The organism is Cupriavidus sp. MP-37 (assembly GCF_020618415.1).
Lineage (GTDB): Bacteria > Pseudomonadota > Gammaproteobacteria > Burkholderiales > Burkholderiaceae > Cupriavidus.
In genome coordinates, this window is record NZ_CP085344.1 from 3,259,231 (window position 1) to 3,484,148 (window position 224,918).

209 protein-coding genes, 2 tRNA genes, 1 other RNA gene and 1 pseudogene (2 of these 213 only partly in view) are annotated in these 224,918 nt (G+C 68.2%); 102 read left to right on the forward strand and 111 right to left on the reverse strand.

Going from position 1 to position 224,918, the window contains the following annotated elements; genetic code table 11:
- Both LIN44_RS14975 and LIN44_RS14980 read left to right on the forward strand, forming a co-directional pair.
- Positions 1-72, forward strand: the end of a protein-coding gene (locus tag LIN44_RS14975) for a helix-turn-helix transcriptional regulator (protein WP_227312752.1). 1,032 nt of this gene lie to the left of the window's left edge; the window shows 72 of its 1,104 coding nt (coding positions 1,033-1,104); the start codon falls outside the window, past its left edge; the stop codon is at positions 70-72.
- A 106-nt stretch (positions 73-178) separates the two neighbouring features.
- A complete protein-coding gene (locus tag LIN44_RS14980) occupies positions 179-1,318 on the forward strand; it encodes a helix-turn-helix transcriptional regulator (protein WP_227312753.1) in 1,140 nt (379 codons plus the stop codon).
- 30 nt (positions 1,319-1,348) lie between these two features.
- On the opposite strand, the gene LIN44_RS14985 is transcribed toward LIN44_RS14980, so the two are convergent.
- Both LIN44_RS14985 and LIN44_RS14990 read right to left on the reverse strand, forming a co-directional pair.
- Complete coding sequence (locus tag LIN44_RS14985; RefSeq protein WP_227312754.1) at positions 1,349-2,377, reverse strand: tripartite tricarboxylate transporter substrate binding protein; 1,029 nt, start codon at positions 2,375-2,377, stop codon at positions 1,349-1,351.
- Positions 2,378-2,530: 153 nt separating this feature from the next.
- Positions 2,531-5,479, reverse strand: coding sequence for a DEAD/DEAH box helicase (locus LIN44_RS14990; protein ID WP_227314409.1), 2,949 nt, complete (start codon positions 5,477-5,479; stop codon positions 2,531-2,533).
- 305 nt (positions 5,480-5,784) lie between these two features.
- Between LIN44_RS14990 and LIN44_RS14995 the strand changes: the two genes are divergently transcribed.
- The 6 genes from LIN44_RS14995 (at position 5,785) to LIN44_RS15020 (ending at position 10,332) form a co-directional block, all read left to right on the forward strand.
- On the forward strand, positions 5,785-6,705 hold the full coding sequence (locus LIN44_RS14995) for a branched-chain amino acid transaminase (RefSeq protein ID WP_062796961.1): 921 nt from the start codon (positions 5,785-5,787) through the stop codon (positions 6,703-6,705).
- A gap of 94 nt (positions 6,706-6,799) precedes the next feature.
- A complete protein-coding gene (locus tag LIN44_RS15000; protein WP_010812205.1) occupies positions 6,800-6,994 on the forward strand; it encodes a zinc-finger domain-containing protein in 195 nt (64 codons plus the stop codon).
- A 118-nt stretch (positions 6,995-7,112) separates the two neighbouring features.
- Positions 7,113-8,135, forward strand: coding sequence for a lipopolysaccharide heptosyltransferase II (gene waaF, locus LIN44_RS15005; protein ID WP_227312755.1), 1,023 nt, complete (start codon positions 7,113-7,115; stop codon positions 8,133-8,135).
- Positions 8,136-8,166: 31 nt separating this feature from the next.
- Positions 8,167-8,607, forward strand: a complete 441-nt coding sequence (locus tag LIN44_RS15010; protein WP_012351840.1) for a nuclear transport factor 2 family protein — start codon at positions 8,167-8,169, stop codon at positions 8,605-8,607.
- A gap of 40 nt (positions 8,608-8,647) precedes the next feature.
- Positions 8,648-9,727, forward strand: a complete 1,080-nt coding sequence (locus LIN44_RS15015; protein WP_227312756.1) for a YheT family hydrolase — start codon at positions 8,648-8,650, stop codon at positions 9,725-9,727.
- Positions 9,728-9,756: 29 nt separating this feature from the next.
- Complete coding sequence (locus LIN44_RS15020; protein ID WP_227314410.1) at positions 9,757-10,332, forward strand: DUF2946 family protein; 576 nt, start codon at positions 9,757-9,759, stop codon at positions 10,330-10,332.
- Between the two features lie 21 nt (positions 10,333-10,353).
- Here LIN44_RS15020 and LIN44_RS15025 read toward each other — a convergent pair whose 3' ends face one another.
- Entirely contained in the window at positions 10,354-12,159 is a 1,806-nt protein-coding gene (locus LIN44_RS15025; RefSeq protein ID WP_227312757.1) for a M48 family metalloprotease, read from the reverse strand.
- A gap of 109 nt (positions 12,160-12,268) precedes the next feature.
- Between LIN44_RS15025 and moaC the strand changes: the two genes are divergently transcribed.
- The 3 genes from moaC (at position 12,269) to LIN44_RS15040 (ending at position 13,951) form a co-directional block, all read left to right on the forward strand.
- The gene (moaC, locus tag LIN44_RS15030) at positions 12,269-12,748 is read left to right on the forward strand and encodes a cyclic pyranopterin monophosphate synthase MoaC (RefSeq protein ID WP_227314411.1); all 480 of its coding nucleotides are present in this window, start codon (positions 12,269-12,271) and stop codon (positions 12,746-12,748) included.
- Between the two features lie 235 nt (positions 12,749-12,983).
- The gene (locus tag LIN44_RS15035) at positions 12,984-13,427 is read left to right on the forward strand and encodes a hypothetical protein (RefSeq protein ID WP_227312758.1); all 444 of its coding nucleotides are present in this window, start codon (positions 12,984-12,986) and stop codon (positions 13,425-13,427) included.
- Between the two features lie 14 nt (positions 13,428-13,441).
- On the forward strand, positions 13,442-13,951 hold the full coding sequence (locus LIN44_RS15040) for a hypothetical protein (protein WP_227312759.1): 510 nt from the start codon (positions 13,442-13,444) through the stop codon (positions 13,949-13,951).
- Position 13,952: 1 nt separating this feature from the next.
- Here the strand turns inward: LIN44_RS15040 and LIN44_RS15045 are convergent, their stop codons facing one another.
- The 8 genes from LIN44_RS15045 to recA form a co-directional block, all read right to left on the reverse strand.
- Positions 13,953-15,746, reverse strand: a complete 1,794-nt coding sequence (locus LIN44_RS15045; protein WP_227312760.1) for a Wzy polymerase domain-containing protein — start codon at positions 15,744-15,746, stop codon at positions 13,953-13,955.
- A gap of 93 nt (positions 15,747-15,839) precedes the next feature.
- Complete coding sequence (locus LIN44_RS15050; protein ID WP_227312761.1) at positions 15,840-16,343, reverse strand: prepilin-type N-terminal cleavage/methylation domain-containing protein; 504 nt, start codon at positions 16,341-16,343, stop codon at positions 15,840-15,842.
- A 315-nt stretch (positions 16,344-16,658) separates the two neighbouring features.
- Positions 16,659-17,354, reverse strand: coding sequence for a TerC family protein (locus LIN44_RS15055; protein ID WP_227312762.1), 696 nt, complete (start codon positions 17,352-17,354; stop codon positions 16,659-16,661).
- 236 nt (positions 17,355-17,590) lie between these two features.
- Positions 17,591-18,472 carry a succinate--CoA ligase subunit alpha gene (sucD, locus tag LIN44_RS15060; RefSeq protein ID WP_209768154.1) on the reverse strand — a complete coding sequence of 294 codons (882 nt, stop codon included), beginning with the start codon at positions 18,470-18,472 and terminating at the stop codon, positions 17,591-17,593.
- Positions 18,473-18,560: 88 nt separating this feature from the next.
- Complete coding sequence (gene sucC / locus LIN44_RS15065; protein ID WP_227312763.1) at positions 18,561-19,727, reverse strand: ADP-forming succinate--CoA ligase subunit beta; 1,167 nt, start codon at positions 19,725-19,727, stop codon at positions 18,561-18,563.
- A gap of 89 nt (positions 19,728-19,816) precedes the next feature.
- On the reverse strand, positions 19,817-20,524 hold the full coding sequence (locus tag LIN44_RS15070) for a DUF2889 domain-containing protein (RefSeq protein WP_227312764.1): 708 nt from the start codon (positions 20,522-20,524) through the stop codon (positions 19,817-19,819).
- A gap of 151 nt (positions 20,525-20,675) precedes the next feature.
- The gene (recX, locus tag LIN44_RS15075; RefSeq protein ID WP_227312765.1) at positions 20,676-21,152 is read right to left on the reverse strand and encodes a recombination regulator RecX; all 477 of its coding nucleotides are present in this window, start codon (positions 21,150-21,152) and stop codon (positions 20,676-20,678) included.
- 92 nt (positions 21,153-21,244) lie between these two features.
- Positions 21,245-22,309, reverse strand: coding sequence for a recombinase RecA (gene recA, locus LIN44_RS15080; protein WP_227312766.1), 1,065 nt, complete (start codon positions 22,307-22,309; stop codon positions 21,245-21,247).
- Between the two features lie 235 nt (positions 22,310-22,544).
- Here recA and LIN44_RS15085 point away from each other — a divergent pair, with 235 nt between their 5' ends.
- From LIN44_RS15085 to LIN44_RS15105, 5 genes are all read left to right on the forward strand, one after another.
- Positions 22,545-23,234, forward strand: coding sequence for a response regulator transcription factor (locus LIN44_RS15085; protein ID WP_012351826.1), 690 nt, complete (start codon positions 22,545-22,547; stop codon positions 23,232-23,234).
- Positions 23,235-23,282: 48 nt separating this feature from the next.
- Entirely contained in the window at positions 23,283-24,830 is a 1,548-nt protein-coding gene (locus LIN44_RS15090) for a sensor histidine kinase (RefSeq protein WP_227312767.1), read from the forward strand.
- Positions 24,827-25,159 (forward strand): DUF4212 domain-containing protein, encoded by a 333-nt coding sequence (locus LIN44_RS15095; RefSeq protein WP_227312768.1) that lies wholly within the window; start codon positions 24,827-24,829, stop codon positions 25,157-25,159. The genes LIN44_RS15090 and LIN44_RS15095 overlap by 4 nt, the downstream gene beginning before the upstream one ends.
- 247 nt (positions 25,160-25,406) lie before the next feature.
- Positions 25,407-27,104 carry an MFS transporter gene (locus LIN44_RS15100; RefSeq protein ID WP_227312769.1) on the forward strand — a complete coding sequence of 566 codons (1,698 nt, stop codon included), beginning with the start codon at positions 25,407-25,409 and terminating at the stop codon, positions 27,102-27,104.
- Positions 27,105-27,237: 133 nt separating this feature from the next.
- Positions 27,238-27,314: transfer RNA gene (locus LIN44_RS15105), tRNA-Met, on the forward strand.
- Between the two features lie 118 nt (positions 27,315-27,432).
- Here the strand turns inward: LIN44_RS15105 and LIN44_RS15110 are convergent.
- The 4 genes from LIN44_RS15110 to LIN44_RS15125 all read right to left on the reverse strand — a co-directional run bounded on the left by LIN44_RS15110 (position 27,433) and on the right by LIN44_RS15125 (position 31,651).
- Positions 27,433-28,020, reverse strand: coding sequence for a DUF882 domain-containing protein (locus LIN44_RS15110; protein ID WP_227312770.1), 588 nt, complete (start codon positions 28,018-28,020; stop codon positions 27,433-27,435).
- 32 nt (positions 28,021-28,052) lie between these two features.
- A complete protein-coding gene (locus LIN44_RS15115) occupies positions 28,053-29,642 on the reverse strand; it encodes a murein L,D-transpeptidase (protein WP_227312771.1) in 1,590 nt (529 codons plus the stop codon).
- Between the two features lie 93 nt (positions 29,643-29,735).
- Positions 29,736-30,362: a response regulator transcription factor gene (locus LIN44_RS15120; RefSeq protein WP_227312772.1), complete on the reverse strand. Its 627-nt coding sequence runs from the start codon at positions 30,360-30,362 to the stop codon at positions 29,736-29,738.
- Between the two features lie 221 nt (positions 30,363-30,583).
- Positions 30,584-31,651, reverse strand: a complete 1,068-nt coding sequence (locus tag LIN44_RS15125) for a CaiB/BaiF CoA-transferase family protein (RefSeq protein ID WP_227312773.1) — start codon at positions 31,649-31,651, stop codon at positions 30,584-30,586.
- Positions 31,652-32,018: 367 nt separating this feature from the next.
- Between LIN44_RS15125 and LIN44_RS15130 the strand changes: the two genes are divergently transcribed.
- On the forward strand, positions 32,019-32,459 hold the full coding sequence (locus tag LIN44_RS15130) for a universal stress protein (protein WP_227312774.1): 441 nt from the start codon (positions 32,019-32,021) through the stop codon (positions 32,457-32,459).
- Between the two features lie 60 nt (positions 32,460-32,519).
- Here LIN44_RS15130 and LIN44_RS15135 read toward each other — a convergent pair whose 3' ends face one another.
- Positions 32,520-33,566, reverse strand: coding sequence for a serine/threonine protein kinase (locus tag LIN44_RS15135; RefSeq protein ID WP_227312775.1), 1,047 nt, complete (start codon positions 33,564-33,566; stop codon positions 32,520-32,522).
- A 19-nt stretch (positions 33,567-33,585) separates the two neighbouring features.
- Positions 33,586-35,157, reverse strand: a complete 1,572-nt coding sequence (locus LIN44_RS15140; protein ID WP_227312776.1) for a DEAD/DEAH box helicase — start codon at positions 35,155-35,157, stop codon at positions 33,586-33,588.
- A 297-nt stretch (positions 35,158-35,454) separates the two neighbouring features.
- Here LIN44_RS15140 and LIN44_RS15145 point away from each other — a divergent pair, with 297 nt between their 5' ends.
- The 15 genes from LIN44_RS15145 (at position 35,455) to LIN44_RS15215 (ending at position 51,566) form a co-directional block, all read left to right on the forward strand.
- Positions 35,455-37,140: a ClcB-like voltage-gated chloride channel protein gene (locus LIN44_RS15145; RefSeq protein WP_227312777.1), complete on the forward strand. Its 1,686-nt coding sequence runs from the start codon at positions 35,455-35,457 to the stop codon at positions 37,138-37,140.
- Positions 37,141-37,270: 130 nt separating this feature from the next.
- Positions 37,271-37,666 (forward strand): hypothetical protein, encoded by a 396-nt coding sequence (locus tag LIN44_RS15150; protein WP_227312778.1) that lies wholly within the window; start codon positions 37,271-37,273, stop codon positions 37,664-37,666.
- 90 nt (positions 37,667-37,756) lie between these two features.
- Positions 37,757-39,109: a tRNA (N6-isopentenyl adenosine(37)-C2)-methylthiotransferase MiaB gene (gene miaB / locus LIN44_RS15155; protein ID WP_227312779.1), complete on the forward strand. Its 1,353-nt coding sequence runs from the start codon at positions 37,757-37,759 to the stop codon at positions 39,107-39,109.
- A gap of 30 nt (positions 39,110-39,139) precedes the next feature.
- Entirely contained in the window at positions 39,140-40,141 is a 1,002-nt protein-coding gene (locus LIN44_RS15160; RefSeq protein ID WP_227312780.1) for a PhoH family protein, read from the forward strand.
- Complete coding sequence (ybeY, locus tag LIN44_RS15165) at positions 40,142-40,897, forward strand: rRNA maturation RNase YbeY (RefSeq protein WP_227312781.1); 756 nt, start codon at positions 40,142-40,144, stop codon at positions 40,895-40,897.
- Between the two features lie 132 nt (positions 40,898-41,029).
- Positions 41,030-41,917 (forward strand): HlyC/CorC family transporter, encoded by an 888-nt coding sequence (locus LIN44_RS15170; RefSeq protein ID WP_227312782.1) that lies wholly within the window; start codon positions 41,030-41,032, stop codon positions 41,915-41,917.
- Positions 41,914-43,521 carry an apolipoprotein N-acyltransferase gene (gene lnt / locus LIN44_RS15175; RefSeq protein ID WP_227312783.1) on the forward strand — a complete coding sequence of 536 codons (1,608 nt, stop codon included), beginning with the start codon at positions 41,914-41,916 and terminating at the stop codon, positions 43,519-43,521. The genes LIN44_RS15170 and lnt overlap by 4 nt, the downstream gene beginning before the upstream one ends.
- A gap of 567 nt (positions 43,522-44,088) precedes the next feature.
- Complete coding sequence (gene glyQ, locus LIN44_RS15180; RefSeq protein WP_227312784.1) at positions 44,089-45,039, forward strand: glycine--tRNA ligase subunit alpha; 951 nt, start codon at positions 44,089-44,091, stop codon at positions 45,037-45,039.
- Entirely contained in the window at positions 45,036-45,665 is a 630-nt protein-coding gene (locus tag LIN44_RS15185) for a hypothetical protein (RefSeq protein WP_227312785.1), read from the forward strand. Before glyQ ends, LIN44_RS15185 begins: the two co-directional genes overlap by 4 nt.
- Positions 45,666-45,704: 39 nt before the next feature.
- Positions 45,705-47,828, forward strand: coding sequence for a glycine--tRNA ligase subunit beta (gene glyS / locus LIN44_RS15190; protein WP_227312786.1), 2,124 nt, complete (start codon positions 45,705-45,707; stop codon positions 47,826-47,828).
- Between the two features lie 38 nt (positions 47,829-47,866).
- Complete coding sequence (gmhB, locus tag LIN44_RS15195; protein ID WP_227312787.1) at positions 47,867-48,475, forward strand: D-glycero-beta-D-manno-heptose 1,7-bisphosphate 7-phosphatase; 609 nt, start codon at positions 47,867-47,869, stop codon at positions 48,473-48,475.
- Positions 48,476-48,524: 49 nt separating this feature from the next.
- Positions 48,525-49,289, forward strand: a complete 765-nt coding sequence (locus tag LIN44_RS15200) for a 1-acyl-sn-glycerol-3-phosphate acyltransferase (protein ID WP_227312788.1) — start codon at positions 48,525-48,527, stop codon at positions 49,287-49,289.
- On the forward strand, positions 49,286-50,158 hold the full coding sequence (locus tag LIN44_RS15205; RefSeq protein WP_227312789.1) for a M48 family metallopeptidase: 873 nt from the start codon (positions 49,286-49,288) through the stop codon (positions 50,156-50,158). The genes LIN44_RS15200 and LIN44_RS15205 overlap by 4 nt, the downstream gene beginning before the upstream one ends.
- A gap of 83 nt (positions 50,159-50,241) precedes the next feature.
- The gene (gloA, locus tag LIN44_RS15210; protein ID WP_227312790.1) at positions 50,242-50,649 is read left to right on the forward strand and encodes a lactoylglutathione lyase; all 408 of its coding nucleotides are present in this window, start codon (positions 50,242-50,244) and stop codon (positions 50,647-50,649) included.
- A 65-nt stretch (positions 50,650-50,714) separates the two neighbouring features.
- Entirely contained in the window at positions 50,715-51,566 is an 852-nt protein-coding gene (locus tag LIN44_RS15215; protein ID WP_227314412.1) for a DMT family transporter, read from the forward strand.
- 173 nt (positions 51,567-51,739) lie between these two features.
- Here LIN44_RS15215 and trpS read toward each other — a convergent pair whose 3' ends face one another.
- The 5 genes from trpS to LIN44_RS15240 all read right to left on the reverse strand — a co-directional run bounded on the left by trpS (position 51,740) and on the right by LIN44_RS15240 (position 58,760).
- On the reverse strand, positions 51,740-52,777 hold the full coding sequence (gene trpS / locus LIN44_RS15220) for a tryptophan--tRNA ligase (protein ID WP_062796878.1): 1,038 nt from the start codon (positions 52,775-52,777) through the stop codon (positions 51,740-51,742).
- A 70-nt stretch (positions 52,778-52,847) separates the two neighbouring features.
- Positions 52,848-53,681, reverse strand: coding sequence for a 16S rRNA (adenine(1518)-N(6)/adenine(1519)-N(6))-dimethyltransferase RsmA (gene rsmA / locus LIN44_RS15225; RefSeq protein ID WP_227312791.1), 834 nt, complete (start codon positions 53,679-53,681; stop codon positions 52,848-52,850).
- Between the two features lie 17 nt (positions 53,682-53,698).
- Complete coding sequence (gene pdxA / locus LIN44_RS15230) at positions 53,699-54,790, reverse strand: 4-hydroxythreonine-4-phosphate dehydrogenase PdxA (protein WP_227312792.1); 1,092 nt, start codon at positions 54,788-54,790, stop codon at positions 53,699-53,701.
- A 46-nt stretch (positions 54,791-54,836) separates the two neighbouring features.
- Entirely contained in the window at positions 54,837-56,309 is a 1,473-nt protein-coding gene (locus LIN44_RS15235) for a peptidylprolyl isomerase (protein ID WP_227312793.1), read from the reverse strand.
- 9 nt (positions 56,310-56,318) lie between these two features.
- Entirely contained in the window at positions 56,319-58,760 is a 2,442-nt protein-coding gene (locus tag LIN44_RS15240; RefSeq protein WP_227312794.1) for an LPS-assembly protein LptD, read from the reverse strand.
- 249 nt (positions 58,761-59,009) lie between these two features.
- Here LIN44_RS15240 and LIN44_RS15245 point away from each other — a divergent pair, with 249 nt between their 5' ends.
- The 17 genes from LIN44_RS15245 to LIN44_RS15325 all read left to right on the forward strand — a co-directional run bounded on the left by LIN44_RS15245 (position 59,010) and on the right by LIN44_RS15325 (position 74,425).
- The gene (locus tag LIN44_RS15245) at positions 59,010-60,044 is read left to right on the forward strand and encodes an aminoglycoside phosphotransferase family protein (protein ID WP_227312795.1); all 1,035 of its coding nucleotides are present in this window, start codon (positions 59,010-59,012) and stop codon (positions 60,042-60,044) included.
- A gap of 4 nt (positions 60,045-60,048) precedes the next feature.
- Positions 60,049-60,855, forward strand: coding sequence for an AzlC family ABC transporter permease (locus LIN44_RS15250; protein ID WP_227312796.1), 807 nt, complete (start codon positions 60,049-60,051; stop codon positions 60,853-60,855).
- Positions 60,852-61,178: an AzlD domain-containing protein gene (locus LIN44_RS15255; protein ID WP_227312797.1), complete on the forward strand. Its 327-nt coding sequence runs from the start codon at positions 60,852-60,854 to the stop codon at positions 61,176-61,178. Before LIN44_RS15250 ends, LIN44_RS15255 begins: the two co-directional genes overlap by 4 nt.
- Positions 61,175-61,900: an N-acetylmuramate alpha-1-phosphate uridylyltransferase MurU gene (gene murU, locus LIN44_RS15260; RefSeq protein WP_227312798.1), complete on the forward strand. Its 726-nt coding sequence runs from the start codon at positions 61,175-61,177 to the stop codon at positions 61,898-61,900. The genes LIN44_RS15255 and murU overlap by 4 nt, the downstream gene beginning before the upstream one ends.
- A gap of 81 nt (positions 61,901-61,981) precedes the next feature.
- Positions 61,982-63,376: an aminopeptidase P N-terminal domain-containing protein gene (locus tag LIN44_RS15265; protein ID WP_227312799.1), complete on the forward strand. Its 1,395-nt coding sequence runs from the start codon at positions 61,982-61,984 to the stop codon at positions 63,374-63,376.
- On the forward strand, positions 63,373-63,852 hold the full coding sequence (locus tag LIN44_RS15270) for a hypothetical protein (RefSeq protein ID WP_227312800.1): 480 nt from the start codon (positions 63,373-63,375) through the stop codon (positions 63,850-63,852). Before LIN44_RS15265 ends, LIN44_RS15270 begins: the two co-directional genes overlap by 4 nt.
- Complete coding sequence (locus LIN44_RS15275; RefSeq protein WP_227312801.1) at positions 63,833-65,071, forward strand: UbiH/UbiF/VisC/COQ6 family ubiquinone biosynthesis hydroxylase; 1,239 nt, start codon at positions 63,833-63,835, stop codon at positions 65,069-65,071. The genes LIN44_RS15270 and LIN44_RS15275 overlap by 20 nt, the downstream gene beginning before the upstream one ends.
- A 321-nt stretch (positions 65,072-65,392) precedes the next feature.
- Positions 65,393-66,454, forward strand: coding sequence for a tRNA dihydrouridine synthase DusB (gene dusB, locus LIN44_RS15280; protein ID WP_227312802.1), 1,062 nt, complete (start codon positions 65,393-65,395; stop codon positions 66,452-66,454).
- Positions 66,451-66,684, forward strand: coding sequence for a Fis family transcriptional regulator (locus LIN44_RS15285; RefSeq protein ID WP_010813887.1), 234 nt, complete (start codon positions 66,451-66,453; stop codon positions 66,682-66,684). Before dusB ends, LIN44_RS15285 begins: the two co-directional genes overlap by 4 nt.
- A 22-nt stretch (positions 66,685-66,706) precedes the next feature.
- Complete coding sequence (purH, locus tag LIN44_RS15290) at positions 66,707-68,281, forward strand: bifunctional phosphoribosylaminoimidazolecarboxamide formyltransferase/IMP cyclohydrolase (RefSeq protein ID WP_227312803.1); 1,575 nt, start codon at positions 66,707-66,709, stop codon at positions 68,279-68,281.
- Positions 68,282-68,456: 175 nt separating this feature from the next.
- Positions 68,457-69,002, forward strand: coding sequence for a crossover junction endodeoxyribonuclease RuvC (gene ruvC / locus LIN44_RS15295; protein WP_018008809.1), 546 nt, complete (start codon positions 68,457-68,459; stop codon positions 69,000-69,002).
- 86 nt (positions 69,003-69,088) lie between these two features.
- Positions 69,089-70,333 (forward strand): glycerophosphodiester phosphodiesterase, encoded by a 1,245-nt coding sequence (locus LIN44_RS15300; protein ID WP_227312804.1) that lies wholly within the window; start codon positions 69,089-69,091, stop codon positions 70,331-70,333.
- A gap of 66 nt (positions 70,334-70,399) precedes the next feature.
- Positions 70,400-70,981, forward strand: a complete 582-nt coding sequence (gene ruvA, locus LIN44_RS15305; RefSeq protein ID WP_018008807.1) for a Holliday junction branch migration protein RuvA — start codon at positions 70,400-70,402, stop codon at positions 70,979-70,981.
- Positions 70,982-71,039: 58 nt separating this feature from the next.
- Complete coding sequence (gene ruvB, locus LIN44_RS15310; protein ID WP_227312805.1) at positions 71,040-72,104, forward strand: Holliday junction branch migration DNA helicase RuvB; 1,065 nt, start codon at positions 71,040-71,042, stop codon at positions 72,102-72,104.
- A gap of 198 nt (positions 72,105-72,302) precedes the next feature.
- The gene (locus LIN44_RS15315; RefSeq protein ID WP_227312806.1) at positions 72,303-72,896 is read left to right on the forward strand and encodes a hypothetical protein; all 594 of its coding nucleotides are present in this window, start codon (positions 72,303-72,305) and stop codon (positions 72,894-72,896) included.
- A 43-nt stretch (positions 72,897-72,939) separates the two neighbouring features.
- Positions 72,940-73,524, forward strand: a complete 585-nt coding sequence (locus LIN44_RS15320) for a YSC84-related protein (protein ID WP_227312807.1) — start codon at positions 72,940-72,942, stop codon at positions 73,522-73,524.
- 175 nt (positions 73,525-73,699) lie between these two features.
- Positions 73,700-74,425, forward strand: coding sequence for a queuosine precursor transporter (locus LIN44_RS15325; protein WP_227312808.1), 726 nt, complete (start codon positions 73,700-73,702; stop codon positions 74,423-74,425).
- 8 nt (positions 74,426-74,433) lie between these two features.
- Here LIN44_RS15325 and LIN44_RS15330 read toward each other — a convergent pair whose 3' ends face one another.
- The 4 genes from LIN44_RS15330 to tyrS all read right to left on the reverse strand — a co-directional run bounded on the left by LIN44_RS15330 (position 74,434) and on the right by tyrS (position 77,614).
- On the reverse strand, positions 74,434-75,108 hold the full coding sequence (locus tag LIN44_RS15330) for a histidine phosphatase family protein (RefSeq protein ID WP_227312809.1): 675 nt from the start codon (positions 75,106-75,108) through the stop codon (positions 74,434-74,436).
- 83 nt (positions 75,109-75,191) lie between these two features.
- Entirely contained in the window at positions 75,192-75,851 is a 660-nt protein-coding gene (locus LIN44_RS15335; protein WP_227312810.1) for a YbhB/YbcL family Raf kinase inhibitor-like protein, read from the reverse strand.
- 52 nt (positions 75,852-75,903) lie between these two features.
- Positions 75,904-76,365, reverse strand: coding sequence for a D-aminoacyl-tRNA deacylase (dtd, locus tag LIN44_RS15340; RefSeq protein WP_227312811.1), 462 nt, complete (start codon positions 76,363-76,365; stop codon positions 75,904-75,906).
- Between the two features lie 7 nt (positions 76,366-76,372).
- Positions 76,373-77,614 carry a tyrosine--tRNA ligase gene (gene tyrS, locus LIN44_RS15345; protein WP_227312812.1) on the reverse strand — a complete coding sequence of 414 codons (1,242 nt, stop codon included), beginning with the start codon at positions 77,612-77,614 and terminating at the stop codon, positions 76,373-76,375.
- A 262-nt stretch (positions 77,615-77,876) separates the two neighbouring features.
- Here tyrS and LIN44_RS15350 point away from each other — a divergent pair, with 262 nt between their 5' ends.
- Positions 77,877-79,268: a M23 family metallopeptidase gene (locus LIN44_RS15350; protein ID WP_227312813.1), complete on the forward strand. Its 1,392-nt coding sequence runs from the start codon at positions 77,877-77,879 to the stop codon at positions 79,266-79,268.
- Between the two features lie 49 nt (positions 79,269-79,317).
- Positions 79,318-80,406 (forward strand): anhydro-N-acetylmuramic acid kinase, encoded by a 1,089-nt coding sequence (locus LIN44_RS15355; protein WP_255638346.1) that lies wholly within the window; start codon positions 79,318-79,320, stop codon positions 80,404-80,406.
- On the opposite strand, the gene LIN44_RS15360 is transcribed toward LIN44_RS15355, so the two are convergent.
- The gene (locus LIN44_RS15360) at positions 80,394-81,308 is read right to left on the reverse strand and encodes a LysR family transcriptional regulator (RefSeq protein ID WP_227312815.1); all 915 of its coding nucleotides are present in this window, start codon (positions 81,306-81,308) and stop codon (positions 80,394-80,396) included. The two genes, LIN44_RS15355 and LIN44_RS15360, sit on opposite strands and share 13 nt — an antisense overlap.
- Before the next feature lie 89 nt (positions 81,309-81,397).
- Here LIN44_RS15360 and LIN44_RS15365 point away from each other — a divergent pair, with 89 nt between their 5' ends.
- Entirely contained in the window at positions 81,398-82,195 is a 798-nt protein-coding gene (locus LIN44_RS15365; RefSeq protein WP_227312816.1) for a phytanoyl-CoA dioxygenase family protein, read from the forward strand.
- Positions 82,196-82,255: 60 nt separating this feature from the next.
- Here the strand turns inward: LIN44_RS15365 and erpA are convergent, their stop codons facing one another.
- The 4 genes from erpA to rplM all read right to left on the reverse strand — a co-directional run bounded on the left by erpA (position 82,256) and on the right by rplM (position 84,305).
- A complete protein-coding gene (gene erpA, locus LIN44_RS15370; RefSeq protein WP_010813904.1) occupies positions 82,256-82,624 on the reverse strand; it encodes an iron-sulfur cluster insertion protein ErpA in 369 nt (122 codons plus the stop codon).
- Between the two features lie 100 nt (positions 82,625-82,724).
- Entirely contained in the window at positions 82,725-83,213 is a 489-nt protein-coding gene (locus tag LIN44_RS15375; protein WP_227312817.1) for a polymer-forming cytoskeletal protein, read from the reverse strand.
- Positions 83,214-83,471: 258 nt separating this feature from the next.
- Positions 83,472-83,864, reverse strand: coding sequence for a 30S ribosomal protein S9 (gene rpsI, locus LIN44_RS15380; RefSeq protein WP_018312775.1), 393 nt, complete (start codon positions 83,862-83,864; stop codon positions 83,472-83,474).
- Positions 83,865-83,876: 12 nt separating this feature from the next.
- Positions 83,877-84,305: a 50S ribosomal protein L13 gene (gene rplM, locus LIN44_RS15385; RefSeq protein WP_010813907.1), complete on the reverse strand. Its 429-nt coding sequence runs from the start codon at positions 84,303-84,305 to the stop codon at positions 83,877-83,879.
- A 740-nt stretch (positions 84,306-85,045) separates the two neighbouring features.
- On the opposite strand from rplM, the gene LIN44_RS15390 reads away from it, so the two are divergent.
- Entirely contained in the window at positions 85,046-85,468 is a 423-nt protein-coding gene (locus LIN44_RS15390; RefSeq protein WP_018008793.1) for an OsmC family protein, read from the forward strand.
- Positions 85,469-85,524: 56 nt separating this feature from the next.
- On the opposite strand, the gene rnpB is transcribed toward LIN44_RS15390, so the two are convergent.
- The 5 genes from rnpB to LIN44_RS15415 form a co-directional block, all read right to left on the reverse strand.
- An RNA gene (gene rnpB, locus LIN44_RS15395) (RNase P RNA component class A) lies at positions 85,525-85,865 on the reverse strand.
- 43 nt (positions 85,866-85,908) lie between these two features.
- Complete coding sequence (locus LIN44_RS15400) at positions 85,909-86,745, reverse strand: DUF3025 domain-containing protein (RefSeq protein ID WP_227312818.1); 837 nt, start codon at positions 86,743-86,745, stop codon at positions 85,909-85,911.
- A gap of 4 nt (positions 86,746-86,749) precedes the next feature.
- A complete protein-coding gene (gene pyrC, locus LIN44_RS15405; RefSeq protein ID WP_227312819.1) occupies positions 86,750-87,784 on the reverse strand; it encodes a dihydroorotase in 1,035 nt (344 codons plus the stop codon).
- Between the two features lie 45 nt (positions 87,785-87,829).
- The gene (locus tag LIN44_RS15410; RefSeq protein WP_227312820.1) at positions 87,830-89,137 is read right to left on the reverse strand and encodes a glycerate kinase; all 1,308 of its coding nucleotides are present in this window, start codon (positions 89,135-89,137) and stop codon (positions 87,830-87,832) included.
- On the reverse strand, positions 89,134-90,207 hold the full coding sequence (locus tag LIN44_RS15415; protein WP_227312821.1) for a tartrate dehydrogenase: 1,074 nt from the start codon (positions 90,205-90,207) through the stop codon (positions 89,134-89,136). Before LIN44_RS15415 ends, LIN44_RS15410 begins: the two co-directional genes overlap by 4 nt.
- Before the next feature lie 156 nt (positions 90,208-90,363).
- Here LIN44_RS15415 and LIN44_RS15420 point away from each other — a divergent pair, with 156 nt between their 5' ends.
- Positions 90,364-91,194: a class II glutamine amidotransferase gene (locus LIN44_RS15420; protein WP_111518363.1), complete on the forward strand. Its 831-nt coding sequence runs from the start codon at positions 90,364-90,366 to the stop codon at positions 91,192-91,194.
- 63 nt (positions 91,195-91,257) lie between these two features.
- Here LIN44_RS15420 and LIN44_RS15425 read toward each other — a convergent pair whose 3' ends face one another.
- From LIN44_RS15425 to LIN44_RS15505, 17 genes are all read right to left on the reverse strand, one after another.
- A complete protein-coding gene (locus LIN44_RS15425) occupies positions 91,258-91,992 on the reverse strand; it encodes an amino acid ABC transporter ATP-binding protein (RefSeq protein ID WP_227312822.1) in 735 nt (244 codons plus the stop codon).
- Positions 91,989-92,672, reverse strand: a complete 684-nt coding sequence (gene gltK, locus LIN44_RS15430; RefSeq protein ID WP_227312823.1) for a glutamate/aspartate ABC transporter permease GltK — start codon at positions 92,670-92,672, stop codon at positions 91,989-91,991. The genes LIN44_RS15425 and gltK overlap by 4 nt, the downstream gene beginning before the upstream one ends.
- Before the next feature lie 9 nt (positions 92,673-92,681).
- Positions 92,682-93,410 carry an amino acid ABC transporter permease gene (locus LIN44_RS15435; protein WP_227312824.1) on the reverse strand — a complete coding sequence of 243 codons (729 nt, stop codon included), beginning with the start codon at positions 93,408-93,410 and terminating at the stop codon, positions 92,682-92,684.
- A gap of 63 nt (positions 93,411-93,473) precedes the next feature.
- Positions 93,474-94,373, reverse strand: a complete 900-nt coding sequence (locus tag LIN44_RS15440; protein ID WP_227312825.1) for a glutamate/aspartate ABC transporter substrate-binding protein — start codon at positions 94,371-94,373, stop codon at positions 93,474-93,476.
- Between the two features lie 266 nt (positions 94,374-94,639).
- Positions 94,640-95,947: a Glu/Leu/Phe/Val dehydrogenase gene (locus LIN44_RS15445; RefSeq protein WP_227312826.1), complete on the reverse strand. Its 1,308-nt coding sequence runs from the start codon at positions 95,945-95,947 to the stop codon at positions 94,640-94,642.
- 259 nt (positions 95,948-96,206) lie between these two features.
- Positions 96,207-97,154 (reverse strand): LysR family transcriptional regulator, encoded by a 948-nt coding sequence (locus LIN44_RS15450; RefSeq protein WP_227312827.1) that lies wholly within the window; start codon positions 97,152-97,154, stop codon positions 96,207-96,209.
- A 33-nt stretch (positions 97,155-97,187) separates the two neighbouring features.
- A complete protein-coding gene (locus LIN44_RS15455) occupies positions 97,188-97,643 on the reverse strand; it encodes a nuclear transport factor 2 family protein (RefSeq protein WP_227312828.1) in 456 nt (151 codons plus the stop codon).
- Positions 97,644-97,723: 80 nt separating this feature from the next.
- A complete protein-coding gene (locus LIN44_RS15460; protein WP_227312829.1) occupies positions 97,724-98,980 on the reverse strand; it encodes a DUF1329 domain-containing protein in 1,257 nt (418 codons plus the stop codon).
- A 24-nt stretch (positions 98,981-99,004) separates the two neighbouring features.
- Positions 99,005-100,609, reverse strand: coding sequence for a DUF1302 family protein (locus tag LIN44_RS15465; RefSeq protein ID WP_227312830.1), 1,605 nt, complete (start codon positions 100,607-100,609; stop codon positions 99,005-99,007).
- A 50-nt stretch (positions 100,610-100,659) separates the two neighbouring features.
- Positions 100,660-103,053, reverse strand: a complete 2,394-nt coding sequence (locus tag LIN44_RS15470) for an RND family transporter (RefSeq protein ID WP_227312831.1) — start codon at positions 103,051-103,053, stop codon at positions 100,660-100,662.
- Positions 103,054-103,115: 62 nt separating this feature from the next.
- Positions 103,116-104,081 carry a YCF48-related protein gene (locus tag LIN44_RS15475; protein WP_227312832.1) on the reverse strand — a complete coding sequence of 322 codons (966 nt, stop codon included), beginning with the start codon at positions 104,079-104,081 and terminating at the stop codon, positions 103,116-103,118.
- Positions 104,082-104,196: 115 nt separating this feature from the next.
- The gene (locus tag LIN44_RS15480) at positions 104,197-104,532 is read right to left on the reverse strand and encodes a YciI family protein (protein ID WP_227312833.1); all 336 of its coding nucleotides are present in this window, start codon (positions 104,530-104,532) and stop codon (positions 104,197-104,199) included.
- A 46-nt stretch (positions 104,533-104,578) separates the two neighbouring features.
- Positions 104,579-105,637 carry a maleylacetate reductase gene (locus tag LIN44_RS15485; protein ID WP_227312834.1) on the reverse strand — a complete coding sequence of 353 codons (1,059 nt, stop codon included), beginning with the start codon at positions 105,635-105,637 and terminating at the stop codon, positions 104,579-104,581.
- A gap of 19 nt (positions 105,638-105,656) precedes the next feature.
- Entirely contained in the window at positions 105,657-106,316 is a 660-nt protein-coding gene (locus tag LIN44_RS15490; protein ID WP_227312835.1) for an alpha/beta hydrolase, read from the reverse strand.
- A gap of 63 nt (positions 106,317-106,379) precedes the next feature.
- Positions 106,380-107,339, reverse strand: coding sequence for a VOC family protein (locus LIN44_RS15495; protein ID WP_227312836.1), 960 nt, complete (start codon positions 107,337-107,339; stop codon positions 106,380-106,382).
- A 48-nt stretch (positions 107,340-107,387) separates the two neighbouring features.
- Complete coding sequence (locus LIN44_RS15500) at positions 107,388-108,176, reverse strand: citryl-CoA lyase (protein ID WP_227312837.1); 789 nt, start codon at positions 108,174-108,176, stop codon at positions 107,388-107,390.
- Positions 108,173-109,672 (reverse strand): class I adenylate-forming enzyme family protein, encoded by a 1,500-nt coding sequence (locus LIN44_RS15505; protein WP_227312838.1) that lies wholly within the window; start codon positions 109,670-109,672, stop codon positions 108,173-108,175. The genes LIN44_RS15500 and LIN44_RS15505 overlap by 4 nt, the downstream gene beginning before the upstream one ends.
- A 216-nt stretch (positions 109,673-109,888) precedes the next feature.
- On the opposite strand from LIN44_RS15505, the gene LIN44_RS15510 reads away from it, so the two are divergent.
- Positions 109,889-110,659, forward strand: a complete 771-nt coding sequence (locus tag LIN44_RS15510; RefSeq protein ID WP_227312839.1) for a GntR family transcriptional regulator — start codon at positions 109,889-109,891, stop codon at positions 110,657-110,659.
- A 48-nt stretch (positions 110,660-110,707) separates the two neighbouring features.
- Here the strand turns inward: LIN44_RS15510 and LIN44_RS15515 are convergent, their stop codons facing one another.
- The gene (locus LIN44_RS15515) at positions 110,708-112,606 is read right to left on the reverse strand and encodes an ABC transporter ATP-binding protein/permease (protein WP_227312840.1); all 1,899 of its coding nucleotides are present in this window, start codon (positions 112,604-112,606) and stop codon (positions 110,708-110,710) included.
- Between the two features lie 112 nt (positions 112,607-112,718).
- On the opposite strand from LIN44_RS15515, the gene LIN44_RS15520 reads away from it, so the two are divergent.
- Together LIN44_RS15520 and LIN44_RS15525 are read left to right on the forward strand one after the other, a co-directional pair.
- Positions 112,719-113,123 carry an acyl-CoA thioesterase gene (locus LIN44_RS15520; protein WP_062796782.1) on the forward strand — a complete coding sequence of 135 codons (405 nt, stop codon included), beginning with the start codon at positions 112,719-112,721 and terminating at the stop codon, positions 113,121-113,123.
- Between the two features lie 190 nt (positions 113,124-113,313).
- On the forward strand, positions 113,314-114,336 hold the full coding sequence (locus LIN44_RS15525; protein WP_227312327.1) for an IS110 family transposase: 1,023 nt from the start codon (positions 113,314-113,316) through the stop codon (positions 114,334-114,336).
- A gap of 481 nt (positions 114,337-114,817) precedes the next feature.
- On the opposite strand, the gene LIN44_RS15530 is transcribed toward LIN44_RS15525, so the two are convergent.
- From LIN44_RS15530 to clsB, 7 genes and pseudogenes are all read right to left on the reverse strand, one after another.
- Complete coding sequence (locus LIN44_RS15530; RefSeq protein ID WP_227312841.1) at positions 114,818-115,594, reverse strand: enoyl-CoA hydratase; 777 nt, start codon at positions 115,592-115,594, stop codon at positions 114,818-114,820.
- 20 nt (positions 115,595-115,614) lie between these two features.
- A pseudogene (locus LIN44_RS15535) lies at positions 115,615-116,070 on the reverse strand (DegV family protein); the annotation flags it as partial.
- Between the two features lie 116 nt (positions 116,071-116,186).
- Entirely contained in the window at positions 116,187-117,386 is a 1,200-nt protein-coding gene (locus LIN44_RS15540) for an acetyl-CoA C-acyltransferase (RefSeq protein ID WP_227314413.1), read from the reverse strand.
- Between the two features lie 21 nt (positions 117,387-117,407).
- On the reverse strand, positions 117,408-119,831 hold the full coding sequence (locus LIN44_RS15545) for a 3-hydroxyacyl-CoA dehydrogenase/enoyl-CoA hydratase family protein (RefSeq protein ID WP_227312843.1): 2,424 nt from the start codon (positions 119,829-119,831) through the stop codon (positions 117,408-117,410).
- 213 nt (positions 119,832-120,044) lie between these two features.
- Positions 120,045-121,832, reverse strand: a complete 1,788-nt coding sequence (locus LIN44_RS15550) for an acyl-CoA dehydrogenase C-terminal domain-containing protein (RefSeq protein ID WP_227312844.1) — start codon at positions 121,830-121,832, stop codon at positions 120,045-120,047.
- A 75-nt stretch (positions 121,833-121,907) separates the two neighbouring features.
- Positions 121,908-122,498, reverse strand: a complete 591-nt coding sequence (locus LIN44_RS15555; RefSeq protein ID WP_025583452.1) for a TetR/AcrR family transcriptional regulator — start codon at positions 122,496-122,498, stop codon at positions 121,908-121,910.
- Positions 122,499-122,846: 348 nt separating this feature from the next.
- The gene (clsB, locus tag LIN44_RS15560) at positions 122,847-124,193 is read right to left on the reverse strand and encodes a cardiolipin synthase ClsB (protein WP_227312845.1); all 1,347 of its coding nucleotides are present in this window, start codon (positions 124,191-124,193) and stop codon (positions 122,847-122,849) included.
- Positions 124,194-124,283: 90 nt separating this feature from the next.
- On the opposite strand from clsB, the gene mobB reads away from it, so the two are divergent.
- Positions 124,284-124,814 (forward strand): molybdopterin-guanine dinucleotide biosynthesis protein B, encoded by a 531-nt coding sequence (gene mobB / locus LIN44_RS15565; protein ID WP_227314414.1) that lies wholly within the window; start codon positions 124,284-124,286, stop codon positions 124,812-124,814.
- Between the two features lie 20 nt (positions 124,815-124,834).
- Here the strand turns inward: mobB and LIN44_RS15570 are convergent, their stop codons facing one another.
- From LIN44_RS15570 to LIN44_RS15650, 17 genes are all read right to left on the reverse strand, one after another.
- Entirely contained in the window at positions 124,835-125,617 is a 783-nt protein-coding gene (locus LIN44_RS15570; protein WP_062796766.1) for an endonuclease/exonuclease/phosphatase family protein, read from the reverse strand.
- The gene (nudB, locus tag LIN44_RS15575; RefSeq protein ID WP_227312846.1) at positions 125,614-126,123 is read right to left on the reverse strand and encodes a dihydroneopterin triphosphate diphosphatase; all 510 of its coding nucleotides are present in this window, start codon (positions 126,121-126,123) and stop codon (positions 125,614-125,616) included. Before nudB ends, LIN44_RS15570 begins: the two co-directional genes overlap by 4 nt.
- Positions 126,124-126,237: 114 nt before the next feature.
- Positions 126,238-127,149: a hypothetical protein gene (locus LIN44_RS15580; protein WP_227314415.1), complete on the reverse strand. Its 912-nt coding sequence runs from the start codon at positions 127,147-127,149 to the stop codon at positions 126,238-126,240.
- A 220-nt stretch (positions 127,150-127,369) separates the two neighbouring features.
- The gene (gene aspS, locus LIN44_RS15585) at positions 127,370-129,178 is read right to left on the reverse strand and encodes an aspartate--tRNA ligase (protein ID WP_227312847.1); all 1,809 of its coding nucleotides are present in this window, start codon (positions 129,176-129,178) and stop codon (positions 127,370-127,372) included.
- A 65-nt stretch (positions 129,179-129,243) separates the two neighbouring features.
- Positions 129,244-129,966, reverse strand: coding sequence for a DUF502 domain-containing protein (locus LIN44_RS15590; protein ID WP_227312848.1), 723 nt, complete (start codon positions 129,964-129,966; stop codon positions 129,244-129,246).
- Between the two features lie 13 nt (positions 129,967-129,979).
- Positions 129,980-130,315: an FmdB family zinc ribbon protein gene (locus tag LIN44_RS15595; RefSeq protein ID WP_227312849.1), complete on the reverse strand. Its 336-nt coding sequence runs from the start codon at positions 130,313-130,315 to the stop codon at positions 129,980-129,982.
- A 167-nt stretch (positions 130,316-130,482) separates the two neighbouring features.
- Positions 130,483-131,919, reverse strand: a complete 1,437-nt coding sequence (locus LIN44_RS15600) for a sodium:solute symporter family protein (RefSeq protein WP_227312850.1) — start codon at positions 131,917-131,919, stop codon at positions 130,483-130,485.
- A gap of 311 nt (positions 131,920-132,230) precedes the next feature.
- Positions 132,231-132,851, reverse strand: coding sequence for a methyltransferase domain-containing protein (locus LIN44_RS15605; RefSeq protein ID WP_227312851.1), 621 nt, complete (start codon positions 132,849-132,851; stop codon positions 132,231-132,233).
- 36 nt (positions 132,852-132,887) lie between these two features.
- Complete coding sequence (ubiB, locus tag LIN44_RS15610; RefSeq protein WP_227312852.1) at positions 132,888-134,465, reverse strand: ubiquinone biosynthesis regulatory protein kinase UbiB; 1,578 nt, start codon at positions 134,463-134,465, stop codon at positions 132,888-132,890.
- Between the two features lie 66 nt (positions 134,466-134,531).
- Positions 134,532-135,230: an SCP2 domain-containing protein gene (locus LIN44_RS15615; protein WP_227312853.1), complete on the reverse strand. Its 699-nt coding sequence runs from the start codon at positions 135,228-135,230 to the stop codon at positions 134,532-134,534.
- Between the two features lie 127 nt (positions 135,231-135,357).
- Entirely contained in the window at positions 135,358-136,335 is a 978-nt protein-coding gene (locus tag LIN44_RS15620; RefSeq protein WP_227312854.1) for a Tim44 domain-containing protein, read from the reverse strand.
- A gap of 73 nt (positions 136,336-136,408) precedes the next feature.
- On the reverse strand, positions 136,409-137,140 hold the full coding sequence (gene ubiE, locus LIN44_RS15625; RefSeq protein ID WP_115705845.1) for a bifunctional demethylmenaquinone methyltransferase/2-methoxy-6-polyprenyl-1,4-benzoquinol methylase UbiE: 732 nt from the start codon (positions 137,138-137,140) through the stop codon (positions 136,409-136,411).
- A gap of 31 nt (positions 137,141-137,171) precedes the next feature.
- Positions 137,172-137,588, reverse strand: coding sequence for a gamma-butyrobetaine hydroxylase-like domain-containing protein (locus tag LIN44_RS15630; RefSeq protein ID WP_227312855.1), 417 nt, complete (start codon positions 137,586-137,588; stop codon positions 137,172-137,174).
- A gap of 79 nt (positions 137,589-137,667) precedes the next feature.
- The gene (locus LIN44_RS15635; RefSeq protein ID WP_227312856.1) at positions 137,668-139,533 is read right to left on the reverse strand and encodes an ABC transporter ATP-binding protein/permease; all 1,866 of its coding nucleotides are present in this window, start codon (positions 139,531-139,533) and stop codon (positions 137,668-137,670) included.
- Positions 139,534-139,663: 130 nt separating this feature from the next.
- Positions 139,664-140,101: an HIT family protein gene (locus LIN44_RS15640; RefSeq protein ID WP_227312857.1), complete on the reverse strand. Its 438-nt coding sequence runs from the start codon at positions 140,099-140,101 to the stop codon at positions 139,664-139,666.
- 209 nt (positions 140,102-140,310) lie between these two features.
- Positions 140,311-144,285 carry an FAD/FMN-binding oxidoreductase gene (locus LIN44_RS15645; protein ID WP_227312858.1) on the reverse strand — a complete coding sequence of 1,325 codons (3,975 nt, stop codon included), beginning with the start codon at positions 144,283-144,285 and terminating at the stop codon, positions 140,311-140,313.
- 182 nt (positions 144,286-144,467) lie between these two features.
- Positions 144,468-145,046, reverse strand: coding sequence for a YqaA family protein (locus LIN44_RS15650; protein WP_227312859.1), 579 nt, complete (start codon positions 145,044-145,046; stop codon positions 144,468-144,470).
- A 320-nt stretch (positions 145,047-145,366) separates the two neighbouring features.
- On the opposite strand from LIN44_RS15650, the gene LIN44_RS15655 reads away from it, so the two are divergent.
- From LIN44_RS15655 to LIN44_RS15690, 8 genes are all read left to right on the forward strand, one after another.
- Positions 145,367-145,864: a (2Fe-2S)-binding protein gene (locus tag LIN44_RS15655; RefSeq protein ID WP_227312860.1), complete on the forward strand. Its 498-nt coding sequence runs from the start codon at positions 145,367-145,369 to the stop codon at positions 145,862-145,864.
- A gap of 13 nt (positions 145,865-145,877) precedes the next feature.
- Positions 145,878-148,259, forward strand: coding sequence for a xanthine dehydrogenase family protein molybdopterin-binding subunit (locus tag LIN44_RS15660; RefSeq protein ID WP_227312861.1), 2,382 nt, complete (start codon positions 145,878-145,880; stop codon positions 148,257-148,259).
- 27 nt (positions 148,260-148,286) lie between these two features.
- The gene (locus LIN44_RS15665) at positions 148,287-149,087 is read left to right on the forward strand and encodes a xanthine dehydrogenase family protein subunit M (protein WP_227312862.1); all 801 of its coding nucleotides are present in this window, start codon (positions 148,287-148,289) and stop codon (positions 149,085-149,087) included.
- Between the two features lie 196 nt (positions 149,088-149,283).
- A complete protein-coding gene (locus LIN44_RS15670; RefSeq protein ID WP_227312863.1) occupies positions 149,284-150,180 on the forward strand; it encodes a MoxR family ATPase in 897 nt (298 codons plus the stop codon).
- Between the two features lie 9 nt (positions 150,181-150,189).
- Positions 150,190-151,467, forward strand: coding sequence for a VWA domain-containing protein (locus LIN44_RS15675; RefSeq protein ID WP_227314416.1), 1,278 nt, complete (start codon positions 150,190-150,192; stop codon positions 151,465-151,467).
- Entirely contained in the window at positions 151,458-152,024 is a 567-nt protein-coding gene (locus tag LIN44_RS15680) for a CoxG family protein (RefSeq protein ID WP_227312864.1), read from the forward strand. The genes LIN44_RS15675 and LIN44_RS15680 overlap by 10 nt, the downstream gene beginning before the upstream one ends.
- Entirely contained in the window at positions 151,997-153,034 is a 1,038-nt protein-coding gene (locus LIN44_RS15685) for an XdhC family protein (RefSeq protein ID WP_115705821.1), read from the forward strand. The genes LIN44_RS15680 and LIN44_RS15685 overlap by 28 nt, the downstream gene beginning before the upstream one ends.
- 19 nt (positions 153,035-153,053) lie before the next feature.
- Positions 153,054-153,659, forward strand: coding sequence for an NTP transferase domain-containing protein (locus tag LIN44_RS15690; protein WP_227312865.1), 606 nt, complete (start codon positions 153,054-153,056; stop codon positions 153,657-153,659).
- A 121-nt stretch (positions 153,660-153,780) separates the two neighbouring features.
- On the opposite strand, the gene LIN44_RS15695 is transcribed toward LIN44_RS15690, so the two are convergent.
- The 4 genes from LIN44_RS15695 to otsB form a co-directional block, all read right to left on the reverse strand.
- Positions 153,781-154,134 (reverse strand): 4a-hydroxytetrahydrobiopterin dehydratase, encoded by a 354-nt coding sequence (locus tag LIN44_RS15695; RefSeq protein ID WP_227312866.1) that lies wholly within the window; start codon positions 154,132-154,134, stop codon positions 153,781-153,783.
- Between the two features lie 31 nt (positions 154,135-154,165).
- Complete coding sequence (otsA, locus tag LIN44_RS15700; protein WP_227312867.1) at positions 154,166-155,557, reverse strand: alpha,alpha-trehalose-phosphate synthase (UDP-forming); 1,392 nt, start codon at positions 155,555-155,557, stop codon at positions 154,166-154,168.
- A 76-nt stretch (positions 155,558-155,633) separates the two neighbouring features.
- Positions 155,634-157,499, reverse strand: coding sequence for a glycoside hydrolase family 15 protein (locus LIN44_RS15705; protein WP_227312868.1), 1,866 nt, complete (start codon positions 157,497-157,499; stop codon positions 155,634-155,636).
- Between the two features lie 10 nt (positions 157,500-157,509).
- The gene (gene otsB / locus LIN44_RS15710) at positions 157,510-158,316 is read right to left on the reverse strand and encodes a trehalose-phosphatase (protein WP_227312869.1); all 807 of its coding nucleotides are present in this window, start codon (positions 158,314-158,316) and stop codon (positions 157,510-157,512) included.
- A gap of 303 nt (positions 158,317-158,619) precedes the next feature.
- On the opposite strand from otsB, the gene ilvA reads away from it, so the two are divergent.
- The 7 genes from ilvA (at position 158,620) to LIN44_RS15745 (ending at position 166,575) form a co-directional block, all read left to right on the forward strand.
- Positions 158,620-160,158, forward strand: a complete 1,539-nt coding sequence (ilvA, locus tag LIN44_RS15715; protein ID WP_227312870.1) for a threonine ammonia-lyase, biosynthetic — start codon at positions 158,620-158,622, stop codon at positions 160,156-160,158.
- A gap of 16 nt (positions 160,159-160,174) precedes the next feature.
- The gene (gene queF, locus LIN44_RS15720; RefSeq protein WP_227312871.1) at positions 160,175-161,008 is read left to right on the forward strand and encodes an NADPH-dependent 7-cyano-7-deazaguanine reductase QueF; all 834 of its coding nucleotides are present in this window, start codon (positions 160,175-160,177) and stop codon (positions 161,006-161,008) included.
- Between the two features lie 222 nt (positions 161,009-161,230).
- Positions 161,231-161,965 (forward strand): TetR/AcrR family transcriptional regulator, encoded by a 735-nt coding sequence (locus LIN44_RS15725; RefSeq protein WP_227312872.1) that lies wholly within the window; start codon positions 161,231-161,233, stop codon positions 161,963-161,965.
- Positions 161,962-162,963 (forward strand): HlyD family secretion protein, encoded by a 1,002-nt coding sequence (locus tag LIN44_RS15730; RefSeq protein WP_227312873.1) that lies wholly within the window; start codon positions 161,962-161,964, stop codon positions 162,961-162,963. The genes LIN44_RS15725 and LIN44_RS15730 overlap by 4 nt, the downstream gene beginning before the upstream one ends.
- Positions 162,960-163,919, forward strand: a complete 960-nt coding sequence (locus LIN44_RS15735) for an ABC transporter ATP-binding protein (protein WP_227312874.1) — start codon at positions 162,960-162,962, stop codon at positions 163,917-163,919. Before LIN44_RS15730 ends, LIN44_RS15735 begins: the two co-directional genes overlap by 4 nt.
- Positions 163,916-165,061, forward strand: coding sequence for an ABC transporter permease (locus tag LIN44_RS15740; protein ID WP_227312875.1), 1,146 nt, complete (start codon positions 163,916-163,918; stop codon positions 165,059-165,061). Before LIN44_RS15735 ends, LIN44_RS15740 begins: the two co-directional genes overlap by 4 nt.
- 11 nt (positions 165,062-165,072) lie before the next feature.
- Positions 165,073-166,575, forward strand: a complete 1,503-nt coding sequence (locus tag LIN44_RS15745; protein WP_227312876.1) for an efflux transporter outer membrane subunit — start codon at positions 165,073-165,075, stop codon at positions 166,573-166,575.
- Between the two features lie 18 nt (positions 166,576-166,593).
- On the opposite strand, the gene LIN44_RS15750 is transcribed toward LIN44_RS15745, so the two are convergent.
- The 6 genes from LIN44_RS15750 to LIN44_RS15775 are packed head-to-tail and all read right to left on the reverse strand — an operon-like array spanning position 166,594 to position 173,085.
- A complete protein-coding gene (locus LIN44_RS15750) occupies positions 166,594-169,863 on the reverse strand; it encodes a pilus assembly protein (protein ID WP_227312877.1) in 3,270 nt (1,089 codons plus the stop codon).
- 40 nt (positions 169,864-169,903) lie between these two features.
- A complete protein-coding gene (locus LIN44_RS15755; RefSeq protein WP_227312878.1) occupies positions 169,904-170,461 on the reverse strand; it encodes a pilus assembly PilX N-terminal domain-containing protein in 558 nt (185 codons plus the stop codon).
- A gap of 32 nt (positions 170,462-170,493) precedes the next feature.
- On the reverse strand, positions 170,494-171,558 hold the full coding sequence (locus tag LIN44_RS15760; protein ID WP_370641579.1) for a PilW family protein: 1,065 nt from the start codon (positions 171,556-171,558) through the stop codon (positions 170,494-170,496).
- Positions 171,555-172,175 carry a type IV pilus modification protein PilV gene (pilV, locus tag LIN44_RS15765; protein ID WP_227312880.1) on the reverse strand — a complete coding sequence of 207 codons (621 nt, stop codon included), beginning with the start codon at positions 172,173-172,175 and terminating at the stop codon, positions 171,555-171,557. Before pilV ends, LIN44_RS15760 begins: the two co-directional genes overlap by 4 nt.
- A complete protein-coding gene (locus tag LIN44_RS15770) occupies positions 172,172-172,666 on the reverse strand; it encodes a GspH/FimT family pseudopilin (protein WP_227312881.1) in 495 nt (164 codons plus the stop codon). The genes pilV and LIN44_RS15770 overlap by 4 nt, the downstream gene beginning before the upstream one ends.
- A gap of 2 nt (positions 172,667-172,668) precedes the next feature.
- Complete coding sequence (locus tag LIN44_RS15775) at positions 172,669-173,085, reverse strand: type IV pilin protein (protein ID WP_227312882.1); 417 nt, start codon at positions 173,083-173,085, stop codon at positions 172,669-172,671.
- 401 nt (positions 173,086-173,486) lie between these two features.
- Between LIN44_RS15775 and LIN44_RS15780 the strand changes: the two genes are divergently transcribed.
- The gene (locus LIN44_RS15780; RefSeq protein ID WP_227312883.1) at positions 173,487-174,422 is read left to right on the forward strand and encodes a MurR/RpiR family transcriptional regulator; all 936 of its coding nucleotides are present in this window, start codon (positions 173,487-173,489) and stop codon (positions 174,420-174,422) included.
- A gap of 36 nt (positions 174,423-174,458) precedes the next feature.
- Here the strand turns inward: LIN44_RS15780 and LIN44_RS15785 are convergent, their stop codons facing one another.
- From LIN44_RS15785 to LIN44_RS15800, 4 genes are all read right to left on the reverse strand, one after another.
- Positions 174,459-174,806, reverse strand: a complete 348-nt coding sequence (locus tag LIN44_RS15785) for a hypothetical protein (RefSeq protein WP_227312884.1) — start codon at positions 174,804-174,806, stop codon at positions 174,459-174,461.
- A gap of 48 nt (positions 174,807-174,854) precedes the next feature.
- The gene (locus tag LIN44_RS15790) at positions 174,855-176,321 is read right to left on the reverse strand and encodes an HdeD family acid-resistance protein (RefSeq protein ID WP_227312885.1); all 1,467 of its coding nucleotides are present in this window, start codon (positions 176,319-176,321) and stop codon (positions 174,855-174,857) included.
- Between the two features lie 98 nt (positions 176,322-176,419).
- Positions 176,420-176,920, reverse strand: a complete 501-nt coding sequence (locus LIN44_RS15795; protein WP_227312886.1) for an ion channel — start codon at positions 176,918-176,920, stop codon at positions 176,420-176,422.
- A gap of 219 nt (positions 176,921-177,139) precedes the next feature.
- Positions 177,140-178,159, reverse strand: a complete 1,020-nt coding sequence (locus LIN44_RS15800; RefSeq protein ID WP_227312887.1) for a collagen-like protein — start codon at positions 178,157-178,159, stop codon at positions 177,140-177,142.
- Between the two features lie 445 nt (positions 178,160-178,604).
- On the opposite strand from LIN44_RS15800, the gene LIN44_RS15805 reads away from it, so the two are divergent.
- Positions 178,605-178,853 carry a hypothetical protein gene (locus LIN44_RS15805; RefSeq protein ID WP_227312888.1) on the forward strand — a complete coding sequence of 83 codons (249 nt, stop codon included), beginning with the start codon at positions 178,605-178,607 and terminating at the stop codon, positions 178,851-178,853.
- A gap of 85 nt (positions 178,854-178,938) precedes the next feature.
- Here LIN44_RS15805 and LIN44_RS15810 read toward each other — a convergent pair whose 3' ends face one another.
- Entirely contained in the window at positions 178,939-179,277 is a 339-nt protein-coding gene (locus LIN44_RS15810) for an RcnB family protein (RefSeq protein WP_227312889.1), read from the reverse strand.
- A gap of 390 nt (positions 179,278-179,667) precedes the next feature.
- Between LIN44_RS15810 and LIN44_RS15815 the strand changes: the two genes are divergently transcribed.
- The gene (locus LIN44_RS15815; RefSeq protein ID WP_227312890.1) at positions 179,668-180,840 is read left to right on the forward strand and encodes a diguanylate cyclase; all 1,173 of its coding nucleotides are present in this window, start codon (positions 179,668-179,670) and stop codon (positions 180,838-180,840) included.
- A gap of 103 nt (positions 180,841-180,943) precedes the next feature.
- Here the strand turns inward: LIN44_RS15815 and LIN44_RS15820 are convergent, their stop codons facing one another.
- Complete coding sequence (locus tag LIN44_RS15820; RefSeq protein ID WP_227312891.1) at positions 180,944-181,483, reverse strand: single-stranded DNA-binding protein; 540 nt, start codon at positions 181,481-181,483, stop codon at positions 180,944-180,946.
- Between the two features lie 221 nt (positions 181,484-181,704).
- Positions 181,705-182,955, reverse strand: a complete 1,251-nt coding sequence (locus LIN44_RS15825) for an MFS transporter (RefSeq protein ID WP_227312892.1) — start codon at positions 182,953-182,955, stop codon at positions 181,705-181,707.
- Positions 182,956-183,178: 223 nt separating this feature from the next.
- Between LIN44_RS15825 and uvrA the strand changes: the two genes are divergently transcribed.
- Positions 183,179-186,040, forward strand: coding sequence for an excinuclease ABC subunit UvrA (uvrA, locus tag LIN44_RS15830; RefSeq protein ID WP_227312893.1), 2,862 nt, complete (start codon positions 183,179-183,181; stop codon positions 186,038-186,040).
- Between the two features lie 176 nt (positions 186,041-186,216).
- Entirely contained in the window at positions 186,217-186,612 is a 396-nt protein-coding gene (locus LIN44_RS15835) for a hypothetical protein (protein ID WP_227312894.1), read from the forward strand.
- Between the two features lie 20 nt (positions 186,613-186,632).
- Here LIN44_RS15835 and LIN44_RS15840 read toward each other — a convergent pair whose 3' ends face one another.
- Positions 186,633-187,226: a histidine phosphatase family protein gene (locus tag LIN44_RS15840; protein WP_227312895.1), complete on the reverse strand. Its 594-nt coding sequence runs from the start codon at positions 187,224-187,226 to the stop codon at positions 186,633-186,635.
- A 114-nt stretch (positions 187,227-187,340) separates the two neighbouring features.
- Here LIN44_RS15840 and LIN44_RS15845 point away from each other — a divergent pair, with 114 nt between their 5' ends.
- On the forward strand, positions 187,341-187,826 hold the full coding sequence (locus LIN44_RS15845; protein ID WP_012351676.1) for an adenosine-specific kinase: 486 nt from the start codon (positions 187,341-187,343) through the stop codon (positions 187,824-187,826).
- 260 nt (positions 187,827-188,086) lie between these two features.
- Here the strand turns inward: LIN44_RS15845 and LIN44_RS15850 are convergent, their stop codons facing one another.
- From LIN44_RS15850 to LIN44_RS15860, 3 genes are all read right to left on the reverse strand, one after another.
- Positions 188,087-189,766, reverse strand: a complete 1,680-nt coding sequence (locus LIN44_RS15850; RefSeq protein WP_227312896.1) for a Na/Pi cotransporter family protein — start codon at positions 189,764-189,766, stop codon at positions 188,087-188,089.
- A gap of 147 nt (positions 189,767-189,913) precedes the next feature.
- Positions 189,914-190,525 carry a LysE family translocator gene (locus tag LIN44_RS15855; RefSeq protein ID WP_227312897.1) on the reverse strand — a complete coding sequence of 204 codons (612 nt, stop codon included), beginning with the start codon at positions 190,523-190,525 and terminating at the stop codon, positions 189,914-189,916.
- A 40-nt stretch (positions 190,526-190,565) separates the two neighbouring features.
- The gene (locus LIN44_RS15860; protein ID WP_092307548.1) at positions 190,566-191,138 is read right to left on the reverse strand and encodes an adenine phosphoribosyltransferase; all 573 of its coding nucleotides are present in this window, start codon (positions 191,136-191,138) and stop codon (positions 190,566-190,568) included.
- A gap of 192 nt (positions 191,139-191,330) precedes the next feature.
- Between LIN44_RS15860 and LIN44_RS15865 the strand changes: the two genes are divergently transcribed.
- Both LIN44_RS15865 and LIN44_RS15870 read left to right on the forward strand, forming a co-directional pair.
- Positions 191,331-191,909: a DJ-1/PfpI family protein gene (locus LIN44_RS15865; RefSeq protein ID WP_227312898.1), complete on the forward strand. Its 579-nt coding sequence runs from the start codon at positions 191,331-191,333 to the stop codon at positions 191,907-191,909.
- A 99-nt stretch (positions 191,910-192,008) separates the two neighbouring features.
- A complete protein-coding gene (locus tag LIN44_RS15870) occupies positions 192,009-192,383 on the forward strand; it encodes a ribbon-helix-helix domain-containing protein (RefSeq protein ID WP_062802030.1) in 375 nt (124 codons plus the stop codon).
- A gap of 27 nt (positions 192,384-192,410) precedes the next feature.
- Here the strand turns inward: LIN44_RS15870 and LIN44_RS15875 are convergent, their stop codons facing one another.
- Both LIN44_RS15875 and LIN44_RS15880 read right to left on the reverse strand, forming a co-directional pair.
- Positions 192,411-194,390: a monovalent cation:proton antiporter-2 (CPA2) family protein gene (locus LIN44_RS15875; protein WP_227312899.1), complete on the reverse strand. Its 1,980-nt coding sequence runs from the start codon at positions 194,388-194,390 to the stop codon at positions 192,411-192,413.
- Positions 194,390-194,647: a hypothetical protein gene (locus LIN44_RS15880; RefSeq protein ID WP_227314428.1), complete on the reverse strand. Its 258-nt coding sequence runs from the start codon at positions 194,645-194,647 to the stop codon at positions 194,390-194,392. The genes LIN44_RS15875 and LIN44_RS15880 overlap by 1 nt, the downstream gene beginning before the upstream one ends.
- Between LIN44_RS15880 and LIN44_RS15885 the strand changes: the two genes are divergently transcribed.
- From LIN44_RS15885 to LIN44_RS15935, 11 genes are all read left to right on the forward strand, one after another.
- Entirely contained in the window at positions 194,534-195,517 is a 984-nt protein-coding gene (locus LIN44_RS15885) for an SIS domain-containing protein (RefSeq protein ID WP_115706200.1), read from the forward strand. The two genes, LIN44_RS15880 and LIN44_RS15885, sit on opposite strands and share 114 nt — an antisense overlap.
- A 46-nt stretch (positions 195,518-195,563) precedes the next feature.
- Positions 195,564-196,193, forward strand: a complete 630-nt coding sequence (gene lptC, locus LIN44_RS15890) for an LPS export ABC transporter periplasmic protein LptC (RefSeq protein ID WP_227312900.1) — start codon at positions 195,564-195,566, stop codon at positions 196,191-196,193.
- A gap of 118 nt (positions 196,194-196,311) precedes the next feature.
- The gene (lptA, locus tag LIN44_RS15895) at positions 196,312-196,959 is read left to right on the forward strand and encodes a lipopolysaccharide transport periplasmic protein LptA (protein ID WP_227312901.1); all 648 of its coding nucleotides are present in this window, start codon (positions 196,312-196,314) and stop codon (positions 196,957-196,959) included.
- Between the two features lie 8 nt (positions 196,960-196,967).
- On the forward strand, positions 196,968-197,768 hold the full coding sequence (gene lptB, locus LIN44_RS15900) for an LPS export ABC transporter ATP-binding protein (RefSeq protein ID WP_227312902.1): 801 nt from the start codon (positions 196,968-196,970) through the stop codon (positions 197,766-197,768).
- 124 nt (positions 197,769-197,892) lie between these two features.
- A complete protein-coding gene (locus LIN44_RS15905) occupies positions 197,893-199,371 on the forward strand; it encodes an RNA polymerase factor sigma-54 (protein WP_227312903.1) in 1,479 nt (492 codons plus the stop codon).
- A 48-nt stretch (positions 199,372-199,419) separates the two neighbouring features.
- Positions 199,420-199,770: a ribosome hibernation-promoting factor, HPF/YfiA family gene (gene hpf, locus LIN44_RS15910; protein ID WP_010814386.1), complete on the forward strand. Its 351-nt coding sequence runs from the start codon at positions 199,420-199,422 to the stop codon at positions 199,768-199,770.
- A 365-nt stretch (positions 199,771-200,135) separates the two neighbouring features.
- Positions 200,136-200,591 (forward strand): PTS sugar transporter subunit IIA, encoded by a 456-nt coding sequence (locus tag LIN44_RS15915; protein WP_018008706.1) that lies wholly within the window; start codon positions 200,136-200,138, stop codon positions 200,589-200,591.
- Between the two features lie 82 nt (positions 200,592-200,673).
- On the forward strand, positions 200,674-201,645 hold the full coding sequence (gene hprK / locus LIN44_RS15920; RefSeq protein WP_012351664.1) for an HPr(Ser) kinase/phosphatase: 972 nt from the start codon (positions 200,674-200,676) through the stop codon (positions 201,643-201,645).
- Positions 201,646-201,815: 170 nt separating this feature from the next.
- Positions 201,816-202,208 carry a PsiF family protein gene (locus LIN44_RS15925; protein ID WP_227312904.1) on the forward strand — a complete coding sequence of 131 codons (393 nt, stop codon included), beginning with the start codon at positions 201,816-201,818 and terminating at the stop codon, positions 202,206-202,208.
- A gap of 108 nt (positions 202,209-202,316) precedes the next feature.
- Entirely contained in the window at positions 202,317-203,192 is an 876-nt protein-coding gene (rapZ, locus tag LIN44_RS15930) for an RNase adapter RapZ (RefSeq protein WP_227312905.1), read from the forward strand.
- 92 nt (positions 203,193-203,284) lie between these two features.
- Positions 203,285-203,944, forward strand: a complete 660-nt coding sequence (locus LIN44_RS15935; protein ID WP_227312906.1) for an LON peptidase substrate-binding domain-containing protein — start codon at positions 203,285-203,287, stop codon at positions 203,942-203,944.
- Positions 203,945-203,976: 32 nt separating this feature from the next.
- On the opposite strand, the gene mutY is transcribed toward LIN44_RS15935, so the two are convergent.
- The 3 genes from mutY to mutM form a co-directional block, all read right to left on the reverse strand.
- Positions 203,977-205,152, reverse strand: a complete 1,176-nt coding sequence (gene mutY, locus LIN44_RS15940; protein ID WP_227312907.1) for an A/G-specific adenine glycosylase — start codon at positions 205,150-205,152, stop codon at positions 203,977-203,979.
- Positions 205,153-205,401: 249 nt separating this feature from the next.
- Positions 205,402-207,354 (reverse strand): dynamin family protein, encoded by a 1,953-nt coding sequence (locus LIN44_RS15945; protein ID WP_227312908.1) that lies wholly within the window; start codon positions 207,352-207,354, stop codon positions 205,402-205,404.
- A gap of 259 nt (positions 207,355-207,613) precedes the next feature.
- Positions 207,614-208,504 (reverse strand): bifunctional DNA-formamidopyrimidine glycosylase/DNA-(apurinic or apyrimidinic site) lyase, encoded by an 891-nt coding sequence (mutM, locus tag LIN44_RS15950; protein WP_227312909.1) that lies wholly within the window; start codon positions 208,502-208,504, stop codon positions 207,614-207,616.
- Positions 208,505-208,657: 153 nt separating this feature from the next.
- Between mutM and LIN44_RS15955 the strand changes: the two genes are divergently transcribed.
- From LIN44_RS15955 to LIN44_RS15990, 8 genes are all read left to right on the forward strand, one after another.
- Positions 208,658-210,601, forward strand: a complete 1,944-nt coding sequence (locus LIN44_RS15955; protein ID WP_227312910.1) for a tetratricopeptide repeat protein — start codon at positions 208,658-208,660, stop codon at positions 210,599-210,601.
- Positions 210,602-210,686: 85 nt separating this feature from the next.
- Positions 210,687-211,304 carry a lipoprotein insertase outer membrane protein LolB gene (gene lolB, locus LIN44_RS15960; RefSeq protein WP_370641583.1) on the forward strand — a complete coding sequence of 206 codons (618 nt, stop codon included), beginning with the start codon at positions 210,687-210,689 and terminating at the stop codon, positions 211,302-211,304.
- Between the two features lie 29 nt (positions 211,305-211,333).
- Positions 211,334-212,212 carry a 4-(cytidine 5'-diphospho)-2-C-methyl-D-erythritol kinase gene (gene ispE, locus LIN44_RS15965; protein ID WP_227314417.1) on the forward strand — a complete coding sequence of 293 codons (879 nt, stop codon included), beginning with the start codon at positions 211,334-211,336 and terminating at the stop codon, positions 212,210-212,212.
- Between the two features lie 74 nt (positions 212,213-212,286).
- Positions 212,287-212,363 (forward strand) — tRNA-Gln (locus LIN44_RS15970).
- Positions 212,364-212,459: 96 nt separating this feature from the next.
- The gene (locus tag LIN44_RS15975; RefSeq protein WP_062796633.1) at positions 212,460-213,413 is read left to right on the forward strand and encodes a ribose-phosphate pyrophosphokinase; all 954 of its coding nucleotides are present in this window, start codon (positions 212,460-212,462) and stop codon (positions 213,411-213,413) included.
- A gap of 133 nt (positions 213,414-213,546) precedes the next feature.
- A complete protein-coding gene (locus tag LIN44_RS15980) occupies positions 213,547-214,164 on the forward strand; it encodes a 50S ribosomal protein L25/general stress protein Ctc (RefSeq protein WP_012351653.1) in 618 nt (205 codons plus the stop codon).
- A gap of 148 nt (positions 214,165-214,312) precedes the next feature.
- On the forward strand, positions 214,313-214,909 hold the full coding sequence (pth, locus tag LIN44_RS15985) for an aminoacyl-tRNA hydrolase (RefSeq protein ID WP_227312912.1): 597 nt from the start codon (positions 214,313-214,315) through the stop codon (positions 214,907-214,909).
- Positions 214,910-215,117: 208 nt separating this feature from the next.
- Positions 215,118-216,977: a PhoX family phosphatase gene (locus LIN44_RS15990; RefSeq protein ID WP_227312913.1), complete on the forward strand. Its 1,860-nt coding sequence runs from the start codon at positions 215,118-215,120 to the stop codon at positions 216,975-216,977.
- A 129-nt stretch (positions 216,978-217,106) separates the two neighbouring features.
- On the opposite strand, the gene LIN44_RS15995 is transcribed toward LIN44_RS15990, so the two are convergent.
- The 5 genes from LIN44_RS15995 to LIN44_RS16015 form a co-directional block, all read right to left on the reverse strand.
- Complete coding sequence (locus tag LIN44_RS15995; RefSeq protein ID WP_227312914.1) at positions 217,107-217,367, reverse strand: YfhL family 4Fe-4S dicluster ferredoxin; 261 nt, start codon at positions 217,365-217,367, stop codon at positions 217,107-217,109.
- 67 nt (positions 217,368-217,434) lie between these two features.
- Complete coding sequence (gene coaD, locus LIN44_RS16000) at positions 217,435-217,920, reverse strand: pantetheine-phosphate adenylyltransferase (protein ID WP_012351649.1); 486 nt, start codon at positions 217,918-217,920, stop codon at positions 217,435-217,437.
- A gap of 233 nt (positions 217,921-218,153) precedes the next feature.
- Complete coding sequence (gene rsmD / locus LIN44_RS16005; RefSeq protein ID WP_227312915.1) at positions 218,154-218,801, reverse strand: 16S rRNA (guanine(966)-N(2))-methyltransferase RsmD; 648 nt, start codon at positions 218,799-218,801, stop codon at positions 218,154-218,156.
- A 61-nt stretch (positions 218,802-218,862) separates the two neighbouring features.
- Positions 218,863-220,245 (reverse strand): pitrilysin family protein, encoded by a 1,383-nt coding sequence (locus LIN44_RS16010; protein ID WP_227312916.1) that lies wholly within the window; start codon positions 220,243-220,245, stop codon positions 218,863-218,865.
- A 10-nt stretch (positions 220,246-220,255) separates the two neighbouring features.
- Complete coding sequence (locus tag LIN44_RS16015) at positions 220,256-221,803, reverse strand: pitrilysin family protein (protein ID WP_227312917.1); 1,548 nt, start codon at positions 221,801-221,803, stop codon at positions 220,256-220,258.
- Between the two features lie 240 nt (positions 221,804-222,043).
- Here LIN44_RS16015 and ftsY point away from each other — a divergent pair, with 240 nt between their 5' ends.
- Positions 222,044-223,201 carry a signal recognition particle-docking protein FtsY gene (gene ftsY, locus LIN44_RS16020; RefSeq protein WP_227312918.1) on the forward strand — a complete coding sequence of 386 codons (1,158 nt, stop codon included), beginning with the start codon at positions 222,044-222,046 and terminating at the stop codon, positions 223,199-223,201.
- A gap of 84 nt (positions 223,202-223,285) precedes the next feature.
- Here ftsY and maiA read toward each other — a convergent pair whose 3' ends face one another.
- A complete protein-coding gene (gene maiA, locus LIN44_RS16025; protein ID WP_227312919.1) occupies positions 223,286-223,933 on the reverse strand; it encodes a maleylacetoacetate isomerase in 648 nt (215 codons plus the stop codon).
- A 4-nt stretch (positions 223,934-223,937) separates the two neighbouring features.
- A complete protein-coding gene (locus LIN44_RS16030) occupies positions 223,938-224,639 on the reverse strand; it encodes a fumarylacetoacetate hydrolase family protein (protein ID WP_227312920.1) in 702 nt (233 codons plus the stop codon).
- Positions 224,640-224,846: 207 nt separating this feature from the next.
- Between LIN44_RS16030 and LIN44_RS16035 the strand changes: the two genes are divergently transcribed.
- Positions 224,847-224,918 carry the start of an ANTAR domain-containing response regulator gene (locus LIN44_RS16035; RefSeq protein ID WP_227312921.1) on the forward strand. It continues 570 nt past the right edge of the window, so 72 of the gene's 642 nt are visible here — the first part of the coding sequence; it begins with the start codon at positions 224,847-224,849; its stop codon lies beyond the right edge, outside the window.

Below are 224,918 nucleotides of genomic sequence, written 5' to 3' on the forward strand. Positions count from 1 at the left end.
ACCGGCTGCAACAGCCAGGCCCAGCTCACGCATCTGCTCTCGCGCCTGGGCGCGGCGCTGGACCAGGGCTGAACCCGCAAGCCTGCAATCCTGCAACGGGCCAGGGCCGCTGCGGCGGCACGCGCGCTGCTACGCGGGTAAAGTGCTAAAAATAAAAGAAGTAAAAAGAAGGAAAGCCATGAGCGACACACAGATGCACGACACCATTCGCGCGCTGTATGAGGGGATATTCGACGCCGATGCCTGGCAGCGCAGTCTGGGCGCGCTGTGCCAGGCCAGCGGCAGCAGCCACGCCCACCTGCTCGTGCTCGACACCGTGCACGAGCGCGTGCTGGTGCACCAGGAGGTCAACCCGATGCCCGAGGCCGTGGCCGCCTACCGCGAACACTTCGCCGCGATCGACCCGGCGCTGCCGTTCGCGCGGCGCATGGCGGTGGGCAGCTGGTATATCGATTCGCGCGAACTGGGGCCGCAGGTCATGCGGCAGTCGCCCTTCTACGGCGAGTTCCTGCGGCCGATCGAACAGTCGTCGGTGATGGCCTGCCTGATCGAGCGCCAGCCGCACTACGACGTGTTCCTGTCGCTGCAGCGCCCGCACGGCCACGACCATTACTCTCCGGAAGACGCGCGCGCGCTCGACTGGGCCATCCCGCACGTGCGCCAGGCGATGGCGCTGCGCGAGCGCACCCACCAGGTGTCGGCGCTGGCGCATGCGTCGTCGCAGCTGATGGAGCGGCTGCCGTTCGGCGTGATCGTGTTCCGCGACGACGGCAAGCCGCTGCTGGCCAACAGCATCGGCGAAGCCTGGGTGCGCCGGCTGCTGCCGGCGGTATCGATCGAAACCAGCGCCGCGGCGCCGCTGGCCGCCGCGCGCGACGATGGCGGCTGGACCCTGTCGCGCCAGTTCGCGGACGCGCTGCGGGCGGTGAGCAGCCCGGCCAGCGTGCAGCCGGCGCAGGCGCTGCGCGCGGTCGACAGCGCAGGCCGGCAGGCGCAGGTGATCCTGCTGCCGCTGCCGCCGGCGCATCACCTGGCGCTGGACTGGCAGCGCCCCAGCGTGCTGGTGGCGATCCACGAGCCGGGCGCCGCGCCGATGACGCTGCCGACCGTATTGCGAGACCTCTACGGCCTGACGCCGGCGGAGATCCGGCTGGCGCTGCAATTGTCTTCGGGCATCGGCCTGCCCGAGGCCTGCGAGCTGATCGGCATCCGGCGCGAGACCGGGCGCACGCAGCTCAAGGCGATCTTCACCAAGACCGGCACCGGCACGCAGGCGCAGCTGGCGCACCTGCTGACGCGGCTGGGGGTGCGGGCCTAGCGGCGCAGGCCGCCGCCGCGGCAATGCGGATCAGTCGATCGACGCGCCCACGGTCTTGACCACGCCCGCCCACTTCTGGCGGTCGGCCTTCACCGTGGCCTTGAACTGCTCCACGGTCTCGACCCGCGGCGTGTTGCCGGCATCGATCAGCTTCTGGCGGATCGCCGGCGTTTCCAGCGCCACCTTGACCGCGTCGTTGACCTTGCGCGCGATCTTCGGATCCAGCCCCTTGGGCCCGAACAGGCCGAACCAGATGGTGCTGTTGAAGCCGGGCAGGCCGCTTTCGGCAATGGTCGGCACGTCGGCAATCACCTGCACGCGCTGTTTGGTGGTCACCCCCAGCAGCCGCACCTTGCCGGCGCGGAACTGCGGCAGCACGCTCTGCACCTGGTTGAAGATGCAGCAGACCTCGCCCTTCACCACCGCCTGCAGCGCGTCGGGGCCGCCCTTGTAGGGCACGTGCACCATGTCGAGACCGGCGCGCGCATTGAACTCGGCGAACGCCAGGTGCGTGCCGGTGCCGTTGCCGGTGGAGGCAAAGTTGTACTTGCCGGGATTGGCCTTGACCTTCTCGATGAATTCCTTGACCGACTTGACGTCGAGCACGGCCGGGTTGACGGTCAGCACGTTGGAGACCTCGACCAGCGGCGCGATCGGGGTGAAATCGGCGTCGGCATCGAACGGCAGGGTCTTGTACAGCGCCGGGTTGATGCCGTGCGTGGCGGCGGTGCCGAGCAGCAGCGTGTAGCCGTCCGGCCTGGCATGCGCCACCACCTCGGAGGCAACGTTGCCGCCGGCGCCCGGGCGGTAGTCATAGACGATGGTGGTCTTCAGCGACTTCTGCAGCGATTCCTGCAGCGTGCGGCCGACGATGTCGACGCCGGAGCCGGCGGTGAAGCCCATCAGGATCGTCACCGGCTGCGTCGGCCATTCGCCCTGCGCGTGGGCGGGCAGGCTGACCATGCCCGCGGCGGCGGCGCACAGCGCGGCCAGGCGGGCGGCCAGGCGGGCTGCGGAATGGAAGGACAAGCGCGGAAGCAGGCGGGACGAATCAGTCATGGGGGGCACCGTCGGTGAATGTCAGCGAAAAAGCGGCCCGACGAGGCGGGCCAGCGCAACAAGATAGCAAGGTTCCTGCCAAACCCAAACGACTGAGTTTGCCTGAAGGTATGCCGTGCGGGCATATGGCAACAACTAGGCGCGGTCTGCGCTTCAGCGCCGCAGCAGTCCCACCAGTTCATCGACATCCGGCAGCGGCGCGCCGGTGCCGGCGTTGTGGTCGTCGTCGGCCTCCAGCAGGCCGTCGGCGAGCGCGCGCTTGTCGCGGTGCAGCTCGACGATGCGCTCCTCGATGGTGCCCGCGTTGATCAGCCGGTACACCGTGACCGGGCGCTGCTGGCCGATGCGGTGCGCGCGGCCCATGGCCTGGTCTTCGGCGGCGGGGTTCCACCACGGGTCGGCGATGATCACGTAGTCGGCCGCGGTCAGGTTCAGGCCGAAGCCGCCGGCCTTCAGGCTGATCAGGAAGACATCGCCCGCGCCCGCCTGGAACGCGGCCACGCGGCGCGTGCGCTCGGCCGCGGGGGTGGCGCCGTCCAGGTATTGCAGCGCCAGCCCGGCGCGCTCGAGCCCCTGGCGCAGCAGCTGCAGGAAATCGACGAACTGGCTGAACACCAGGGTCTTGTGGCCGCTGGCGGCCAGTCCGCTGGCCAGCTCGACGAAGGCGCGCAGCTTGGCACCTTCGCTCAATTGGCCAGCCAGTTCGGGCGTGACCAGGCGCGGGTCGCACGCCGCGCGGCGCAGCCGCATCAGCTGCGCCAGCACATGCAGGCGCGCCTGCGCCTGGTGCCGGGACTGCGCCAGCGCCCGCGCACGGGCGCCGGCGGGCGCGTCCCGGGTCGCCTTGCGCGCGGCCTCGATACGCGCCAGCGCGGCCTCGGCCTCGGTCTGGGCCTGGCGGCGCAGCGCCTCGTAGTGCGCGGCCTCGACCGGCTCGGGCTCGACCCGGATCACCAGCTCGGTCCGCGGCGGCAGTTCGTCGAGCACCTGCGCCTTGGTCCGGCGCAGCACGAACGGCGCGATCATGCGGCGCAGCCGCAGGCGCGCCTCGCGGCTGCCGGCGCGTTCGATCGGGTTGGCAAAATGCTCGTTGAAGCGCGCCAGCGAGCCCAGCAGGCCCGGATTGCAGAACCGCATCACCGACCACAGCTCGGCCAGCCGGTTTTCCACCGGGGTGCCGGTCAGCGCCATGCGGAAGCCCGACGGCAACGCGAACATCGCCTGCGCGCGCCGCGTGACCGCGTTCTTGAAGGCCTGGGCCTCGTCGGCCACCACGGTGTGCCATTCGCGCGCGCAGAACTCCTGGCTGGCCTGCTGCAGCAGCGTGTACGAGACGATCACCAGGTCATGCGGGCCGGCCCGCGCCAGCAGCGCGTCGCGGTCGCCCTCGGCATAGACGTGGACATTGAGCGTGGGCGCGAAACGGCGCGCCTCGGCGGCCCAGTTGCCGCACACCGAGGTCGGCGCAATCACCAGCGCCGCGCCGCCGCCGGCGCGCGCGACCAGCACCGCCAGCGCCTGCAGGGTCTTGCCCAGGCCCATGTCGTCGGCCAGGCACGCGCCCAGCCCGGCGGCGGCCAGCGTCATGGCCCAGCGGTAGCCGGCTTCCTGGTAGGGGCGCAGCTCGGCCGCCAGCGTGGCCGGCAGCGCGATCCCGGTCTCGCGCGCGGCGCGCAGCCGGGCGATGCGCGTGCGGAAATGCGCGTCGGGATCGACGCCCGCGCCGGCGAGCACGTCGTCCAGCCACGGCGTGGCCATCTGCGGCACGCGGATGCCGTCGGGCACTCGCTCGCCCACGCCCGCGAGGTCGCGCAGCCGGCCGCGCAGCACCTGTGTCAGCGCCACGTAGACGCCCTGCCCCATCGGCACGAAGCGCCCGGCATGGCTGCCGGTCCAGTCGATCAGCTGGCCCAGTTCCAGCACCAGCCCCTCGGCCACGCGCAGCTCGCCGGCGAGCTTGTACCACGCGCCGCGGCTCTCGATCTGCACGCCCAGCTGCGGCAGGTCGGCGGGCAGCACGCGCAGCGCCTTGCCGCGCGGCCATTCGACCGCCTGCACCGCGGACAGCGCCGGCAGCGCCTCGACCACCGCAAGCGCCTCCTCGGGATGGTCCAGCGTCCAGGTGTATTCGCCGCCCGGCGGCGACAGCGCGACCAGCTGCGGCAGCGCGGCGAAGACCTCGGCCACGCTGGCCAGTTCGGCATCGAGGTCGCGCTGCGTCGACAAGGTCTCGCCGCGCACCGTGGCCATCAGTTTCTCGCGCCCGGCGCCGGGCGCCAGCCGCGGGCCGAGCGGGCCCAGCGGCGTCACCACCAGCCGCAGCGAGATGCCGCGCCCCACCGGCGCCACTTCGGCACGCAGGCGCGCCTCGGCCTCGACCGCGCGCGTGCCGGCCGCGGCATCGGCCTGGATCTGGAACTGGCCGGCCAGCGCGCGCAGGGTCTGGTCGAGCCGGGCGTGTCCGTCTTCGGGAATCGCCAGGCCGTTGCCGATCAGCCGCGCCGCCTCGAACTGCGCCGGGGTGTAGCGGATCAGCCGCAGCCGGTGCGGCCCGTCGCGCAGCAGCGTGAACTGGCGCAGCGCCTCGGCCTCCTGGCGCGCGGCGGCGGGCAGCAGCGCCTCCAGCGCCGGCGCCTCGCGCACCGGCGGGAACAGCCGCAGCACGTAGCGGCCGGCGCTGCGCACCGCCTCCAGCGCGGGCGTGTCCTCGACCACGTCGATCGTCTGGGTGGGCGCGTGGGCCAGCACCACGCCCGGGTGCCCGGCCAGCGCCATCAGCGCCATGGCGCGGTCGAGCACGTAGCGGCGGTTGTGCGAGGCATCGCGGCGGATGGCGCGCGCCACGCGCGCATCCCATGGCTCGAGCCGGTCGTCCTCGGCGATGCGCGCCAGCGGCACCGGCCGCGGCTTGCCCCAGCCCTTCGGGCCGCGCACCTGCTCCAGCGGCTCGATGGTGCCGGGGGCGCCATCGGCGTCCAGCGTCAGCGCCCACAGCAGGCGCCGCGCGGGCTGCGCCGCGCCAGCCGCGCCTTGGGCATCCGCGTCGGCGAGCGCGCGCAGCGCATCCAGCGCCTGCTGCCAGCCGGCCTCCGGGGCGGGCATGGCGCCGTCGTGGCCGGGCAGCGGATCAGGCACGGCGCCCGGGCCGTTTTGTGTGGTCAGAGGCACGGCAGGATTTGGATAGACGACGCCCCAACCTCCACCGTCATTCCCGCGCAGGCGGGAATCCAGCGTCTTTGAAAGTCACTGGGTTCCCGCCTGCGCGGGAACGACGGGGAGATTATTCGAGAGGCGACTGCACAAAAAGCGCATTCTAGACCGCCGCGGCGCCCGCGCCGCGTTGTGACCCATGTCCCCCGCGCTTACAATATCGTTTTTGCTAATTTCACGGCGCAGGGAGAACAGACATGTCGATGGCGGATCGCGACGGCAAGATTTGGATGGACGGCAAGCTGATCGAATGGCGCGACGCCAAGATCCACGTGCTGACGCATACGCTGCACTACGGCATGGGCGTGTTCGAGGGCGTGCGCGCCTACAAGACCCCCGAAGGCACCGCCATCTTCCGCCTGAAGGAGCACACCCGCCGCCTGTTCAACTCGGCCAAGATCTTCCAGATGGCGATGCCGTTCGACGAGGCCACGCTGGAAGCCGCCACGCGCGAAGTGGTGCGCGCCAACAACCTGGAATCGTGCTACATCCGCCCGATCGTGTGGATCGGCTCGGAAAAGCTGGGCGTCTCGGCCAAGGGCAACACCATCCACGTCGCCATCGCCGCGTGGCCGTGGGGCGCCTACCTGGGCGAGGAAGGCATGGAGCGCGGCATCCGCGTCAAGACCTCGTCGTTCACCCGCCACCACGTCAACGTGTCGCTGGTGCGCGCCAAGGCCAGCGGCTACTACATCAACTCGATCCTGGCCAACCAGGAAGCCACCGGCCTGGGCTACGACGAAGCGCTGCTGCTCGACACCGACGGCTACGTCAGCGAAGGCTCGGGCGAGAACGTCTTTATCGTGCGCAACGGCGTGATCTACACCCCGGACCTGGCCTCGTGCCTGGACGGCATCACCCGCGACGCCACCCTGACCATCGCGCGCGACCTGGGCATCGAGGTGCGCGAGAAGCGCATCACCCGCGACGAGATGTACTGCGCCGACGAAGCCTTCTTCACCGGCACCGCCGCCGAGGTCACGCCGATCCGCGAGCTGGACGACCGCATCATCGGCGAAGGCCGCCGCGGCCCGGTGACCAAGCAGATCCAGGACGCCTTCTTTGCCGCCGTCGGCGGCACTGACGAAAAGTACAAGAAGTGGCTGACGCTGGTCTGAGCACCGGCCGGCAGTCCACGCGCCCGGCGCCCGCCCTTGCGGGCACGGCCGCGCCTTGTTTTGACGAACAATAAGCTTTATTCCCTGCAACACCATGACGCAAACCGCGACCATCATCGAAATCGGCGCCGAAGACATTCCGCTGCACTGCCCGACCGCCAACACCCCGGCCTGGAACTACCATCCGCGCGTGTTTCTCGACGTGGCCGACACCGGCGAAGCCAAGTGCCCCTACTGCGGCACCGTCTACAAGCTCAAGCCGGGCACCGTGCTGAAGGGCCACCACTGACCCGAGCCGCCTGCCATCGCACCATCCTGACGCTCCGGGCCGCCCACAGGCGCCCCGGAGCGTTGGCGTTGCCGGCGCCCGCGCCGCTGCGCCCGTGCCGGCTCCTTGCGCCCCTTCCATGAAGAAAGCCCTCGTCATCGCCCCCAACTGGATCGGCGACGCCCTGATGGCGCAGCCGCTGTTCGCGCTGCTCAAGGCACGCCATCCGCGCCTGGTCATCGACGCCCTCGCGCCCAAGTGGGTCGCGCCGGTGCTCGCGCGCATGCCGGAAATCGGCCGCGTGTTCCCGTCGGACCTTGCGCACGGCAAGCTGCAGCTGTCGGCGCGGCTGATGTTCGCGCAGCAGCTGAAGAACGAAGGCTATGACCTCGCCTACGTGCTGCCGAACTCGCTCAAGTCGGCGCTGATCCCGTGGCTGGCCGGCATTCCGCTGCGCATCGGCTATCGCGGCGAAGCGCGCTTCGGCATGCTCAACGTGCGCCACGCCAATCCGCCGCGCGACCACCGCCCGCCGATGGTCGAGCACTACGCCCGGCTGGCGCTCAAGCCCGGCGCGCGGCTGCCCGAGAACCTGACCGAGCCGCGCCTGCGCGTGGACCCGGCGCGCGTCGCGGCCACCGCCGAGCGCTTCGGGCTGGCCCCGCACACGCGCGTGATCGCGTTCTGCCCGGGCGCCGAGTTCGGCCCGGCCAAGCGCTGGCCCGCCGCCCATTTCGCCAGGCTGGCGCAGATGCTGCGGCGCTCCTACCCGTACGCGCAGATGATCGCGCTGGGCTCGGCCAAGGACGCCGAGATCGCCGCTGAAATCACCAGCGAGGCCCCGTTCGTGCGCAACCTGTGCGGCCAGACCTCGCTCGACGACGCGGTCGACCTGCTGGCGCTGTCCGAAGCCGCGGTCTGCAACGACTCGGGCCTGATGCACGTGACTGCCGCGCTGGGCCGGCCCCAGGTGGCGGTGTATGGCTCGAGCGATCCGCGCCACACGCCGCCGCTGTCACAGGCAGCGAGTATCATGTGGCTGCAGCTGGAGTGCAGTCCGTGCTTCAAGCGCGAGTGCCCGCTGGGGCACCTGCGCTGCCTGAAAGAGATCGAACCGGAAATGGTGTTCGTCGAGCTGCGCAAGCTGCTGCACCGGCCCTGACCCTCCTGCCATTGCCACGTCCATTGCCACCATGCCTCGCTTTGCCCGCCTGTTCGATTCCGCCGAAGACATCGTCGACGCTTTCCGCGAAGCGCTGAAGCTGCGCGACGCCGAGGGCGCGCTGCGCCTGTGGCTGGACGAAGACTCGATCACCTGCGTGCTGCCCGACGGGCAACGCCTGATCGGCCACGAACAGCTGCGCCAGGCATTCTCGCAACTGCTGGAAGAACAGCCGGTGCTGGTCGACGCCATCGAAACCAGCAGCCATGCGTCGATGGCCGTGTCGATCTTCGACGTGACCGAGGCGCTGCGCTTCGGCAGCGACCGCGTCGAGGCCGACCTGTACGTGCACACCACCTACGTGCTGATGCAGAACCACGAAGGCTGGCGCCTGGCCCACATCCACTGCAGCCCCGCCAACGCGGTGCAGGTGGCCGCCGTGGCCGCCACGCCGGGCCAGGCACTGCACTGAACCCGCGGCCGCGCAGCGGCTGCCGCAACACCAAGCCGGCATGACGCAGCTTCCGCACCACCGACTGCCCTACGCCGTCCAGGCAGATCCAGCCAGCGCGCATGGCTATGGCGAGGGCACGCCGATGCCCTGGTGGTTGCGTGGCGGCCATGCGCAGACCATCATCCCGGCGCGCTTCACGCGCCGCCCGCCGCGTGTCGGTTTTCGCCGCGAACGCTGGACCACGCCGGACCAGGACTTTATCGACCTCGACTGGACCACGCACGCAGTGCAGGCCGATACGCCGCTGGTGGTGATGTTCCACGGCCTCGAGGGCGACTCCGGCAGCCATTACGCGCAGGCGCTGATGCATGCGCTGTCGCTGCGCGGCTGGCAGGGCGTGATCCCGCATTTCCGCGGCTGCTCGGGCGAACTCAACCTCGCGCCGCGCTTCTACCACTCGGGCGATTCGGCCGAGATCCGCTGGGTGCTGCAGCGCATGCGCCAGCACCACTGCGCCGGCGGGCGCAAGCTGCTGGTGGTGGGGATCTCGCTGGGCGGCAATGCGTTGCTGCGCATGCTGGGCGAAGACGGCAGCGGTGCCGGTTACGTGCACGCGGCCGCGGCGATTTCCGCGCCGCTGGACCTGGCCGCGGGCGGCGCGGCGCTGTCGGCCGGCTTCAACCTGGTCTACACGCGCATGTTCCTGCAGACGCTCAAGCGCAAGTCGCTGGCCAAGCTGGAACAGTTCCCGGGCCTGTTCGACCGCGACACCATGCTGGCCAGCCGCGACCTGTACGCCTTCGACAACGTCGTCACCGCGCCGCTGCACGGCTTTGCCGATACCGACGACTACTGGCGCCGCGCCGCCAGCAAACCCGTGCTGGGCGACATCGCGGTGCCCACGCTGGTGCTCAACGCGCGCAACGATCCGTTCCTGCCGGGCCGGCACCTGCCCGGACCCGCCGACGTCAGTCCGCAAGTCTGGCTGGAACAGCCCGAGCACGGCGGCCATGTCGGCTTCATGACGCCGCCCGCGGGCTGGCGCCGGCACCTGCCGCTGCAGGTCGACGGACGCTTCAGCGGCCATATCGAATGGCTGCCGGCACGGATCCTGCAATTTTTCGACGGCATGATGTAAGGCGGGCACCGGTCCGCCGGGAGGCAATGATGGACGACATCGTCAGGCAGGCCATGGCACGCTGGCCCAACGTGCCCAATGCCTATGGCTGGCTCACGCTGGACCGCCGCGGGCAGTGGCGCCTGCGCAATGAATACGCGCAGCAGCACGGGCTCTCGGGCGACCCCATCCGCCATGAAGCGCTGATCGGCTTTATCGAGCGCAACTACCAGCGCGACGAGCGCGGCTGCTGGTACTTCCAGAACGGGCCGCAGCGGGTGTTCGTGTCGCTGGGGTATGCGCCGTGGATCGCGCGGCTGCATGCCGGCGCGTTGCGCACCACCACCCAGCAGGCCTTCACGCTGCAGGCCTGCTACGCCGATGAGCATGGCAACGTGGTGCTGGCAGGTACCGTGGACGGCGTCGATGGCGTGCAGGCAGCGCTGCTGCACGACCACGACCTGGAGCAGTTCAGCGGCGCCAGCACCTGGCATGGCGACGCCTGCGGCGCCGACCTGGGTGTGTTCCACCACGATGGCCGCGACCTGGCGATCGAGCCGATTGCCGAGAGCGAGGTGCCGAAGCACTTCGGCTTCGTGCGCCAGCCGGCGGCGCCGGCCGGCTGAGCCGTCCGACTGAGCGCCCGGTCAGTTCGGCATGCCCTTGTTGTCCTGCTTGTCCTCGCGGTACTGGCGCTCCAGCTGGTGCAGCCGCGCATCGACCTCGGAGAGCGTGTAGAAATCGCCGTCGCCGGCCTTGCGTGCGATCTGCAGCTGTTCGATGGCAGCTTGGTAGGCGCCGTCCATCGCATATTTCTCCGCCAGCGCCTGGTGTTGCTGCAGCCGCTTGCCCTGGCCGGCGTAGGCGCGCGCCAGCATCTCCCACCATTCGCTGCGGCCGGTCTCCTGGCGCGTGCGCTCGCGCAGGAAGCGCACGGCTTCGTCATGGCGGCCGGAACCGATCAGGGTCTCGGCGTACACCACCGCCACCGCGTGCGACAGCGGGAAAGCCTTCATCGAAGCGCTGGCCTGCAATAGCGCCTCGGGCACGCGGCCCTGCGCGCGCGCCAGTTCCACCGCCATCACATCGAGCATCGGGCTGCCGGAGCTGGCGCCGGGGATATTGCCGTACAGGCGTCGGGCTTCGGCCAGTTCCTGCTCGGCCGCCGGATAGCGGCGCAGGCGCTGCTCGACGAACGCCAGCGCGTAGTGCAGCGCCGGCGCGCGCAGCGCCGACGCCCCGGCCAGTTGCGTGCGCAGCGCCGCGCGCAGGTTCTGCAGGTCGCTCGGCGACGCTTCCTGGATCACGCGCGCGCGCATGCGCGCGAACTCGTACTCGGGCGTGTTGGGCACCTTGCGCTGGCTGGCGTGGCTGACGCGGTCCTGCATGTCGGCGATGCGCTCGGAAGTCAGCGGGTGGGTGCGCACATAGGACGGCACCGAATTCTCGGCGGTGCCCGCGGCGCGCTGCAGCCGCATGAAGAAATCGGGCATCCCCTGCGGATCGAAGCCTGCGGCAGTCAGGATCTGGAAGCCGACCCGGTCGGCCTCACGCTCCGCGCCGCGCGAGAACGACAGCTGGTTGGCAATGGCGGCGCCCTGCCCGCCCATCGCCAGCGCCGCCGCCGCATCCGGGCTGCGCGTCGCGGCCAGCCCGGCCAGCACCATCGATGCCAGCGCAATCCACATCGACTGGTCCTGCTGGGTGATGCCGCGCGCGATATGCCGCTGCATCACGTGGCCGATTTCATGGCCCAGCACCGAGGCCAGCTCGGACTCGGTATCGGACTGCACCAGCAGCCCGGTGTGCACGCCGATATAGCCGCCCGGCAGCGCAAAGGCGTTGATGCTGCGGTCGCGCACCGCGAACAGGTCGAAGCCGGTGGCGAACGTGCCCGCGCCGGTCGAGCCGGAAATGTTCTGGCGCCGCGCCGCCTGCACCAGCCGGTAGCCAAGCGCGTTCAGATAGTCGGACAGCAGCGGATCGGGCACGTACAGCGGATCGCGCCGGATATCGCGCATGATGCGGTCGCCCAGGCGTTTTTCCATGTCGGGCGACAGTGACGCCGTGGACGGGTCGCCGAGGTCCGGCAGCTGCACGCCGCCCGCTTCGACCACCGCGTTGTTGGTGCGCAGGCCGAACTCGGATTTCTGGCCGGCCTTCACGCTGCGGTTCAGGTTGTCGTAGACCTGGTCCGCGGCTTCGCCCGACGTGGCCGGCGTGGCTGGCGCCGGCGCGCGCGGCACAGCCACCGGCGCCGCTGGCGCGGCCGCGGTGCGCGGCGTACCCTGGGGCCACGCCGGTGCGGCGAACGTCAGCGCCAGCAACGCCGCCAGCGGCCGCCGCCAGGGAGCCCAGGCGCCATGATGTGACGCGGAACCGGCAGGCACGGCATCCGCCCCGGCGCCACGGCCACGTGCGGCAGACCTGCGAAGCGATGGGTGTTTTGGCATGTTGCTATGATAGCGGCCTCCCGGGGCCGTTCCCATCGGACGCGTCGGTCGGACGCCTCCCGGCGGCATTGGCGGTCCCATGCATGCAGTTCGCCCCAAGCTCTCGATCATGACCCAGCTCACCCATTTCGACACCGCCGGACAAGCCCACATGGTCGACGTCGGCGACAAGGCCAGCACCCATCGCGTCGCGGTGGCCACCGGCACCATCACCATGCAGCCTGCCACCTTCGCCCTGGTGCGCGACGGCAGCGCCAAGAAAGGGGACGTGATCGGCATCGCCCGCGTGGCGGCGATCATGGCCACCAAGCGCACCGCCGACCTGATCCCGCTGTGCCATCCCATCGGCCTGACCAAGGTGGCCGTCGACTTCGCACTGGACGAGGCCGCCGCCACCGTGACCTGCACCGTGCGCACCGAGACCCGCGGCCAGACCGGCGTGGAGATGGAGGCACTGACCGGCGTCCAGGTCGCGCTGCTGACGATCTACGACATGTGCAAGGCGGTGGACCGTGGCATGGTGATCGGCAACGTGAAGCTGCTGGAGAAGCATGGGGGCAAGTCGGGAGATTGGGTGGCAGCGGGTTGATCCCCCAGCGTCGAATCCGTGCGTGCGTGACGTTCGCAGTACGCGTGGCAAGGGCTACGTGGCCTCGTATTACGCCAACTTCGTTCCCTGGTAATAAAGGTAACGCGGCATTTCCACGCGCGCCGTCCCCCACCGCTGCGCGCGACAATTTGGTATTCAATATCATTGCAGGCCCGCCGCAGCATTGCGGCCGGCCGACCCGGTCCGCGCTGCGCGCGGGGATGAGGTGGATACCATGAACGGGCGCATGCTCTGCCAGATCGCCCTGGCACTCGCGGCCACGGCCGCCAGCGGCGCCGCCCTTGCCGGGCGGGCCGATCTCCACGATGCCGCCTGGCATGGCGGCGATCTCCGCGACGGCATGGTCAAGGCGCGCACCAGCGTGGGCGTCGGCATCTATCTCGGGCCCGGCGCGTTCTACGGTGGCTATCCCTATGGCTACCCCGCTCCGTACTATTACCCGCCCGCGGTGGTGGCGGTGCCCGCGGTGCCGGCCGCGCCGCCGCAATACATCGAGCAGGGACCCAATGGCCCGGTGCCCGCTCCGGGCCCCGACGGCGTCATGCCGCAGCAGGGCTGGTGGTACCACTGCAGCCAGCCTGAAGGCTACTACCCCTACGTGGCGTCCTGTCCCGGCGGCTGGCAACGCGTACCGGCACAGCCGCCGGCCAATTCCTGACACGGGGTGACACCATGCATGCCCTGATCCGCGCCACGCTGGCCGTGGCCACCCTCACCCTCGGCGCCTGCGCCGTGCTGCCCTCGGGACCCAGCGTGATGGCGCTGCCCGGCACCGGCAAGAACTTCGACCAGTTCCGCGCCGACGACTACAACTGCCGGCAATTCGCCTTCGGGCGCGTCGGCGGAGTGTCTTCGGCACAGGCCGCCAACAATGCCGCGCTCGGCAGCGCCGTGGTCGGCACCGCGCTGGGCGCGGCCGCCGGCGCGGCCTTCAACGGCGGCTCGGGCGCGGCGGTGGGCGCGGGCGTCGGCCTGCTGACGGGGGCGGCGGTCGGTGCAGGCAATGCGCAATACGCGGGTTACGGCACGCAGCAGCAATACGATGCCGCCTACGTGCAGTGCATGTACGCCAGCGGCAATCGCGTGCCCGTGCCGGGGCGCGTGGCCGCGGTCCCGGCGCCGCGGTACTACTATCCGCCGCCCCCGCCGCCGGTCTACTACAGCCCGTACCCGTACTACTAGGTCAGTCCCGGCCCAGTTCCGCAAGCCGCCGCGAGCGATCGGCCACCCAGCCGCAGAACGCCTGCGGGCGCTGGTCCGCCTTCACGCCGCGGCACGCCTGCGCGATCGTCGCGTACTGCGCGGCCTCGTCGCCAAGGTAGTACCACCTCAGGCGCTCCATCCACAGCCGGCCTTGCGCGGCATCGCCGGTCAGCGCCAGCAGCCATGCCGTGCGCGCGATCATGGCCGGCGTCGGCAGCAGGTGCACCGCCGCGACATGCGCGGGCAACAGTGCCGCGGCATTCTCCGGCGTGATGGCGGCCTGTCCGGCCGCATCGGCCTGCGCATGCTGGCGGAACCAGAAGCGCGGCATCGGCAACGCTTCGCGGCCTTCGCTGCTGGCATACTCGCGCGCTTCGGCGCGGCGGTAGTCCTGCCACATCGTGCCCAGCACCACCGCGGCCACCGCGACCAACGCCAGCGCCAGCCCGCGCGCCACCGGCAACGGCAGCCGCCAGCGGCCGAAGCCCGACGGCTCCAGCCAGCCCAGCATGAAGCAGAACGGCAGGAAGAAATACAGGTAATGCAGCGGGTATTCCAGCATCGAATGCGCGCACAGCATCGCCAGCCACGTCAGCACCAGCACCGTCTGCTTGCGCTCCTCCCCATCGCCATGCCACAAGCGCGCCCGCACCACGCGCCACAGCCACGCCAGCAGGATCACACCCACGCCGGCGGTGCCGACGATGCCGGTCTTCGCCAGCAGATCCAGAATCGCGTTGTGCGCGTGCAGGGACATCTCGACCTTCACGCCGACCTGATCCAGCTGCTGGAACTGCGCCCAGCCGAACTCGCCCCAGCCCACGCCAAACCACGGATGGGCGCGGAACATCGCGATGGCGTGCGCCCACAGCGCACCGCGCGCCGAAATCTGGTCTTCAGCTTCGAGCTGGGCGATGGTGTCGAACAGGCGCCAGTCAAAGGCCTGCCCCGCCGCCTTGATCGCGGGCTGCAGGGCCAGCAGCATGGCCACCATGGCCACGGCAGCCACCACAAGTCCGACCGGGCGCTGCATGGGATCCGGGCCGCGGCGATCGCCTCGCGCCAGCCACGCCGCAAGCAACGCGTAGCACGCGGCAAGGCCCACATGCAACACGCCGGTACGCGAGCCGGACAGCACGATGCCGCTTTCCAACAGGGCCACCGCGGCCAGCCACATCGGGAAACGCAGACGGCCACGCGAGGCCAGCCACACTGAGGCGACCAGTGCGAGGCCGTGCACGGTCGCTTGATGGTTGGGCTGGTTGAGATTGCCCCAGAGGCGGCGGTTGGTGTCGTAGAAGTAGGTGGATACTAGACCGAATGCACTGTGCTCCAGACGGAAGACTTGAACCCATTGCGCCAGGGTACCGATGAAGCCGGCTAGCAGAAAAGCAACGGCGAGGCACCTGCACACCTGCGCATCTGGATATTTGATCTCTCGAACATGCCATGCGGCATACGCGGCGACAGCGCCCAAGACCAGCACGGCATTTGTAAGGACGCGGCTGCCAGTAACATCGGGCGCTCCCGATAGTTGTTGCGATATCCCGATCCCTATGAGCCAGATGAACAGGACAATCACCGTGGGTGTAGAGATAGTGCCAGTGGTGGCTTTGCGGGATAGCATCAGTGCGGTCACAGCAATCGCACACAATGCAGCATTCCATTCACCGTAAAAGGTCGGCAGCGGCAGGGTATGCCTCGAAACCAGATGTGGAGCGACGATCGCTACGATCAAAGCGACCGAGGGGAAGTGGGCCCTAGACGGCGGCATTTAGCGCCTCGCAAAAAGAAAGGCAAATAATAGCGTGAAGCAGCAACAAAAAAAAAAGCGCCCGAAGGCGCTTGCTACCGAGACTAGGCGAAATTAGGAACTAGCACCCGAGGCCGCAGCTACGTTGTTCCGCTGCAGATAGCTCAGGGCGCCCGTGTTGGTCAGCGCACCCTCAGCAGTATTAGCCCAGGATACTGCCGTTGCATTGGGGGTGGGCGTCATGACAATAATCCCGCCGTCCACGTTAGTACCGATACCTGTGCCCAGGGTCAGCTTAATGACACCACTGCCAGTGACTGTAGCACCGGTAACTTCTTTGGTCGGAGCGAAAGCCGGGATATTGGCTGCCGCATTAGCCGTATTGCAATTAGTAGCGACACCACCCGCCTCTTGAATACACAGGGCGACCGCCTGCTTCAACGGATCAGCAGAGGTGATGGCGTTGGACAGCTTTGCCCGAATTGTATAGTCCTGATACTGCGGAATCGCAATCGCCGCCAAGATACCAATGATCGCCACCACGATCATCAGTTCGATCAGCGTAAAGCCCTTCTGGACGCGGCGGCCCAGCTTCTTCAGTTGTTGTACCCGTTGCATGATTTGACCCCTCGAAGAGATTTTGGTTAAGCGTTGCACGTCTTCGGTTTCGTGACGCGGGGACGATTGAGCAGCAAGCGTGCCAGCGGCATCCCCCATCCGTAGGGGGTGAAAAGCGACAAATTTCGTCACCCGTCGGGGTGATGCTCGCCGTTTGCGCCAAAAATTGTCACCTGGGAGCGCTACCACAGGCAAGCGCGACAAAAAGTGCGATCACTCACATGAGTTAGTTGGCCGGGGCACCGACACACGCGGCGCCTCTCCAATGGAAAAGGGCGGCCAACTGGCCGCCCTTCCCGCATGCACTGGTTGCCGTCAGGCGGTCTGTGCCGACCGGCGGCTGAGCAGCTTGCCGATGATCACCACCAGGATCGCGCCGGCCGCGCCGAAGACCAGGTGGGCGTGCGGTACGTGGACTTCGAACCAGGCGGCGTCGACCGGGTCGCTGACCAGCATCTCACCGGCCAGGTAGCCGAGCAGCGCGGCGCCCAGCACGATGATGACCGGGAAGCGCTCCATCACCTTGAGCAGGAGGGTGCTGCCGAACACGATCAGCGGGATCGACAGGCCCAGGCCGACGATCAGCAGCAGCAGCTGGCTGCCTTCCGGGCCCTTCTGCGCGGCGGCGGCAACGGCGACAACGTTGTCCAGCGACATCACCAGGTCGGCGATCAGGATGGTGCGGATCGCGGCCCAGATATTGTCCTTGGCGTCGTGGCCCTCTTCATCGTCCTCGCCCGTCAGCAGCTGCACGCCGATGTAGACCAGCAGCACCGCGCCGATGATCTTCAGGTAGGGCAGGCTCAGCAGCTTGACCGCGGCGACGGTCAGCACCACGCGCATGATGATGGCGGCGGCGCTGCCCCAGAAGATGGCCTTCTTCTGCTGGGCGGGCGGCAGGTTGCGCGAGGCGAGCGCGATCACCACCGCGTTGTCGCCGGACAGGACGATATTGGTCAGGATGATCGATCCCAACGCAATCCAGAAAGTGGTGGAAGACAGCAGTTCCACGGGGAGGCTCCTCGAGTTCTATGTGATGGCGCGCCCCGTCATCCGACGGGATTTTGGATGTCTGAAGGCGCAGACATGACTGTTTAACCGATGAACCTTTCGATTAGATTTCAATCTTGTAATGTTCAGGGTCAAAGATGACGCCCGAATCACTCCCCGGAAACGACAATGCCCCCGCCGGGGCGGGGGCATTGCAGGAACGGTCGCTCCCGCCGTCGCGGACAGGCGGCCAGGGCTTACAGCATGGCCTTCAGCAGGCGGCCCATTTCCGACGGGTTCTTGGTCACCTTGATGCCGCAGGCTTCCATGATTTCCAGCTTGGCCTGGGCGGTGTCGGCACCGCCCGAGATCAGCGCGCCGGCGTGGCCCATGCGCTTGCCCGGAGGCGCGGTCACGCCAGCGATGAAGCCAACCACCGGCTTCTTCATGTTGTCCTTGATCCAGTGGGCCGCATTGGCTTCGTCCGGACCGCCGATCTCGCCGATCATGACCACGGCGTCCGTGTCCGGATCGTCGTTGAACATCTTCATCACGTCGATGTGCTTGAGGCCGTTGATGGGGTCGCCACCGATGCCGACAGCCGACGACTGGCCCAGGCCCAGCGCGGTCAGCTGGCCCACGGCTTCGTACGTCAGCGTGCCCGAGCGCGACACCACGCCGATGCGGCCCTTCTTGTGGATGTGGCCCGGCATGATGCCGATCTTGATTTCGTCCGGCGTGATCAGGCCCGGGCAGTTCGGCCCCAGCAGCAGGGTCTTCTTGTTCTCGCGGCGCATGCGGTCCTTGACTTCCATCATGTCGCGCACGGGGATGCCTTCGGTGATGCAGACCACCAGGTCCAGGTCGGCGTCAACGGCTTCCCAGATCGCGGCAGCGGCGCCGGCGGGCGGCACGTAGATGACCGACACGGTGGCGCCGGTCTGGGCCTTGGCGTCCTTGACGCTGGCGTAGATGGGAATGCCTTCGAAGTCTTCGCCGGCCTTCTTCGGGTTCACGCCGGCGACGAAGGCGTTCTTGCCGTTGGCGTAGTCGCGGCAGCCACGGGTGTGGAACTGGCCGGTCTTGCCGGTGATGCCCTGGGTGATGACTTTGGTGTCTTTGTTGATCAGAATCGACATGCTTTCGTCCTTTGCTTGACTCTGGCAGCGCGGGCAAAGGCCACGCGCGCTGCCGAAGTTCGCTTGTATTGGGTAACGGCGCCTCGGCTTACTTGCCGGCGGCGGCAGCCACGACCTTCTGGGCGGCTTCTTCCATCGTGTCGGCCGAGATGATCGGCAGGCCCGAGTCAGCCAGCATCTTGCGGCCCAGTTCTTCGTTGGTGCCCTTCATGCGCACGACCAGCGGCACGTTCAGCGACACGGCCTTCGAGGCCGAGATCACGCCTTCGGCGATCACGTCGCAACGCATGATGCCGCCGAAGATGTTGACCAGGATGGCCTGCACGTTCGGGTTCTTCAGCATCAGCTTGAAGGCTTCGGTCACCTTCTCGGTGGTGGCGCCGCCGCCCACGTCGAGGAAGTTGGCCGGTTCGCCGCCGAACAGCTTGATGGTGTCCATGGTGGCCATGGCCAGGCCGGCGCCGTTCACCAGGCAGCCGATGTTGCCGTCCAGCGAGATGTAGGCCAGGTCGAACTTCGAGGCTTCGATTTCGTTGGCGTCTTCTTCATCCAGGTCGCGGTAGGCGACGATTTCCGGATGACGGAACAGCGCGTTCGAGTCGAAGTTGAACTTGGCGTCCAGCGCGATCACCTTGCCGTCGCCGGTCAGGATCAGCGGGTTGATTTCGGCCAGCGAGGCGTCGGTGTCATAGAACGCCTTGTACAGGCCTTGCAGGGCCTGGCGAGCTTGGGCCACGCTCGCGTCGGGCACGCCGATCTTGCGGGCGATGTCGTCGGCGTCAGCGTCGGTCAGGCCGGTCGACGGCTCGATGATCAGCGTGTGGATCTTTTCCGGGGTGTGGGCAGCGACTTCCTCGATGTCCATGCCGCCTTCGCTCGACGCCATCAGGGCGATCTTCTGCGACACGCGGTCCACCACCAGCGAAACGTACAGTTCCTTCTTGATGTCGGCGCCTTCTTCGATCAGCAGGCGGTTGACCTTCTTGCCTTCCGGACCGGTCTGGTGCGTGACCAGCTGCATGCCCAGGATGTTGGACGCGTAGGTCTTGACCTCGTCCATGCTCTTGGCAACCTTGACGCCGCCGCCCTTGCCGCGGCCACCCGCGTGGATCTGTGCCTTGACAACCCACACCGGGCCGCCGAGTTGTTCTGCGGCCTTCAGGGCCTCGTCAACCGAGAACGCGGGGATGCCGCGCGGAACCGGCACATTGTATTTGCGCAGGATTTCCTTGCCTTGATACTCATGGATATTCATGCGTGTTTCCTTTCGGGTAGGCGTAAAAGGTAGAAGGGAAGAATCTGAAAGAAGACGAACTTTCTCGTCGGGCTGGCCGATCCTGAGAATCAGCCGGAGGTGCCGGTCGGCCGGTCGGCCGGGACAGCGTCGTTGCCGTCGATTGCGTGACCACCGCGGTCGCCATTGGCCGCGGGCTGCTGCGCCTGGGGCGCGGATGCGACGGCAGGCGCGGCCTCGGCCCGTACCTTGGGCGTCGGCTGGTGACCATACCAGCGCGGGTAAAACTGACGAACCACCTCGCCGTCGAAACGCAGGGCGTGGCAGCCGTTCAACTGATAGGGCGGCTCCGGATTCGGATCGTCCTCGCCGTTGTCGCGGATACTGATGACCTCGCCGGCAAAAGCCTGGATCGCGGTGCTCGGCAGCACGCCGGCGGCTTCGGTCAGGTGCGAGCAGCCGTGCATGCCGCCCAGGCGCTCGCGCACGGCCTTGCGAAAGCCCTTGCGCAGGTTCAGCCCGATCAGCTTGCGGTAAGCCGGGCCGATCGTGTCGCAATGGGACGGGTACGGCACCCAGTCCGAGCAGGCCTCGGCATCCAGCACCGTCATGTCCTCGTCGATGGTGATGCGCAGCCACAGGTCGTGCAGCGGCTGGCCCTGCGGGCGGATGCGGTCGCCGGCCAGTTCGATGTCACGGGGCTTGGTGTCGGTCAGGCGCACCTCGATGTCCCACAGGCCGTCCTCTCTCTGGTACGCCTCGGCCGCAATGGCGCGACGGTGACGCAGGGAGCGGTTGACGGGCTGGGACAGAGGCATGGCCAGGCTGGGAATACGGGAATACGGGGGCTGGGAAACGGCGGTACCGGAGCACCGAATAACCCGGGGAGTTTAACATGCCGCGCCGCGTCGGCCGGGAACATCCTTGCGCCGCAACTGTCGCGCGGGATTGTCGGCCAACCATGGCGCATCAGGCCTCGCCACCCTCGTCGCCGTAGTCCTCATCCGCGCCCTGGATGATCTTGCCGACCACCGCACGCGAAAAACCGCGTGCCACCATGAACCGGATCTGCTTGGCCCGTGCCTCGGGCGTGTCGGGCGGCGTGCCGAAGCGCTTGCGCCAGACCTCGCGGGCACGCTCGGCTTCCGTGGCGCGCAGGCGCTCCTGCAGTTCGCCCAGCTGCTCGCTGTCGAGCTTGTGGGTCTTGGCCTCCTGCATCACGCGCGCGGTGCCGTAGCGGGCGCCGCGGCGATGCACCAGGCTGTCGGCAAAGCGCTGGTTCGACAGCCAGTTCTCGCGCTCCAGCGCGTCCAGCAACTGTTCCAGCTGCTCGGCCGACTCGGCATGGGGCGCCAGCTTGCGCGCCAGCTCGGCGCGGCTATGCTCGCGGCGCGACAGGTAGCCGACGGCGCGGGCCTTCAGCGAAAGGGGGGGACGGGTGGCCATGAGGGTCGTGAAATTCCGGGCCGAAACAAAAAGGCCGGCGCATCATCGATGCCCGGCCTTTCCGGTTGCTGCAGCAATGGCCGCCGGCGCGGTCAGTCTTCGATCGTGGCCGCCGCGGCTGCGGCCGTGGGGTTCATGGCCACCACGCCCAGCGCCGCGCGCACCTTGTTTTCGATCTCGTCGGCGATGTCCGGGTTCTCGCGCAGGTATTCGCGGGCGTTGTCCTTGCCCTGGCCGATCTTCTCGCCGTTGTAGCTGTACCAGGCGCCCGACTTCTCGACGATCTTGGCATCGACGCCCAGGTCGATGATCTCGCCCTGGCGCGAGATGCCCTGCCCGTAGAGGATGTCGAAGAAGGCCTCGCGGAACGGCGGCGACACCTTGTTCTTGACCACCTTGACCTTGGTCTCGTTGCCGATCACGTCATCGCCCTTCTTGATCGAGCCGATGCGGCGGATGTCCAGGCGCACCGAGGCGTAGAACTTCAGCGCATTGCCGCCGGTGGTGGTTTCGGGCGAGCCGAACATCACGCCGATCTTCATGCGGATCTGGTTGATGAAGATCACCAGGCAGTTGGTGCGCTTGATGGTGCCGGTCAGCTTGCGCAGCGCCTGGCTCATCAGGCGGGCCTGCAGGCCGGGCAGCGAATCGCCCATTTCGCCTTCGATTTCGGCCTTGGGCACCAGCGCGGCGACCGAGTCGATCACGATCAGGTCGATCGAGCCCGAGCGCACCAGCGCGTCGGTGATTTCCAGGGCCTGCTCGCCGGTGTCGGGCTGCGAGATCAGCAGGTCGCCGACATTGACGCCGAGCTTGGAAGCGTAGTTGACGTCCAGCGCGTGCTCGGCATCGATAAAGGCGCAGGTGCCGCCCAGCTTCTGCATCTCGGCCACGACCTGCAGCGTCAGCGTGGTCTTGCCCGAGGATTCCGGCCCGTAGATCTCGACCACGCGGCCGCGCGGCAGGCCACCGACGCCAAGCGCGATATCCAGGCCGAGCGAACCGGTGGAAACCACCTGGATGTCCTTTTCGACCTCGCCGTCGCCCAGGCGCATGATCGAGCCCTTGCCGAACTGCTTCTCGATCTGGGAGAGCGCGGCGGCAAGCGCCTTTTGCTTCTCGGCGCTCACGCCGGCACCTGCCTTCTTGTCGTCCATGGTCGTCCTTGAGTCAATGGTGTATAAATAGGCCGCATGTGGCGCGGCACCGGCATTTGCCGGCATCGGCGCCGGCCCGGCTGTCTGCGCGGCCGCACTCCAGGGGGTCTCCCCGGGCGGCGCTAGCGGAACGTGCGGGTACTGTATAAAAAAACAGTATGCTTGGCAAGCCCCTTCGCGCCCCCGTGCCCCTTGCGCACTGGTGCCGGCTATGCCGGCCAGGGTGGAGACAACCATGCGCATTCTGATCGCCGAAGACGACGACGTGCTGGCCGACGGCCTGACACGCTCGCTACGCCACTCGGGTTACGCCGTCGACCATGTTGCCAATGGGCTGGAAGCCGATTCGGCGCTGTCGACCCAGACTTTCGACCTGCTGATCCTCGATCTCGGCCTGCCGCGCATGTCCGGGCTGGAGGTGCTCAAGCGTCTGCGCGCGCGCGGCGCGATGCTGCCGGTGCTGATCCTGACCGCCGCCGACAGCGTCGACGAGCGCGTCAAGGGGCTGGACCTGGGCGCCGACGACTACATGGCCAAGCCCTTCGCCCTGTCCGAGCTGGAAGCGCGCGTGCGCGCGCTGGTGCGGCGCGGCGCCGGCGGCGGCGCCACGCTGATGCGGCACGGGCCGCTGGCCTACGACCAGGTCGGGCGCATCGCCTATCTGAACGACCAGATGCTGGACCTGTCCGCGCGCGAGATCGGCCTGCTCGAGATCCTGCTGACGCGCAGCGGCCGCCTGGTATCGAAGGAGCAGCTGGTGGACCACCTGTGCGAATGGGGCGAGGAAGTCAGCAACAATGCCATCGAGGTCTATGTGCACCGCCTGCGCAAGAAGATCGAGGTGGGCGGCATCCGCATCGCCACCGTACGCGGGCTGGGCTACTGCCTGGAGAAATTCCAGCCGGCGGTGGCCGCGCCGCATTGATCCCATCACTGCAGGCCACGCGACCGACCTGAGTCCAACCTCGCCGACATGAGCCTGCTGCGACTGCCATGGCGGCGCGTGCCCCGCGCCGCGCCACCTCCCTCTTCCGCGCCGGAGGCCACCGACCAGGACCTGGCCGACGCGCTGCCGCACCTGGAAGAAAGCACCGCCCACCCCGCGCCGCGCTCGCTGTTCGGCGAGATCCTGGACTGGATGCTGGCCCCGCTGCTGCTGCTCTGGCCGATGAGCATCGCGGTGACCTACCTGGTGGCCAAGTCGATCGCCAACGGTCCCTTCGACCGCGCGCTCGAGGCCAGCGCCATCGTGCTGTCGCAGCAGGTGCGCGAGGTCAACGGCCGCGTCACGCTGCAGCTGCCGCTGTCGGCGCGCGAGATCCTGCGCGCCGACGAGACCGACAACATCTACTACCAGGTGGTCGGCAAGCGCGGCGAATACATCGCCGGCGACCAGGACCTGCCGCTGCCGTCCGAGGACGACCAGGGCCACGCGGGACTGGTGTCGCTGCGCGATGACCGCGTGGCCGGCAACGACGTGCGCGTGGCCTATACGTATATCGAGCTCAAGCAGGTCAGCGGCACCCAGCCGGTGCTGGTGCAGGTGGCCGAGACCCTGGACAAGCGCGCGCGCCTGGCCAACGAAATCATCAAGGGCGTGATCCTGCCGCAGTTCGTGATCCTGCCGCTGGCGGTGGTGCTGGTGTGGTTCGGGCTGTCGCGCGGGCTGGCGCCGCTGACCGCGATCCAGCAGCGCATCCGCGCGCGCAACCCGGGCGATACCAGCCCCATCGACGAACGCGCCGCGCCACAGGAGATCACGCCGCTGGTGGGCTCGTTCAACGAACTGCTGGCGCGGCTGGACCAGTCGGTGCAGACCCAGAAGCGCTTTATCGCCGATGCCGCGCACCAGATGAAGACACCCTTGGCGGGCCTGCGCATGCAGGCCGAGCTGGCGCAGCGCGAGCAGTCGCCCGAGGAACTGCGGCGCTCGCTGGCGCAGATCGCGGGCAGCTCGGAGCGCACCGCGCACCTGGTCACGCAGCTGCTGTCGCTGGCGCGCATGGAAAACCTGGCCGGCACCGGCGGCATGGCCGCGCTGGACCTGGCGGCGCTGGCGCGCGAGGTAGTCAAGGACTGGCTGCCGCAGGCGTGGGCGCGCGACATCGACCTGGGCCTCGATGCCGACGACCATCCGGTGATGGTCCAGGGCAACCGCCTGATGCTGACCGAGATGCTCAACAACCTGCTCGACAACGCCATCCGCTACACGCCGCGCGGCGGCCGCGCCACGGTGCGGGTCAGCGCCGACGCCTTCGAACCGTTCGCCTACCTGGATGTGGAAGACACCGGTCCGGGCATTGCGCCGGCCGAGCGCGACCGCGTGATGGAGCGCTTCTACCGCGTGCTCGGCACCAACACCGAAGGCAGCGGCCTGGGTCTGGCGATCGTGCGCGAAATCGTGCAGCAGCACGGCGGCGACGTCCAGATCTCGGACCACGTCTACCAGCAATCGCCACGGCTGGCCGGCGCGCATTTCCGCGTGACGCTGCGCCGTCCCGAAAACTTTCCGTCCCCATGAACGACACTCCAGCCCCCGGCAGCGCCGAGGCACGCCATCGCCTGGCCTGGCACCGCAACCTGCGCTGGATCTGCGGCCTGCTCGCGGTCTGGTTCACGGTCACCTTCGTGGTGGCGTGGTTTGCACGCGACCTGCGCTTCAACTTCTTCGGCTGGCCGTTCTCGTTCTGGGTAGGCGCGCAAGGCGCGCTGGTGGTCTATGTGCTGATGGCCGCGCTCTACGCCTGGCGCATGAACCATGGCGACGCCGAAGCCGACAGCGCCGAGGCGCCGCCGGTGCCGATGCCCTCGCAGGGCGCCTCGCGCGGCCCGGGCGCGGATGCTGCATAGCCGCACGCCGGCAAGACGCACCACGGTGCGGAGCGAAGGCGCCAGGCCCCTGCAGCGCAGCATCCATGATGCTCTGCGCGGCTAGCGTATACCCCGACATTTTTTGCCGCGGGCGCGCCGGAATCTGTCAGACCGCAGTAAGTTTCGCCACCCACAATCCTCTGCAACTCTGGGCATGGGGCCAGCCGCACGGTGCTTCCCGCGCGCCACGTCCCGCCCGAGATCCAATCCAGACGGAGGAGACAAGATGGCAAACGTGCAAAACGTTGCGGTGCCCGGAGGGGGCGCGCAGAACGCACCGATGACTGCCGAAGAGCGCAAGGTGATCTTTGCCTCGTCGCTGGGCACGGTGTTCGAGTGGTACGACTTTTACCTGTATGGCTCGCTGGCGGCGATCATCGCCAAGCAGTTCTTTGCCGGGCTGGACCCGACCTCGGCCTTCATCTTCGCGCTGCTCGCATTTGCCGCCGGCTTTATCGTGCGGCCGTTCGGCGCGCTGGTGTTCGGCCGGCTGGGCGACATGATCGGGCGCAAGTACACCTTCCTGGTGACGATCCTGATCATGGGCGTGTCGACCTTCATCGTCGGCCTGCTGCCAGGCTACGCCACCATCGGCTGGGCCGCGCCGATCATCCTGATCGCGCTGCGCATGCTGCAGGGCCTGGCGCTGGGCGGCGAGTACGGCGGTGCCGCCACCTACGTAGCCGAACACGCTCCGCACGGCAAGCGCGGCGCGTACACCTCGTGGATCCAGACCACCGCCACGCTGGGCCTGTTCCTGTCGCTGATCGTGATCCTGCTGTGCCGCGAGGCGACCGGTGCCAACTTCGAGGTCTGGGGCTGGCGCATCCCGTTCCTGCTGTCGATCCTGCTGCTGGGCGTGTCGGTCTATATCCGGCTGTCGATGAACGAATCGCCGGCATTCCAGCGCATGAAGGCCGAGGGCAAGACCTCCAAGGCCCCGCTGACCGAGTCGTTCGGCCAATGGCGCAACCTGAAGATCGTGATCCTGGCGCTGTTGGGGCTGACCGCCGGCCAGGCCGTGGTCTGGTACACCGGCCAGTTCTACGCGCTGTTCTTCCTGACCCAGGTGCTCAAGGTCGATGCCAAGACGGCCAACCTGCTGATCGCCGGCGCACTGGTGATCGGCACGCCGTTCTTCATCTTCTTCGGCGCGCTGTCGGACAAGATCGGCCGCAAGTGGATCATCATGGCGGGCTGCGCGCTGGCCGTGCTGACCTACTTCCCGCTGTTCAAGGCCCTGACCCACTACGCCAACCCGGCGCTGGAGCGCGCCCAGCAAAGCGCCCAGATCGTGGTGACCGCGGACCCGAAGCAGTGCTCGTTCCAGGGCAGCCCGATCGCCCGCGAGATCGACTTCCGCAGCTCGTGCGACATCGCCAAGCGTACCCTGGCCCAGGCCTCGGCAAGCTATGAAGTGGTCGAGGCCCCGGCCGGCACCGTGGCCAGCGTCAAGATCGGCGACAAGGAGATCAAGGCCTTCGATGCCAAGCTGGTCAACGGCCACAGCTTCGACGACGCCAGCAAGCAGCAGATCGCGGCGTTCAAGAAGGAAGTGGGCAGTTCGATGGCCGCCGCCGGTTATCCGACCAAGGCCGACCCGGCGCAGATGAACACGATCATGGTGCTGGTGATCCTGGTCATCCTGGTGATCTACGTCACCATGGTGTACGGCCCGATTGCCGCCATGCTGGTGGAACTGTTCCCGACCCGCATCCGCTACACCTCGATGTCGCTGCCCTACCATATCGGCAACGGCTGGTTCGGCGGCCTGCTGCCCACCATCTCGTTTGCGCTGGTGGCGCAGAACGGCAACATCTACTACGGCCTCTGGTACCCGATCATCATCGCCGCCCTCACCTTCGTGGTCGGCGCGCTGTTCATCCGCGAGACCAAGGACGTGAATATCTACGCCAACGACTGAGCGGTCGTGCGGCACTGAGCAAAACGGCAGGCCACCTGGCCTGCCGTTTTTTTGTGCCCCAGACCTTCATGCAAAATCTTCGCCGGAAGGTGTTGACAGTCTCGAAAGCCCAGGTATAATCTCAGTCTTCGTTGGCGAATTAGCTCAGTCGGTTAGAGCGACGGAATCATAATCCGCAGGTCCGGGGTTCGAGTCCCTGATTCGCCACCATCTATTTGAAAAGCCGCGATCCCGCAAGGGTTCGCGGCTTTTTGCTTTGGTTCGCGCCAAACAAGCGTTCTCGCCAGGGAACGCGGCCGCCCATCACGGACGGCCCCGCGGGCAACGCTTACCAGTAGCGCACGCGCCCGGTATCGATATGCACGAACTGGTCGGTCTCGTAGTAGCCGACGCCACCGCCCTGCAATGACTTGGCGGCATCGCGCACATCGGCCAGCGACACGCCGGCCAGCCGGATGTCGATGGCCTTGCCGTCCATATGCAGGCTGTGCTTGGCCACCCCGCCGCCGCGCGAGTTGCGCAGGCGCGAATTGGTGGCCGGGCTGCGGTAGCCGGAAATGACCTGGAACGGCTTGTCGGTGCCCAGCTCGCGGCGGACCTGGAACAGCAGGTCGAACAGCTGCGGATCGATGGTGCCGACCTTGCCGGAATAATGGTCGCGCAGGAAGCCGTTGAGCGCGGTCAGCGCTTCGGGCACGAAACGATCGCCGACGGCATAGACCAGCGACACCCGCTCGCCGGTATGGGTGTGATCGAAAGCCAGCGTGCGGGCATCCGGCAGGCCGGCCAGCGCCTGGTTGGCGGGCAGGCTGGCCAGCGCGCGGCGCGGCGCCAGCGGCATCAGGCCGGCGGCCAGCGCCAGGGTTCCGGTGGTATGAAGAAAGCGGCGGCGTGCCTTGCGCGTCGCGTCAGTCATGGTACTTCCTCTGAATGTGCATGGAGCGGCGCCTATCGAATGGCGCCCGCGGCGCTTGCAACAGCGCGCGGCTGGGGGCGCCCGTTGCGTTGACGCAGCGCCTTGTCCAGCAATTTGTCGTGACCGTAGATGTCAGGCAGGAAGGATACACGACCATCGGCGCGCGCGATGACCGTGCCGTAAGCCAGCACCACCGGCAACGGCTGCTGCAGGCGCACCGTGCTGGACTTGCCACGCGCCATCGCCTCGCGGATGCGGGTCTCGTTCCACTCCGGCATATCGTGCAACACGAACTGGGCCAGCGCCACTGGGGCTTCCACGCGGATGCAACCGTGGCTGAAGTCGCGCCGGTCGCGCTTGAACAGTTGCGGCGACGGCGTGTGGTGCAGGTAGATGTTCTCGTTGTTGGGGAACACGAACTTGATATCGCCCAGCGCATTGAGCGGGCCGGGCCGCTGACGGATGCGCAGGCTGCCGTTCAGCACCGCATCGAGGTTCTCCTCGGACAGGGTGGTCACGGCCTTGCCGTCGCCCCCTACGAACTCCAGCCCCTGCCGGTTGAAATATCCCGGATCGCGGCGCAGCCGCGGCACCGTCTCGCGGCGCGCGATCGACGGCGGGATGTTCCAGTACGGGCTGAATTCGATATAGCGCATGTCCTCCTCGAACAGCGGCGTGCGCGTGTCGAGCGCCTTGCCGACGATCACCTTCATCTCCAGCTTGATGTCGAGCTTGCCGTCGCGGACTTCATAGGCGCGCAGCATGAACTCCGGCACGTTGACCACGATCATGCGCGGGCCGTCCAGCGGGGTCCAGCGCAGGCGCTCCATGGTCAGTTCGATCTGCCGCACGCGCTCGGCGATGGGCAGGCTCAGCTGCGCCAGCGTGGCCGCGCCGATCACGCCGTCGGGCTGCAGCCCATGGCGCGACTGGAAGGCCTTGACGCCATCGACCAGCGCGCCCTCGTAGCGCGCCGGCGGCTGCGTGCCGGCGGGCAGGTCGCCCAACGCCACCAGGCGCGCAGTCAGCGCGGCGGCGCCGGTCCAGGGCTGGCCCGGCGTCAGCTTGCTGGCCGGCAGCGGCGGCAGCGGCTGTTGCCACACCGGTTGCCGGGCGATGTCGCGATAGCGGGCCAGGGCCTGGCGCAGCGTGCCGTACAGCGGGAACGTGGGCGCGGCCTGGCGGATGGCTTCGGGCAGGCGGTGCTGGGCCACGGCATCGCGCAGCGTGGTGGCGGCATCGAAAGGCCGTTCCGCCTGCGGCGCAAAATTCGCATGGACCGCGCGCGGGTTGACGCGACCGCCGTGCAGGTCGGACAGCATTCGTTCCATCGCGGCGCTCAGCGCCGCATCCAGCCGCGCCGCGGCATCGGGCGGCAGCGCCGGGCCGTGGGCGGCCTGGGTCACCGCCTGGCGCAGCGCTTCGGCATCGTAGTCGCGCGGATCGAGGCCATCGGCGGCCACGGCGGCCAGCGCGTCCACCGCCTGGCGCGCTTCCGGCACCGGCCGGCCCTGCACGAACCACATCGGCTCGTTGGCAAAGGCGGGCACCGCAAGCCACGTGGCGCAGGCAATGGCGACGGCGCCAAGGCGGCGCACGACAGCATTCAGGGTCTGGGGCATCGGGCGGATAGCTCGGATTCGTCACAGATGCCATCAGTCTACCCGCGATGGCGGATCGGCGCGGCCGGGCGCGCCAAACCCGGCAGGCGCCTTTCACCACACCAGTTGATGCCGGCGCGCGTAGTCCACCATCTCGACCAGCGAGCCCACATGCAGCTTGGCCATGATATTGGCCTTGTGCGTGCTGACGGTCTTGCTGCTGATCAGCAGCTGCGCGGCGATCGACTTGTTGGAATGTCCGCGCGCCAGGTATTGGAGAATGGTGATCTCGCGGTTGCTCAGCCGCGGCAGGCCAGCCTGCTGCTGCTCACCAAGCTGGCGCACCGTCTCCAGCGTCTGCAGCGGAAACACCAGATAGCCGCTCAGCACGCCGCGCACGGCCTGCATCACTTCCTCAACGCCGCGCTGCTTGACCACGAAGCCGTGCGCGCCGGCGCGCAGTGCCCGCACCGGCGCCTGCGCGGTGTCGGTGCCGGACAGGACCAGCAGCGGCACGCTCGGCAGCGTGGCCGCCACCCGCCGCACGAAGTCGATGCCGGGATTGCCGAAGCGTTCGACATCGACCAGCACCAGGCCGGGACGGTGTTCGCGGGCGAGGCGGAAACCCTCCCTGACACCATCCGTTTCCAGGACCTCGTCCGCTTCGAATTCGGCGGCAAGTTCGGCGCATAACAAGGTGCGGAACTTCGAGGGTTCGTCGACGATCAGCGCTGGTGGCAATTCAGGGCTCCTTAACAACTGGCGAGGGATTGGCCAGGCGGCTGGCTATGCCAAGGTTAAGGGCCCTGAGGTGCCTTGATGCGCCGAATTCTCACCGCACAGACGCAGCAGGTTCTGCACGAGAGTCAGGCTTTTCCTTCGATGACGCGGGTAGCGTCAAGTGCCTGCGGCGGCGGGCAATGCGGCACGCTTGTGGCGCGCTCCGGTGGCCGCGGCGCCGGTCATTCCGTCCCGGCGGGCAGGAAGCGCGGCGCGGGCGCGGAGCGCGGCACCTCGCGCTCGCCCTGCTGGTGCAGGCGGTACGTGCCGCGCGCCTGGTTGTGCGGATGGCGCGCGGCCTCGTCCAGCGTCAGTACGCGCGCGAAGCACACGTCGGTGCCGCCCAGCACGGACTCCCAGTGGGTGCTGGGCCGGCTGGCAATGGTGGCGGCGATGCGGGCCTTCACCGCCGGCCACTGGGCGCGGTCGTACTGCGCGGCCGGGTCGATGTCGGTCAGTTCGAGGCGCTCGAGCAGTTCGCGGTAGAACTGCGGCTCCAGCGCGCCGAGGGTGATGGCGCGTCCGTCCGCGCAAGGGAACACGTCGTAGAACGGCGAATCATGGAACGGGCTCGGTTGCGGGCCGCCCAGCGTGCCGGCCGCGCGCGACACCTGCACCAGCGAGCCGAGCATGGCGACGATATCCGTGATGGCGGCATCCACCACGCAGCCCTCGCCGCTGGCGCGCGCACTGAGGATGGCGCTGGTGATGCCGAAGGCCAGCCCGAGCGCGCCGGTGGCATCGCCCATCACGGTGGGAGGCACCATCGGCAGGCTGCCGTCGCGCGCGGCCATCGACAAGAGGCCGGTCAGCGCGATGTAGTTGAGGTCATGGCCGGCGCTCTGCGACAGCGGGCCGGTCTGGCCCCAGCCGGTCATGCGGCCGTAGACCAGGCGGGGATTGCGGGCATGGCAGGCCTTGGGCCCCAGGCCCAGGCGCTCCATCGCGCCGGGGCGCAGTCCCTCGATCAGCGCGTCCGCGCCGGCCACCAGGTCGAGCGCCGCCGCAACGTCCGCGGGCGCCTTCAGGTTCAGTTGCACCACGCGCTTGCCGTGCTCCAGCTCCATCTCGGCCGGCACCGACTGCCCGCGCAGGATGCGCCGCGCATCGGGCGCCACCGGGCGGGTGACCAGCGTGACCTCGGCGCCGAGGCCGGCCAGCATGGCGCCGCACAACGGACCAGGGCCGATGCCTTCGAATTCCACTACCTTGATACCGCGCAGGGGCTGCAGGTGGCCGCGCTCACTCATGATCGTCGTCTCCGGTTCGCCGCCCGCTCGCGCCAGGGCGGGGGCGGCTTGCATTGGGGGTTGGATTCGGTCTGCCCCTGGCCGCACGGGCGCGCCATGCCTGGCGCGGGGCTCGGGAGCATGCTACGCGTCGCCGTGTTGACGGGGCAATGGCCAAATGCTTCAGCCGGATTGACGGAATTCATCAGCCGACCGGCTGACCGGCTAATCGGCTGACCGGCTATCGCACCGGGAAATCGGATAATTCCGATCCGACTTGATCTGCATCGCATCCTGGCACGACACTAGGGGGCATGATGGTTCCAGATGGCGTTGCGGCCACATGGCCGCGGCGCTTGCCGACAGCCCCCATCCAGGAGATCCCGCCATGACCAATATCGTCCTCGCCACCGACGGCTCGGCCTTCAGCGACGCCGCAGCGCGCTTTATCGCCGAAGGCAAGCTGCTGCAGAACGGTTTCACCGTGCATGTCGTGCACGTGGCGCCCGAGGTGAGCGGCCAGGTGCGCGCCTTTGTCAGCAAGGAAACCATTGACGACTGGCACAAGGAAGCCAGCGACAAGGCGATGGCGGCGGTCTGCGACATCCTCGCCGCGGCCAATGTGCCATTCGAGCGGCACCCGCTGCACGGCTTTGCGCCGGAGCGCATCGTCGCCTATGCGAAGTCGGTCGACGCCGCCGCCATCGTGATGGGCACGCATGGGCGCGGATCGTTCTTCGATGCCGTGATCGGTTCGGTGGCAGGCCGGGTGCTGGCGCAGGCCAACTGCCCGGTGGTGCTGGTCAAGGCGCCGGAAAAGAAGGATTAAGCCGCCGACAGGCGGGCAGTGCCGCCACGGCACTGCCTTCAGCCAGGCTTCGGCCGGGCTTCAGGCGCCCCACAGGGGCGCTTCGTCCATCAGCGCGACCTGTTCGCGCAATTCCAGGATGCGGTCCTGCCAGTAGCGCGCCGTGCCGAACCACGGGAAGGCGGCTGGAAAGGCCGGATCGGCCCAGCGGCTGGCCAGCCAGGCGCTGTAGTGCAGCAGCCGCAGCGTGCGCAGCGCTTCCACCAGCCACAGTTCGCGCGTGTGGAATTCCGCAAAATCCTCGTAGCCGGCGACGATGTCGGCCAGCTGGCCTTGCATCGCCGCGCGGTCGCCCTCGAGCAGCATCCAGATGTCCTGGATCGCCGGGGCCATGCGGCTGTCGTCGAAGTCGACGAAGTGCGGACCGGGCTCGCCATGGGTGCCGCCGCGCGCGTCGTCCTCGTCGATCCACAGCACATTGCCGCGATGGCAGTCGCCATGGACGCGCAGCAAGCGCACGTCGCCGGCGCGCTCATAGCAGCGCCGGACGCCGTCCAGCGCCAGCTGCGCCACCGACTGCCACGCCGGCAGCAGATCGGCCGGGATGCAGCCGCTGGCGAGCAGCCAGTCGCGCGGGGCGATGCCGAAGGTGTCGAGATCCAGCGCCGGGCGCGCCTGGTAAGGCCGGGCCGCGCCCAGCGCATGGATGCGGCCGATGAAGCGGCCGAGCCAGGTCAGCGTATCGGCGCGGTCCAGCGCCGGCTCGCGGCCGCCGCAGCGGGGAAAGACGGCAAGGCGGAAGCCCGCATGATGCAGCAGCGTGCCGGCGTCGCCCGGCGCCAGCGCCAGGGCCGGCACGGCGGGAATCTCGGCGTCGGCCAGTTGCTGCACGAACGCGTGTTCTTCCAGGATGGCCGCGTCGGTCCAGCGGCCCGGGCGGTAGAACTTGGCGATGACCGGCGGGGCATCCTCGATGCCCACCTGCCAGACGCGGTTCTCGTAGCTGTTGAGCGCCAGCAGGCGCCCGTCGGGGCGCAGGCCGGCGCCCTCGAGCGCGTCCAGCATCAGTTCCGGCGTCAGGCCGGCATAGGGGACACCGGAGTCGGCGGGGGCATCGGACGCGTGCATGGCTGCCGGCGGGTTTCGCTCAGCGCGCCGGCTTGCGGCTGCCGCCCAGCAGCGCCGCCTGCGGCGCCGGACGGCGGTTGCGCGCGGGGGCCGGCGCGGCGTCGTGGGGCTGGCGCGCAGGCTGGGCCGCGGCCCGTTGCGGGCGCGCCTGGTCCTGGCTTTCGCGGCGCGGCGCGGGGTTGCGCGCGCCGGCGGGCTGGGCGGCGCGATTGCCGTTGGCGGCGCCGTTGCCGCGCTGGCCGCCCTGGCCCTGGCGCGGCGCGCCTTGTCCGCCCTGTCCACCCTGCCCCTGCCGCGCCGGACGCTGGCGCTGCGCGCCGTCGCTGTCGCCGGCCGGACGCGCCTCGGCCCGGGCGCGGCCCTGGCCCTGGCCCTGGCCCTGCCCGCCGCCGCGCTGCTGGCGGCCCTTCTGGATCGGCTCCGGGGCGATGCTGGGGTCGACTTCGAAGCCCGGCAGCACGGTCTGTTCGAGCTTGCGCTTGATCAGGCGTTCGATATCGCGCAGCAGCCCCAGCTCGTCCACGCACACCAGCGAGATCGCCTCGCCCTCGGCGCCGGCGCGGCCGGTGCGGCCGATGCGGTGGACGTAATCCTCGGGCACGTTGGGCAGGTCGAAGTTGACCACGTGCGGCAGCTGGTCGATGTCGATGCCGCGCGCGGCAATATCGGTCGCCACCAGCAGCCGCAGCGTGCCGGCCTTGAATTCGGACAGCGCCCGCGTGCGTGCCGACTGGCTCTTGTTGCCGTGGATCGCCAGCGCCGACAGGCCGTCCTTGGTCAGCTGCTCGGCCAGCCGGTTGGCGCCGTGCTTGGTGCGCGTGAACACCAGCACCTGGTGCCAGTCGTGCTGGCGCACCAGGTGGGCCAGCAGTTCGCGCTTGCGTTCGCGGTCGACCGGGTAGACGCGCTGGTCGACGGTCTCGGCGGTGGTATTGCGCCGCGCGACTTCGATCGACGCGGGATTGTTCAGCAGGCGGTCGGCCAGCGCGCGGATATCGTCCGAGAACGTCGCCGAGAACAGCAGGTTCTGGCGCTTGGCCGGCAGCACGTTGAGGATCTTGCGGATATCGTGGATGAAGCCCATGTCGAGCATGCGATCGGCTTCATCGAGCACCAGCAGTTCCACCTGCGACAGGTCGATGGTGCGCTGTGACACATGGTCCAGCAGGCGGCCGGGGGTGGCCACGACGATCTCGACGCCGCGCTTGAGCTGCTCGATCTGCGGGTTGATGCCGACCCCGCCGAACATCACCATCGAGCGCAGGCGCAGGTACTTGCCGTAGTTGCGCACGCTCTCTTCGACCTGCGCCGCCAGCTCGCGCGTGGGCGTCAGCACCAGCGCGCGCACCGCCACGCGGCCGCTGCGCTGGGCGCCGCCGGCCGGGCGTGCCGCGGTTTCGGACAGCAGCTGCAGCATCGGCAGGGTAAAGCCGGCGGTCTTGCCGGTGCCGGTCTGGGCGCCGGCGAGCAGGTCGCCGCCCTTGAGGATGGCGGGAATGGCCTGGGCCTGGATGGGAGTCGGGGTGGTGTAGCCCTGTTCGGCTACGGCACGCACAATCTTTTCGGACAAGCCGAGTTCAGAAAAAGACATGAATTGCTGCTTGGGCCATCGTTGCGCGCGCGGTGCGCCAACGCCGGATGGCTCCTGGTAATCGATCGGAATCGGAACGCGAACGCCGGGAAGCCGGCCTGGCAGGGCACCGGCCCGCCCGCGAAGGAAAGAGCGGTAGTGTACCAGTCCGGCGCAGGCGGGTTATGCACTGGAACCGGCCACGGATGCGCGCCGGCGCACATGGAGTCCGCGCGGGTGGCGCTGCGCTATCATGACGGCCTCGGGCCGCCCGGCCGCCATCGCCGGCACGTCGCCCCGCCTGCCCGGAAAGCCGCCATGCGCTTGCGTTTCCTCGAAGACCAGGAAGTCACACTGCTCGCGGCCATCCCGGTCGGGATCCTCGCCGCCATCGCCACCACGCTGTTCAAGGAAGCGCTGGACGGCGCGGGCTTCGTGCTGTTTTCCAGCCATGCCGACGTGGTCACCGTGTTCGCCACGCTGGCGCTGGCGTGGCGCGTGGTGGTGCCCGCCGTCGGCGGCGTGCTGGCCGGCGGCCTGCTGGTGCTGGCCAACCGCCTGGCCAGCACCCACCCCGGCGCCACCGACTATATGGAGGCGGTCGCCAATGGCAGCGGCCGGCTGCCGGTACGGATCACCCTGCTGCGCGCGCTGTCGTCGTTCTGCTCGATCGTCAGCGGCAGCTCGGTCGGCAAGGAGGGCGCGATGATCCAGCTGGCGGCGCTGTGCGGCTCGCTGTTCCCCTCGACCCGGCTCGAGCGCGGCGGCGGCTCCAACATGCGCCGCATGCTGACCGCCTGCGGCGCCGCCGCGGGCCTGGCCACCGTGTACCACACCCCGTTCTCCGCCGCGGTCTTCGTCGCCGAAGTGGTGTTCGGCGCGCTCGCGGTGCAGCGCCTGATGCCGCTGTTCCTGGCCTCGGTCGCCGGCGCCATGGTCAGCCAGTGGCACGGCGGGCTGCAGCCGCTCTACCCCGGCCTCGATATCGTCCCGGACCTGCGCCCGCAGATCCTGCTGGCAGCGGCGGCGCTGGGCGTGGCCGCCGGCATCGCGGGCGCGCTGTTCCTGCGCGCCGCCGGCTTCGCGCGCAGCCGCTTCGCGGCGCTGCCGGGCGGGCCGGTGGCGCGGCTGGCGCTGGGCGGCGCGCTGGTCGGCGTGCTGGCGATGGCGGTGCCGGAGGTGGTCGGCAACGGCTTTTCCACGATCCAGACCCTGCTGCAGGAGCAGCCGCTGAGCGTGCCGGTGGCGGCGGTGCTGCTGGCCAAGCTGGCGGCGACGGTGATCAGCATGGGCTCGGGCGCGGTCGGCGGCGTGTTCACGCCGTCGCTGTTCGTCGGTGCGGCGCTGGGCCAGTTGCTGGCGCTTGGCATGCAGGGCACGGCGGCAGGCGCGGCGCCGCTGCTGCCGCTGGTGGGCATGAGCGCCTTCCTGGCGGCCACCAGCCAGGCGCCGCTGATGTCGGTGCTGATGGTGTTCGAGATGACGCTGGCGCCGGCGCTGCTGCTGCCGTCGATGATCGGCGCGGTGGCGGCGTACTACACCGCGTCGCGCTGCCAGACGCTGTCGCTGTACAGCGTGATCGCCGAGCGCGCGCAGGCGTCGGCGGCCGCCGAACATGCGCGCGCGCTGACGCTGGCCGGCCTGTGCGACCCGACCGACACCGTGCTCGATCCCAACGCCACGCTGGCCGCGGCCGCCGACAAGTTTGCCGAGACCGGCACGCGCTACCTCTACCTGGTGCAGGCCGACGGCCGCCTGCTCGGCGCGCTGTCGATCCATGCCTTGCAGCGCGCCCAGCGCGAGGGCGCACCCGACGATGTGCTGGCGCTGGCCGAGCGCGACTTCCCGGCGCTGACGCCGGACTCGCGGCTGCGCGATGCGCTCGCGGTATTCGCCGGGCACGGCATCAACCGCATCCCGCTGGTGCGCGACGCGGCCAGCCGCGAACTGATGGGGACGGTGTCCAAGCAGCGCGTGCTGCAAGAGGCATCCTGCCTGTTCTGAAGCCGCTTGCCTGCCGCGGCGCCGGCCACACCAGGCAGCCGCCGGCGAGGTAAAATGCGCGGTTGCCCGCCTTCCGGCCACCGCCTTGCGGGCCATCCGCCCACCGCATCGCCTTTTGTCGGAGTTCCCCATGCCAGCAGGTCGTGATACGCGCCGCGAGGCGCCGGAGTCCGTGACATCCAGCCGCCGGCGCAAGCCTTGGACACGACTGGCGTGCGGCGCGGCGCTGCTGCTGGGCGCCGCGGTCGCCGCGGCCCAGCCGGTGCGCGCGATTCCGGACGATGCCGTGGCGGCCAGGCTGGTCATCGCCGCGCCGTCGGCCGGCGCGCCGCAGACCGCCACGCTCGACGGCAAGCGCGTCGGCGTGGCGCCGGGCCTGCGCCTGTTCGGCACCGACAACCAGTTGCTGGCCAGCGCCGCGGTGGCAGGCCAGAAGCTGCCGGTGCGGTACCGGCTGGACCTGTACGGCCAGCTGCTGACCGCGTGGGTGCTGAGCGAGGCCGAACAGCAGGCGCTGAAGAAATAACCACCCCCGAAGTGCGACCGGCGTGCCCCGCGCGCCGGCCGTGTTGTTGCCACACCCTGATGCCCCCAGGTCAACCACTGAGATCGGCATATGAAGAAAGTTTTCGTCAAGACGTACGGCTGCCAGATGAACGAGTACGACTCGGACAAGATGGTCGACGTCCTCAACGCCAGCCAGGGGCTGGAACCCACCGACAACGTCGAAGACGCCGACGTGATCCTGTTCAACACCTGCTCGGTGCGCGAGAAGGCGCAGGAGAAGGTGTTCTCCGAACTGGGCCGGATGAAGGCGCTCAAGGCCGTCAAGCCCGACCTGGTGATCGGCGTGGGCGGTTGCGTGGCCAGCCAGGAAGGCGCCAGCATCGTCTCGCGCGCACCGTACGTCGACGTGGTGTTCGGCCCGCAGACGCTGCACCGGCTGCCCGACCTGATCGCGCGCCGCCAGCGCACCGGCCAGTCGCAGGTGGACATCTCCTTCCCCGAGATCGAGAAGTTCGACCACCTGCCGCCCGCGCGCGTCGAGGGCCCGAGCGCGTTCGTGTCGATCATGGAAGGCTGCTCCAAGTACTGCAGCTACTGCGTGGTGCCGTACACCCGCGGCGAGGAAGTGTCGCGTCCGTTCGAGGACGTGCTGGCCGAAGTCGCGGGCCTGGCCGATCAGGGCGTGCGCGAAGTCACGCTGCTGGGCCAGAACGTCAATGCCTACCGCGGCAAGATGGGCGACAGCGCCGAGATCGCCGACTTCGCGCTGCTGATCGAGTACGTGGCCGAGATCCCCGGCATCGAGCGCATCCGCTACACCACCAGCCATCCCAAGGAGTTCACCTCGCGCCTGGTGGATCTGTATGGCCGCTGCGATAAATTGGTGAACCACCTGCACCTGCCGGTGCAGCATGCTTCGGACCGCATCCTGATGGCGATGAAGCGCGGCTACAGCGTGCTCGAATACAAGAGCATCATCCGCAGGCTGCGCGCGCTGCGCCCGGACATGTCGATGTCGTCGGACTTTATCGTCGGCTTTCCCGGCGAGACCGATGCCGACTTCGACAAGCTGATGGCAATGATCGAGGAAATCGGCTACGACACCTCGTTCTCTTTCATCTTCAGCCCGCGCCCCGGCACGCCCGCCGCCAACCTGCACGACGACACGCCGCGCGAGGTCAAGCTGCAGCGCCTGCAGCGGCTGCAGGCCACGATCGAGGAAAACGTGCAGCGCATCAGCCAGGGCATGGTCGGCACGGTGCAGCGCATCCTGGTCGAAGGCCCGGCGCGCAAGGACCCGACCGAGCTGCATGGCCGCACCGAGAACAACCGGGTGGTCAACTTCGCGATGCCCGGCGTGCCGCAGGCGGGCCGCGACCGGCTGGTCGGCCAGCTGGTCGATGTCAGCATCACGCAGGCGTTCCCGCACTCGCTGCGCGGCGAGATCGTGGTGCGCCAGTAAAGCACCCGCAACCGAGGCCATCGCCCACCGATGAAAATCCCTTCCGCAGAATTTGTCGCCCCGCGGGACGACAACACCCGGCTGCAGAACCTGTGCGGCCCGCTCGACGAGAACCTGCGCCAGATCGAGCAGGCGCTGGACGTGACCATCCAGCGCCGCGGCCACCGCATGACCGTGCGCGGCAACCACGCGCAGGACGCCGCGCTGGCGCTGGAGCGCTTCTACAACCAGGCGCGCACGCCGCTGTCGATCGACGACGTGCAGCTGGGCCTGGTCGAGACGCGCCAGCTCAGCGCGCATGGCAGCTACCTGCCCGGCAACGGCGATGACGACGAGGCCGAGCGCGAGGAAGGCGACGAATCGCCGGTGCTGCATACGCGCCGCACCGGCCTGCAGGGCCGCACCGTGGCGCAGCGCGACTACCTGCGCAATATCCTGTCGCACGACCTGACCATGGGCATCGGCCCGGCCGGCACCGGCAAGACCTACCTGGCGGTGGCGTGCGCGGTCGACGCGCTCGAGCGCGACGCGGTCAAGCGCATCGTGCTGACCCGCCCGGCGGTGGAAGCCGGCGAACGCCTCGGCTTCCTGCCCGGCGACCTGGCGCAGAAGGTCGATCCGTACCTGCGGCCGCTGTACGACGCGCTGTACGACCTGCTCGGCTTCGACCGCACGCAGAAGATGTTCGAGCGGCAGATGATCGAGATCGCGCCGCTGGCGTACATGCGCGGGCGCACGCTCAACCATGCCTTCATCATCCTGGACGAGGCGCAGAACACCACGCCCGAGCAGATGAAGATGTTCCTGACGCGCATCGGCTTCGGCTCCAAGGCGGTGATCACCGGCGACACCACGCAGATCGACCTGCCCAAGGGCCAGAAGAGCGGCCTGGTGGAAGCGCAGCATGTGCTGCGCGACGTGCGCGGCATCGCCTGCACCCGCTTTTCCAGCATCGACGTGGTGCGCCATCCGCTGGTGGCGCGCATCGTCGATGCCTATGACGAATACCACGCCCAGCACAAGGACGCGTAATTGAAATCCCCGAAATCCAAGTCTTCCGGCGTCAGCCTGACCCTGTTCGACAACGAAGGCCGCGCGCGCAAGAGCGCCGCGCATGCGCTGCGCGTGCAGCTGCCCGACGGCCGCAGCCTGACGCTGGACCTGTCGCAGGCCGCCGACGGCGTGGTCGCGCTGCTGGCCGAACACACCGATACCAGGCAGCAGGCCGGCCTGCTGGTGCGCCCGGACAACCATGACGCCCTGTCGGTGGCGGTGACCGCCGCGCCGCTGACCACCACCACCGGCACCCCGGCGACGCCGCCGGCGCTGGAGCTGGAAGTCCAGCACGGCGACGGCATCGGCAAGGGCAACGGCCTGCCGGCGCGGCGCAAGCTGGAGACCTGGGTCAAGTCGGCGCTGTACGCGGACGCCGCGCTGACCATCCGCTTCGTCGGCGAGGAAGAAGGCCGCACGCTGAACCGCACCTATCGCGGCAAGGACTACGCCACCAATGTGCTGACCTTCGCCTATGCCGAGCACGAAGACGATCCGGTCAGCGGCGACATCGTGCTGTGCTGCCCGGTGGTCGAAGCCGAGGCCCGCGCGCAGCGCAAGCCGCTTGAGGCGCATTACGCCCACCTGGTCGTGCATGGCGTGCTGCACGCGCAAGGCTACGAGCACGAGGACGACGCCGAGGCCGAGGAAATGGAAGCGATCGAGACCGAGACGCTGCAGGCGCTCGGCTATGCCGATCCTTACCGCGCAGAGAAAGCCGCACGGGCCGCGTGATGCGGTGGCCGCAGGCGGCGCCGGCAAGCGCCTCCGGCGGCACACATCGAGCGCAGCCGCCGCCCGCCGTCACGGGACTGGCAGGCTTTTAGTGTATCCTTCAGACGATCTCCACCACGCGCTCGCCGCGAAATGAACGACCCCTATCCCAGTTCGAAGCCCGCTTACCTGAAGCAGGCCGATCGGCCCAGATCACTGCTCGAACGCCTGTCAGACCTGATCTCCCCCGAGCCGGACACCCGCGCGGAATTGCTTGAAGTGCTCCAGGAAGCGCATGAGCGCAACCTGATCGATGCCGATTCCCTGTCGATGATCGAGGGCGTGTTCCAGGTCTCCGAACTGACCGCCGCCGACATCATGGTGCCGCGCGCGCAGATGGATATGGTCAATATCGCCGACGCGCCGGAGACCTTCATCCCGTTCATGCAGCAGACCGCGCACTCGCGCTTCCCGGTCTACGAAGGCAGCCGCGACAACATCATCGGCATCCTGCTCGCCAAGGACCTGCTGCGCTACTACACCGATCCCGCCTTCGACCTGCGCGAAACCCTGCGCCCGGCGGTGTTCATCCCCGAATCCAAGCGCCTGAACATCCTGCTGCGCGATTTCCGCATCAACCGCAACCACATCGCCATGGTCGTCGACGAATACGGCGGCGTGGCCGGGCTGGTGACGATCGAGGACGTGCTGGAACAGATCGTGGGCGATATCGAGGACGAGTTCGACCTCGACGAAGACCAGGACAATATCCTGCCGATGCCCGACGGCAGCTGGCGCGTGCACGGCCTGACCGAGATCGCGCAGTTCAACGAGGCCTTCGGCACCGGCTTCTCCGACCACGATGTCGACACCGTCGGCGGGCTGCTGTCCAACCACGTGGGCCACGTGCCCCATCGCGGCGAGGTCATCACGCTGCCGCCGATCCGCTTCGAGGTGTTGCGCGCCGACGCGCGCCAGGTGCACCTGCTGCACGTGCACCGCGAAGCCAACGCTGACAGCGCCAGCGCGGCCAGCGCATGAAGCTCCCCGCTCCGCTCCCCAACGGCGCCGCTGCCGACGCCGGCACGGCGGGCGTGCCCGGCGCGCGCGCGCATTCGCGCGCCGCGACGCTGGCGCGGCTGCTGCTGGCCGGCGTGCTCGGCATCGCCCATACCCAGGCCTTCGCCCCGCATGACTGGTGGTGGCTGCAGATCCTGTCGCTGGCCGGACTGGCCGCGCTGATGGCCGATGCCCCACGTGCGCGCGCGGCCGGCGCGATCGGCTTTGCCTTCGGGCTGGGCTGGTTCCTGTCCGGGATCTGGTGGCTCTATATCAGCATGCACGTGTATGGCGAGATGCCGTCGTGGATGGCCGCGCTGGCGGTGGTGCTGTTCTCGGGCTTCCTGTCGCTCTACCCCGCGCTGGCCGGCGCGCTCTGGCACCGGCTGACGGCGCGCCTGCCGGCGGGCACGCTGCTGGCGCCGGCGGCCTTCGGTGCGGCCTGGGGCCTGAGCGAATGGCTGCGCGGCGTGGTGTTCACCGGCTTTCCGTGGCTGTCGGGGGGCTATGCGCACACCGACGGCCCGCTGGCGGGCTTCGCGCCGGTGCTCGGCGTGTACGGCATCGGCGCGCTGGCGGCCGCCGTCGCGGCGCTGCTGGCGGCCGCGATGCGCGGGCTGGGCCGTGGCCAACGGGGCCGCGCACTGAGCGCGCTGGCGCTGGCGCTGCTGGTGCCCGCCGCCGGCGCGGCGCTGGCGCCGCTGGCCTGGACCACGCCCGCGGGCAAGCCGCTGACGGTGCGGCTGCTGCAAGGCAACGTGGCGCAGGACATCAAGTTCGAGCCCGCCGGCATCCAGCGCTCGATCGAGCTGTACCGCGACATGATCACCGCGGCGCCGGCGGACCTGGTGGTGACGCCCGAGACCGCATTCCCGGTGATCCTGCAGGAATTGCCGGTCGACGTGGCCGTCGCCGTGCGCGACTTCGCGCTGGAGAGCGGCACCACGGTGCTGTTCGGCGCCGCCGGCGCCGATTCCCCGGTCGACTTCACCAACAGCGTGTTCGGGCTCGGACCGGAAACCGAGCGCCTGTACCGCTACAACAAGCACCACCTGGTCCCGTTCGGCGAATTCATCCCGCTGGGCTTCCGCTGGTTCGTCGACATGATGAAGATGCCGCTGGGCGACTTCCGCCGCGGCGGGCTCGACCAGGCCTCGCTGCCGGTGCGCGGCGTGCGCGTGGCGCCCAACATCTGCTACGAGGATTTGTTCGGCGAAGAGATCGCGCAGACGCTGCGTCAGCAGCCGGCACCGGCCAACCTGCTGGCCAACCTGACCAACCTGGCGTGGTTCGGCGACACCATCGCGCTCGACCAGCACCTGCAGATCTCGCGCATGCGGGCGCTGGAAACGCGCCGGCCGATGCTGCGCTCGACCAATACCGGCATGACCGCGGTGGTGCGCCCGGACGGCTCGGTGCAGCAACGCCTGCCGACCTTTACCGTCGGCACACTGACGGCCCAGGTGCAGGGCATGCAGGGCCTGACACCCTATATCCGCTGGGGCAATGCGCCGGTGCTGGCGCTGCTGGTGCTGGTGCTGGGGATGGCGGCGTGGCGCTCGCGCCGGGCACGCCAGGTTATCTGAAGGCGCAAGACAGGCACCGGGCGCGGCGGGATCACCGCGGCGGGCCCGGAGCCGGTGGCGCGTCGGTAGCGCGCCGGCAGGTTCAGTTCACCAGCCCGGTCACCACCGACACGGTGGCCGCGGCGATCATGACCGCGATAGCGACCAGATAAGGTTTGCGAGAAAGAAGTGCCATGATCCGAATGTCCCCATCAATAATGAGTTCCTGACAAACGGCTGCCGCGGCTGGGCCTGGCAGCCGCCGTGCCTGCATACCGGCACGGACTGTCAATCGCAACGCTCTGAAACGGGTTGCTTACTCATACTGTATACAAAAACATTATCGGCAAGCAGCGGCGCAACTTGAAATCGGCGTCAGTATTTTCCCGAGGCGTTGCGCAGGGCCGACATTTACGTGCCGCGGCGCACCGGTCCGGCCATCGGTGCGTGCCCTATGCAGCCCTGCCAAACGGGGCGCCGCGTCAAAAAGCCGATAGAATTCAGGGTTTGGCAAAATCCGTATGCGGCGGCTCCGGCACGTGCTGCGCGGCCCCGGCTTGCCTCCGCTTGCCTCTACCTAGTCTTCCTATGCTGACCTTCCAACAAATGATTCTGACCCTGCAGGCCTACTGGGACCGGCAGGGCTGCGCGCTGTTGCAACCCATCGATCTGGAGGTCGGCGCCGGCACTTCCCACGTACACACCTTCCTGCGCGCGATCGGGCCGGAGCCCTGGCGTGCCGCCTACGTGCAGCCGTCGCGGCGCCCCAAGGACGGCCGCTACGGCGAGAACCCGAACCGGCTGCAGCACTACTACCAGTACCAGGTGGTGCTCAAGCCCGCGCCGGAAAACATCCTGGAGCTGTACCTGGGCTCGCTCGAGGCGCTCGGCCTGGACCTGAAGCAGAACGACATCCGCTTCGTCGAGGACGACTGGGAAAACCCCACGCTGGGTGCGTGGGGCCTGGGCTGGGAAGTCTGGCTCAACGGCATGGAGGTGACCCAGTTCACCTACTTCCAGCAGGTGGGCGGCATCGACTGCAAGCCAATCACCGGCGAAATCACCTACGGCATCGAACGCCTGGCGATGTACCTGCAGAAGGTCGAGAACGTCTACGACCTGGTCTGGACCGAGTGGGTCGAGAACGGCGAGACCCGCCGCCTGACCTACGGCGACGTGTACCACCAGAACGAGGTGGAGCAATCCACCTACAACTTCGAGCACAGCAACACTGAAATCCTGTTCCGCCATTTCGCCGAGCACGAGAGCGAAGCCAGGCGGCTGATGGGCAATGGCGAAGATGCCGACGCCGCCAAGGAAGCCGGCGCGCGCCTGGCGCTGCCGGCCTACGAACAGGTGCTCAAGGCCGCGCACACCTTCAACCTGCTCGATGCGCGCGGCGCGATCTCGGTGACCGAGCGCGCGGCGTATATCGGCCGCATCCGCAACCTGTCGCGCCAGGTGGCGCAGGCCTACTACGACTCGCGCGAAGCCCTCGGCTTCCCGATGTGCGGCAAGCGCGACGGAGCGCGGGCATGAGGCTGCAGGCGCGCAGCGCGCTGGGCTGCGCCCTGGCGCTCGCCGCGCTGGCCGCTGCCGGCAATGCCGTCGGCGCGCGCGCGCAGGCCGCTCCCAGCGCGCAGGTGCTGATGCTGCCGGCCGAACTGAGCAACGTGTGCGAGGCCGACGCGCAGGCGCTGCAGCTGGCAATGGCGCGCCAGTGGCGGCCGTCGCTGAACGCGCTGGACCAGTGGACGCAGCTGGTGCGCTCGTTCTCGTGCGACCTGTCCGGCCAGCGCGACCTGGGCTGGCACCGGGTGCCGCTGCGCGCGTACGAAAGCGCGATCCGCTACCCGCTGACCTGGGTGGAAACCGAGACCCACAACGGCCGCACCCGGCGCAAGGTCAAGACCTACTACTCGGCCTCGCAGCTGCCGCCGAAGATCGATTTCTGGGTGGGCGGGCGCATCGACGAGATCCGCTACGACAAGCGCCTGCGCCGCATCGACGCGCGCTTCCCGGCCGCGGGCAGCCGCGGCGGCAGCAATGGCGCCGCCAGCGCCGCGGCAGCCGCGCAATGCGCCTACACCACGCTGCAATTCCGGCAACAGAACGGCCTGTGGCTGCTGTCCGGAGTGGAACCTAATCTTTCGCCGCGCTGCTGAGCCAAGCGGCGCGCGCTTTCAACCTGTTGGATACGATTCATGTCGCAACCCATGACCGACTCGCTGCTGATCGAACTGTTCACCGAAGAGCTGCCCCCCAAGGCGCTGGCGCGCCTGGGCGACGCCTTCGCGCAGGGCCTGTTCGCCGGCCTGGGGGAGCGCGACCTGCTCGAGCCGGGCGCCACCGTGACGCCGTTCGCCACTCCGCGCCGCCTGGCGGCGCTGGTCAGCGGCGTGCGCCGCAACGCGCCGGACCGCGAGCAGCGCGAGAAGGTCCTGCCGCTGTCGGTGGCGCTGGACGCCAACGGCGAGCCGACCGCCCCGCTGGCCAAGAAGCTGGCGGCGCTGGCCAAGTCCGTCGGCGTTGCCGAGATCGACTGGCAGTCGCTGGAGCGCGCCTCCGACGGCAAGGCCGAGGCCTTTTTCTACCGCTACACCGCGCGCGGCGCGGAGCTGGCGGCCGGCCTGCAGGCCACGCTGGAAGACACCGTGGCGAAGCTGCCGATCCCCAAGGTCATGAGCTACCAGCGCCCGGACGGCAGCACGGTGCATTTCGTGCGCCCGGCGCACAGTCTGATCGCGCTGTTCGGCGCCGAGATCCTGCCGGTGACGCTGCTGGGGCTGCAGGCCAGCAACCTGACCCAGGGCCACCGCTTCCTGTCGCATGGCGCCATCGAGATCCGCCATGCCAACGACTATGCGCAGCAGCTCGAATCCGCCGGCCGCGTCGTGGCCAGCTATGCCGAGCGCCGCGAGCGCATGCGCAGCGCGCTGCTGCAGGAGGCCGGCGCCGACCAGGTCATCATGCCCGAGGCGCTGCTCGATGAAGTCAACTCGCTGGTGGAATGGCCGGTGGTCTACGCCTGCCATTTCGAGGAAGCCTTCCTCGCGGTGCCGCAGGAATGCCTGATCCTGACCATGCAGACCAACCAGAAGTACTTTGCGCTGACCGATGCCGACGGCCACCTGCGCAACCGCTTCCTGATCGTGTCGAACCTGGCCACCGAGACCCCGCAATCGATCATCAGCGGCAACGAGCGCGTGGTGCGCCCGCGCCTGGCCGACGCCAAGTTCTTCTTCGACCAGGACCGCAAGAAGACGCTGGCGTCGCGCGTGCCGCAACTGGCGAGCGTGGTCTACCACAACAAGATCGGCACGCAGCTGGACCGCGTGCAGCGCCTGCAGCAGATCGCCGGCCATGTCGCCGATGCGCTCAATGCCGCCGGCGTGGCCACCGACAAGGCCGCGGCGATGCGCGGCGCCGAACTGGCCAAGGCCGACCTGCTGACCGACATGGTGGGCGAGTTCCCCGAACTGCAAGGCACCATGGGCACCTACTACGCCCGCCACGACGACGAAGCCGAGGACGTGGCGCTGGCCTGTTCCGAACACTACCGCCCGCGCTTCGCCGGCGATGCGCTGCCGGCAAACGCGGTCAGCACCGCGGTGGCGCTGGCCGACAAGCTCGAGACCCTGGTCGGGATCTGGGGCATCGGCCTGCAGCCCACCGGCGAGAAGGACCCGTTCGCGCTGCGCCGCCACGCGCTCGGCATCCTGCGCATGCTGATCGAAAAGCCGCTGGCGCTGTCGCTGGCGTCGCTGCTGGCGCAGACCCAGCAGGCCTTTGCCGGCATCGCCGCGGTCAAGCCGGCGCCCGACGCCATCCTCGACTTCCTGTACGACCGCGTGCGCGGCTACCTGAAGGACAAGGGCTACACCACCAATGAAGTCGAGGCTGTGGTCAGCCTGCGCCCGGACCAGCTGCACGACATCCTGGGCCGCATGGAAGCCGTGCGCACCTTTGCCGCGCTGCCCGAAGCCGAGGCCCTGGCCGCCGCCAACAAGCGCATCACCAACATCCTGCGCAAGAACACCGAGCCGGTCGGCGCGGTGGATCCGGCGCGGTTCCAGGAAGACGCCGAAGCCGCGCTGCATGCCGCCATCGAGCGCGTGCGCCCGGCGGTCGAGGCCGCCTTCGCCAGCGGCGACTTCACCGCGGCGCTGCGCGACCTGGCCCAGCTGCGCGACGCCGTCGACCAGTTCTTCAACGACGTGATGGTGATGGCCGAGGACGCGCAGCTGCGCGCCAACCGGCTGGCGCTGCTGGCCTCGCTGCATGCGCTGGCCAACCGCGTGGCCGACATCTCCAAGCTGGCCGCCTGAGCGGTTGCCGCAGACCCCAGCAACCGCCGGAGCCGCACATGCCGCAGACACCTCCCAAGTTTGTCATCCTGGACCGCGACGGGGTGGTCAACCTCGACAGCGACCAGTTCATCAAGACCCCCGATGAATGGGTGCCGATCGACGGCAGCCTGGAAGCCATCGCCGCGCTGAACCAGGCGGGCTACCGCGTGGTCATCGCCAGCAACCAGTCCGGCATCGGCCGCGGCCTGTTCGAGATGAGCGCGCTCAACGCCATGCACGAGAAGATGCACACCGCGCTGGCACGGCTGGGCGGGCGTGTCGAGGCAGTGTTCTTCTGCCCCCATACCGCCGCCGACGGCTGCGACTGCCGCAAGCCGCGCTCGGGCATGCTGGAACAGATCAGCGAGCGCTTCGGCATCGAGCTGCGCGGCGTGCCGATCGTCGGCGATTCGCTGCGCGACCTCGAGGCCGGCGTGGCGGTCGGCTGCGCGCCGCACCTGGTGCGCAGCGGCAAGGGCCAGAAAACGCTCGACAAGGGCGGGCTGCCGCCCGGCACGCAGGTGCACGACGACCTGCGCGCCTTTGCCCGCTGGCTCACCGGCAACGACGGCGGCCAGCGGCAACCGGCCCAGAGCGCCCAGAGCGGCCATGGCGCCGCCGGCTGAACAAGCCTGCGCCGACCGTCCGCACCCATTTTCCACTTGCGCCCCCCGCATGACGTTCCTCCGTTCCCTGTTGTTCGCGCTGTACCTGCTGGTGCTGACGCCGCCCTACGCCTGCGCCTGCTTCCTGGTGTTCCCGTTCATGAATGCCGACCAGCGCTTCCGCTTCGTGCGTGGCTGGCCGCGGATGGTGATCGCCGCGGCGCGCGCCATCTGCGGCATCCAGTACCGCATCGAGGGCCATGAGCACATGGACGGCATGCTGGACAAGCCGGTGGTGCTGCTGTCCAAGCACCAGTCGGCCTGGGAAACCGTGGCCTACGTCGCGCTGATGCCCAAGCCGCTGTGCTTCGTGTTCAAGCGCGAGCTGCTGCTGGTGCCGTTCTTCGGCTGGGCGCTGGGCATGCTGAAGATGGTCCATATCAACCGCAAGGAAGGCACGCGCGCGTTCGCCTCGGCCGTGCGCCAGGGCCGCGAGCGGCTGAGCGAAGGCGCCTGGATCATCATGTTCCCGGAAGGCACGCGCACGCCCTCGGGCCTGGAAAAGCCGCGCTACAAGAGCGGCGGCGCGCGCCTGGCGGTGGAAACCGGCGCCTGGGTGCTGCCGATGGCGGTCAACTCGGGCCGGGTCTGGCCGCGCAATGCCTTCATGAAGTATCCGGGCATGGTGACGATCTCGGTCGGCCCCCCGATCGCGTCGGCCAACAAGACCGCCGACCAGCTCAACCAGGAAGTGGCCGACTGGATCGAGCGCGACATGCGCCGCATCGACCCGGAAAGCTACCGGGCCGCGCAGCGCAGCGAGTCGGCCGCATGAAGCTGCTGCGACCCGCTGCGGAAGCCGACGGCGCGCAGCTGGAGCTGCCGCTGGCGGAACCCGCCCACGCGCCGCAGCCGGCGGTGCCGCTGGCGCCGGAGCCGCTGCATCCGCAGCAACAAGCGCCCGCCTGGCCGGTGCCGCAGCCCAATGCGCGCCTGCTGCAGATCGGCGAGCGGCCGCTGCACTACACCCTCAAGCGCTCCGCGCGCCGCACCATCGGCTTTACCATCGACGACCGCGGCCTGTCGATCACGGCGCCGCGCTGGGTCACGCTGGCCGATATCGAGGCGGCGATCCTGGAAAAGCAGCGCTGGATCTTCAACAAGCTGGGCGAGTGGCGCCACCGCGAAGCGCGCCGCATCCTGCCGACGGTCCAGTGGCGCGAGGGCGCGGCCCTGCCCTTCCTCGGCCAGCCGCTGACGCTGGCGCTGGAGTCGCCGATCGGCGCGCTGCTGTTCGATGCCGACCGCCGCGTGCTGCACCTGGCGCTGCCGGCCCATGCCGACGAGCAGCAGATCAAGGACCGCGTGCAGGGCTGGCTGCAGCAGCAGGCGCGCCGCTTGCTGGCCGAGCGGCTGGACCTCTATGCCAGCAAGCTCGGCGTGCGCCACACCGGCTTCGCGCTGACCTCGGCCGCCACGCGCTGGGGCAGTTGCACCGCTGACGGCAAGATCCGGCTGAACTGGCGCCTGATGCATTTCCCGCTGTCGATGATCGACTATGTCGCCGCGCATGAACTGGCGCACCTGAAGGAAATGAACCACGGCCCGCGCTTCTGGGAAACCGTCGAGTCGATCTTTCCGGAGTTCCGCGACGCCCGCGCGCAATTGCGCGCCCATCCGCCCGAGCTGCTGCCGACATTCTGAGGGCCGGGAGCGGGCCCGGTGGGTTTCGGCCAAAGGCACTAAAATGGCGCCTTCCAATACCGATAACAGTTGAAGGCCCTCCCATGCGACTCCTCCACACCATGCTGCGCGTCGGCGACATGCAGCGCTCCATCGATTTCTACACCCGCGTGCTCGGCATGCAGCTGCTGCGCGAGAGCGACAACCCCGAGTACAAGTACCGCCTCGCCTTCGTCGGCTATGGCCCCGAGAGCGAGACCGCGGTGCTGGAACTGACCTACAACTACGGCGTCGACAGCTACGACCTGGGCACTGCCTACGGCCATATCGCGCTGGAAACCGACGACGCCGCGGCCGCCTGCGAACGCATCCGCGCCGCCGGCGGCAAGGTCACGCGCGAAGCCGGCCCGGTCAAGGGCGGCACCACCGTGATCGCCTTTGTCGAGGACCCGGACGGCTACAAGATCGAGCTGATCGAGCGCCATTCCACCCGCGACGCCAGCCGTCCCTGAGCGCCCGCACCGTGAGCACGCAAGGCGCGGCGCGCCAGCCGCTCGACGGCATCGCGGTGGGCCTGATGGTGGTGCTGTGCGCCGCCTGGGGGCTGCAGCAGGTGGTGATCAAGGTCACCGCGCCGCTGATGGGCGCGGTGCTGCAGGCCGGCGTGCGCTCGGCGGTGGCGGCGCTGCTGGTGTTCGGCTTTGCGGCGTGGCGCGGCACCGCGCTGTGGCGGCGCGACGGCACGCTGAACGCCGGCCTGCTGGCCGGACTGCTGTTCGGCGCGGAATTCTTCTGCATCTTTGTCGGCCTGGGCCACACCACGGCGTCGCGCATGGCGGTGTTCCTGTACACCGCGCCGATCTTCACCGCGCTGGGACTGCATGTCGCGGTGCCGGGCGAGCGCCTGCGCACCGGGCAGTGGCTGGGCGTGGCGCTGGCGTTCGCGGGCATGGCGCTGGCCTTTGCCGATGGCATCGCCGCGCCGTCGGCGCAGGGCAGCACGCTGCTGGGCGATGCGCTCGGCATCCTCGCCGGCGCGCTGTGGGCCGCCACCACCGTGGTGGTGCGCGCCAGCCCGCTGGCCAGTGCGCCGGCCAGCAAGACGCTGCTGTACCAGCTGGCGGTGTCCGCGGTGATGCTGCTGGCGCTGGCGGTGGCCGGAGGCCAGACCATGACGGTGCAGCTCGACGGCGTGGTGCTGGCGAGCCTGTTCTACCAGTCGGTGCTGATTGCCTTTGCCAGCTACCTGACCTGGTTCTGGCTGCTGCAGCGCTACCTGGCGTCGCGGCTGTCGGTGTTTTCCTTCCTGACGCCGCTGTTCGGGGTCGCCTTCGGCGTAGTGCTGATGCACGACGCCGTGGGTCCGCGCTTTGCGGTGGCGGCGGTGCTGGTGCTGGCGGGGATCGTGCTGGTGAATCGGCGGGCGTGAAGGGCGCCACGGTTCGGGTTGAAACCCGTTGGCCTTGCTTCGTGTGGCACGTTGCTAGCCCACCCCTCACCCCGGCCCTCTCCCCATGAGGGGAGAGGGGGAACACCTTGCTCAGGCGAGTTCGGGCGGCTTGGGCGCACCCAAACCAGTGCCGCCTGGCCGGCGTCCCAGATTTAGCGGCGTGCCTCGAACGAGAACATGCCCAGTGCGTCGCGCACCTCTTCCAGCGTCTGCTGGGTCAGCGCGCGCGCCTTCGCGGTGCCCTGGCGCAGGATGTCGAAGACATAGTCCGGATCCTTGGCCAGCGCTTCGCGGCGCTCGCGGATCGGGGCCAGCATGTCCTGCAGCACGCCCTCGATACGGCGCTTGAGCACCATGTCGCCGAGCCCGCCGCGCTGGTAATGCTCCTTCAGCGCCTGGACTTCCTCGGTGTTGGGATCGAACGCATCCAGGTAGGTGAACACCACGTTGCCCTCGACCTGGCCGGGATCCGACACGCGCAGGTGGTTGGGGTCAGTGTACATGCTGTGCACCGCGGCCTTGATCTGCTCGGGCGCGGCCCCCAGCGCGATCGCGTTGCCCATCGACTTGCTCATCTTGGCCTTGCCGTCGACGCCGGGCAGGCGGCCGAACTGCGGAATCATCGCCTTGCACTCGGGCAGCACGTCGCGGCCGACCTGATGGTTGATGCGGCGCACGATTTCATTGGTCTGCTCGATCAGCGGCGCCTGGTCCTCGCCCACCGGCACCACCTCGGCCTTGAAGCCGGTGATGTCGGCGGCCTGCGAGGCCGGATAGCACAGGAAGCCGGCCGGGATGTCGCGGCCGAAGCCGCGGGCCTGGATCTCTTCCTTGATGGTCGGGTTGCGCTCGAGCCGCGCCACCGTGACGAAGTTCAGGTACATCAGCGTCAGCTCGGCCAGCGCAGGCAGGTGCGACTGCACCGTGATGGTGGTCTTGGCCGGGTCGATGCCGACCGCCAGGTAGTCCAGCGCCACCTCGAGCACGTTGCGGCGCACCTTGTCGGGATCGTGCGCGTTGTCGGTCATGGCCTGGGTGTCGGCCAGCAGCAGGTATTGCTCGTGCGAATCCTGCAGCGCGACGCGGCTCTTGAGCGAGCCGACAAAGTGGCCGAGATGCAGCGGGCCGGTGGGACGGTCGCCGGTCAGGATCACGGGACGCCGGTTGGTTTGGCTGGTTTGGGCTGTCATGGGACGGTCTTGCACGGAAATAGTCGCGGGAGAATCGGGATGCTTGGGAATGCGGGAAGCCGGCGCGCGTTCAGGCGGCCTGGCCGGGAGCCTTGTCGCCCAGGCGCCGGGCCAGCTCGACATACTCGCCGACCGGCACTTCCTCGGCGCGCCGGCCCAGGTCGAAGCCCATGGCATCGAAGTCGACCTGGTCGCGCAGGAACGACAGCGTGTTGCGCAGCACCTTGCGCCGCTGCGAGAACGCCGCCGTGACCACGTCGCCGAGCACGGTGATGTCGCAATCGGCATGGGGCGAACGCAGCCGGCCGTCGCCGTGGCGCGGCCACGGGATCATGCGGACCACGGCGGAGTCGACCTTGGGCGGCGGATTGAAGGCGCCCGGCGGCACATCCAGCACGTGCTCCATGTAGTAGCGCACCTGCAGCATGATCGACAGCCGGCCGAAGGCCTTGCTGCCGGGCTCGGCCACCATGCGCTCGACCACCTCCTTCTGCAGCATGAAGTGCTGGTCGTGCACGTGGTCGGCGAACTCCATCAGGTGGAACAGCAGCGGGCTCGAAATGTTGTACGGCAGGTTGCCGACGATGCGCAGCGGGCGGCCGGGCACGGCGAGCTGGTCGAAGTCGAAGTCGAGCGCGTCGCCGGCATGGACCTGCAGGCGGTCGCCATAGCGGCGGCGCAGGCGCTCGACCAGGTCGCGGTCCAGTTCGACCACCTGCATCTGCGGAATCCGCTCGAGCAGCGGGTCGGTCAGCGCGCCCAGGCCCGGCCCGATCTCGACCAGCACGTCGCCGGCCTGCGGGCTGATGGCATTGACGATGCCGTGGATGATGGTGTCGTCGACCAGGAAGTTCTGCCCGAATCGTTTGCGGGCCACATGGCCCTGGTGCACGTTAGAACGCATGATGTATTAGTCCGGCGTCAGCATGGCGGCTGCGTGCCGGAAGGGGTATGGCCCGTGGCGCCGGCGCTGCCGGGCCGGCGGCCGTTGGCGTGGCCAGACATGATAACCGCCGTGCGGATGGCTTCGATCATGCTGCCATGCTCGGCCTGGCCGGTGCCGGCGAGGTCGAGCGCGGTGCCGTGGTCCACCGACGTGCGGATGAAGGGCAGCCCCAGCGTGATGTTGACGCCGTGGCCGAAGGTGCCGTACTTGAGCGGCGCCAGCCCCTGGTCATGGTACATCGCCAGCACGCAGTCGGCATCGCGCAGGTGGCGCGGCTGGAACAGCGTGTCGGCCGGGAACGGCCCGCGCGAGTCGATGCCGGCGTCCTTGGCCTGCGCCAGCGCGGGCGCGATGATGTCGATCTCTTCGCGGCCCAGGTGGCCGCTTTCGCCGGCGTGCGGGTTCAGGCCCGTGACCAGGATGCGCGGCCGCGCGATGCCGAAGCCGCGGCGCAGGTCGGCATCGATGATCGCCAGCGTCTGCACCAGCAGCGGGATCGACAGCGCATCGGGCACCGCGCGCAGCGGCAGGTGGGTGGTGGCCAGCGCCACGCGCAGCATGGCGTCGTCGTGCGCGGGCTGGGGGCCGGCCAGCATCATCACCACGCGCGGCACGCCGGCGCTTTCGGCGAGGTACTCGGTATGGCCGGTAAAGGGCACGCCGGCGTCGTTGATGGTGCTCTTCTGCACCGGCGCGGTGACCATCGCGGCATACCGGGGAACGCCGCCGCGGTGCGCGCGGCAGCCGTCGATGGCGGCATCGAGCAGCTTCAGCACATAGCGGCCGTTGCGCGCGTCGAGCCGTCCGGCCTCGCACGCCACCGCCAGCGCGATGTCCTCGATCACCACGCCGCCGTCGGCAATGCGGCGCTCCCAGGCATGGGTGACGCCCAGCGCCTCGGCACGTTCGGCCAGCAGGCGGGCATCGCCCAGCACATGGAAGCGGCAGGCCCCGGCTTCTGCGCCATGGTTGGCGCCCGCCAGCTGCAGCAGCGCCCCGATGGTGATATCGGGGCCGATGCCGGCGGGTTCTCCGGTGGAAATGGCCAGGGCTAGCGGGTCGGGCATGTCGGGTCGGCGCTGATGGGCGTTCGGGCGGCGGGGGACCGGCGCGTCAGCGCTGCCGGTTGACCCGGTACTCCACGTACGCCTGCGAGCGCAGCTGGCGCACCCAGTCATCATAGGCGGCGCGCAGCTTCTGTTCGCGCACTTCGGCACGGGCGAAGTCGCGCTGCTTCTCCGGCGACAGCTCGGTCTCGCGGCGGTTCAGCACCTGGATCAGGTGCACGCCGAACTGCGTGACCACCGGCTCGGAGATCTCGTTCGGGCGCAGCCGGCTCATGGCCTGCTCGAACTCGGGCACCAGCTCGCCCGGCGAGACCCAGCCGAGATCGCCGCCGTTCTGCGCCGAGCCGTCCTGCGAGAAGCGCCTGGCCGCGTCGGCAAAGTCGCCGCCATGGGTGATGCGGTCGCGCAGCGTGCCGAGCTGGCGGCGCGCCTCGGCCTCGGGCATGTTGGGGCCGGTGCGGATCAGGATGTGGCGCACCTGGGTCTGCGTGATCTTGCCGGCCGCGGCCGGGCCCGAGGCCGGCGCCGCGCGCTTGGCCACCAGCTTGATCACGTGGAAGCCGGCTGCGCTCTCGACCACCTGCGGCGCCACCGCGCCGGGCTGCAGGTCGACCACGGCATTGGCGAACAGCGCCGGCAGCCGGCCGATTTCACGGAAGCCCATGGCACCGCCCTGCGCCGCTTCCGGGCCTTCCGAGCTGGACTGCGCCAGTTGCGCGAAGTCGGCGCCGCCCTGGGCCTGCTTGAGCAGCCCCTCGGCCTTGGCGCGCAGCGCCTGCTTCTGCGCCTCTGACGCATTCTCGGGCACGCGCACGAGGATCTGCGCCATGTTGTATTCGGTCGGGCCGGTGGCCGCGCCCTGGCCGCCGCGCGCCGCCAGGTAGTTGTCGATCTCGCCGTCGTAGACCTGCACCTTGGAATCGACTTCGCGCTCGCGCAGGCGGATCACCTGCACCTGCTTGCGCAGCTCGTCGCGGTACTTGGTCCAGGTCATGCCGCTGCCCTCGACCCGGCGGCGCAGCTCGGCCGCGTTCATCTGGTTCTGCTGCGCCACCGATTCGATCGCGCGGTCGACCTCCTGGTCGGTCACGCGGATGCCGGCGTCCTGCGCCGCCTGGGTCTGCACGCGTTCCATCACCAGGCGCTCGAGCACCTCGCCCAGCAGATCGGCGCGCGCGGGCACCGGACGGCCGCCGGCGCGCAGCTGGCTCTCGATCTCGTCGGCGCGGTCAAGCAGTTCGCGGCGCGTGATCACGGTGTTGTTGACCACTGCCACCACTTCGTCGATCAGCTGCGAGCGCTTCTGGCCGCCGGCCTGCGGCACGCCGAGCTTGGGCTGGCTGGACGGCGCGGTGACGTCGGACGCCTGCGGCACGAAGATGCCGCTGGCGCGCGGCGTCCCGGGCGCCTTCAGTTGCGCCGCGGCGGGCAGCGCCATCGCGGCCAGCACGGCCGGCAGCAGCAGGCGGTGCCAGGACGTCAGCAAAAGGGAAAACACGGCGAATTCTTGACGTTTCATCGTAATCCGTCATTCATAGTGATCGAACTGGGTCGTCGGCACCGGCTTGGCCGAGACCGGCTCGTAGCCCGGCACGTTCAGGCGCAGGATGTTCAACGGGTTGGACCCGATCTTGGAAAGGCCACGGAACTCCACCTGCAGGAAGACCCGCCCGGTGTAGCCCTGGGTGGTGTTGCGGAACCGCTGGTAGACCACGCGGCCGACCCAGCAGTCCGCGGCGTACTCGACGCCGGCCAGCGCATCGACCATCTGGCTGGCGGTCAGGTCGAAGGCGAAGCGCGCAATGCCGTAGGCCCGGCGCGTGATCGGCCACTGGCTCGACAGCTCGAACTGGTCGATCGCGGTGTTGTCGGTCACCGAGGTGGGCCGGCGGTAGCGGTAGCCGGCATTGAACACCTTGCGCGACTCGGGGCGGTACGTGAACGCCACGTTGCCATAGTTGATCCGGTCCGAGTCCGGGTTGTACTGCACCCCCGCGTCCAGATAATAGCCGCGGAACAGCTGGATCGTGGTGGCGGCAAGCAGGTCCGACGAGCCCGCCTTCGGGTCCGCCAGGGTGCCGTTGAGCTGCACGCGCTGGCCGGTGAAGTCGTAGCGCTGGGCAATGGTGCCGCGGAAGCGCTCGATGCCGGTATCGGACTCGATCAGGCGCGTGGTCACGCCGCCGGTCAGCTTGTTGTTGTCGGCGATGCGGTCGTAGCCGGTGAAAGGGTTCTCGCTGAAGATCTGCCCGTAGCCGAAGTCGGACTGCACCGTGTCGAACAGCGGGAACTGGCTCTGGTCGCGGAACGGGGTGTAGACGTAGAACAGGCGCGGTTCCAGCGTCTGCACGTAGTTGACCCCGAACAGGCGGCTGATGGTCGGCGCGTCGCGCTCGAAGGTCATGCCCGAATCCAGGCTGACGGTCGGGATCGCGCGCGACAGATTGTTCTGCGCGGTCGGCGTGTTGGTGGCCGCTTCCATCTGGTACTGCGCGGCGTTGAACGACACCTTGGGCGTCACGTACCAGCCGGCGCGCACGATCGGGTAGCTGATGCTCGGCTGGAAATACATGCGCTCGCCCTGCGGCTGCTGGAAGCCGGTGGACGTCAGCGGGATGCGGAAGCGGGTGTAGTCGGCTTCCATCTGCACGTCGAAGCCGCCCAGGTCATAGCGCATGTACTTGCCGTTCAACTGCGGCACGCGCTCGTACGAGGGCTCGCTCGGGCGCAGGGTCTGGAACTTCTGCACCCGCGCCATCAGGGTGAAGTCCTGCCAGTTGTAGGTGACGCCGCCCTCCTGCGTGTACTGCCGCAGCGTCGATTGCGACACGCTGCGGTTGAAGTCGTCCGGGTAGCGGTCATCGGACACCCGGTTCACGTTCAGGTAGGCATTGAGCCCCGGCGCCAGCCGCTGGGTGTGCTGCAGCGAATAGGCCCAGCGGTTCGAGTTGGTCTTTCTGTCGTCCGGCAGGAACTCGGCGCGCACGCGCCCGGAGTAGGTCTCGCTCAGGTAGCGGTATTCGCCGCCGAGCTGCAGGCCGCGCTCGGTCATCAGCCGCGGGTAGATGGTCAGGTCGCGGTTGGGCGCGATATTGACGTAGTAAGGAGCGGTCAGGTCGAAACCCGATTTCGAGCTGTAACCCATCAGCGGCGGCAGGAAGCCGCTGCGGCGGTCGTCGTTCAGCGGGAAGCTGAACGCGGGCGCGGCCGCGACCGGCACGCCGAAGAAATTCAGCACGCCGCCGTAGGCCACGCCCACCTGGCGGTCGCTGTCCAGGTCGATCCGGTTCGCGCTGAAATACCAGTCGGCATTGTCGGGCGAACAGGTGGTGTACGACGCCTGCCGGGCCGTGCTGCGGTTCTGGTCCAGGAAGTCGATGCGCTCGGCCTTGCCGGTGCCGCCGGTCTGCTGGAAGTAGTAGTCCGGCGACAGCATGTAGCCTTCGTTGGCCTCGACCCTGAGCCGCGCTTCCGGTCCCACCGCCAGCGTGCCGCCCCGCGACATGCGCACGTTGCCCTGGGCGAAGGCTTCATCGGTGTCCTGGTCGTAGCTCAGCTTGTCGCCCTTGACCACGCCGCCGTCGCGGCGCAGTTCGGCATGGCCCTCCAGTTCGACACCGCGCTCGCTGTAGCCGGTCATGCGGTCGGCTTCGATGAAGGTGGGGGCGTCGGGATCGGACTCGCCCCTGGCGGCCGGCTCGGCCAGGCGCGGCACCAGTTCGCCGGACTCGACCGGCAACGGCGGCGCCGGCGGCGCGGCTTCGAACACCGGCTCGACCTGATCGAGGTCGGGGATCGCCGAGCCGGTGATCTGCGCATGGGCGCCGGCCGACAGGCCGGCCATGGCCAGCACCAGCGGGCGCAGCGCGCCCGCGTGCAGGCCGCCGCCGCGCCTGGCTCGGGCCGGGGCGCGGGGAGAAGCAGGCGAAGGCATGGCCCTGTTGTTCGGTGATCGTTGTGGTTCGGTCATTCGCACGGGTGGTCAGTCTCGGCACGGGCAGCGGCTCGCCTGCAGGCCGCCAGGCCCCTGCCGGGGCAGGCTGCGGGGCAACGCGGCCCCTCCCGGAGGCCACCGGCGCCCCGGTCTGGTCGGGTATTATACGGGGCAACCCGGGGTGCTCTTGCCGCTTACTTCCGGTTTCATTTGCGGTCATCGAGGGCTGTCTTTCGTTCCGCCCCCGCGCCCCATCCCCCACACGTGCCTCCGACAAGTACCTGTATGGCAGCTCTTCCCCACGATCCGCGCCTGGACCAGCTCAAGGCCTGGCTGGCCGGACTCGGACCGGCATGGTCCGCCGATCCCGATTCCTGCGTGCCGGCCTCGGCCGATGCCAGCTTCCGGCGCTATTTCCGCGTCCGCACCGGCCATCCCGCGCATGCCACCGCGATCGTGATGGACGCCCCGCCCGCGCATGAGGACTGCCGCCCGTTCATCCATGTCTGCCAGCTGTTCGGCGCCGCCGGCGTGACCGTGCCGACGGTGCTGGCGCAAGACCTGGACCAGGGCTTCCTGCTGCTGGCCGACCTTGGCAGCCAGACCTACCTGTCGAAGCTGGACGATTCCTCTGCGCACGGCCTGTACACCGACGCCGCCGCCACGCTGGTCCGCATCCAGGCGGCCACGCGCTCCGGCGAACTGCCTGCCTACGACCGCGCGCTGCTGCAGCGCGAGCTCGACCTGTTCCCGCAGTGGTACGTGGCCAGGCATCTGGGCGCGACGCTGACCGAGGCCCAGCAGGCCGACTGGCACGAAGTGACCGAGGCGCTGCTCGCCAACAACCTCGCCCAGCCCCAGGTCTACGTGCACCGCGACTTCCACTCGCGCAACCTGATGGTGCTCGAAGGCGCCGCCAACCCCGGCGTGCTCGACTTCCAGGACGCGGTCACCGGCCCGATCACCTACGATGCGGTCTCGCTGTGGCGCGATGCCTATATCGAATGGGATGAAGAGCAGCAGCTGGACTGGCTGATCCGCTACTGGGAACGCGCGCGCAAGGCCGCGCTGCCGGTCAACCCGGACTTCGGCGAGTTCTACCGCGACTTCGAGTGGATGGGACTGCAGCGCCACCTCAAGGTGCTCGGCATCTTCGCGCGCCTGTACCACCGCGACGGCAAGGACGGCTACCTGGCCAACCTGCCGCTGGTGATGAAGTACACCCGCCAGGTGGCCGGGCGCTATACCGAACTGCGCAAGCTGATCCGCCTGCTGGACGCGCTCGAAGGCGTGGCCAGCCCGGCCGGTTATACGTTCTGACGCCATGCGCGCCAACGGATCCGGTCCGCACGACAGTACTGCGCCCGCCATCACCGCCGCCGGCGAATGGCTGGCCGGGATGCGCGCGCTCGCGCCGATGCTGCTGGGGGTAGTGCCCTTCGGGCTGATCTACGGCGTGCTCGCGGTCGGCGCGGGCATGCCCGCGTGGCTGGCCTGCGCGATGAGCGCGATCGTGTTCGGCGGCGCCTCGCAGATGATCCTGACCCAGCTGTGGAGCGCCGGCACCCCGGCGGTGGTGATCACGCTGACGGTGGCCATGGTCAACCTGCGCCACGCGCTGTACTCGGCCACCATCGCGCCGACCCTGGCGCACCTGCCGCGGCGCTGGAAGGCGCTGATCGCCTACCTGCTGACCGACGAGGCCTTTGCCGCGATGACGCACCGGCTGGGCGACACCGGCCCGCGCGCCCGCTACCGCCACTGGTATTACTTCGGCGGCGGCTTCGCGCTGTGGGCCAGCTGGCAGCTGTCGACGCTGGCCGGCGTGCTGGTCGGCGCCCAGGTGCCGCGCGACTGGCCGCTGGACTTCTTCCTGCCGCTGACCTTCATCGGCATCATCGTGCCGGGCCTCAAGCACCGCTCGCATGTCGCCGCGGCGCTGGCGGCCAGCGCGCTGGCGGTGGCCTGCTACAGCCTGCCGCACAAGCTCGGCCTGATGGTGGCCGCGCTCGGCGGCATTGCCGTGGGCATGCTGGTGCTGGGTCGCGGCAACCGGCCCGGGGCGCGCGCCGCCAGCCCCGCTGCCGATGCCGATGCCGGTGCCGGTGCCGCAGGCAAGGAGGCCGCATGAGTGCCCTGACGCTGCTGTGGGTGTTCCTGGCCGCGGGCCTGGCCACCTTCCTGATCCGCCTGTCGTTTATCGCCGTCGAAGGGCGGGTGCGGCTGCCGTCGTGGTTCCGCACCGCGCTGCAGTTCGTGCCGGCCGCGATGCTGTCGGCGCTGATCGCGCCCGACCTGCTGATGCAGCACGGCGAACTCGCCCTGACCCCGACCAACGCCAGGCTGGTGGCCGGCGTGGTCGCCATCCTGATTGCCGCACGTACCCGCAGCGTGGGCTGGACCATTGCCGGCGGCATGGCCACGCTGCTTGCCCTGGAGGCCCTGTTCCGATGAAGGTGATGATCTTTGCCGCCGGCCGCGGCGAGCGCATGCGTCCGCTGACCGATGCCTGCCCCAAGCCGCTGCTGGCGGTGGGCGGCAAGCCGCTGATCGTCTGGAAGATCGAAGCGCTGGCGCGCGCCGGGCTGCGCGACATCGTCATCAACCACGCCTGGCTGGGCGCGCAGATCGAAGCGGCGCTGGGCGACGGCAGCCGCTTCGGCGTGCGCATTGCCTATTCGGCCGAGGGCGAGGCGCTGGAAACCGCCGGCGGCATCGCCAAGGCCCTGCCGCTGCTGTCGCACGACCCGGTCCGCGGCGAGATCTTCCTGGCGGTGTCCGGCGACATCTTCTGCGACTACGATTTCCGCGCGCTGCTGCCGCGCGCACAGGCGCTGGCGGGCGCGGCCGCGCCGCACATGCACTTGGTGATGGTGCCGAACCCGCCGTTCCATCCGCGCGGGGATTTCGCGCTGGACGCGCACGGCCGGCTCTCGCTCGATGCCGAGCCGGCCAGCGGTGAGCGCCTCACCTTCGGCAATATCGGGCTGTACGACACCCGGCTGTTTACCGATATCGTGCCGGGCACGCGGCTGGCGATGACGCCGATCTACCATGCCGGCATCGCCGCCGGCACCGCCACCGGCGAGCGCTTCGACGGGCGCTGGGAGAACGTGGGCACGCCGGCCCAGCTGGCCGAGCTGGACGCAACGCTGTCGGCCGCACAAGGGCGCTAGCGCGCGCCTTTCGCGCCACTGGCGCAGCGGCGCCGCCGGCGGCGGTAGAATCGGCCTGATCTTCCTTATCCAGGCCTGACCATGTCCGCACCAGACCCCACTCTCCTCGCCGCCTGCCGCGAACGCCGCGCCCGAGTGCTGCAGCACCTGCGCGCCGGCGGCGGCGGCGTGGCGATCCTGCCCACGGCGCCGGAAGCCATGCGCAATCGCGACAGCGACTATCCGTACCGGCACGACAGCTATTTCTATTACCTGAGCGGCTTCACCGAGCCCGAAGCGGTGCTGGTGCTGGTGGCCGGCGCGCCCGGCGATCCCGCCGAGGCCGACCGCAGCATCCTTTTCTGCCGCCCCAAGCATGAAGAACGCGAGATCTGGGACGGCTTCCGCTTCGGCCCGGAAGGCGCGCGCGCCGCGTTCGGCTTCGACCAAGCGCATTCGGTCGAAGAGATCGACGCCACGCTGCCGCCGCTGCTGGCCAACCGCGCGCAAGTGGCCTACCCGCTGGCCGATTCGATCCGCACCGACATGCAGATGCGGCGCTGGCTCGACGCAGTGCGCATGCAGGGCCGCGCCGGCGTGGCCGCGCCGTCGGTGGCCCTCGACATCCGCACGCTGCTCGATGAAATGCGGCTGTTCAAGGATGCCGGCGAGCTGGCCATCATGCGCCGCGCCGCGGCGATTTCCGCCGGCGCCCATGTGCGCGCGATGCAGGCCACCCGCGCCGGCCTGCGCGAATACCACCTGGAGGCCGAGCTGCTCTATGAATTCCGCCGCCATGGCGCGCAGAGCGTGGCCTACAACTCGATCGTCGCCGCCGGCCCCAACGCCTGCGTGCTGCACTACCGCGCCGGCCCGGCCGAGCTGAAGGACGGCGACCTGTGCCTGATCGATGCCGGCTGCGAGCTGGATGGCTACGCCTCGGACATCACCCGCACCTTCCCGGTCTCGGGCCGCTTCTCGCCGGCGCAGCGCGAGCTGTATGACCTGGTGGTGGCGGCGCAGCAGGCCGCCATCGACGAAACCCGCGCCGGCGTGCCCTACAACGTGCCGCATGACGCCGCCGTGCGCGTGCTGGCCCAGGGCATGCTCGATACCGGCCTGCTCGATCGCAACAAGGAGGGCACGCTCGACGACGTGCTGGCCAGCGGCAGCTATCGCCGCTTCTACATGCATCGCACCGGCCACTGGCTGGGCATGGATGTCCATGACGTGGGCGAATACCGCGTCGCCGGCCACAGCGGCGAGGGCGAGCGTCCGTGGCGGCCGCTGCAGCCCGGCATGGTGCTGACCATCGAGCCCGGCATCTACGTGCGCCCGGCCGAGGACGTGCCCGAGCGCTACTGGCATATCGGCATCCGCATCGAGGACGACGCCGTGGTCACCGACGGCGACTGCGAGCTGATCACGCGCGGCGTGCCGGTGCTGGCCGACGAGATCGAAGCGCTGATGCGCGCCAGCGCGGGAGGCCGGCAATGATCGGCTGGCTGCGCAGGATCCTGCCGGGCCAGAGCGGCGCCCGCGGCCAGGCCGGCAGCGCCCGGCGGCCCGATCCGTCCGAACCGTTCATCGTCAACCTGTACGACGACCGCGTGGTGGTGCATCGCCCCGACGGCCAGCGTGAAGAGCTCGCGTGGAACGTGCTCGAGCGCGTGGTGGTGCGGGTGTCCGACCGCGCGCCCTGGGCCGGCAAGGCCTGGCTGATCCTGATCGGCGCGCCCGACTCGGGCCAGGGCTGCGTGGTGCCGTTCGATGCCGCCAACCATGCCGCGCTGCTGCAGCAGCTGGGCGCGCTGCCGGGCTTCAACCAGCAAAAGCTCGACAACGCGCTGCGCGACGCCGCGGCAGGCAAGTCGCGCTCGGACGCGATCTGCTGGAAACGGGGCGCGGAAAGCCAGCCCGGCACCGATGCAAACCACGCAGGAGGCAGTGACGATGCCGGCCCCGCAGCCTGATTTCGACGGCCCGGCCGATATCGCCATCGTCGGCGGCGGCCCGGTCGGGCTGGCGCTGGCGTGCCAGCTGTTGCGCACCACCGGCTGGCGCATCGTGCTGGTCGACGCCGCCACGCCGGCGCGCGCGGCACGCGACCCGCGCGCGATCGCGCTGTCGCACGGCAGCCGCCAGCTGCTGGAGCAGATCGGCGCCTGGCCGGTGCCGGGCAGCCCGATCGAGCATATCCATGTGTCGCAGCGCGGCCGCTTCGGCCATGTCCGCCTGCACCATGACGACTACGGCGTGCCGGCGCTGGGCTACGTGGTGCGCTACGGCGAACTGTGCAACGTGCTGGAACGCGCGCTGGCGCAGGCCGCGCTGGCGGCCGGCGCAGGCCAGCTGCGGCGCGTGTTCGAAACCCGCATCGAGCGCATCGAACAGGATCCCGTGCCCCGCGGCGCGGACGCGGCGGACGCCGGCATGGTGCAGCTGGAGGGCACCGGTCCCGACGGCCAGGCGGCACGGTTTGCCGCGCGCCTGGCGGTGCAGGCCGAGGGCGGGCTGTTCCATGAGCAGGCCGCGCACCAGGGCCGCGGCGCGCGCACGCGCGACTACCGCCAGACCGCGGTGATCGCCCATGTGACCTGCTCGCGCCCGCAGCCCGGCTGGGCCTGGGAGCGCTTTACCGAGGAAGGCCCGCTGGCGCTGCTGCCGCACGAGGAGCACGGCACGCCAGGCTACGCGCTGGTGTGGTGCTGCCCGCCGGAACAGGCCGCGCGCCGGATCGCGCTGCCGGAAGCGCAGTTTGCGGCGGAGCTGGGCCGCGCCTTCGGCGACCGCATGGGCCAGTTCGCGCTGGCGGGCAAGCGCCATGCCTTCCCGCTGGGACTGAACGCCGCGCCGGTCACGGTCAACGGGCGCGTGGTGGCGGTCGGCAATGCCGCGCAGACGCTGCATCCGGTGGCCGGACAGGGGCTGAACCTGGGCCTGCGCGATGCCTTTGCGCTGGCCGACTCTCTGCGCGCCGCCTGCACCCCGCAAGCGTTGCAGGCATTTGCCGGCCGCCATCGCCTCGACCGCGCCGTCACCATCGGCGTGACCGACCTGCTGCCGCGCGTGTTCGGCGTGGCCTACCCGCTCGCCGCCCATGCCCGCGGCGCGTCGCTGGCGGCGCTGGCATGCCTGCCGCCGTTGCGGCACGCGCTGGCGCGCCACATGATGTTCGGCATGCGCCGCTGAACCGCCGGTTTGCCGCTGCCAGTGGCGCTTGCGCCACTGGCAGCGGCGTCATGGCGCCACGGCTCTCGCCTGCTGCGCCGCAGATGCTCAAATCTTGGGCAATGGCGACCGATTGGCGGTAGAATCCTGCCCTCGCACATGTCCCGATCCACCGCCGGCAGCAGTTTCGGCAGGGGCATGTTTTTCCGTTTCGTCTCTGTTTCGTTCCCGCCCCGGCGCACCCTGTCCCGATCCGTCGCGGCGCATGTCGCGCGGCGACGCCGGGGCCATCGGGACGGGCCACCAGAACCGCCGCTTCACCGCCACAACCGCCACACCGCCGTGCAGATCGGACCTCACCAACTCCGCAACAACCTGTTTGTCGCCCCGATGGCGAGCGTGACGGACCGGCCCTTCCGCCAGCTGTGCAAGCAGCTCGGCGCGGGCTACGCGGTGTCGGAAATGGTCGCGTCCAACGCCCAGTTGTGGAAGAGCGAGAAGACCATGCGCCGCGCCAACCACGCCGGCGAGGTCGAGCCCATCGCCGTGCAGATCGCCGGCGCCGAGCCGTCGATGATGGCCGAGGCCGCGCGCTACAACGTCGACCGCGGCGCGCAGATCATCGACATCAACATGGGCTGCCCGGCCAAGAAGGTCTGCAACGTCGCCGCCGGCTCGGCGCTGCTGCAGAATGAGCCGCTGGTGGTGCGCATCGTCGAGGCGGTGGTCGCCGCGGTCGGCGAGCGCGTGCCGGTCACGCTGAAGATCCGCACCGGCTGGAACCGCGAAAACCGCAATGCGCTGCGCATCGCGCGCATGGTCGAGGACGCCGGCATCAGCATGCTGACCATCCACGGCCGCACCCGCGCCGACCTGTACCACGGCGACGCCGAGTACGAGACCATTGCCGCGGTCAAGGCAGAGCTGTCGATCCCGGTGGTTGCCAACGGCGACATCACCACACCGCAGAAGGCCAGGCAGGTGCTGGCGCTGACCGGCGCCGACGCGCTCATGATCGGCCGCGCGGCGCAGGGCCGGCCCTGGCTGTTCCGCGAGATCGAGCACTTCCTGAAGACCGGCGAGATGCTGCCGTCTCCTGAAGTGGCCGAGATCCGCGCCATCATGAACGCGCACCTGGAAGACCACTACGCCTTCTACGGCGAGTTCACCGGCGTGCGCACCGCGCGCAAGCACATTGCCTGGTACACGCGCGGGCTGCGCGGCGCCAACCTGTTCCGCCACCGCATGAACACGCTGGAAAGCACCGCCGAGCAGCTGGCCGCGGTCAACGCGTTCTTCGACGAGCAGGCGCAGATTTCCGACCGGCTGGTGTATGTCGACGACGCCGCGCAAGACAAAGACGAAGCGAACAACAACAAAAACGGGGAGTTGCTTGCCGCATGAGCCGCAACGCTATCGACCAGTGCATCCGGGAAAGCCTGGATACGTACTTTCGCGACCTGGACGGCGAAGAGCCGTCGAACATGTACAACATGGTGCTCGAGGCGGTCGAACGGCCGCTGCTGGAAGCCGTGATGGTGCGCGCCGAGCGCAACCAGTCGCTGGCGGCCGCCTACCTGGGCATCAATCGCAATACGCTGCGCAAGAAGCTGCAGCAGCACGGTTTACTTTGAATTTGAAGCGTTTCCCACTGCCATGATCAAGCAAGCCCTACTCTCCGTTTCCGACAAGACCGGCATCGTCGAATTCGCGCGCGAACTGAACGCGCTCGGCGTCACGCTGCTTTCCACCGGCGGCACCGCCAAGCTGCTGGCCGACAGCGGCCTGCCCGTGACGGAGGTGGCCGACTACACCGGCTTCCCGGAAATGCTCGACGGCCGCGTCAAGACGCTGCACCCGAAGGTCCACGGCGGCATCCTGGCGCGCCGCGACCTGCCCGAGCACATGGCCGCGCTCGAACAGCACGGCATCCCCACCATCGACCTGCTGGTGGTGAACCTGTACCCGTTCCAGCAGACCGTGGCCAAGGATGACTGCACGCTGCCGGACGCGATCGAGAACATCGACATCGGCGGCCCGACCATGCTGCGCTCGGCGGCCAAGAACCACCGCGACGTGACCGTGATCGTCGATCCGGCCGACTATGCCGTGGTGCTGGACGAAATGCGCGCCAACGGCAACAGCGTCGGCTACGACACCAATTTCCGCCTGGCCACCAAGGTGTTCGCGCACACCGCGCAGTACGACGGCGCCATCACCAACTACCTGACCAGCCTCGGTGCCGACAAGTCGCACCAGGGCCGCAGCGCCTACCCGCAGACGCTGAACCTGGCCTTCGACAAGGTGCAGGAGATGCGCTACGGCGAGAACCCGCACCAGTCGGCGGCGTTCTACCGCGACCTGAAGGCGGTCGACGGCGCGCTGGCCAACTACGTGCAGCTGCAGGGCAAGGAGCTGTCGTACAACAACATCGCCGACGCCGATGCCGCCTGGGAGTGCGTGAAGTCGTTCGACGCCGCTGCCGGCGCCGCCTGCGTCATCATCAAGCACGCCAACCCGTGCGGCGTGGCGCTGGGCGCCAGCGCGCTGGAAGCGTATGACAAGGCCTTCAAGACCGACTCGACCTCGGCCTTCGGCGGCATCATCGCCTTCAACGTCGAACTGGACGAAGCCGCCGCGCAGGCCGTGGCCAGGCAGTTCGTCGAAGTGCTGATCGCGCCGTCGTTCAGCGCCGCCGCGCGCGCCGTGTTCGCCGCCAAGCAGAACGTGCGCCTGCTCGAGATCCCGCTGGGCAAGGGCATCAACCAGCATGACTTCAAGCGCGTCGGCGGCGGCCTGCTGGTGCAGAGCCCGGACGCCAGGAACGTGCAGCCGTCCGAGCTGCGCGTGGTGACGCGCCGCCACCCGACGCCGAAGGAAATGGACGACCTGATGTTCGCCTGGCGCGTGGCCAAGTTCGTCAAGTCCAACGCCATCGTGTTCTGCGGCGGCGGCATGACGCTGGGCGTGGGCGCCGGCCAGATGAGCCGCGTCGATTCAGCCCGCATCGCCAGCATCAAGGCGCAGAACGCCGGCCTGACGCTGGCCGGTTCGGCAGTGGCGTCGGACGCGTTCTTCCCGTTCCGCGACGGCCTGGATGTGGTGGTCGACGCCGGCGCGACCTGCGTGATCCAGCCGGGCGGCTCGGTGCGTGACGACGAAGTGATCGCCGCCGCCGACGAGCGCGGCATTGCCATGGTGCTGACGGGCACGCGGCATTTCCGGCATTAAGCTCACAGGATTACCCCTCCCGCCTGTTTGCTCCCCTCTCCCGCAAGCGGGAGAGGGAGCCCACCGACAGCGGCGCACACGCCAAGGGCGCTCGCACACGGTTCATGGACGCCAGCGCCGCAACTGACTGCGCAAAAAGCAATACACTAGTCGGCGTCCTCCCTACCCCATCTCCATGCGAATCCTAGGCATCGACCCCGGCCTGCGCACCACCGGCTTCGGCGTGATCGAGAAGCAAGGCAACAAGCTTGCCTACATCGCCTCGGGCACGATCAAGAGCGACGGCAATGCCAACCTGCCGGAGCGGCTGAAGACGTTGTACGACGGCATCAGCGAAGTGTCGCGCACCTATGCGCCCGACTGCGCGGCGATCGAGAAGGTCTTCGTCAACGTCAACCCGCAGTCCACGCTGCTGCTCGGCCAGGCCCGCGGCGCGGCGATCTGCGGGCTGGTCGGCTACGGGCTGCCGGTGTTCGAATACACCGCGCTGCAGCTCAAGGTGGCGGTGGTCGGCTATGGCCGCGCCAACAAGGCGCAGGTGCAGGAAATGGTGACGCGGCTGCTGATGCTGCCCGGCCAGCCCGGCAGCGATGCGGCCGATGCGCTGGGCGTGGCGATCTGCCATGCCAACGGCGGCGATACCCTGGGCACGCTCGCCGGCCTGGCGCCCGAGCTGGTGCGCAAGGGCATGCGCGTGCGGCGCGGACGGCTGGTCGGCTGAACACGCGGGCCGCAGCGCCGCCGCTGACGCGTAGAGGCTGGCGCGTCTTTTACAATCGGGCCTTGGTCCCACCACAGGAACGCTGCATGCCTAGCCCGTCCCGACTGTGCGCGCCGCGCGCGCGCGCCAGCCTCGCCCGTGTCGTTGCCGCCTGGCGGCGCTGGCTGTTGCCGACCGCTGCCGCCGCGGCATGCGCGGTGCTGGCCGCCGGCTGCGCCACCGCGCCGCGCCCCAAGCGCGCCGCACCGCCGGCTGCGCCGGCGCCGGCGCCCGCCGTGAGCGCACCGGCTGCGGCGGCAGCCGCGCAGCCGAAGCCGCTGGTGATCGCGCATCGCGGTGCCAGCGCACTGCGTCCGGAGCACACGCTGGCCGCCTATGCCAAGGCGATCGAGGACGGCGCCGACGCGATCGAGCCCGACCTCGTCATGACGCGCGACGGCGTGCTGGTGGTGCGCCACGAGAACGACATCACCGGCACCACCAACGTCGCCGAACTGCCGCAGTTTGCCGAGCGCAAGCGCACCAAGGTGATCGACGGCGAGCGCCTGACCGGCTGGTTCACCGAAGACTTCACCCTGGCCGAGCTGAAGACGCTGCGCGCGCGCGAGCGCATCCCGCGCCTGCGCCCGGCCAATGCGCGCCTGAACGACCAGTTCGAGGTGCCCTCCTTCGACGAAATCGTGCGCCTGGCCGAGCAGGCCGCGCTGCGCACCGGCAAACCCGTCGGCATCTATGCCGAACTGAAGCACCCCAGCTACTTCCGCGGCATCGGCCTGCCGCTCGAGGACAAGCTGGCCGCGGCGGTGCGGGCGCAGCCCTATCTGCGCCACGCGCCGGTGTTCATCCAGTGTTTCGAGAGCGGCAGCCTGCGCGCGCTGCGGCGCACGCTGGGCCACGGCTTGCCCAACGTCAAGCTGGTCCAGCTGATCGGCAACCCGCGCAAGGGCCCGGCCGACTGGAAGCTTGCCGGCGACGGCCGCACCTTCGGCGATATGCTGAGCACGACCGGCCTGCGCGAAGTCGCGGCCTACGCCGACGGCATCGGCCCCGAGAAGAGCAGCGTCGTACCCCGCGATGCGCAGGGCGCGCTGGGCGCGCCGACCGCGGTGGTACAGCAGGCCCATGCCGCCGGCCTGTTCGTCCACCCCTACACCTTCCGCCCGGAAAACAGCTTCCTGCCCAAGGCGCTGCAGGGCGGCGGCGACGAAGCCACGCGCAGCCCGGCGGGCATGGAGCGCGAGGTGCAGGCCTTCGTCGCGGCCGGCATCGACGGCTTCTTCACCGACGACCCGGCGCTGGGCCGGCGCGCCGTCGACACGCCGGCACGCTGAGCCGCCAGGCGGCCGCGCTACACTGGCGGCCGCTTCTTTTCTGACCTCCTGTTTTTTCCCCGCACCATGATCGGACGCATCGCCGGCACCCTTATCGAGAAGAATCCCCCGCACCTGCTGGTCGACTGCCACGGCGTCGGCTACGAGGTCGACGTGCCGATGAGCACCTTCTACAACCTGCCCGCGGTGGGCCAGCCGGTAACGCTGCTAACGCAGCTGATCGTGCGCGAGGATGCGCACCTGCTGTACGGCTTCGGCAGCGCGGCGGAGCGCAACACCTTCCGCGAGCTGATCAAGATCACCGGCATCGGCGCGCGCATGGCGCTGGCGGTGCTGTCCGGCATGTCGGTGCCCGAGCTGGCGCAGGCGATCACGCTGCAGGAAGCGGGGCGCCTGACGCGCATCCCCGGCATCGGCAAGAAGACCGCCGAGCGGCTGCTGCTGGAGCTCAAGGGCAAGCTCGGCGCGGAACTGGGCCATGCGCCCGGCGCGCCGGCGGTGCCCGACAGTGCCGTCGACGTGCTCAATGCGCTGCTGGCGCTGGGCTATTCCGAGAAAGAAGCGGCCGCGGCGATCAAGCAGGTGCCGGCCGGCACCGGGGTGTCCGAGGGCATCAAGCTGGCGCTGAAGGCGCTGTCGAAGGGTTGAGCGTCGGATTGGCGCGTAGAATGGCGCATTGTTGCCGCTGTCCGGGCCCCTGACCGCCATGATCGAAACAGACAAGCTTGCCGCTCCCTCCCGCGTGATCGCCGCCACCCCCGCCTCGTCGCACGAGGAGGCGTTCGAGCGCGCCCTGCGGCCCAAGCTGCTGGACGAGTATGTCGGCCAGGAAAAGGTGCGCGGCCAGCTCGACATCTTCATGCACGCCGCGCGCAAGCGCCGCGAGGCGCTCGACCACGTGCTGCTGTTCGGCCCGCCCGGGCTGGGCAAGACCACGCTGGCCCACATCATCGCGCGCGAGATGGGGGTCAACCTGCGCCAGACCTCGGGCCCCGTGCTCGAGCGCCCGGGCGACCTGGCCGCGCTGCTGACCAACCTCGAAGCCAACGACGTCCTCTTTATCGACGAGATCCACCGGCTCTCGCCGGTGGTCGAGGAAATCCTGTATCCGGCGCTGGAGGACTACCAGATCGACATCATGATCGGCGAGGGCCCGGCGGCGCGCTCGGTCAAGCTGGACCTGCAGCCGTTCACGCTGGTGGGCGCGACCACGCGCGCCGGCATGCTGACCAACCCGCTGCGCGACCGCTTCGGCATCGTCGCGCGGCTGGAGTTCTACACCGCCGGGGAACTGGCCCGCATCGTCACCCGCTCGGCGCAGCTGCTGCACGCCAGCATCGATCCGCAAGGCGCGCTGGAGATCGCCCGCCGCGCGCGCGGCACGCCCCGCATCGCCAACCGGCTGCTGCGCCGCGTGCGCGACTATGCCGAGGTCAAGGGCGACGGCACCATTACGCGCGAGATGGCGGATGCCGCACTGGCCATGCTCGACGTCGACCGCGTCGGCTTCGACCTGATGGACCGCAAGCTGCTCGAGGCGGTGCTGCACAAGTTCGGCGGCGGCCCGGTCGGGGTGGACAACCTTGCCGCCGCCATCGGCGAAGAGCGCGACACCATCGAGGACGTGCTCGAGCCCTACCTGATCCAGCAGGGCTATCTGCAGCGCACCCCGCGCGGGCGCGTGGCCACCGCGGCGGCCTACCGGCATTTCGGCCTGGCCAGCCCGCAAGGCATGGCCGGCGACGCCGGCGAACTGTTCGGCGACGCCTGAACCTGTGCCGGCGCGACGTGTGCCATGACGCACACGTCGCGATCAATTAAACGTTTTAGATTTCCAACCCAAATTTTTTCGAAGTGGATTGCTGGCCGGTGGCCGATTGTCCACAATGGCTTCAGCGGCATCTCCCCGGTGCCGCGACGGCTGTGTCCGCCGGGGCACGGCTCCTTTGCAAACCTGTCAAGGAAAGCCATGATCCGCCAGTGTTCCAGCCTGCTCGCCGCACTTCTCGCCCTGACCGCATTCGGCGCCGGCACTGCCAACGCCCAGCGCCCGCCGGCGCCGGTCGGCGTGGCGGAAGAAGCGGTCATCAGCGGCAAGATCGTCGATATCGATCCCGAAACCAAGGCGGTGCTGGTGCAAGGCCCGCGCGGCAACGTGGTGGAACTGGTGGGGGGTGACGAGGTCCGCAATTTCGGCCAGATCCGCAAGGGCGACATCCTGACCGTGGCGCGCGGCGCCGCGCTGGTCGCGGCGCTGGAGCCGGTCGACAGCAAGGCGACGGCACTGGCCGAATCGGTCGACCGCACCACGCGCGCGGCCGAGGGCGGCAAGCCCGGCATCATGCGCGAGATCACCACCACGGTGACCGCCCAGATCACCAAGATCGACCCGGCCAAGCGCCTGCTCACCTTCCGCGGCCCACGCGAGACGCTGCGCACGGTCAAGGTGCAAGATCCTGCCATCGACCTGAATGGCATCAAGCAAGGCCAGATGGCCAAGATCGTCTACCGTGAAGTCGTGGCCATTACGGTCAAGGCGCCAGCGGCAGCCGCAGCAAACTGAGCCACTGAATCAGGCGCGGTACTTTTCCCTCAGGAGGTTACCTATGAATCGTCGCCACTTTGTTACCCGGGTTGCCGGATCGGGCCTGCTCGTCGCCACCGTGATGGCCGCGGGCTGCACCACCACCGGCACCAAAGCCTCGAGCGATCCGGCCGCCAAGCGCAAGGAAATCGATGCCGGCGTCGATGGCGCGCTGAACCGGCTGTACTCGTCGGCCAACGGCTCGCGCGAGCTGGCCCAGCGCGCGCAGGGCATCCTGGTGTTCCCGCGCGTACTGGCGGGCGGCTTTATCGTGGGCGCCGAATACGGCGAGGGCGCGTTGCGCTCGAAGGGCTCGACGGTCGGCTACTACAGCACGACGCAGGCCTCGGTCGGCCTGACCGCCGGCGGACAATCCAAGGCCGTTATCATCATGTTCATGACGCCCGAGGCTTACAACAAGTTCGTGGCCAGCAAGGGCTGGACAGCCGGTGCAGATGCCAACGTGGCGGTCGCGAAGGTCGGCGCGGACGGCCGGCTCGACACGCTGACCAGCCAGCAGCCGGTGGTTGCCTTTGTGCAGACCAACGCCGGCCTGATGTTCGACGTCTCGGTGAACGGGTCCAAGATCAGCAAGCTGGACATCTGACGCGGCCGCGGCACTGCGGTTGCCCACCTCCCGTCATGCCTCCGATTCCCGGCTGCGGCCGGGAATTTTCGTTTACCGGCGCCCGGCGCGGGAGGCAGGCACGGCGGATTCCGGAGCCCGCTGGCATAATCGCGCCCAAAACATGGCGCGCCAGCGCCTCCGACCGGGAGCCCCCATGTCCGCCGTCCCCGCCAGCACGACCCAACCGGGCCGCGTCTACCGCTACTACGACTTCGTCATGGTGGCGTTCGTCACCGTGCTGCTGTGCTCGAACCTGATCGGCGCGGCCAAGGCGGCGCAGGTCACGCTGCCGCTGATCGGCACCGTCACCTTCGGCGCGGGCGTGCTGTTTTTCCCGGTCTCATACATCTTCGGCGACGTGCTGACCGAGGTCTACGGCTACGGGCGCGACCGGCGCGTGGTCTGGGCCGGCTTTGCCGCGCTGGCCTTCGCCACCTTCATGAGCGTGGTGGTGCTGAACATGCCGGTGGCACCGTTCATGGCGGACTACCAGAAGAGTCTGCAGGACGTGTTCGGCAACACCTGGCGCATCGCGCTCGGTTCGCTGATCGCGTTCTGCTGCGGCAGCTTTGCCAACAGCTACGTGCTGGCCAAGATGAAGCTGTGGACCGCCGGCCGGTGGCTGTGGACGCGCACCATCGGCTCGACCCTGGCCGGCGAGCTGGTGGACTCGTCGCTGTTCTATGTGATTGCGTTCTACGGCATCTGGCCGCTGGAGCAGGTGGTCCAGGTGGCGGTGGCGCAGTACGTGCTGAAGACCGGCTGGGAAGTGGTGATGACGCCGGTGACGTACAAGGTGGTGGGCTTCCTGAAGCGGGCCGAGAACGAAGATTATTTCGACCGGCATACCAACTTCACGCCGTTCCGCGTCCGGGTCTAGCGCAGCGGCTACGGCACGCGGCGGTCCACCTCGTCCAGCGCCAGGTGCTGCAGGTGGCTGACGTCGCCCCACTGGGCCAGCGTCAGGTGGGTGCTGTCGCTGCGCAGGCGGTTGACGCTGGCATTGAGCAGCTCGTGCTGGCGCGGCGCTTCCAGCGTCATGCCGGTGGCCTCGCGGTAGAGGCAGTCGAGCACGCCGCCGTGCGCGACCAGCGCGATGCGCTCGCCCGGGTGCCGGCGCGACAGCGCCAGCACCGCGTCGACCGCGCGCTCGTGGAAGCCCAGCAGCGACTCGCCCTCGGGTGGCGCGTAATCGGGCACGCGCGCCTGCCAGCGCGCGAAGTCTTCGGGCAGGTGCTCGGCCACCTCGGCGTAGGTCTTGCCCTGCAGCGAACCGTAGCTGCGCTCGCGCAGCCGCGCGTCGGCACGCACCTGCAGCCCCAGCGCCTCGGCCAGCGGCGCGGCCGTTGCCATCGCGCGCGACAGGTCGCTGGAATACACCGCGTCGATCGGCTCGCCCGCCAGCGCCTGCGCCAGTGCGCGTGCCTGCGCATGGCCGGTCTCGTTCAGCGGAATATCGAGCTGGCCCTGCAGCCGGCGCTCCCGGTTCCAGGCCGTTTCGCCGTGGCGGATCACGATCAGGTGGGTAAAGGCCAGCGAATGCGGCCCGGGGCTTTGCGACATGCCGTTTCCTTCGGGGTTGCTGCGGGTGCTTGCGTGGGGCCGTGCGGGGCCGGCACCGCGCAGGACGCGGCACCGGCCCGGCTTCAGGCCGCCGATGACTTGGCCAGCTTCGGGTTCAGCGTATAGGTGCCGGTCAGCGTAGCCTGCGCCAGCACGTGGCCCTGGATCGCCTCGCGCACCTGGTTGCCGGTAAAGGTGCCTTCCAGCGGCAGCCGGTCGAGGTCCAGCGCATACAGCGTGAACACGTAGTGGTGCAGCAGCGTGTCGTTCCACGGCGGGCACGGGCCGTCATAGCCGTAGTAGTCGCCCTTCATGTCGGCATCGCCGGCAAACCAGCCGGTGTAGTCGTTGATGCCATGGCGCAGGCCGCCCGCGGTGGCGGTGCCGCCGGTGGCTTCCGGCCCCGGCTTGCCGCGCGCGATCACGCCATCGCTGTGCGAGCCGGCCGCGATCGAGGTCAGGCCGGGCGGGATGTCGACCAGCACCCAGTGGAAGAAATCCACGCGCGGCAGCGAGGCCGGCACTTCGCGGCCTTCCTGGTTGACGTCGTCGCCCTTGCTGGGGACGTCGCGGTCGTGGCAGATCAGCACGAAGGAGCGCGTCTCGGCCGGCGCGTCTTCCCAGTGCAGGTCGGGATTGCGGTTGTTCGACAGGGCCACGTGGGCGGCGGCGTCGGGCACGCAGAAAGCGAACTCGCCGGGGATCGGCGCGTTGTCGTTGAAGGACTTGCTCCAGAGTTTCATTTGTCTCTCCTGTCTTGATGCCGCGCCGGGAACGCGGCAGCTTCGAATCGGTTCAGGCCGGCGCCACGCGCAGCCAGAACGTGACCGGACCGTCGTTGACCAGGCTGACCTGCATCATCGCGCCGAACTCGCCGGTCTGCACCTGCGGATGCGCCGCGCGCGCCCGCGCGACGAAATGCTCGTACAGGCGCCGCCCATCCTCGGGCGAGGCCGCGGGGGTGAAGCTGGGCCGCGTGCCGCTGTTGGTATCGGCGGCGAGCGTGAACTGCGATACCACCAGCAGCCCGCCCGGATTGCCGTTGCCGTCGATGTTCTGCACCGGCAGGTTCATCTTGCCGGCCGCGTCGGAAAACACGCGGTACGACAGCATCTTGGCCAGCAGCCGCTCGGCCTGCGCCTCGGTGTCGCCGCGCTCGGCGCAGACCAGCGCCAGCAGGCCGGCGCCGATCTCCCCGGTGGTGCGGCCTGCTACCGTGACGCGGGCCTGGGCCACCCGCTGGATCAGCGCGATCATCGCCGCCTCAGGCCAACGTCACGCGCGCGAAGCGGCGCTTGCCGACCTGCACGACGTAAGTGCCCGCGGCCACCTTGGTGGCCTTGTCGCTCACGGTGGCGCCGTCGATCTTGACCCCGCCCTGCTCGATATTGCGGTTGGCTTCCGAGGTCGACGGCACCAGGTTGGCCTGCTTGAGCAGCTGCGCGATGCCCAGCGGCGCGCCGGCCAGGGTCACCGCCGGGATATCGTCCGGCACGCCGCCGCGGGCGCGGTGGTTGAAGTCTTCCAGCGCCTTCTCGGCGTCGGCCTGGCTGTGGAAGCGCGCCACGATCTCCTGCGCCAGCAGCACCTTGCAGTCGCGCGGGTTGCGCCCGGCGGCGATCTCCTGTTTCATCAGGTCGATCTCGCTCATCGGCCGGAACGACAGCAGCGTGAAGTACTGCCACATCAGGTCGTCCGAGATGCTCATCAGCTTGCCGAACATCTCGTTCGGGGCCTCGGTCACGCCCACGTAGTTGCCCTTGGACTTGGACATCTTCTCGACGCCGTCGAGGCCCACCAGCAGCGGCATGGTCAGGATGCACTGCGGCTCCTGGCCGTATTCCTTCTGCAGCTCGCGCCCGACCAGCAGGTTGAACTTCTGGTCGGTGCCGCCCAGCTCCAGGTCGGACTTCAGCGCCACCGAGTCGTAGCCCTGCATCAGCGGGTAGAGGAACTCGTGTACGGAAATCGGGATGCCGGAGCGGAAGCGCTTGGTGAAGTCGTCGCGCTCCATCATCCGCGCCACGGTGTACTTGGCCGCGAGCTGGATCATGCCGCGCGCGCCGAGCGGATCGCACCACTCGCTGTTGTAGCGGATCTCGGTGCGGGCCGGGTCGAGCACCAGGCTGGCCTGGCGGTAGTAGGTCTGGGCATTGGCCTCGATCTGCTCGCGCGTCAGCGGCGGGCGGGTGCTGTTGCGGCCCGACGGATCGCCGATGGTCGAGGTGAAGTCGCCGATCAGGAAGATCACCTGGTGGCCGAGGTCCTGCAGCTGGCGCAGCTTGTTCAGCACCACGGTGTGGCCGATGTGGATGTCGGGCGCGGTCGGGTCCAGGCCCAGCTTGATGCGCAGCGGCACGCCGGTGGCCTCGCTGCGCGCCAGCTTCTGCGCCCACTCCGCCTCGATCAGCAGCTCGTCGCAGCCGCGCTTGGAGATTTCCAGGGCCTGCATCACCGAGGGCGTCAGGGGGTATTTGGCCGGTGCGGCCGAGGCAACTTCAGTCATCACGTAAGTCTTTGAAATACTTGAAATTTTAGGAAATCTGCCGACAGCCGCCAGGGCCGGATTTTGGTATAATCCGCGTTTCCGGGCGCCTGCGGAAGCCTTTCCGGTGCGCCACCCGTCACTTTGCGCAGCAAGGCAGGCGGCCAGAATTACTGAAAAAATTTCTGAATACTGAACAGCACGCGCCGCACCTCGGGGGAGGAAGGCAGACGAGACACATCGTCCCCGGCAGCGGGCTCAGACCAAGGTTGAATTTTACGTGATGTGGTCCAGACTCCGCGAAGTTTTCGCGCGTGAGCTGGTGGTGCTGGTCGATCCGACCAATCCCCAGCATGCGCGGCGGCGCAAACAACTGACGGCCTCGGTCGGTGCGATCTTCACGCTCGGCATGGCCGCGGCCATGGGTGTCGCACCCCGCAGCGCCTACGACGATCCGCGCGCGCCCCGCACCCAGCAGGCCCTGCGCATGCCCGACGTGCGCGAACAGCTCGAACAGCTCACCGATACCCAGGCCGTGTACGTGCGCGAAGAGCGCATGCAGCGCGGCGACACCATTGCCAGCCTGCTCAAGCGCCTGGGCGTGGACGATGCCGACGCGCAGGCGTTCATCGTCAAGAACCCCACCGCGCGCAGCCTGTTCAACCTGAACCCCGGCCAGGCGGTGCAGGCGGAAATCGACGAGAGCAACACGCTGGTGTCGCTGCAGGCCAACCTCGGCGGCGATGCCGCGGCCTCGCGCGAGCTGGTGATCGAGCGCGTGCGCGCCGCCAGCGGCGACAGCGCCGCCGCCTACAAGGCCAAGGTGCAGCGCGTCGACAACGACGTGCACTACGAGATGGCTTCCGGCGCGATTTCCGCGGGCGGCTTCTTCAAGGCCATGGATGCGGCCAACGTGCCCGACGAAGTCGTGCAGCAGATGCTGTCGATCTTCTCCGGCGTGATCGACTTCCACCACGACATCGCCGCCGGCGACCGCTTCCGCATCATCTACGAAGCGGGCTTCCGCGACGGCACCTTCGTGCGCAACGGCCGCGTGGTCGCGGTCGAGCTGATCAACCGCAACCAGCTGCACCAGGCGCTGTGGTTCGCGCCCGAGGGCAGCAAGGACGGCGGTGCTTATTACACCTTCGACGGGCGCAGCATGAAGCGGCCGTTCCTGCGTTCGCCGGTGGAGTTCTCGCGCGTGTCGTCGGGCTTCGGCGGCCGCGAGCATCCGCTGCACCACGACTGGGCCCAGCACAAGGGCGTGGACTTCGCCGCCCCCACCGGCACCAAGGTGCTGGCCACCGGCGACGGCGTGGTCGAGTTCGTCGGCCAGCAGAACGGCTACGGCAACATCGTCATCCTGTCGCATCCCAACGGCTACTCCACCTACTATGCGCACCTGTCGGGCTTTGCCGGCATGCGCCAGGGGCAGGCGGTGCGCCAGGGCCAGCTGATCGGCTATGTCGGCGCGACCGGCTGGGCCACCGGCCCGCACCTGCACTACGAGTTCCGCTTCAACGACGTGCCGCAGAACCCGCTGACCGTCACGCTGATGGAATCGCCGCCGCTGAGCGGCAAGTCGCGCCAGGAATTCCTGACCTACACCAGCGGGCTGCTCAGCCGCATCAACGCGCTGCGCACCTACAACGTGCTGACCGCCGCCAACTGACGCGTCCATCGTGATCCCCGCGCCCGGCAGCGAACGCTATATCGGCATCATGTCCGGCACCAGCATGGACGGTGCCGACGCGGTGCTGGTCGATTTCAGCGGCGCGCGTCCCGCGGTGCTGGCGGCCGCCAGCCAGCCCTTCCCCGACACCTTGCGCGCGGCCTTCGGCGCGCTGCAGCAGCCGGGCGAGGACGAGATCCACCGCGAGGCCCTGGCGGCCAACGCGCTGGCCCAGGTGTACGCCGACTGCGTCGCCGCGCTGCTGCGCGAGGCGCGCATCGATGCCACCTCGGTGGCCGCGATCGGCGCGCACGGCCAGACCATCCGACACCGGCCCGGGCTCTACGACGGCATCGGCTATACCCGCCAGAGCCAGCATCCGGCGCGGCTGGCGGAGCTGGCCGGCATCGACGTGGTGGCGGACTTCCGCAGCCGCGACCTCGCCGCCGGCGGCCAGGGCGCACCGCTGGTGCCGGCGCTGCACCACGCGCTGTTCGGCAGCGACGCCGAGACCCGCGTGGCCTGCAATATCGGCGGCATCTCCAACATCAGCATCCTGCCGGCGGCCGGCGGCGCCGTCAGCGGCTTCGACTGCGGGCCGGGCAATGCGCTGCTCGACTACTGGATCGGCCGCCACCGCGGCCTGGCTTTCGACAGCAACGGCGACTGGGCCGCCAGCGGGAAAGTCGACGCCGCGCTGCTGGCGCAGTGCCTGGCCGAACCTTATTTCAGCGCGCCGCCGCCCAAGAGCACCGGGCGCGACCTGTTCCATCCCGGCTGGCTCGAAGCGCGGCTGGCGGCATTCCCGCAGCTCGCGCCGGCCGACGTGCAGGCCACCCTGGCGGCGCTGACCGCCGAAGCCATCGCGCGTGACGTGCGCGCCTGCGCGCCCGGTGCGCGCCGGCTGATCGTCTGCGGCGGCGGTGCCCGCAATGCCTTCGTGATGGCGCGGCTGGCGCAGGCCCTGCCCGGCGTGGCCATCGAAACCTCCGACGACTACGGCGTGCCGGTGTCGCAGGTCGAAGCCATCGCCTTTGCCTGGCTGGCGCGCCAGTGCCTGCTGCGCCTGCCGGGCAACGTGCCCACCGTGACCGGCGCCGCCGGGCCGCGCGTGCTGGGCGCGATCTACCCGCGCTGAGCCGCGGCGCCGACCTCCTCCGCCTCCACCCAATCCATGAACGCCTGCGCCAGCGGCGATGCCCGCATCGCCGGCGAGCGCGCCAGCACCACGCGTTGCGGCGTCACCGGCTCGCGCAGCGGCAGGCAGGCAATCGGCACGCCGTCGTAGCTGTGGTCGCCCGCGGGGCGCGTGCACGACAGCGCCACGCCGTAGCCATGCGCCACCAGTCCGCGCTGCATCTCGAAGGTCTGCGTGTACTGGTGCAGCGCCGGGTGCAGCCCATGGGCCCAGAACAATGACAGGAAGTATTCGCGGGTCTGGGCAATGTCTTCCAGGATCAGCCGTTCGGCGGCCAGGTCGGCCAAGCTGACGTCGGCGCCGCCTGCGAGCGGATGGGTGGCCGGCAGCAGCGCGTAGGGGGCCAGCTCCGCCAGTGTGCGGCGCTCGGTGCGGGCATCCAGGCCCAGCTCATAGGTCACGGCCAGCTCCGCCTTGCCGGCCTGCAAGGTGCGATGGACGGTGGCGAGGTCGGCCTCGAACAGCGTCACCGCGATGCCGGGATGGCGCGCGCGCAGCCCGGCCAGCAGGCGCGGCACGAAGTACGGGCCCAGGTCCTGGAAGCAGGTCAGCGACAGTTGGCCGCTCAGGCCGCGGCCGGCGCCATCGTCGGCGGTCAGCCCCGCCGCCAGCGCCAGCACGTCGCGGGCCTTGCCTAGCAGGCGCTGCCCGGCCGGGGTCAGCGACAGCCCGCGGCTGACCTGCCGCCTGAACAGCAGTTCGCCCAGCGTGTCTTCCAGTTGGGCAATTGCGGTCGATACCGAGGGCTGGGACACATGGCGCGCCCGGGCCGCGGCGCTGATGCTGCCGTGCTCGGCGGCGGCGACAAAGTACTCGAGCTGGCGGAAGGAGAAAGGGATCATGATTTCCTATATCGCAACATAGGAAATATATGCTTTTCCTATCCAGCAGACATGACGATACTGGGCCCATCGCCCCCACACCTATCGCCATGGACATCACCCGGGAACAGATTGACACCTACCAGCGCGACGGCGTGCTGGTCTTGCGCGGCGCCTTTACCGACTGGGTCGAGCGCCTGCGCGAAGGCTTTGCGCAAAACCTGGCCGAGCCCGGTCCCTTTGCCATCGAGAACGTCCGCGCCGGCGAGGGCGGGCGCTTTTTCGAGGACTATTGCAACTGGCAGCGCATCGCCCCGTTCGCCGCCTTTATCCGCGAGTCTGCCGCGGCCGCGATTGCCGGGCGGATCATGCAATCGCAGGCGGTGCAGGTGTTCCACGAGCACATCCTGGTCAAGGAGCCCGGCACCGCCAAGCGCACCCCATGGCACCAGGACCTGCCCTACTACTGCGTCGACGGCACCCAGACCGCGAGCTACTGGATCCCGCTGGACCCGGTCACGCAGGCCAATACGCTGCGCGTGGTGGCCGGCTCGCATCGCTGGCCGCGGCTGGTGCGGCCCAAGCGCTGGGCCAGCAACGAAAACTTCTATGGCGGCGACGACGCCTTCATGGAAATGCCGGACGTCGAAGACGGCAGCCACACCCTGCTGGCCCCGGAGCTGGAGCCGGGCGATGCGGTGGTGTTCGACTTCCGCACCGTGCACGGGGCCGCCGGCAATACCGGCAGCGGGCGGCGCCGCGCGTTCTCGGCCCGTTTCCTCGGCGACGATGTGCGCTTCATGCAGCGCCCCGGGCGGACCTCGCCGCCGTTCCCCGGCATCGGCCAGCAGACCGGCGAGCGCCTGCGCGAAGACTGGTTCCCGGTGGTCTGGCGCGCGGTGCGCTAAGCCGGCCCGGACAACAAAAAACGCACCCGAAGGTGCGTTTTTTGTTGAAGCCGGGATCGCTCAGACCGAGAACGACGAGCCGCAACCGCAGGTGGTCGAGGCATTCGGGTTCTTGATCACGAACTGCGCGCCGTTGATGTCTTCCTTGTAGTCGATCTCGGCGCCGACCAGGTACTGGTAGCTCATCGAGTCGATCAGCAGGGTGACGCCGTTCTTGACCATGGTGGTGTCGTCTTCGTTGACTTCCTCGTCGAAGGTGAAGCCGTACTGGAAGCCGGAGCAGCCGCCGCCCTGCACGAACACGCGCAGTTTCAGCTCGGCATTGCCCTCTTCCTCGATCAACTGCTTGACCTTGTCGGCGGCGCTGTCGGTAAAGACGAACGGTGCCGGCACGTCCTCGGTAACGGGTGCCTCTGCGACTGCGTTCATGGGGTGTTCTCCTGTTTAGATACGCCTGTATTCTAAGCGCTACTGGGAAATCGTGCCGAAGCCTTGTGTTTTCAAGGGGTTCCCGACATCGACATCGCCGCTACGCGGCCTTTTCGGTGGGACTGGCGCCGGCGGCCGGAGTTTCGCCTGCGGTGGCCGGTTCCGTTTCGGCCGCTTCCGTCACTTCGGCCACCGGCGCGGCCTCCACCAGGTTCGGCAAGGCCTTGACTTCACCCTGCACCATCGGCATCAGGCGGCCCTCGACCAGCGCGCCCTGGTGCATCTCGAGCGCGGCATAGCGCACGTCGCCGAGCACCCGTGCCTGCGGCTGCAGCTCCAGCAGGTCGGCGGCCTGCACCGGGCCCTTGACGGTGCCGTTCAGTACCAGATGGCCGACGCTGATCTCGCCCTCGACCATGCCCTTCTCGCTGACCACCAGCATGCTGGGCTTGCCGGCTACCGCGGTGACATTGCCGCGCACGCGTCCGTCCAGGCGCAGGCCGCCGGCAAACACCAGGTCGCCGTCGATGGCGGTGTCTTCGCCAATCAGCGTATCGATCGAAAGGCCTTTCTTCTTGGAAAACAGCATGACTCTCACTCCTCTCTCGTTCGTGCCAGGCTGGCCTGCCCGTGGCGCAACCGCGCGGCAAGCCGGACTTGCCGTCGGCGACAGGGCGTGATTGTAGCCGCGTGCGGCCGGATACCCCACAAAAGTATGGCGGCCAGCTCACTATGACGGCAGCGCCGCACCGGTTCCGTAGCCCGCGGGCGAAAAAAAACCGCACGGCCAGCGTGCGGTTTTTCTGGTCTCGCAAGATCCGGCCTTGGCCGGATCCGCGAAAACGCATCAGCGCTTCGAGAACTGCTTGCGACGACGCGCCTTGTGGAAGCCGACCTTCTTACGCTCGACTTCACGTGCATCGCGCGTGACGTAGCCAGCCTTCGACAGGGCCGACTTCAGGGTCGCATCGTAGTCGATCAGGGCACGGGTGATGCCGTGGCGCACTGCGCCGGCCTGGCCGGTTTCGCCACCGCCGGTCACGTTGACCTTGATGTCGAACGTTTCGCCGTGGGCGGTCAGTTCCAGGGGCTGGCGCACGATCATCAGCGAGGTTTCGCGAGCGAAATACTCTTTGATGGGCTTGCCGTTGACGACGATGTCGCCCTTGCCCGACTTGATGAAGACACGAGCCACAGCGCTCTTGCGGCGGCCAGTACCGTAATTCCAGTTACCGATCATGGATTGGCCTCCTTAGATTTCCAGCGCCTTGGGCTGCTGCGCTTCATGCGGATGCTCGGCTTCGGCGTACACCTTCAGCTTCTTGATCATCGCGTAGCCCAGCGGACCCTTCGGCAGCATGCCCTTGACAGCCTTTTCCAGGGCACGGCCCGGGAAACGCTGCTGCATCTTGCCGAACGTCGTTTCGTAGATACCGCCCGGGTAACCCGAATGGCGATAGTACTTCTTGTCCGTTTCCTTGGTACCCGTGACACGCAGCTTGGCTGCATTGACGATGATGATGTAATCACCCGTGTCGACGTGCGGAGTGAATTCCGGCTTGTGCTTGCCGCGCAGACGGCGTGCCACTTCGCTGGCGACACGGCCGAGGACTTTGTCCGTCGCGTCAATCACGTACCAGTCGCGCTTTACCTCATGAGGCTTGGCGGAAAAGGTCTTCATGATTTTTCCTGACTTTGAGTTCGTGCCCGAAATCCGACTCGCGAAGGCTTGTGCTCGCCCCTGCAAGTCTTGTGGCCCCGTGAGGGTGGCCGGATCCTGCTGTCTTCTTCCGCGGGCAGGTCGGAAAAGCCCTCGATTATACTGGCGGCCGTAGTGACCGCACAAGCAAAGACTGAAGTTTTCGTCAAGATCGCCGGGATTGCGGCGGATCCGCGCCGTCCGGCGCACTTGCGCAGCTGAAGCCCGGCCCCGCGGTAGCAGGGGCGAAAAAATAGGGGCGAAAAAAAACCCAAGCGTTTGAGCTTGGGTTTGAATCCACCAAAGGAGGAGGGTGGAGGAGACACCTGGAGATCGACGGAGGAGCCTGCGGGCGGTGCGGAGGGCTTGGCCGGGAGGCTTCGCTTTCGCACTCTGGCGCGCTGTCAGCGCCGTCGTTCAATGATTGGAATTATACCTAGGGTTTGCCCGGATGCAAGGGAAATTTGCAGTGCGAAATGCGATTTCGTATTACGAAAGACCACACGCCCCTTCCAAACACTAGCTTTCTACTTAAAAATCAAAGACATAGCCAACATCATGCGGTGTCACTGAAGTGACATACTAGAGGAAACCCTCAGATTTCCTAAGGTTATCGGCGCCGATGCTCCGAACTTGACGTTGCCATATACTGGAAAATGCAAGATTCGAGATCACGCGCTTGTGATCGCAAACCGACAAAACGACGCACAGGAACGAACAAAATGGAATGTAAAGTAACATGGATGGGCGCCGACGGCATGAGCTTCGTCGCCCAGACCGGCAGCGGCCATATCGTTGCCATGGACGGCGCCCCTGAGGGCGGCGGCCACAACCTGGCGCCGCGCCCCATGGAAATGGTGCTGCTCGGCACCGGCGGCTGCACCGCCTATGACGTGGTGCTGATCCTCAAGCGCGGCCGCCAGGACGTCACCGGCTGCAGCGTGCAGCTGCAGGCCGAGCGCGCCGGCGAAGATCCCAAGGTGTTCACCCGCATCAACTTCCATTTTGTGGTGACCGGCAAGAATCTCAACCCCGCCACCGTCGAGCGGGCGATCAAGCTGTCGCACGAGAAGTACTGCTCGGCGTCGATCATGCTGGCCAAGACGGCCGAGATCACGCACACGCTGGAAATCGTCGAAGGCTGAAGGAAGATCTGGCCGACCCGGTGTGCCGCGCGGGCGCCGGGTCATGCCGAAGACTGAAGCAAAGCAGGCCGATAAGCCGGATTCTGTGCGCGCCGCCCGCCTTGCGGCGAGCGGCGCGTGACAACCATTCCTCTAGGCCGGCTGTTACCAGCCGGCTCCAGCTCCCTACCCGCAGACTCAGCGGGCCGCTTCATCGCCTGCCTATTTGGGATTGCTCCAGGTGGAGGTTACCGCGTTTCACCCTTGCCGCCGGGCGAACCCGGCGGCAAGACTCGTCTCTGTGGCCCTATTCCGCACGTTGCCGTGGATGGCTGTTAGCCAACACCCTGCCCTGTGGAGTCCGGACTTTCCTCCCCCTGCACCTTGCGGTGCAGGCAGCGGTTGCCTGGCCTGCTTTGCGGCCCGCAGTCTAACACCGATTGCTCCCGGTTGCCCGACCGTCAGCCGGCATCCCGGTCGCCGCGCCGGCCGGGACGGAACACGGTGGCATCGGCATAAAAGTCCGCCCGCGCGTTGTCTTCGCACCAGCCCGGGATGCCCATCACCGGCAGCGGCGCAAAGCTGCGTCCGCCCCGCAATGCGCCGGCGGTGGCGGCGGCTCGCAGTGATTCGGCAAGCACAGTATCGAGCGCGGTATCGCCGGGCAGGAGCGGCAGTATCCACGCATGCGCCGTCACCGACTTGTACGGCTGCACCAGCTTTTCGAGCAGCGCGTGGCCGAACGGCACCACCGCGCAGCCGGTTCCCCATGCCGCGCGGGCATCGACAAACAGCGACTTCCAGCCAAACCCCTTGAGCGCCGCGGTCATGCGCTCGTCCGCACTGAGGAACAGCACCGCGTTCTCGTCGAACAGCGTCGCCGCGTCGCGCACGCCGCCGCGCGTGGTCGGCACGCCCTCGCGGGCAATCACCTCCGCCTGGATCTGGTTGAGCGCGCGCTTGGCGTGCGGGAAATGCAGCCAGACCAGGGCGTTGAAAAAGTCGTGGAGATTGTCGCGGGTCGGGACTTCGCCGGTGGCGTGGATATGCGCTTCGTAGGCGCTGCCGTGCGGCAGGCCGTGCTGGGCGATAAAGCGCAGCGGCAAACCGCGCGCATTGCGCAGGTCCAGCGCCGCGGCGCGTGCATCGAGCCCGCGGCGCAGGTCGGCACCGCCCTGTACTGCCGCCGCCAGCGCGGCGCCGTGTGCGGCAAAAGGCCGGAACCACGGCCGGGACCAGTCGATCCCGGCCAGCGCGGCGGCGAAGTGCTCGCCGGCCGCGGTCTGCTGCGTGCGCAAGGCTTCAGCGTGCCTTCCAGCGCAGCGTTTCGCCGCCGCGCAGGGGCACCAGCGTGGTGTCGCCGTAGGGCAGCTCAGCCGGCAGTTCCCAGTCCTCGCGCTCCAGCGTCAGCGTGCCGGTGTTGCGCGGCAGGCCGTAGAAGGCCGGGCCGTTGAAGCTGGCGAAGGCTTCCAGCTTGTCGAGCGCGCCGGCGGCGTCGAACGCCTCGGCATACAGCTCCATCGCATGCAGCGCGGTATAGCAGCCGGCGCAGCCGCACGCATGTTCCTTCAGGCCGCGCGCGTGCGGCGCGCTGTCGGTACCCAGGAAGAAGCGCTCGCTGCCCGAGGTGGCGGCGGCCACCAGCGCTTCGCGGTGGGTTTCGCGCTTGAGCACCGGCAGGCAGTAGTAATGCGGGCGGATGCCGCCGGTGAAGATGGCGTTGCGGTTGTAGAGCAGGTGGTGCGCGGTGATGGTGGCGCCGACCGGACCGCTCGCGTCGCGCACGTACTGCGCCGCATCCTTGGTGGTGATGTGCTCGAACACCACCTTCAGTTCGGGCATGTCGCGGCGCAGCGGCGTCATTACCTGCTCGATGAACACGGCTTCGCGGTCGAAGATATCGATGGCCGGATCGGTGACTTCGCCGTGCACCAGCAGCGGCAGGCCGACGCGCTGCATGGCCTCCAGCGCGGGGTAGCAACGACGGATATCGGTGACGCCGGCATCGCTGTTGGTGGTGGCGCCCGCCGGATACAGCTTGACGCCATGCACGAAGCCGCTGGCCCTGGCCGCGGCGATTTCCTCGGGGCTGGTGTTGTCGGTCAGGTACAGCGTCATCAGCGGCTCGAACGTCATGCCGGCCGGCAGCGCCGCCAGGATGCGGGCGCGATAGGCCTGCGCCTGCGCCACCGTGGTCACCGGCGGCTTCAGGTTGGGCATGATGATGGCGCGGGCGAACTGGCGGGCGGTGTCGGGCAGCACGGCGGCCAGCGCCGCGCCGTCGCGCAGGTGCAGGTGCCAGTCGTCCGGGCGGGTGATGGTGAGCTTCTGGGTCATGGCTAGCTTGGGCCTGCCGCGCACGGCGGCCGGCGTTCGTCGAAATCAGAGAATCAGGATGGCGCGGTAGTCGTTGACGTTGGTGCGCGTGGGGCCGGTGACGACCAGGTCGCCGATGGCATCGAACAGGCCCCAGGCATCGTGCGCGTCCAGCTGGCGCTGGCCGGGCATGCCCGCGGCCTCGGCGCGCGCCAGCGTGGTCGGGTCGGCCAGCGCGCCGGCGTTGTCTTCCGAGCCGTCGATGCCGTCGGTGTCGGCGGCGATCGCATACACATCAGGCATGCCTGCCAGTTCGACCGCCAGCGACAGCAGGAACTCCGAGCAACGCCCGCCGCGCGCCTTGCCCGCGCCGCCGCCGGCCGGCAAAGTGACCGTGCACTCACCTCCGGAAATCAGCGCCACCGGCACGGCAAACGGCGCATTGTACGCGCGAATCTCGCGTACCAGCGCGGCATAGACCCGCGCCACTTCGCGCGCCTCGCCGGTCACGGTGTCGCCCAGCACCACCGGCGTGATGCCACGCTGGCGGAACAGCGCGGCGGCGGCCTCGAGGCTGCCGTGGGCGGTGGCGATCATGATGTTGTCGACCCGATCGAACAAAGGATCGCCGGGCTTGGGCGTCTCCGCCACCTCGCCGCGCGCGCCGCGTTCCAGGTGCGACTGCACGCTGGCCGGCACCTGGGCGCCGTAGCGGCGCAGGATCTGCAGCGCGTCATCGAACGTGCTCGGGTCCGCCACGGTCGGGCCCGAGGCGATCGCGCTGGGATCGTCACCGGCCACGTCCGAGACGATCAGCGTGGTCACCGGCGCCTGGCTCGCCTGCGCCAGCCGGCCGCCCTGGATGCGCGAGATGTGCTTGCGCACGATGTTCATGTCGGTGATCGGCGCGCCACAGCGCAGCAACTCGCGGGTGGTCGCCTTCAGATCGGCCATCGGAATACCCTCGGCCGGCAGCGACAGCAGGCTCGAGCCGCCGCCCGAAACCAGCACCAGCAGCCGGTCCTGCGGCGTCAGCGATTGCACCGCGGTGAGGATCTCCGCCGCGGCCCGCTCGCCCGACTCGTCCGGCACCGGATGGCCGGCCTCGATCACGCGGATATGGTCGGTCGGCAGCCCGTGCGCGTAGCGCGTGACCACCAGTCCTTCCAGCGTGGCCTTGCCGGCGTAGGCCCGCTCGACCGCCGCGGCCATCGACGCCGCGGCCTTGCCCGCGCCCACCACCAGCGTGCGGCCGCCCGCGTGCGGCGGCGGCAGGTGCCGCGCGACTATCTGCAGCGGATCGGCCGCCGCCACCGCGGCGTGGAAGGTCTCGAGCAGCAGTGCGCGGGCGTCCCCCGCGAAGCCGGCGCTCACAGCGCCTCCGCGATGGCGCGGCCCAGGTCGGCGGTACCGGCCTTGCCGCCGATGTCGCGCGTCAGCGGCGCGTGCCCGGGCCCGGCCGCCAGCACCTGCTCGATCGCGCCCAGCACGGCGGCGCCGGCGTCGTCATGGCCCAGGTGCTCCAGCATCATGGCGCCGCACCAGATCTGCCCGATCGGGTTGGCCACGCCGCGCCCGGCGATATCCGGGGCCGAGCCGTGTACCGGCTCGAACAGGCTGGGGAAGGTGCGGTCCGGATTGATGTTGCCCGACGGCGCAATGCCGATGGTGCCGGTGCAGGCCGGGCCCAGGTCGGACAGGATGTCGCCGAACAGGTTGCTCGCCACCACCACGTCGAACCAGTCCGGATGCTGGACGAAATGGGCGGTCAGGATGTCGATGTGGTACTTGTCGACCTTGATGCCGGGGTAATGCGCCGCCATGGCCTCGACCCGCTCGTCCCAGTACGGCATGGTGATCGAGATGCCGTTGGACTTGGTCGCCGAGGTAAGGTGCTTTTTCGGGCGCTTCTGGGCCAGCTCGAAGGCGAACTTCAGGATGCGGTCGACGCCGGTGCGGCTCATCACGGTTTCCTGCACCACGATCTCGCGCTCGGTGCCGGGGAACATGCGGCCGCCGATGCTGGAATACTCGCCCTCGGTGTTCTCGCGCACCACGTAGAAGTCGATGTCACCGGGCTGGCGGCCGGCCAGCGGGCTTTTGATGCCTGGCATCAGCCGCACCGGGCGCAGGTTCACGTACTGGTCGAACGAGCGCCGGAACTGCAGCAGCGAGCCCCACAGCGAGACATGATCCGGCACCGTATCCGGCCAGCCGACCGCGCCGAAGTAGATGGCGTCGTACTTCACCAGCGTGTCGAACCAGTCGTCCGGCAGCATCTTGCCGTGGCGGGCGTAGTAGTCGCAGCTGGAAAAATCGAAGTGATCCCACTGGAAATCGATGCCGAAGCGGCGCGCCGCGGCGTCCATCACGCGGATGCCCTCGGGCATGACTTCCGTGCCGATTCCGTCTCCGGGAATCACGGCAATCTTGTATTGGCTCATCGTTCTCGGGATTGCTAGCAGGTAGGGAGGCGCCATGGCCGGCGCCATCGGACCGCACCGGAGCGGCCGCGGCTTGCTTGGCAGCGGCGCGGGCGCGCGGGATAATGCCTGCATTCTATTGCAAAGCGGCAGCCCCCTGCCGACCGGTGCCCCGACATGTGCCAGCTGCTAGGCATGAACTGCGCCACGCCGACCGACGTGACGTTCTCCTTCACCGGCTTTGCCGCGCGCGGAGGCCTGACCGACCACCACGCCGACGGCTTCGGTGTCGCCTTCTTCGAAGACAAGGCCTGCCGCCTGTTCATCGACAACCAGTCCGCCGGCACCTCGCCGGTGGCGGACCTGATCAAGCGCTATCCGATCAAGTCGAAGAACGTCATCTCGCATATCCGCAAGGCCACGCAGGGCACCGTGCTGCTGGAAAACTGCCACCCGTTCATGCGCGAACTGTGGGGCCGGCACTGGATCTTTGCCCACAACGGCGACCTGCACGGCTTTACCCCGTTCCTGTCCGGGGTCTACCAGCCGGTCGGCGACACCGACAGCGAACTGGCGTTCTGCACGCTGATGCAAGGCCTGCGCAAGCGCTTCCCGGGCTCGCAGCCGCCGCTGAACGAGCTGGGCCACGCGCTGGCCGACATCACCCGCGAGATCACGCTGCACGGCGTGTTCAACTACCTGCTGTGCAACGGGCAGGCGCTGTTCGCCCACTGCTCGACCCGCCTCTACTACATCGTGCGGCAATGGCCGTTCTCGACCGCGCACCTGATCGACGCCGACCTGTCGATCGATTTCGCCCAGGTCACCACGCCGGACGACCGCGTCGCCGTGATCGCCACCGCGCCGCTGACCGACAACGAGACCTGGACCCAGTTCGCCCCCGGCGAGCTGATCATGTTCGAGCACGGGCGCCCGACCATGACGCTGAGCGTGCCGATCCCGCCCGAGGTCCAGGCCAAGAACGCGGCCAATACGGCTTGTACCTGAGCACCTCCGGGACATGAAAAAAGGGACGCCTGGGCGTCCCTTTTCCATGGGGCCGGCAGTTCGTCAGTGATGCAGGATCTTCGACAGGAACTGGCGCGCGCGCTCCGAACGGGCGTCGATATTGCCGAAGAACTCTTCCTTGTCGGCGTCCTCGACGATCTTGCCCTGGTCCATGAAGATCACGCGGTTGGCCACCTTGCGCGCGAAGCCCATTTCGTGGGTTACGCACATCATGGTCATGCCTTCCTGCGCCAACTGCACCATCACGTCCAGCACTTCGTTCACCATTTCCGGATCGAGCGCGGAAGTGGGCTCGTCGAACAGCATGCAGATCGGGTCCATCGACAGCGCGCGCGCAATCGCCACGCGCTGCTGCTGGCCGCCCGACAGCTGGCCGGGGTACTTCTCCGCCTGGTTCTTCAGGCCCACGCGCTCCAGGTACTTCAGGCCCTTGGCCATGGCCTCGTCCTTCGAGCGGCCCAGCACCTTCATCTGCGCGATGGTCAGGTTCTCGGTGATCGACAGGTGCGGAAACAGCTCGAAGTTCTGGAACACCATGCCCACGCGCGAACGCAGCTTGGGCAGGTTGGTCTTGGGATTGCCCACCGAGGTGCCGTCGACCAGGATGTCGCCCTTCTGGAACGGCTCGAGCGCGTTGACGGTCTTGATCAGCGTGGACTTGCCCGAACCCGACGGGCCGCACACCACCACCACTTCACCCTTGGCAACCTTGGTGGTGCAATCGGTCAGCACCTGGAAGGAGCCGTACCACTTGGAAACGTTATTGATTTCGATCATACAGCCACCTTTTTCTGGTAACGCTTGACCAGCAGCGAAGCGGAGAAACAAATGATGAAGTACACCAGCCCGGCGAACAGCAGCATCTCGACGATGCGGCCGTCGCGTTCGCCGATGCCGTAGGCCTGGCCGAAGAAGTCCGCCAGCGCGCTCACGTACACCAGCGACGTATCCTGGAACAGGATGATGCCCTGCGTCAGCAGCAGCGGCACCATGTTGCGGAACGCCTGCGGCAGGATCACCAGCCGCATCGACTGCCCGTAGGTCATGCCGAGCGCCTGCGCGGCAAACATCTGCCCGCGCGACACGCTCTGGATGCCGGCCCGGATGATCTCGGAGTAGTACGCGGCCTCGAACAGCGCGAACGCCACCAGCGCCGAGGTCATGCGCAGGTCGGTCGCCGGCGACAGGTTGAAGATGCCCTGCAGCACCTGCGGGATGATCAGGAAGAACCACAGCAGCACCATCACCAGCGGGATGGAGCGGAAGATGGTCACGTATCCCTGCGCGAACCAGTTCAGCAGCCGGAACGACGACAGGCGCATCATCGCCAGGATGGTGCCCCAGATGATGCCGACCACCACCGCGGTGACGGTGATCTTCAGCGAGACCATCATGCCCTCGCCCAGCACGTGCAGCGTGCTCGGGTTGATCGAGGTGAAATCGAAGGAATAAGCCATGGCGCCCCCTTACTTGCCGCCGATGAAGCCGGGCACGCGCGTGCGGGCCTCGACCCAGCGCATCACCAGCATCACGGTGACGTTGATCAGCGCGTACATCAGCGTGACCGCGATGAACGATTCATACGGACGCGCGGTGTAGTCCACCAGCTGGCGCCCCTGCGCGGCCAGCTCCAGCAGGCCGATGGTCGACGCCACCGCCGAGTTCTTGAAGATATTCAGGAACTCGGAGGTCAGCGGCGGCACGATGACGCGGAATGCCATCGGCAGCAGCACGTGGCGATACGTCTGCGGCAGCGTAAAGCCCATCGCCAGGCCGGCATTCTTCTGCCCGCGCGCCAGCGAGTTGATGCCCGAGCGCACCTGCTCGCAGACCCGCGCGGCGGTAAACGTCCCCAGGCACAGCATGGCGGCCAGGAACTGCTGCGCGAACGGGTTCATCTGCTTGATCGCCTCGCCGCCGGGCAGCAGCTCGGGCGCGACGAAGTACCAGATGAACAGCTGCACCAGCAGCGGGATGTTGCGGAAAACCTCGACATAGGTGGCGGCAATGCCGGCCAGCCATTTGTTCGGCACCGTGCGCAGCACGCCGAGCACCGAGCCGATGGCGAGGGCAATGACCCAGGACGAAAGCCCCAGCGCGAGCGTGACCTTCAGGCCGGAGATCATCCAGTCCAGGTAGGTCTCGTTCTGGGCGGCCTGTTCGAGGAAAACTCCCCAATGCCAGTTGTAGTTCATGTTGCGTCCTCAAAAAGAAACGGAAGGACATGCCTTCCGTTTCGCAGTGCTGTCAACGGCAGGTCAGTCCAGCGCCTTGTCGTTAGGCGCCTTGATCAGCGTCTTCATGTCTTCGGACAGCGGGAAGTCCAGGTTCAGGCCCTTGGGCGGAACCGGTTGCATGAACCACTTGGTGTAGAGCGTGTTGATCGAGCCGTCCTTCATCATGCCGGCGATCACGGTGTCGGACAGTTTCTTGAACTGCGGGTCGTCCTTGCGGATCATGCAGCCGTAGGACTCGCGCGATTGCGGCTTGCCCACGACGATCCAGTCGGCCGGGTTCTTGGCCTTGGCGCGCTCGCCGTACAGCAGCGCGTCGTCCATCATGAAGGCGGCCGCGCGGCCCGATTCCAGCGTCAGGAACGACTGGCCGTGGTCCTTGGTGCTGATGATGTTCATGCCCAGCTTCTGGTCGTCGTTCATCTTGCGCAACAGGCGCTCCGACGTGGTGCCGGCGGTGGTGACGACGTTCTTGCCCTTCAGGTCGGCCCAGTCCTTGATGCCGGCATCCTTCTTCACCATGATGCGGGTGCCGATAATGAAGATGGAATTGGTGAAGGCGACCTGCTTCTGGCGTTCCAGGTTATTGGTGGTCGAGCCGCACTCGATGTCGATGGTGCCGTTCTGCAGCAGCGTGATGCGGTTCTGCGAGGTGATCGGAATTTCCTTGACCTGCAGGTTCGGCAGCTTCAGCTGGTCCTTGATGGCTTCCACGATCTTCATGTTGATATCGTAGGAATAGCCGACCTGGCGCACGCCGCCGAGGTTGTAGTTGAACGGAATCGACGACTCGCGCACGCCGAGCGTGATGACGCCCGTGTCCTTGATCTTTTTCAGCGTGCCCGTCAGTTGTTCGGCTGCCTGTGCCGTCCCGCACATGACACCCCCGGCGATCATCAGGGCAGCCAACTTGGCGAAATTCATAACATCTCCTTGACCATGAAGAGAAAGCGGGATTCTAAGAATAAAACCCCCACTGGTGAAACAGTATTGCGCAGCATCCGCCGCAATACAACTGGGTTTTCTCCTAGAACCCCACTTCGGGGCAATCCGTGCGCAGCGCGTCCGGATACGACAACGCGGTCTCCGGCGCTTGCCGGAGACCGCGTCTGACGCTCATGAAGCCACGGGCCGGGACGATTTATTGCACTGCACCATACCAGTGCTCGTCCCGGTCCTGCCTGCCCCGATCAGGGGTACAGGCCGCGCATTTCGCGCGCCTGCAGGATCCGCGTACAGGCCACGATAAACGCCGCCGTGCGCAGCGTCACCTTGTTTTCCTGTGCCACCTGCCAGATTGCCCGGAAGGCTTCTTGCATGATCCGTACCAGGCGCTGGTTAATCTCTTCCTCGGTCCAGAAGAAGCTGGAGAAATCCTGCACCCATTCGAAGTAGGACACGGTCACGCCGCCGGCGTTGGCGATCACGTCCGGGCAGACCAGGATATTGCGCTCGCGCAGGATGTCGTCGGCTTGCGGCGTGGTCGGGCCGTTGGCGCCCTCGATCACCAGCTTTGCCGTGATCTTCGGCGCGTTTTCGGCGGTGATCTGGCCTTCCAGCGCTGCCGGGATCAGGATGTCGCAGTCGACTTCCCAGAACTGCTCGCTGCGCAGGACTTCGCCGCGGAAGCCGTCGATGGTGCCGCTGTGCGAGGCGTGTTCCATCATCGCCGGCACGTCCAGGCCGGCCGGGTCGAACAGCGTGGTGCGGTGGTCCTGCACCGCCACCACCTTGGCGCCGGCCTCATGGAACAGCTTGGCGGCCACGGCGCCGACGTTGCCGAAGCCCTGCACCGCCACGCGCGCGCCCTTGACCTCGAGGCCGATATTGCGCGCGGCCTCGGAGCCGACCACGAACACGCCGCGGCCGGTGGCCTCGTGGCGGCCCAGCGAGCCGCCCAGCGAGATCGGCTTGCCGGTCACGACGCCGGTCGAGGTGCTGCCGGAGTTCATCGAATAGGTGTCCATCATCCATGCCATCACCTGTGCGTTGGTGTTGACGTCGGGCGCCGGGATGTCCTTGCTCGGCCCGATGATGATGTTGATTTCGCTGGTGTAGCGGCGCGTCAGGCGTTCCAGCTCGGCCTGCGACAGCGTGCGCGGGTCGACGCGGATGCCGCCCTTGGCACCGCCATACGGCACGTTCACCGCCGCGTTCTTGACCGACATCCAGGCCGACAGCGCCATCACCTCGGACAGCGTCACGTCCTGGTGGAAGCGCACGCCGCCCTTGCCCGGGCCGCGCGACAGGTTGTGCTGCACCCGGTAGCCCTCGAAGTGGGCAATGGTGCCGTTATCGAGCTCGATGGGAACGTCGACGATCATGGCGCGCTTGGGGCGCTTCAGGGTCTCGACCCAGCGCGCCAGCGAGCCCAGGTAGGGCGTGACGCGGTCGACTTGCTGCAGGTAGATGCCCCAGGGGCCGAGGTTGTCGGCATCGAGGTAAGACGGAAGTGCGTGCTTTTGGCCAGCAGTGTTGGTCGGTGCTGCGGAAGACATCGGGTGGGTTCCGGGGTGGAAGATGGGCGCAAGCTTAGGCCTGGCGGCCGGTCGGAATCCAATGCCGTTTGTTCATCCCATCATGCAAAACATGCATAACGTTTTGACGAACCGATTGGGTGCTCCCTCTCCCTTTGGGAGAGGGTTGGGGTGAGGGCTGGCGTAGCCACTAAGTCCAGGCATTCGGTATGCCAGCGCCTGCCCTCACCCCCTGCCCCTCTCCCGCAAGCGGGAGAGGGGAGTAAACCAGCGGTGCGCGCTAGCCAGCCGAAGTCAGCGTCCCCCACACCTGGTCCACCAGCTGCCGCTTGCGCCGCGCCCCGGCGCGCCGCTCGCCACCGTTCTCGCCCGGCTTCTCCCGATACAGCCGGATCTCCATGTCGATCGACAGCGGCAGGCCGCGCGCCGACTCGGCCCGTACCAGCCGCCCCGCCGCGACGTCTTCGCGCACCGCGCTTTCAGGCAGGAAGGCCATGCCGTGGCCAGACAGCGCCATCACCTTGAGCGCCTCGGCCATATCGGTCTCGTAGCATTTATCGAGCTTGAGCGCCTCGGTGGTCTCGGCCAGCAGCAGGTCGACCATGCGGCCGAGGAAGGCGTTGGGCGTATAGCTGAGGAACGGCACCGGCTTCTTGTCGGTTCCCGGCAGCCGGAACTGGGGCTTGCCGGCGGCGTCCGGCACACTGTAGGGCGAGAGCCGTTCGGTACCGAGCACCAGCATGTCGTAGCGCGCCGGATCCAGCTGGATGGCCTGGCGCGCGTGGTGGTAGACCATCACCAGGTCGCAGCCGCCTTCGACCAGCATCAGCACCGCGTCATGGACGTTGAGCGCGCGCAGCCGGCACGGCAGGGTGCCGAGCTTGCGTTCCAGCGCCTTGAGCCACTCCGGGAAGAAGGTCAGCGACAGCGTATGCGGCACCGCGAATTCCAGCACCTGCGCATTGGCCGAGCGCTGGCCGCGCATCAGCGCGCGGGTTTCGCTGACCTGCGCCAGCATGGCCAGCGCCTGCTCGTAGAACACCTTGCCGGCCGGGGTCAGGCTGGTGGGATAGCTCGAGCGGTCGATCAGCTCGGTGCCGACCCACGCCTCCAGCGACTGGATCCGGCGCGAGAACGCCGGCTGCGTGACGTGGCGCAGCTCGGCCGAGCGCGAGAAGCTGTGCGTCTCGGCCAGGCTGACGAAGTCTTCAAGCCATTTGATTTCCATGACGCGGATTATCCACCGGCGCCGGGGCAATCGTCACGTGGGCGTTGCGTCTCCGCTGCGCTGGCGCAGCCAGGGGTAGCGCGCGACATCCTGCCCGCCATAGTCCGGATCCAGGTAGACATAGCAGCGCTGGATGCGGAAATCCCGGATCTCGAACACATCGCACCAGTGTCCGGCATGGGTCACGCCGGCACGCCAGCGCTCGCCGCTTTTGAGGATGCCCGACGACGTGCCCTCCACCACCACCAGGTCGCCCTGCTGGATAAAGTTGACATGGGCGATATCGTGGCGCACCGACTCGAGGATGCCCATCAGGTCGGCAAACAGCTGGCCGATTTGCGTGCGCCCGTGGGCCACGCCCCACTTGGGGAAGCAGAATTCGGCGTGCTCGTCGAACAGGTCGAGCACGCTTTCGCCCCGGTCCATGCGCCTGAAGTATTCCAGCGCCACGGCCTTGCGCTGCTCGTCCGTCATTGTCCGGATTTCCATGATGATTGACTCCTGTGGCCGCGCTGGCGGCCGGCAAGCTGATGGCGGAGGTGCCGGCCGCTGCGGCCGGCCCGAGACCGTTACTTGGCGATCGATTCGAGCGCGGTGTAGGTCATGTCGGCTTCCTTGATCCTGGCTTCATTGAGCTTGTAGCCGCGGAACAGGTAGATCGAGGCATGGCGCGCCTTGAAGTCGATGATGTCGCCCTGGATCGACGACGAATACTTGGTGCCGTCCTCGCCGGTGGAAGGTGTCATATGGAAGTTGATGAATTTCCAGAACTCGCCCTTCTTGTCATAGGCTTCGCCCATGTAGACGCGCGGATAGTTCACGTCCATATAGACCACCTTCTTGCCGTACGGATGCTCGTTCGGCGGCGTGCCTTCGATCACCCACACCTCGCGCGGCTGCCAGGTCTGCACCGGATTCCAGTACGGCGGGTTCTTCAGGTCCACGGTCTTCCATTCGTCGGGCGTGCCTTTCTTCGACGGCGTATAGCCCAGCTTCGCGTCCGAGCTTGCCAGAATCCAGCGTTTGCCCAACAGCTTGATCTTCGGATACCAGGACGGCCTGGCGTTCCAGACATAGATGTCGTCGTTCAGCACATCCAGCCCGCCCACCGGGTCCATCCACGCGCCCCCCGACAGCCGCCGCGTGCGCCGGGCCGACTTGATATAGGCCCAGCTGTCTTCCAGCTTCGGGCTGTCGTAGCGGATCGTGAACGTGCCCAGTCCGCGGATATCCTCCGGCGCCGTCGCGGCGAACAGCGTCTTGCTCAGCACGCTGCCGTCACCCAGCACCGGCTTGTCGCCGCTGAGCCTGCCCTTCATGTAATAGCGCTGGAACACCCAGTCCTGCGTCGACTCCAGCCCCTTGTCGCCGCTGATCATCAGGAAGGTCACCTTGTTGTTGATGACGTCACCTTCCGGCGATGCGTAATAGAAGTTCCAGATCAGCTTGTCGCCGGCAAAGGGATCGTTCTGGCTCACCTGCGGGAACGGAATGCCGGCCTCCCAGCCGGTGACCTCGCGGGTCTTCTCGTCGAACTGCGCCTTGCCGGCGTTCTTGCGCGTCGCCTCCAGATACTTGGGGTCGAGCTGCACCGGCTTGGCGTGGGCCAGCGGTATCTTCAGGCCGGTATTGCGGATCTGCCACTCCAGCTTCTCAGTGAGCAGGCTGGCGATGGTATGGCCGTCGAAGGTGTCGCCCTTGATCTTGTCGAGGTTGTCCTTGTCGATCACGGTGCCCGCCGGCAACTCGGCCGCCAGGCTCCCGGCGCAGGCGGTGCCCAGCGCCGCCAGCAGGCACAGCGCGATGGTCTTGCGGATGCGAATCATGGTGTGTCTCCTTACTTGGATGCATCAGAACTGGCGCGTCAGCCGCGCCAGGAACTGACTGTTGTTGGCAAAGGTGCCGAACAGGCGCGTCGACCCTTCCACCTGGCCGGCCTTGCGCTTGTCCTTGGCAAAGAACAGGTCGGCTTCCAGCACCAGACGCCAGTGGTCGCCATAGACGAATTCCACGCTCGGGATCAGGAAGCCGCCTCGGCCCTGCAGGTCGATCCCCGCCGCCAGTTGCGGATTGATCTTGTCGTTGCGGTAGTTCAGGCCCAGGATCACCGTGGCGATGGTGGAGTGCTCCTTGGCCGCTGCGCCGTAGCCGACCAGATTGACGATGTCGTCAGAACGCTTGAAGTTCTGGATCCACTTGTCGAACACCTGGACCGAGAAGAACGACGGCCGGCTGGTCCCCAGGAACCGGCTCAGGTTCAGGTTCTTGTCCATGCGCAGCATGGTGGTGACCACGTCCTTCCTGATGATGCCGCCGAAGCCCGGCAAGGCCCCGCCAAAGAAGTTGGTGCCGACGTTGTAGGGGGCATTGCGCGTATAGACCAGCTCCGAGCTCAGCACCGCGTCGATGGCGGGGACATAGCCGCTGGCCGTGGCGCCGAACAAATCGAGCTTGGGGAAGATGAAGTCGCCGAGCGTGCCGGTCGGCGCCCGCCCTGACGGCGCGAACGCCGAGTTCACCACCGGATCGTTGTTGAACGTCTTCAGGTAGGCCAGCGAATAGTTGACCGGGCCCGCGATGCCTTCCCAGCGCACGCCGCCGGTCTGGTCGCTGACATTGGCGCCGGGATGCCGGTAGTTGTAGTTGAGCGCCCCGGGCGCCAGGAAGTCGACGCCCTTGTAGGGCTGCCCCGCCCAGCGTCCGCCGTACAGGTCATAGCTGTTGCCGATGTCGCGGTTGCGGTCGAGGCCCGGCCGGTACAGCAGCTGCAGGCTGCCATCGGCTTCGGGCACGTTGACCTTGGCCTTGACCAGGAACAGCGGCTTGCGCAACTCGTCGCCCTCGCGCTCCAGGAACGAGCGCCAGCGGTAGTCGAAGCCGTGCACCAGGTCGAGGGCGCGGAAGAAGTCGGTCTCGCCCCAGACCACCTGTTGCTTGCCGATGCGCAGGTTGACCCGTTCCACCGGCGAAAAATCCATGTAGTACTCGCGCAGGTCGGCGTTGTCGTACTGGTCCATCAGCCGGCTGCCCGGACCGCCCGGCGAGTGGGTGCGGTTCAGTTGCTCGAGGTCCTTCAGGTAGCGCGTCTTGTATTCGCCGTCGGCCCGTCCGACCACCTTCCATGTCACCGGCCCGGTCTTGGCATCGGCATTGAGCAGCAGCGAGGCGCGCAGCATGGACGGCGCGAACCTGTCGTCGCGGCCGGTCTCCGGCGGATTCTGCAGGTTGAACGATGCCCAGGTGCGCGCATAGCCGCCGAGGCGGAAGCTGTAGTCCTCGCCTTTGGGGTCAATGCCGGGGTCGCTACCGGGGTCGCTGCCGGCGTCCTGGGCGGCGGGCGCCGCCGGTTCCTCGGCCTCTGCGGCCAGCAGCTGCGGCGTCACCGCCAGCAGCGCCAGCGCCAGGCCCGCGGCGCTGGTGCGCTGCCGCCGCCTCTTGCGGGAATGCATTGTCATGGTCTCCTCCTGTTGGTCTTGTATTTCTGGCTCTTGTCGATACCAGGCCTCTATGCCTCCGGCACCGGATGCATCGAGATGTCGCGCTCACCGGCGGCATGGCCTGCGCCCGCTCGCTTTACGATGAACGCCGGCCGGAACACCAGCACCATCGCGGGCATGATGAACAGCGCGCTCAGTGCCGACACGAACAGCCAGATCGCCATCAGCACGCCCATGTCGGCCTGGAAGCGCAGCGACGATGCGCACCACAGCACCACGCTGGTGGTCAGCGTCAGCGCCGTCACCACCACGCCGCGGCCCGCGCCGAGCAGCGACGCCACCGTGGCCGCCGGCAGGTCCTTGCCTTCGGCGATCTTTTCCTTGATGCCATCGACGATGTAGAAGGCGTAGTCGACGCCAAGCCCGATGCCCAGCGCCGCCACCGGCAGCGTGCTGAGATTCATGCCGATGCCCTTCCACGCCATGTAGCTGAAGGTGATGGTGTTGGACAGGATCACCGGCACCATGAAGAAGATGCCGGCCGTGACCGAGCGGTACGCGACCGCGCAGCACAGCACCAGCACCAGCAGTGCCAGCGCGATGCTTTCGATCTGGCCGGCGAGGATCACCTCGTTGACCGCGGCCAGCACGCCGACCAGGCCGCCGGCCAGCTGGTAGGTGCCCTGCGCGAGCGGATGCGCGTCGACGTACTCCTTCAGGCGCGCCATGGCGGTGCGGATGCTGTCGCCCTGGTGGTCGCGAAAGAAGAAGGTCACCGAGGCGTTGCGCGCCTGCGCATCGGTGAAGCGGGCCATGTCACCGGGATCGGAGCCCGACACGAACATGTACATCAGCTCGCCGTTCTCCTGCGCCGTGCCGCCGAGTTCCTGGTAGCGCGGGTTGTTTTCGTTGAGTACGCGCCGGACCATGGGGATCACGTCGGCGATCGATGTGCTGCCGCCAATCTCCGGCTGCGCCGCCATATAGCGCTGCATGCCCGCCATGCTCGCCAGCACCTCGGGCGACTTCACCGCATTGGGCTGGTGCCCGGCAAACACCGCGTAAAGGCGGTCGGCACCCTGGAACTGCCGGTTGATGGCAGCGGCATCCTGGTTGTAGGTCGAGTCGGGCCACAGGATCGGCGAGCCCGGCTGCGCATCGCCGACCTGGATCCGGGTGGCATACCAGGCCGAGACGCCGAATACCGCCACCGCGCTGGCCAGCACGGCATAGCGCCAGCGCGACGTCGCCGTGCGCACGCACACGCCGAGGATGCGGTCCAGCGCCGGGCCGAGGTCCAGGCGATGCGCGTGGCCGCGCGGATCGCGTACCCACGACAGCAGCACCGGCGTCATCACGCACGCGCTCAGCGCGATGGTCAGCACCCAGATCGTGCCGATGATCGACACCTTGTGCATCAGCGGGATCGGCGTCAGCACTACCACCACCATGCAGCCGGCGTCGGCCACCACGCCCAGCATGCCGGGCTTGAACAGTTGCAGCATGCTGGCGCGCGCCGCCGCGCGCGGGGTGTCGTTGCCCGCGGCAAGTTCCTCGTCGAAGCGCGACACCAGCTGCACCGAATGCGAGATCGCGCGCGCCGTGATCAGGAAGGCAATCACGATCACCAGCGGATCGAGGTTGTAACCCAGCAGGCGCGCGGCACCGAGCGCCCAGATCGCGCTGCTCAGCCCCGCCAGCAACGGCAGCAGCGTGCCGCGCCAGGTCCGCGCGACCACGAACAGCAGCAGCACCAGGCAGCCGACCGTCAGCATGAAGATGTGCAGCGTCTCGGGCAGGAAGTGGCTGACCCACCCATACAGGATGGGCTCGCCGGTGACGCGCACGCGCACGCCGTCGCCACGCGCCGCATCGGCAATCGCCCGCACCTGCGGGAAAATCTTGTTGTAGTCGGCCGAGCCCTCATAGAAGTCGACGGTGACCAGCGCCGCGCGCAAGTCCCTGGAGACATAGGCGCCATAGACCAGCGGATTGTTGAGCACCGCCTGCTTGAGCGCGTCGAGGCCGGCCGCGTCCTGCGGCACGTCCGGCCACATCAGCGGCGCCGAATCGATGGCCTCCGTGGAGCCGCGGATTTCCTTGAGCTTGCGCGATGCCAGCGAGACGATCTGGAACTGGTTGGCCCCGTCCACCTGCTGCAGCGCCGACGTCACCGTCTTGACCTTGTTCAGGAAGGCCGTGTTGAAGATATCGCCCTGTTCGGCTTCGAGCACGACGCTGACCACGTTGGAGCCGCCGAAGGCGTGCTTATATTGCTCGTGGACCTGGATATAGGGATGGCTGCGCGGCAACAGGTCGTCAAAGACGGTCCTGACCTCCACGCGCAGCGCGGCCACCAGCATCAATGCGGTGACCATCAGGAACAGGCCTGCGACATAGGCCCGCCTTCGTATGCAGGCTTCGGCAAAGCGTTCGAGCCGGCCCGGTTGTGTTGTCTTCATGATCTCCTCCTGGTTCTTCTTTGCGCCCGCGCTGCCCGGCGCGCCGCCGGGCCGTGCCGGGCCTACAGCGCTTTGGCCGCGCCGGCCGCGAGCCGCGAGCCCGCTGCGTAGTACTTGCCGGCATGCGCCAGCACGCGCGTGTACCAGCCGCGGTCCATCGCATCGAAGCGCGTCGCGCGCCAGGCGCTGCCATCCGCGGCGCCCAGCAGCACCACCCCCTTGTCGCCCACGGCAATCCATTGGCTGCCGTCCCAGGCGACGTCGAACAGGTCTTCCTCGGTGGTCGTGGCGGCCTGCTTCCAGCTGGCACCGGCATCGGCGCTGACCAGCACGGTGCCGCGCAGCCCGACCGCCACCGCGCGGCCGTCGTCGCGCATGCGCACCGACATCAGGCTCTGCCTGGCGGGGCTGGCGACGCCGGTCCAGTGTTCGCCGGCGTCGCGCGTCACGCGGATGCGGCCGAACTCTCCCACCACGCAGCCGCGCGCGCCGTCGAAGGCGACGCCGTTCCAGGCGGTGTCTTCGCCGGGCGCCGCGGACTGCCAGTTGTTGCCGTAATCGAGCGAGCGCAGCAGCGCGCCGCCGCTGCCGACCGCCCAGGCGCGTCCGTCCTGGCTTGCCTGCACCCGCATCAGCTTGTTGCTGATCGACGAGCGCGGCGCGCGCGCCGCCTGCCAGCTCATGCCGCCGTCGGCCGTGGCCAGGATCACGCCGTCGTTGCCGACCGCGACGGCACGGCGCGCATCCCACGCGGCAACGTCCTGCAGGGTCTCGCGGTGCGTGCTGCGCTGCAGGCGCCAGGCCTGTCCGGCGTCGTCGCTGTGCAGGATCTTGCCGTTGGTGCCGACGGCCCACATGCGCCCGTCCGGCAGCACGGCCATGCCGTAGAAGGCATCGCCCCGCTCCACCAGCGGCTGTGCCAGCGCCTTGCCGGCCGGCTTCGGCTTGATGAACAGGCCCGCGTAGAGCAGGCCGCCGATCACTGCCACGGCCGAGCCGGACAGCAGGTAGCGTTTGATGCGTTGCATGTTGTGGTCTTTCCTCGGAATTGCGCGCGTGGCGGCCGCGGGCGCACGGCGCCCTGCAGGGTTTCACTGCGAGACAGGTTCAGGCGGAGCTTGCCGGCAGCCGCCGGCTGCGGCTTTATGTGGCGGCGGCGCTCTGCAGCGCGCGCTGCAGCTCCTCGTCGAGCAGGCGCGGGTTGGCGTGCGGAACGAACTGCAGGTAGGGCTCGGTCTCGACGCGTTCGAACAGGCCGGCGCGGTGGTACGGATCCGCCTCGATCAGCGCCCGCGCCTGCGCGCTGTCGCCCCGCACGGCAAGGAACAGCCCCAGCGGCGCCTGCGCTTGGTCGCACAGGGCGCCGGCACAGACGATCTCCGGCAGATGCGCGGCGATGTGGCGGATATGGTCTGGACGGTGCTGCAAGCGCGCGGCGGCGATGCCGCTGCGGAAGTAGGCGCGAATGACGGTTGGCATGATGGGGGCCTTGTTTAGCGGGAACCGGTACCGTTGCGGCTCGCGCTCAGGCGGGAGCGGCACCGTCGTAGGCGCGCTGCAGCAGGTCGCGGACCGCTGCGCGCTCGAGCGGGCGTGGATTCGGGTACGGCGCCGCGACCACCAGGTCGGCCGCATGATCGAGACCGTGCGCCGGCATGCCGAGCTCGCGCAACGAACGCGGCACGCCCAGCGCGGCGCCGAGATCGCGCAGCCCTGCGGGCGCGGCGGCAGCGCCCAGCGCGCGTGCGATGCGCGCCATCGCCTGCGGCGCCGCTTCGGCGTTGTAAGCCATGGCATAAGGCAGCACCACGGTGTGGACTTCCGCATGCGGCAGGTTGAAGCTGCCGCCCAGGATATGGCACAGCTTGTGGTGGATGCCCATCTGCAGGTTGCCCAGCACCATGCCGCACAGCCAGGCGCCGTACAGCGCATCGCTGCGCGCCTCGGCATGGCAGGCATCGCGCTTCAGGCGCGGCAGTGCGCTGGCCAGCGCGCGGATGCCCTCTTCTGCCATCAGCGCATAGACCGGGTTGCCGTCGCCGGCGTACAGCCCCTCGGCCGCATGCGCGATCGCATTCATGCCGCTGGTCATGGCCAGCCCTGGCGGCAGCGACAGCGTCAGCTCGGGGTCGTAGATCACGGTACGCGGCGCCACGCGCCAGTCGCGGCCGGTGTGCTTGTGACCGCCTTCGGTGATGGCGTACAGCGGCGTCATCTCCGAGCCGGCGTAGGTGGTCGGCACGGCGATGAACGGCAGCCCCGCCTCGAGCGCGAGCGCCTTGGCCAGGCCCATGGTCGAGCCGCCGCCGGCCGCCACGCAGCCATCGGCGCCGGCGCGCCGCACGGCTTCGACCGCGCTGCGCACCACATCGATCGGCACATGCATCACGGCGTGGCTGTAGACACCGATGCTGCGCTCGCCCAACAGCTCGGCCATCTGCCGGCCCAGCACGGACTGCTCCGGCGAGGTCAGCACCAGCACGCGCCGCAGGCCGAGTTGTTCGGCCTCGCGCAGCAGGTGCTCGCGCGTACCGCTGCCGAAGACAATGCGCGCATGGCGCGTTTCATGGATAAAGGACTGCATGCCGCAGACTCCCTGGCGTTCAACAGGCGCCTGGCACGCACGCGGCCAGGAATTGATTGGCGTAAGCGATCTCGCTATCGCGGATACCGTGTTCGGTGCCCGGCTCCACCCGGATGCTGACGTCGGCGCCGGCGGCACGGAACCACTGCGCCGACTCGCGCACGCTCTCGGCCGGCACATGCGGATCCTCGTCCCACGTCGACAGCAGCACCGGCATGCCTGCCAGCCACGGCTGTGCGCAGTCGCGCGGTGCGCCGGGCGGACCGATCAGCCCGCCGGTGAAGGCGGCCAGGCCGGCATACCGGCGCCGCTGGCGCCACAGGAATTCACTGCACAGGCAGGCGCCCTGCGAGAACCCCACCAGCACCTGCGAGGTGTAGGGGAATCCCATCGCCAGCAAGGCCTCGGACAATAGATCGATCCGCGCCAGCGCCTGCGACAGACGCGGCTCGTTGGCTTCCAGCGGGGCAATGAAGCGCTCCGGATACCAGGTGTTCTGCGCGGCCAGCGGCGCGAACCACGCCACCTCGGGGCAGTCGAGCCGGTCGACCAGCAGTTCGCGCATCAGCGCCGGCGACTGGCCGCGGCCATGGACCAGGATCGCGGCCAGCCGGGCATTGCCTGCGGGCGCGTCGAACACGCTCAGCGGCGTGTGCAGGTGGGGATTGAGGACTGGCATGATGTTTCCGGCTTCGGGTCACGCAGGGCCATGCAGGGCCATACGGTGTGATAAGCGCCCGCTTCAGTAGTGCAGGCTCTCCAGCGATTGCATGATGGTGGCGCGCTGGCTCTCGAACTGCGGCGCGATCTGCAGTGTCGAGCCCAGGCTTTCATAGGGCTCGTCGACCAGGAAAGCCTGCGGCTTCGACACCGTGGCCTCGAACATCGCCCCGCTGGGGGTACGCACGTAGATCGATTCAAAGTAGCCGCGATCCTTGCGTTCGGAGGTGTCGGTAAGACCGAGTCCCTCGAGCCGCGCCTTCACCATGTCCTGCACCACGCGGTCTTCGACCTGGAACGCGCAGTGGTGCACGGTGCCCTCGCCATACGTCCAGCTCGCCTGCGGCAGGTCGGGTTCGAGGGCGTAGTCGACCAGCTTGCCGGAGGCGCCGTCGCCGAACGCATAGCGCACATACTTGCCGTCGCGCCCGACTTCGCGCCCCGACCATCCCTCCTGCATGAATTGCTGCGACGACTCCATTTCGCGCACGTTCACGGCGATGGTATGCAGGCCGCGGATCGCGAACTCCGCCGGCACTTCGCCGTTGGAGTAAGGCGTGCGCGCATCGTCGGCGATGCCGATCAGCTCGTACTCGACGCCGCAAGGGTGCGCGAAGGCCAGCACGACCTCGCCGAATCGTTCGCTACGGCGCACGTCGAAGCCATGGTCAACCAGGCGCCGGTGCCAGAACGGAATCGCCGAGACCGGCACCGACAGCGCCAGGCTGCCGATCTGGCCGGTGCCGCGCTTGCCTTTGCGGCCGAAGTGCGCGACCGGAAAGCAGGTGATCAGCGTGCTTTCCTCGCCGAGGTCGTTGCCGTAGTACAGGTGATAGAACGGCGTGCCACCGTCGTAGATCAGGGTCTTCTTGACGCTCTTCAGCGAAAGCACCCTGGTATGGAAGTCATAGTCCTGCTGCGCGGTACCAACGCTGAGGGTAATGTGGTGGTGGCGCTGGATGGATCGGTCGGCTTGGGTCATGGCGTCTCCTTCTGTGTTCTGGTTTCTGGTGGTGGCTTTGCCGTTGGTTCAGCCCGGCCCGCCAGGGCTGCGGGCGGGCGTCATGGCCTCGTCGACGAGGTTCCAGACAAAGCGTCCCGACGGATCGCGCTGTTCCTCGGCGATATGCGCAATCAGCCCGGCGGCGCGGCTCAACACGGCAAAGCCCCGCATTAGCCGCGCCGGGATGCCGATGTCGCCCAGCACCGCCGCCACGGCACCGGTGGCATTGATGGTGATATGGCGCCCGGCGGCGGCATCGACTTCGGCGGCCAGCTGTTCCAGCGCGGCGCAGTGCGTGCCATGGGTGCCCTGCTCGCGCGCCAGTGCCAGCAGCGCCAGCGCACGGGGATCATCGGGGCGGTGCAGGTGATGGCCGAAGCCGGGCACGGGCTCGCGCCGCGCACGGTAGTCGCGGGCGATGCGCCGCGCCTCGGCGGCGCTGTCTTCGCCCGCCGCTGCAATCCGGTCGAGCAGCGCGGCCGCGGGTTCCATGGTGCCGATGAACTGGCTGGCGACCGCGAGCAAGCCCGCCGCGACCCCGGCCTGCAGGTTTTCCGGCGAGCTGGAATAGATCATGCGCGTGGCGATGGCGCTCGGCGTCATGCCATGCTCCATCAGCGTCACCAGCACGGCCTCGGCGATGCGGCGCTGCGCCGGGCCGGGCACGCTGCCGAACGTCTGCTTCATGAACACATCGATGAAGCTGGCCTTGCCCAGCAGGTCTGCCACCAGATCGTCCGCACCGTAATAGACCGCCTGTTCGGTGTAGCGGCACAGCTGCGTGCGCGGCGCCGCGGCGCTATGGGGCGCGCTCATGTCGCGCTCCAGGTGGACAGGATCGATTCGCGCACCGCCGGCTTCAGCACCTTGCCGACCGCGCTGCGGGGCAGCGCTTCGAACAGGTGGACGTGCTTGGGCGTCTTGACCGATCCCAGCTCGCGCTTGACCAGCGCGATCAGCTCGTCGGTGGCAACCTGCATGCCCGGACGCAGCTGCACCGCCGCATGCACGGCCTCGCCCCACTTGGCGTCGGGGATGCCGACCACCGAGCAGTCGGCCACCGCGGGATGGCCAGACAGCACCACCTCCACGTCGCCGGGGTAGACGTTGAAGCCGCCGGTGATGATCACATCGCGGATGCGGTCGCGCAGGAACAGGAAGCCGTGTTCGTCGAACACGCCGGCGTCGCCGGTGCGCAGCCAGCCGTCGACCAGCGTCTTGCGGGTTTCGCCTTCCGCCTTCAGGTAGCCGCTCATGACCAGGTCGCCGCGCACCGCGATCTCGCCCTCTTCCCCGGCGCCGAGCACGTTGCCGGCTTTATCGACGATGGCCACCCGGGTCAGCAGCGTCGGCCGGCCGACCGAAGCAAGCCGGTCGCCGTGCATCTCGCCCGGCGGCATGAAGGTGATGATCTGCGGCGCTTCGGTCTGGCCAAACGAGGTGCACAGCACCGGGCCGAACACGGCCTGCGCGTCGCGGATCTGCTCCGGGCGCATCGGCGCGCCGCCGTAGACCAGATAGCGCAGCGCCGGCAACGCGCGCGGCGCGCGCCGCTGTTCTTCGACCAGCGCCAGGATCAGCGTCGGCGGCGCGAAGAACAGCGTCGCGCCATGGGCCTGGGCCGCGTCGAGCAGGCCGGCCGGCTTGGCCGATTGTGGGAACACCAGCGCCCCGCCGGCACCGAGCAACGGCAGCATGTAGGTGGAGGTTCCATGCGTGATCGGCGCCGCCACCAGATAGCGGTCCGCCGGCGTCAGGCCAAGCTCGTGGATCTGGGTTGCGATATTGGCGTTCCATGCCCGCAGCGGCTGGATCACGCCCTTGGGAAAGCCGGTCGAACCGCCGGTGAACTTGACGGCTTGCGCCGCCTCCAGCGGCACGCCGCCGCGCCCGCGCGGGCCCATCACGACCGCAGCGGGATCGCCGCCGGCCGCACCGAGATCGGACAGCAGGCGCAACGGCGGCGCGATGCCCGCGAGGCGCTCGGCCATGGCGGCATCGGCCAGCACGAGCGCGGGCTCGACGAAATCGACAATGCGGCGCAGCTCGGGATCGCCGTTGCGCGGATTCAGCGGCACCCAGACTTTGCCGGCGGCCAGGATCGCCAGGATCGCCACCAGGTGGTCGACCGTGTTTGCCGCGCCGACGCAGACGCGGCTGCGCGGCGCCGGATCCATCGCCACCAGGGCTGCAGCGCGGCGCAGCACCAGGTCGGCAAGCGCCCGGTACGACAGCTGGCCTTCGGGACTGAAGATGGCCGTCCGCTCGGGATGGCGGTGCACGGCGCGCCACAGGTAATCAATCGGATACATGCTGGAGGGATCTCCGGGAAAGGGGAACGGATGCGAGGCCCCCGGTTGCGGGGCGCAGCGGCTCCGGCGTGGGCATGGCTCGAACTATAGGACTTTGTTCGAACATTCGAATATTAGGAAAAACCCTGCGCGAATGCTAAGATCGGGCCGCGTGTCGCGCCTGATGTCACGGGCATCGGTCGCGGCACCGACGCCGTTGCCGCTGCCCCGCCGACCATGCAAAGAGACATCGACCCCGTTTCCGCCGCCCTGACCACGACCACGCCACGCCATCTCGACCTGGCGCGCACGCTGATGCAGGAAATCGTCAACGGCAACCCGCCCGTCGGCGCGCTGCTGCCGACCGAGGCTGAACTGTGCGAAACCTGGAACCTGAGCCGGTATGCGGTGCGCCAGGCGGTGCAGAAGCTGACCAACCTGGGCATGGTTTCGCGCCAGGCTGGCGTGGGCACGCGCGTGATTTCGGATCGTCCGCAAAGCCGCTTTACGCAGCTGATGGACTCACCTGCCGATCTGGTCAGCTATGCCAAGGGAACGACGCTGCGCCCCTCGGCGTCCGGCATGGTGACGGCCGACGAGGCGCTGGCGCCGCTGCTGCGCTGCGCGCCCGGCGCGCGCTGGCTGCATATCCGCGGTACGCGCTTCGACAGCGCGCCCGGCCACGAGCCGATTGCGCTGGTCGACATCTACGTCGACAGCGCCTACGGCGACCTGCCCGCGCCCGGCGAGACGCTGGACGTGCCGGTGTACACGATGGTGGAGAAGCAGTACGGGATCAAGATCACCCGCGTGGAGCAGGAGGTCCAGGGGTGGCTGGTCGAAGGGACGCAGGCCGACGCCTTGCAGGTGCCGGACAAGTCCGCGGGGCTGCGCATCATCCGCACCTATTTCCTGCGCGACCAGGCGATCATCGTGACCACCGGCGTGCATCCGGCCAGCCGCTTCAGTTATTGCTCGACTTACCAGCTGCAGCAGGCCGGCAGCTGATCCCTGCCTGACGCAAGGGCTCGCCAAGCCGGCGCAGCCAACCGCGGCTTACGCGTCCTGCGTGGCGTCGCCCACGTCCACCGCCAGCGCATCGGCGCCGACGGCATCGCCGCCCTTGGCCGCGGCGCGCGCCTGGATCTCCCACATCTCGGCATAGCGCCCGCCCGCGCGCATCAGCTGCGCATGAGTGCCGCGCTCGACGATGCGGCCGTGGTCCATCACCAGGATCTGGTCGGCATGGACCACGGTCGAGAGCCGGTGCGCGATCAGCAGCGTGGTGCGGTTCTGCGCCAGGCGCATCAGCTCGGCCTGGATCGCCTGCTCGGTGCGCGAATCCAGCGCCGAGGTGGCCTCGTCGAAGACCAGCACCGGCGGGTTCTTCAGCAGCGTGCGCGCGATCGCCACGCGCTGCTTCTCGCCGCCGGAGAGCTTGAGACCGCGCTCGCCCACGGGGGTGTCGTAGCCCTGCGGCAGCTCGCGGATAAAGGCGTCGATCTGCGCCGCCTGCGCCGCCGCGATGACTTCCTCGCGGGTCGCGTCCGGACGGCCGTAGGCGATGTTGTAGTAGATGCTGTCGTTGAACAGCACGGTGTCCTGCGGCACGATGCCGATGGCGCGGCGCAGGCTGTCCTGGGTGATGGCGCGGATGTCCTGGCCGTCGATCTCGATCGCGCCGCCACCCACGTCGTAGAAGCGGAACAGCAGCCGCGCCAGCGTCGACTTGCCCGAGCCGCTGTGCCCGACCACCGCGGTGGTGCTGCCCGCGGCAATGGTGAAATCGACGCCGTCGAGGATCAGGCGGTCGGCCTCGTAGCTGAAGCGCACGTCGCGGAAGCGCACCTGCGCGCCGCTGACCCGCAGCGCCGGCGCGCCGGGCGCGTCGGCTACCTCCTGGTGCGTGCCCAGCAGCACGAACATGCGGTCCATGTCGGTGGTGGCCTGCTTGATCTCGCGGTAGATCACGCCGAGGAAGTTCAGCGGGATATAGAGCTGGATCATCAGCGTATTGACCAGCACCAGGTCGCCCAGCGTCAGCTTGCCGTCGACCACGCCCACCGTGGCGCGCCACAGGATCAGGATCAGGCCGACGGCGATGATGGCCTGCTGGCCGAAGTTCAGGAACGACAGCGAATTCTGCGAGCGGATTGCCGCGGTGCGGTACTTGCGCAGGTTTTCGTCATAGCGCTGCGCCTCGTAGGCTTCATTGCCGAAGTACTTGACGGTCTCGAAGTTCAGCAGCGAATCGATCGCCTTCTGGTTGGCGCGCGAATCCAGCTCGTTCATGCGGCGGCGGAAGTGCGTGCGCCATTCCGTCACCACGATGGTGAAGACGATATAGCCCACCAGCGCGCAGCCGGTGATGGCGGCGAACCAGATGTCGTAGTGCAGGATGAAGAAGCCGATCACCAGCGCCATCTCCACCAGCGTGGGCAGGATGCTGTACAGCGAATACGAGATCAGCGACTGGATGCCGCGCGTGCCGCGCTCGATGTCGCGGCTCATGCCGCCGGTCTGGCGGTCCAGGTGGAAGCGCAGCGACAGCGCATGCAGGTGCCGGAACACCTGCAGCGCAATCTCGCGCACGGCGCTCTGCGTGACCTTGGAAAAGAGAATTTCCCGCAACTCGGTGAACAGCGTCGCCGACAGGCGCAGCATGCCGTAGGCGACGATCAGCCCGACCGGCACCGCCAGCAGCGCGCGCGGGTCGCCGGCGGTGATGTTCATGCTGTCGATCAGCCGCTTCATCAGCACCGGCACACCCAGGTTGGCCACCTTGGCCGCCACCAGGCAGGCCAGCGCCAGCATCACGCGCCACTTGTAGTGCCAGACATAGGGCAGCAGGTTGCGTACGGTCTGCCAGTCGCTGCGGGGGGCGCGCTGGCCGGGAAAGAGCTTGACCGAGGCAGTGTCGGGGGCCTGCTCGGCGGTCGTGGAATAGCGGCGCATACGTTAGAATCCGGGCCAATGCGCGATTGTCGCAGGAATCGCATTGCGCGGCAGGCGAAGGGTTTTTCGTCGCGGCCGGCGCCCCTCTTCGGAAGTCCACCCGCATACCCTCATGAACGCTCCCCATACCGTCCCCGCCCTGCCCGCCGGCAAGAATCCCGCTCTGCGCGTGGTGCCGATGCCCGCGGACGCCAACGTGCACGGCGACGTGTTCGGCGGCTGGATCATGTCGCAGGTGGATATCGCCGGCTCGATCCCGGCGGTCGAGCGCGCGCAGGGGCGCGTGGCCACCGTCGCGGTCAATTCCTTCCTGTTCAAGCATCCGGTGTTCGTCGGCGACCTGGTGAGCTTCTACGCCGATATCGTCAAGACCGGACGGACCTCGATCACGGTCGAGGTCGAGGTCTATGCGCAGCGCATGCGGCACAGCAATGAGATCGTCAAGGTGACCGAGGCCACGCTGACCTATGTGGCGACGGACGAGTCGCGGCAACCGCGGGTGTTGCCGACGGCTTGAGGGCCTGACGGCTCCCGATCATCGATGGGTGTGCTCCCTCTCCCGCTTGCGGGAGAGATGGAATGAACACCGCCCATCTACCGCCAAGCCAGGCCGCGGCCTAGAAAACAAAGGGGCTCTCGCTTGACCGACGGCATCGATGTGCCAGAGTGAAAGTTCGATCCAACACTCAAGGTCGAGGAGAGCCCAAATGAATGCTATGACATATGGGCTGGACATTGCAAAGACAGTGTTCCAGATGTACTGGATAGACCCCATTACGGGGAAGCCCCAGAACCGGCGATTCAGCCGCACCGCGCTCATCGAATTCCTGTCCAATTGCCAGCCTGGGCAGATCGCACTGGAGGCCTGTGGCGGTGCCCACTGGTGGGCGCGCAAGATCCAGAGCCTTGGCCACGAAGTGGTGTTGCTCAACCCGGGTTACGTACGCGCCTTCGTGCGTACGAACAAGAACGACGCGGCGGACGCCCGAGCCATCTGGACTGCAGCCCGGCAACCCGACATGCCGGTCGTGTCGGTCAAGACCGAAGCGCAGCAGGCTGTGCTCTCGTTGCATCGTATACGGGACGGGCTGGTCAAGACGCGCACCCGGCAGAGCAACCAGATGCGCGGGCTGCTGGGCGAATATGGCCTGCACTTCCGCACGGGGCGGCTGGCCTTCCGGGCCGAGCTGCGCCAGCGCTGGGCTGAGGTCGCTCAGGTCGTACCGCCCTTGTTGATGCGCGCGCTGGAGCGGCAGGTCTGTGCGCTGCGCGAACTCGACGAACAGATCCAACTGGTTGAGCGTGACCTCCAGGAATGGCTGAGGTCTGATCCGGCCGCGCAGATCGTGGAGAAGATTCCCGGCGTCGGCCCCATTACCGCCACCGCCTTGGTCGCGACCATGGGCTGTGCCCAGGCCTTCCGCTCAGGCAGAGCCTTCGCTGCAAGCCTGGGACTGGTTCCCGCGCAGACCGGCACGGGCGGCAACGTACGGCTCGGTCACATCAGCAAGCGCGGCGACGCTTACGTGCGACGACAGTTGGTCAACGCCGGACGCACGATGCTCACGCGCACCAAACATCCGCCGGCCTGGGCACTGTCCATGCTGCAGCGGCGCCCCAAGAACGTGGTGGTCGTGGCGCTGGCCAACAAGATCGCCCGGACAGCCTGGGCATTAATGGCCCATGGGCGCCAATACGATCCCGGACATGTGAGCTTGCGCCCGGCCTGAGCCGGGGGGCATCACCTTCCCTTAACCAGCGCTTGATTAACCTTCACGGCTGCACAGGCAAGAAACAGCAATGACGAAACAGGTAGGACCGTGGGAACCCAAACCTGCCCCAACCCAAGCGGCTTACAAGCCCGTGGCGAGAGATTGAGGACGGTTCTCAGCAGCTTCCATTGTGGCCCGCGAGAACAAGTACTCGCTCCAGGCCGGATATAAGGCAGCAGCCCCATCCTGCGACGTCAAGCTGGTTCCAAAACCTTGCAACCGGGGCGGTGTTCATATAAGGGTTGGGGTGAGGGCGGGCGCTGGCCGAAGTCACTGCACCGGAAAGAACCGTTGGCCCCGCTTCTTTTGGCTCCTTGCTAGCCCACCCCTCACCCCGGCCCTCTCCCCATGAGGGGAGAGGGAGAACACCTTGCTGAGGCAAGATCGGGCGGCTTGGGCGCACCCGACACCGCTCTGCTCTTCCACGCAGTCGCGGGTTTCACGCAAACTTCATAAAATCCGGTTTCCGCTTCTCAAAGAACGCGCTGAACGCCTCCTTCGCCTCCGGTGCCACCAGCATGCGCCGGAACACCGCGCCCTCTTCGGCCATCTGCTTTTCCACTTCGGCCATCGCGCCGGCCTTCATCAGGCGCTTGGTCTCGCGCAGCGACGACGCCGGCAAGGCCGCGAGCTTGCGCGCCTGCGCCAGCGCGAAGTCATGCAGTTCGGCCACCGGCAGCACCCGTGTCACCAGCCCGATCTCCAGCGCTTCCTGCGCGCTGAAGGCCTCGCCCAGCAGCAGCTTCTCGGCCGCGCGCTGGTAGCCGACAAGCCGTGGCAGCAGCAGGCTGGATGCAGCCTCGGGGCACAGCCCCAGCTGCACGAACGGCAGCGACAGCTTGGCGGTATCGGACGCGTAGACCAGGTCGCAATGCAGCAGCATGGTGGTGCCCACGCCGACCGCGGCGCCGCTGACCGCCGCCACCACCGGCTTGCTGGCATGGCTGATCTGGTACAGGAACTGGAACACCGGGGCCGCTTCGGCGCCCTCGCCGGCAGTGGGCGGGCGCTGCATGAAATCTTCGAGGTCATTGCCGGCGGTGAAGACTTCGGCCTTGCCACGCAGCACGATGGCGCGCACGGCAGGATCGGCCTCGGCCGCGCGCAGCGCGTCGGCCAGCGCCTGGTACATCGCCGCGGTGATGGCGTTCTTCTTGTCGATGCGGTCGAATTCGAGCGTCAGGATGCCCTGCTCGATGCTGGTACGGATGCTCATGGTGTCCTCGTCTGTGGGAGTTATTCGAAAGGCGGCGGCGACTCGGCAAGATAGCTGAGCCCGAACGCACGCGCGCCGACATTCAGTGCCACCGTCAGGCTCATCGGCGCCAGCATCAGCTCGACACCGTGGCTGCGCGCGGTACGCGCCAGCGACTGGTAGGCCGGCATCGCCCGCACCTCGTCCAGCGGACCGGCATAGCAAGCGGAGATCGCCGGCACCAGCAGGTCGCCGGCGCGGAGGCATTGCTCGGCATGCTGCAGCACGCGGCGCCTGCCCTCTTCCGAGCCGCGCGCCCTGGCGATGGCTTCGGTCTGGCCGCGATGCATGCGCACCACGGGGCGGAGATTGAACGCGCTGCCCATCACGTAGCGGCCCCAGGTGATGCTGCCCTCGCCCTTGTGGCGTGCGCGGGTGTACAGGTAATGCAGCTCGTCCGGCACCAGGAACATGCAGGCGGCATCGCGCAGGCGGGCATAGTGTTGTCTCCTCCCTACCTGGTGACCCGCGTCGCGGGCGGCAGCCCCCGATACTGCTTTCTTCACCTGATGCAGAAGGGCGGGATGGCCCCGGGGCCATCCCGCAGGCGCGTTTATACGCGCTCGAAGATGCCTGCGGCGCCCATGCCCGTGCCGACGCACATGGTGACCATGCCGTACTTCAGGTTGTGGCGGCGCAGCGCGTGCACCACCGTGGCCGAGCGGATCGCACCGGTGGCACCGAGCGGGTGGCCCAGCGCGATCGCGCCGCCCATGCGGTTGACCCGGGCCGGATCGAGGTCCAGGTCGCGCATCACCGCCAGCGACTGCGCGGCGAAGGCTTCGTTCAGCTCGATCCAGTCGAGCTGGTCCTGGGTCAGGCCGGCAGCCTTCAGCGCCGCCGGGATCGCTTCCTTGGGGCCGATCCCCATGATCTCGGGCGGCACGCCGCGCACCGCGAACGAGACAAAGCGCGCCAGCGGCACCAGGTTGAACTGCTTCAGGATCTTCTCCGAGACCAGGATCAGCGCGCCGGCGCCGTCCGAGGTCTGCGAGCTGTTGCCGGCGGTAACGCTGCCCTTGTTGGCGAATACCGGGCGCAGCTTGGCCAGCCCTTCGAGCGAGGTATCCGGGCGCGGGCCTTCATCCAGCGCGATGGTGCGGGTCTTCACGCTGACCTGGCCGCTGGCGAGGTCGGGGAAGCGCTCGACGGTCTCGACCGGCGTGATCTCGTCGCGGAACTCGCCGGCCTGCTGCGCGGCGATGGCCTTCTGGTGCGACGCCAGCGAGAACGCGTCCTGGTCCTCGCGGCTGACCTGCCACTGCTGCGCCACCTTCTCGGCGGTCAGGCCCATGCCGTAGGCAATGCCCACGTTCTCGTCGCGGGTGAAGATCTCCGGCGACATCGACGGCGAATTGCCCATCATCGGCACCATGCTCATCGATTCCACGCCGGCGGCGATCATCACGTCGGACTCGCCCACGCGGATGCGGTCGGCGGCCATCGCCACCGCGCTCAGGCCCGAGGCACAGAAGCGGTTGACGGTGATGCCGCCGACGGTGTTGGGCAGTCCGGACAGCAGCGCGCCGATGCGGGCCACGTTCAGGCCCTGCTGCGCTTCGGGAATGGCGCAGCCGACGATGGCGTCTTCGATCAGCTGCGGGTCCAGGTTGGGCACCTGTGCCACCGCGGCTTTCAGGATGGTGGCGAGCAGGTCGTCGGGGCGCGTGTGCTTGAACGCGCCCTTGGGGGCCTTGCCGATCGGCGAGCGGGTGGCCGCAACGATGTATGCGTCTTGCAGTTGTTTCATGATCTCGGTTCCTCGCTAGCCTGATTAGTTGCGCACCGGCTTGCCGGTCTGCAGCATGCCCATGATGCGCTCCTGCGTCTTGCCGGTTCCCAGCAGGTCGACGAAGGCCTTGCGCTCCAGCGCCAGCAGCCATTCCTCGCTGACCAGCGCGCCGGCGTCGACGTCGCCGCCGCACACTACTTCGGCGATGCGCGTGGCGATCAGGAAGTCATGCGCGGAGATAAAGCCGCCGTCGCGCATATTGACCAGCGAGGCCTTGATGGTGGCCACGCCGGAGCGGCCGGCGACCGGGATCAGCGTCGGCAGCGGCGCTCGGTAGCCGGCGTCGGCGAGCGCGCGCACGGCGTTCTGCGCCACGTACAGCAGTTCATGCACGTTGAAGACGATCTGGTCGGACGGCTGCAGGTAGCCCATCTGGCGCGCTTCCAGCGCCGAGCCCGAGACCTTGGCCATGGCCGCGCTCTGGAAGCGGCTGGTCAGGAACTGCAGGCAATTGGTGCTGCCCGCGGCCTGCGCCGCGCGCGCGGCTGCCAGCGCGGCTTCCTTCAGGCCGCCGCCGGCCGGCACCAGGCCCACGCCCACCTCGACCAGGCCGATATAGGTTTCCAGCGCCGCCACCCGCGCGGCCGAGTGCAGCATCAGCTCGCAGCCGCCGCCGAGCGCGATGCCCGACGCCGCCGACACCACCGGCACCGCGGCGTACTTCACCCGCATCATGCCGTCCTGGAACTTCTTCACGAACGGCTCGATGCCCTTGGCGCCGCCCATCATGAAGGCGGGCATCGCCGCTTCCAGGTTGGCGCCCGCCGAGAACGGGCCGCCCGGCGCGCCCAGCTGCAGCGAGGTCGGCTGCCACACCACCAGGCCCTTGTAGCCGGCTTCGGCCAGGTCGATGGCGCGCATCAGGCCGTCGATCACGTCCGGCCCGATGGTGTTCATCTTGCTCTTGAACGAGATCACCAGCACATCGTCCTGGCCCTCGCTCACCCAGATGCGCACCGCATCGTTCTCTTCGACGGTGCGGCCGGCCTTGCGCGGATCGGCGGCGGCGCTGCCCTGCAGCGCCGCGCGGAAGGCCTGGCGCTGGTACACCGGCAGCGTGCTGCGCGCGACGAACGCCTGCGCCGCCGGCGACCACGAGCCTTGCGCCGTATGCACGGCCTGCTGCTCCGCCACCGGGCCGTTGAACACCCACGCCGGCAGCGGCGCGCCCGACAGCGCCTTGCCGCTGTCGACGTCTTCCTTGACCCACTCGGCCACCTGCTTCCAGCCGGCCGCCTGCCAGTCCTCGAACGGGCCCGAGTTCCAGCCGAAGCCCCAGCGGATGGCCAGGTCGATATCGGCGGCCGAACCAGCGATCTGCTCCAGGTACACGGCGATGTAGTGGAACACGTCGCGGAACACCGCCCACAGGAACTGCGCCTGCGGGTTGGTCGACTCGCGCAGCAGCCGGATGCGTTCGGCCGGTTCCTTCTTCAGCATGCGCACCACGATCTCGTCGGCCTTCTTGCCCGACTCGACATACTGGCCGGTGTTGGCGTCGAGCACCTTGATGGCCTTGCCTTCCTTCTTGTAGAAGCCGGCGCCGGTCTTCTGCCCCAGCGCGCCCGCGTCGACCAGGCCCTTGAGCACGGCCGGGGTCTGGTAGACCGGTGCGAACGGGTCGCCGTGCAGGTTGTCCTGCATGGTCTTGATCACGTGCGCCATGGTATCCAGGCCGACCACGTCCGCGGTGCGGAAGGTGGCGGACTTGGCGCGGCCCAGCTTGGCACCGGTCAGGTCGTCGACCACGTCGAACGGGATGCCGAACTTCTCGGCCTCGGCGAACACCGCCAGGATCGAGAAGATGCCGACGCGGTTGGCGATGAAGTTGGGCGTGTCCTTGGCGCGCACCACGCCCTTGCCGAGCGTGGTGGTCAGGAAGGCTTCCAGCTGGTCGAGGATCTGCGGCTGCGTCGCCGCGGTCGGGATCAGCTCGACCAGGTGCATGTAGCGCGGCGGGTTGAAGAAATGGACGCCGCAGAAGCGCGACTTCAGGTTATCGTCGAAGCCATCGGACAGCGCGGTGATCGACAGCCCCGAGGTGTTGGTAGCGAAGATCGCGTGCGAGGCCAGGTGCGGCGCGACCTTCTTGTACAGGTCGTGCTTCCAGTCCATGCGCTCGGCAATCGCCTCGATCACCAGGTCGCATTCCTTGAGCAGGGCGATGTCGTCTTCGTAGTTGGCCGCCTGGATCAGGCCGGCCTCGTCCTTGAGGCCCAGCGGCGCCGGCGACAGCTTCTTCAGGTTCTCGATAGCGCGCAGCGCGATGCCGTTCTTCGGGCCTTCCTTGGCGGGAAGATCGAACAGCACCACCGGCACGCGCGCGTTGATCAGGTGGGCGGCAATCTGCGCACCCATGACGCCGGCACCCAGCACGGCGACTTTCTTGACGATGAAATTGGACATGCGCGCTCCTAGGTCAGTGAGCGTTGAAGTGAGAGTGTGGCTTTCCCGTTCCTGGCGGTGTGCTCCCCTCTCCCATTGATGGGAGAGGGGCGGGGGTGAGGGTGGGCGCTTCAACGAAGTGCTTCGGCATAACAAGCTCCTGCCCTCACCCCCTGCCCCTCTCCCGCAAGCGGGAGAGGGGAGCAAACCACTAGCGGGAATCAGCCATGAAGATCAGAACAGATCCGCATCCAGCGCCATCAGCGACGCCGAACCCGCGCGCGCCTTGCGGATCTCCGCGGCCGTTTCCGGCAGCAGCCTGGCAAAGTAGAAGCGCGCGGTGGCCAGCTTGGCGGTGTAGAACTTGTCGCCGCTGCCCTGCTTCTCCAGCGTGATCTTGGCCATGCGGGCCCAGAAGTACGCGAACACCAGGTGGCCCACCACGCGCAGGTATGGCACCGCGGCGGCGCCGACTTCGTCGGCATTGCCCATCGCCTTCATGCCGATTTCCATGGTCAGCTTCTGCACCTTGTCGCCCAGGTCGGCCAGCGGGTTGATGAATTCCTGCATGGCTTCGTTGGTGCCTTCGGCCTCGACGAATTCCTGCACGATCTTGCCGAAGGCCTTCATCCTGGCGCCCATGTCGCCCAGGATCTTGCGGCCCAGCAGGTCCAGCGCCTGGATGGTGTTGGTGCCCTCGTAGATCATGTTGATGCGGGCGTCGCGCACGTATTGCTCCATGCCCCATTCGGAGATGTAGCCGTGGCCGCCGAACACCTGCATGCCCTCGTTGGTGGCGGTGAAGGCGTTGTCGGTCAGGAAGGCCTTGATCACCGGCGTCAGCAGCGCGACCAGGTCGCCGGCCTGCTTGCGCACGGCCTCGTCCGGATGCGACAGCTCGCGGTCGATCTGCAGCGCGGTCCAGTAGCTGAAGGCGCGGCCGCCCTCGGCGTAGGCGCGCTGGGTCAGCAGCATGCGGCGCACGTCCGGGTGCACGATGATCGGGTCGGCGGCCTTCTCGGGCGCCTTGGGGCCGGTCAGCGAGCGCATCTGCAGGCGGTCCTTCGCGTATGCCACGGAGTTCTGGTATGCCACCTCGGTCAGGCCCAGGCCCTGCGCACCCACGCCCAGGCGCGCGGCGTTCATCATCACGAACATGGCGTTCAGGCCCTTGTTGGGCTCGCCCACCATCCAGCCGCGCGCGCCGTCCAGGTTCATCACGCAGGTGGCGTTGCCGTGGATGCCCATCTTGTGCTCGATCGAGCCGCACTGGATGCCGTTGCGCTCGCCCGGGTTGCCGCTGGCATCGGGGATGAACTTGGGCACCACGAACAGCGAGATGCCCTTGGTGCCGGCGGGCGCGTCCGGCAGGCGCGCCAGCACCAGGTGGATGATGTTCTCGGCCAGGTCGTGCTCGCCGGCGGAGATGAAGATCTTGGTGCCCGTGATCAGATAGGAGCCGTCGGCCTGCGGCTCGGCCTTGCTGCGCAGGATGCCCAGGTCGGTGCCGCAATGCGGCTCGGTCAGGCACATGGTGCCGGTCCACACGCCGGACACCAGCTTGGGCAGGTAGGTCTGCTGCAGCTCGGGGGTGCCGTGTGCGTGCAGGGCCTCATAGGCGCCGTGCGACAGGCCCGGGTACATGGTCCAGGCCTGGTTGGCCGAGTTCAGCATCTCGTAGACCACGTTGTTGACCACGATCGGCAGGCCCTGGCCGCCGAAGGCAGGATCGCAAGCCAGCGCCGGCCAGCCGGCCTCGACATACTGCTGGTAGGCTTCCTTGAAGCCGGTGGGGGCCTTGACCACGCCGTCGCCGACATAGGTGCAGCCTTCGCGGTCGCCCACCTGGTTGAGCGGGAACACCACGTCCGCGCAGAACTTGCCGGCTTCCTCGATGACCTGGTTGATGGTGTCCGCGTCGATGTCCGCGTGCGGCGGCATCGCCTTGAGTTCGGCTTCGGCGCCGAGCAGTTCATGGAGCACGAACTGCATGTCGCGCAACGGTGCGGTGTACTGGCCCATCAGAGACTCCTTGGAGTTGTGCGATGCCGCCACGCCGCCCGCCTCGCTCGCGCGAACCGGCCCGACCCGACGGCCTCAGGTACGGTAAGACTGAATCAGTTTGTTGAGCGCGACCATGGCAAGCTCGGCGCTGTCAGGCAGGCGCAGGAAACGGGCGTCATGATGCAAGCCTAGTTCAAGGCTGTACATCTCGAATAGCATCAGGCGCGGATCGCAGTCCGCGCGCAGATGCCCCTCTTCCTTGGCCTGGTTGATGGCGCGGGTCAGCGCTGCCCGCCAGATGGTGACGCTCTTGACCAGCTCGTCACGCACCAGGCTGCCGGCGCGGTCGTCGTACTCCACCGCGCCGCTGATGTAGATGCATCCCGTCGTCACTTCCTGGATGCGCTTTTCCATCCAGCGCCGCACCATCGACCACAACCGGGGCAGTCCGCGCGGCTCCTGCAGCGAGGGGTAGAACACCTCCTGCTCGAACCGGCGGTGATACTCCCGCACCACCTCTACCTGCAGGTCCTCGCGCGAACCGAAATGCGCGAAGACGCCGCTCTTGCTCATCTGCATGCGTTCCGCGAGCAGGCCGATGGTCAGACCTTCGAGCCCGTCGCGGGACGACAATTCCAGTGCGGCATCCAGAATCGCCACGCGCGTCATCTCGCCCTTGCGCATGGGCGAGGGCGACGAAGCGGCGGATTCGAGACGGGCTGACTGGTGTCGCATGTTTTTTCTCCGTTCTGCGGGGCCGGCTGCGGCCCCGCGTATGACCCTGACGTTGCATTGATCGCTTGCGGGCGCCCGGCGGATTTGCCGGTGCATACCGCGAATGCACGCAGTCTAAGCCAAAAAAGAACGGTCGTTCAGATTATTCTGGCGCGGCACCTGCCCATCAAGCTTTTAATTAGACCGCTGTTTCTAAACGGACTGCATTGCAGCATGTCCGCCAGCCGCGATGCTACAACCGGTTTCAGCGTTGGCGTTGCCGCATGGCAGCAAACGCACACCGGGCAACGCGGCGTTTCAGTAGCGGCCGGTGACGCCGGCGATGATCACGCCGAGGCGCAGCAGCATATAGGCCGCCCAGTTGCCCAGCCGGTGCAGCGGCGAGCGCCGCGCGTGCACATCGGGCAGCACGCGCACGCTGCGGTGCGCAATGGCCCGCTCCAGCGCTTCGCGCAGTTCAGCGGCGAAGGCCGCATCATAAACGGCAACGTTGGCCTCGCGCGCGAGCAGCAGGCTGAACGGGTCCATGTTGCTCGAGCCGACCGTGGCCCAGGCCTCGTCGACCACGCCGACCTTGGCGTGCAGGAAGCTCTCGGCGTACTCGTAGATCTCGACGCCGGCCTCGAGCAACGAGGCGTAGAGCGCATGGGTGGCGTAGTGCTGCAGCCGGTATTCGACCATGCCCTGCAGCAGCAGGCGCACGCGCACGCCGCGCTCGCGGCAGGCCAGCAAGGCGCGCCGCATCTTGTGGCCGGGCAGGAAGTAGGCATTGGCCAGGATCACATCATGGCGCGCGGCGCCGAGCGCGCGCAGGTATTCGCGCTCGATGGTGCGGCGGTTGCGCAGGTTGTCGCGCAGCAGCAGCGTGGCGCGGATGCCGCCGGTGGCTTCCGGGCGGGGCGGCAGGTCGGTCACCAGCGGGTAGTCGGCGACCGCGGCGGCGCGCTCGCTGCCGCGCGCCTCGCGCAGCGACAGCCGCCACCAGAGCCGCTCGGACGATAGCGCGATGCGGTCCACCAGCGGCCCGCTGACCTGCACCGCGAAGTCATAGCGCGGCCCCAGGTTGGCGCCTTCGAAAGGACCGTGGTTATGGTCGTCGATGATGTTGATGCCACCGACAAAAGCGACGTGGCGGTCGATCACGGCGAGCTTGCGGTGCAGCCGGCGCAGGTGGCGCCGGGCCAGGCGGAAGCCGCGCAAGGCGCGGTAGACGCGCAGCCGCACGCCGCCCGCGCGCAGCCGCTCGGCCAGCTCGGCGGGCATGTCGCCGGCGCCGAAGCCGTCCACCGTCACGCGCACCGCGACCCCGCGCGCGGCCGCGCGGATCAGCGCGTCGGCGACGGCGCGGCCGACCTCGTCGTCGGCATAGATGTAGGTTTCCAGCATGACCTGGAACGCGGCCTGGTCGATGGCGGCGATCAGCGCCGGAAAGAAGTCCTGGCCGCCGTGCAGCAGCCGCACCGTGTTGCCGGTGGTGGGCTTGCCGCGGCGCCAGACCCAGCGCAGCATGTGGTGGCGATAGGTCGGCTCGCCGGTGGTGGCGGTGTCGTGCACCGGGGCGTCCTCGGCCTGGGCGGAGTGGGAGATCCGTGACATGCCGTGATTATCGGACAGTTTGCCGCGCGCAAGGCGCCGCCTGCACATTGGCGCGCGGAACTCTGCTATCGTCGATGCCGATGCGCTGCGCCGATACCGGCGTACAGGCAGACTCGCGACGCCCCTACGGAAACCATGGTGAAGGTATTCGGCATTACCGGTTCGTCCGGCAGCGGCAAGACCACGCTGCTGGACCAGCTCATCCCCTGCTTCGTCGGCGCCGGCCTGCGCGTGGCCGGCGTCAAGCACACCCACCACGGCTTCGATCCCGACACGCCCGGCAAGGATTCGTGGCGCATGCGCGCGGCCGGCTGCGCCAATGTCGTGCTGGTCGGCGCGCGCCACCTGACGCTGATGCGCCATTATCCCGAAGCCGTGCCGTCGCCCGAGCTCGACGATGCGCTCGCGGTGCTGCCGCCGGACACCGACCTGGTGCTGGTGGAGGGCTACAAGCGCAGCGATTTCCCCAAGCTCGAAGTGTTCCGCCCGGCGCTGGGACGTGCGCCTCTGTGGGACGAGGTGCCGGGCGTGGTGGCGGTCGCAACCGATGACCCCGCCGCCGTCGCCGCCATGACCATGCTGCCGGTGCTGGACCTGAACGACGCGCAGGCGGTGTTTGCCTTTATCCGCGACTATTCCCCGCGCGCCGGCGACGGCGGCACCGCCTGACTGCGTGCCAGGCTAGGTCGTTACGCGGCCTTGTCCGCGGGTGCGTCCCGCTCGACCATTTCTCCCAGCGGATGGCCCAGTTCCGCCACCAGCGGCACGTGGTCGGAGCGTTGCGCCCAGTCGCGGCCAGTGAGCGCGTGGGCGCGCTCGATCTCGTAGCCGCGCACATAGATGCGGTCGAGCTGCCACCACGGCATATGGCTGGGGAAGGTATGCAGCCGCGCGCCGCGCGCATGCGACGCTTCGACCGCGCCCAGCGTATTGCAGATCTGCGCGTCGAGCCGGTGGTTCCAGTCGTTGAAGTCGCCGGCGATCACCAGCGGCACACCCGCCGGCACCACGTTCTGCACCCGCTCCACCAGCGCCTCGGCCTGGCGTGCGCGGCTGCGCGCGAACAGGCCGAAATGCACGCAGATCAGGTGGGTCTCGACGCCGTGCACGTCCGCCACCGCGTGCAGCAGCCCGCGCTGCTCGAAGCGGTGATCGGAGATATCGAGGTTTTCGGACATCAGGATCGGATGTCGCGACAGGATTGCGTTGCCGTGATGGCCGTAGTCGTAGACCGCGTTGCGGCCGTAGACCGAATGCGGATAGGCGTCGGTGGCGAGGTAGTTGAGCTGGGTGTGTTCCGGATCGAACAGCGCCGCGGCCACCAGGCGGTCGTTGCGGTCCTGCACTTCCTGCAGGAAGACGATGTCGGCGTCCATCGCGTGCAGGCCGGCACGCACGTTCTGGATGCGCGGGCGCCGCGCGATGCCGGTCACTCCCTTGTGGATGTTGTAGGTGACCACGCGCAGCTTCATGGCTGCCCTCCGACGGCAGCGTGGCGGCTGGCATCGCTTTCCGTTGGGCTGGGCGCGCCGGCACCGCGCGCGCGCCACGCCAGCTGGCGGATGGCGTCGGCATTGCTGCTGGAAAAGCACTGCAGCGCCGCCTGTTGCCACGGCAGCCACTTGTATTGCAGGTGTTCGCGTGGCGCCAGCGTCACCGGCAGCGCCTCGGCCACGCGCAGGCCGAACCAGTGCTCGGTATTGCGCGTCACGCCTTCGGCGTAGCGGTGGCGCCACTGCGGGTAGATGTCGTACTGGATGGCATGGCCCCAGTCGGTCAGCTGGTGCTCGCCGGCGATGATGCCGGTTTCCTCGGCGACTTCACGCGCGGCGGTCAGGGCCAGCGGTTCGTCCAGGGTGTCGAGGCTGCCGGTGACGGACTGCCAGAACCCGGGGCGATCGGCGCGTTCCAGCAGCAAGACTTGAAGATCTGGCGTGTAAATCACCACCAGCACGGATTCCGGGATCTTGTAGGACATGGGTCTGGGCCAAAGGACAAACCCAAGGATAGCGCAGGCGCGCACGCTTGCCACGGGAAAGCGCCGCGGCGCCTGCGCGCGGGCGCTGCAATCACGCTGCAGCCGCGCCTCGGATCAGGCAGCGCTGCGCGCGCCGTGCATGCCGTGCGGGGCCAGGTAGGGTTCGGTGTTGCCGTGGCGCTGCCAGGTGTCGAATACCTGCGGCGACTCGCCGTGGCCCCAGGCCGCGCGCAGCTGCTCCATCAGCGGCGCCAGCGCCTGGCGGTAGCGCCTGGAGGCGGCATGCGCGTGGGTGGCCAGGGCCTCGGCGCGTTGCCGCGCCTCGCCCTGCAGCCGCATGCGCTCCTGCGCGATTTCCTTCTCGCGCTGGCCCAGCGTGTTGTACTTCTGGATCAGGAAGCGCTGGTAATCGCCGCCATCCATGCCCTGCGCCGCCTGCGCGTTGACCTGCTCGAAGCGCAGCACGATGCTGCCGGTTTCCTGTTCGATATGGGCGGCTTCATCGTCCAGCGCCTGCAGTGCCTCCTGCACGCGTTGCGCGTCGCGGCGCAGCGCCTGCACCTGCGCGGCCTCGTCCTCGAACACGCGCTGCGCATCGAGGTAAGCCTGCACCACCGGTTGCGGCGCCACCACCAGCAGCGGATCGGCGCCGTCGGCGCGCTGGCCGGCAAGCAGGGCTTCGTCGGCCAGGCGCAGGTTGCCCAGTTCGTCGAGCCAGCGGCCGCGCGTCATCACCACGCCGACGGTGTCGAGCGCCAGCCGGCGCAAGGCTTCGGCGCGCTGCATCTCGACCGGCTCGGCCACCGCCTGGGGCGACGCGGCCTGCACCGCATGGGCGATATCCGGCACGCACGCGGCCACCGTGGTTGCCACCGATTCGGACATGGCCTGCGCCGCGCGGCGCTGGGCGCGGCGCAGCTCGAAACGGGCCAGCAGCATCATGATCAGCCCCGCCGCCAGCCAGGTCAGGATGGTTTCCTGGTGGGCCAGCAGGAACTGGCGGATCAGTTCGGTATCCAGGTTCAGGTTCACGAATTTCCTCCCGAGTGCCGGGAACCTTCATGACAGGGCCCCTCGGCAAATTGCGTGTCGAATTGCGGATCAAAGGGAGAAGACCGGCCCGCCACCGCCTTCGTTCCGACCGGTAACAAATCGAAACCAATGCGCCGGGCGCCGGCATTGCGCATAAAGAAAAAAAGCCGCGCAATCGCGCGGCTTTCTTGCAACCAGAACCACCCCGAACCGGTCAGGCGTTGGGCTTGGGCTCGGCGGTGCGCAGGCGGATATGCAGTTCGCGCAGCTGCTTCTCGTCGACCGAGCTCGGCGCCTGCGTCAGCAGGTCCTGGGCGCGCTGGGTCTTGGGGAAGGCGATCACGTCGCGGATCGAGTCGGCGCCGGCCATCATCGTGACGATGCGGTCCAGGCCGAAGGCCAGGCCGCCGTGCGGCGGCGCGCCGTACTGCAGCGCGTCGAGCAGGTAGCCGAACTTGGCGCGGGCTTCCTCGTCGTTGATCTTGAGCGCGCGGAACACCTTGCTCTGGATGTCGGAACGGAAGATCCGCACCGAGCCGCCGCCCATTTCCCAGCCGTTCAGCACCATGTCGTAGGCCTTGGCCAGGCACTTGCCGGGATCGGTCTCGAGGTATTCCAGGTGCTCGTCCTTGGGGCTGGTGAACGGGTGGTGCATCGCCACCCAGCGCGCGTCTTCCTCGTCGTACTCGAACATCGGGAAGTCCACCACCCACAGCGGCTTCCAGGCGTCCTCGAACAGGCCGTTGGCCTTGCCGAAGTCCGAATGGCCGATCTTCAGGCGCAGCGCGCCGATCGAGTCGTTGACCACCTTGGCCTTGTCGGCGCCGAAGAAGATGATGTCGCCGTCCTGCGCGCCGGTGCGCTTCAGGATCTCGGCAATGGCGGCGTCGTGCAGGTTCTTGACAATCGGCGACTGCAGCCCGTCGCGGCCCTTGGCCACTTCGTTGACCTTGATCCAGGCCAGGCCCTTGGCGCCGTAGATGCCGACGAACTGGGTGTAGGCGTCGATCTCGCCGCGCGAGATGGCGCCGCCGCCCGGCACGCGCAGGCCGACCACGCGGCCGTTGTCGCTGTTGGCCGGGCCCGAGAACACCTTGAAGTCGACGTCCTTCATCACCTCGGTCAGCTCGGTGAATTCCAGCTTGACGCGCAGGTCAGGCTTGTCCGAGCCGAAGCGCGCCATGGCCTCGCGGAACTCCATCACCGGGAACCTGGCGTCGAGGTCGACATCGATGGCGTTCTTGAACACCGTGCGCATCATGTCCTCGAACAGGTCGCGGATCTCCTGCTCGGTCAGGAACGAGGTCTCGCAGTCGATCTGCGTGAACTCGGGCTGGCGGTCGGCGCGCAGGTCTTCGTCGCGGAAGCACTTGGTGATCTGGTAGTAGCGGTCGAAGCCCGACACCATCAGCATCTGCTTGAAGATCTGCGGCGACTGCGGCAGCGCGAAGAAGTGGCCCGGGTTCACCCGCGACGGCACCAGGTAGTCGCGCGCGCCCTCGGGCGTGCTCTTGCCCAGCATCGGGGTCTCGATGTCGATGAAGCCCTGCGCGTCGAGGTACTTGCGCACTTCCATCGCCACCTTGTAGCGCAGGCGCAGGTTGTACTGCATCTGCGGGCGGCGCAGGTCGAGCACGCGGTGCGTCAGGCGGGTGGTTTCCGACAGGTTGTCGTCGTCGAGCTGGAACGGGGGCGTGACCGACGGGTTCAGCACGGTCAGCTCGTGGCACAGCACCTCGATCTTGCCCGAGGTCAGGTTGGCGTTCTCGGTGCCGGCCGGACGCGGGCGCACCTTGCCGGTGACGCGGATGCAGAACTCGTTGCGGATCTCTTCCGCGGCCTTGAACATCTCGGGGCGATCCGGATCGCACACCACCTGCACCAGGCCCTCGCGGTCGCGCAGGTCGATGAAGATCACGCCGCCATGGTCGCGGCGGCGCTGGACCCAGCCGGTCAGGGCCACTTCCTGGCCCGAGAATTGTTCGGTCACCAGACCGCAGTAGTGAGTACGCATGGAGGACATAAGGAGATTCCCGGTAAAACGCGGCGGCCCGATGCGATCGGGCCGCCCGTGATCAGTTTGGAGGCTCAAGGATCGGTGGTCTGGACCGGTTCCTCGTTGCTGGACCTGCCGGCCGGACTGGCCGCACCGGACGGGGCAGCCGGCCGGGGCGCGCTGCCGTTCTTGCGCGGCAATTCCGCCGGTGCCACCACGCCCATCGAGACGATGTACTTGAGCGCGGCGTCGACGGTCATGTCGAGTTCGATGGTGTCGGCCTTGGGCATCATCAGGAAGAAGCCCGAGGTCGGATTGGGGGTGGTCGGCACGTAGACGCTGACGTATTCGCCCTGCAGGTGGTTCTGCACGTCGCCGCCGGGGCGCCCGGTCAGGAAGGCGATGGTCCACGAGCCCTCGCGCGGGTACTGCACCAGCAGCGCCTTGCGGAAGGCATTGCCCGACGACGACAGCAGCGTGTCCGAGACCTGCTTGACGCTGGTGTAGATCGGCCCCACCACCGGGATATGGCCCAGCAGCGCTTCCCACCAGCGCACCAGGCGCTGGCCGATGAAGTTATGCGCCAGCAGGCCGACCAGCAGGATGAACAGCAGCGTCAGGATCGCGCCCAGGCCGGTCACGCGCTTGCCGAACATCAGCCGGTCCGGCCGCCAAGCTTCCGGCAGCAGCGCCAGGCTCTGGTCCATCGTGCCGATGATCAGGCTCAGCACCCACAGCGTGATGCCCAGCGGCACCAGCACCAGCAGCCCGGTCAGGAACCAGGTCTTGAGAGCGGAAGTCTTCTTGGCTACCACGGGCGGGTCCGGCTCAGTGGCAGGCGCAGGCGCTGCCGCAGCCGCCGGCGGCCGGCGCGGCCGCGGTGGTGCTGGCGGCAGACGATTCGGCGGCGGCCGGGGCGCTGGCCGCTGCCGCGCCTGCCGCCGCGCCGCCCGCAGCCGGCGCGCTGGCGCCGCCGCTGCCGCCGCGGAAGTCGGTCACGTACCAGCCCGAGCCCTTGAGCTGGAACCCGGCAGCGGTCAGCTGCTTCTTGAACGCGCCGGCGGCGCCGCAGGACGGGCAGTCCGTCAGCGGGGCATCGCTCATTTTCTGCAGCACATCGCGCCCGTGGCCGCAGGCGTCGCAACGGTAGGCATAGATCGGCATGGTGTTATTTCGCGAGAAAACTTGGGAATCGGTACCAGGACAGGCATCGCCGCAGCGCCATGGCGGCGCTGCGGGAATATCCCGCGCGGCGATGCAAAGCCTTGAATTATAAACCGTTCCGGGGCTGCCTGACCGGGGGAAATAAGGGGGTGGGCGCCCCCGCGCCGTCAGGCGATATGGACTTCCTTGACCGGCGCGTGATCTGCAATCCACTGCGGCAGCAGCGAACCGATCACCATGCCGCTGACCGAGAACAGCAGCCCCACCATCTGCGGCGGCACCACGGCATCGGCAAAGGCGATCTCGCACGTCAGCCACGACGACAAGCCCAGCAGGATCGCCGCCAGCCCGCCCTGGCGGGTAGCGTGCTTCCAGAACATGCCGAAGGCCAGCGGCACGAAGGACGACACCAGCGTGACCTTGTAGGCATTTTCGACCATATGGAAGATCGACAGGTGCGAATTCAGCGCGAACAGCGTCACCAGCGTGGTGAACACCAGCACCACCGTCTGCATCACGCGCAGGAACTGCTTGTCGTCGAGATGGCGGAAGTACGGCCGCAGGATGTTCTCGGCAAAGGTCACCGACGGCGCCAGCAGCGTCGCCGAGGCGCAGCTCTTGATCGCCGACAGCAGCGCGCCGAAGAACATCACCTGCGCGAACATCGGCGCGTGCTGCAGGATCAGCTGCGGCAGGATCAGCTGCGAGTCGGTGTCGATGTACCTGGCCACCATGCCCGGGTCGATCAGCGTGGCCGAATACGCCAGGAACATCGGGATGAAGGCGAAGCCGAAGTACAGTACGCCGCCCAGCACCGAGGCGCGCCCGGCGATCTGCTCGGTGCGCGACGAGGTCACCCGCTGGAACACGTCCTGCTGCGGGATCGAGCCCAGCATCATGGTGAACAGCGCCGCGGCAAAGCCGATGATCTGCACGAAATCGAGCGCCGGCCAGAATTCGAACTTGCCGGCCGCGGCCGCGTGCGACACCACCGCGCTGACGCCGCCGGCCTGGCCGCTGACCTCGTAGCCGATATACATCATGCCGATCACGATGATGATCATCTGGATGAAGTCGGTGATCGCCACCGACCACATGCCGCCGAACAGCGTATAGACCAGCACGCTGGCCGCGCCGATCATCATGCCGGCCTCCTGCGACAGCGCGCCGTCCGACACGGTATAGAACACCAGCCCCAGCGCCTTGATCTGCGCCGCGACCCAGCCCAGGTACGAGACCACGATGCACAGCGTGGTCAGCACCTCGGCCAGCCGGCCATAGCGGTTGTGGTAGTAGTCGCCGATGGTCAGCAGGTTCATCCGGTACAGCGGCCGGGCGAAGAACAGGCCCACCAGGATCAGGCACAGCGACGACCCGAACGGATCGGACACCACCCCCGACAGGCCTTCCTTCAGGAACACGGCGGGGATGCCCAGCACCGTCTCCGAGCCAAACCAGGTGGCAAAGACGGTGGCAGTGACGATGTGGAACGGCAGGCTGCGCCCGGCGACGGCGAAATCGGTGGTGTTGCGCACGCGCAGCGCCGCCCACAGGCCGATGCCGACCGAGATTACCCAGTAGATGATGACAAACCAGATCAGCATGCCGCTGCCCTATGCAGAAGGTGCCCTTGTGGCGAGAAACCGAATGCCGGGCGGCAGGGCGCGTGGTCGCGCTCGGTGGCCCGGAGTCCAATTCATCGGTCGGGGCCGCATATCGGGATGCCTGGCGCTGTCCCGACGAGGCGGGCAACGCGGCGGGGGCCCGCGGTCGTAGCCGAATCAAAACGCGGATTATAGCGACGCAGACCAGCACGGGCGAAAAAAATTCCCGGTGGCGCAAATGCGCCACGTCACGTCATATCCGCCTGCGCGGGAATGACAGAGGAAATCGCCAAATCATCACAAAACCGGGTTCAAACCGTCGACCGGCGCCATACCTGCCAGCGCTCCTGTCCCTGGAACACCGGCAGCGGCGCTGCCGAGGGCCGGTCCTCGATGCGCTCGAAGGCCGGCGCCAGCAGCGCATCGAGTTCCGCCTGGGGCATCGCGAACGGCGGCCCGCCGCGGTTCTCGCCCAGGTAGAAGTAGCCCGCCAGCAGCCCGCCCGGCGCCAGCAGCTCGGCCACGCGGGCGCCATAGGCCGCGCGCAGCGACGGCGGCAGCGCGCACAGGAAGGCGCGCTCGTAGATCAGTTCGCACGCCGGCTGCGGCGTGAAGGCAAAGAAATCGCCCTGCTGCACCACCACCCCGGCCGGCCCGAGCGCGCGCCGCGCCGACGCCACCGCCTGCGGCGAGAAGTCGATCGCCGTCACCGGCCAGCCGCGCTCGAACAGCCAGGCGGCCTCCCAGCCGTTGCCGCAGCCGGGCACCAGCGTCGGACACGGCGCGCGGCCCTCGATAAAGCGGCGGAATTCCTCGGGCACGCCGCCCAGGTCCCAGGGCGTGAAGCCCTCCTTGAAGCGTTCGTCCCAGAACGCCGGGTCGCCGGCGTTGCGCGTGGTGAAGCTGGGCGCTGGCTTGGCGGTATCGCTCATGGGTCTGCCTCCGTTCCTTGTTGTATCAGCCCGCGCCTACCAGTAGCCCGACCAGCCCAGCACGTGGGTCAGCACGATGCCGGCGACAAAGCCGCCCACCAGCAGCACCGCCGTACCGAGCAGCCGGTTGGTGCGGCGCTGCTCCAGCACCAGCATTGCCAGCAGCTTGTCCTGCTCGCCATTGGAGGTGAGCGCGCGCCGCTCCAGGAACTGGTGCGCCAGGCGCGGGAAGTCGGGCAGCATCTTGGCCCACAGCGGCGCCTCCACCTTGATCCGCTCCCAGGCGCCCTGCCAGCCGACCTGCTCGTGCATCCATCTTTCCAGGAACGGCTTGGCGGTCTTCCACAAGTCCAGGTCCGGATCGAGCTGGCGGCCCAGCCCTTCGATATTGAGCAGGGTCTTCTGCAGCAGCACCAGCTGCGGCTGGATTTCGACGTTGAAGCGGCGCGAGGTCTGGAACAGCCGCATCAGCACCATGCCCAGCGAGATTTCCTTGAGCGGCTTGTCGAAGTACGGCTCGCAGCAGGCGCGCACCGCGCTTTCCAGTTCTTCGACGCGGGTCTCGGGCGGGACCCAGCCGGACTCGACGTGCAGCAGCGCCACGCGGTGGTAGTCGCGGCGGAAGAAGGCGATGAAATTCTGCGCCAGGTAGTTCTTGTCGAACTCGGACAGCGCGCCGACGATGCCGAAGTCCAGCGCGATATAGCGGCCGAAGGTCTCGGGCTGCACCGACACCAGGATGTTGCCCGGATGCATGTCGGCATGGAAGAAGCCATCGCGGAACACCTGGGTGAAGAAGATCTCGACGCCCTCTTCCGCCAGCTGGTGCATGTCGACGCCGGCGGCCTTGAGCGAGTCGGTGCGCGAGATCGGGATGCCGTGCATGCGCTCCATCACGAACACCGTGCTGCTGCACCAGTCCCAGAACACCTCGGGCACCAGCAGCAGGCTGGTATCGGAAAAATTGCGACGCAGCTGGCTGGCGTTGGCCGCCTCGATCATCAGGTCGAGCTCGTCGTGCAGGTATTTGTCGAACTCGGCTACCACCTCGCGCGGCTTCAGCCGCTTGCCGTCGGCCCAGAAGCGCTCCAGCCAGGTGGCCATGTCGCGCATCAGCGCCAGGTCGCTGTCGATCACCGGCAGCATGCCGGGGCGCAGCACCTTCACCGCGACCTCGCGGCCGTGGCTGGGGCCGCCCTTGAGCGTGGCGAAGTGGACCTGCGCGATCGAGGCGCTGGCCACGGGCTGGTGTTCGAAGGTCTCGAACAGCTGGTCCAGCGGCCGCCCGAGCGAACGCTCGATGATCCGCACCGCCACCGCCGAATCGAACGGCGGCACCTGGTCCTGCAGCTTGGCCAGCTCGTCGGCAATGTCCGGCGGCATCAGGTCGCGCCGGGTCGACAGCACCTGGCCGAACTTGACGAAGATCGGGCCCAGCCGCGTCAGCGCCAGCCGCAGCCGCACGCCGCGCGGCATGTCGAGCTTGCGCCCGATGGTGATGACCCGTACCAGGAAGCGGATCCTGCGGCTGCTGAAGCCCGAGAGCACCAGCTCGTCCAGGCCGTAGTAGAGGATGACGAAGAGGATCTTGCCAAGGCGCAGGAGGCGGGTCATTCGGGAGTCTTCACGGGGCCGTGCAGGCAGTCAGTGGATGGTCGGGGGAAGCGCGGCTGGGCCGGCTCAGCGGTGCGGCGACGGCAGCTTGCCGGACGGGCCGGACTGACCGGACTGGCCCGGCGCCGGCGGCGTGCCGCCGCGCTCGAGCCGTTCCAGCCGTTTCTCCAGCCGCGCCAGGCGGTCGCGCAGCTGGCCTACGCCGGCGCCGAAATCGTCCAGCGCGGCGTGGCGCACCAGGGTCGGCTGTTCGTCGAGCAGGTAGTCGGTAACGTTGTCGACCAGCGCGCGGCCCACGCGCGTGGCTTGCTCATGGACCTGGCGCGCGCCGTCGACCACGCGCTGCGCCACGCTGTCGCTGAGCGGCCCGCCCAGGATGCCGCGCAGCGCGCGCGACAGGTCCTCGGCGGCATCCCAGCGCAGGTTGCGCGCCAGCGTCGAAACGGTATTGGCCAGTTCGGCGTCGCCCTCGATGCGCACATGGCGCATGGCGGCGGCCTGGCCGCCTTCGGCCACATCGGCGGCCACCAGCGGCCACTGCTGCACCGGCACGCGCAGCGTCACCGCGGGCGCCTCGGCCGCGGGCGCCTGTTCCGTGCAGCCGTGCTCGGTCACCTTCAGCGACAGCTCGAAGGCGGCGGCATCGAAGCGGATCACGCGTCCGGCAAACGGCGCCAGCTGGTTGCGGGCCCACGGCTCCTGCTCGAGCAGGTGGTTCAATGCCGAGATGGCGGGCGTGGCCAGGGCGGAAGGCAGAGTATTCATGACAGCGCGGTGGGCGGGCAGGCGGCGACGCGCGGGGCTGGCATCGCAAACAAAAAGGCCCACGCTTTCGCGTGGGCCTCCATTCTAAGCTACTCCCCCCGGCGCATCACCGCCGCGGGGTGCGGCATCAGGACTCTTGCTGGATGCCGGCCAGCAGCCAGCCGCCGCTCCCCGAGACCGGCTTGGCCAGGTTCCAGACCTCGCCGAACGGCTGGGCCGCCTCGCCCGCCTTCTCGCGGATCATGCCCGAGAAGCGCACGCTGGCCAGGTGCTGGGCCGGCGACGACTCGATGCCGAGCAGCTGGGCTTCGAGCGTGACCACGTCGGTCTTGTTGACCTCGGCGCCGCGCTCGGCCAGGTCCATCTTGATCTCGGCGAACATCTCCGGCGTGGTGAACTCGCGGATATCGTCCAGGTTGCCGGCATCCCACGCGGCCTGCAGGCGCACGAAGTGGACCTTGGCGTTGCGCAGGAACGATTCGGCGTCGAAGTCGGCCGGCACGCCCCACGGCTGCTGCGCCACCGGACCGGCGGCAGCGGCGCCAGCGACGGCACCAGCGGCGGGCAGCACCGGGCTGCCCGACACATTGCCGGAAGCCGGCGTCGGCTCGCCGCGGAACATCGGCTCCGCATTGCGGCCCAGGTTCGGCGCGCCGCCGGCGCCGGCGTAGGCCGGCTGCGCCGTGCGCTTGCTGCCGCGGAACTTGCGGATCAGCCAGATCGCGGCGAATGCCACCAGCGCAATCAGGATCAGGTTGGACAGGAAGGTCAGCGCCGCGCCGCCCAGGCCGAAGTGCGACAGCAGCCAGCCGATGCCCAGGCCGGCGGCGATGCCGCCCAGGATGCCGCCCCAGTTGCGCTTGGGCGCCGCGGCCGCGGCCGCGCCGGCGGCCCCGGCCGTGGCCGGTGCGGCCTGCTGTGCCGGTTGCTGCGCCTGCTGCGTCGGCGAGGTGGGCTGGGTCTGCTGGCGCTGGGTCACCGACTCGGACTGCTTGCCGATGCTGCGCGAGCCGCCCATGCGCTTGGCCTCGGCGTCGAACGCCATCCCGACGGCCAGCGCCGTGACCAGCGACCCCACCAGGAATTTTCCACGAATTGACGACATATGCTGTTATCCCCTGTCAGTTTCGCCCATATACGGGCGAGCATGGCGATTTCAAGTGTTCTTTCAAGTGTTCTCAATACTTGCGTCCGACATGGAGCGCCACCACTCCGGCCGTCAGATTGAAGTATTCGACATTCTCCAGGCCCGCATGTTCCATTAAGCGTACAAGTGAAACCTGGTCTGGATGCATTCTGATCGATTCCGCGAGATAGCGATAGCTCGGGGCATCCCCTGCCACGCGCTCGCCCAGCCACGGCAGCACCTTGAAAGAATAGACGTCGTAGGCCTTCTCCAGCGGTTTCCACACCTTGGAGAATTCCAGCACCATGACCTTGCCGCCGGGCTTGACCACGCGGCGCATCTCGGCCAGCGCGGCGTCCTTGTGGGTCATGTTGCGCAGGCCGAAGGCCACCGTGACGAGGTCGAAGTAGTTGTCGGGGAACGGGATCTTCTCGGCGTCGCACAGCGCCACCGGCGTGACGATGCCCTTGTTCAGCAGCCGGTCGCGGCCCACCCGCAGCATCGACTCGTTGATGTCGGTCAGCCAGACCTGGCCGGTCGGGCCGGCCTGCTTCGCGAACGCCTTGGCCAGGTCGCCGGTACCGCCGGCGATATCCAGCACCTTGTGGCCCGGGCGCACGCCCGCCTGCGCGATGGTGAACATCTTCCACAGCCGGTGCATGCCGCCCGACATCAGGTCGTTCATGACGTCGTACTTGCTGGCCACCGAATGGAATACGCCGGCAACCTTGCCGGCCTTTTCCGTTTCGTCGACCTTTTCGAACCCGAAGTGGGTTTCACTCATCTTTCAAGACTCCAGGATTGTCGGGGGCGGCTCAGTGATGGCCGCAGGCGTGCCCGCCGCCGGCGGCGGGCATCGGGGTGTCGCGATCGGCGCCGGCCGCTTCCAGGCGCTGCAGGTAGTCCTGCCACAGCGCGTCCTGGTTGTCGCCCAGGCGGTACAGCAGGTCCCAGGAATAGATGCCGGTGTCGTGGCCGTCGGAAAAGCGGATCTGGATGGCGTAGTTGCCGACCGGCTCGACCGCGTCGATGCCGACCTCGCGCTTGCCGGTCTGCAGCACCTCCTGCCCCGGGCCATGGCCCTGGACTTCGGCGGAGGGCGAATACACGCGCAGCAGCTCGAACGGCAGCCGGAAGCTGCGGCCGTTGTCGAAGCCGATCTCGAGCACGCGCGATTGCGTGTGCACCGTCAGCGCGGTGGGATGGGGGGTGTCTTTTTCCAGGCCTGCCATGGTGATCGCGGCCCGGCGACGGGCGCTTGTGAGGGTGATTGCCGCATGATGCCGCGCCGGCTGCCGCGGCAGCCCCGCATCACGCTTCGCATACGACCCGATAGCTTACCCCAGGCTCGCCGGCTTGCGCAGCCCGGGCCGCGTCGGCGTCCTGCGGCACGTAGCGCAGCCGGCGCTGGTGGAACGCCGCCACGGTGCTGCGGTGCGCAATGCTTACGATCGCCGTTTGCGGCAGCTGCTCCACCATCAGCTGGTACATGGCGCGCTCGGTGTCTTCATCCAGCGCGCTGGTGGCTTCGTCGAGGAACAGGTAGTCGGGCTGCTGCAGCAGCGCGCGCGCAAAGGCCAGGCGCTGCTGCTCGCCCGGCGACAGCCGCAGCGACCAGTTGTCGAACACGTCGAGCTGGTCCGCCAGCGCGGCCAGCCGGGTCTGGCGCAGCGCCGCCTGCAGGACCTCCTTGCTGTGCTCGGTGCCGGCGTCCGGATAGGCCAGCGCATCCGCCAGCGTGCCGATCGGCAGGTAGCTGCGCTGCGGCAGGAACAGCCGGCGCGCGCCTTCCGGCATGGTCACGGTGCCGCTGCCGTACGGCCAGATCCCGGCCAGCGCGCGGAACAGCACGCTCTTGCCGCAGCCCGACGGGCCGCTGACCAGCCAGCGCTCGCCCGGCGCCACCGCCAGCGAGAACGGCGCCACCAGCGGCCGCTGCCCCACCGCCGCGCCGCGCGCGGCGCGCACCGGCAAGGCCAGCGCCAAATTGTCGATGGCGATGCCGTCCTGCGGCTTGCCGTCGTACTCGACCTCGATGTCGCGGCTGCCGTCCTGCGCTGCCTCCTGCCGCTCGGCCACGCGGATGGCTTCCTGGAAATCGATCAGGCGGTTGGCCGCCGCCTTCCAGCCCACCAGCGTGGCGTAGCTGTCGACAAACCACGACAGCGCGCCCTGCACCTGGCCGAATGCCGAGCTGGTCTGCATCAGCCCGCCCAGCGTCATCTTGCCCGCGAAGTAGCGCGGCGCCGCCACCAGGATCGGGAAGATGATGGCGAACTGCGCATAGCCGGAACTGACGAAGGTCAGCCGCCGCGTATAGCGCATCAGCTGGTTCCAGTTGGCGCGGATGCGGTCGAAGCGCGCGCGCAGGCCGGCCTGCTCGGTCGGCTCCCCGCGGTACAGCGCCACCGGCTCGCTGTTCTCGCGCAGGCGCACCAGCGTGAAACGGAAGTCGGCCTCGTACTGCTCCTGCTGGAAGTTCAGGCCGATCAGCGGGCGGCCGACCACGTGCGCCACCAGCGAGCCGATCACCGCATAGCCCGCCGCGAACCACACCATATAGCCCGGGATGGTCCACTCGGTGCCGCCCAGCGCGAAGCTGATCGGGCCGGACACGGTCCACAGGATGCCGACGAACGACAGCAGCGTCACCACCGAGTTGAGCAACCCCAGCGACAGCGACAGCGCGCCGTCGGTGAACAGGCGCAGGTCATCGGCAATCCGCTGGTCGGGGTTGTCGGTGGCGTGGGTCTGCTCGATGCGGTAGTAGGCCTGGTGCCCGAGCCAGTGCCCCATGAAGCGGCCGGTCATCCAGGTGCGCCAGCGCATCTGCAGCATCATGGTGTAGTACTGGCGCGAGATCGCCGCGACGATGAAGAACGCCGCGATCCATGAAAAGCGCAGCAGCAGCACCTTGAACGAGGCATAGTCGCGCTGCTCCAGCGCGTTGTAGAACACCCGGTTCCATTCGTTGAGCAGCACGTTGATATAGACGATGCCCAGGTTGAGCACCACCACCAGCGCCAGCAGCCCCAGCCCGGCGAGACGGTCTTCGGATTTCCAGTAGGGCTTGATCAGCGCCCAGGTCGCGCTCATGCGCAGGCGGCTCTGGATCTTTAGGGCCCTGGCGGGAACGGCCGGGCCCGGTACGGTGACGGAAGTCGGGGTCGTGGACATAGCGGCAGCTTTGTGGCCCGCCAGCGCGTTCCCTGGCCGGGCCTGTTGTTCTGGTGCCGCGGCGCAGGCGCGACCGCGGCGGCATCAGCATTCAGACGGTTGCCGGCCGGCGCGGGTTCCGCGCCCGGCCTCAGGCGTCGCCCGCTTCGACCAGTGCAAGCGCCGTGCGCAGCGCCGGCAGCCGGCTGGCCAGCTCCTGCACGCGCGCGGCGTCGGCCGCGCGCTGCGGCGCGGCCCAGATCGCCTCGGGGAAATGCGTGTCCCAGCGGTAGCGCGGGATGATGTGCCAGTGCAGATGCGGCACCATGTTGCCGAACGCCGCCAGGTTGACCTTGTCGGGCGTCATCACCTCGCGCACCACGCGCTCGACGCGCGCCACCAGCCGCATCAGCCAGGCCTGGTCGCCCTCGTCCAGGTCGCTAAGCTCGGCCACGTGGTCGTTCCAGACGATGCGGCAGAAGCCGGGGAAGCGGTCATGCTCGACCAGGATCAGGCGGGCGCGGTCGCCCATCCAGACCAGTTCGCCGCCATCGGTTTCGCAGAGGGGGCAGTTGGGGGTGCGGGGCATGGAGGTCCTTTCAGGTGGGAATGCTCGATGCACTCCAAGCCCCCGCTTGTTTGCTCCCCTCTCCCGCGAGCGGGGGAGGGGCGGGGGTGAGGGCGGGCGCCTGCAATAGTGAGAGCCTACGGTATGCCAACGCCTGCCCTCACCCCCTGCCCCTCTCCCACAAGTGGGAGAGGGGAGCAAACCGGCGGGGAGTTAAACGTCGTCAGCCTTTACACCAGCACCCGCTCGATCCCGCCCGCATTGGCCTTCGCCACATACTCCGGCATCCAGTTCTCGCCCAGCAGGTGCTTCGCCATCTCGATCACGATGTAGTCCGCCTGCACCGACGCGTCTTCCTTGTAGCGCGACAGGCCCTGCAGGCACGACGGGCAGCTGGTCAGGATCTTGACGTCGCCGGTGAAGCCGTCGGCGCGCAGCTTGTCGGCGCCCTTGGTCATCTCTTCTTCCTTGCGGAAGCGGACCTGGGTCGAGATGTCAGGACGCGTCACCGCCAGCGTGCCCGACTCGCCGCAGCAGCGCTCGTTCTTCTCGATCTTGCCCAGGCCGGCGTTGCCGCCCATCAGGTCGTTGACCAGCTTGGTCGGATCGACCGTCTTGATCGGCGTGTGGCAAGGATCGTGGTACATGTAGCGCGTACCGGTCACGCCTTCCAGCTTGACGCCCTTTTCCAGCAGGTACTCGTGGATGTCGATGATGCGGCAGCCCGGGAAGATCTTGTCGAATTCATAGCCCGCGAGCTGGTCGTAGCAGGTGCCGCAGCTGACCACCACGGTCTTGATGTCGAGGTAGTTCAGCGTGTTGGCGACGCGATGGAACAGCACGCGGTTGTCGGTGACGATCTTCTCGGCCTTGTCGTACTGGCCGTTGCCGCGCTGCGGATAGCCGCAGCACAGGTAGCCCGGCGGCAGCACGGTCTGCACGCCGACGTGCCACAGCATCGCCTGCGTGGCCAGCCCCACCTGCGAGAACAGCCGCTCCGAGCCGCAGCCCGGGAAGTAGAACACCGCTTCCGTTTCCGGCGTGGTCGCCTTCGGGTCGCGGATGATCGGCACGATCTCGTTGTCTTCGATGTCGAGCAGCGCGCGCGCGGTCTTCTTGGGCAGGTTGCCCGGCATCTTCTTGTTGATGAAGTGGATCACCTGCTCGCGCACCGGCGGCTTGCCCACCGTCGCGGGCGGATGCGCGGTCTGCTTCTTCGCGATCTTCTTCAGTACGTCGTTGCCCAGGCGCTGCGCCTTGTAGCCCCAGTCGATCATGACCTTGCGGGTCAGGTTGATGGTCTCGGGGTTGGTGGCGTTGAGGAAGAACATCGACGCCGCGGTGCCGGGGTTGAACTTCTTCTGCCCCATCTTGCGCAGCAGGTTGCGCATGTTCATCGACACGTCGCCGAAGTCGATCTTGACCGGGCACGGCGTCACGCACTTGTGGCACACGGTGCAGTGGTCGGCCACGTCTGAGAACTCGTCCCAGTGCTTGACCGAGATGCCGCGGCGGGTCTGCTCTTCGTACAGGAAGGCCTCGACCAGCAGCGAGGTTGCCAGGATCTTGTTGCGCGGGCTGTACAGCAGGTTGGCGCGCGGCACGTGGGTGGCGCACACCGGCTTGCACTTGCCGCAGCGCAGGCAGTCCTTGACGCTTTCGGCAATGGCGCCGATGTCGCTCTGCTGCATGATCAGCGACTCGTGCCCCATCAGCCCGAACGACGGCGTATAGGCGTTGCGCAGGTCGGCGCCGGGCAGCAGCTTGCCCTTGTTGAAGCGGCCCTGCGGGTCGACCTTCTGCTTGTAGGCGCGGAAGTCGCCGATCTCTTCCTCGGTCAGGAATTCCAGCTTGGTGATGCCGATGCCGTGCTCGCCCGAGATCACCCCGTCCAGCGAACGCGCCAGGTCCATGATGCGGGCCACCGCGCGGTGCGCGTCCTGCAGCATGTCGTAGTCGTCGGAGTTGACCGGGATATTGGTGTGCACGTTGCCGTCGCCGGCGTGCATGTGCAGCGCGACGAAGACGCGGCCGCGCAGCACCTGCTTGTGGATCTTCTGCGCCTCGTCGAGGATCGGCTTGAATTCGCCGCCGTTGAAGATCTTGCGCAGCTCGGCGCGGATCTCGGTCTTCCACGAGACGCGGATGGTGCGGTCCTGCAGCAGGTGGAACACGGTGGCGTCCGGCTGCTGCTGCAGCCGCGCCTCGAACTCCTGCCCCAGCAGTCCCAGCCCGTGCCCGATCAGCGAGGCCTTGGCCCGCGCCAGCGGCGTGTCGAGGTGGTCTTGCAGGTAGCGCCAGCGCGCGCGGATCTCGCGCAGCAGCGTCAGCGCGTGCTGCACGCGGTCTTCCAGCAGCTCGGCGCTGGGGATCTCGTTGGCGTCGTCGCTGCGGCCCAGCGGCAGGTTGCCGCGCGCGAAGAACGCTTCGAGCGTATCGACCAGCTGCAGCTTGCTCTTGATCGACAGCTCGATATTGATGCGCTCGATGCCGTCGGTGTACTCGCCCATGCGGTTGAGCGGGATCACCACGTCTTCGTTGATCTTGAAGGCGTTGGTGTGCTTGGCGATGGCGGCGGTGCGCGAGCGGTCGAGCCAGAACTTCTTGCGGGCCTCGGGGCTGACGGCGATAAAGCCTTCGCCGCTCTTGCCGTTGGCCATGCGGATCACTTCCGAGGTGGCGCGCGCCACGGCGTCTTCATCGTCGCCGACGATATCGCCGATCAGCACCATCTTCGGGAAGGCGTTGCGCTTGCTCTTGGTAGCGTAGCCGACCGCGCGCAGGTAGCGCTCGTCCAGGTGCTCGAGGCCGGCGAGGATGGCGCCGCCCGGCTTTTTGGTCTCGGCGTCGAGGAAGTCCTTGATCTCGACGATGCTGGGGATGGCGTCGCGCGCCTGGCCGAAGAACTCCAGGCACACGGTGCGGATATGCTTCGGCATGCGGTGCAGGATCCAGCGCGCGCTGGTGATGATGCCGTCGCAGCCTTCCTTCTGCACGCCCGGCAGGCCGGCCAGGAATTTGTCGGTGACGTCCTTGCCCAGGCCTTCCTTGCGGAACTTGCGGCCCTCGATGGCGAGCGTCTCGGTGCGCAGCACCTTCTCGCCCGGGGCGCGGTTGCCGTCCGACCACTTCAGTTCGAAGGTGGCCACCGGCACGTCGTGGATCTTGCCCAGGTTGTGGTCCAGCCGGGTGATTTCCAGCCAGTTGCCTTCCGGGTCCACCATGCGCCACCAGGCCAGGTTGTCGAGCGCGGTGCCCCACAGCACGGCCTTCTTGCCGCCGGCGTTCATGGCAACGTTGCCGCCGATGCAAGAGGCGTCGATCGAAGTCGGGTCCACGGCGAACACCAGCCCGGCCCTGTCGGCGGCATCGGCGACGCGGCGCGTCACCACGCCGGCGCCGGAGAAGATGGTCGCGACCTTGTGCGACACGCCCGGCAGGTCGGTCTGCTCGACCGGCCCCAGCTGCTCGAGCTTCTCGGTATTGATCACCGCGCTCATCGGCGTCAGCGGCACGGCGCCGCCGGTGTAGCCGGTGCCGCCCCCGCGCGGGATGATGGTCAGGCCCAGCTCGAAGCAACCCTTGACCAGGCCGGCGATCTCTTCCTCGGTATCCGGGGTCAGGACGACGAACGGGTACTCGACCCGCCAGTCGGTGGCATCGGTCACGTGCGACACGCGCGACAGGCCATCGAACTTGATGTTGTCCTTCTGCGTGACGCGGCCCAGCACGCGCTGCGCGCGCTTGCGCAGGTCGTAGGCGGCGGCGAATTCGTTCTTGAAGTCCTCGATCGCCTGCTTGGCGAACGCCACCAGCTGCTCCACACGGTGCGAGCGGTCCTCGGCGGCGGGCTCGGCGTGCTCGGCACGGTCGGCGGCGCGGCGCTTTTCGATCTCGTTCAGGCGGTGGTGCAGCGCGCTCACCAGCATCTGGCGGCGCTTGGGATTTTCCAGCAGGTCGTCCTGCAGGTACGGGTTGCGGCGCACCACCCAGATATCGCCCAGCACCTCGTACAGCATGCGGGCCGAGCGGCCGGTGCGGCGCTCGCTGCGCAGCTCGTCCAGGATGCGCCAGGCTTCTTCGCCGAGCAGCCGGATGACAATCTCGCGGTCCGAGAACGACGTGTAGTTATAGGGGATTTCACGCAGGCGCGGCGGGGCGTCCTGCGCGGCGAGCTTGGCGTCGAGCACGAGTGGGGCGTTCATTGGGGGGACCGCTTCCTGCTGCGCACGGGGACAGTGCGCGAATCGTTCAGTAAAGGGCGATTGTACTGCAAGCCCTGCTTTCGCCGCACCGCAGCATGACGGAATCCTTGTCGGAACAAGGGATTAGCGCCTTTCCGGGGCGCCGGATGCGCCTCGCAAAAGGCGCCGGCGCTGGCCGGGAATCAGAACCAGGCCTTCACCGTGTGCGCAATGTTCTGCCAGAAAGTGTCCGGGATCCACATCAGCCCGGCGGTCATGACCAGGTAGCGCAGGAACTTGCCGACCGCCATCCAGGCCAGGCTGGGCCAGAACGACAGCCGCAGCCAGCCCGCCAAAGTGCACAACGGATCACCCACGCCCGGCAGCCACGACAGCAGCAGCGTGGGCGGGCCCAGCCGCCGCATCCAGCGGAAGTAGCGCACATCGAGCTTGGGCTTGGGCGGCTTGCGCGCGTGGGCACGGTGCTCCAGGTGTTCGGCCTCGTGTTCGCGCGCGCGGCGCCGCTTGTGGTAGCGCACCAGCGCCAGCTTGGCGGCGTAGCCCAGCCACCAGTCGATCGCGCCGCCAACGGTATTGCCGGCGGTGGCCACCAGGATCGCCGGCCAGAACATCTGCGGATTGAGCTTGACGTAGCCGAACACGGCGGGCTCGGAGCCGAGCGGCAGCAAGGTGGCCGACACCAGGCTGACCACGAAGATCGCGGGCAGGCCTACCTTGGGCAAGGCAATGGTTTCAAACAGCCAGTCGAAGAAGGCTTCCATGTAGGGGGACAGGGCCGGTGGCGCGGCTCATTCTAGCGGGCCGTGCCCCAAACGGGGCGCGGGCAAACCACATGGCACCTGTGCGGGATTTGTGATTAACTGTTAGAGCCTGTCGCGGCCAAACGTTCGCCGGCCGTGCCGATGCGCCGGCCGCAAGGTTCGCTGGCGCACCAACAGCAGTTGCAGCGGCAGCACCAATATCACGAATTAGCCGTCCTATAGCCGTCTTAAGCGGCAGTACCGCGTCGTGGCCAGTCCCGCGCAGTTGCCTTGGGGATCTGGGTATTGGTCATGCGCGTCCACCCCACATGGAGACAAGCATGGCGATTCCGATCCGCCTGACGGTCAACGGCAAGCCCGTTGACGCGCAGGTAGAACCCAACACCCTCCTGGTCCAGTTCCTGCGCGAACAGCTGCGCCTGACCGGCACCCACGTCGGCTGCGACACCGCGCAATGCGGCGCCTGCACGGTCCACCTGGACGGCCGCGCGGTCAAGTCGTGCAACATCCTGGCGCTGCAGGCGGACGGCGCCACCGTGACCACCATCGAAGGACTCGCCGGCGACCAGGCCGGCAACGGCCTGCACCCGATGCAGGAAGCCTTCCGCGAATGCCACGGGCTGCAATGCGGCTTCTGCACGCCGGGCATGGTGATGAGCGCGACCGCGCTGGTCCGGCAGCATCCCGATGCCGACGCCGCCACCATCCGCGCCCACCTGGAAGGCAACCTGTGCCGCTGCACGGGCTACCACAACATCGTGCGTGCGGTGCAGCAGGGCCAGGCGGCCATGCAGGGCACCGCCGCCAGCGCGGAATAAGGGGGGACCGGCCATGAACGCACCCGAGAACCAACGCCTGGTCGGCGCCTCCGTCAAGCGCAAGGAAGACTACCGCTACCTGACCGGCAACGGCCAGTACACCGACGACATCGTGCTGCCGCAGCAGAGCTACGGGTACTTCCTGCGCTCGCCGCACGCGCACGCGCGCATCCGCGCCATCGACACGAGCGCGGCGCAAGCCGCGCCCGGCGTGATCGCCGTGCTGACCGGTGCCGAGCTGGCCGCCGACAAGGTCGGCGGGCTGCCCTGCGGCTGGCTGATCCACAGCATCGACGGCACGCCGATGAAAGAGCCGCCGCACCCGGTGATCGCCCACGACAAGGTGCGCCACGTCGGCGACCAGGTGGCGCTGGTGATTGCCGAGACCTTGCAGCAGGCGCGCGACGCCGCCGAGCAGATCGACGTCGACTACGAAGAGCTGCCGGCCGTGGTCAGCGCGGCCGATGCCGCGTCGGCGTCGACGCTGGTGCACGACGACGTGCCGGCCAACACCTGCTACACCTGGGGCCACGGCGACAAGGCCGCCACCGACGCCGCCTTCGCCAGGGCCGCGCACGTGACCACGCTGGAGATCGTCAACAACCGGCTGATTCCCAACGCGATCGAACCGCGCGCGGTCAACGCCAGCTACACGCGCCAGGACGACAGCTATACCGTCTACGTGGCCAGCCAGAACCCGCACGTCGAGCGCCTGCTGATGGGCGCGTTCGTGCTGGGGCTGCCGGAATCGCGGCTGCGCATCATCGCGCCCGATGTCGGCGGCGGCTTCGGCTCCAAGATCTTCCTGTACCCGGAAGACGTGGCGCTGACCTGGGCGTCGAAGAAGATCGGCCGGCCGGTCAAGTGGACGGCGGACCGCTCCGAATCGTTCCTGACCGATGCGCACGGCCGCGACCACGTGACCAAGGCCGAGCTGGCGCTCGACGCCGACGGCAAGTTCCTGGCGCTGCGGGTGCATACGGTCGCCAATATGGGCGCCTACCTGTCGACCTTCGCCAGCAGCGTGCCGACCATCCTCTATGCGACGCTGCTGGCCGGCCAGTACGCCACCCCGGCGATCTATGCGGAAGTCAAGGCGGTGTTCACCAACACCGCGCCGGTCGATGCCTACCGCGGCGCGGGGCGGCCCGAGGCCACCTTCGTGGTCGAGCGCCTGGTCGAAACCGCCGCGCGCGAGCTGAACCTCGATCCGGCCGAACTGCGCCGCAAGAACTTCATCCGCCAGTTCCCGTACGCGACCCCGGTGGGCCTGACCTACGACACCGGCGACTACGAGCCCTGCCTGGCGCGCGCGCAGGAGCTGGCCGACGTCAAGGGTTTCCCGGCCCGGCGCGAGGAAGCGAAGCAGCGCGGCAAGCTGCGCGGCCTCGGTTATTCGTGCTACATCGAGGCGTGCGGGCTGGCACCGTCGAACATCGCCGGCGCGCTCGGCGCGCGCGCGGGCCTGTTCGAGGTGGGCGAGATCCGCGTGCACCCGACCGGCACGGTGACGGTCTTCACCGGCTCGCACAGCCACGGCCAGGGGCACGAGACCACCTTCGCGCAGGTGGTGGCCGACCGCCTCGGGCTGCAGCTCGACCAGGTCGAGATCGTGCACGGCGACACCGGGCGCGTGCCGTTCGGCATGGGCACCTATGGCTCGCGCTCGCTGGCGGTGGGCGGCTCGGCCATCGTCAAGGCGCTCGACAAGATCGAGGCCAAGGCCAAGAAGATCGCCGCGCACCTGCTGGAGGCGTCGGACAGCGACATCGAGTTCAGCAACGGCGTGTTCCGCGTCGCCGGCACCGACCGCACCAAGACCTTCGGCGAGGTGGCGCTGAGCGCCTACGTGCCGCACAACTACCCGCTCGACAAGCTCGAGCCGGGCCTGAACGAGAACGCGTTCTACGACCCGACCAACTTTACCTACCCGTCCGGCGCCTATGTGTGCGAGGTCGAGGTCGATCCCGACACCGGCGCGTCGCAGGTGGTCAAGTTCACCGCGGTCGACGACTTCGGCAACATCATCAACCCGATGATCGTCGAGGGCCAGGTGCACGGCGGCATCGGCCAGGGGCTGGGCCAGGCCATGCTGGAGCAGTGCGTCTACGACAACGACAGCGGCCAGCTGCTGACCGGCTCGTACATGGACTACGCCATGCCGCGCGCCGGCGACCTGCCCGACTTCACCGTCGAGACCGCCAGCGGCACGCCGTGCACGCACAACCCGCTGGGCGTGAAAGGCTGTGGCGAGGCCGGCGCGATCGGCTCGCCGCCGGCGTTCATCAACGCGCTGGTCGACGCGCTGTCGCCGCTCGGCGTGAAGGACGTGCAGATGCCCGCCACGCCGCATCGCGTGTGGCAGGCGATCCAGGCCGCGCAGGCCCGGCCGTGATCCAACCGCACCGCAAAGGAAACCGACATGTACGCATTCAACTTTGAACGCGCCGCGGATGCCCAGGCGGCGGTGGCCAGGCTCAAGGCCGATCCCGACGCCAAGTTCCTCGGCGGCGGCCAGAGCCTGCTGGCGGCGATGAAGCTGCGGCTGGCCTCGCCTTCCACGCTGGTCGACGTGGCACGCATCCCCGGCATGGCCGAGATCCGCGTCGAAGGCAATGAAGTGGTCATCGGCGCCGCCGCGCGCCATGCCGACGTGGCCGAGAACGACGCGGTGCGCCAGCGCATCCCGGCGCTGGCGGCACTGGCCGGCGGCATCGGCGACCGGCAGGTGCGCGCGATGGGCACCATCGGCGGCGCGCTCGCCAATGACGATCCGGCGGCAGACTACCCGGCCGGCGTGCTGGGACTGGGCGCGACCGTGGTCACCGACCGCCGCACCATCGCGGCCGACGACTTCTTCAAGGGGCTCTACGAGACCGCGCTGGAAGCGGACGAGCTGATCACCGCCGTACGCTTCCCGATCCCGGACCAGGCCGCCTACGTCAAGTTCGCCAACCCGGCGTCGCGTTTCGCGCTGGTGGGCGTGCTGGTGGCGCGCACCGGCAACGCGGTGCGCGTGGCGGTCACCGGAGCCGCCGACAGCGTGTTCCGGTGCCAGCCGCTGGAGCAGGCGTTGTCAGCGGACTTCAGCGCGCAGGCGGCGCGCGGGGTGAAGGTCGATGCGGGACGTCTGAACAGCGACCTGCATGGGTCGGCGGAGTACCGGGCGCATTTGCTTCCGGTGCTGGCGGCGAGGGCGGTGGAGGCGGCGGTGAAGGGGTAGAGTTTCTCCCTTGACCGCATGTTGTCTCCCCTCTCCCGCGCGCGGGAGAGGGGTTGGGGGAGAGGGCCGGCGTTTCCACGCAGTGAGCGCCGTCGCAGTTGCCAGCGCCCGCCCTCTCCCCCGCCCCTCTCCCGCAAGCGGGCGAGGGGAGCAAACCGCTGGCGTGCGAGGCGCGTCGGCACACAAGAACGCGCCCATGCTCCCCACCTCCATCGACCACACCCTCGCCCAGCTCGAACACCAGCAATACTTCGCCGACCGCGAAACCGCCACGGTGCTCTACCTCGCGCTGCGCATGCAGCGGCCGTTGTTCCTCGAGGGCGAGCCCGGCGTCGGCAAGACCGCACTGGCGCAGGCCATGGCCGGCGCGCTCGGCACGCGGCTGCTGCGGCTGCAGTGCTATGAAGGCCTCGATGCCGCCAGCGCGCTGTACGAATGGGACTATCCGCGCCAGATCATGGCGCTGCGCCTGGCCGAGGCGCGCGGCGAGCGGCCCGAGGCGCAATCGCTGTACCACGACGACTTCCTGCTCAAGCGCCCGCTGCTGGAAGCGCTGCTGCCCGATCCCGCCGCGCCGCAGGTGCCGCGCGTGCTGCTGATCGACGAGATCGACCGCGCCGACGAACCCTTCGAAGCCTTCCTGCTCGAGATCCTGTCCGAATTCCAGGTCTCGATCCCGGAAATCGGCGTGATCCGCGCCGAGCAACCGCCGTTGATCGTGATCACCTCCAACCGCACGCGCGAAGTCCATGACGCGCTCAAGCGCCGCTGCCTGTACCAATGGGTGGGCTATCCGGAGCGCGACCGCGAGCTGCAGATCGTCGCGGCGCGCGCGCCCGAGGCCGCGGCAGCGCTGCAGGTGCAGGCGATCGATTTCGTGCACCGGCTGCGCGGCATCGACCTGTTCAAGGCGCCCGGCATCGCCGAGGCCATCGACTGGTGCCGTGCGCTGGCCGCGCTGGGCACCACCGAGCTCGACCCGCAGTCCGTGCGCGATACGCTGGGCGTGCTGCTCAAGTACCAGGACGACCTGGCGCGCGTCGACGGCCCCACCGTGGCGGAATTGCTGGCGGGCGCCACGCCCGGAGGCTGAGCCGTGCCGATGCTGCACGCCGGCGCGCGCCGCGGCGGTCCGCAAGCGGGACTGCCGGTGCTGGCGCGCAACGTCACCCACTTCATGCGCCTGCTGCGCGACGGCGGCTTTGCGCTGTCGCCGGCGCACGCGGTCGATGCACTGACCGCACTGCGGCTGGTCGATATCGGCCAGCGCGACGAAGTGCGCGCCGCGCTCGCGGCGCTGGTGCTGTCCGGCCCCGACCAGCGGCCGCTGTTCGATGCGGCCTTCGACCTGTTCTGGCGCGACCCCGACTGGGAAGGCAAGCTGCGCGCGTTGCTGCTGCCGCGCGTCGACGCGGGCACGCCGCCGCCGAAGCGCAGCAACCGTCTTGCCGATGCGCTGGCCGCGCGCCAGCCCGACACGCCGGCGCGCCCGGCGCAGGCCGAAGCGGAGCGCATCCACGTGCCCCTGACTTTCTCCGACCAGGAACGGCTGGCCCAGCGCGATTTCGAGACCCTGACCGCGCAGGAATGGCGCGCGCTGCAGCACCTGGTGCGCACGCGCCGCGCCCGCCTGGCGCTGCAGCGCACGCGCCGGCTGCGCGCCGCCACCTGCGGCACCCACGCCGACCTGCGCGCCAGCGCGCGCCTGGCGGTGCGCCAGCACGGCGAATGGCTGCGCTGGAAATTCCGCAAGCATGCCGAGCGCAAGCCGCCGCTGGTGCTGCTGCTCGATATCTCCGGATCGATGAGCCAGTACTCGCGCGCGGTGCTGTACTTCTGCCACGCGCTGATGCAGTCGCGCGAGCGGCTGGCGGTGTTCCTGTTCGGCACGCGGCTGACCAACATCACCCGCTCGCTGCGCGAACGCGACCCGGACGAGGCCGTCGCCGTCATCACCGGCCAGGTGCGCGACTGGGCCGGCGGCACCCGCATCGGCGCCGCGCTGGCGAGCTTCAACCGCCACTGGGCGCGGCGCACGCTGTCCGGGCGCGCCACCGTGCTGCTGGTCACCGACGGCCTCGACCACGAGCAGATCGACCTGCTGGGCGAAGAGATGGCGCGCCTGCGCCGCTTTGCGCACCGCATCGTCTGGCTCAATCCGCTGCTGCGCTACCCCGGCTTCACGCCGCAGGCGCGTGGCGTGCAGGCCATCCTGCCGCACGTCGACGCGCTGCGACCGGCCCATAACCTGGACAGCCTGCTAGCGCTCGAGTCGCTGCTGTCCGACCATGGCGGCCCGGCCCGGGCCGCCGCTCCCGCCATTCCCGCCAGTCCCGCCATTCCCGCCACGCCCTACAAGGAAGCCCCGCCATGGAAATGAACCAGAGCCAGCGCCTGCCGGTCCCGCAGCAGGTGGCATGGGAAGCGCTCAACGACACCGAGCTGCTCAAGCAATGCATCCCCGGATGTGAGAGTATCGAGCCCGACGGCGACCACGCCTACCTGCTGGCCATGACGGCCGCGGTGGGCCCGGTCAAGGCGCGCTTCAAGGGCCGCATGGCGCTGGAAGACATCCAGGCGCCCGACAGCTACACCATCCGTTTCGACGGCCAGGGTGGCGCGGCGGGCTTCGGCAAGGGCAGCGCCCGGGTCCGGCTGGAACCAGACGGCGATGAAACTGTCCTGACCTATACCGTCAACGCCCAGGTGGGGGGCAAGATCGCACAGATCGGCTCGCGGCTGGTGGACGCCGCGGCACGCAAGATGGCTGACACCTTCTTTGCGCGCTTTACCGAGGCCGTCTCCCCTGACGCCACAGACAGCACGCCAGCGGCCGAGGGCGCCCCCGCCGCAGCCGCCGGCGATAACTCCGATAACGAACCGACAGAGCAAGCGAAGCGGAAACGATCATGGACAGCGTGGATCTCGAAGTCCTGAAGAACAGCGTGCAGTGGCAGCAGCAAGGCCATCGCGTGCTGCTGGTGACGGTGGTGCGGACCTGGGGCTCGTCGCCCCGCCCCGAAGGTGCGATGCTGGCCGTGCGCGACGACGGCCTGGTGGTGGGCTCGGTCTCGGGCGGCTGCATCGAGGACGACATCATCGACCGCGTGCGCCGCCAAGGCATCACCTCGGACCGCCCCGAAGCGATCAAGTACGGCATCAGCGCCGAGGAAGCCCACCGCTTCGGGCTGCCGTGCGGCGGCACCATCGAGCTGGTGGCCGAGCCGCTCAAGCCGGCCAGCGGCATCGCCGAACTGCTCGATGCGGTGGAAAACGGCCGCCTGGTCGCGCGCACGCTCGACATGGCCACCGGCGTGGCCACGCTGGGCCCGGCCAATGCGACCGACGGGCTGGCGTTCGACGGCAAGACCCTGCTCACCATCCACGGCCCGCGCTACCGCATGCTGGTGATTGGCGCCGGTCAGCTGTCCAAGTACCTGTGCCAGATCGCGGTGGGCCTGGGCTTCCAGGTCACCGTCTGCGACCCGCGCGAGGAATACACCGAGACCTGGGACATCCCCGGCGTGACCATGGTGCGGACCATGCCGGACGACACCGTCACCGACATGAAGCTGGACGAGCGCTGCGCGGTGATCGCGCTGACGCACGACCCCAAGCTCGACGACCTGGCGCTGATGGAAGCGCTGCGCACCCGCGCCTTCTATGTGGGTGCGCTGGGTTCGCGCCGCAACAACCAGGCGCGGCGCGAACGGCTCAAGGAATTCGACCTGACCGAGCTGCAGCTGGCGCGCCTGCACGGCCCCGTGGGCATCTATATCGGCAGCCGCACGCCGCCGGAGATCGCGATCTCGATCCTGGCCGAGGTGATCGCGGCCAAGAACCATGTCTCGCTGCCCGACATCCTGCAGGTGGAAGGCGCCAAGGCCGCGCGCGAGATGGCCGCCAGCACCGGCAGCAGCTGCGACGTGGCGCCCGATCCTGCCTGACGACCCCGCGAGTGCCGCCATGACCGCCGCCCCCAACGCTCCCCTGCTCCGCACCGACCTGCCCACCGGCATCCTGCTGGCCGCAGGCTTCGGCCGCCGCTTCGATGCCGCCGGCAAGCGCAACAAGCTGCTCGAGCTCCTTCCCGGCGGCCGCACCGTCGCCTGGCGCAGCGCCCGCACGCTGGCCGCGGCCTTGCCGGAATCGATCGCCGTGATCCGCCCGGGCAACCCGGCACTGGCGCAAGAACTGCGCCGCGGCGGCTGCCGCGTACTGGAAGCACCGGAGGCCGAAGCCGGCATGGGCGCGGCGCTGCGCGCCGCGGTGGCGGCCACGCCGGAGGCGCGCGGCTGGGTGGTGGCGCTGGCCGACATGCCGTGGCTGCCGATGGAACTGATCCGCGCGGTGGCGCTGACGATCACCTCGCCCGATACCATCGCCGCGCCGTGGCGCAACGGGCAACGGGGTCATCCGGTCGGCTTCGGCGCGGCCTGGCGGGAGGCCTTGCTGGAACTGGACGGCGACGAAGGCGCGCGCGCGCTGCTGAAGGACAAGCCGGTGACGCGGATCCTGACGGAAGAAGAGGGAGCGTTCCGGGATATCGATACGCCGGCGGATTTGCGCTGAGGCTGGGGCGCGTCGCACCCCGCTGGTATGCTCCCCTCTCCCGCAAGCGGGAGAGGGAGTACGCAAGCGGGAGTTTGGGGGCTTCAGGCAACGTCGCCGCTGCGGTTCTTTGAAAGCCAACTCAGCCGCCTCCGTCCTGCCCCTCGGCCAGCTCCGTCGTCTTCACCGCCATGATGAAATCATTCCGGTGCAGCCCCTTGATCTTCTTCGTGCGCCACGACACCGTTGCATGTCCCCAGCCAAAGCTGATCTCGGGATGATGCCCCTGCGCCTCGGCCAGTTCGCCGACGCCGTTCACGAACGCCAGCGCCTGCGCGAAATTGCCGAAGGTGAAGCGCCGTTCGAGCCGCGTCGCGCCATCGGCCAGCTCCCAGCCGGGCGCCTGCTGCAGCAGGGCCTCGGCCTCATCGGGCGTCAGTGGCGGCACGCCGCCGCGGCAAGGCGTGCACGATTGCGCTGCCAGGTTTTCGCTCATGGTCTCGCTCCCCGACCGAACGCGCCGTGCCTTATGCGCCCTCGGTCTCGGTCAATGCGCGCAGATATTCACGGCTCCACCAGTGCACATCCTGCGCGCGGATGCGCTCCAGCAGTTTCTGGTGCCGCTGCTGGCGCTCGGCCAGCGGCATGTGCAAGGCCTGCTGGATCGCCTGCGCGGTGGCGCGCGTGTCGTAGGGATTCACCAGCAGTGCCTCGCGCAGCTGCTCGGCCGCGCCGGCAAAGCGCGACAGCACCAGCACGCCCGGGTCTTCGGGATCCTGCGCGGCGATGAACTCCTTGGCCACCAGGTTCATGCCGTCGCGCAGCGGCGTCACCAGCGCCACGCGGCTGGCGCGGCACAGGCCCGGCAGCCGCTTGCGCGCGGTGGTGCGGTGGATATAGCGCACCGGCATCCAGTCCAGCTCACCGAATTCGCCGTTGATCGATCCGCTCAGCTGCTCCATCTCGCGGCGCAGGTCGACATAGGCGTCGACCGATTCGCGCGAGGGCGCGGCAATCTGCACCAGCGTTGCGCTCGAGCGGTTCTCGGGGTACTCGGCCAGCAGCCGGTAGAACGCCTTGAGCCGCTGCGGCAGGCCCTTGGAGTAGTCGAGCCGGTCGATGCCCAGCAGCAGCCGGCGGCGCGCGTACTGCGCGCACATCATCTCGTAGGTTTCCTGCGCTTCCTCGCCGCGGCCCAGTTCCATGAACTCGTCGACGTCGATGCCGATCGGGAACGCCTGCGCCCGCACCGTGCGGTGGAAGGCGCGGTAGCGATGCTCGCCCATCGGCTCGGCCTGCGCCTCGGCCTGCACGTAGCGCGAGAAATGCTCGACGTCGGCATGGCTCTGGAAGCCGAGCAGGTCGTAGGCAAAGAGCGCGCGCATCAGCCACTCGTGCTGCGGGATCGCGGCCAGGATCAGCGGCGGCGGCAGCGGCACGTGCAGGAAGAAGCCGATCTTCTGGCCGCAGCCGATCGCGCGCAGCTCGGAAGCCAGGGGGATCAGGTGGTAGTCGTGGATCCAGATGATGTCGTCGGGCTGCAGCAGCGGCGCCAGCTTGCGCGCGAACAGCTGGTTCACGCGCCGGTAGCCGTTGAGGAAGTTGGAATCGAAATCCGCCAGGTCGAGCCGGTAGTGGAACACCGGCCACAGCACGCCGTTGCTGTAGCCCAGGTAATAGGCGTCATGGTCCTCGCGGCTCAGGTCGACCGTGGCCAGCGTGACGTTGCCGGCCTGCTGCAGATGCAGGTCGCCTTCGCCGGGGGTCCCGCCCTGGGCGGTTTCCATCGCCTTGCCGCTCCAGCCGAACCACAGGCCGCCGGTCTGGCGCAGCGCTTCGGAAAGCGCGACGGCAAGGCCCCCCGCGGCCACGTTGCGGGGATCTGCGACCCGGTTGGATACCGCTACAAGTCTTGGCATAAATCTTTTTCTTGGTCCCTTGTTGTTTGCGTAGTCGCTGCCTGCCGTGCCCGGGCTGCCGCGCCGCGTTCCAGGCTCAGATCACCGTGTCCCACGGCGCCGACAGCCGCATGGCGCCATTGATCAGGCCCACCATCGAATAGGTCTGCGGGAAATTGCCCCACATCTCGCCGGTCACCGGATGGGTATCCTCGGACAGCAGCCCGAGCGGATTGCGCGCGGCCAGCATGGCCTCGAAGATTTCGCGCGCTTCGTCGCGGCGGCCGATGCGCGCGAGCGCGTCGATGCGCCAGAAGGTGCAGATGTTGAAGGCGGTCTCGGGCTTGCCGAAATCGTCCGGCGCCTCGTAGCGGCGCATGTAGGGGCCATCGCACAGCGTGGTCTCCAGCGCCTTGACGGTGGCGATGAAGCGCGGGTCGCGCGGGTCGATGAAGTTGACCTCGGCCATCAGCAGCACGCTGGCATCCAGTTCGCGCCCGCCGAAGCTTTCGGCGAAGGCCTGGCGCGATTCGCTCCAGGACTCGGCCAGGATGCGTTCCTTCATGCGGTGGGCGTGGCCGTGCCAGTACGCGGCACGTTCGGGCAGCACCAGCTTTTCGGCCACCTTGGCGAGCCGGTCGCAGGCGGCCCAGCTCATCAGCGCCGACGAGGTGTGCACGCGCGCGCGCGTGCGCAGCTCCCACATGCCGGCGTCGGGTGTGCCGAACACCCGCACCGCCTGCTCGCCCACCGCTTCCAGGCGGCCGAATTCGGCCGGGCCGCCGCGATGCAGCAGCCGGTGGTCATGGAAGGCCTGCGCCGCGCCCAGCACCACGTTGCCATAGACATCATGCTGGAAGTGCTCCTGCGCCTGGTTGCCGACCCGCACCGGCCCCATGCCGCGATAGCCAGGCAGGTGGTCGAGCATGCTTTCGGGCAGCTCGCGCTCCAGGCCGATGCCGTACAGCGGCTGGATATGGCCGTCCTGCGACTGCATCACCACGTTGGAGAGCCAGCGCAGGTAGTCCTCCATGGTGCCGACCTCGGACAGGCTGTTGAGCGCGCGCACCACGAAAAACGCGTCGCGCAGCCAGCAGAAGCGGTAGTCCCAGTTGCGGCCGCTGCCCGGCGCTTCCGGAATGCTGGTGGTCATGGCCGCGACGATGGCGCCGGTCTCTTCGTACAGCGACATCTTCAGCGTGATCGCGGCGCGGATCACCGCGTCCTGCCATTCGCGCGGCACCGCCAGGCGGCGGCTCCACAGGCGCCAGTAGGCCGTGGTTTCCTGTTCGAAGTCGCGCGCGGTTTCCTCGACGCCGTGCGCCAGCGTCTCGTCCGGGCCGAGGATGAAGTTATGGCCGCGCGTGACCAGGAACGGCGTGTGCGACAGCACATAGGCCAGCGGCGCGTCGGTGGTCATGCGCAGGGTCATGTCGTCGCCGATGTAGCGCACGTGGCTGCTGCCGCGCGTCATCTGCGGCGCCTTGCGGCCCCATTCGAAGCGCGGCGCCACCACCACGCGCACGCGCGGCGCGCCGCGCACCGGGCGGATGCGGCGGATCAGCGTGGTCGGGCGGAAGTAGCGCCCCAGCCGAAAAAAGCGCGGGGCGAAATCGGTGATCTCGAGGCAGTTGCCGTGGATGTCCGTCAGCCGCGTGCGCAGCACCGCGGTATTGGGCTCATACCATTGCCGCGACGAATGGAAGTCCTCGATCTCGATCGAGAAATGGCCGGCGTTCTCGCTCGGATCGAGCAAGGCATTGAATACCGGATCGCCGTCGAAGCGCGGCAGGCAGGACCAGACGATGCGTCCGCGGCAGTCGACCAGCGCCGAAATGGCGCAATTGCCGATCATGCCAAGCGACAGCGATGGGTTGGCGAAGCGCGTGCCGCCGTCCACGGTGCGGTTGACGCCTTCGGCGGGCGGCTTGCCCAGTTCTCCGGGGCTGCTCGGGTTGGTCACGGGATCTCCCTCACGATGTGGTTGGGCGCCGGCCCGGGCCTGGCCCGGCCTCGTGGGGCACGGCGCGCGGTGCGCTGGCGCCTGCGGCTGACGACAGCGCATGCGCCGAGCGGTGCAGCCAGCTGCGCAGCGCCGCCGGACCGGGCACGCTCACGGCGGCGACGGTCTCGCGCTGGCCCACCAGCACGCCCAGCCCGCCGAGCTTGCGCACCGCGGCGAAGCCGGGTTCGTCGGTCATGTCGTCGCCGGCAAAGAGCGGCACGCGCTCGGCAAAGGGCGCGGCCTTCATGAAGGCCGCGATGGCATCGCCCTTGTCGACGCCGGCCGGCTTGATCTCGACCACCATCTTGCCGGGCAGCGCTTCCAGGCCGACGGCATGGCGCAATACGTCAGTGACCGCGGCATCGACAATGCCGGCCAGCTCGGGCGCCTGCCGGTAGTGGATCGCGACCGCGACCGACTTGCGCTCCAGCCGCAGCGCCGGGTAGGCGCGCACCAGCGCTTCCAGGTGGGGAATCAGCGGTTCGAGTCCGGGGGCATGAGTCTTGGACACCATGCCGCCGTCGGTGCGGAATTCGGCGCCGTGGATGCCGGCCGCGGGCAATTGCAGCGGCTGCAGGAAGTGGTCGAGTTCGACGATCGGCCGTCCCGAGATGACGGCCAGCGCGCCGTCCAGCCGCTGGTACAGCGTGCGCAGCGTGCCGACCAGTTCTGGTTCGACCTGCACCAGTTCGGGCCGCGGGGCCAGGTCGGCCAGCGTGCCGTCGAAGTCGAGAAACAGGGCGGTATTGGGTTCGATTAGCGGTAGCTGTGGCATCGCGTTAAACCGTAACACGTCGTTTTGACCGGCGTCCACCGGGCGCCGTCCTACATGCCGCAAGCGCAACCCGGCGCCGATGCAAGCCTGGCGCCGGCCCGGCGCCCTGCGTGCACGGCCCCGAGTGAATGCCGATCCACTCCGCAGCCGCGGCGCACGCGGCGCGACGCCCCATGCCGGGCGGCGGCTGCGCCGCCCCGGTCCGGTACGCCAGGCCGGCATCCTTTATCATTGACGGTTTCCGCCAGAATTTCCCGGCTTTTTTGCGCGCCCGCTGCGCGCCTGCCGGCCAGCCCCGAGACCATGACCCGCCAGTCCGCCGCCCGACCCGATTATTTGAAGAAGATCCTGACCGCCAAGGTCTATGACGTGGCGCAGGAGACCGAACTGACTTATGCGCACCAGCTGTCGGCGCGCACCGGCAACTCGGTCTGGTTCAAGCGCGAGGACACCCAGCCGGTCTTTTCCTTCAAGCTGCGCGGCGCGTACAACAAGATGGCCTCGCTCACGCCGGAAGAACTGAAGCGCGGCGTGATCGCCGCGTCGGCCGGCAACCACGCGCAAGGCGTGGCGCTGGCGGCGGCCCGGCTGCAATGCAAGGCCATCATCGCCATGCCGGTGACCACGCCGCAGGTGAAGATCGACGCCGTGCGCGAGCGCGGCGGCCAGTGGGTCGAGATCATGCTGCACGGCGAGTCCTACAGCGACGCGTACAACCACGCCGCGGTGCTGGAGAAAAAGCACAAGCTGACCTTCATCCACCCGTTCGACGACCCCGAGGTGATCGCCGGCCAGGGCACCATCGCCATGGAGATCCTGCGCCAGCACCCGGGCCCGATCCACGCCGTGTTCGTCGCCATCGGCGGCGGCGGGCTGATCTCCGGCATCGCGGCGTACATCAAGGCGGTGCGTCCCGAGATCAAGGTCATCGGCGTGCAGACGGTGGACTCGGACGCGATGAAGCGCTCGGTCGATGCCGGCAAGCGCATCGAACTGAAGGAAGTGGGCCTGTTCTCGGACGGCACCGCGGTCAGGCTGGTCGGCAAGGAGACCTTCCGCATCACGCGCGAACTGGTCGACGACATCATCCTGTGCGATACCGACGCGATCTGCGCGGGCGTGAAGGACGTGTTCCAGGACACCCGCAGCATCCTCGAGCCGGCCGGCGCGCTGGCGGTGGCGGGCCTGAAGGCGTACGCCGAGCGCGAGAAGCTCAAGGGCCAGCACCTGGTGGCGATCGCCTGCGGCGCCAACATGAATTTCGACCGCCTGCGCTTTGTCGCCGAGCGCGCCGAAGTGGGCGAGGCCCGCGAGGGCGTGTTCGCCGTGACCATCCCGGAAGAGCGCGGCAGCTTCAAGCGCTTCTGCGAGCTGGTGGGCACGCGCAACGTGACCGAGTTCAATTACCGCATCGCCGACACCAGCATGGCGCATATCTTCGTGGGCGTGCAGATCGCCAGCCGCGCCGAGAACGACAAGATCGCCGCCAGCTTCCGCAAGCATGGCTTCGACACGCTCGACCTGTCCAACGACGAACTCGCCAAGCAGCATATCCGCTACATGGTGGGCGGGCGCTCGGCGCTGGCGCATGACGAACTGCTGTACCGCTTCGAGTTCCCGGAGCGGCCGGGCGCGCTGATGAAGTTCCTGTCGAGCATGAGCCCGAACTGGAACATCAGCCTGTTCCACTACCGCAACCAGGGCGCCGACACCTCCAACATCCTGGTCGGCATCCAGGTGCCGAAGAACGAGAAGCGCGCCTTCCGCGCCTTCCTTTCGACGCTGGGTTACGTACACTGGGACGAGACCGACAACCCGGTGTACAAGCTGTTCCTGTCCTGATCCCGCCGAGCGCGCCATGAGCCTTCCCGAACACTCGCCGCTGGGCAAGCCCTCGGCCTACAAGACCGAGTACGACGCCACCCTGCTGTTCCCGATCCCGCGCCAGCCAAAGCGCACCGAGATCGGCCTGCCCGAGGGCAAGCCGGTGCCGTTCTTCGGCGTCGATATCTGGAACGCGTACGAGCTGTCGTGGCTGAACCTGAAGGGCAAGCCGCAGGTGGCGCTGGCCACCTTCATCATCCCGTCGGACACGCCCAATATCGTCGAGTCCAAGTCGTTCAAGCTCTACCTGAACTCGTTCAACCAGACCCGGATCGCTTCGCCCGAAGCGCTGCAGCAGCTGCTGCACCACGACCTGTCCGAAGCCACCGGCGGCACCGTGCAGGTGCGGCTGGTGACCGAAGCCGAGCTTGGCACGCAGAAGATGGGCGAGCTCGACGGCCTGCTGCTCGACCGCCTCGACATCGAAGTGGACCGCTACGAGCCCGCGCCGGAACTGCTCAGCGCCGACCAGGAAGAAACCCCGGTGGAAGAAACGCTGGTATCGCACCTGCTCAAGTCGAACTGCCTGGTCACCGGCCAGCCCGACTGGGGCAGCGTGCAGATCCGCTACGTCGGCGCGCCGATCAACCAGGAAGGCCTGCTCAAGTACCTGATCTCGTTCCGCAACCACAACGAGTTCCACGAACAATGCGTCGAGCGCATCTTCATGGACGTGATGCGCCAGTGCAAGCCGGTCAAGCTGGCGGTGTATGCGCGCTATACGCGGCGTGGCGGGCTGGATATCAATCCGTTCCGCACCAACTTCAATACGGCGTGGCCGGATAACAAGAGGAATGCGCGGCAGTAGTGTTCAACTGCCGCGTGTTTTCTCCCCTCTCCCGCACGCGGGAGAGGGGACCGGCCTGCGCCATGTGGGGCCGCAACGTTGCTTGCTGGCCTCCCGTTCATATCCCCTGAACCTACTTTTGCCCTCAGGCGCCTCCGACGCGCGCCCAAGTTGTAACCGTCCTTGAATTAATTAACGAGAAAATTAATATACCTGAGACACCCACCCGCCAACCCAGCCACCATGCCCCGCAAACCCGCTTCCAAGCCACCCCGCCGCAGCCCCGGCCGCCCGGCGGCGGGCCAGCCGGGCCAACGCGAGCGCATCCTCGACGCGGCCACCGATCTGTTTTCGCGGCAAGGCGTGGCAGGCACGCCGGTCAAGGCCATCGCGACGCTGGCGGGCGTCACCCCGGCGCTGGTGCACTACTACTTCGGCGACCGCGACCTGCTGCTCGATGCCGTGATCGAGGAGAAGGTGCAGCCGCTGGTGGCCCGCTTCTTTGCCGGCACCCCATCGGACCATGAGCCGCTGGCGATGCTGGTCGGCATCGCCACCCGGCTGATCCGCGCGGTCGCGGAGGCGCCGTGGTTCCCGGGCCTGTGGATCCGCGAAGTGGCCAGCGATGACGGCGCGTTGCGCGAGCGCGTGCTCAAGCGCTTTGCGCTGGAACGCGCCGGCGCGCTGATGGCGCCACTGGCGGCGGCCATCACGGGCGGGCAACTCAACCCCGGCCTCGAGCCGGCGCTGGTGGTGCCGTCGCTGATCGGGCTGACGCTGTTGCCGCTGGCCACCACGCATATCTGGCGCCGGCTGCCCGGCGCCGAGGCGGTCGATACGGACGCGCTGGTGCGCCATGTCACGGCGCTGCTGACCCATGGGCTCTCGCCCGCGGCGGCAACGGCAAGTCCGAAGACACCCGCAGCCGCCGCCAGACGGCAGGGCCGCACAGCCAGGCATTCCCCGGAGTCCGCATGAACCACGCTGCTTCCACCCCTTGTGCGCGGCCGCGCACGGCGCTGCGCGGCACTGCCCTGCTCGGTGCCGCGCTGCTCGGTGCCACGCTGCTTGCCGCTTGCGGCAACGCGCGCACCGATACCTGGCAAGGTTATGTCGAAGGCGAATTCGTCAGCGTGGCCTCGCCTTTCGCCGGGCGCCTCGACACGCTCTCGGTGCAACGCGGCCAGCAGGTCGCGCAGGGCGCGGCGCTGTTCGCGCTCGAAGCCGACGACGAGCGCGCCGCGCGCCAGCAGGCCGCAGACCAGCTGCGCGCCGCCGAAGCCACGCTGCAGGACCTGAAGACCGGCAAGCGCCCGCTCGAAGTCGCGGTCAGCCGGGCCCAGCTGGCGCAGGCGCAGGCCCAGGCGCAACGCAGCGCCGCCGCGCTGCGGCGCGACCAGCGCCAGTTCGAGATCGGCGGCATCGCCCAGGCGCAGCTCGACGAATCGCGCGCCCAGGCCAGCAGCGACGCCGCGCGCGTGCGCGAGCTGCAGCGCGATATCGACGTGGCGCGCCTGCCGGGCCGCGAGGCGCAGCAGGCGGCCCAGGCCGCGCAGGTCGCCGCCGCGCGCGCCGCGCTGGCGCAGGCGCAGTGGAAGCTGTCGCGCAAGACCGTGGCCGCCACGCAGGCCGGACTGGTCTACGACGTGCCCTACCGCCTGGGCGAATGGGTGCCGGCCGGCAGCCCGGTGGTGCGCATGCTGCCGCCGGGCAATGTCAAGGTGCGCTTCTATGTGCCGGAAACCGTGGTGGGCGCACTGCGCAACGGCCAGGCGGTACAGGTGCGCTGCGACGGCTGCGCCGCGCCGGTGGCCGCCACCATCAGCTACGTCGCCAACGAGGCCGAGTACACGCCGCCGGTGATCTACAGCAACGAGACCCGGCGCAAGCTGGTGTTCCTGGTCGAGGCGCGCCCGTCGGCCGCCGATGCGCCCAAGCTGCGGCCCGGCCAGCCGGTGGAAGTGGTGCGGCAATGAACACGACCGCCAACGGCAGCGGCCTCGCCATCGACGTGCGCGGGCTGAACAAGCACTTCGGCGACAAGCATGTGGTCAATGACCTCAGCATGCAGGTCGCGCGCGGCGAGATCTTCGGCTTCCTCGGCCCCAATGGCAGCGGCAAGACCACCTCGATCCGCATGATGTGCGGGCTGCTGACGCCGGACTCCGGCGCGGGCACCTGCCTGGGCTATGACATCCTGACCGAGTCCGACGAGATCAAGCGCCGCGTCGGCTATATGACGCAGAAGTTCTCGTACTGGGACGACCTGTCGATCCGCGAGAACCTGGACTTCGTCGCGCGCGTGTACGGCATGCCCAACCGGCGCGAGGCCGTCGAGCGCGCGCTCGAAGACCTGGGCCTGGCAACGCGCTCGGCGCAGCTGGCCGGCGCGCTGTCGGGCGGCTGGAAGCAGCGCCTGGCGCTGGCGGCATGCCTGCTGCACCAGCCCGAGCTGCTGCTGCTCGACGAACCCACCGCCGGCGTCGACCCCAAGGCGCGGCGCGAGTTCTGGGAGCAGTTGCACCAGCTGGCCGCGCGCGGCATCTCGGTGCTGGTCAGCACGCACTACATGGACGAGGCCGAGCGTTGCCACAAGCTGGCCTATATCGCCTACGGCAGGCTGCTGGCGCAGGGCACCGCCGATGAAGTGGTGGCAAGCCAGAACCTGTCGACCTGGAGCGTCGAAGGCGACGACCTCGCGGCGCTGTCGGCGCAGCTGCAGGGCGCGCCGGGCGTGGAGCAGACCGTGGCCTTCGGCACCGCGCTGCACGTGACCGGGCGCGATGCGCAGGCGCTGGCCGACACGCTCGCGCGCCTGGCCGGCCCGGGCCGGCGCATCGAGCAGGCCCAGACCAGCCTGGAAGACGTGTTCATCCACATGATGAGCGGCGCCGAGGACAACATGGCGCGCAAGACGAAGGAGGCGCCATGACGCCCGCCTCGGCGCGCTTCTCGTGGCAGCGCTGGTGGAGCATCGTGCTGAAGGAGTTCCTGCAGCTGCGGCGCGACCGCGTCACCTTCGGCATGATCGTCGGCCTGCCGATCATGCAGCTGCTGCTGTTCGGCTTTGCCATCAACACCGATCCGCGCCAGCTGCCGACCGCGGTGATCGCCGCCGACCAGAGCGAGTTCACGCGCACGTTCGTCGCCAGCATGGCGCAGTCGACCTACTTCCGGCTGGTCGGCACGCTGCCCGACGAGCGCGCCGGGCGCGAGGCGCTGATGAAGGGCGAGGTGCAGTTCGTGCTGACCATCCCGCCCGATTTCACGCGGCGGCTGCTGCGCGGCGAGCGCCCCGCGCTGCTGGTCGAGGCCGACGCCACCGACCCCTCCGCCACCGGCCAGGCCATCGCCGCGCTGGCGCAGCTGCCCTACCGCGTCGCCGCGCACGACCTGAAGGGAGCGCTGGCGCCGCTGGCCGGCGGCAAGCCGCCGTTCGAGGTCCAGGTGCAGCGGCTCTACAACCCCGAGGGCATCACCCAGTACAACATCATTCCGGGGCTGATGGGCGTGATCCTGTCGATGACCATGGTGATGATGACCGGGCTGGCGATGACGCGCGAACGCGAGCGCGGCACCATGGAGAACCTGCTGGCCACGCCGGTGCGGCCGATCGAGGTGATGACCGGCAAGATCGTGCCGTACATCTTCATCGGCCTGATCCAGTCGACCATCGTGCTGCTGGCCGCGCGCTGGATCTTCAGCGTGCCCTTTGTCGGCTCGGTGCTGGCGGTGTACCTGGCGGCGCTGCTGTTCATCGCGGCCAACCTGACCGTGGGCATCACGCTGTCGTCGCTGGCGCAGAACCAGCTGCAGGCGATGCAGCTGACCTTCTTCTACTTCCTGCCCAACATCCTGCTGTCCGGCTTCATGTTCCCGTTTGCCGGCATGCCGGGCTGGGCGCAGGCGATCGGCAACATCCTGCCGATGACCTACTTCCACCGCATGGTGCGCGGCATCCTGCTCAAGGGCAACGGCTGGTTCGAGCTCTGGCCCAATGTATGGCCGATGGCGCTGTTTATCGTGGTGGTGATGGCGATCGCGGTGCGCTTCTACCGGCGCACGCTCGATTGAAGGAGCTGGCCATGCAACGACGACTCACGTCCCTGTTCGCCGCCGCGCTGCTGTGCGGCTGCGCGGTCGGTCCCGACTTCCGCGCGCCCGCGCCGGTCGACGATGCCGGCTACGTGCCGCGTCCGCAGCAGGTGGCGACCGTGGCGGCGGACGGCGCCGCGGACGGTGCAGACACGTCGGCCCAGTCCCACGCGCAGACGCTGGCTGCCGGCGCCGATGTCCCGGCGCAGTGGTGGACGCTGTTCCGCAGCCCGGCGCTGGACGCCACCATCCGCGCCGCGCTCGGGTCCAGCCCGACGCTGGCGCAGGCGCGTGCGCGGCTGCTCGAGGCCCAGGAGAACCTGGCCGCCCGCACCGGCGCGACGCGCTGGCCCGCCATCGATGCAAGGCTCGACACCACGCGCCAGCAGGTCGATTTCCAGTCGATGGGCATCACCGCCCTCCCCAGCCCCGGCCCGTTCACGCTGTACGGCGCGTCGGTGCAGGTGTCCTACGCACTGGACCTGTTCGGCGGCCAGCGGCGCGAGCTGGAAGCGCTGCAGGCGGTGGTGGACTACCAGCGCTACGAACTCGAGGCCGCGCGCCTGGCGCTGGCCGCCAACGTCGCCACCGCGGCCATCCGCGAAGCCGGCCTGCGCGCGCAGCTGGCCGATACCGCGGCGATGGTGGCGACGCAGCAGCGCCAGCTCGGCATCACCGAGGCGCGCCTGCGCGCGGGCGGCGTCGCGCGCGTCGAGGTGCAGCGCAGCCGCGCCGAGCTGGCGCAAACCCGGGCGCTGGTGCCGGCGCTGCAGCGCCAGCTCGATGCCACGCGGCACCAGCTTGCGGTCTACACGGGCCAGACCCCGGCCTCGGCCGCGCTGCCCGAGTTCCACCTGGACACGCTGTACCTGCCCGACACGCTGCCGGTCAGCCTGCCCGCCACGCTGGCGCGCCGCCGTCCCGATATCCGCGCGGCCGAGGCGCTGCTGCAACAGGCTTCGGCCAATATCGGCGTGGCCACCGCCAACCTCTATCCGCAAATCACGCTGAGCGCCAGTGGCGGCACGCAGGCCACCGCGGCGCGCGACTTGTTCAGCCGCCTCAACGTCTGGAGCCTGGCCGCGGGCCTGGTGCAGCCGGTGTTCCGCGGCGGCGAGCTGCAGGCGCGCAAGCGCGCGGCGGAAGCCGCGTATGAGCAAGCGCTGGCCGCGTACCGGCAAGCCGTGCTGCAGGGCCTGCAGAATGTCGCCGATGCACTGCGCGCGCTCGAAGCCGACGCCGCCGCGCTGCGTGAACGCGCCGACAGCGCGCGGCAGGCGCGCGCTACGCTGGCGGTAGTGTCGGAGCAGTACCGGCTCGGCGGCGTCAGCCAGCTGGCGCTGCTGGATGCCGAACGGCAATCGCGCCAGGCCGCGCTGGAACTGGCGCAGGCGCGCGCCGACCGGCTGGCGGATTCGGCGGCGCTGCTGCAGGCGTTGGGGGGTGGGTGGTGGGAGGAAGAAGCCGGCGCGATGGCGGCGGCGCCGCGGTAGCGGCGTTCCGGTCGGCGCTCAGGTCTTGTCGCTCTGCGTGTACCAGTAGGTGCGCTTGCGCTTGCCGGCGCTGGCGGGCTTCACTTCCTGGCCGCCCAGCGAAGACTTGTCGTCGCCGCCGCTGCCGCCCGCCTTGCCGCCGCCGATCAGCACCGGCACCAGCCGGGTCGAGCCATCGGTCTGCGTGACCGACACCATGCCGAATACCGGCGATGGGGGCAGCCCGCCGTTGTCGAAGGTGACATAGCGCGGCCCGTTGTTCATGCCCAGCCCGGTCAGGAACGACACCGCGTAGCCGCGCGCCACGCCCAGGTCGGGGTAGCAGGCGCCCGGCAGTACCTTGGAAGGCGTGTTGGTGCCGAAGTAGGTGTAGCCCGCCACGGTCAGCGGCGCATTGACCGCCTTCTCGCCGGCTTCGAGCGCGAGGTAAAAGCCGCTCGCCGTCGCCGTATCGCGGTAGGCCACGCTGGTCGCATCGACCAGATCGGCCTCCTTGATCGCTGCCCACGTTGCCGGCGGCTTGCCGTCGACGTTCGGGTCCTTGACCATGTAGAAGCGGTTGCGCACGTTCTGCGCCGCGCCCGGGGTCTGGCTCAGCGAATACAGCGGCTTCTCGCGGTCGCCCGAGGCGATCATCACCGCATCGTACTTGCCGGTGGCGACCACATCGGGCGGATAGAGGAACTTGCGCGCGTCGTTGGTGTTCACCGCGCCACCCAACTGGGCCAGCTTGGCGATGGTCCAGGTCGAGGGCACGTCGGTTGCCAGCGCGCCGAAGTCGATGCGCCAGATATTGCCGCCCACGTCGCCGACGTAAGCCTTGTCGGCGTAGCCATCGCCGTTGCGATCGACCACCGCAACGTCCGACGGGATCGCGCGGCTGTCGATGGTGACGCAGGTGCCCGTGGTAATGCCGGCGCAGCTGGCCAGCGCGGCCCAGACCACGTCGCCGCTCGCGGCGTCGAGCACGATCACGCCGCGGCCCTGCTGGTTGGTCGCGCCGGCATTGCCGCCCAGCGCGGGGTCCGAGTCTTCGCCGTCGGGGTCGTAGCCCGCGCCCATGATCAGCACGGGCTTCGGGTAGCCGCGCACGCGCATCACGCGCGGCTGCGACCAGGTCTGGCCTAGCTCCGGGATATCGGCGCTGGTCTTGCTCCACAGGTACTTGGGCTGCGCCGGATCGCTGACGTCGAGCGCATACACCAGCCGTCCGCCGCGCCGTGCGGTCAGGTAGATGGTCACTTCCGGCGTGGCCGGGTTGCTCAGGTTCTGGTAAACCGTGGTGGTGCCGTCGAAGAAATAGTCGCGCGGCGTGAACTGGACCTCGTCGGTGTCCTGCGGGCTGCCAGTCAGCCGCACCTCGGGCGCGTTGTTGTAGAGCCGCGCCAGCTTGCCGTAGAACTCGGGCGCGATAAAGCCCCACAGTTCGCCGCCGGCGCGGACCGTGCCGGCGCTGGTGGAAATCGCTCCGGTGCGGTTGCCGTTGACGGCGTGGAATACACCATCATTGGCGCCGTAGAACACCACCACGCCGGTGCTGCCGCCGTAGTCGACCACTACCGGGCGCGAGTGCAGCACGTCGCCGTGGATCGAGCCGCGCACCGTGACGTTGCCGCCGGGACCGGGCTCAGCCTCCTTCTTCGGGTCGGTGCCGGTCAACGCGGCAAAGACGTCCTTGCCGCGCACCCAGTCGATCATCTTGGCCACCTCGGCCGACGTGGTCTTCAGCAGCGACGGCCCGCTGCCCTCGGTCAGCGCCTTGTTGGCCGTATTGAAGGCGGCCAGCGGCGTGCCCTTGCTGCATTTGGCATCGGCGCAGGTCAGCAGCCGGCGCGCGCTCTGGCTGGTCAGGTAGTCGGCGCGCAGCATTTCGGCGGCGCCGCCCTTCTCGACGATCTCGCCGTCGGGCGCATCCTTGGCGTTGCGCAGCTGCGCCGAGGCATTCTTCCAGAAGCCGTCGGCGGGCCAGTCGGTGACGATGCTGGAACTGGCCACCTGCTTGGGCGGATCCTCGGTCCAGTAGCTGCGCGCATTGGGCGAGATAAAGCCGGTGCTCGCATTGCTGATCGCGTTCTTTGACGTCTGCTCGGTGCCACCCGGCACGCCGGCGTCGAGCATCACCAGGTTGCCGTTGGTGTCGTAGCCCAGCTTGTACTGCTTGAGGTTGCCGACCCAGCGCGGGCGCGCCTTGCCGTCCGGGCGGAACATGCCGATGTAGACCTGGTTCAGGTACGAGCCCTGCCCGTTCACGCTGACCGGCAGGCTGACCGAGGCGAACACGTTGTTGACCGCCTGCATCTCGTTGAAGATATCCTTCAGCGCCTTGGCCAGCGCGTCGTCGTCGCCGGCCCGCACCGTGAAGTTGCCACCGCCGCCCTTGGTGGCCATGCTGTTGACGAACTCCAGGTAGTCAAGGCTCTGCTTGCTGCCGTCCGTAACGCCAATGGTGTAGGTGATGACGTTCTGGCGCGTCGCCGTGGCCGAACCCGCGTTGTTGGCGGCGTTCAGGTCCATGCCGTTCAGGAAGCGCGCCCACTCATCGCCCCAGTTGTCGATGTTGTTGGCCTTGGACAGCGGAATCGGCGTGAGCTGCGCAGCCGTGGCACCCGCCTCCTTGAGCTTGTTGTACGCGTCCTGGCCGGTGTCCTGCGGCTTGCCGTTGTTGAGCGCGTTGGCGATGTAGATGATGAAGTTCTTCTGGCAGGGATTGCTGATCGGCGACTTGTAAGTGGTGCCGGACAGTCCCGTCTTGCCGGAAAAGAACGCCCACGCTTCCTGCATGGCTCCGCCGACCTGCGAATTGTTGGAGCTGTCCTTGGTGCGGTCGATGCTCTTGATGAACGCCAGCATCTCCTCGCCACCCGTCTTGTCGAGCAGCACCAGCCCCGACGGGGCGGTCGGCGGGGTGACGCTGGGGAAGCGGAACTGGGCGCCGGAGTTATTGCTACCCCCGAACATCATTACGCCGAGGTTGATCTTGCCGGTGGTATTGGGGTCGCTGATTAGGTCCGATACCGCCTTGTACAGCGCGCACTGTTCCGCGCCGACGTTGTTGTTCAGGTTGTTGGGACCGACCACGCCCGGCGTTTCGCAATCGACCTGCGCATTGGCATTCCACGCCGAGGCGTTGTCCAGGATCAGCAGCACGTTCGGACGCGCGCCGGCATTGGCCTGCAGTCCGGTGAACAGGTCGATGTCTTCGGCCAGCGCCGCGGGCGCGGCAGCCAGGCCGAGCAGGGCCGTGGCACAGGCGGCATAGGCGCGAAGCCGGCGGGCGGGCATGGGCATGCTGGTTCTTCCTTTCTGGATCGGGGTCGCGCCCGTGGCGTCAGGGGCAGGTGGAGCCATACAGCGTGCGCACGGCCACGCCCTGGTGCACCGTCGCTACGGTGCCGGTGTTGTTGGCGTCATTGACGGTCGCGGCGACGTCCCACTGCGTATCGTTGCAAAGCGAGCTGACCACATTGGCGCCGCCCGGCCCCACTACGAGGTTGCCGTTGCCGGTGCTGCTGCCGAGCGTGCATTCGGCATCCTCGGGGTGCTTCTCCGGATCGATCACCTTGGCCACCGGCTTGCTCGTCACGCAGGTCGGCGCGGCCACCTGCGCGACGTAATCCGCCGTGCCGTCGCCGGTCACGTCCACCGGCACGTCCACCGCCACCGGTGCCTTGGTGAAATCGTCGCTGATCACCTGCTCGATCGCCTGCTGCGCCACGTCGCGCGCTTCGGCGCTGTGCTGCTGGTTGGATGCCACCTTGACGTTGATTAGGCCCGAATTGACCATGGCGACCGCGATCAGCAGGAACAGCACCATGAACACCAGCGTCACCACCAGCGTGACCCCGGATTGCCTGCGGCGCAGCGCGCCGGCCTTTGACTTCATCATGGTTCTCTTCGCAGTTTGTTGCCGGTACGGCGTCATTGCTCACGTAACCCGGCCACGTTGACCAGCCGCGCCACCTGGGCGTAGACGTGGCGCTTGTAGCCATCGTTGAACGGCCCCGCGGCGGCCGCGCGGCCGAGTGCATAGGTGCGGTTGTCGGTATGGCCGCCGCTGGGCTTCAGCGTGCGCGCCAGCAGGTGCACGCGCACGGTCGTGACATTGGCCAGGTTGTTGATCGCCACGCCCCAGTCATAGCCCGGCACGGCGGTGCACGCCGCGCTGTTGTCGGCGCGCGGGTCCGCCACGTAGCAGTCGGCCGAGCCGTTGCTGTCCTGGTCCACGCCATACTGCACATGCAGGTCCTGGACCCCTTGCGCCACCGAGCGCGACTGGAACGCGCCGTTGACCAGCTCGGCCATCTTCAGCGTGGGAATGCCGTCGCCGCCGTTGCTGCAGCGGTCACAGGCGGCCAGGTAAAAGATGCGCACCATGGCCCGCCGCAGTTCGGCCGGCTGTGCCGCATCGCAAGCCTTGGTACGCAAGCCGAAGGCCGCTGCGCCGCTGGCGTCGAAGACGAAGCTCTGGGTGTCGAGCGAACAGGCCGAGAGCTGCAGGTAAGCCGATCCCGGCGCGGGCGCCATCACCGGCGTGGTCGACACACGCCGCACCACCAGCACCTCCGAGGTCGGCGCCAGGTCCGGCAGGCATGGGGCCGCCACCCCTGGCGCATAGCCGGCCAGCGCCACCGGCACGGTTTCGGCGGTGGGCGAGAAGCCCAGCGCGGCCGGGTCGGTCGCGCACAGCGCCGGCTCCGCGGCCTTGTTGCCACGCGCGATATTGCCCACGCCGAAGAACCCCGCCAGCTCCACCTCGCGCCGGATCTGCTCCAGCGCATACCGCCCGTTTTCCACCTGTTCGGCCGATTTGGCGAACTCGGTGCGCGACACGCTGTTGGCGTAATACAGGCTGGCCAGCGCGGTCAGCAGCACCAGGCCGATGGTGATGCCGATCATCAGCTCGACCAGCGAGATGCCGCGCTGGCGGCGCAGGCGCATGGCGCGCGCCCGGGATGAAGGCACAGGGAAATGCGGCGCGGTCATGACACGGTCCCGAGGGTGCCGATGCGGATCTGCGTGCTGACCGCGCGGCGATAGGCGTCGTTGCCGTACTGGTCCTTGCCGCAGCCCAGCGCCGGTGCGCCCGTGGTAGCCAGGCCCTGCCACGCCACGGTGATGCGGTAGACCTGGTTGACGGCGTCGACGGTGTCGATGCAGCCACGCGCACCGATCATGGCGCCGACCGCTTGCGCGGGATCGGCTGCGCTGGCGCCCGGACGCGTTTCGGCGCTGCCGAGCAAGGCGGCGTTCCAGGCCTGCAGGTCCGCGTTGGCGGTGGCGTTCTGCGCGGCGCTGCCCAGCGTGCACGCGGCCGGGGGCGCGGCCCCGCTGCCCAGCTGCATCCCGGCAGCGCCGTTGGCATAGCATGCCGCCACCTGGCGGTTGGCGTTCAGGCGCGCGGCCATGTCCTGCAGCAGCGCCAGCGCCTGCACGCGCTGGTAGGACTCCATTTCGGTCTGCCCCGAGCGCGCCACCAGTCCGGCGGTGCCCAGCAGCGCGACCAGCAGGATCACCACCGCCACCAGCACTTCGATCAGCAGGAAGCCGGCGTGCGCGCGGCGCGCCGGCAGGCGCCGCCGCGACTTCGTCATGCGCTTCATGTGCAGGCTCCGGTGGTGGAGGCGATGCGGCCGGTCTCGCTGACCTGCACGCATACGCGCGTGGTGGCCGAGGTATCGCCGCCGGGCGCGAACTCGAAGGTCATCGCCGCGCCGGTCAGCCGGCCGTCGTTGCCAAGGGCCAGGCCGCCGGCCGCACTGGGCGTGATGGTGAGCCCGCCATAGGGCCCGAACGAGCGTACCGTTTCGGCGCCCGCGCTCACGGTCCAGCCGGCAGTCCAGGCGGCGCCGGCCGGTGCCAGCGAAACCGTGGCATTGCGCTTGACCGCTTCGCTGCGCGCCAGCACCAGCGCCGAAGCGAGGTCGAGCGAAGCGCTGCGCACGCGCTGGCTGGCGAGCAGCGCGGCAAACGAAGGCGCCGCAGCGACCGCCAGGATCGCCAGCACCGACAACGCGCACAGCAGCTCGATCAGCGTAAAGCCGCGGCGCGCGGGCCGCCGGCGATCATTCGCGCGCGAAAGGCTGGGCCGCATGGTCAGTTCCAGCAGTCGGTGCCTGCGCCCGACGCGGATTTGGCGCCGGCGCTGGTCAGCGTCAGCGTGCCGCAATCGGTGTCGCTGAGCTGGCTGCCCCTGGGCGTGGCCACGATGCGGTAACCGGGCGGCGGTGCCGCGTTCGGTGTCACGGTAACGTCGTAGCGCGTCGCCAGCCCGGCGGGCACCGACATGCCGAGCGCGCCGAGGCTGGCGGCATAGGCGCGGTTGTCGACCAGGAAGCGCTCCTGCGCGCCCGAGACCTCGAGCATGAAGGACTCGATCGCGGCGCGGTTCGAGCGCACGACGTAACGGCTGTAGTTGGGAATGGCGACGGCGGCCAGAATAGCGATGACCGCCACGGTGATCATCACTTCGATCAGCGTGAAGCCATGCGGCGGCCTGCCCCGGCATGGCATGCCGGCAGCCCCCTGAGTCCCGCCAGTCTGGATGCCTGCTTGGGATCCGACCCCCGGGATGACCCTGAATATGACCCGAAACGGCGGGTTGACCCTCCCACCGTGTCGCACTGCCGGGCTTCTATGTCCCATGCTCGCGCTCCGCTACTCATTATGTTCCGGACGACCCATTTTTCCGGAGGTTATGGCGCGGAGTGTAAGTCACGATCCGTTAAGCGGGTAAGGAAAATACGATGCCGGCAGGCCGGCGTTGTAGCGAAGTGACAGTGGCGCCGCCGGATGTCGCCGGGGATCAAGATTCCGGCGCTTGTGGACGTTAATGCGCCCGCCCTCGCCCCGACGCGGTGCGCAGGGGGCCGCACCTGTGCAACAATCGTTACATCCTTGAAGCCGGAGCACCCATGCCGTCCGTTCCCCCCGCCGCCTCCCGGCCCGGGCCCCCAACGCCGCCATCGCCGTCAGCGCCGCCCCATGACCTCGAGGCCTTGCTGGAACTGCTGCGCCGCGGCTTCCCCAATCTCAGCACGCAGTTCCAGGGCGGTGCGCGCTACCTGCTCGACCATCCGCAGGACGTGCCGGTGCTGTCGATGCGCAAGATCGCGGCCAGTGCCGGGGTGCAGCCCGCCACCCTGGTGCGGCTGTCGCAGCATCTGGGCTTCGAGGGCTGGCAGGCCATGCGCGAGCTGTTTGTCGATGCGCTGCGCGGCGGTACCCAGCCCTATGCGCGGCGTGCGCGCAAGGTGGTGCGCGAAAGCAGCGCCAGCCGCATGCTGGGCGAGATGCTGGAGGCGCAGCACCACAACCTCGACCGGATCGCCGCCAGCAACGAGAAGACGCTGCCGCAAGCCGCCGAGCTGCTCTCGCACGCGGCCTGCGTGCATGTGGCGGGCTTCCGCTCATGCTTCCCGATCGCGTTCACCTTCCACTATGTCTACCGGCTGTTCCGCAGCACCGTGCACCTGATCCGCGCCGATGCCGGCACCCTCGAGATGGAATTGCGCGGCCTGGCGCCGAAGGATGCGGTGGTGGTGGTCAGCTTCGCCCCGTATTCGCAGGAAAGCATCCGCGTGGCCGAGGCCGCGCGCGAGTGCGGCTGCAAGGTGATCGCGCTGACCGACAGCACGGTGGCGCCGATCGCGCTGGCGGCGGACTGCACGCTGCTGTTCTCGGTCGAAAGCCCGTCGTTCTTCCCGTCGATCACCGCGGGCGTGGCCGTGGTCGAGGCGCTGGTCGAACAGCTGCTGGCGCGCAAGGGCAAGGGCGCCATCCGCGCGCTGGAGCAGGCCGAGGGCGAATTGCACCGCACCGGCGCCTACGTGACGCCCGGGCACCGCTGAGCGCGGCCTGCCCGGACAACGCAGCGGGCCGGCTTATTACGTGCACTTCTCCCGGTACGCCCGCTGCAGCGACTTCTTCGGCCGGTCACGTTCCAGCTCCGGCAGCTTGCGGCCCTGGGCGGTCTCGATGGCCGGCTCGGTGGCGCGGTACTCGCGCTTGGGCGCCTGCGCGATCTGCTCGGCCAGCGCGCGGCACTCGTCCGACTGGATGCTGGCCGGCGTCGCCGAAGGGTCGGGCCGGTAAGGGGTGGTGCCTTGCTGCACGGCTTCATTGATGGCGGCGGCGGCGCCGCCCTGATCCTGCCTCTGCGCATGCGCGCCGCACGCCACCGCAAAGGCGGCGACGGCGGCAATGCGGGTCAGGATACGCTGGCGTCTCGGCATGATGCGATGTCTCCTCTGGTGGCACAGGTTCAGGCAAGTACCGCGAGCTTAATCGTTCCCGCGCTGCCTGACACTACCGGCATTCGCGGCATTTCCGGCATTGGCAACGTGGCTTGCGGCCGGGGCCCCGGCCGCGTCCGCGCTGTCCGTGCGGCCGTGCGCGGCCTCGCGCCAGTCCTGCCGCTGGCGCCGCATCTGTCCCAGCGCCATGCGGGCCATGCTGGCCCACCCGGACGGGCGGGGATCGGCCAGCATGCTGAGCGCGCGGGCATAGTCCAACGTCAGGCCGGGGGTCCAGGCCATGGTCTTGGCGCGCTTGCGCAACTGCGCGGCCACCCATAGCTCGGGCGTGGCGAGCAGGCGCCACAGCGGCCGCCAGCCGCGGGCCTGGCGCCAGACCCGGGCCGATGCGCCTTCCAGCGCCGCTTCCAGCGCGTGCGAGACCGTGCTGGAGCAATTGCGATAAGTCAGGTTGTAGGTGGTGTCCTGCCGGTACGCCTCCCAGAAGCGGCGCAGGCGCTCCGCATCGTAGTTGCGGATGCGCACCTGTACCGTCGACGGGCACCAGGCGCGCGCTTCGGTCTGGTAATCCGGCTGGAACTTGCCCGGCACGTCGTTTTCGCGGGTGGCGCGCAGGATGCGGGTGAAGTCTTCGGGCGAGCGGTCGATTTCTTCGGCCGGGTACAGGCTGATGTAGATGCCCTCGGGCGATTCCAGCGCGGCATGGCCGGTGGAGATGACCCCGTCGCGGTCCACCGCGGCGATATAGCGGTCCACCAGCGGCTGGCGGCGCGCTTCGCCGCGCGCGGAGCCGACCGGGGTCCAGACGTGCACCGTCAGCGCAGGCTCGCCGGGCTCGGGCGGGCCGTCCCACAGGGTCAGGTCGGGCGCGCCGCTGGCCGCATGGAGCGTCTGCGCGGTAGAAGCCGGCGCCGCATCGGCCGGGTCCATGCCGGGGTTATGGTCGAGCCGCCGCAGGCGCGAGGCCAGCAGCAACAGGTTCCAGCCGCCGAAGATCAGCCCCAGGCCAAGGCAATACGGCACGGTGCCGACATAGTGGGTCGGGTACGGCTGATAGAAGAAGATCGCGACCAGGATCTCGAACACGCCGACGGCGACCGCCAGGCGCCAGGTGCGGAAGCGCACCACTCGCGCCGACACGATCTGCAGCAGCCCGTCGGCCAGGAACAGCGTGGCGAAGATCATCGACAGCACGAAGTGGCCGTGATGGTGGCCAGCCAGGATCAGCAACGCAGCAAGGCAGAACGACACGCCCTTGACCTGGCGCAGCGTGCGTTGCCCGCCGATGCCGCTGCGCGCCACCACCAGCGTGGCCAGGCCCTCGAGCAGCAGCACCAACGCGAACGGCGTCATCGGGAAGTAGATGGCGTTGTCGAATGCATCGACAAAGATCACGATGCCCAGCAGCACGCTCACACAGCCCAGCCACAGCAGGCCGCGCCAGCGCGTGCGCAGGTAGTCGACGCCCAGCAGGATCATTACCAGTCTTGCCATGTCCGTCTATCCGTTTTGTTGTCGGGCGCGGCGGGCGGCCCGTGGTTTGAGGCACAGACGCAATGCGAATGCGAAAGCTGGAACGAGGCCGCCAGGCGCTAGCCGCGGCGATGCTCGCCGCCTTCGTCGCGCTCCAGTTCCCAGTCGCGGCGCATCATGACATAGGTGAACGAGGTGGACCAGCCGATCAGGATCAGGCCGACCAGCGGCTCGATACTGGCGATCAGGCGGCTGGCGCCAACCGGAACGATATCGCCCAGGCTCTGGGTGGTAAAGGTTTCCAGCGCGAAGTAGGCGTAGACCAGCGCGCCCGGCTGCGCGCGCGCGGCCTCGACCCCCGGCACCGCCACCCCGGCCAGTCCGCCCAGCCCCAGCACGCGGTCGGCAAACCAGAAGCCGACCGCGAATACCAGCGCCTCGAGGCAATGAACCAGGATGATGCAGACGATCAGCACGCCGATGTTCATGCGCCCGCTCCATCGTCGCGGGTGCATCGCGGACAGCAGGCGCAGCGCCTCGTAGTGGATGCCGACCACCGTCACGGTCAGCACGGCGGCGCACAGCAGGGCCAGCGAATAATGTTCGGCAGAGGTTTCCATGCGCAGGGGCGCTCCCGTCTGGCGTCGGTGCGATCGTGATGGATCGGATCAGGCCGGGCAAAAAAAATGACGCCCTCCAAAATAACACCGGAAGGCGTGGGGGAAAACCAGGACGCGCTACGTGCCGGCGCGCGTGGTGCGCCGGCGGCCCTGGCAGAGGGTGGGAAGGCGGCCTGGCGGCCGCGGTCTAGCCGGGCGCGACGCGGCCCCGTGATTCCGCTATTGGGACTTGCACGACAGGTTCACGTACAGCCCGCCGCCCCAGCTGAAGGCGGTGTTGCCGCTGACCTGGACCTGGACCACGTCGTTGGCGGCCACCGGCGTGGTGGCCGGCGTCGAGCAGGTGCGCTCGTCGTTGTTGAGCACGCATTGCGACGCGTCGGTGATGGGCAGCACGTTGACCTGATCCAGCGCCGTGCCGCTGGCGACACGGTGCGCCGTGACGGTGTATTTGGCCTTCGCCGGGACCTCGCCGGCCAGGATCGCGGTCAGGGTGAAGCCGCCCTCGCAGGCCACCGGCATCACCGCGCCGAAGTACGGGTCGCTGCTCTGCAGCGACAGCCCGGAACCGGTCATGACATAGGTGCCGACGCCACCCGGCGGGGCCGTGACGGCGAAGTTGGCGGTGTAGACGGTGCCGCCCGCTCCTGGCTCGCCTTGCGGGCCCTGCTCGCCCGGGTCGCCCTTGTCTCCTTTTTCGCCCTGCTCGCCCTGCTCGCCCTTCTCTCCGGCCGGGCCCGGCGCACCGTCGGCGCCTGCCGGGCCCGCGGGCCCGACCGGGCCGGTCAGGCCGACCACCGAGATCCCGGCCGGCCACCCGTCCGCCGTCTTCGGGCCGAACAGCGTGTTGGTGGTGGTATTCAGGTAGAAGCTGCCCGCCGCGCCGTCCGCCGCGGTCGGATCGCCCGCGCCGTGCAGCAGCGTGGCGCCCGGCGCGCCCGGCACGCCCTGCGGGCCGATCAGCGACACGCCGGCGGGCCACTCGCCGCCGGCCTTCGGCCCGTATAGCGTCGAGCTCGAGACATTGAGGTAGAAGTCGCCATCGGTGCCCATGTCAGCGGTCGGCGCATTGGTGCCGGACAGGATCGTCTTGCCATTGGCGCCGGCAGGGCCGGGCACGCTGGCGGAAGGGCCAGCCCCGGCGGTGGTGGAATCGCCACCGCCGCCGCCGCAACCGGCGAGCAGGATGGCAAGGCAGGCGAATGGAATCGCCGCGCGTTTCAGGTCGATATGCTGCATGGTGGAAGCCCCCCGTTTTCGTCGATTGAAATCCCCGGTGCGATGCCGGGTAGCTCCAATCTAGAGAGCGCAGCGACTGCGGGAAATCGTGCATCCGCATGGGCTGTTTCAACCATGAAGCGCCAACCGGAACAGTAGAAATGCCGCGGCCAATGCCATGCGCGGCAGTCGCGCTGGCACGCAAAAAGACCGCAAAAATGGAGGGAAAGTCCACCGCAACGGCCGCATCGGGCCCCGGCGCCGGCTTCGCCCAAAGGGTTGAGTATGGGATGAAGTGCGCATGGCATGGCCCGTGGCAGGCCGGCGCGGCAGCGTTCACAGGCGAAACGAAACCGCGCGATTTACCCCTTTGAGAGGGTATGGTCCGCGCCGCCGGCCTGCCTGCCGCCGACGCGGGTGCCATGCACTATGCTGAAGACTCCAACAGTCCTGCGTGGAGGCCACTGTGCACAAGTTCCTTCCGATCGTCACGGCGATCATGCTGTGCGGCGCCAGCGGCATGGCATTCGCCCACAACTGTCCCAACGAGATGAAGGCCATCGACGCCAAGCTGTCGACCCAGCCCAAGCTCTCGCCGGATGATGCGGCCAAGGTCTCCAAGCTGCGCGCCGACGGCGAGGCCTATCACAAGGCCGGCAAGCACGATGAATCGATGAAGTCGCTGCTCGAGGCGAAGAAGATCCTGGGCATCTGAACGCCGCAGCCGCCACAAGGCAAAACCAAACCGCCACGTCTGTACGTGGCGGTTTTTCAATGTTGCGGCAAATGCGGGAGCGGCCTCAGGAGCCTGAGCCGACCTGCTGGATCACGCCGTTGGGCGCCACCAGGTAATACTCGGCGCCGATCCCGACCCAGCGCGTGCCCTTGCGCGGCGCCGGCAGGTTGTACTGCTTGTAGTCGTCGATCACATACTGGCGGTCGCGGAACTCGGTGGGCAGCCGGTCGCCCTTCTTCCACTGCTGCACCTGCATATAGGGCGAGCTCTGCGCCGCCGGCGCGGACGCCGCCATGGGATCGGTCATCGGCCTGGACCTGGCACCGCCCTGCGCCATCGCAAACGGCGCCGCCAGCACGCTTGCCGCCAGCAACAACACTGGCATCGCTTTCTTGGTCTTCATCGTGATCTCCTTGCGTACGGGAAAACCGAACTGCCGGAGGATCCGACAGCATCTACCAGATTAGTCACAAATGCCGGCAAGCGGGCATCCGGCGGCCGCGGCGCCTTCGGCAAGCGCTGCGGCGCGCGTTCACAATTGTTTGCCGGTCAGGCCCCCATTCGGGGGGGCGCCTCCGGCGCCACCCGTGTCTAGAATGCTCGCACAGAAACAATTTGTTACCAGCAGCCGCAATCCAGTGCATTGGCTGCGGGTCGCACTGCGGGGCCCCGTCGACGTCGCGACATCGCGCGGGCGCATGCCGCTTTCCATGTTCCCTGGCTTGCGCGCTTTGACGCGCTTTGCACGCGGGTTTCACCCCCTGCCAGAGGACACCAAGACAGGGGACTCTCCGTGTTGCACGATGCCGGTCAATTCCTGGCACTGGTCAATCCCGCCATTGCCTTGCTGCTTGCGCTTTGCTTCCTGTTTGCGTGGCACCACGAGCGCGCGCGGCCCCACCTGCTGCAGGTCGGCGCCTGCTATCTGCTGGCCGCCGTGGCAATCGGCCTGCAGGTCCTGTGGCCGCCGCGCGGTGGCGGCGGGACTGCAACCTTCACGGGCGCGCTCTACCTGGGCAGCGCGGTGCTGCTGCTGCGCGGCATGCTGGCCCGCATCGGCGCGCGGCCCGACCGCTGCGCGGCGGTGGCGCTGCCGCTCGCGCTGTTCGGCATGCTGGCGTGGTTCGACCTGGTGCACCCGAGCCTGGTCGCGCGCATCTACATCCTGAATGTCGGCGTCGCGCTGATCCTGGTGCCGGGGGTGGCGCCGCTGGCCCGCCTGCGCACCGGCCGCGCCGTAGACCGGGTGCTGTTCTGGGTGTACGTGGTGTTCGCGCTCCAGTTCCTGCCGCGCACGCTGCTGGCGCTGGCGGCGGCCGCCGCGCACGATGCCGCCGTGCTGTCGCCCACCGCCGGCTGGCTATGGCTGCAAACCACGCTGGCCCTGCTGCTGCTTGTGCTCGGGCTGGCGCTGCTGGCGGCGACCGCGCAGGACGTGATCGACGACCTGCGCCATGAACGCGATACCGATCCGCTGACCCAGCTGCACACGCGCCGCAGCCTCGAGACGCTGGCAGCGCGACTGATTCCGCCCGGCCCGGGCGAGGCACTGAGCGTGCTGTTGTGCGACCTGGATTACTTCAAGTTCATCAACGACAACTACGGCCACAGTGCCGGCGATGCGGTGCTGACGCAGGTCGGCCACATCATTGCCGCCGGCATCCGCCGCCGCGATATCGCCGCCCGCCTGGGCGGCGAGGAATTCGTCGTGCTGTTGCCCGACACCCCGCACGAAGCAGCGCTGCAACTGGCCGAGCGGCTGCGCCAGACGCTGGAGCAAACCAGCATGGACGTGCTGCCAGGCATGCGCAGCGTCACCGCCAGCTTTGGCGTGGCCACGCTGCGGCCCGGCGAAGACCTGGAAGCCCTGCTGATGCGCGCGGACAACGTGCTGTATGCGGCCAAGAACAACGGCCGCAATTGCGTCGAATGGGAGCGCGAGGCCGGCCTGGCGGCGTTGGCCTGAGACCTGGCCTGGCGCGGCACGCTGCGCCCTCGCGCCCCGAAAAAGCAGAACCCCCGCAGTGCGGGGGTTCTATGGCGATACCGGCGAGCTTCTGTGGCGATACTCAGAACGGAATATCGTCGTCCATATCCTCGAAGCCGTTCGAGGCCGGCTGCTGCGGACGGCGCGCGGCGCCGCCCTGCTGGCCGCCACCGCCCTGTGCGCCACGGCCGCCGCCATAGCCACCGCCGCCCGAAGCTTCGCGGCTATAGCCGCCGCCACCACCGCCACCGTAGCCGCCTTCATCGCCGCCACCGCCGCCGCCGCCCTGGCGTGAACCCAGCATCTGCATCTGGTCGGCAACGATCTCGGTAGAGTACTTGTCCTGGCCGGACTGGTCCTGCCATTTGCGGGTGCGGATGCGGCCCTCGATATAGACCGACGAGCCCTTGCGCAGGTATTGGGCGGCGATCTCGGCCAGCTTGCCGAACATCGCCACGCGATGCCATTCGGTGGCTTCCTTCATCTCGCCGGACTGCTTGTCCTTGTAGCGGTCGGTGGTGGCCAGGCGCAGGTTGGTGACCGCGTCGCCGCTGGGCATGTAGCGCGTTTCCGGGTCTGCGCCGAGGTTGCCGACGAGAATGACTTTGTTGACCGATGCCATGTGAATGTTCTCCAAAAGCCACGCGCGGTGTTGAAAAGCGTGGCAATACGATGACGGTGAAAGCGGGTTGTAGTGCGACGCCGTAGTTTGACGCGATCGTGCCGCGACGTAAACGAACATCGCGCCCCCGCCAGAATGCCGGGTGGCGCGATGATGCTAGGCCTCTTTCCGGCCCGGATGCTTTACCAAATGATGCGACTGATGCAAAAGCAGGCGCCGGTTCAGGCCGCGGTTGCCGGTGCGGCTTCCTGCCCGCGCGCCGGCGGCGCCTTCATGCTCCAGGCGATTATAAGCCACAGCAACAGCACCGCCGCGCAGCCCACGAACACCGCGCTGCGGCCCTCGTGCTGAAGCAGCCAGCCGCCCGCGGCACCGCCCAGGAACAGGCCCAGCGCCTGGGTGGTGTTGTAGACGCCGAGCGCCGCGCCGCGCGCGGCCGCGGCGTAGCGCGATACCAGCGAAGGCTGCATGGCCTCCAGCACGTTGAAGGCGACGAAGAACAGCAGCAATACCGCGACAATCGCCCACAGGCCGTGCACCGCGGCAAACAGCAGCTGCACCGCCGTCATCAGCGCCACCGCGCCCAGCAGCACCGGGCGCACGCGGCCGTAGCGCTCGGCCGCCATCATCGGGCCCAGCATCAGCACGAAAGACACCAGCACCACCGGCAGGTAGACCTTCCAGTGCTGGTCCAGCGGCATGCCGGCATCGGCCAGCATCGCCGGCACCACCATGAACATCGCCACTTGCGACGCGTGCAGCGCCAGCACGCCGACATTGAGCCGCGCCAGGTCGCCGTTGAGCAGCACCTTGCGGAACGGCAGCCGCACCGGGTGCGGCGGCGGCGGGGTCGGCACCAGGAACACGGTCACGCCGATGGCGACCAGCCCCAGCACCGACATCAGCCCGAAGATGCCGGACATGCCGATGCTGTGCAGCAGCGGCGAGGCAATCACCAGCGACAGCGCGAAGGTCAGCCCGATGCTGCCGCCCACCATCGCCATGGCCTTGGTGCGATGGCGCTCGCGGGTCAGGTCGGCGATGCAGGCGGTGATCGCCGCGGAGATCGCGCCCATGCCCTGCAGCGCGCGCCCGGCGATGATGCCGGACAGCGTGTCGGAAAACGCGGCCACCAGGCCGCCGGCGATAAACAGCAGCAGGCCGCCCACCATCACCGGCTTGCGCCCGACGCGGTCGGACAGCCACCCCAGCGGGATGTGCAGGAACGCCTGCATCAGGCCATAAATGCCCATGGCCAGGCCCACGCGCTGCGCATCCTGCCCGTCGGGCAGGGCACGCGCGTATTCGGCAAAGACCGGCAGGATCAGGAACAGGCCCAGCATGCGCAGCGCAAAGATGCTGGCCAGCGACACCGCGGCGCGCAGTTCGGCGCGCGTCATGCGTTCGCGCGCGGGGGCTTGGGATGCGTCGGCGGCACCCGTATCCGGGGAAGAAGACTGGATCGACGGCATTGCGATCGTGGGATCGTGTGGATTCGGGGTCGGGCTGTTGCCGGTGGGCGGCAATGGTCGGGTCCGCTGGTGGCCGGACAACCCCGGAAACCGAAGTTGGGTATATTAACAGGTTTGCTCCTTCGCGCTTCCCGGGTCACCTGGCCATGCCGGTTACCCCCAGAGGTGCGCCCGGGCGCGCATTCCGGCCGGGGCGGCCTGCCTGGCGACGACTTTTCGGCATATGGAAGAAATCAAGATCCGTGGGGCGCGTACCCACAACCTGAAGAACATCAATCTCGACCTGCCGCGCAACCGGCTGATCGTGATTACCGGGCTGTCCGGTTCGGGCAAGTCCTCGCTGGCCTTCGACACGCTCTACGCCGAGGGCCAGCGCCGCTACGTGGAATCGCTCTCGGCCTACGCCCGCCAGTTCCTGCAGCTGATGGAAAAGCCCGATGTCGACCTGATCGAGGGGCTGTCGCCGGCGATTTCGATCGAGCAGAAGGCCACCAGCCACAACCCGCGCTCGACCGTCGGCACCGTCACCGAGATCCACGACTACCTGCGCCTGCTGTACGCGCGCGCCGGCACCCCCTACTGCCCCGACCACAACCTGCCGCTACAGGCACAGAGTGTGTCGCAGATGGTCGACGCGGCGCTGGCGCTGCCGGAAGACACCAAGCTGATGATCCTGGCGCCGGTGGTGGTCGACCGCAAGGGCGAGCACTCCGACCTGTTCGACAGCATGCAGGCGCAGGGCTTCGTGCGCTTTCGCATCCGCTCGGGCGGCGGGACCGCGCACGAGGCGCAGGCCCGGGTGTACGAGGTCGATCAGCTGCCCAAGCTGAAGAAGACCGAGAAGCACAGCATCGACGTGGTGGTGGACCGCGTCAAGGTGCGCGCCGACATCAAGCAGCGCCTGGCCGAGTCGTTCGAGACCGCGCTGCGCCTGGCCGACGGCCGCGCGCTGGCGCTGGAGATGGACAGCGGCAAGGAGCACACCTTCAGCTCGCGCTTTGCCTGCCCGATCTGCTCGTATTCGCTGCAGGAACTGGAACCGCGGCTGTTCTCGTTCAACAACCCGATGGGCGCGTGCCCGAGCTGCGACGGGCTGGGGCAGATCACCTTCTTCGATCCCAAGCGCGTGGTCGCCTTTCCCAACCTGTCGCTGTCTTCGGGCGCGATCAAGGGCTGGGACCGGCGCAACCAGTTCTACTTCCAGATGCTGCAAAGCCTGGCGGCGTACTACGAGTTCGACACCGAGACGCCGTTCGAGGAGCTGCCGGAAAACGTGCAGCAGGTCGTGCTGCATGGTTCGGGCGAACTGGAGATCCCGTTCACGTACATCAACGAGCGCGGCCGCACCACGGTGCGCGAGCATGTGTTCGAAGGGATCATCCCCAACCTGGAACGCCGCTACCGCGAGACCGATTCGGTCGCGGTGCGCGAGGAACTCGCCAAGTACCAGAACAACCAGCCCTGCCCGGCCTGCCACGGCACGCGGCTGCGCACCGAGGCGCGCCACGTCAAGCTGGGCGACGGCGAGCAGGCGCGCGCGATCTTCGAGATCAACGGCTGGCCGCTGCGCGATGCGCTGACCTACTTCCTGACGCTGGACATGCACGGCGCCAAGCGCGAGATCGCCGACAAGATCGTCAAGGAGATCACCGCGCGGCTGAACTTCCTCAACAACGTCGGGCTGGACTACCTGTCGCTGGAGCGCAGCGCCGACACGCTGTCCGGCGGCGAGGCCCAGCGCATCCGGCTGGCGTCGCAGATCGGCTCGGGCCTGACCGGCGTGATGTACGTGCTGGACGAGCCTTCGATCGGCCTGCACCAGCGCGACAACGACCGCCTGATCGGCACGCTCAAGCACCTGCGCGACATCGGCAATTCGGTGCTGGTGGTCGAGCATGACGAAGACATGATCCGCGCCTGCGACTACGTGGTCGATATCGGTCCCGGCGCCGGCGTGCACGGCGGCATGATCGTGGCCGAGGGCACGCCGCGGCAGATCGAGGCCTCGCCGGCATCGCTGACCGGGCAATACCTGTCCGGCCAGCGCCGCATCGAAGTGCCGAAGCAGCGCACCGCGCCCGACGACGAGCGGCTGCTGCGCATCGTCAACGCCAGCGGCAACAACCTGCGCAACGTCACCGCCGAAGTGCCGGTGGGCCTGCTGACCTGCATCACCGGCGTGTCCGGCTCGGGCAAGTCGACGCTGATCAACGACACGCTGTACCACGCGGTGGCGCGCCACCTGTACGGCTCGACCCCGGAGCCCGCGGCGCACGACCGCATCGAGGGGCTGGAGCATTTCGACAAGGTCATCAACGTCGACCAGAGCCCGATCGGCCGCACGCCGCGCTCCAACCCGGCCACCTACACCGGCCTGTTCACGCCGATCCGCGAGCTGTTCGCCGGCGTGCCCGCGGCCAAGGAACGCGGCTACGACCCGGGCCGCTTCTCGTTCAACGTCAAGGGCGGGCGCTGCGAATCGTGCCAGGGCGACGGCGTGCTCAAGGTCGAGATGCACTTCCTGCCCGACGTCTACGTGCCCTGCGACGTCTGCCACGGCAAGCGCTACAACCGCGAGACGCTGGAGGTGCTGTACAAGGGCAAGAACATCTCCGAGGTGCTCGACCTGACCGTCGAGCAGGCGCACGAGTTCTTCAGCGCGGTGCCGGTGGTGCGGCGCAAGCTGCAGACGCTGCTGGACGTGGGCCTGGGCTATATCCGGCTGGGGCAGTCGGCGACCACGCTGTCGGGCGGCGAGGCGCAGCGCGTCAAGCTGTCGCTGGAGCTGTCCAAGCGCGACACCGGGCGCACGCTATATATCCTGGACGAGCCCACCACCGGGCTGCATTTCCACGATATCGAACTGCTGCTCAGGGTCATTCACAAGCTGCGCGACCAGGGCAATACCGTCGTCATCATCGAGCACAACCTCGACGTCATCAAGACCGCCGACTGGCTGATCGACATGGGGCCGGAGGGCGGCGCCGGCGGCGGGCAGGTGATTGCACGCGGCACGCCGGAGGCGGTGGCGAAGAGCAAGGCGAGTTTTACGGGGAAGTATTTGAAGCCGTTGCTGGAGCGTTGAGCGTTCGAGCGGGCAGGAGCGAGCGCGACCCGCTTACCTCAGCCGTTACAGTCGTTGAGATGTATCAAGATGAGGTGAGATAGCGCCCTCACCGCCGCTGCGTCCTCCTAATGTGAAGGTACGGGCGTGATGATTTGCATCACGTCGTCCCTTTCCACCACGACGAGGAGACGTTGATGCGGTTTCGAACGCTGAACCTGCTCATGGCTGCTTCTCTTGTGTCAATTGCAGGCATGAGCTCCAGCAATGCACAGAATGCGCCCGACAATGCAATTCACAATGCAGATGGCTCACGAACCATCTTGCGGTCGCAACAACTGCCTGAGGCCAACGAGCGCCACGCGCGGTGGTGCCAGATGCACGGTGCGGTGGACATTACAAACGAAGGCGATGTAACGCTCGGCCCAAATACATTCGACGGGGTAGTCTGTCAATCGCTCGATCCTTCCAAGCCGGGCTTCTCTGGCGCGTACATACCGAAGGATCAGAGCCTGCGCATCATCTCTCCCGACGCCGAGATGGAGAAGGCTCCCTCCATCATTCCGCAGCGCTCCGGCATGTCGCCCAGGTAAGGCGGCGCGCTGCGCCAAGATCAATCCAGCCCCGCAGCCGGCAGCACCCGCGTGCGCCGGGCCGCGCCACCGTGCGGCAACTCGATCACCACACCCCCGCCGCTGTCGGCGCCGTGGCCCGTCAGCGCGGTGATCACCACCTGGTGCGTGACCATCAGGTAAGGCCCGCCGCGCGGGTCGAGACCGTCGATCATGCGCGACAGCTGCGCGACCTGCGCGTCGCGGCGCTGTACATCGGCGCCGAAGAATGAATTGAGCAGCGGCTGCACCTGTACCGGTCCCAACGCCATCAGCCGCGCGGTGTCCTGGCAGCGGCACCAGGCGCTGCTCCACACCTGCGTCGGCCGAAAGCCGGCCGCCTTCCAGCTCGCACCCAGCCGCGCCGCCTGCTCGCGTCCGCGTGCGTCGAGGTTGCGCTGCGTGGCGCAATCGGCCAGCCGGAAACCGGGCGGGTCGCCCACGCCCGGCGCGCTGGCATGGCGCAGTACCACCACGACATGCGGGTGCCGCAGCTCGGTCACCGCGATCTCGCGCTGTGACGCCGGAGCGACCTGTGCGGCGGCAAGCGTCGGGACGAAGGCAAGCAGGGCAAGCCATCTGCAAAAGGCAGGCATCGGCGGCTCCGGTGATGGGCCAACCCCTCCGGTATAGCAGGCGCCGGCTTGCTTTCGCTACTTCGCGCCCTACCATGAAGCGGTCGGCGACACCCATCGCACAGGAGCCCCGCCATGGAACTGACGGTCGTACCGGTCACCAAGCCGGAAGCCACCAACTTCATCTTCGGCCAGTCGCACTTCATCAAGACCGTCGAAGACCTGCACGAGGCGCTGGTGGGCACGGTGCCCGGCATCCGCTTCGGGCTGGCGTTCTGCGAGGCCTCGGGCAAGCGGCTGGTGCGCTGGTCGGGCACCGATGAGCCCCTGATCGACATGGCTTGCGAGAACGCGCGTGCCATCGGCGCGGGCCACAGCTTCCTGATCTTCCTGGGCGACGGCTTCTTCCCGGTGAACGTGCTGGGTGCGGTGCGTGCGGTGCCGGAGGTGTGCCGGATCTACTGCGCGACGGCAAACCCGACGCAGGTCATCGTGGCGCAGACCGATGCCGGGCGCGGCGTGGTGGGCGTGATCGACGGCGCTTCGCCGCTGGGGATCGAGACCGAAGCGGATGTGGCGGAACGCAAGGCGTTGCTGCGGAAGTTTGGGTACAAGCTTTGAAAGCACCCAAACAGAGCGAACAGGGCGCGCGGTTTTGAGTGCGCCAATGCCGCCCGAACTAGCCTGAGCAAGGTGTTCTCCCTCTCCCCTCATGGGGAGAGGGCCGGGGTGAGGGGTGGTCTAGCTGGGAACCACATCAAGCGGAGCCAACGGTTTTTAACCCGCTGGCCTCAGCCATTGAGACTCCCGCCCTCACCCCCTGCCCCTCTCCCGCAAGCGGGAGAGGGGAGCAAACCCGCGGGGATCGGCAGGGCCAGAACTCAGGGCCGCGCGGCCTGTACGGTCGAGACCGGCGGCACATCGTCTTCCTTCATCCGGCTGCGGTTGAGCACGCCGGCCTGCTCCAGCACCGGATAGGCGGTGGCGCAGAACAGCGAGTTCAGCCGTTTCAGCTCACTGATCACGTCCAGGTGCAGCGAGCTGGTCTCGATGCTTTCCGCGGTCTGCACCGCCACGCGCTGCAGATGGGTGCGCGCGTACTTGCGCTCCAGTTCGCGGAAGTTGGCCTTCTCTGCCATCAGCGCCTGCGCGCTCTTGAGGTCGCCATTGAGAAACACCGACAGGCCCAGCCGCAGGTTCGCGACGAGTCGCGCGTGCATCTCGGCGATTTCCTGCATGCCGGCCTCGGAGAACATCAGGTTGTGCGCGATCTTCTTGTCCTTGGTATCGAGCAGGATGCGCTCGATGATATCGCCCGCATGCTCCAGGTTGATGGTGAGCGAGATGATCTCGGTCCAGCGCTGGCCGTCGCGCTCGTCGAGCGCTTCCAGGCTGATGCGGGTCAGGTAGAGCTTGATCGCGGTGTAGAGGTCGTCGACCTCGTTGTCGATGCGGCAGGTGGCAGTGGCCAGCTTGGCATCGTTGGTGCGCAGCACGCGCAGCATGTTGTCGAGCATCTGCTCGATGCGGTCGCCGATGCGCAGCACTTCGCGCGCGGCGTTGGACAGCGCCAGCGTGGGGGTGGACAGCGCGGCGGTATCGAGATGGCGCGGCGTGACCTGGCTGTCGCCGGTATTGCGCCCGGGCAGCACCTTTTCGCACAGGCGCGCCAGCGGCGCGGTGGCGCCGAGCAGCAGCACTGCCAGCGCGACATTGAACAGCAGGTGGAAGTTGACGATCAGCCGCTGCGGCTCATGGTCGACCAGCGCCAGCAGTTCCTCGGCCTGGCCCAGCAGCGGCAGCGCGATCAGGCAGCCCAGCAGGCGCGACAGCAGATTGCCCAGCGTCACGCGCTTGCCCGGCTGGTTGTTGCCCGAAGTAGTCAGCAGCGCCGAGACGCCCGAGCCCAGGTTGGCGCCCAGCACCAGCGCCAGCGCCACGTGGATCGACACCACCCCGGCCGAGGCCAGCGCGCCGCAGAACAGCACCACGGCCAGGCTCGAATAGCACAGGATGGTCAGGAAGGCGCCGACCAGCATGTCGAGGCCCGAGTCGCCGGTCAGCGAGGCAAACAGCACCTTGACGCCGGCGGCCTGCACCACCGGCCGGGTCGCGATCGAGATCAGTTCCAGCGCCAGCGTGATCAGGCCCAGGCCGATCAGCACGCGGCCGACGTGGCCCGGCTTGCTGCCCTTCCAGGTCAGGTGGCAGATCACGCCGACGAAGATCAGCAGCGGCGACAGCCACGACAGGTCCAGCGAGAACACCTGCACCATCAGTGCGGTGCCGACGTTGGCGCCGAGCATGATCGCCAGCGCCGGCGCCACGGCGATCAGTCCCTGGCCGACGAAGGAACTGACGATGACGGCGGTGGCGTTGCTGCTCTGGACCAGTCCGGTGACGCCCAGGCCGGCGAGGAAGGCGGTGAAACGGTTGGAGACGCTGGTCGACAGCACGTGGCGCAGGTTGGCGCCATAGACGCGCAGGATGCCGACCTTGACGATGTTGGTGCCCCAGACGAGCAGGGCAACGCCCGATAACAGGTGAAGGAGTACGCCCATGGTGCGCCTTTGTGTGACCGGTGTCGGATACTGAACGGAGGCTCCGCCCGGTCATCGTGTCGTTGTCAAGGGCTCATTATGCGCCTGGCCCCCGGCACCGGCAACGGCATCGGCCGCGCAGCGTCCGCGGCCTGCCGGCAACGCCAGTCAGGGCAGCGCGACCCTGATGCCGAGCCCGACGAAGATGGCCCCGGCAGCGCGGTCCAGCCAGCGCCCGGTGGCCGGCCGCCGGCGCAGCCAGGTGCCCAGCCAGCCCGCGCACAGCCCGAACAGCGAGAACACCACCGCGGTCTGCAGCATGAAGACCACGCCCAGCAGCAGGAACTGCAGGCCGGGATGCGCCGCATCGGCGCGCACGAACTGCGGCAGGAACACCAGGAAGAACAGCGTCACCTTGGGGTTCAGCATGTTGCCCAGCACGCTCTGGCGGAACACGCGCGCAAGCGGCACGGCCTCGACCTCGCCGCCCTGCGCCAGCCCGCCACGCGCACGCAGCGCCTGGATGCCGATCCAGATCAGGTAGGCGGCGCCGGCGTACTTGATCAGCTGGAACGCCAGCGGCGAAGAGCGCAGCACCGCGGCCAGCCCGACCGCGGCGATCACGGTGTGGAACAGGCAGCCGACCGAAAAGCCCAGCGCCGCCACCAGCCCGGCGCGACGCCCCTGCGCCATGCCGCGCGCCAGCACCTGCAGGTTGTCCGGCCCCGGGGCCACGGTCACGGCGACGGAGGTCAGCAGGAACAGCAGCAAGTCAGGCATGGAGACTCCTTGCGTGGATTCTTACGCGGGCGCGCATCGCTCAGTGCCCCTCGAACTTGCACACGGTAAACAGGGGCAACCCGGCGCCGTGCAGCAGCTTCGATCCGCCCAGCTCGGGCAGGTCGACGATGGCGGCGCCCTCCACCACCGTCGCGCCCAGGCGCTCCAGCAGCTTGCGCCCGGCCATCATGGTGCCGCCGGTGGCGATCAGGTCGTCGACCAGCAGCACGCGGTCGCCGGCCTTGCAGGCGTCGGCGTGGATCTCGACCGTGGCGCTGCCGTATTCCAGTTCGTATTCCTCGGCCACGGTCTGGAACGGCAGCTTGCCCTTCTTGCGGATCGGCACGAAGCCCAGGTTCAGCTCGTACGCGACGATCGCACCCAGGATAAAGCCGCGCGCATCGATGCCGGCGACCAGGTCCAGCTGCGCGTCCATATAGCGGTGCACGAAGACATCGATCAGCACGCGCAGCGTCTTGGGATCCTGCAGCAGCGGCGTGATGTCGCGGAACATCACACCGGGCTGGGGCCAGTCCGGCACGGTCCGGATGCGGTCGCGCAGGTAGCCGGTGACGTCGCCGAGGTCGGGGGACTGGATGATGGAATCTGCCATAGGGGTTGGGGAGATAGGCGCGCGGCGCCGGTCAGAAAGCGGTGGCAGCGGCATGCGGACGGCGCGGTAACCAGTTACCACCCGCGCCACGGGGGCGCCCCGCACAATGGCCGTGCCGGCCGGACGGGCTGCCCGTGCCGGCTTGCCGCGTCCGGCACCCGCCGGACACCCGTAACCATACAGGAGACCACGATGGCAAAAAAGATTCTGATGCTGGTGGGCGACTACGCCGAGGACTACGAAACCATGGTGCCGTTCCAGGCGCTGCAGATGGTGGGCCACGCGGTCCACGCGGTGTGCCCGGACAAGCGCGCCGGCGACGCCTGTGCCACCGCCATCCATGATTTCGAGGGCGACCAGACCTACAGCGAGAAGCGCGGCCACAATTTCACCCTCAATGCCACCTTTGCCGAGGTCGACCCCGCCGGCTACGACGCGCTGGTCATCCCGGGCGGACGTGCCCCCGAATACCTGCGCCTGAACGCGCGCGTGCTGGAGATCGTCCGGCACTTCGCCCAGGCGGGCAAGCCGATTGCCGCGGTGTGCCATGGGGCCCAGCTGCTGGCGGCTGCGGGCGTGCTGGAAGGCAAGACCTGCTCCGCCTACCCGGCCTGCGCGCCGGAAGTGAAGCTGGCCGGCGGCACCTATGCCGAGATTCCCGTCGACCAGGCCCATACCGACGGCAACCTCGTCACCGCCCCGGCCTGGCCGGCGCATCCGGCCTGGCTGGCGCAGTTTCTTGCGGTGCTGGGCACGCGGATCGTACATTAGTGCTTTCCGCACGCGGCGCCCCCACGCGTGGTGCATGGCTTGCCGCCCCGGCCGGCCATGCACAGCCTGCCGGCCGCGCCGCACGCCAGGGAGCCTTTCATGTGTGAAATCTTTATCCGCGCCAATCCGGCGTCTTACCAGAGCCAATCGCGCTCGCTGCGCCTGCATGGCGCGGCCACCAGCATCCGGCTGGAAAGCCTGTTCTGGGAAGTGCTGGAAGAACTGGCGCAGCGCGACGGCATGACCGTCAACCAGCTGATCACGCGCCTGCACGACGAACTGACCGAACACCGCGGCAGCGAGGCCGTGGCGGGCAATTTCTCATCGTTCCTGCGGGTGTGCTGCCTGCGCTACCTGATGCTGCAGGGCGAGGGCCGCATCCCGGCCGATCGCGACGTGCCGATCCGCTCGCTGGACCCGCGCGCGGTGCTCGACAACCTCCCGGAGTCCTGGGTCGAGCCGCGCCCACACTGAGCCTTGCTGCGGCGCCGGTTCCGGCGCTCAGCCGTTCAGGATGCGCGTCTCGGCGGCCTCCAGCGCCTCGGGCGGCCCGCGCAGCACGACGATATCGCCGGGCTCCAGCACGGTCTCGGGCTGGGGGTCGAAGGCGCGGATGCCGCGCCGGCGCACCGCGGTCACTTCGACCCCGATGCGCTCCAGCCCCAGCACGCCCAGGCGCCTGCCCACCGCGGTGGATTGCGGCCCGAGCGACACCGAATGCAGCCGCACCGAGTCGCGCTCGACCATGTCTTCTTCATCGTCGCGGCCGTGGAAATAACCGCGCAGCAGGCTGTAGCGCGCGTCGCGCGCCTGCTGCACGCCGCGCACCACCCGGCGCATCGGCACGCCCAACAGCACCAGCGCATGCGAGGCCAGCATCAGGCTGCCTTCGATGATCTCGGGCACCACCTCGGTGGCGCCGGCCTTCTGCAGCGTGTCGAGCTCGGAGTCGTCGACCGTGCGCACGATCACCGGCAGCGCCGGCGCCAGCTCCTGCACATGGTGCAGCACCTTCAGCGCCGACGGCGTGTTGGCATAGGTCACGATCACCGCGGCGGCGCGGTGCAGGCCCGCGGCGATCAGCGCCTCGCGCCGGCCGGCGTCGCCGTAGACCACGGTATCGCCCGCGGCGGCGGCCTCGCGCACGCGGTCGGGGTCCAGATCCAGCGCCACGTAGTTGATGCCCTCGCGCTCCAGCATGTGCGCCAGGTTTTGCCCGCTGCGGCCAAAGCCGCAGATGATGGCGTGCTTCTCGGTCTGCAGGCTTTGCGCGGCGATGCGGGTCATGTTCAGCGACTGCATCAGCCATTCGTTGGCGGCGAAGCGCAGCACGATGGCGTCGCTGTACTGGATCAGAAACGGTGCCGCCAGCATCGACAGCAGCATCGACGCCAGGATCACCTGGATCAGCACCGGGTCGACCAGGTTCAGGCCGTCGATCTGGTTCAGCAGCACGAAGCCGAACTCGCCCGCCTGCGCCAGCCCCAGCCCGGTGCGGATGGCCACGCCCTGGCGCGAGCCGAACACGCGCGCCAGCGCCGCGATCAGCACCAGCTTGAACAGCACCGGCACCACCAGCAGCGCCAGCACCAGCCAGACATGGTCCAGCACCACGCGGATATTGAGCAGCATGCCGATGGTGACGAAGAACAGCCCCAGCAGCACGTCGCGGAACGGCTTGATGTCTTCCTCCACCTGGTGGCGGTAGGGCGTCTCGGAAATCAGCATGCCCGCCATGAAGGCGCCCAGCGCCATCGACAGGCCCAGCCGCTCGGTCAGCGCCGCCATGCCCAGCGTGACCAGCAGCAGGTTCAGCATGAACAGTTCCTGCGAGCGGCGCGCCGCCACCACGTGGAACCAGCGGCTCATCAGGCGCTGGCCCAGGAAGAAGATCGCACCCAGCGCCACCACGATCTTGAGCGTGGCCAGGCCCAGCGCCTTCATCAGGTCGCCCGGATCCTGCGACAGCGCCGGAATCACGATCAGCAGCGGCACCACCGCCAGGTCCTGGAACAGCAGGATGCTGATGATGTTGCGGCCGTGCTCGCTCTCCAGCTCCATGCGCTCGGACAGCATCTTGGACACAATGGCGGTGGAAGACATGGCCAGGGCCCCGCCCAGCGCCACCGACGCCTGCCAGGACAACGGGAACAGCCAGTTGAAGGCCCAGCTGGCCGGCACCACTGCCAGCATCGACAGCACCACCTGCGAACCGCCCAGGCCGAACACCAGCCGCTTCATCGCGCGCAGCTTGGCCAGGCTGAATTCCAGCCCGATCGAGAACATCAGGAAGACCACGCCGAATTCCGCCAGGTACTTGGTCTGCGCGGTATCGCTGGCCAGCCCCAGCGCATGCGGGCCGATCAGGATGCCGACGGCGAGGTAGCCCAGCATCGGCGGCAGCTGCAGCATGCGGAATGCGACCACGCCGAACACGGCGGCGGCCAGCAGCACCAGGGTCAGTTCCAGCGGAGAATGCATCAGGTGGTCAAGGTGACCGGCCAGGCGCGCGTCCGACCCGGCACGGGCACCCTGCCGGCAGACAATGCGGCGAGCACGGCAAGCACGACGCGCGCCACGGGCCGGCCCAGGTGTCGTCGCATTCGTTGGTATACTTCGTCGCCATGATAGCCAATTTCGATGCGGATCGAGCACTCCGGCTCGCCCGCGACACGCTCCAGACCGAAGCCGATGCGGTTTCCGCACTTTCCGGCCGCCTGAACGGCGACTTTGCTCATGCCGTGCAGCTGATCCTGCAATGCACCGGGCGCGTGGTCGTTTCCGGCATCGGCAAGTCCGGCCATATCGGCCGCAAGGTCGCGGCCACGCTGGCCTCGACCGGCACCCCCGCGTTCTTCGTGCACCCGGCCGAAGCCAGCCACGGCGACCTCGGCATGGTCACGCGCGACGACGTGCTGATCGCCTTCTCCAATTCCGGCGAGACCGGCGAGCTGCTGTCGATCATCCCGATCGTCAAGCGCATCGGCGCGCGCCTGATTTCGGTCACCGGCAATCCGGACTCCAACCTCGCCAAGCTGGCCGACGTCCACCTGGACGCCGCGGTCGAGAAAGAAGCCTGCCCGCTGAACCTGGCCCCGACCGCCAGCACCACCGCCGCGCTGGCGCTGGGCGATGCGCTCGCGGTCGCGGTGCTCGATGCGCGCGGCTTCGGCGAGGAAGATTTTGCCCGCTCGCACCCCGGCGGCGCGCTCGGGCGCAAGCTGCTGACCCATGTGCGCGACGTGATGCGCACCGGCAACGCCGTGCCCGAGGTACGCGAAAGCACGCCGCTGGCGCAGGCGCTGATGGAAATCACGCGCAAGGGCATGGCCATGACCGCGGTGGTGGATACCGACGGGCGCGCCATCGGCGTGTTCACCGACGGCGACCTGCGCCGCCTGCTGGAAACCCCGCGCGACTGGAAGACCGTGCCGATCGGCGAGGTCATGCACCGCAACCCGCACGTGGTCAACCAGGACCAGCTGGCAGTGGAAGCCGTGCAGGTGATGGAAGCCAACCGCATCAACCAGCTGCTGGTGGTGGACGACGATGGCCGCCTGACCGGCGCGCTGCATATCCACGACCTGACCCGCGCCAAGGTCATCTGAGCCGGCGCACCACCGACGGCATCCGCAGCACAACGCCAAGGACACCATGCAGGCACTCCTCGCCTCCCTCAGCGGCATCGTCATGCGGCTGCTGCCGCTGCTGCTGATGGCCATCGTGGCGGGCAGCACGTTCTGGCTGGTCCAGATCAACTCCCCCAAGGAAGACCAGGCCGCGCAGGCTCCCAAGAAGCACGAGCCGGACTACTTCATGGACCGCTTCTCGGCCACCGAGCTGGCGCCCGACGGCAGCACCAAGATCCGTTTCACCGGCGAGCGCATGGTCCACTTCGAGGACGACCAGACCTACGAGGTCACGCGCCCCGCCATGCGCGCCTATGAACCGGACCGCCCGCCCGTGACCGCGCGCGCCGACATCGGCCGCATGAACGCCGAAGGCACGGTGATCGACCTGTACGGCAATGGCTACGTGCTGCGCCAGCAGGGCAAGGATCCGTCCAAGGATCCGCAGCTGACCGCGGCGTCGAGCTACTTCCAGCTGCTGGTCAATGACGACATCGTCAAGACCGACAAGCCCGTCAAGCTGACGCGCGGCCCGTCGGTCATGACCGCCAACGGACTGATCTTCAACAACGTCACCCGCGAAGTACAATTGCTCGGCAATGTACGCGGCACCATCATCACCGGGCCGTCCCCGGGCCGCGCGCCAGGGTCCTGAACTTCCGGTCCGGCGCCGCCGCGTACACGGCGCCGGCCGGCACGGCCCGCACCGCGCGCCGATTTCCGCGCAAACCGCACCATCACGCATCCAGACGCCCTCGAGCAACCCTGCCAACATGACCGCTTTCCTGACGACATCGTCCCGTCGACGCACCGCCCCGGCCCTGCTTGCGCTGGCCCTGGCCTTCGGCCTGCTGGCCCAGCCCGCCCTCGCCGAGCGCGCCGACCGCGACAAGCCGATGGTGCTCGAGGCGGACAACGCCAGCTATGACGACGTCAAGCAGATCTATACGCTGACCGGCAACGTGGTGCTGACCAAGGGCACCATGATCCTGAAGTCGGACGCCGCCGAGCTGCGCACCGACCCCGAGGGCTACCAGTTCGCCGTGGCCACCTCGAAGCCGGGCAAGCAGGCCTATATCCGCCAGAAGCGCGAAGGCGTCGACGAATACATCGACGGCTGGGGCGACCGCATCGAATACGACGGCAAGCAGGAATTCTCCAAGCTGATCGGCAATGCCCGCATGGCGCGGCTGCAGGGCGCCAAGCTGGTCGACGAGATCCGCGGCGCGGTGCTGACCTATGACAGCCGCAAGGAACTCTACACCGCCGCCGGCGGCGGCAGCGGCGATGCCGCGGCGGCCAACCCGTCCGGCCGGGTGCGCGCGGTGCTGTCGCCGCGCCAGGACCAGAAGTCCGGCACCGCGGGCGGCGGCTCGCCGCTGGACCTGAAGCCCGCTCCCGCGCCCGCCAACAAACCCTGACCGTACCCATGACCGATACCGCCACCATTGCCGAGAAGCCTGCCGTCGCAGCCAACGCCGTCCTGCCCGGCGGCAGCACGCTGGTCGTGCGCCACCTGAAGAAGCGCTATGGCTCGCGCACGGTGGTCAAGGATGTCTCGCTCGACGTGAAAAGCGGCGAGGTGGTCGGGCTGCTCGGCCCCAACGGCGCGGGCAAGACCACGTCGTTCTACATGATCGTCGGCCTGGTGGCGCTGGACGAAGGCGACATCGTGCTCGACGGCGACCACATCAGCGGGCTGCCGATCCACGAGCGCGCGCGCATGGGGCTGTCGTACCTGCCGCAGGAAGCGTCGGTGTTCCGCAAGCTCAACGTCGAGGAAAACATCCGCGCGGTGCTGGAGCTGCAGCTGGACCAGGGCAAGCCGCTGGCCAAGGCCGAGATCGAGCGCCGCCTCGATGCCCTGCTCGATGACCTGCAGATCGCGCACCTGCGCAACAACCCGGCGCTGTCGCTGTCCGGCGGCGAGCGCCGCCGCGTGGAAATCGCGCGCGCACTGGCGTCATCGCCGCGCTTTATCCTGCTGGACGAGCCGTTCGCCGGCGTGGATCCGATCGCCGTCGGCGAGATCCAGCGCATCGTCAGCTTCCTCAAGGCGCGCAATATCGGCGTGCTGATCACCGACCACAACGTGCGCGAGACGCTCGGCATCTGCGACCACGCCTACATCATCAGCGAAGGCACGGTGCTGGCCGCCGGCCAGCCCGAAGACATCATTGCCAATGACGCCGTGCGGCGCGTCTACCTGGGCGAAAACTTCCGCATGTAACACGGGCGGCTGCCCCGCGCGGGCGGCCATGGCTGCACGGCCGGAAGAGCCAGCGGCGATCACAGCGCATCAGCGATAGCAATTTCCGTTCCAACATCGGAAAGATGCGCATAAAATAGGTCGCATGAAACCGTCGCTACAGCTCCGCCTCTCCCAGCACCTGGCACTGACCCCGCAGCTGCAACAGTCGATCCGGCTGCTGCAGCTTTCCACGCTGGAATTGCAGCAGGAGGTCGAACAGGCGCTGACGGAAAACCCGCTGCTCGAGCGGGAGAACGACTGGATCGAAAGCCCGCTGCGCGTCGCGGCCGATGGCTCGGTCAACGTACAGAGCGCGCCCGCGCCCGCCCCGGCGGAGCCCCAGGGCAATGGGGACGCCCGCGCCGAAGGCGGCGCCGATGACAGCTACGGCGACAACAGCAGCGGCGACGACTACGGCAACGGCGACTGGAGCCTGGACGACTTCGCCCGCCGCCCGCAAGGCGACGAGGACGAAAAGACGCCGATGCAGCTGCGCGAGGCCGAGCCCACGCTGCGCGAATACCTGATGGAGCAACTGACGCCGCTGAAGATCTCGGCGCGCGACAAGGGGCTCGCCATCTTCCTGATCGAATCGCTCGACGACGATGGCTACCTGAGCGCCTCGCTCGAAGAGATCTGCGCGGAGCTGCCCGAAGAGCTCGAGTTCGATCCCGACGAAGTCCACGCCATCCTGACGCTGCTGCAGAGCTTCGATCCGCCCGGCGTGGGCGCGCGCAATGCCGCCGAATGCCTGGCGCTGCAATTGCGCCGCCTGACCCACCCGCAGCGCGAACTGGCGCTGACCATCGTCACCCATCACCTGGAACTGCTGGCGGTGCGTGACTACACGCGGCTGAAGAAGGCACTGCAGGTCGACGAAGTCGCGCTCAAGGCCGCGCATGACCTGATCCGCTCGCTGGCCCCGTACCCGGGCCACGCGTACAGCCGCCCCGAGGCCGATTTCGTTGTGCCAGATGTGTTCGTGCGCAAGGGCGGCGGCGGCTGGATCGCGCAGCTCAATCCGGATGTGATGCCGAGACTGCGCATCAACGACATGTACGCGCAGATCCTGCGCGGCGCAAAGGGCGAGACCGGCACCGCCGGGCTGCAGCAGAAGCTGCAGGAGGCGCGCTGGCTGATCAAGAACATCCAGCAAAGGTTCGACACCATCCTGCGTGTCTCGCAGGCCATTGTCGAGCGTCAAAAGAACTTTTTCACTCACGGTGAAATCGCCATGCGCCCCTTGGTTTTGCGGGAGATTGCCGATACACTGGGTTTACACGAGTCAACCATCTCCCGGGTGACGACCAATAAATACATGGCCACGCCGATGGGTACTTTCGAACTGAAGTACTTCTTCGGTAGCCACGTGTCCACCGAAACCGGTGGCGCGGCTTCATCAACGGCCATCCGCGCCTTGATCAAGCAACTGATAGGAGCCGAAGACCCGAGGAATCCCCTTTCCGACAGTCGCATCGCCGAACTGCTGGGCGAGCAAGGCTTCGTTGTCGCACGCCGCACCGTCGCCAAGTATCGCGAAGCCTTGAAAATCCCCGCAGTGAATCTCCGCAAGTCTTTGTAGCCGAGCCCACCGCCTGCCTGGTGAGGCTCTTTCAGAAGGAGAAGCGCTATGAACTTCAAGATCAGTGGACACCACCTGGACATCACGCCGCCTCTGCGTGAGTACGTGGAAACGAAGCTGGAGCGAATCGTCAGGCATTTCGATCAAGTCATTGGCGTTAGCGTGCTGCTCTCTGTCGACAATCACAAGGAAAAGGACCGGCGCCAGTACGCGGAAATCAATCTGCATCTCAAGGGCAAGGACATCTTTGTCGAGGCGCATCACGAAGACCTGTATGCAGCAATCGACGCACTCGTCGACAAGCTGGACCGTCAGGTGATTCGCTACAAGGATCGCGTGCAAGGCCACGACCGTGAAGCGGTCAAGTACCAGATGGCCGCAGCGCAAATGCAGCAATAAACCCATGCCCGGCGGCCCCGCAGAGGGCTGCTGAACCAGGATTCCACAGGCAAGCCGCGCCGCGAAGCGCGGCTTTTTTGCGCCCTGGTGCCGGCCTGGCTGTGGCGGCGGAGCCAACACTGTCACACATGGGAAACCGAGGTGTTCGCAAGCGCAGCGCCAAGGTGTATGCTGCGCCATACAAAGAGAGAGAGAAAATCGTGGCCGCGCCTGCTTGCGCTGCACCGCACAATGCGAGGGTAGCCCCTGCTCTATAATGGGCCGGACGTCTCCCCCGCCGCGCCGGCCGCGCCGGCTGCGGTCACGGAGCCAGCCGCTGCCCGGCGGAACGGTCCGCCCGCTAACTGAAATCCTGCGCATCGCCCATGAATCGTTTGGCCAAATTGCTGCCACCCGGCAACATCACCCTCGACGTCAGCGTCACCAGCAAGAAGCGTGTGTTCGAGCAGGCCGGGCTCCTCTTCGAGAACAACCATGGCGTGGCGCGCGCCATCGTGACCGACAACCTGTTCGCACGCGAGTCGCTGGGCTCGACCGGACTGGGCGCCGGCGTGGCGATCCCGCACGGGCGCATCAAGGGCCTCAAGCAGCCGCTGGCCGCCTTCATGCGCCTGGCCGAGCCGATCCCGTTCGAATCGCCGGACGGCAAGCCGGTGTCGCTGCTGATCTTCCTGCTGGTGCCGGAACAGGCCACGCAGCAGCACCTGGAAATCCTGTCCGAGATCGCGCAGCTGCTGTCGGATCGCGACATGCGCGAGGGCCTGGCGACCCTGCCCACGCCCGATGCCGTGCACGAACTGCTGATTGCATGGCATCCCTGATCCACTGATTCCCCAGAGCGGGCCGGCACCCAGACCGGGCAGGCGCCACGCGCTTCGCAGTCCGCCTTACCAGTCAACCCGCATGGAACTCACCGGCGTCACCTCCCAGTCCATCTTCGACGACAACGCAGCCGACCTCAAACTCTCGTGGGTCGCCGGCCTGGAGGGCGCGGACCGCGCCTTTGACGTGGAATTCGCCCGCGAAGCGACCTCCGCGGCAGACCTGGTGGGCCACCTCAACCTGATCCACCCGAACCGGATCCAGGTCCTCGGCAAACCCGAGATCACGTACTACCAGCGGCTGGACGACGAGACCCGCAAGCGCCAGATGGGCGAGCTGATCCTGCTGGAGCCGCCGTTCCTGGTGATCGCCGACGGCATGGAGCCGCCGCCGGACCTGGAACTGCGCTGCACGCGCTCGTCGACGCCGCTGTTCACCACGCCGGTGTCGTCCGCGGCGGTGATCGACCACCTGCGCCTGTACCTGTCGCGCATCTCGGCGCCGCGCGTGACCATGCACGGCGTCTTTCTCGACATCCTCGGCATGGGCGTGCTGATCATGGGCGAGTCGGGCCTGGGCAAGAGCGAACTGGGCCTGGAACTGATCTCGCGCGGCCACGGGCTGGTGGCCGACGACGCCGTCGATTTCGTCCGGCTCGGGCCGGATTTCATCGAAGGCCGCTGCCCGCCGCTGCTGCAGAACCTGCTCGAAGTGCGCGGCCTGGGGCTGCTCGACATCAAGACCATCTTCGGCGAGACCGCGGTGCGGCGGAAGATGAAGATCAAGCTGGTGGTGCAGCTGGTGCGGCGCAACGACGGCGAGTTCGAGCGGCTGCCGCTGGATTCGCAATACCTCGACGTGCTGGGGCTGCCGATCCACATGGTCAAGATCCAGGTGGCGGCCGGCCGCAACCTGGCCGTGCTGGTCGAGGCCGCCGTGCGCAACACCATCCTGCGCCTGCGCGGCATCGACACGCTGCGCGATTTCATGGACCGCCAGCGCGCCGCGATGCAGGCCGACGCGGTCTCGCGCGGGCAGGGCCGGCTGCTTTAAGCCACATTCGCAGCGGCTTGCAATTGCTTACAACGGCGTAGCAACCTCCCGTCAACGTTTCTCAGGCATGCTCCGTTTTGTGCTGTAATGGGCATCACGCCCGTTACGGAAGCCGCAACGCCGACCCAGGCGCGCGGTGACAAGGTTTTCCACCCCCGAGGAGAGCAAGCATGAAGAGCCTGATTGCAGTGTGCGCGCTGGTTACCCCCTTGTTCGCGGCCAGCGCCTTTGCGCAGACCGCCACCCCGGCCACGCCCGCCACCCCGGCCAAGCCATCGGCTGCGGCCCCGGCGACGCCCGCCGTGCCGGCCACGCCTGCGACCCCGGCCAATCCGGACAAGCCCGCGGCCAACACGCAGCAAGACAAGATGAAGGCCTGCAACGCGCAAGCCTCCGGCAAGAAGGGCGACGAACGCAAGGCGTTCATGAAGGAATGCCTGTCGAAGTCCGGCGCGCCCAAGACCCAACAAGAGAAGATGGCAGCCTGCAGCAAGTCCGGCAAGGGCAAGAAAGGCGACGAATACAAGGCCTACATGAAGGAATGCCTGTCGAAGGCAGCCTGAGCGGCGACGACTGGCGAAACCGATGGCGAACCGCGAGGTTCGCCATTTTTGCTGGTGTCAAAGAGCTGTCATGACGCAGCCGGCACCTGATGCTATGCTTCAGTTGCTATGCGCATCATCCTCATCACCGGCATATCCGGTTCCGGCAAGTCCGTCGCACTGAACGTCCTCGAAGATGCAGGCTACTACTGCGTGGACAACCTGCCGGCGCAGTTCATCCCTGAACTGACCCGCTATCTCGACAGCCAGGGCTATACGCACCTGGGCGTCGCCACCGACATCCGCAGCCGCGAGTCGCTCGACCAGTTGCCCGACACCGTGCGCGCGCTGGCCGCCGAGCACCAGGTCGAGGTCATTTTCCTGACCGCCAGCACCGACGCCCTGGTGCAGCGCTACTCCGAGACGCGGCGCCGCCATCCGCTGTCGGCACGCACCGATGGCGTGCCCGGCGGCGGCGCTTTCAACGACACCGCGCTGATGGAAGCGATCGAGATGGAGCGCGCGCTGCTGAGCCCGCTTGCCGAGGCCGCGCACCGGATCGACACCAGCAATGTGCGCACCAATACGCTGCGCAGCTGGATCAAGGAGCTGATCCGCGACGACAGCCAGCGCCTGACGCTGCTGTTCGAGTCGTTCGGCTTCAAGCACGGCGTGCCCAGCGATGCCGACATGGTGTTCGACGTGCGCTCGCTGCCCAACCCCTACTACGACCTGGCGCTGCGGCCGCTGACCGGCCGCGACACGCCGGTGATCGATTTCCTGCAGGCGCAGCCGATGGTGCTGGCGATGGCCGAGGATATCCGCGCCTACGTCGAAAAGTGGCTGCCAAGCTTCATTGCCGACAACCGCAGCTACCTGACCGTGGCGATCGGCTGCACCGGCGGCCAGCATCGCTCGGTCTATATTGCCGAAAGGCTCGCCAACTATTTCCGGGCACATGGTAATGTGCTGGTCAGACACCGAGAGCTCGCACCGGCGGGCTGACGCACGCGGCATGGCACCCCGGGCTGCACGGGGCATCTGAGCGCGGCGTCGGCCTGGCGGCCCAATGCTGCGCGACCCCAAGCCTGCACCGCATGTCCTCGACCGACCTCTACCGTCCCACCGGTTCCGAAGACCCGCCACGGACGCTCGACAACCTGCCGCTGTTCCCCTTGCACACGGTGCTGTTTCCCGGTGGACGGCTGCCTTTGCGCGTGTTCGAGGCGCGCTATGTCGACATGGTGCGCAACTGCCTGCGCGACAGCGCTCCCTTCGGGGTGTGCCTGATTGCCAGCGGCGAGGAGGTGGCGCGGCCCAACCAGCCCACCGTGCCCGAACTGGTCGGCTGCCTCGCCGAAATCGTCGACTGCAACATGGAGCAGCTGGGCGTGCTGCTGATCCGCGCGCGCGGCCGCGAGCGCTTCCATATCATCAGCCATGAAACCCGCGACGACGGCCTGCTGGTGGCGCGCGCCGAGGTGCTTGCCCCCGACATCATCGACTGCAAGCTGGAACTGCTGGGCGAATGCCTGGACGCGCTGCGCCGCATCGTCACGCGGCTGCACGCCGAGCAGCCCGACCGCATGCCGTTCGACGAGCCGTACCTGTGGGACGACCCGAGCTGGGTCGCCAACCGGCTGTGCGAACTGCTGCCGGTGCCGCTGAAGGCCAAGCAGATGCTGATGGCCTTGCCCGACGCGGGCATGCGCATCGAGATCGTGCACCGCTACATGCGGCAGAACCACATGCTGTAAGGCGGCTGTTCCTCCCCCGCCCTGCTCCGGTTTCAGAACAAGCCCACCCGCGCCTGGTCTTCCAGCAGCCGGCGCACCGGCGCCGGCGTGCCCAGCGCATCGAGATCGTCGAGCGACAGCCAGCGCTGCCCGGCCGGCGTCGCGCTGTCCTGCCGCAGCACGTTCGCCTCCGCTTCGAGGTCGACCCGGATGGCGCGGATCAGCAGGCGGAAGTGCGTGAACACATGGGTCAGCTCGCCAGCCAGCGCGGCGCGCGCAGGATTGCCGAAAGCGCGCGCGTAGTCGAGCGCGCGGGCCTCGGCTGCGTCTGCGTCGAAGGGCACGGTGTCGACGGGCATCTCGGGCAGGCTCCACAGGCCGCCCCAGATGCCGCTGTCCGGACGCAGGCGCAGCAGCACTTCACGCTCGCGCCGCACCAGCAGCATCACCGTGCTGCGCTCGGGGATCGCCGCGCGCGGCTTGGGCGCAGGCAGCACGGCGGTCAGCCCGTCGCGGCGCGCCACGCAATCGGCGGACAGCGGGCACGCGGCGGCATCGGCCAGGCAGGCGGGCTTGCCTCGCGAGCACACCGTCGCGCCCAGGTCCATCAGCCCCTGCGTATAGGCAACCATGTCGTCGCCCTGGCGCGGGCCGGGCGCCGGCAAGGCCTGTTCCGCCAGCTGCCACATGCGCGTTTCCACCGCGCGCTCGCCCGGATGACCATGGATGCCGAAGCAGCGCGCGAACACGCGCTTGACGTTGCCATCCAGGATCGGCGAACGCACCCCAGCACTGAATGCCGCAATGGCAGCCGCGGTGGAACGGCCGATGCCCGGCAACGTGACCAGCACCGCAGGATCCGTGGGGAAGCGGCCGCCATGCTCGCCGACCACTTGCATGGCGCAGCGGTGCAGGTTGCGCGCGCGCGAGTAGTAACCCAGCCCGGCCCACAGCGCCATCACCTGGTCGGCAGGCGCCGCCGCCAGGTCCTGCACCGTGGGCAACTGCGCGACAAAGCGCTGGAAGTAGTCGATCACCGCGCTGACCTGGGTCTGCTGCAGCATGATCTCGGACAGCCAGATGCGGTACGGATCGCGGGTGTTCTGCCACGGCAGGCCGTGCCGGCCGTGGACGCGTTGCCAGTTGACGACCCGCGCGCCGAAATCCGGCGGGACGTGGAGATCGTCGGGAACGGCGGGAGCAGTGCGGGGAACGGGCGTGCGGGGCATTGGGTAAAGCTTGTGTAGAACTCGTCGCCAGTTGGGTACTCCCTCTCCCGCATGCGGGAGAGGGTTGGGGTGAGGGCTGAGCGTGTCAACGAAGTCCAGGACGGCGGTATGCCGGCGCCTACCCTCACCCCCTGCCCCTCTCCCGCAAGCGGGAGAGGGGAGCAAACCGGCAGCGTGCGAAGCTGGTCAGCAACAAAAAGGGCGCCGCAGGAAAGCGGCGCCACATGATATACCGGCTTCAGTAACTGGCTACGCTACCGCAAGACTGGCACTGTCGGCATCGGCCCCCGGCCGCATCAGCCGCTGGGCAAAGCCTTCGATGCGTCCGCTGCGTTCGTCCAGCCCGTTCAGCACTTCCTCCAGCTGGGCGATGCGGCTTTCCAGCGTGTCGGTGGCTTCATGGATGCGCTCGATCGAATCGACACGCCGGCGCAGCTGCTTCTGGTGTTCGCGCACCTGCGCTTCCAGCGGCGTCATCACCGACTTGAGCCAGACTTCGATATCGCGGTTGAGGCCGCGGAAATTCTCCAGCACGCGGCTGGCCATGGTGTTGAACGCGCTTTGCACCAGCTGCGGGCGCGAGCGCGTCAGCATGCTGATCGTGCCGAAATGCGCCTGCACCAGCCGCAGCGTCTCCTGCAGTTCGGCCAGGTAGCGCTCGGCGGTGAACTGCATCGGCGCGGGCAGCGTGAAACCGTGCTCGGCATTGAAGCGCCGGTACATGCTGTCGATCAGCTGGTGCAGCTGGCCGATCTTGCTGTCGGCATCGCTGACCAGCCCGCTCAGCTGCGCGAACAATGCCTCCATGTCCTCGCGCAGCCCGCGCGAGAAGAAGCGCTCCTTCATCTGTTCGCGCGCGCCGCGCATGGTGCGGCGCACGTCGCGCAATTGCAGGCTCTTGATGATGTCGGCACTGTGCCGGCCAAAGACCAGGCGCAGCGCCTGGAACTTGCTGATGCTCTGCTCGAACTCGTCCTTCTCGCCCTGCACCCGCATCAGCATGTGCTTGACCATCGCATGGTTTTTGCCGCGCAGGCCGCGCAGCTCGAACAGTTGCTCGACGATATCGCGGCGGCGGCTTTGCAGCAGTTGCTGCGCGGCGCGCGCCATGTCCTGCACCAGCCGGTAGACCTGGTCCGCGACGATCTCGCGCCGGCGCGGAATCAGCTGGTCCGACAGCACGTGCTCGAATTCGGGCAGTCCGCTGCGCGCCAGCAGGGCATCGTCGTGCGTGACCTTGGCCACCAGCCCCTTTTGCGCCGACACCGGATACACGCGCGACTGCTCGATGCCCAGCACCTGCGCGGTGGTCGACACCTGCCGGGCAATTTCCTGCGCGATCTCGCCCGGCTGGCGCAGCGGATCCCACAGCCCGTCGATCTTGTTCAGCACCGCCAGGCAGCCGCGCCGGTGCCCGGCGCCGACATGGCTGCGCCACAGCTCCAGGTCGCTCTTGGTCACGCCCGCGTCGGCGGCCAGCACGAACACCACCACGTGCGCATCCGGGATCAGCCGCAGCGTCAGTTCGGGCTCGGTGCCGATTGCGTTCAGGCCCGGCGTGTCGAGGATCACCAGGCCCTGGCGCAGCAGCGGATGCGGGAAATTGATGACGGCGTGGCGCCAGCGCGAGATCTCGACCATGCCCTCGGCATCGACCGCGTAGGCGGCATCGGGGTCGTTCTCGTGGTACAGCCCCAGCGCCTCGGCCTGTTCGGGCGGCACGCGCATGGTCTGCACCACGTGCTGGAACGCCTCCAGCATGCCCTCGGGCGACGACGGATCCAGCGGCACCGAATGCCAGTGCGACGCCGAAGTGCCGGCCTCGAGGAAGTCGGCGGTGGAGGCGTCCTGCAGGCGCGTCTCGATCGGCAGCAGGCGGATGCTGGGCGGCTCGGTCTCGTCGTAGCGCAGCTCGGTCGGGCACATGGTGGTGCGCCCCGCCGACGACGGCAGGATGCGGCGCCCGTAATCGGCAAAGAAGATGGCGTTGATCAGCTCGCTCTTGCCGCGCGAGAACTCGGCGATAAAGGCGACCTTGAGGCGGTCGCTGCGCAGCACGCTCTGGATGCGCTGCACGCGCTCGTCGGCCTGCGCATCGTACAGGTCGTGCTGCTGCAGCCAGGACTGGAATTCGGCCAGTGACTGGAGCACCCCGGTTCTCCAGGCGCCGTATTGTTCGAATTGGTGGGCGAGCGTTGTCATGGACCTGTTGGGCTGGCTTGTTTTTACCGCGGGGCCCGCCACCCTGTGCGGCTGCCCGTGTTCACGCAGTGCCGGTCCGCCCCCCTTGCCGTTCACGCGGCCGGCCATTTTGTAACTTTTTATGACTGCGCACACGATACAGGTTTCCACGGCGCTTTTGTGGAATTCGCGTCCCTTGGATGGCAGTGACACCGCCAGTGTTGCGCCGACCCATCGACCTGGGGCAGCGGGCGCCCCCTGAAGCACTCCCGGCCGCCTATCAGTGCTGGCAGTTGGTGCAATAGAAGGTGGAGCGCTGGCCCTGCACGATCTGGCGCACCGGCTTGGCGCACACCTTGCATGGCAGGCCGGCGCGGTCGTAGACGAAGCAATCGAGCTGGAAGTAGCCGCTGGCACCGTCGCTGCCGACAAAGTCGCGCAGCGTGCTGCCGCCGCGCTCGATCGCCTGCGCCAGGGTCTCCCGCACCGCCTGCGCCAGCCGGTCGCAACGCGCGCGGCTCAGGCGCCCGGCCGGGGTGGTCGGGTGGATGCCGGCGCGGAACAGGCTTTCGGACGCATAGATATTGCCCACCCCGACCACGATCGCGCCGGACAACAGCACGGTCTTGATCGCGGCACTGCGACCGCGCGTATGGCGGTGCAGCCAGGCGCCGTCGAAAGCGGGATCGAACGGCTCGATGCCGAGGGTGCTCAGCAGCGGGTGCGACGGCAGTTCCGCCTCCGGCAGCGTGGTCCAGAGGATGGCGCCGAAGCGGCGCGGATCGCGGAAGCGCAGCACGATGGTGCCGGGCTGCTGGCCCGGGGCGGCTGCCGACGCTGCGCCGGGCTCGGCATCGAGCACCAGGTCGAAGTGATCGTGCACGCCCGGCGGCGGTGCCTCGGGCAGAACCCGCAGCGTGCCCGTCATGCCCAGGTGCACCAGCAGCCAGCCGGGCGGCTGCGCGGCATCGCTACTGACGCATTCCAGCAGCAGATACTTGCCGCGGCGCTCGATGCGGCGCACCAGGCGTTGTGCCAGGCAGGCTTCGAGCTCGGGGTCGACCGGCCAGCGCAGGCCGCGGTGGCGTACCGTCACCGCGGCGATGCGCCGCCCCACCACATGCGGCAGCAAGCCGCGCCGGGTCACCTCGACCTCGGGCAATTCAGGCATCGAACCTCTCCGTTGGTTACCGCTCAAAACTGCTGCAGCGCCTGCCGGCGCCGCCCCGCGGCGCCAAGCAGCGCATTGTAGCGGCAGGCTACAATGCCCTTATCAATGCGCAATCCCCCATCCTTCGCCAGCGCGCGCCGGAGCACTCACTACATGTCGGACCTGATGCCGGACCAGATGCCGGACTCCACGTTGCAAGCCACCGCGGGCGGCGGCCTGACCACATCGCCGGGCGCCGGCTCGCGCACCGCGCGCCGTGCCGGCACCCTGGCCCGCTGGTGGCAGGCCCCGCGCCGCCATGTGCGCGCGCTCGCCGCCGGCGCGCTGCTGGCAGCGGCGGCAGGTGCAGCCCACGCCGCGCCGCCCCTTGACGCCGGTTCGCTGCCCATGCTGCAACTGGCCGCGGCCGACACCCCGGCGGCCAAGCCGGCGCGGCCGGCATTGCCGTCGCTGGAGCTGACCGACGATATCGTCTATATGGTGCTGGCCGCGGAGATTTCCATCCAGCGCGGCCTGGTCGGTCCGGCCTACCGGACCTACCTGGAACTGGCGCGGCAGACGCGCGACCCGCGCTTCGCCCAGCGTGCCACCGAGATCGCCTTCAACGCGCGCGTCCCGCAGCAGGCGCTTGACGCCGCACGCCTGTGGAAGGAAATCACCCCGACCTCGCCCGCAGCCAGCCAGGTGCTGTCGACCCTGCTGGTGCTAAACGGCCGCTGGGATGACGCCCGCCCGCTGCTGCAGCAGCAACTGGCCGCGGTGCCGGCCAGCCAGCGCGGCGATGCCATCCTGCAGCTGCAGCAGCAGCTGTCGCGCACCAGCGATCCGGCCGGCGCGGCCACGCTGCTGCAGGACCTGACCCGCAACGAGACCAAGCTGCCGGAAACCCAGCTGGCGCTGGCGCGCGCGCGCGAAGTCGCCGGCGACGAGCCGGGCGCGCTGGCCGCGCTCGACCAGGCCTTGCGGCTGCGGCCCGGCTATGAAGCGGCCGCGCTGATGTCTGCCGAACTGCGCGCCGAGAAGCAGCCCGACGAAGCCGTGGCGGTGCTCAAGCGCTTCCTGGAAAAGTCGCCCGAATCGGTCAACGGCCATATCACGCTGGCGCGGCTGTACCTGCTGAAGAACGACATGCCGGCGGCCCGCCAGGAGTTCGAGACGCTGCGCAAGGTGGCGCCCGCCGACCCGCGCGTGCCGCTGGCGCTGGGCCTGACCAGCCTGCAGGCCAAGAACTTCGGCGAGGCCGAGCAGTACCTGCAGGAATACCTGCGGCTGGTCGAGAAACAGCCCAGCGCCAATCCCGATATCGCCTACCAATACCTGGCGCAGATCGCCGAGGAACGCAAGGACTACGCGGGCGCGATCCGCTGGCTCGACCGCATCGAGGACGTCCGCCTGGCGCCGGCGGCCACCGCCAAGCGCGCCCAGCTGCTGGCGCGCATGGGCAAGCTCGACGACGCCCAGGCATTGTTCGGCGAGATGCTCAGCGACGCCGAAGATATCTCCGATCCCACCCAGCGCGCGCAGCGCGTGACCGCCATCCGCCAGGCCGAAGTGGCCACGCTGATGGAGAACAAGGCCTACGACCGCGCCCGCAAGGTGCTGAACGACCGCATCACGGCGGAGCCCGACAATGCCGACTGGATCTATGAGCTGGCCATGCTCGACGAGCGCCAGAAGCGCTACGCCAGCATGGAAAGCGGCCTGCGCCGCGTGATTGCGCTGCAGCCGCAGCAAAAGCAGGGCTACAACGCCCTCGGCTATTCGCTGGCGGACCGCAACGAGCGGCTGCCCGAGGCGCTCCAGCTGCTGGAGCGCGCCTCCGAACTGGGGCCGGACGATCCGTACATCATGGACAGCCTGGCCTGGGTCAAATTCCGCATGGGCGACCTGCAACCCGCGGCGGCCCTGCTGCGCAACGCCTATGCCAAGGCCCCCGAAGCTGAAATCGGCGCGCACCTCGGCGAGGTGCTGTGGCAGCTCGGCGAGCACGACGAGGCCCGCAAGACCTGGACCGAGGCCGTGCGCATCGACCCCGAGAACGAGACCCTGATCGATACGCTGCGCCGCTACAAGTTCAACGTGCAGCCGTCCAAGTAAGCCCGTGCGCCGCGGCCGGCAAGCCCGGGCCGCGGCACCGGATTCCCGTCAGCCCGGCGGCCGCCGCGCCACCGTCCTCACGACCATGCCCATGAACCGATCCCGACGCCTGGCGCTGCTTTGCCTTGGCGCGCCCCTGCTGCTGCAGGCATGCGCCAGCGTGGCGCCGTCGCGCAGCTTCGATGCCGACCAGGACGCCGTCAGCCAGCAGTACACCGGCCGCTTTTCCGCCAACTACGTGCGCTACGGGCGCGACGAAGGCGTGCAGGGCAGCTTCCGCTGGGAGGAGCAGGGCCGCAACGTGCGCCTGGACCTGGTCTCGCCGCTCGGCCAGACCCTGGCCGTGGTCACCGCGACGCCCTCGGGCGCCACGCTCGACCTGCCCAACCAGCCGCCGCGCAACGCGCCCGAGGTCGATACCCTGATGGAGGAAGCGCTGGGCTTTGCACTGCCGGTGGCCGGCATGCGCGACTGGCTGCACGGGCGCCCCACCCAGGGCACGCCCGCGCGCGCCACGCGCGACGAGCAGGGCCGGCTGGCGACGCTGGCGCAGAACGGCTGGACCGTGCGCTACGTTGCCTGGCAGGAGACGCCCGCCGCCGGCGCCGCCGCCGCCCAGGTGCCGCGCCGCATCGACCTGGCGCGCGACGCCGGCAGCAATCCGCTGTCGGTGCGGCTCGTCATCGATCCCCAGACGCCATGACGGGCGCCATCACCGCACCATCACGCACCATGCCACGCAGCCATCCCCTGCCTCCGCCCGAACTGCGCGACTGCCCCGCGCCGGCCAAGCTCAACCTGTTCCTGCATGTGACCGGCCGCCGCGCCGACGGCTACCACACGCTGCAGACCGTGTTCCAGCTGGTCGACTGGTGCGATACGCTGCATTTCCGCCGCCGCGACGACGGCGTTGTCGCGCGCGTCACCGAGGTGCCCGGCGTGCCGGCCGAGACCGACCTCGTGGTACGCGCCGCGCGCGCGCTCCAGGCTGCCACCGGCTGCACCTTGGGCGCCGATATCGCCATCGACAAGGTGCTGCCGATGGGCGGCGGCATCGGCGGCGGCTCGTCCGACGCCGCCACCACGCTGCTGGCGCTGAACCACCTGTGGGGCCTGGGGCTGACGCGCGCCGAGCTGATGCGGATCGGGCTGACGCTGGGCGCCGACGTGCCGGTGTTCGTGCTCGGGCAGAACGCCTTTGCGCAGGGCATCGGCGAGGAGCTCACGCCGGTCGAGCTGCCCGACAGCTGGTTCGTGATCATCCACCCGAAACAGCACGTGCCCACCGCTGAAATTTTTTCGGATGAGTGCTTGACAAGGGATACGCCGATCTCCATAATTGCGGTCTTCGCTGCTCGCACAAACAAATTCGATTTCGGTCGCAACGACCTGGAACCGATAGCAACAGCGAAGTTCGGCGAAGTCGCCCGAGCCTTGGCATGGCTGAAGCAACACAATCAGCATGCCCGGATGACCGGTTCCGGAGCCTGCGTGTTTGCGCGTTTTCCCGACGCAAAAACAGCGCAGCAGGTTTTGGAAGGGTTGCCACCCGAGTGGGATGGCAGGTGTGTGAGAAGTCTGGCACGTCACCCGCTCGCGACATTCGCATAGCAAGTTTTCGTTCGGCGCGTTATTGCCCTGTCAGTCGTGGCAGGTTGGTAGCACGAAGAACGGCCCGGTTGTGTAGGGGAGTCGCCAAGTTGGTCAAGGCACCGGATTTTGATTCCGGCATTCGAAGGTTCGAATCCTTCTTCCCCTGCCATTACTTCCTATAGTGTCCTAACGGAACACGATATCTCCAAGTCACCGGCTGCGCCGGTGACACCAAGCTCCCCCAGCAGCAAGACAGGTGCCCCGAATGAGCAGCGAAGGCTTGATGGTATTTACCGGCAACGCCAACCCCAAACTCGCGGAGGCTGTCGTACAGCACCTCGGCATTCCGCTGGGCAAGGCTCAGGTTGGCCGTTTCTCCGACGGAGAAGTCCAGGTCGAAATCCAGGAAAACGTTCGCGGCAAGCACGTCATCGTGCTGCAGTCCACCTGCGCGCCGACCAACGACAACCTGATGGAACTGATGGTGATGGTCGACGCGCTCAAGCGCGCCTCGGCACGCAGCATCACCGCCGCCATGCCCTACTTCGGCTATGCCCGCCAGGACCGCCGCCCGCGTTCGGCGCGCGTGGCAATCTCGGCCAAGGTGGTGGCCAACATGCTGGAAGTCGCCGGGGTCGAGCGCGTGCTGACGATGGACCTGCACGCCGACCAGATCCAGGGCTTCTTCGATATTCCGGTCGACAACATCTACGCCTCGCCGGTGCTGCTGGGCGACCTGCGCGAGAAGAACTACGGCGACCTGCTGGTGGTCTCGCCGGACGTCGGCGGCGTGGTCCGTGCCCGCGCGCTGGCCAAGGAACTGAACTGCGACCTGGCGATCATCGACAAGCGCCGTCCCAAGGCCAACGTGGCCGAGGTGATGAACATCATCGGTGAAGTCGAAGGCCGCAACTGCGTCATCATGGACGACATGATCGACACCGGCGGCACGCTGTGCAAGGCTGCCCAGGTGCTGAAGGAGCGCGGCGCGCTGAAGGTCTTCGCCTACTGCACGCACCCCGTGCTGTCGGGCGGCGCGGCGGCCCGCATCGCCGATTCGGCGCTGGACGAAGTGGTGGTGTGCGACACCATCCCGCTGTCCGAGGAAGCCGCCAAGTGCACCAAGATCCGTCAGCTCTCGACCGCCCCGCTGCTGGCCGAGACCTTTACCCGCATCGTCAAGGGCGACTCGATCATGTCGCTGTTCGCGGGTTCCTGATAGAATTTATGGCTTTGCCGCGTTGATCGTCTTGCATTGGCGGTCAACGTGACCTGATCGGCGCATGCTTTGCTGATTTGCGCCGCAACGAGGCTGTCTGGTCGCGGACAGCCTTCTTACTTTTGGAGTCATCATGAAAGTTGTCGCTTTCGAGCGTAGCGTACAGGGAACGGGTGCGAGCCGCCGCCTGCGCAATTCGGGCAAGACCCCCGGCATCATCTACGGCGGCGCCGCCGAGCCGAAGATGATCGAACTGGATCACAACGCCCTGTGGCACGCCCTGAAGAAGGAAGCGTTCCACTCGTCGATCCTCGACCTGGAAGTCGCTGGCAAGTCGGAAAAGGCTCTGCTGCGCGCATTCCAGATGCACCCGTTCAAGCCGCTGGTGCTGCACGTCGATTTCCAGCGCGTGTCGGCCAACGACAAGATCCACGTCAAGGTGCCGCTGCACTTCATGAACCAGGAAACCGCTCCTGGCGTGAAGCTGGGCCACGGCCTGGTCAACCACATCGTCAACGACCTGGAAGTGTCGTGCCTGCCGGCCGACCTGCCCGAGTTCATCGAAGTGGACGTCGGCGCCATGGAACTGGGCCAGACCCTGCACCTGTCCGACCTGAAGCTGCCGAAGGGCGTGACCGTGATCACCCACGGTGACGACAACCCGGCCATCGCCAGCATCTCGCAACCGGCTGGCGCCGTGTCGGAAGCTGCCGAAGGCGGCGAAGCCGCTGGCGAAACCCCGGCCGCCTAAGCTGCCGCAGCGGTGGCGGCCCGCGGGCCGCGCCACGAAGAAACCGCCGCTTGCGGCGGTTTTTTTTCGCCCGGCAGCGGACTGCCGGTTTTTCGGTATCCTTGGCGCCTGTGGCGCAGTCCCGCGCGCCAACGACACAGTCAAACGCATGATCAAGCTTATCGTCGGCCTCGGCAATCCCGGTGCGGAGTACGAGGCCACCCGGCACAACGCCGGCTTCTGGCTGGTGGACCAGCTGGCCCGCATGGGCGGCGCCACGCTGCGCGTCGAGGGCCGCTTCCATGGCCTCGCCGCGCGCGCGCGGCTATGGGACCAGGAGGTCTGGCTGCTCAAGCCGTCGACCTTCATGAACCGCTCCGGCCTGGCGGTGGTGTCGCTGGCGCGCTTCTACAAGATCCTGCCCGGCGAGATCGTGGTCGTGCATGACGAGATGGACCTGCCGGCGGGCGCCGCCAAGCTCAAGCGCGGCGGCGGCGCGGGCGGCCACAACGGCCTGAAAGATATCTCGGCCCACCTGGGCACACAGGACTACTGGCGCCTGCGCCTGGGCGTGGGCCATCCGCGCAATGCGCCCGGCGGTGCCGGCGCGGGCCGCGAGGACGTGGTCAACTTCGTGCTCAAGCCGCCGCGGCGCGAGGAGCAGGAAGCCATCGATGCCGCGATCGACCGCTGCATCGATCCGCTCGGCCTGCTGGCGCGCGGCGATGCCGAGCGCGCCATGGCGCAGCTGCATACCGCGCGCTGAGCGCGCCGCAAGCCAGCCAGCATATTTCTGCGACAGCAGCATGAAAACGGGCCGCATCCGCGGCCCGTCGTCGTTTGGCCGCACCGGTCTGCAGTTGCAGACATAGTGTCATCAAAGTGCCATGGGCACCACCTAAATTGCGGGGTTTCCAATCGCGTCGGTATCGCATGGTTGCCGATGCGCATGACATCCCACAGGAGGAAAGCCCATGTCGTACCTGACCGACGAAGCGCGCGCCGCAAGCCGCGCCGCCAAGCCCGACGTTGACGTGCCCGGCCAGATGCTCGAGGACATCGTCGCCGCCAACCCGGCCCGCCGCCGGGTGCTGCGCGGCGGCCTGGGCCTGTCGCTGGTGTCGGCGTTCGGCAGCGGCCTGCTGGCCGCCTGCGGCGGCGATGACGATCCCGCTCCGGCCCCGGCGCCCGCACCGGCCCCTGCACCCGCGCCCGCCCCGGCTCCGTCCCCGGCCACGCCGAGCTACGAGGTCACCTTCGAGCCGATCGCCAAGTCCACCGCCGACACCGTGGTGGTGCCCAGCGGCTACAGCGTCGACGTGCTGTTCTCGGCCGGCGACCCGGTCGAAGCCGGCGCCACCGGCTATGCCGGCGCCTTCCAGTCGTCGGCCGAGACCGAGCGCCAGGCCGGCGGCAACCACGACGGCATGCACTACTTCACCCTGCCCGGCGTCGATCCGCAAAAGGGCGGCCTGCTGGCGATCAACCACGAGCTGCCGGACTACAACATCCTGTTCCCGAGCGCCTACGATGCCGCCACCGCGAGCCCGGAACAGAAGCGCATCGCCCTGTCGGCGGTCGGCATTTCGGTGATCGAAGTGGAACTGGCCGCCAGCGGCAAGTGGCAGGTCAAGCGCGACTCGATCTACAACAAGCGCTACACCGGCAACACGCTGTACCGCGTGGGCGGCCCGGCCGCACCGGTGGTCGGCGCCACCGTGGTCGGCATGCTCAACAACTGCTCGAGCGGCCATACCCCGTGGGGCACCTACCTGACCTGCGAGGAAAGCACCGACAACTACATCGACCCGAACCAGGCCGACAACGGCTATGGCTGGGTGGTCGAGATCGATCCGTACGGCACGCTGGGCGCACCGGCCAAGCGCACCGCGATGGGCCGCTTCGACCATGAAAACGTCGCCTTCATCACCGATGCCAGCAACAACGTGGCGTTCTACATGGGCGACGACGGCACCCCGGGCTGCATCTACAAGTTCGTGCCGAGCAAGGCGTTCGATCCGAACAACCGCGCGGCCAACGCCAACCTGCTCGACAGCGGCACGCTGTACGTGGCCAAGTTCAACGCCGACGGCAGCGGCCAGTGGATCGAACTGGCGCAGGGCAAGAACGGCCTGACCGTCGGTGCCTCGGATCCGGGCAACTGGACCCAGTCGGCGGTATCGCCGGCGCCGACCACGGTCGACTTCGCCACCCAGGCCGACGTGCTGATCAACACCAAGTCCGCCGCGCGCGTGGCTGGCGGCACGCTGATGGACCGCCCCGAGTGGATCACCGCCGCGCAGGACAACACGCTCTACTGCACGCTGACCAACAACAGCGGCCGCCAGCAGACCGACGCCGCCAACCCGCGCAAAAACAACCTGCACGGCCATATCGTCAAGTGGAATGAAACCGGCAATTCGCCGCTGGCGACGACCTTCACCTGGAGCATCCTGTTGCAGGCCGGCGACCCGTCGCTGGCCACCGACAACCTGAAGGGCAACATCAACGGCGACACCTTCTCCAGCCCGGACGGCCTGCGCGTCGACCCCAAGGGCCGCCTGTGGGTGCAGACCGATTCGAGCACCAGCGCCACCTACACCGGCACCTTCGGCAACAACAGCATGTATTACATCTCGCCGACGGGCCAGTCGAAGCGCTTCCTGGCGGGCCCGACCGGTTGCGAGATCACCGGCATCGCCTACACGCCGGACCTGACCACCTGCTTCATCAACATCCAGCACCCGACCGGCAAGTGGCCGGACGCGGCCAAGCCGCCGCGCTCGTCGACCATCGTGGTGCGCCGTGCCGACGGCAAGCCGATCGGTGCCTGACCGCGCAGTGCAGTAGGCAGTAACCGTAGTAAATTGGGGAAAGGTTAAGCCCCCGTCACCTTGCGGTGCCGGGGGCTTTTTTTGCGTGGCGCAAGCCGGTAAATGCGGGGGAGCCGAGCGTGGCCGCTGTCAGGCCGCGTGCTTGGCCGCGGTCAGCAGGCGGTACCGCTGCATCAGGACCTCATGGGTCTCGGCGCGGTTCGGGTCCTTGGGGATGCATGCAACCGGGCAGACCTGCTGGCATTGCGGCTCGTCGAAGTGGCCGACGCACTCGGTGCACTTGTTGGGGTCGATTTCATAGATCTCGGGCCCCATCGAAATGGCTTCGTTCGGGCACTCGGGTTCACAAACGTCGCAGTTGATGCAGTCGTCGGTGATCATCAGCGCCATGGTGTTTCCTTCCTGCGGACACGCCCGCGCCCGACTGGCCGCGGTCTGACGTGTCTGAAGCCGTATTTTATTCCGGTTTGGCGATTTTCTCTTGCAGCCAGCGTTCCACCGACGGGAACACGAACTTGCTGACGTCGCCGCCAAGCACCGCGATCTCGCGCACGAAGGTGCCGGAGATGAACTGGTACTGGTCCGACGGGGTCAGGAACATGGTCTCGACGTCGGGCAGCAGGTAGCGGTTCATGCCCGCCATCTGGAACTCGTACTCGAAGTCGGAGACCGCGCGCAGGCCGCGCACGATCACGCGCGCATTGTTCTTGCGCACGAAGTCCTTGAGCAGCCCGGAAAAGCCCTCGACCCGCACGTTGGGATAGTGCCCGAGCACTTCGCGGGCAATGCTGATGCGCTCTTCGAGCGAAAAGAACGGGCGCTTGTTGGGGCTGTGCGCCACGCCGACCACCAGTTCGTCGAAGATATTCGACGCACGGCGGACCAGATCCTCGTGTCCCCGGGTCATTGGATCGAAGGTGCCGGGATAGACCGCGCTGACCATACTTCCTCCTTGATCTGCCCGCTGCCGGCCGTGGAGGGGCCGCCTCTTGCGCCGGCCGGGCCGGCGTGGGTGCTGCGTCGCGAGCGTTGTGACAGCGGCGTAGTGTAACCCTAAATGCCCCGCTTGGAAGGCGCCGCAGGCACCGTTTTGCGGCAGTGCACCCAAGAATCGGTTCGGCAATCGGGAAGGGTCCCTTCCCCGTTGCGGAACCGCCGCGCCACCGACCGGAAGGGTCAGCCAGCGCCGTTGCCCGGCACCCGGTGCTGCAGCAGGTGGAAATGCACCGCCCCGGCGCGCGCGTGCCGCACGATCTCGAGCGCGGCCGGCACCGGCGCATCGGCACCGGTCAGCGGGTGGTCGGTCTCGACATAGACCGCCCCGCCCGGCCGCGACAGCCGCGCCGCGTGCGCCAGCGACGGACCGATCCAGTCCTCGGCGAACGGCGGATCCAGGAACACCACGTCGTAGCTGGCATCCGGCAGCTGCGCGGCAATGGCGAAGGCGTCGCCTTGCAGCACGCGCACCTGCGCGGCATCGAGCCGGGTCACATTGTCGCGCAATTGCCTGGCCACGCGTGCATTGGACTCGACCAGCGTCACCGCGGCCGCGCCGCGCGAGGCGGCCTCGAAGCCGAGCGCGCCGGAACCGGCGAACAGGTCCAGGCATTCCAGCCCGGACAGGTCCTGGCCCAGCCAGTTGAAGAGCGTCTCGCGCACGCGGTCGGGGGTCGGGCGCAGGCCCTGGGCGTCAGGCACCGGCAGCAGCGCGCGCTTCCAGCGTCCGCCAATGATGCGGACCTGCGCGGGTGCCTGGCGCGGCACGGGAGAGACGGGAGATCGCCCGCGAGGCGCGGGCGAGGGCAATCGGGAACGCGAATTCATGCCGTGATTGTAGAGCCTGCGGCCGGCTCCGCCGCGGGGGATGCCGCCGTCACCGCGGACATCACTGCCGCGACGCCGTGGACGCGGCGCCCACCGGCCCGCCAACGATCACCGTGGCCATGTTGTCCGGGTGCACGTGGCGCTGGAACGCCGCCCTGACCTGCTCGCGCGTGACCTTGCCGATCTGCGCGGTCCAGGTATCGAGGTAATCGAGCGGCAACCCGTACCAGCCGATATTGGCCACGTTGGTCAGCAGCTTGCGGTTGTTGTCGATACGCAGCGGGAAGCCGTTGATCAGGTTGTCCTTGGCCGCGCGCAGTTCCTTCTCGCTCGGGCCTTCGGCGACAAAGCGCGCCAGCACCTGGCGCACCAGCGCCAGCGCCTCGTCGGTCTGGGCCTTCTTGGTCTGCAGGCTGATGCCGAACGGCCCGGGCTGCTTGGAGGGAGCGAAGTAGCTGTCCACGCCGTAGGTGAGGCCGCGCTTCTCGCGCACTTCGTCGGTCAGGCGCGAGCTGAAGCCGCCGCCGCCCAGCACGTAGTTGCCCACCAGCAGCGCGAAATAGTCGGGGTCGCCGCGCGCGATCGCCGGCTGGCCCAGCGCCACGCTGGACTGCTGCGCCGGGTGCGGCAGGCGCTGCTCGCTCGGCGCGATCTTCAGCCGCACCTGCGGCAGCGCCGGCGCGGCACGGCCCGGCGGCAGCCCGCGCGTCAGCTGTTCGGCGATGGCTTCGGCCTGCTTGCGGTCGACCGCGCCGATCAGCGTCACCACCGCGCGCTGCGCGCCGTAGTTGTCGCGCCAGAAGCCGACGATGTCGTCGCGCGTGATCGACGCCACGCTGTCCGGGGTCGCGGCAACGCCGTAGGGATGGTCGGGATACATCGCCCGCGCCAGCGCCTTGTCGGCGATCACGCCGGGCTTGGTATCGGCCTCGCGGATGGCGGTGATCAGGCGCTGCTTTTCGCGCCCGACCACGGCATCCGGATAGGTCGGCGCCTTGATCAGCTGCGCCGCCAGCGCGACCGACTGGTCCAGCTCCGGCTGCGCGGTCAGGGTCCGCAGCCCGATGCCGCCGCGGTCGCCGCCGGCCGCGCCGCCAAAGGCGGCACCGGTATCGGCAAAGGCATCGGCGATGCTGGCCTCGTCGCGCGCCGGCTGGCCGTCCTGCGCGGCGGCGCCCTTGTCCAGCAAGGCCGCGCTCAGCGTGGCCAGGCCGGCCTTGCCGGGCGGGTCATAGCGGCTGCCGGCATCGAAGTCGATATTGATATCGAGCATCGGGATCGACGGGCTGTGTACGAAGTACACCCGGGCGCCGGTGGACGCGGTCCAGTGTTCGATCGGGATCGCTGCCTGCGCCAGCTGCGCGGCCAGCAGCACCACGGCGCCCAACGCGGCGCCGGCCAGTTTGCGCAGCGGGCGCGGCGCGGAAGTGACGGACTGGGTCATCGCCTTGTTCTCAGTGGCGCAGGCCCGACGGGGCCTGCGACTTGGGCTTGTTCGGATCGATCGGCTGCGGCACCAGGGTCGCCACGGTCAGGTTGTCGTCGTTGAAATACTTCGCGGCGACGGCCTGCACCTGAGCCGGCGTGACGGCCTTGATCTTGTCGAGCATGCGGTCGATCTGGCGCCAGGAGATCTCCGAGATCTCGGCCACGCCGATCTCCATGCCCTGCCCGAACACCGAATCGCGCTTGTAGATCTGGCCGGCCACCACCTGCGCCTTGACGCGCTTGAGCTCTTCCGGCGAGACCCCTTCCTTGGCGATGCGCTGGATCTCGGCACGCAGCGCGCGCTCGATCTCGTCGGTGTTGTGGCCCGCCGCCGGCGTGCCGTCGAGCACGAACAGCGACTCGCCGCGGTTGATGCTGTCGTAGCCGACATTGACATCGTCGGCCAGGCGCTGCTCGCGCACCAGTTCGCGGGTCAGGCGTGCGTTGTCGTAGCCGTTGAGCACGGCCGCCAGCACCTCGAGCGCATAGGGGTCGACGTCTTTCTCGACGTCGCGCAGGCGCGGCACCTTGTAGGCCATCACCATGTACTGGTTCTCGGCGGGCGCCTTGACCCAGATGCGCTTGATGCCCTTCTGCGCCGGCTCTTCCTGGTCCTTGCGAACCGGCAGCGCGCGCGGCTTGAGCTTGCCGTAATAGCGCTCGGCCAGCGCGCGCACTTCGTCGGCCTTGACGTCGCCGGTGACGATCACCGTGGCGTTGTTGGGCACGTACCAGTGGCGATACCAGTCCTTGACGTCTTCCACGCGCATGTTGACCAGGTCGTCCATCCAGCCGATCACCGGGTGGCGGTAGGCGGCGGCGGTGTAGACCGTCGCCAGCAGCTGCTCGTAGACCGTACCGCGCGCGGAGTCGTCGGTGCGCAGGCGGCGCTCTTCCATCACCACCTTCATCTCGCGCTCGAACTCGTCCCTGGTGATGACGAGGTTGGCCATGCGGTCGGCTTCCAGCTCCATCATCTTCGGCAGGTACTGCTTGCCGATCTGCTGGTAGTACATGGTGAAGTCGCGGTTGGTCATGGCGTTCTCGCGCCCGCCCAGGGCCGCCACCTGCTTCGAGAATTCGCCGACGCCGACCTTGGGCGTGCCCTTGAACATCATGTGTTCCAGCATATGGGCCACGCCCGTGGTGCCGCTGACCTCGTCGATGCCGCCGACGCGGTACCAGACCTGGTGTGCCACTGTCGGGGCGCGGTGGTCCTCCTTGACGATCAGCCGCAGCCCATTGGACAGGCGGTACTCGGTCGTGCCGTGGGCGGTGGCGCCGGCCGGGGCAGTCTGCGCACCCGGCATCGGCGACGCCACCACGCCTTGCGCCGCGGCGGGCAGCGACCACAGCAGCAGCGCCAGCAGCAGCGCGGGGATGAGACCGCGCGCCAGTCGCGCGGCGTGTGGGGGCGGCGCCTGCCAAGGCGGTGCGTGGCGTTGGATGCGCGTTTGGGCGCCGGCTTCGGTGCCTGGCGCGCCTGCTGCGGTCATGACAGCGCAATGGTTCATGCGACCCCGTCTGCTAAAATTTTGCCGATCGATTCGCGTGCGCGACGCTGCGTGCGAATCTGCCATGTAGTGAACACATGTAGCGAACTATACGCAATCGCCGGCCGGGACCACAACGGTTTCTCCCCAGCCATCGCGAAGCCTGCGTAACCCATTGATTAATCACCGGTTGCCTGCTGGCAGCGGCTGCCGCCAGGGTATCGGCCCCGGCATTGGCCCCGGTATTGACCCCGTTCCCCAATGTTTAGTTTCTGGAAGAAGCGCAAGGCCGAGCCGGCGCCCGTCGAGGCCCCAGTCGAGGCGCCCGCGCCGGCCCCGGCGCCGGAAGTGTCGGCACCCGCCCCGGCACCGTCCCCGACGCCCACTCCCACGCCAGCGCCAGCGCCGGTGCCGGTTCCCGTGCCCGTCCCCGTGCCGGCGCAAGTGCCCCCGCCCCCGCCAGCGCCGGTGGCAGCCGAGGCGCTGGAACTGGTGCCGCCGCCCGCGCCCAGCGCCGAAGCCAGGCAGGGCTGGATGCAGCGCCTGCGCACCGGCCTGTCCAAGACCAGCCGCAACCTCGGCACGCTGTTCGTCGGCGTCAAGGTCGACGAAGACCTGTTCGAGGAACTGGAAACTGCGCTGCTGATGGCCGACGCCGGCGTCGAAGCCACCGAGTACCTGCTGGGCGAGCTGCGCAAGCGCGTCAAGTCCGAACGCATCGAAACCGCCGAGGGCGTCAAGGCGGCGCTGCGCGAGCTGCTGACGCAGCTGCTGCGCCCGCTCGAAAAGACCATGGCGCTGGGCCGCGAGCAGCCGCTGGTGATGATGATTGCTGGGGTCAACGGCGCCGGCAAGACGACCAGCATCGGCAAGCTGTGCAAGCACTTCCAGCGCTATGACCAGAAGGTGCTGCTGGCCGCCGGCGACACCTTCCGCGCCGCCGCGCGCGAGCAGCTGGCGATCTGGGGCGAACGCAACAACGTCACCGTGGTGGCGCAGGAAAGCGGCGACCCCGCTGCGGTGATCTTCGACGCCGTCAACGCCGCCAAGGCGCGCGGCATCGACATCGTCATGGCCGACACCGCCGGGCGCCTGCCGACGCAGCTGCACCTGATGGAGGAGCTGAAGAAGGTCAAGCGCGTGATCAGCAAGGCCATGCCCAGCGCGCCGCACGAGGTGCTGCTGGTGATCGACGCCAATACCGGCCAGAACGCCCTCCAGCAAACCCGCGCCTTCGACGATGCGCTCGGGCTTACCGGCCTGATCGTGACCAAGCTCGACGGCACCGCCAAGGGCGGCATCCTGGCGGCGATCGCGCGCCAGCGCCCCGTGCCGGTGTACTTCATCGGCGTGGGCGAGAAGGTGGAAGACCTGCAGCCGTTCAAGGCGGAGGAGTTCGCCGAGGCACTGCTGGGTTAAGTCGCGCCGTACCGCAAGACAAAACGCCCCGGCATTGCCGGGGCGTTTGTGTCTGGCAGGCGTGCGAAAGACTATTCCGAAAGACTATTCCGCGTCGGGCTGCGACTTCGGCTCCGCCTTCTGGAACGCCGGCAGGGCCATGCACGCTTCATAGATCTTCGCGATCGCCGGATAGCGCGCCACGTCGATATGGAAGCGCTGCGCGTTGAACACCTGCGGCACCAGGCACAGGTCAGCCAGCGTGGGCGTGTCGCCGAAGCAGAAGCGCCCGGCCTTGCCGCTGCGCTCCAGGTTGGCTTGCAGCGAGGCGAAGCCCAGCTCGATCCAGTGGCGGTACCACGCGTCTTTGACTTCGTCGGTCACTCCTACCGTATGCTTCAGGTACTTCAGCACGCGCAGGTTGTTCAGCGGATGGATCTCGCAGGCGATCTCCTGCGCCAGGCCGCGCACATAGGCGCGGTCCAGCGCCGTGCCGGGCAGCAGTCTGGGCTCGGGGTGGACCTCGTCCAGGTATTCGACGATCGCCAGCGATTGCTGCAGCACGTGCTCGCCATCGGCCAGCGCCGGCACCAGGCCGTCGGGGTTCACCGCGCGGAACTCCGGCTTGAGTTGCTGGCCGCCTTCCTTGAGCAGGTGCACCGGCACGTAGTCGTACGACAGGCCCTTGAGTTCCAGCGCAATACGCACGCGGAACGAGGCCGAGCTGCGGAAATAGCTGTAAAGCTTGAGCATCGGTTCAGACCACCTTGATGATGAGATCGCCCACGCCGCCGACGTGGCACTGCATGACATCGCCCTTGACCACCGGACCCACGCCCTCGGGCGTGCCGCTGAAGATCAGGTCACCGGGCTGCAGCTCGAACAGCTTCGACAGGTACGACACCATCTCCGGCACCGACCAGATCAGGTCGGACAGATCGCCGCGCTGCTTTTCCACGCCGTTGACCGACAGCGTGACCTCGCCCGTCTCCGGATGGCCGATGTCCGACACCGGCACGATCGGCCCGATCGGCGCCGAGCGGTCGAAGGCCTTGCCGGTCTCCCACGGGCGGCCGGTCTTCTTCGATTCGTTCTGCAGGTCGCGGCGCGTCATGTCCAGGCCCACGGCATAGCCGAACACATGGCCGGCGGCCTGCTCGACCGGGATGTCGCGGCCGCCCTTGCCGATCGCCACCACCAGCTCCACTTCATAGTGGCAGTTGCTGGTGCCCGGCGGGTACGGGAAGGCGCCCTCGGTGCCGTCGGCGACATAGCTGACCGCATCGGAGGGCTTGCAGAAGAAGAACGGCGGCTCGCGGTCGGGGTCCGAACCCATTTCCCGGGCATGGGCGGCATAGTTGCGGCCGACGCAATACACGCGCCGGACCGGAAAGCTGGCGTGGCTGCCGCGCACGGGCACGCCAACGGGCGCGGGCGGGGCGAACACGAATTCGGTCATGCATCTCTCCAGATAGTTCTGATCGGTGCTGCGGCGGGGCCCGGTGCCGGGCGCAGCAGGGCCACAGGATACACCGCGGGCCGGGGCTGCGTACGGCCGCATACAATGAATCCAGGCACGCTCGCAGCACCGCCGCACCGGACTGGGGCGCCATGCCTGGCGCTGCCCGGCGCGAATCTTGCATGGCGCACTGCAACAGAGCCAGCCATGACACGACGCCACCCGCCCCCCACGCCCACGCTCGCGGCAGCGGCCCCCGCCACCGGCCGTGTGCTGCGC

Excerpts from the sequence above, each read along its gene's own strand:
- purH (WP_227312803.1), top strand. The coding sequence starts at position 66,707 with ATGATCAAGCAAGCCCTACTCTCCGTTTCCGACAAGACCGGCATCGTC.
- LIN44_RS15135 (WP_227312775.1), bottom strand. The coding sequence starts at position 33,566 with ATGCACGCGTCCGATGCCCCCGCCGACTCCGGTGTCCCCTATGCCGGC.
- LIN44_RS15450 (WP_227312827.1), bottom strand. The coding sequence starts at position 97,154 with ATGGAAATCAAATGGCTTGAAGACTTCGTCAGCCTGGCCGAGACGCAC.
- rsmA (WP_227312791.1), bottom strand. The coding sequence starts at position 53,681 with ATGCGTTCTAACGTGCACCAGGGCCATGTGGCCCGCAAACGATTCGGG.
- LIN44_RS15820 (WP_227312891.1), bottom strand. The coding sequence starts at position 181,483 with ATGGCATCGGTCAACAAAGTCATTCTCGTCGGCAACCTCGGCGCAGAC.
- lolB (WP_370641583.1), top strand. The coding sequence starts at position 210,687 with ATGCCCATGAACCGATCCCGACGCCTGGCGCTGCTTTGCCTTGGCGCG.
- LIN44_RS15840 (WP_227312895.1), bottom strand. The coding sequence starts at position 187,226 with ATGCCTGCCTTTTGCAGATGGCTTGCCCTGCTTGCCTTCGTCCCGACG.
- waaF (WP_227312755.1), top strand. The coding sequence starts at position 7,113 with ATGAAGAAAGCCCTCGTCATCGCCCCCAACTGGATCGGCGACGCCCTG.
- LIN44_RS15735 (WP_227312874.1), top strand. The coding sequence starts at position 162,960 with ATGAACACGACCGCCAACGGCAGCGGCCTCGCCATCGACGTGCGCGGG.
- ruvC (WP_018008809.1), top strand. The coding sequence starts at position 68,457 with ATGCGAATCCTAGGCATCGACCCCGGCCTGCGCACCACCGGCTTCGGC.
- ruvB (WP_227312805.1), top strand. The coding sequence starts at position 71,040 with ATGATCGAAACAGACAAGCTTGCCGCTCCCTCCCGCGTGATCGCCGCC.
- LIN44_RS15145 (WP_227312777.1), top strand. The coding sequence starts at position 35,455 with ATGCGCTTGCGTTTCCTCGAAGACCAGGAAGTCACACTGCTCGCGGCC.
- LIN44_RS15035 (WP_227312758.1), top strand. The coding sequence starts at position 12,984 with ATGAACGGGCGCATGCTCTGCCAGATCGCCCTGGCACTCGCGGCCACG.
- LIN44_RS15130 (WP_227312774.1), top strand. The coding sequence starts at position 32,019 with ATGACCAATATCGTCCTCGCCACCGACGGCTCGGCCTTCAGCGACGCC.
- LIN44_RS15440 (WP_227312825.1), bottom strand. The coding sequence starts at position 94,373 with ATGAATTTCGCCAAGTTGGCTGCCCTGATGATCGCCGGGGGTGTCATG.
- LIN44_RS15800 (WP_227312887.1), bottom strand. The coding sequence starts at position 178,159 with ATGCAGCATATCGACCTGAAACGCGCGGCGATTCCATTCGCCTGCCTT.
- maiA (WP_227312919.1), bottom strand. The coding sequence starts at position 223,933 with ATGCTCAAGCTTTACAGCTATTTCCGCAGCTCGGCCTCGTTCCGCGTG.
- uvrA (WP_227312893.1), top strand. The coding sequence starts at position 183,179 with ATGGAAGAAATCAAGATCCGTGGGGCGCGTACCCACAACCTGAAGAAC.
- hpf (WP_010814386.1), top strand. The coding sequence starts at position 199,420 with ATGAACTTCAAGATCAGTGGACACCACCTGGACATCACGCCGCCTCTG.
- LIN44_RS15530 (WP_227312841.1), bottom strand. The coding sequence starts at position 115,594 with ATGAGCATCCGTACCAGCATCGAGCAGGGCATCCTGACGCTCGAATTC.
- gmhB (WP_227312787.1), top strand. The coding sequence starts at position 47,867 with ATGCCGCAGACACCTCCCAAGTTTGTCATCCTGGACCGCGACGGGGTG.
- LIN44_RS15945 (WP_227312908.1), bottom strand. The coding sequence starts at position 207,354 with ATGACAACGCTCGCCCACCAATTCGAACAATACGGCGCCTGGAGAACC.
- LIN44_RS15390 (WP_018008793.1), top strand. The coding sequence starts at position 85,046 with ATGGAATGTAAAGTAACATGGATGGGCGCCGACGGCATGAGCTTCGTC.
- queF (WP_227312871.1), top strand. The coding sequence starts at position 160,175 with ATGAGCCTTCCCGAACACTCGCCGCTGGGCAAGCCCTCGGCCTACAAG.
- LIN44_RS15455 (WP_227312828.1), bottom strand. The coding sequence starts at position 97,643 with ATGGAAATCCGGACAATGACGGACGAGCAGCGCAAGGCCGTGGCGCTG.
- LIN44_RS15015 (WP_227312756.1), top strand. The coding sequence starts at position 8,648 with ATGACGCAGCTTCCGCACCACCGACTGCCCTACGCCGTCCAGGCAGAT.
- LIN44_RS15235 (WP_227312793.1), bottom strand. The coding sequence starts at position 56,309 with ATGAAACGTCAAGAATTCGCCGTGTTTTCCCTTTTGCTGACGTCCTGG.
- LIN44_RS15265 (WP_227312799.1), top strand. The coding sequence starts at position 61,982 with ATGTCCGCACCAGACCCCACTCTCCTCGCCGCCTGCCGCGAACGCCGC.
- lnt (WP_227312783.1), top strand. The coding sequence starts at position 41,914 with ATGAAGCTCCCCGCTCCGCTCCCCAACGGCGCCGCTGCCGACGCCGGC.
- sucD (WP_209768154.1), bottom strand. The coding sequence starts at position 18,472 with ATGTCGATTCTGATCAACAAAGACACCAAAGTCATCACCCAGGGCATC.
- LIN44_RS14995 (WP_062796961.1), top strand. The coding sequence starts at position 5,785 with ATGTCGATGGCGGATCGCGACGGCAAGATTTGGATGGACGGCAAGCTG.
- LIN44_RS15505 (WP_227312838.1), bottom strand. The coding sequence starts at position 109,672 with ATGTATCCGATTGATTACCTGTGGCGCGCCGTGCACCGCCATCCCGAG.
- LIN44_RS15245 (WP_227312795.1), top strand. The coding sequence starts at position 59,010 with ATGGCAGCTCTTCCCCACGATCCGCGCCTGGACCAGCTCAAGGCCTGG.
- LIN44_RS15775 (WP_227312882.1), bottom strand. The coding sequence starts at position 173,085 with ATGCCATGCCGGGGCAGGCCGCCGCATGGCTTCACGCTGATCGAAGTG.
- LIN44_RS15905 (WP_227312903.1), top strand. The coding sequence starts at position 197,893 with ATGAAACCGTCGCTACAGCTCCGCCTCTCCCAGCACCTGGCACTGACC.
- LIN44_RS15125 (WP_227312773.1), bottom strand. The coding sequence starts at position 31,651 with ATGAGTGAGCGCGGCCACCTGCAGCCCCTGCGCGGTATCAAGGTAGTG.
- mutM (WP_227312909.1), bottom strand. The coding sequence starts at position 208,504 with ATGCCTGAATTGCCCGAGGTCGAGGTGACCCGGCGCGGCTTGCTGCCG.
- LIN44_RS15935 (WP_227312906.1), top strand. The coding sequence starts at position 203,285 with ATGTCCTCGACCGACCTCTACCGTCCCACCGGTTCCGAAGACCCGCCA.
- LIN44_RS15615 (WP_227312853.1), bottom strand. The coding sequence starts at position 135,230 with ATGAATACTCTGCCTTCCGCCCTGGCCACGCCCGCCATCTCGGCATTG.
- LIN44_RS15925 (WP_227312904.1), top strand. The coding sequence starts at position 201,816 with ATGAAGAGCCTGATTGCAGTGTGCGCGCTGGTTACCCCCTTGTTCGCG.
- rplM (WP_010813907.1), bottom strand. The coding sequence starts at position 84,305 with ATGAAGACCTTTTCCGCCAAGCCTCATGAGGTAAAGCGCGACTGGTAC.
- LIN44_RS15605 (WP_227312851.1), bottom strand. The coding sequence starts at position 132,851 with ATGAGCGATACCGCCAAGCCAGCGCCCAGCTTCACCACGCGCAACGCC.
- pyrC (WP_227312819.1), bottom strand. The coding sequence starts at position 87,784 with ATGACCCAGAAGCTCACCATCACCCGCCCGGACGACTGGCACCTGCAC.
- LIN44_RS15845 (WP_012351676.1), top strand. The coding sequence starts at position 187,341 with ATGGAACTGACGGTCGTACCGGTCACCAAGCCGGAAGCCACCAACTTC.
- LIN44_RS15215 (WP_227314412.1), top strand. The coding sequence starts at position 50,715 with ATGGTGGTGCTGTGCGCCGCCTGGGGGCTGCAGCAGGTGGTGATCAAG.
- LIN44_RS15745 (WP_227312876.1), top strand. The coding sequence starts at position 165,073 with ATGCAACGACGACTCACGTCCCTGTTCGCCGCCGCGCTGCTGTGCGGC.
- LIN44_RS15545 (WP_227312843.1), bottom strand. The coding sequence starts at position 119,831 with ATGTCCAATTTCATCGTCAAGAAAGTCGCCGTGCTGGGTGCCGGCGTC.
- LIN44_RS15670 (WP_227312863.1), top strand. The coding sequence starts at position 149,284 with ATGCTCCCCACCTCCATCGACCACACCCTCGCCCAGCTCGAACACCAG.
- ruvA (WP_018008807.1), top strand. The coding sequence starts at position 70,400 with ATGATCGGACGCATCGCCGGCACCCTTATCGAGAAGAATCCCCCGCAC.
- LIN44_RS15760 (WP_370641579.1), bottom strand. The coding sequence starts at position 171,558 with ATGACCGCGCCGCATTTCCCTGTGCCTTCATCCCGGGCGCGCGCCATG.
- sucC (WP_227312763.1), bottom strand. The coding sequence starts at position 19,727 with ATGAATATCCATGAGTATCAAGGCAAGGAAATCCTGCGCAAATACAAT.
- LIN44_RS15150 (WP_227312778.1), top strand. The coding sequence starts at position 37,271 with ATGCCAGCAGGTCGTGATACGCGCCGCGAGGCGCCGGAGTCCGTGACA.
- LIN44_RS16030 (WP_227312920.1), bottom strand. The coding sequence starts at position 224,639 with ATGACCGAATTCGTGTTCGCCCCGCCCGCGCCCGTTGGCGTGCCCGTG.
- LIN44_RS15355 (WP_255638346.1), top strand. The coding sequence starts at position 79,318 with ATGTCCGGCACCAGCATGGACGGTGCCGACGCGGTGCTGGTCGATTTC.
- recA (WP_227312766.1), bottom strand. The coding sequence starts at position 22,309 with ATGGACGACAAGAAGGCAGGTGCCGGCGTGAGCGCCGAGAAGCAAAAG.
- LIN44_RS15460 (WP_227312829.1), bottom strand. The coding sequence starts at position 98,980 with ATGATTCGCATCCGCAAGACCATCGCGCTGTGCCTGCTGGCGGCGCTG.
- LIN44_RS15020 (WP_227314410.1), top strand. The coding sequence starts at position 9,757 with ATGGACGACATCGTCAGGCAGGCCATGGCACGCTGGCCCAACGTGCCC.
- LIN44_RS15740 (WP_227312875.1), top strand. The coding sequence starts at position 163,916 with ATGACGCCCGCCTCGGCGCGCTTCTCGTGGCAGCGCTGGTGGAGCATC.
- erpA (WP_010813904.1), bottom strand. The coding sequence starts at position 82,624 with ATGAACGCAGTCGCAGAGGCACCCGTTACCGAGGACGTGCCGGCACCG.
- LIN44_RS15255 (WP_227312797.1), top strand. The coding sequence starts at position 60,852 with ATGAGTGCCCTGACGCTGCTGTGGGTGTTCCTGGCCGCGGGCCTGGCC.
- LIN44_RS15570 (WP_062796766.1), bottom strand. The coding sequence starts at position 125,617 with ATGAAGCTGCGCGTGGTCACCTACAACATCCACAAGGGAGTGACCGGC.
- LIN44_RS15095 (WP_227312768.1), top strand. The coding sequence starts at position 24,827 with ATGAACGACACTCCAGCCCCCGGCAGCGCCGAGGCACGCCATCGCCTG.
- LIN44_RS15435 (WP_227312824.1), bottom strand. The coding sequence starts at position 93,410 with ATGAACTACAACTGGCATTGGGGAGTTTTCCTCGAACAGGCCGCCCAG.
- LIN44_RS15025 (WP_227312757.1), bottom strand. The coding sequence starts at position 12,159 with ATGCCAAAACACCCATCGCTTCGCAGGTCTGCCGCACGTGGCCGTGGC.
- LIN44_RS15850 (WP_227312896.1), bottom strand. The coding sequence starts at position 189,766 with ATGGGCGTACTCCTTCACCTGTTATCGGGCGTTGCCCTGCTCGTCTGG.
- LIN44_RS15050 (WP_227312761.1), bottom strand. The coding sequence starts at position 16,343 with ATGCAACGGGTACAACAACTGAAGAAGCTGGGCCGCCGCGTCCAGAAG.
- hprK (WP_012351664.1), top strand. The coding sequence starts at position 200,674 with ATGGAACTCACCGGCGTCACCTCCCAGTCCATCTTCGACGACAACGCA.
- LIN44_RS15790 (WP_227312885.1), bottom strand. The coding sequence starts at position 176,321 with ATGGCAAGACTGGTAATGATCCTGCTGGGCGTCGACTACCTGCGCACG.
- LIN44_RS15750 (WP_227312877.1), bottom strand. The coding sequence starts at position 169,863 with ATGCCCATGCCCGCCCGCCGGCTTCGCGCCTATGCCGCCTGTGCCACG.
- LIN44_RS15810 (WP_227312889.1), bottom strand. The coding sequence starts at position 179,277 with ATGAAGACCAAGAAAGCGATGCCAGTGTTGTTGCTGGCGGCAAGCGTG.
- gloA (WP_227312790.1), top strand. The coding sequence starts at position 50,242 with ATGCGACTCCTCCACACCATGCTGCGCGTCGGCGACATGCAGCGCTCC.
- LIN44_RS15200 (WP_227312788.1), top strand. The coding sequence starts at position 48,525 with ATGACGTTCCTCCGTTCCCTGTTGTTCGCGCTGTACCTGCTGGTGCTG.
- LIN44_RS15600 (WP_227312850.1), bottom strand. The coding sequence starts at position 131,919 with ATGCTGATCTGGTTTGTCATCATCTACTGGGTAATCTCGGTCGGCATC.
- LIN44_RS15915 (WP_018008706.1), top strand. The coding sequence starts at position 200,136 with ATGAATCGTTTGGCCAAATTGCTGCCACCCGGCAACATCACCCTCGAC.
- LIN44_RS15100 (WP_227312769.1), top strand. The coding sequence starts at position 25,407 with ATGGCAAACGTGCAAAACGTTGCGGTGCCCGGAGGGGGCGCGCAGAAC.
- LIN44_RS15490 (WP_227312835.1), bottom strand. The coding sequence starts at position 106,316 with ATGCCAGTCCTCAATCCCCACCTGCACACGCCGCTGAGCGTGTTCGAC.
- LIN44_RS15070 (WP_227312764.1), bottom strand. The coding sequence starts at position 20,524 with ATGCCTCTGTCCCAGCCCGTCAACCGCTCCCTGCGTCACCGTCGCGCC.
- LIN44_RS15955 (WP_227312910.1), top strand. The coding sequence starts at position 208,658 with ATGTCGGACCTGATGCCGGACCAGATGCCGGACTCCACGTTGCAAGCC.
- LIN44_RS15250 (WP_227312796.1), top strand. The coding sequence starts at position 60,049 with ATGCGCGCCAACGGATCCGGTCCGCACGACAGTACTGCGCCCGCCATC.
- LIN44_RS15980 (WP_012351653.1), top strand. The coding sequence starts at position 213,547 with ATGAAAGTTGTCGCTTTCGAGCGTAGCGTACAGGGAACGGGTGCGAGC.
- LIN44_RS15695 (WP_227312866.1), bottom strand. The coding sequence starts at position 154,134 with ATGAGCGAAAACCTGGCAGCGCAATCGTGCACGCCTTGCCGCGGCGGC.
- tyrS (WP_227312812.1), bottom strand. The coding sequence starts at position 77,614 with ATGACTGAAGTTGCCTCGGCCGCACCGGCCAAATACCCCCTGACGCCC.
- LIN44_RS15140 (WP_227312776.1), bottom strand. The coding sequence starts at position 35,157 with ATGTCTTTTTCTGAACTCGGCTTGTCCGAAAAGATTGTGCGTGCCGTA.
- LIN44_RS15675 (WP_227314416.1), top strand. The coding sequence starts at position 150,190 with ATGCTGCACGCCGGCGCGCGCCGCGGCGGTCCGCAAGCGGGACTGCCG.
- LIN44_RS15685 (WP_115705821.1), top strand. The coding sequence starts at position 151,997 with ATGGACAGCGTGGATCTCGAAGTCCTGAAGAACAGCGTGCAGTGGCAG.
- LIN44_RS16010 (WP_227312916.1), bottom strand. The coding sequence starts at position 220,245 with ATGACCCAGTCCGTCACTTCCGCGCCGCGCCCGCTGCGCAAACTGGCC.
- LIN44_RS15000 (WP_010812205.1), top strand. The coding sequence starts at position 6,800 with ATGACGCAAACCGCGACCATCATCGAAATCGGCGCCGAAGACATTCCG.
- pdxA (WP_227312792.1), bottom strand. The coding sequence starts at position 54,790 with ATGCCCGACCCGCTAGCCCTGGCCATTTCCACCGGAGAACCCGCCGGC.
- glyQ (WP_227312784.1), top strand. The coding sequence starts at position 44,089 with ATGCTGACCTTCCAACAAATGATTCTGACCCTGCAGGCCTACTGGGAC.
- LIN44_RS15870 (WP_062802030.1), top strand. The coding sequence starts at position 192,009 with ATGTGTGAAATCTTTATCCGCGCCAATCCGGCGTCTTACCAGAGCCAA.
- LIN44_RS15365 (WP_227312816.1), top strand. The coding sequence starts at position 81,398 with ATGGACATCACCCGGGAACAGATTGACACCTACCAGCGCGACGGCGTG.
- LIN44_RS15415 (WP_227312821.1), bottom strand. The coding sequence starts at position 90,207 with ATGAGCCAATACAAGATTGCCGTGATTCCCGGAGACGGAATCGGCACG.
- LIN44_RS15325 (WP_227312808.1), top strand. The coding sequence starts at position 73,700 with ATGTCCGCCGTCCCCGCCAGCACGACCCAACCGGGCCGCGTCTACCGC.
- lptA (WP_227312901.1), top strand. The coding sequence starts at position 196,312 with ATGACCGCTTTCCTGACGACATCGTCCCGTCGACGCACCGCCCCGGCC.
- LIN44_RS15495 (WP_227312836.1), bottom strand. The coding sequence starts at position 107,339 with ATGACCCAAGCCGACCGATCCATCCAGCGCCACCACCACATTACCCTC.
- rpsI (WP_018312775.1), bottom strand. The coding sequence starts at position 83,864 with ATGATCGGTAACTGGAATTACGGTACTGGCCGCCGCAAGAGCGCTGTG.
- LIN44_RS15990 (WP_227312913.1), top strand. The coding sequence starts at position 215,118 with ATGTCGTACCTGACCGACGAAGCGCGCGCCGCAAGCCGCGCCGCCAAG.
- LIN44_RS15480 (WP_227312833.1), bottom strand. The coding sequence starts at position 104,532 with ATGCCAACCGTCATTCGCGCCTACTTCCGCAGCGGCATCGCCGCCGCG.
- LIN44_RS15825 (WP_227312892.1), bottom strand. The coding sequence starts at position 182,955 with ATGCCGTCGATCCAGTCTTCTTCCCCGGATACGGGTGCCGCCGACGCA.
- ubiE (WP_115705845.1), bottom strand. The coding sequence starts at position 137,140 with ATGAGTGAAACCCACTTCGGGTTCGAAAAGGTCGACGAAACGGAAAAG.
- LIN44_RS15835 (WP_227312894.1), top strand. The coding sequence starts at position 186,217 with ATGCGGTTTCGAACGCTGAACCTGCTCATGGCTGCTTCTCTTGTGTCA.
- LIN44_RS15040 (WP_227312759.1), top strand. The coding sequence starts at position 13,442 with ATGCATGCCCTGATCCGCGCCACGCTGGCCGTGGCCACCCTCACCCTC.
- LIN44_RS15640 (WP_227312857.1), bottom strand. The coding sequence starts at position 140,101 with ATGCCCCGCACCCCCAACTGCCCCCTCTGCGAAACCGATGGCGGCGAA.
- LIN44_RS15240 (WP_227312794.1), bottom strand. The coding sequence starts at position 58,760 with ATGACCGAACCACAACGATCACCGAACAACAGGGCCATGCCTTCGCCT.
- gltK (WP_227312823.1), bottom strand. The coding sequence starts at position 92,672 with ATGGCTTATTCCTTCGATTTCACCTCGATCAACCCGAGCACGCTGCAC.
- LIN44_RS15885 (WP_115706200.1), top strand. The coding sequence starts at position 194,534 with ATGATAGCCAATTTCGATGCGGATCGAGCACTCCGGCTCGCCCGCGAC.
- murU (WP_227312798.1), top strand. The coding sequence starts at position 61,175 with ATGAAGGTGATGATCTTTGCCGCCGGCCGCGGCGAGCGCATGCGTCCG.
- moaC (WP_227314411.1), top strand. The coding sequence starts at position 12,269 with ATGACCCAGCTCACCCATTTCGACACCGCCGGACAAGCCCACATGGTC.
- LIN44_RS15510 (WP_227312839.1), top strand. The coding sequence starts at position 109,889 with ATGCAAAGAGACATCGACCCCGTTTCCGCCGCCCTGACCACGACCACG.
- LIN44_RS15320 (WP_227312807.1), top strand. The coding sequence starts at position 72,940 with ATGAATCGTCGCCACTTTGTTACCCGGGTTGCCGGATCGGGCCTGCTC.
- LIN44_RS15655 (WP_227312860.1), top strand. The coding sequence starts at position 145,367 with ATGGCGATTCCGATCCGCCTGACGGTCAACGGCAAGCCCGTTGACGCG.
- ubiB (WP_227312852.1), bottom strand. The coding sequence starts at position 134,465 with ATGACCCGCCTCCTGCGCCTTGGCAAGATCCTCTTCGTCATCCTCTAC.
- ispE (WP_227314417.1), top strand. The coding sequence starts at position 211,334 with ATGCCACGCAGCCATCCCCTGCCTCCGCCCGAACTGCGCGACTGCCCC.
- LIN44_RS15500 (WP_227312837.1), bottom strand. The coding sequence starts at position 108,176 with ATGAGCGCGCCCCATAGCGCCGCGGCGCCGCGCACGCAGCTGTGCCGC.
- LIN44_RS15115 (WP_227312771.1), bottom strand. The coding sequence starts at position 29,642 with ATGCCCCAGACCCTGAATGCTGTCGTGCGCCGCCTTGGCGCCGTCGCC.
- LIN44_RS15475 (WP_227312832.1), bottom strand. The coding sequence starts at position 104,081 with ATGCAACGCATCAAACGCTACCTGCTGTCCGGCTCGGCCGTGGCAGTG.
- LIN44_RS15300 (WP_227312804.1), top strand. The coding sequence starts at position 69,089 with ATGCCTAGCCCGTCCCGACTGTGCGCGCCGCGCGCGCGCGCCAGCCTC.
- LIN44_RS15780 (WP_227312883.1), top strand. The coding sequence starts at position 173,487 with ATGCCGTCCGTTCCCCCCGCCGCCTCCCGGCCCGGGCCCCCAACGCCG.
- mutY (WP_227312907.1), bottom strand. The coding sequence starts at position 205,152 with ATGCCCCGCACGCCCGTTCCCCGCACTGCTCCCGCCGTTCCCGACGAT.
- LIN44_RS15525 (WP_227312327.1), top strand. The coding sequence starts at position 113,314 with ATGAATGCTATGACATATGGGCTGGACATTGCAAAGACAGTGTTCCAG.
- dtd (WP_227312811.1), bottom strand. The coding sequence starts at position 76,365 with ATGATCGCGCTGATCCAGCGGGTGGCCCAGGCCCGCGTCACGGTAGCA.
- LIN44_RS15330 (WP_227312809.1), bottom strand. The coding sequence starts at position 75,108 with ATGTCGCAAAGCCCCGGGCCGCATTCGCTGGCCTTTACCCACCTGATC.
- LIN44_RS15785 (WP_227312884.1), bottom strand. The coding sequence starts at position 174,806 with ATGCCGAGACGCCAGCGTATCCTGACCCGCATTGCCGCCGTCGCCGCC.
- lptB (WP_227312902.1), top strand. The coding sequence starts at position 196,968 with ATGACCGATACCGCCACCATTGCCGAGAAGCCTGCCGTCGCAGCCAAC.
- LIN44_RS15635 (WP_227312856.1), bottom strand. The coding sequence starts at position 139,533 with ATGTCCACGACCCCGACTTCCGTCACCGTACCGGGCCCGGCCGTTCCC.
- LIN44_RS15770 (WP_227312881.1), bottom strand. The coding sequence starts at position 172,666 with ATGCGGCCCAGCCTTTCGCGCGCGAATGATCGCCGGCGGCCCGCGCGC.
- pilV (WP_227312880.1), bottom strand. The coding sequence starts at position 172,175 with ATGAAGCGCATGACGAAGTCGCGGCGGCGCCTGCCGGCGCGCCGCGCG.
- LIN44_RS15350 (WP_227312813.1), top strand. The coding sequence starts at position 77,877 with ATGTGGTCCAGACTCCGCGAAGTTTTCGCGCGTGAGCTGGTGGTGCTG.
- LIN44_RS15160 (WP_227312780.1), top strand. The coding sequence starts at position 39,140 with ATGAAAATCCCTTCCGCAGAATTTGTCGCCCCGCGGGACGACAACACC.
- LIN44_RS15725 (WP_227312872.1), top strand. The coding sequence starts at position 161,231 with ATGCCCCGCAAACCCGCTTCCAAGCCACCCCGCCGCAGCCCCGGCCGC.
- LIN44_RS15730 (WP_227312873.1), top strand. The coding sequence starts at position 161,962 with ATGAACCACGCTGCTTCCACCCCTTGTGCGCGGCCGCGCACGGCGCTG.
- ilvA (WP_227312870.1), top strand. The coding sequence starts at position 158,620 with ATGACCCGCCAGTCCGCCGCCCGACCCGATTATTTGAAGAAGATCCTG.
- LIN44_RS15755 (WP_227312878.1), bottom strand. The coding sequence starts at position 170,461 with ATGATGAAGTCAAAGGCCGGCGCGCTGCGCCGCAGGCAATCCGGGGTC.
- clsB (WP_227312845.1), bottom strand. The coding sequence starts at position 124,193 with ATGTGCAGGCGGCGCCTTGCGCGCGGCAAACTGTCCGATAATCACGGC.
- aspS (WP_227312847.1), bottom strand. The coding sequence starts at position 129,178 with ATGTCCTCCATGCGTACTCACTACTGCGGTCTGGTGACCGAACAATTC.
- LIN44_RS15645 (WP_227312858.1), bottom strand. The coding sequence starts at position 144,285 with ATGAACGCCCCACTCGTGCTCGACGCCAAGCTCGCCGCGCAGGACGCC.
- recX (WP_227312765.1), bottom strand. The coding sequence starts at position 21,152 with ATGGCCACCCGTCCCCCCCTTTCGCTGAAGGCCCGCGCCGTCGGCTAC.
- LIN44_RS15650 (WP_227312859.1), bottom strand. The coding sequence starts at position 145,046 with ATGGAAGCCTTCTTCGACTGGCTGTTTGAAACCATTGCCTTGCCCAAG.
- LIN44_RS15880 (WP_227314428.1), bottom strand. The coding sequence starts at position 194,647 with ATGAGCAAAGTCGCCGTTCAGGCGGCCGGAAAGTGCGGAAACCGCATC.
- otsA (WP_227312867.1), bottom strand. The coding sequence starts at position 155,557 with ATGCCAAGACTTGTAGCGGTATCCAACCGGGTCGCAGATCCCCGCAAC.
- LIN44_RS15520 (WP_062796782.1), top strand. The coding sequence starts at position 112,719 with ATGAACGCTCCCCATACCGTCCCCGCCCTGCCCGCCGGCAAGAATCCC.
- LIN44_RS15485 (WP_227312834.1), bottom strand. The coding sequence starts at position 105,637 with ATGCAGTCCTTTATCCATGAAACGCGCCATGCGCGCATTGTCTTCGGC.
- LIN44_RS15555 (WP_025583452.1), bottom strand. The coding sequence starts at position 122,498 with ATGCGCAAGGGCGAGATGACGCGCGTGGCGATTCTGGATGCCGCACTG.
- LIN44_RS15275 (WP_227312801.1), top strand. The coding sequence starts at position 63,833 with ATGCCGGCCCCGCAGCCTGATTTCGACGGCCCGGCCGATATCGCCATC.
- trpS (WP_062796878.1), bottom strand. The coding sequence starts at position 52,777 with ATGACAGCCCAAACCAGCCAAACCAACCGGCGTCCCGTGATCCTGACC.
- LIN44_RS15875 (WP_227312899.1), bottom strand. The coding sequence starts at position 194,390 with ATGCATTCTCCGCTGGAACTGACCCTGGTGCTGCTGGCCGCCGCCGTG.
- LIN44_RS15090 (WP_227312767.1), top strand. The coding sequence starts at position 23,283 with ATGAGCCTGCTGCGACTGCCATGGCGGCGCGTGCCCCGCGCCGCGCCA.
- LIN44_RS15045 (WP_227312760.1), bottom strand. The coding sequence starts at position 15,746 with ATGCCGCCGTCTAGGGCCCACTTCCCCTCGGTCGCTTTGATCGTAGCG.
- LIN44_RS14985 (WP_227312754.1), bottom strand. The coding sequence starts at position 2,377 with ATGACTGATTCGTCCCGCCTGCTTCCGCGCTTGTCCTTCCATTCCGCA.
- LIN44_RS15085 (WP_012351826.1), top strand. The coding sequence starts at position 22,545 with ATGCGCATTCTGATCGCCGAAGACGACGACGTGCTGGCCGACGGCCTG.
- LIN44_RS15860 (WP_092307548.1), bottom strand. The coding sequence starts at position 191,138 with ATGGCAGATTCCATCATCCAGTCCCCCGACCTCGGCGACGTCACCGGC.
- rsmD (WP_227312915.1), bottom strand. The coding sequence starts at position 218,801 with ATGAATTCGCGTTCCCGATTGCCCTCGCCCGCGCCTCGCGGGCGATCT.
- glyS (WP_227312786.1), top strand. The coding sequence starts at position 45,705 with ATGTCGCAACCCATGACCGACTCGCTGCTGATCGAACTGTTCACCGAA.
- LIN44_RS15465 (WP_227312830.1), bottom strand. The coding sequence starts at position 100,609 with ATGACAATGCATTCCCGCAAGAGGCGGCGGCAGCGCACCAGCGCCGCG.
- LIN44_RS15425 (WP_227312822.1), bottom strand. The coding sequence starts at position 91,992 with ATGATCGAAATCAATAACGTTTCCAAGTGGTACGGCTCCTTCCAGGTG.
- LIN44_RS15335 (WP_227312810.1), bottom strand. The coding sequence starts at position 75,851 with ATGAAACTCTGGAGCAAGTCCTTCAACGACAACGCGCCGATCCCCGGC.
- LIN44_RS14990 (WP_227314409.1), bottom strand. The coding sequence starts at position 5,479 with ATGCCCGCCCCGGAGGCCGGCTGGCAGCAGGCGCTGGATGCGCTGCGC.
- nudB (WP_227312846.1), bottom strand. The coding sequence starts at position 126,123 with ATGTCCTACAAGATCCCGGAATCCGTGCTGGTGGTGATTTACACGCCA.
- LIN44_RS15470 (WP_227312831.1), bottom strand. The coding sequence starts at position 103,053 with ATGAAGACAACACAACCGGGCCGGCTCGAACGCTTTGCCGAAGCCTGC.
- miaB (WP_227312779.1), top strand. The coding sequence starts at position 37,757 with ATGAAGAAAGTTTTCGTCAAGACGTACGGCTGCCAGATGAACGAGTAC.
- LIN44_RS15185 (WP_227312785.1), top strand. The coding sequence starts at position 45,036 with ATGAGGCTGCAGGCGCGCAGCGCGCTGGGCTGCGCCCTGGCGCTCGCC.
- pth (WP_227312912.1), top strand. The coding sequence starts at position 214,313 with ATGATCAAGCTTATCGTCGGCCTCGGCAATCCCGGTGCGGAGTACGAG.
- LIN44_RS15680 (WP_227312864.1), top strand. The coding sequence starts at position 151,458 with ATGGAAATGAACCAGAGCCAGCGCCTGCCGGTCCCGCAGCAGGTGGCA.
- LIN44_RS15660 (WP_227312861.1), top strand. The coding sequence starts at position 145,878 with ATGAACGCACCCGAGAACCAACGCCTGGTCGGCGCCTCCGTCAAGCGC.
- LIN44_RS15420 (WP_111518363.1), top strand. The coding sequence starts at position 90,364 with ATGTGCCAGCTGCTAGGCATGAACTGCGCCACGCCGACCGACGTGACG.
- otsB (WP_227312869.1), bottom strand. The coding sequence starts at position 158,316 with ATGCCACAGCTACCGCTAATCGAACCCAATACCGCCCTGTTTCTCGAC.
- LIN44_RS15550 (WP_227312844.1), bottom strand. The coding sequence starts at position 121,832 with ATGGGCCAGTACACCGCACCGTTGCGCGACATGCAGTTCGTGCTCCAT.
- LIN44_RS15360 (WP_227312815.1), bottom strand. The coding sequence starts at position 81,308 with ATGATCCCTTTCTCCTTCCGCCAGCTCGAGTACTTTGTCGCCGCCGCC.
- LIN44_RS15855 (WP_227312897.1), bottom strand. The coding sequence starts at position 190,525 with ATGCCTGACTTGCTGCTGTTCCTGCTGACCTCCGTCGCCGTGACCGTG.
- LIN44_RS15270 (WP_227312800.1), top strand. The coding sequence starts at position 63,373 with ATGATCGGCTGGCTGCGCAGGATCCTGCCGGGCCAGAGCGGCGCCCGC.
- LIN44_RS15110 (WP_227312770.1), bottom strand. The coding sequence starts at position 28,020 with ATGACTGACGCGACGCGCAAGGCACGCCGCCGCTTTCTTCATACCACC.
- lptC (WP_227312900.1), top strand. The coding sequence starts at position 195,564 with ATGCAGGCACTCCTCGCCTCCCTCAGCGGCATCGTCATGCGGCTGCTG.
- LIN44_RS15445 (WP_227312826.1), bottom strand. The coding sequence starts at position 95,947 with ATGTCTTCCGCAGCACCGACCAACACTGCTGGCCAAAAGCACGCACTT.
- LIN44_RS15975 (WP_062796633.1), top strand. The coding sequence starts at position 212,460 with ATGAGCAGCGAAGGCTTGATGGTATTTACCGGCAACGCCAACCCCAAA.
- LIN44_RS15285 (WP_010813887.1), top strand. The coding sequence starts at position 66,451 with ATGAGCCGCAACGCTATCGACCAGTGCATCCGGGAAAGCCTGGATACG.
- LIN44_RS15690 (WP_227312865.1), top strand. The coding sequence starts at position 153,054 with ATGACCGCCGCCCCCAACGCTCCCCTGCTCCGCACCGACCTGCCCACC.
- LIN44_RS15315 (WP_227312806.1), top strand. The coding sequence starts at position 72,303 with ATGATCCGCCAGTGTTCCAGCCTGCTCGCCGCACTTCTCGCCCTGACC.
- LIN44_RS15010 (WP_012351840.1), top strand. The coding sequence starts at position 8,167 with ATGCCTCGCTTTGCCCGCCTGTTCGATTCCGCCGAAGACATCGTCGAC.
- LIN44_RS15620 (WP_227312854.1), bottom strand. The coding sequence starts at position 136,335 with ATGTCGTCAATTCGTGGAAAATTCCTGGTGGGGTCGCTGGTCACGGCG.
- LIN44_RS15665 (WP_227312862.1), top strand. The coding sequence starts at position 148,287 with ATGTACGCATTCAACTTTGAACGCGCCGCGGATGCCCAGGCGGCGGTG.
- LIN44_RS15375 (WP_227312817.1), bottom strand. The coding sequence starts at position 83,213 with ATGCTGTTTTCCAAGAAGAAAGGCCTTTCGATCGATACGCTGATTGGC.
- LIN44_RS15795 (WP_227312886.1), bottom strand. The coding sequence starts at position 176,920 with ATGGAAACCTCTGCCGAACATTATTCGCTGGCCCTGCTGTGCGCCGCC.
- LIN44_RS14980 (WP_227312753.1), top strand. The coding sequence starts at position 179 with ATGAGCGACACACAGATGCACGACACCATTCGCGCGCTGTATGAGGGG.
- LIN44_RS15595 (WP_227312849.1), bottom strand. The coding sequence starts at position 130,315 with ATGCCGATCTATGCCTACCGTTGCGACGCCTGCGGCCACGGGCGCGAT.
- LIN44_RS16015 (WP_227312917.1), bottom strand. The coding sequence starts at position 221,803 with ATGAACCATTGCGCTGTCATGACCGCAGCAGGCGCGCCAGGCACCGAA.
- coaD (WP_012351649.1), bottom strand. The coding sequence starts at position 217,920 with ATGGTCAGCGCGGTCTATCCCGGCACCTTCGATCCAATGACCCGGGGA.
- LIN44_RS15205 (WP_227312789.1), top strand. The coding sequence starts at position 49,286 with ATGAAGCTGCTGCGACCCGCTGCGGAAGCCGACGGCGCGCAGCTGGAG.
- ftsY (WP_227312918.1), top strand. The coding sequence starts at position 222,044 with ATGTTTAGTTTCTGGAAGAAGCGCAAGGCCGAGCCGGCGCCCGTCGAG.
- LIN44_RS15995 (WP_227312914.1), bottom strand. The coding sequence starts at position 217,367 with ATGGCGCTGATGATCACCGACGACTGCATCAACTGCGACGTTTGTGAA.
- LIN44_RS15170 (WP_227312782.1), top strand. The coding sequence starts at position 41,030 with ATGAACGACCCCTATCCCAGTTCGAAGCCCGCTTACCTGAAGCAGGCC.
- LIN44_RS15515 (WP_227312840.1), bottom strand. The coding sequence starts at position 112,606 with ATGCGCCGCTATTCCACGACCGCCGAGCAGGCCCCCGACACTGCCTCG.
- LIN44_RS15630 (WP_227312855.1), bottom strand. The coding sequence starts at position 137,588 with ATGGCAGGCCTGGAAAAAGACACCCCCCATCCCACCGCGCTGACGGTG.
- LIN44_RS15865 (WP_227312898.1), top strand. The coding sequence starts at position 191,331 with ATGGCAAAAAAGATTCTGATGCTGGTGGGCGACTACGCCGAGGACTAC.
- rapZ (WP_227312905.1), top strand. The coding sequence starts at position 202,317 with ATGCGCATCATCCTCATCACCGGCATATCCGGTTCCGGCAAGTCCGTC.